164 protein-coding genes, 3 tRNA genes and 1 pseudogene (1 of these 168 running past the window's edge) are annotated in these 189,925 nt (G+C 67.0%); 85 read left to right on the top strand and 83 right to left on the bottom strand.

The window, feature by feature from the left end:
• The 3 genes from A5645_RS11265 to A5645_RS11255 form a co-directional block, all read right to left on the bottom strand.
• A partial coding sequence (locus A5645_RS11265) for a PPE family protein (RefSeq protein WP_065129530.1) occupies positions 1-1,981 on the bottom strand: 1,981 nt, incomplete at its 3' end.
• 81 nt (positions 1,982-2,062) lie between these two features.
• Positions 2,063-7,738 (bottom strand): PE family protein, encoded by a 5,676-nt coding sequence (locus tag A5645_RS11260; RefSeq protein ID WP_065034871.1) that lies wholly within the window; start codon positions 7,736-7,738, stop codon positions 2,063-2,065.
• Between the two features lie 501 nt (positions 7,739-8,239).
• Positions 8,240-9,028, bottom strand: a complete 789-nt coding sequence (locus A5645_RS11255) for a (2Z,6E)-farnesyl diphosphate synthase (protein ID WP_065034878.1) — start codon at positions 9,026-9,028, stop codon at positions 8,240-8,242.
• Positions 9,029-9,176: 148 nt separating this feature from the next.
• Here A5645_RS11255 and trhA point away from each other — a divergent pair, with 148 nt between their 5' ends.
• Positions 9,177-9,929 carry a PAQR family membrane homeostasis protein TrhA gene (gene trhA / locus A5645_RS11250; RefSeq protein WP_065034870.1) on the top strand — a complete coding sequence of 251 codons (753 nt, stop codon included), beginning with the start codon at positions 9,177-9,179 and terminating at the stop codon, positions 9,927-9,929.
• Here trhA and A5645_RS11245 read toward each other — a convergent pair whose 3' ends face one another.
• From A5645_RS11245 to mca, 4 genes are read right to left on the bottom strand one after another with little or no spacing between them, the layout of a single operon-like run.
• Positions 9,930-10,313, bottom strand: a complete 384-nt coding sequence (locus tag A5645_RS11245; RefSeq protein WP_065129548.1) for a nuclear transport factor 2 family protein — start codon at positions 10,311-10,313, stop codon at positions 9,930-9,932.
• Between the two features lie 13 nt (positions 10,314-10,326).
• Positions 10,327-12,336 (bottom strand): thioredoxin domain-containing protein, encoded by a 2,010-nt coding sequence (locus tag A5645_RS11240; protein WP_065034869.1) that lies wholly within the window; start codon positions 12,334-12,336, stop codon positions 10,327-10,329.
• Entirely contained in the window at positions 12,323-12,622 is a 300-nt protein-coding gene (locus tag A5645_RS11235; RefSeq protein ID WP_065034868.1) for a hypothetical protein, read from the bottom strand. Before A5645_RS11235 ends, A5645_RS11240 begins: the two co-directional genes overlap by 14 nt.
• Positions 12,619-13,488, bottom strand: a complete 870-nt coding sequence (gene mca / locus A5645_RS11230) for a mycothiol conjugate amidase Mca (protein WP_065034867.1) — start codon at positions 13,486-13,488, stop codon at positions 12,619-12,621. The genes A5645_RS11235 and mca overlap by 4 nt, the downstream gene beginning before the upstream one ends.
• Positions 13,489-13,578: 90 nt before the next feature.
• Between mca and A5645_RS11225 the strand changes: the two genes are divergently transcribed.
• Positions 13,579-14,013, top strand: a complete 435-nt coding sequence (locus A5645_RS11225; RefSeq protein ID WP_065129529.1) for a DUF4307 domain-containing protein — start codon at positions 13,579-13,581, stop codon at positions 14,011-14,013.
• Positions 14,014-14,224: 211 nt separating this feature from the next.
• Positions 14,225-14,719, top strand: a complete 495-nt coding sequence (gene greA, locus A5645_RS11220; RefSeq protein WP_036364008.1) for a transcription elongation factor GreA — start codon at positions 14,225-14,227, stop codon at positions 14,717-14,719.
• A gap of 76 nt (positions 14,720-14,795) precedes the next feature.
• Here greA and A5645_RS11215 read toward each other — a convergent pair whose 3' ends face one another.
• The 4 genes from A5645_RS11215 to A5645_RS11200 all read right to left on the bottom strand — a co-directional run bounded on the left by A5645_RS11215 (position 14,796) and on the right by A5645_RS11200 (position 19,407).
• Complete coding sequence (locus A5645_RS11215) at positions 14,796-15,950, bottom strand: cystathionine gamma-synthase (protein WP_065034865.1); 1,155 nt, start codon at positions 15,948-15,950, stop codon at positions 14,796-14,798.
• Positions 15,951-16,138: 188 nt separating this feature from the next.
• Complete coding sequence (locus A5645_RS11210; protein ID WP_065034864.1) at positions 16,139-16,804, bottom strand: RDD family protein; 666 nt, start codon at positions 16,802-16,804, stop codon at positions 16,139-16,141.
• 76 nt (positions 16,805-16,880) lie between these two features.
• Positions 16,881-18,275, bottom strand: coding sequence for a cystathionine beta-synthase (locus tag A5645_RS11205; protein WP_065034863.1), 1,395 nt, complete (start codon positions 18,273-18,275; stop codon positions 16,881-16,883).
• 64 nt (positions 18,276-18,339) lie between these two features.
• Positions 18,340-19,407 (bottom strand): alpha/beta hydrolase, encoded by a 1,068-nt coding sequence (locus tag A5645_RS11200; RefSeq protein ID WP_065129547.1) that lies wholly within the window; start codon positions 19,405-19,407, stop codon positions 18,340-18,342.
• Positions 19,408-19,629: 222 nt separating this feature from the next.
• On the opposite strand from A5645_RS11200, the gene A5645_RS11195 reads away from it, so the two are divergent.
• Positions 19,630-20,577, top strand: a complete 948-nt coding sequence (locus A5645_RS11195) for an SGNH/GDSL hydrolase family protein (RefSeq protein WP_155767962.1) — start codon at positions 19,630-19,632, stop codon at positions 20,575-20,577.
• 48 nt (positions 20,578-20,625) lie between these two features.
• Entirely contained in the window at positions 20,626-21,843 is a 1,218-nt protein-coding gene (locus A5645_RS11190; protein ID WP_065034862.1) for an acetyl-CoA C-acetyltransferase, read from the top strand.
• Between the two features lie 169 nt (positions 21,844-22,012).
• Here A5645_RS11190 and A5645_RS11185 read toward each other — a convergent pair whose 3' ends face one another.
• Positions 22,013-22,843: a Bax inhibitor-1/YccA family protein gene (locus tag A5645_RS11185; RefSeq protein ID WP_065034861.1), complete on the bottom strand. Its 831-nt coding sequence runs from the start codon at positions 22,841-22,843 to the stop codon at positions 22,013-22,015.
• 249 nt (positions 22,844-23,092) lie between these two features.
• Between A5645_RS11185 and A5645_RS11180 the strand changes: the two genes are divergently transcribed.
• The 3 genes from A5645_RS11180 to A5645_RS11170 are packed head-to-tail and all read left to right on the top strand — an operon-like array spanning position 23,093 to position 26,695.
• Positions 23,093-24,142: an enoyl-CoA hydratase/isomerase family protein gene (locus A5645_RS11180; RefSeq protein WP_065129528.1), complete on the top strand. Its 1,050-nt coding sequence runs from the start codon at positions 23,093-23,095 to the stop codon at positions 24,140-24,142.
• A gap of 22 nt (positions 24,143-24,164) precedes the next feature.
• Entirely contained in the window at positions 24,165-24,938 is a 774-nt protein-coding gene (locus A5645_RS11175) for an enoyl-CoA hydratase (RefSeq protein WP_065129527.1), read from the top strand.
• A complete protein-coding gene (locus tag A5645_RS11170) occupies positions 24,935-26,695 on the top strand; it encodes an alpha/beta hydrolase (protein WP_065129526.1) in 1,761 nt (586 codons plus the stop codon). Before A5645_RS11175 ends, A5645_RS11170 begins: the two co-directional genes overlap by 4 nt.
• Here A5645_RS11170 and A5645_RS11165 read toward each other — a convergent pair.
• Positions 26,692-27,084: a rhodanese-like domain-containing protein gene (locus A5645_RS11165; protein ID WP_065129525.1), complete on the bottom strand. Its 393-nt coding sequence runs from the start codon at positions 27,082-27,084 to the stop codon at positions 26,692-26,694. The two genes, A5645_RS11170 and A5645_RS11165, sit on opposite strands and share 4 nt — an antisense overlap.
• Complete coding sequence (locus A5645_RS11160) at positions 27,084-27,659, bottom strand: cysteine dioxygenase (protein ID WP_081288286.1); 576 nt, start codon at positions 27,657-27,659, stop codon at positions 27,084-27,086. The genes A5645_RS11165 and A5645_RS11160 overlap by 1 nt, the downstream gene beginning before the upstream one ends.
• Positions 27,660-27,775: 116 nt before the next feature.
• Here A5645_RS11160 and A5645_RS11155 point away from each other — a divergent pair, with 116 nt between their 5' ends.
• On the top strand, positions 27,776-28,222 hold the full coding sequence (locus A5645_RS11155; RefSeq protein WP_065129523.1) for a lipoprotein LpqV: 447 nt from the start codon (positions 27,776-27,778) through the stop codon (positions 28,220-28,222).
• Positions 28,223-28,317: 95 nt separating this feature from the next.
• Complete coding sequence (locus A5645_RS11150; RefSeq protein ID WP_065129522.1) at positions 28,318-29,373, top strand: patatin-like phospholipase family protein; 1,056 nt, start codon at positions 28,318-28,320, stop codon at positions 29,371-29,373.
• Positions 29,374-29,383: 10 nt separating this feature from the next.
• Here A5645_RS11150 and A5645_RS11145 read toward each other — a convergent pair whose 3' ends face one another.
• The 7 genes from A5645_RS11145 to A5645_RS11115 form a co-directional block, all read right to left on the bottom strand.
• Positions 29,384-30,250, bottom strand: coding sequence for a patatin-like phospholipase family protein (locus A5645_RS11145; protein ID WP_065129521.1), 867 nt, complete (start codon positions 30,248-30,250; stop codon positions 29,384-29,386).
• Between the two features lie 11 nt (positions 30,251-30,261).
• Complete coding sequence (locus A5645_RS11140; protein WP_065129520.1) at positions 30,262-31,143, bottom strand: class II glutamine amidotransferase; 882 nt, start codon at positions 31,141-31,143, stop codon at positions 30,262-30,264.
• A gap of 15 nt (positions 31,144-31,158) precedes the next feature.
• The gene (locus A5645_RS11135) at positions 31,159-31,632 is read right to left on the bottom strand and encodes an SRPBCC family protein (RefSeq protein ID WP_065034852.1); all 474 of its coding nucleotides are present in this window, start codon (positions 31,630-31,632) and stop codon (positions 31,159-31,161) included.
• A 38-nt stretch (positions 31,633-31,670) separates the two neighbouring features.
• Positions 31,671-32,735, bottom strand: a complete 1,065-nt coding sequence (locus A5645_RS11130) for an NAD(P)H-dependent amine dehydrogenase family protein (protein WP_155767955.1) — start codon at positions 32,733-32,735, stop codon at positions 31,671-31,673.
• A gap of 107 nt (positions 32,736-32,842) precedes the next feature.
• Positions 32,843-34,474, bottom strand: a complete 1,632-nt coding sequence (locus tag A5645_RS11125; RefSeq protein ID WP_065129519.1) for a long-chain fatty acid--CoA ligase — start codon at positions 34,472-34,474, stop codon at positions 32,843-32,845.
• Between the two features lie 108 nt (positions 34,475-34,582).
• Positions 34,583-35,722, bottom strand: a complete 1,140-nt coding sequence (locus tag A5645_RS11120) for a YncE family protein (RefSeq protein ID WP_065129518.1) — start codon at positions 35,720-35,722, stop codon at positions 34,583-34,585.
• Positions 35,723-36,126: 404 nt separating this feature from the next.
• Complete coding sequence (locus A5645_RS11115) at positions 36,127-36,468, bottom strand: ArsR/SmtB family transcription factor (protein ID WP_065034873.1); 342 nt, start codon at positions 36,466-36,468, stop codon at positions 36,127-36,129.
• A gap of 91 nt (positions 36,469-36,559) precedes the next feature.
• Here A5645_RS11115 and A5645_RS11110 point away from each other — a divergent pair, with 91 nt between their 5' ends.
• Entirely contained in the window at positions 36,560-38,494 is a 1,935-nt protein-coding gene (locus A5645_RS11110) for a heavy metal translocating P-type ATPase (protein WP_065129517.1), read from the top strand.
• Between the two features lie 9 nt (positions 38,495-38,503).
• On the opposite strand, the gene A5645_RS11105 is transcribed toward A5645_RS11110, so the two are convergent.
• Positions 38,504-39,274, bottom strand: a complete 771-nt coding sequence (locus tag A5645_RS11105) for a DUF427 domain-containing protein (protein WP_065034847.1) — start codon at positions 39,272-39,274, stop codon at positions 38,504-38,506.
• A 52-nt stretch (positions 39,275-39,326) separates the two neighbouring features.
• Between A5645_RS11105 and A5645_RS11100 the strand changes: the two genes are divergently transcribed.
• Complete coding sequence (locus tag A5645_RS11100; RefSeq protein ID WP_253866935.1) at positions 39,327-39,836, top strand: nitroreductase family deazaflavin-dependent oxidoreductase; 510 nt, start codon at positions 39,327-39,329, stop codon at positions 39,834-39,836.
• A gap of 4 nt (positions 39,837-39,840) precedes the next feature.
• On the opposite strand, the gene A5645_RS11095 is transcribed toward A5645_RS11100, so the two are convergent.
• From A5645_RS11095 to A5645_RS11065, 7 genes are all read right to left on the bottom strand, one after another.
• A complete protein-coding gene (locus tag A5645_RS11095) occupies positions 39,841-41,436 on the bottom strand; it encodes an esterase-like activity of phytase family protein (RefSeq protein ID WP_155767954.1) in 1,596 nt (531 codons plus the stop codon).
• Positions 41,437-41,490: 54 nt separating this feature from the next.
• The gene (locus A5645_RS11090; RefSeq protein ID WP_065129515.1) at positions 41,491-42,273 is read right to left on the bottom strand and encodes a hypothetical protein; all 783 of its coding nucleotides are present in this window, start codon (positions 42,271-42,273) and stop codon (positions 41,491-41,493) included.
• 22 nt (positions 42,274-42,295) lie between these two features.
• Positions 42,296-42,793, bottom strand: a complete 498-nt coding sequence (locus tag A5645_RS11085) for an MmpS family transport accessory protein (protein ID WP_065129514.1) — start codon at positions 42,791-42,793, stop codon at positions 42,296-42,298.
• Between the two features lie 131 nt (positions 42,794-42,924).
• Positions 42,925-43,269 (bottom strand): MmpS family transport accessory protein, encoded by a 345-nt coding sequence (locus tag A5645_RS11080; protein ID WP_065034836.1) that lies wholly within the window; start codon positions 43,267-43,269, stop codon positions 42,925-42,927.
• A 130-nt stretch (positions 43,270-43,399) separates the two neighbouring features.
• Entirely contained in the window at positions 43,400-44,545 is a 1,146-nt protein-coding gene (locus A5645_RS11075; protein WP_065129513.1) for a zinc-binding dehydrogenase, read from the bottom strand.
• Between the two features lie 17 nt (positions 44,546-44,562).
• The gene (locus tag A5645_RS11070; protein ID WP_065129512.1) at positions 44,563-44,955 is read right to left on the bottom strand and encodes a YchJ family protein; all 393 of its coding nucleotides are present in this window, start codon (positions 44,953-44,955) and stop codon (positions 44,563-44,565) included.
• A 117-nt stretch (positions 44,956-45,072) separates the two neighbouring features.
• A tRNA-Leu gene (locus A5645_RS11065) sits at positions 45,073-45,146 on the bottom strand.
• Positions 45,147-45,492: 346 nt separating this feature from the next.
• Here A5645_RS11065 and A5645_RS11060 point away from each other — a divergent pair.
• The 12 genes from A5645_RS11060 to A5645_RS11005 all read left to right on the top strand — a co-directional run bounded on the left by A5645_RS11060 (position 45,493) and on the right by A5645_RS11005 (position 59,159).
• Positions 45,493-46,341 carry a PPE family protein, SVP subgroup gene (locus tag A5645_RS11060; protein WP_065034833.1) on the top strand — a complete coding sequence of 283 codons (849 nt, stop codon included), beginning with the start codon at positions 45,493-45,495 and terminating at the stop codon, positions 46,339-46,341.
• A gap of 88 nt (positions 46,342-46,429) precedes the next feature.
• Positions 46,430-47,611, top strand: coding sequence for a PPE family protein (locus tag A5645_RS11055; RefSeq protein WP_065034832.1), 1,182 nt, complete (start codon positions 46,430-46,432; stop codon positions 47,609-47,611).
• 47 nt (positions 47,612-47,658) lie between these two features.
• Positions 47,659-47,955, top strand: coding sequence for a WXG100 family type VII secretion target (locus A5645_RS11050; protein WP_036364082.1), 297 nt, complete (start codon positions 47,659-47,661; stop codon positions 47,953-47,955).
• Between the two features lie 20 nt (positions 47,956-47,975).
• Positions 47,976-48,260: a WXG100 family type VII secretion target gene (locus A5645_RS11045; RefSeq protein WP_065034831.1), complete on the top strand. Its 285-nt coding sequence runs from the start codon at positions 47,976-47,978 to the stop codon at positions 48,258-48,260.
• A gap of 290 nt (positions 48,261-48,550) precedes the next feature.
• Positions 48,551-49,324: a response regulator transcription factor gene (locus A5645_RS11040; protein ID WP_036364084.1), complete on the top strand. Its 774-nt coding sequence runs from the start codon at positions 48,551-48,553 to the stop codon at positions 49,322-49,324.
• Between the two features lie 8 nt (positions 49,325-49,332).
• A complete protein-coding gene (locus A5645_RS11035; RefSeq protein ID WP_065034830.1) occupies positions 49,333-50,844 on the top strand; it encodes a sensor histidine kinase in 1,512 nt (503 codons plus the stop codon).
• A 227-nt stretch (positions 50,845-51,071) separates the two neighbouring features.
• Positions 51,072-51,161 carry a potassium-transporting ATPase subunit F gene (locus tag A5645_RS28640; protein WP_065034829.1) on the top strand — a complete coding sequence of 30 codons (90 nt, stop codon included), beginning with the start codon at positions 51,072-51,074 and terminating at the stop codon, positions 51,159-51,161.
• A complete protein-coding gene (gene kdpA / locus A5645_RS11025; RefSeq protein ID WP_065129511.1) occupies positions 51,161-52,831 on the top strand; it encodes a potassium-transporting ATPase subunit KdpA in 1,671 nt (556 codons plus the stop codon). The genes A5645_RS28640 and kdpA overlap by 1 nt, the downstream gene beginning before the upstream one ends.
• Before the next feature lie 11 nt (positions 52,832-52,842).
• A complete protein-coding gene (gene kdpB, locus A5645_RS11020) occupies positions 52,843-54,990 on the top strand; it encodes a potassium-transporting ATPase subunit KdpB (protein WP_065129510.1) in 2,148 nt (715 codons plus the stop codon).
• A gap of 1 nt (position 54,991) precedes the next feature.
• A complete protein-coding gene (locus A5645_RS11015; RefSeq protein WP_065129509.1) occupies positions 54,992-55,912 on the top strand; it encodes a potassium-transporting ATPase subunit C in 921 nt (306 codons plus the stop codon).
• A gap of 11 nt (positions 55,913-55,923) precedes the next feature.
• Positions 55,924-58,482: an ATP-binding protein gene (locus A5645_RS11010; RefSeq protein ID WP_065129508.1), complete on the top strand. Its 2,559-nt coding sequence runs from the start codon at positions 55,924-55,926 to the stop codon at positions 58,480-58,482.
• Positions 58,479-59,159 (top strand): response regulator, encoded by a 681-nt coding sequence (locus A5645_RS11005; RefSeq protein WP_065034824.1) that lies wholly within the window; start codon positions 58,479-58,481, stop codon positions 59,157-59,159. The genes A5645_RS11010 and A5645_RS11005 overlap by 4 nt, the downstream gene beginning before the upstream one ends.
• 386 nt (positions 59,160-59,545) lie before the next feature.
• On the opposite strand, the gene A5645_RS11000 is transcribed toward A5645_RS11005, so the two are convergent.
• The 8 genes from A5645_RS11000 to mfd form a co-directional block, all read right to left on the bottom strand.
• Positions 59,546-59,869, bottom strand: coding sequence for a hypothetical protein (locus A5645_RS11000; RefSeq protein ID WP_065034823.1), 324 nt, complete (start codon positions 59,867-59,869; stop codon positions 59,546-59,548).
• Between the two features lie 377 nt (positions 59,870-60,246).
• Positions 60,247-61,200 (bottom strand): Ppx/GppA phosphatase family protein, encoded by a 954-nt coding sequence (locus A5645_RS10995; protein ID WP_172830512.1) that lies wholly within the window; start codon positions 61,198-61,200, stop codon positions 60,247-60,249.
• A complete protein-coding gene (locus tag A5645_RS10990; protein WP_065129506.1) occupies positions 61,191-61,679 on the bottom strand; it encodes a DUF501 domain-containing protein in 489 nt (162 codons plus the stop codon). Before A5645_RS10990 ends, A5645_RS10995 begins: the two co-directional genes overlap by 10 nt.
• Positions 61,672-62,367 carry an FtsB family cell division protein gene (locus A5645_RS10985; RefSeq protein ID WP_065129505.1) on the bottom strand — a complete coding sequence of 232 codons (696 nt, stop codon included), beginning with the start codon at positions 62,365-62,367 and terminating at the stop codon, positions 61,672-61,674. The genes A5645_RS10990 and A5645_RS10985 overlap by 8 nt, the downstream gene beginning before the upstream one ends.
• Before the next feature lie 5 nt (positions 62,368-62,372).
• A complete protein-coding gene (eno, locus tag A5645_RS10980; protein WP_065034819.1) occupies positions 62,373-63,662 on the bottom strand; it encodes a phosphopyruvate hydratase in 1,290 nt (429 codons plus the stop codon).
• A gap of 76 nt (positions 63,663-63,738) precedes the next feature.
• Complete coding sequence (locus tag A5645_RS10975) at positions 63,739-64,470, bottom strand: lytic transglycosylase domain-containing protein (protein ID WP_065034818.1); 732 nt, start codon at positions 64,468-64,470, stop codon at positions 63,739-63,741.
• A 196-nt stretch (positions 64,471-64,666) separates the two neighbouring features.
• Complete coding sequence (locus tag A5645_RS10970) at positions 64,667-65,752, bottom strand: nucleoside triphosphate pyrophosphohydrolase (protein WP_065129504.1); 1,086 nt, start codon at positions 65,750-65,752, stop codon at positions 64,667-64,669.
• On the bottom strand, positions 65,749-69,420 hold the full coding sequence (gene mfd, locus A5645_RS10965; protein ID WP_065129503.1) for a transcription-repair coupling factor: 3,672 nt from the start codon (positions 69,418-69,420) through the stop codon (positions 65,749-65,751). The genes A5645_RS10970 and mfd overlap by 4 nt, the downstream gene beginning before the upstream one ends.
• Positions 69,421-69,549: 129 nt before the next feature.
• On the opposite strand from mfd, the gene lysA reads away from it, so the two are divergent.
• Positions 69,550-70,890 (top strand): diaminopimelate decarboxylase, encoded by a 1,341-nt coding sequence (gene lysA, locus A5645_RS10960; RefSeq protein WP_065129502.1) that lies wholly within the window; start codon positions 69,550-69,552, stop codon positions 70,888-70,890.
• Positions 70,891-70,894: 4 nt separating this feature from the next.
• Here the strand turns inward: lysA and A5645_RS10955 are convergent, their stop codons facing one another.
• Together A5645_RS10955 and A5645_RS10950 are read right to left on the bottom strand one after the other, a co-directional pair.
• Positions 70,895-71,155, bottom strand: coding sequence for a hypothetical protein (locus tag A5645_RS10955; RefSeq protein ID WP_065034814.1), 261 nt, complete (start codon positions 71,153-71,155; stop codon positions 70,895-70,897).
• 62 nt (positions 71,156-71,217) lie between these two features.
• The gene (locus A5645_RS10950) at positions 71,218-71,811 is read right to left on the bottom strand and encodes a TetR/AcrR family transcriptional regulator (RefSeq protein ID WP_065034813.1); all 594 of its coding nucleotides are present in this window, start codon (positions 71,809-71,811) and stop codon (positions 71,218-71,220) included.
• Between the two features lie 149 nt (positions 71,812-71,960).
• Here A5645_RS10950 and A5645_RS10945 point away from each other — a divergent pair.
• The 5 genes from A5645_RS10945 (at position 71,961) to A5645_RS10925 (ending at position 75,668) form a co-directional block, all read left to right on the top strand.
• Positions 71,961-72,032 (top strand) — tRNA-Gln (locus A5645_RS10945).
• A gap of 106 nt (positions 72,033-72,138) precedes the next feature.
• Entirely contained in the window at positions 72,139-73,599 is a 1,461-nt protein-coding gene (glmU, locus tag A5645_RS10940; protein WP_065129501.1) for a bifunctional UDP-N-acetylglucosamine diphosphorylase/glucosamine-1-phosphate N-acetyltransferase GlmU, read from the top strand.
• 87 nt (positions 73,600-73,686) lie between these two features.
• Complete coding sequence (locus A5645_RS10935; RefSeq protein ID WP_065034811.1) at positions 73,687-74,667, top strand: ribose-phosphate diphosphokinase; 981 nt, start codon at positions 73,687-73,689, stop codon at positions 74,665-74,667.
• On the top strand, positions 74,668-75,015 hold the full coding sequence (gene arsC, locus A5645_RS10930) for an arsenate reductase (glutaredoxin) (protein WP_065129500.1): 348 nt from the start codon (positions 74,668-74,670) through the stop codon (positions 75,013-75,015).
• Positions 75,012-75,668 (top strand): LpqN/LpqT family lipoprotein, encoded by a 657-nt coding sequence (locus A5645_RS10925; RefSeq protein ID WP_065034809.1) that lies wholly within the window; start codon positions 75,012-75,014, stop codon positions 75,666-75,668. Before arsC ends, A5645_RS10925 begins: the two co-directional genes overlap by 4 nt.
• Before the next feature lie 75 nt (positions 75,669-75,743).
• Here the strand turns inward: A5645_RS10925 and A5645_RS10920 are convergent, their stop codons facing one another.
• Both A5645_RS10920 and A5645_RS10915 read right to left on the bottom strand, forming a co-directional pair.
• Positions 75,744-76,184 carry a nitroreductase family deazaflavin-dependent oxidoreductase gene (locus A5645_RS10920; protein ID WP_065129499.1) on the bottom strand — a complete coding sequence of 147 codons (441 nt, stop codon included), beginning with the start codon at positions 76,182-76,184 and terminating at the stop codon, positions 75,744-75,746.
• A 9-nt stretch (positions 76,185-76,193) separates the two neighbouring features.
• A complete protein-coding gene (locus tag A5645_RS10915; protein ID WP_253866934.1) occupies positions 76,194-79,484 on the bottom strand; it encodes a LuxR family transcriptional regulator in 3,291 nt (1,096 codons plus the stop codon).
• Between the two features lie 153 nt (positions 79,485-79,637).
• Here A5645_RS10915 and A5645_RS10910 point away from each other — a divergent pair, with 153 nt between their 5' ends.
• The 4 genes from A5645_RS10910 (at position 79,638) to pth (ending at position 83,284) form a co-directional block, all read left to right on the top strand.
• Positions 79,638-80,861: a cytochrome P450 gene (locus A5645_RS10910; protein ID WP_065129498.1), complete on the top strand. Its 1,224-nt coding sequence runs from the start codon at positions 79,638-79,640 to the stop codon at positions 80,859-80,861.
• A gap of 21 nt (positions 80,862-80,882) precedes the next feature.
• A complete protein-coding gene (locus A5645_RS10905; RefSeq protein ID WP_065129497.1) occupies positions 80,883-81,752 on the top strand; it encodes an oxidoreductase in 870 nt (289 codons plus the stop codon).
• Positions 81,753-82,021: 269 nt separating this feature from the next.
• Positions 82,022-82,678, top strand: coding sequence for a 50S ribosomal protein L25/general stress protein Ctc (locus A5645_RS10900; RefSeq protein WP_065034805.1), 657 nt, complete (start codon positions 82,022-82,024; stop codon positions 82,676-82,678).
• Positions 82,679-82,684: 6 nt separating this feature from the next.
• Positions 82,685-83,284, top strand: a complete 600-nt coding sequence (pth, locus tag A5645_RS10895; RefSeq protein WP_065034804.1) for an aminoacyl-tRNA hydrolase — start codon at positions 82,685-82,687, stop codon at positions 83,282-83,284.
• A gap of 87 nt (positions 83,285-83,371) precedes the next feature.
• On the opposite strand, the gene A5645_RS10890 is transcribed toward pth, so the two are convergent.
• The 5 genes from A5645_RS10890 to A5645_RS10870 form a co-directional block, all read right to left on the bottom strand.
• Positions 83,372-85,006 carry a fatty acyl-AMP ligase gene (locus tag A5645_RS10890; protein ID WP_065129544.1) on the bottom strand — a complete coding sequence of 545 codons (1,635 nt, stop codon included), beginning with the start codon at positions 85,004-85,006 and terminating at the stop codon, positions 83,372-83,374.
• Between the two features lie 252 nt (positions 85,007-85,258).
• Complete coding sequence (locus tag A5645_RS10885; protein WP_216638296.1) at positions 85,259-86,212, bottom strand: 4-(cytidine 5'-diphospho)-2-C-methyl-D-erythritol kinase; 954 nt, start codon at positions 86,210-86,212, stop codon at positions 85,259-85,261.
• Positions 86,213-86,283: 71 nt separating this feature from the next.
• Positions 86,284-87,219 (bottom strand): 16S rRNA (adenine(1518)-N(6)/adenine(1519)-N(6))-dimethyltransferase RsmA, encoded by a 936-nt coding sequence (gene rsmA / locus A5645_RS10880; protein WP_436405484.1) that lies wholly within the window; start codon positions 87,217-87,219, stop codon positions 86,284-86,286.
• Positions 87,192-88,319: a resuscitation-promoting factor gene (locus A5645_RS10875; RefSeq protein ID WP_065129496.1), complete on the bottom strand. Its 1,128-nt coding sequence runs from the start codon at positions 88,317-88,319 to the stop codon at positions 87,192-87,194. Before A5645_RS10875 ends, rsmA begins: the two co-directional genes overlap by 28 nt.
• A 191-nt stretch (positions 88,320-88,510) precedes the next feature.
• Positions 88,511-89,374, bottom strand: a complete 864-nt coding sequence (locus A5645_RS10870) for a TatD family hydrolase (RefSeq protein ID WP_065129541.1) — start codon at positions 89,372-89,374, stop codon at positions 88,511-88,513.
• 52 nt (positions 89,375-89,426) lie between these two features.
• Between A5645_RS10870 and metG the strand changes: the two genes are divergently transcribed.
• The 3 genes from metG to A5645_RS10855 all read left to right on the top strand — a co-directional run bounded on the left by metG (position 89,427) and on the right by A5645_RS10855 (position 92,400).
• Positions 89,427-90,989: a methionine--tRNA ligase gene (gene metG, locus A5645_RS10865; RefSeq protein ID WP_065129495.1), complete on the top strand. Its 1,563-nt coding sequence runs from the start codon at positions 89,427-89,429 to the stop codon at positions 90,987-90,989.
• Positions 90,990-91,269: 280 nt separating this feature from the next.
• On the top strand, positions 91,270-91,635 hold the full coding sequence (locus tag A5645_RS10860) for a PAS domain S-box protein (RefSeq protein ID WP_051545788.1): 366 nt from the start codon (positions 91,270-91,272) through the stop codon (positions 91,633-91,635).
• Between the two features lie 213 nt (positions 91,636-91,848).
• Positions 91,849-92,400, top strand: a complete 552-nt coding sequence (locus tag A5645_RS10855) for a DapH/DapD/GlmU-related protein (RefSeq protein WP_065034800.1) — start codon at positions 91,849-91,851, stop codon at positions 92,398-92,400.
• Between the two features lie 3 nt (positions 92,401-92,403).
• Here A5645_RS10855 and A5645_RS10850 read toward each other — a convergent pair whose 3' ends face one another.
• Together A5645_RS10850 and A5645_RS10845 are read right to left on the bottom strand one after the other, a co-directional pair.
• The gene (locus A5645_RS10850) at positions 92,404-93,129 is read right to left on the bottom strand and encodes a TetR family transcriptional regulator (RefSeq protein ID WP_065034799.1); all 726 of its coding nucleotides are present in this window, start codon (positions 93,127-93,129) and stop codon (positions 92,404-92,406) included.
• Between the two features lie 140 nt (positions 93,130-93,269).
• Complete coding sequence (locus A5645_RS10845) at positions 93,270-93,947, bottom strand: TetR family transcriptional regulator (RefSeq protein WP_065034798.1); 678 nt, start codon at positions 93,945-93,947, stop codon at positions 93,270-93,272.
• A 417-nt stretch (positions 93,948-94,364) separates the two neighbouring features.
• On the opposite strand from A5645_RS10845, the gene A5645_RS10840 reads away from it, so the two are divergent.
• The 12 genes from A5645_RS10840 to A5645_RS10785 all read left to right on the top strand — a co-directional run bounded on the left by A5645_RS10840 (position 94,365) and on the right by A5645_RS10785 (position 107,657).
• Positions 94,365-94,664, top strand: a complete 300-nt coding sequence (locus A5645_RS10840) for a PE family protein (protein ID WP_065129494.1) — start codon at positions 94,365-94,367, stop codon at positions 94,662-94,664.
• A gap of 15 nt (positions 94,665-94,679) precedes the next feature.
• The gene (locus A5645_RS10835; protein WP_065034796.1) at positions 94,680-95,846 is read left to right on the top strand and encodes a PPE family protein; all 1,167 of its coding nucleotides are present in this window, start codon (positions 94,680-94,682) and stop codon (positions 95,844-95,846) included.
• A 313-nt stretch (positions 95,847-96,159) separates the two neighbouring features.
• The gene (locus A5645_RS10830) at positions 96,160-96,957 is read left to right on the top strand and encodes a glycosyltransferase family protein (RefSeq protein WP_065129493.1); all 798 of its coding nucleotides are present in this window, start codon (positions 96,160-96,162) and stop codon (positions 96,955-96,957) included.
• Positions 96,954-97,604 (top strand): PIG-L deacetylase family protein, encoded by a 651-nt coding sequence (locus A5645_RS10825; protein WP_065034840.1) that lies wholly within the window; start codon positions 96,954-96,956, stop codon positions 97,602-97,604. The genes A5645_RS10830 and A5645_RS10825 overlap by 4 nt, the downstream gene beginning before the upstream one ends.
• Positions 97,605-97,694: 90 nt before the next feature.
• Complete coding sequence (gene rfbC, locus A5645_RS10820) at positions 97,695-98,234, top strand: dTDP-4-dehydrorhamnose 3,5-epimerase (RefSeq protein WP_065129492.1); 540 nt, start codon at positions 97,695-97,697, stop codon at positions 98,232-98,234.
• A gap of 35 nt (positions 98,235-98,269) precedes the next feature.
• The gene (locus A5645_RS10815; protein ID WP_253866932.1) at positions 98,270-99,121 is read left to right on the top strand and encodes a WecB/TagA/CpsF family glycosyltransferase; all 852 of its coding nucleotides are present in this window, start codon (positions 98,270-98,272) and stop codon (positions 99,119-99,121) included.
• 17 nt (positions 99,122-99,138) lie between these two features.
• Entirely contained in the window at positions 99,139-100,629 is a 1,491-nt protein-coding gene (locus tag A5645_RS10810) for a sugar transferase (RefSeq protein WP_065034839.1), read from the top strand.
• Positions 100,630-100,680: 51 nt separating this feature from the next.
• Positions 100,681-102,153 (top strand): flippase, encoded by a 1,473-nt coding sequence (locus tag A5645_RS10805; RefSeq protein WP_065034838.1) that lies wholly within the window; start codon positions 100,681-100,683, stop codon positions 102,151-102,153.
• Complete coding sequence (locus A5645_RS10800; RefSeq protein WP_065129491.1) at positions 102,150-104,165, top strand: glycosyltransferase; 2,016 nt, start codon at positions 102,150-102,152, stop codon at positions 104,163-104,165. Before A5645_RS10805 ends, A5645_RS10800 begins: the two co-directional genes overlap by 4 nt.
• 53 nt (positions 104,166-104,218) lie before the next feature.
• Positions 104,219-105,469, top strand: coding sequence for a class I SAM-dependent methyltransferase (locus tag A5645_RS10795; RefSeq protein ID WP_065129490.1), 1,251 nt, complete (start codon positions 104,219-104,221; stop codon positions 105,467-105,469).
• On the top strand, positions 105,469-106,575 hold the full coding sequence (locus A5645_RS10790) for a class I SAM-dependent methyltransferase (protein WP_065129489.1): 1,107 nt from the start codon (positions 105,469-105,471) through the stop codon (positions 106,573-106,575). The genes A5645_RS10795 and A5645_RS10790 overlap by 1 nt, the downstream gene beginning before the upstream one ends.
• Positions 106,576-106,577: 2 nt before the next feature.
• Complete coding sequence (locus A5645_RS10785; RefSeq protein WP_065129488.1) at positions 106,578-107,657, top strand: glycosyltransferase family 4 protein; 1,080 nt, start codon at positions 106,578-106,580, stop codon at positions 107,655-107,657.
• A gap of 7 nt (positions 107,658-107,664) precedes the next feature.
• On the opposite strand, the pseudogene A5645_RS10780 reads toward A5645_RS10785, so the two are convergent.
• The 6 genes and pseudogenes from A5645_RS10780 to A5645_RS10755 all read right to left on the bottom strand — a co-directional run bounded on the left by A5645_RS10780 (position 107,665) and on the right by A5645_RS10755 (position 117,742).
• A pseudogene (locus A5645_RS10780) lies at positions 107,665-108,991 on the bottom strand (HNH endonuclease signature motif containing protein).
• A 95-nt stretch (positions 108,992-109,086) separates the two neighbouring features.
• Positions 109,087-111,048: an FkbM family methyltransferase gene (locus tag A5645_RS10775; protein WP_081288282.1), complete on the bottom strand. Its 1,962-nt coding sequence runs from the start codon at positions 111,046-111,048 to the stop codon at positions 109,087-109,089.
• The gene (locus A5645_RS10770; protein ID WP_065129486.1) at positions 111,048-112,478 is read right to left on the bottom strand and encodes an O-antigen ligase family protein; all 1,431 of its coding nucleotides are present in this window, start codon (positions 112,476-112,478) and stop codon (positions 111,048-111,050) included. The genes A5645_RS10775 and A5645_RS10770 overlap by 1 nt, the downstream gene beginning before the upstream one ends.
• A gap of 32 nt (positions 112,479-112,510) precedes the next feature.
• The gene (locus A5645_RS10765) at positions 112,511-114,031 is read right to left on the bottom strand and encodes a polysaccharide biosynthesis tyrosine autokinase (RefSeq protein WP_065129485.1); all 1,521 of its coding nucleotides are present in this window, start codon (positions 114,029-114,031) and stop codon (positions 112,511-112,513) included.
• 119 nt (positions 114,032-114,150) lie between these two features.
• The gene (locus tag A5645_RS10760) at positions 114,151-115,863 is read right to left on the bottom strand and encodes a copper resistance CopC family protein (protein WP_065129484.1); all 1,713 of its coding nucleotides are present in this window, start codon (positions 115,861-115,863) and stop codon (positions 114,151-114,153) included.
• A gap of 13 nt (positions 115,864-115,876) precedes the next feature.
• Complete coding sequence (locus A5645_RS10755; protein WP_065129540.1) at positions 115,877-117,742, bottom strand: putative bifunctional diguanylate cyclase/phosphodiesterase; 1,866 nt, start codon at positions 117,740-117,742, stop codon at positions 115,877-115,879.
• Between the two features lie 285 nt (positions 117,743-118,027).
• On the opposite strand from A5645_RS10755, the gene A5645_RS10750 reads away from it, so the two are divergent.
• From A5645_RS10750 to A5645_RS10730, 5 genes are all read left to right on the top strand, one after another.
• On the top strand, positions 118,028-118,831 hold the full coding sequence (locus tag A5645_RS10750; protein ID WP_065129483.1) for an FkbM family methyltransferase: 804 nt from the start codon (positions 118,028-118,030) through the stop codon (positions 118,829-118,831).
• A gap of 97 nt (positions 118,832-118,928) precedes the next feature.
• Positions 118,929-120,122, top strand: a complete 1,194-nt coding sequence (locus A5645_RS10745) for an NAD(P)/FAD-dependent oxidoreductase (RefSeq protein ID WP_065129482.1) — start codon at positions 118,929-118,931, stop codon at positions 120,120-120,122.
• Positions 120,119-121,024 (top strand): RNA polymerase sigma-70 factor, encoded by a 906-nt coding sequence (locus A5645_RS10740; protein WP_065129481.1) that lies wholly within the window; start codon positions 120,119-120,121, stop codon positions 121,022-121,024. The genes A5645_RS10745 and A5645_RS10740 overlap by 4 nt, the downstream gene beginning before the upstream one ends.
• Before the next feature lie 42 nt (positions 121,025-121,066).
• Complete coding sequence (locus A5645_RS10735; protein ID WP_065129480.1) at positions 121,067-122,335, top strand: aminodeoxychorismate synthase component I; 1,269 nt, start codon at positions 121,067-121,069, stop codon at positions 122,333-122,335.
• Positions 122,336-122,487: 152 nt separating this feature from the next.
• Positions 122,488-124,014 carry a hypothetical protein gene (locus tag A5645_RS10730; protein ID WP_065037174.1) on the top strand — a complete coding sequence of 509 codons (1,527 nt, stop codon included), beginning with the start codon at positions 122,488-122,490 and terminating at the stop codon, positions 124,012-124,014.
• A gap of 24 nt (positions 124,015-124,038) precedes the next feature.
• Here A5645_RS10730 and rsmI read toward each other — a convergent pair whose 3' ends face one another.
• Positions 124,039-124,917 (bottom strand): 16S rRNA (cytidine(1402)-2'-O)-methyltransferase, encoded by an 879-nt coding sequence (rsmI, locus tag A5645_RS10725; RefSeq protein ID WP_065037173.1) that lies wholly within the window; start codon positions 124,915-124,917, stop codon positions 124,039-124,041.
• Positions 124,918-124,941: 24 nt separating this feature from the next.
• Between rsmI and A5645_RS10720 the strand changes: the two genes are divergently transcribed.
• Entirely contained in the window at positions 124,942-126,510 is a 1,569-nt protein-coding gene (locus tag A5645_RS10720) for a dolichyl-phosphate-mannose--protein mannosyltransferase (protein ID WP_065129479.1), read from the top strand.
• 39 nt (positions 126,511-126,549) lie between these two features.
• On the top strand, positions 126,550-126,993 hold the full coding sequence (locus tag A5645_RS10715) for an SRPBCC family protein (RefSeq protein WP_065129478.1): 444 nt from the start codon (positions 126,550-126,552) through the stop codon (positions 126,991-126,993).
• Between the two features lie 65 nt (positions 126,994-127,058).
• On the opposite strand, the gene arcA is transcribed toward A5645_RS10715, so the two are convergent.
• Positions 127,059-128,267 (bottom strand): arginine deiminase, encoded by a 1,209-nt coding sequence (gene arcA, locus A5645_RS10710; protein WP_065129477.1) that lies wholly within the window; start codon positions 128,265-128,267, stop codon positions 127,059-127,061.
• Between the two features lie 81 nt (positions 128,268-128,348).
• Between arcA and A5645_RS10705 the strand changes: the two genes are divergently transcribed.
• Positions 128,349-128,945 carry an alpha-ketoglutarate-dependent dioxygenase AlkB family protein gene (locus tag A5645_RS10705; RefSeq protein WP_196773076.1) on the top strand — a complete coding sequence of 199 codons (597 nt, stop codon included), beginning with the start codon at positions 128,349-128,351 and terminating at the stop codon, positions 128,943-128,945.
• An 11-nt stretch (positions 128,946-128,956) separates the two neighbouring features.
• On the opposite strand, the gene A5645_RS10700 is transcribed toward A5645_RS10705, so the two are convergent.
• From A5645_RS10700 to pat, 3 genes are read right to left on the bottom strand one after another with little or no spacing between them, the layout of a single operon-like run.
• Complete coding sequence (locus A5645_RS10700; protein ID WP_065037168.1) at positions 128,957-129,616, bottom strand: DUF5642 family protein; 660 nt, start codon at positions 129,614-129,616, stop codon at positions 128,957-128,959.
• A gap of 28 nt (positions 129,617-129,644) precedes the next feature.
• On the bottom strand, positions 129,645-130,316 hold the full coding sequence (locus A5645_RS10695) for a DUF5642 family protein (protein ID WP_065129539.1): 672 nt from the start codon (positions 130,314-130,316) through the stop codon (positions 129,645-129,647).
• Between the two features lie 37 nt (positions 130,317-130,353).
• Positions 130,354-131,349 carry an acetyltransferase Pat gene (pat, locus tag A5645_RS10690; RefSeq protein ID WP_155767952.1) on the bottom strand — a complete coding sequence of 332 codons (996 nt, stop codon included), beginning with the start codon at positions 131,347-131,349 and terminating at the stop codon, positions 130,354-130,356.
• A gap of 123 nt (positions 131,350-131,472) precedes the next feature.
• Here pat and A5645_RS10685 point away from each other — a divergent pair, with 123 nt between their 5' ends.
• Positions 131,473-132,219 (top strand): class I SAM-dependent methyltransferase, encoded by a 747-nt coding sequence (locus A5645_RS10685; RefSeq protein WP_231123255.1) that lies wholly within the window; start codon positions 131,473-131,475, stop codon positions 132,217-132,219.
• Positions 132,220-132,231: 12 nt separating this feature from the next.
• On the opposite strand, the gene A5645_RS10680 is transcribed toward A5645_RS10685, so the two are convergent.
• Complete coding sequence (locus A5645_RS10680; RefSeq protein WP_065129476.1) at positions 132,232-132,486, bottom strand: hypothetical protein; 255 nt, start codon at positions 132,484-132,486, stop codon at positions 132,232-132,234.
• Between the two features lie 157 nt (positions 132,487-132,643).
• Between A5645_RS10680 and A5645_RS10675 the strand changes: the two genes are divergently transcribed.
• Complete coding sequence (locus A5645_RS10675; protein ID WP_065129475.1) at positions 132,644-133,174, top strand: hypothetical protein; 531 nt, start codon at positions 132,644-132,646, stop codon at positions 133,172-133,174.
• Here the strand turns inward: A5645_RS10675 and A5645_RS10670 are convergent.
• Together A5645_RS10670 and A5645_RS10665 are read right to left on the bottom strand one after the other, a co-directional pair.
• Positions 133,171-134,184, bottom strand: a complete 1,014-nt coding sequence (locus A5645_RS10670) for a helix-turn-helix transcriptional regulator (RefSeq protein ID WP_253866930.1) — start codon at positions 134,182-134,184, stop codon at positions 133,171-133,173. The two genes, A5645_RS10675 and A5645_RS10670, sit on opposite strands and share 4 nt — an antisense overlap.
• 101 nt (positions 134,185-134,285) lie before the next feature.
• Positions 134,286-135,638, bottom strand: a complete 1,353-nt coding sequence (locus A5645_RS10665) for a carboxylesterase family protein (protein ID WP_436405483.1) — start codon at positions 135,636-135,638, stop codon at positions 134,286-134,288.
• A 36-nt stretch (positions 135,639-135,674) separates the two neighbouring features.
• Between A5645_RS10665 and A5645_RS10660 the strand changes: the two genes are divergently transcribed.
• From A5645_RS10660 to A5645_RS10640, 5 genes are all read left to right on the top strand, one after another.
• Positions 135,675-136,430 (top strand): alpha/beta hydrolase family protein, encoded by a 756-nt coding sequence (locus tag A5645_RS10660; RefSeq protein WP_065129474.1) that lies wholly within the window; start codon positions 135,675-135,677, stop codon positions 136,428-136,430.
• Positions 136,431-136,484: 54 nt separating this feature from the next.
• On the top strand, positions 136,485-137,111 hold the full coding sequence (locus A5645_RS10655; protein ID WP_065037163.1) for a TetR/AcrR family transcriptional regulator: 627 nt from the start codon (positions 136,485-136,487) through the stop codon (positions 137,109-137,111).
• The gene (locus A5645_RS10650; RefSeq protein WP_065129473.1) at positions 137,108-137,932 is read left to right on the top strand and encodes a hypothetical protein; all 825 of its coding nucleotides are present in this window, start codon (positions 137,108-137,110) and stop codon (positions 137,930-137,932) included. The genes A5645_RS10655 and A5645_RS10650 overlap by 4 nt, the downstream gene beginning before the upstream one ends.
• Positions 137,933-138,261: 329 nt before the next feature.
• The gene (locus A5645_RS10645) at positions 138,262-139,191 is read left to right on the top strand and encodes a dihydrodipicolinate reductase (RefSeq protein WP_065129536.1); all 930 of its coding nucleotides are present in this window, start codon (positions 138,262-138,264) and stop codon (positions 139,189-139,191) included.
• A 79-nt stretch (positions 139,192-139,270) separates the two neighbouring features.
• Positions 139,271-140,788 (top strand): adenylate/guanylate cyclase domain-containing protein, encoded by a 1,518-nt coding sequence (locus tag A5645_RS10640; RefSeq protein WP_065129472.1) that lies wholly within the window; start codon positions 139,271-139,273, stop codon positions 140,786-140,788.
• 394 nt (positions 140,789-141,182) lie between these two features.
• Here A5645_RS10640 and A5645_RS10635 read toward each other — a convergent pair.
• The 5 genes from A5645_RS10635 to A5645_RS10615 all read right to left on the bottom strand — a co-directional run bounded on the left by A5645_RS10635 (position 141,183) and on the right by A5645_RS10615 (position 145,623).
• A tRNA-Ala gene (locus A5645_RS10635) sits at positions 141,183-141,255 on the bottom strand.
• 50 nt (positions 141,256-141,305) lie between these two features.
• Entirely contained in the window at positions 141,306-142,397 is a 1,092-nt protein-coding gene (sepX, locus tag A5645_RS10630; RefSeq protein WP_065129471.1) for a divisome protein SepX/GlpR, read from the bottom strand.
• A gap of 310 nt (positions 142,398-142,707) precedes the next feature.
• Entirely contained in the window at positions 142,708-143,361 is a 654-nt protein-coding gene (locus tag A5645_RS10625) for a GNAT family N-acetyltransferase (RefSeq protein ID WP_065129470.1), read from the bottom strand.
• A 15-nt stretch (positions 143,362-143,376) separates the two neighbouring features.
• The gene (gene glp / locus A5645_RS10620; RefSeq protein WP_065037157.1) at positions 143,377-144,657 is read right to left on the bottom strand and encodes a molybdotransferase-like divisome protein Glp; all 1,281 of its coding nucleotides are present in this window, start codon (positions 144,655-144,657) and stop codon (positions 143,377-143,379) included.
• Positions 144,658-144,705: 48 nt separating this feature from the next.
• Complete coding sequence (locus A5645_RS10615) at positions 144,706-145,623, bottom strand: UTP--glucose-1-phosphate uridylyltransferase (RefSeq protein WP_065129469.1); 918 nt, start codon at positions 145,621-145,623, stop codon at positions 144,706-144,708.
• An 88-nt stretch (positions 145,624-145,711) separates the two neighbouring features.
• On the opposite strand from A5645_RS10615, the gene A5645_RS10610 reads away from it, so the two are divergent.
• The 4 genes from A5645_RS10610 (at position 145,712) to mscL (ending at position 147,968) form a co-directional block, all read left to right on the top strand.
• Complete coding sequence (locus A5645_RS10610; RefSeq protein WP_065129468.1) at positions 145,712-146,308, top strand: 5-formyltetrahydrofolate cyclo-ligase; 597 nt, start codon at positions 145,712-145,714, stop codon at positions 146,306-146,308.
• A gap of 71 nt (positions 146,309-146,379) precedes the next feature.
• The gene (locus tag A5645_RS10605) at positions 146,380-146,706 is read left to right on the top strand and encodes an FmdB family zinc ribbon protein (protein ID WP_065129467.1); all 327 of its coding nucleotides are present in this window, start codon (positions 146,380-146,382) and stop codon (positions 146,704-146,706) included.
• Between the two features lie 65 nt (positions 146,707-146,771).
• Complete coding sequence (locus A5645_RS10600) at positions 146,772-147,440, top strand: SAF domain-containing protein (protein WP_065129466.1); 669 nt, start codon at positions 146,772-146,774, stop codon at positions 147,438-147,440.
• Positions 147,441-147,506: 66 nt separating this feature from the next.
• The gene (gene mscL, locus A5645_RS10595; protein ID WP_065037152.1) at positions 147,507-147,968 is read left to right on the top strand and encodes a large-conductance mechanosensitive channel protein MscL; all 462 of its coding nucleotides are present in this window, start codon (positions 147,507-147,509) and stop codon (positions 147,966-147,968) included.
• Between the two features lie 8 nt (positions 147,969-147,976).
• Here the strand turns inward: mscL and A5645_RS10590 are convergent, their stop codons facing one another.
• From A5645_RS10590 to rpmF, 5 genes are all read right to left on the bottom strand, one after another.
• Positions 147,977-148,522 (bottom strand): MogA/MoaB family molybdenum cofactor biosynthesis protein, encoded by a 546-nt coding sequence (locus A5645_RS10590; RefSeq protein WP_065037151.1) that lies wholly within the window; start codon positions 148,520-148,522, stop codon positions 147,977-147,979.
• Positions 148,522-150,051, bottom strand: coding sequence for a S1C family serine protease (locus A5645_RS10585; protein ID WP_172830511.1), 1,530 nt, complete (start codon positions 150,049-150,051; stop codon positions 148,522-148,524). The genes A5645_RS10590 and A5645_RS10585 overlap by 1 nt, the downstream gene beginning before the upstream one ends.
• A gap of 60 nt (positions 150,052-150,111) precedes the next feature.
• Positions 150,112-151,569 carry a HAMP domain-containing sensor histidine kinase gene (locus A5645_RS10580; protein WP_253866938.1) on the bottom strand — a complete coding sequence of 486 codons (1,458 nt, stop codon included), beginning with the start codon at positions 151,567-151,569 and terminating at the stop codon, positions 150,112-150,114.
• Positions 151,570-151,649: 80 nt separating this feature from the next.
• The gene (mprA, locus tag A5645_RS10575; protein ID WP_065129465.1) at positions 151,650-152,336 is read right to left on the bottom strand and encodes a two-component system response regulator MprA; all 687 of its coding nucleotides are present in this window, start codon (positions 152,334-152,336) and stop codon (positions 151,650-151,652) included.
• 54 nt (positions 152,337-152,390) lie between these two features.
• Positions 152,391-152,564 carry a 50S ribosomal protein L32 gene (rpmF, locus tag A5645_RS10570; protein WP_036364355.1) on the bottom strand — a complete coding sequence of 58 codons (174 nt, stop codon included), beginning with the start codon at positions 152,562-152,564 and terminating at the stop codon, positions 152,391-152,393.
• A gap of 248 nt (positions 152,565-152,812) precedes the next feature.
• Here rpmF and A5645_RS10565 point away from each other — a divergent pair, with 248 nt between their 5' ends.
• From A5645_RS10565 to A5645_RS27700, 9 genes are all read left to right on the top strand, one after another.
• Positions 152,813-154,495 (top strand): acyclic terpene utilization AtuA family protein, encoded by a 1,683-nt coding sequence (locus tag A5645_RS10565; protein WP_155767959.1) that lies wholly within the window; start codon positions 152,813-152,815, stop codon positions 154,493-154,495.
• Entirely contained in the window at positions 154,492-155,640 is a 1,149-nt protein-coding gene (locus A5645_RS10560; protein ID WP_065129463.1) for an acyl-CoA dehydrogenase family protein, read from the top strand. The genes A5645_RS10565 and A5645_RS10560 overlap by 4 nt, the downstream gene beginning before the upstream one ends.
• A gap of 25 nt (positions 155,641-155,665) precedes the next feature.
• Positions 155,666-157,261, top strand: a complete 1,596-nt coding sequence (locus A5645_RS10555; RefSeq protein WP_065037146.1) for an acyl-CoA carboxylase subunit beta — start codon at positions 155,666-155,668, stop codon at positions 157,259-157,261.
• A gap of 5 nt (positions 157,262-157,266) precedes the next feature.
• Positions 157,267-159,246 carry an ATP-binding protein gene (locus tag A5645_RS10550; protein WP_065129462.1) on the top strand — a complete coding sequence of 660 codons (1,980 nt, stop codon included), beginning with the start codon at positions 157,267-157,269 and terminating at the stop codon, positions 159,244-159,246.
• Positions 159,243-160,409, top strand: coding sequence for an acyl-CoA dehydrogenase family protein (locus tag A5645_RS10545; protein ID WP_036364360.1), 1,167 nt, complete (start codon positions 159,243-159,245; stop codon positions 160,407-160,409). Before A5645_RS10550 ends, A5645_RS10545 begins: the two co-directional genes overlap by 4 nt.
• On the top strand, positions 160,409-161,194 hold the full coding sequence (locus tag A5645_RS10540; RefSeq protein WP_065129461.1) for an enoyl-CoA hydratase family protein: 786 nt from the start codon (positions 160,409-160,411) through the stop codon (positions 161,192-161,194). The genes A5645_RS10545 and A5645_RS10540 overlap by 1 nt, the downstream gene beginning before the upstream one ends.
• Before the next feature lie 95 nt (positions 161,195-161,289).
• On the top strand, positions 161,290-161,892 hold the full coding sequence (locus A5645_RS10535) for a DUF1707 SHOCT-like domain-containing protein (RefSeq protein WP_065129460.1): 603 nt from the start codon (positions 161,290-161,292) through the stop codon (positions 161,890-161,892).
• An 89-nt stretch (positions 161,893-161,981) separates the two neighbouring features.
• Positions 161,982-162,272, top strand: coding sequence for a WXG100 family type VII secretion target (locus A5645_RS10530; protein WP_231123253.1), 291 nt, complete (start codon positions 161,982-161,984; stop codon positions 162,270-162,272).
• A 20-nt stretch (positions 162,273-162,292) separates the two neighbouring features.
• The gene (locus A5645_RS27700; protein ID WP_253866926.1) at positions 162,293-163,948 is read left to right on the top strand and encodes an alpha/beta hydrolase; all 1,656 of its coding nucleotides are present in this window, start codon (positions 162,293-162,295) and stop codon (positions 163,946-163,948) included.
• Positions 163,949-163,953: 5 nt separating this feature from the next.
• On the opposite strand, the gene A5645_RS10520 is transcribed toward A5645_RS27700, so the two are convergent.
• From A5645_RS10520 to A5645_RS10490, 7 genes are all read right to left on the bottom strand, one after another.
• A complete protein-coding gene (locus tag A5645_RS10520; RefSeq protein WP_065129459.1) occupies positions 163,954-164,700 on the bottom strand; it encodes a DUF429 domain-containing protein in 747 nt (248 codons plus the stop codon).
• 81 nt (positions 164,701-164,781) lie between these two features.
• Complete coding sequence (locus A5645_RS10515; RefSeq protein WP_065129458.1) at positions 164,782-166,767, bottom strand: vWA domain-containing protein; 1,986 nt, start codon at positions 166,765-166,767, stop codon at positions 164,782-164,784.
• The gene (locus tag A5645_RS10510; RefSeq protein WP_065129457.1) at positions 166,757-168,145 is read right to left on the bottom strand and encodes a sigma 54-interacting transcriptional regulator; all 1,389 of its coding nucleotides are present in this window, start codon (positions 168,143-168,145) and stop codon (positions 166,757-166,759) included. Before A5645_RS10510 ends, A5645_RS10515 begins: the two co-directional genes overlap by 11 nt.
• 174 nt (positions 168,146-168,319) lie before the next feature.
• The gene (gene purH, locus A5645_RS10505; RefSeq protein WP_065129456.1) at positions 168,320-169,885 is read right to left on the bottom strand and encodes a bifunctional phosphoribosylaminoimidazolecarboxamide formyltransferase/IMP cyclohydrolase; all 1,566 of its coding nucleotides are present in this window, start codon (positions 169,883-169,885) and stop codon (positions 168,320-168,322) included.
• Entirely contained in the window at positions 169,882-170,523 is a 642-nt protein-coding gene (purN, locus tag A5645_RS10500; RefSeq protein ID WP_065129455.1) for a phosphoribosylglycinamide formyltransferase, read from the bottom strand. The genes purH and purN overlap by 4 nt, the downstream gene beginning before the upstream one ends.
• 59 nt (positions 170,524-170,582) lie before the next feature.
• On the bottom strand, positions 170,583-171,920 hold the full coding sequence (locus A5645_RS10495; RefSeq protein WP_065129454.1) for a cell division protein PerM: 1,338 nt from the start codon (positions 171,918-171,920) through the stop codon (positions 170,583-170,585).
• A 39-nt stretch (positions 171,921-171,959) separates the two neighbouring features.
• The gene (locus A5645_RS10490; protein WP_065129453.1) at positions 171,960-172,856 is read right to left on the bottom strand and encodes a DUF5336 domain-containing protein; all 897 of its coding nucleotides are present in this window, start codon (positions 172,854-172,856) and stop codon (positions 171,960-171,962) included.
• Positions 172,857-173,047: 191 nt separating this feature from the next.
• Here A5645_RS10490 and A5645_RS10485 point away from each other — a divergent pair, with 191 nt between their 5' ends.
• The gene (locus A5645_RS10485; RefSeq protein WP_065129452.1) at positions 173,048-173,896 is read left to right on the top strand and encodes an LLM class F420-dependent oxidoreductase; all 849 of its coding nucleotides are present in this window, start codon (positions 173,048-173,050) and stop codon (positions 173,894-173,896) included.
• Here the strand turns inward: A5645_RS10485 and A5645_RS10480 are convergent.
• Positions 173,893-175,416, bottom strand: a complete 1,524-nt coding sequence (locus tag A5645_RS10480; RefSeq protein ID WP_065129451.1) for an acetyl-CoA acetyltransferase — start codon at positions 175,414-175,416, stop codon at positions 173,893-173,895. The two genes, A5645_RS10485 and A5645_RS10480, sit on opposite strands and share 4 nt — an antisense overlap.
• A gap of 134 nt (positions 175,417-175,550) precedes the next feature.
• Between A5645_RS10480 and A5645_RS29275 the strand changes: the two genes are divergently transcribed.
• Entirely contained in the window at positions 175,551-176,912 is a 1,362-nt protein-coding gene (locus tag A5645_RS29275) for a PE family protein (protein ID WP_065129450.1), read from the top strand.
• Positions 176,913-176,986: 74 nt separating this feature from the next.
• On the opposite strand, the gene sucD is transcribed toward A5645_RS29275, so the two are convergent.
• Both sucD and sucC read right to left on the bottom strand, forming a co-directional pair.
• Complete coding sequence (gene sucD, locus A5645_RS10470; protein WP_065037131.1) at positions 176,987-177,901, bottom strand: succinate--CoA ligase subunit alpha; 915 nt, start codon at positions 177,899-177,901, stop codon at positions 176,987-176,989.
• A 67-nt stretch (positions 177,902-177,968) separates the two neighbouring features.
• On the bottom strand, positions 177,969-179,150 hold the full coding sequence (gene sucC / locus A5645_RS10465; protein ID WP_065129449.1) for an ADP-forming succinate--CoA ligase subunit beta: 1,182 nt from the start codon (positions 179,148-179,150) through the stop codon (positions 177,969-177,971).
• 313 nt (positions 179,151-179,463) lie between these two features.
• On the opposite strand from sucC, the gene A5645_RS10460 reads away from it, so the two are divergent.
• Positions 179,464-180,483 (top strand): M23 family metallopeptidase, encoded by a 1,020-nt coding sequence (locus A5645_RS10460; protein WP_436405482.1) that lies wholly within the window; start codon positions 179,464-179,466, stop codon positions 180,481-180,483.
• A 3-nt stretch (positions 180,484-180,486) separates the two neighbouring features.
• A complete protein-coding gene (locus tag A5645_RS10450; protein WP_436405481.1) occupies positions 180,487-181,059 on the top strand; it encodes a hypothetical protein in 573 nt (190 codons plus the stop codon).
• Positions 181,060-181,077: 18 nt separating this feature from the next.
• Here A5645_RS10450 and pcrA read toward each other — a convergent pair whose 3' ends face one another.
• Entirely contained in the window at positions 181,078-183,423 is a 2,346-nt protein-coding gene (pcrA, locus tag A5645_RS10445) for a DNA helicase PcrA (protein WP_065129447.1), read from the bottom strand.
• A gap of 237 nt (positions 183,424-183,660) precedes the next feature.
• On the opposite strand from pcrA, the gene A5645_RS10440 reads away from it, so the two are divergent.
• The 4 genes from A5645_RS10440 to A5645_RS10425 all read left to right on the top strand — a co-directional run.
• A complete protein-coding gene (locus tag A5645_RS10440) occupies positions 183,661-183,969 on the top strand; it encodes a chorismate mutase (RefSeq protein WP_080697192.1) in 309 nt (102 codons plus the stop codon).
• Positions 183,970-184,031: 62 nt separating this feature from the next.
• Entirely contained in the window at positions 184,032-185,006 is a 975-nt protein-coding gene (locus tag A5645_RS10435; protein ID WP_065129446.1) for an esterase family protein, read from the top strand.
• Positions 185,007-185,134: 128 nt separating this feature from the next.
• Positions 185,135-186,793 (top strand): glucose-6-phosphate isomerase, encoded by a 1,659-nt coding sequence (gene pgi / locus A5645_RS10430; RefSeq protein ID WP_065129445.1) that lies wholly within the window; start codon positions 185,135-185,137, stop codon positions 186,791-186,793.
• 180 nt (positions 186,794-186,973) lie between these two features.
• On the top strand, positions 186,974-189,925 hold the 5' portion of the coding sequence (locus tag A5645_RS10425) for an adenylate/guanylate cyclase domain-containing protein (RefSeq protein ID WP_065129444.1). It continues 216 nt past the right edge of the window; only the first 2,952 of its 3,168 coding nucleotides appear in the window; its start codon is at positions 186,974-186,976; the stop codon falls past the right edge of the window.

Genomic DNA, 189,925 nt, shown 5'->3' with positions numbered 1-189,925 from the left:
CCGAACCACTATTGAAGAACCCCGACGACGGAGCACCCGACGAATTACCAATACCCGGACCCGCCGGGATCGAGAACAACGGAATATCGATCGGACCGATAGTGCCGACGATGCCACCGTAAGTCGTGTAACCCGGGCCGCCGAGTGTGAAGACCAGCCGTGGTCCGTCGATCGTAATCATCGGAACGTTGATCGGACCGATGGTGCCGGACGTGTTGCTGAGAGCGCCCATATCGATCGCCCCGATGTTGAAGGGCGCAATGGTGATGGGCAATGTGCCACCGGAAATCGTTGTATTCACTGGGAATCGCATGCCGAAGTCCACGGGAATCTGCTCGATGCGGATCGAGTAGGAGACACCGGTCATGCCTTGGGCGTCGCCCCGCACGAACATCCCGTTGTTCATGTTGCCCGAGTTGCCGATACCGGTGTTGATGTTCCCGGAGTTGCCGATACCGGTGTTGAGGTTGCCGGTATTGAACCACCCGGTGTTGGTGTCACCACCGTTGAAATCACCACTGTTGAAACTGCCCGCGTTGAAGCTGCCGGTGTTATAGCTACCCCGGTTACCGATACCGGTGTTGAAATTGCCCGGATTGAACAACCCGGTGTTACCGATACCAGAGTTACCGATCCCGGTGTTGTAACTACCGGTGTTGAACAACCCCGAGTTACCGACCCCGGAGTTCGAAATGCCCTTGAGGTCAAAGCCGGAGTTGGCGATCCCGACATTGCCGTCACCGGTGTTGAAGAACCCGATGTTGTTATCACCGGTATTACCGAACCCGATATTGCCCGTACCGGTATTCCCGAAAATATCGGTGACCGCCGCTTCGGCCGTAGCGGGGTTCAGGCCGTGCGCCAGCAGGTTGCCCAGGTTGGTAGTGCTCAACAAGCTGCTCAACGCCTTGCTGCTGAGCAGGTTGCTCACCGCCGGGTTACGCAGCAGGTTGCTGACGGTCGGGCTGCTCAACAGGCTGGACACGCTGGGGCTGCTCAGCAGATTGGCCACTGTCGGGCTGTTCAGCAGGGTGGTGACGGTCGGACTGCTCAGCGCACTGGTCAACGCCGTCGTCACGGTCGCGCTATTGAGCAGACTGTTCAGCCCCCCCGAACCCGACAGGCCCGCCACCAACGCCTGCAGACCACCCGAACCGCCCAAGCGACCCCAGGCACCCGATCCAAAACCGTTGCGTCCCAACGCTCCCCAACCACTGGCCGCAGCCGCTCCGCCGGTCGGTACCCCACCGAGCTCATGCAGACGCAGGTTCGCCAGACCACCAGTGCCCGACTGCAGGCTGCGCAACACACCGGCAAAATCGAACCCACCCAACAAACCGCTCAACCTGGCGCTGACCGCACCCAGACCCGCCCTAAGGCCACCGGAATTCAGGCCGCCGGCCAAACCGGACAACTCCGCCACCACAGCCTTGACGAAGCCACCCACCCCGCCCGACGCGCCCAGGGGCACCCTGGCGAACGGCGTCAACGCCGCCGCCGCCGCCGAAGCCCCACCGTGATAACCCAACATCGCCACGATGTCCTGAGCCCAGAACTCCTCATAGGCCGCCTCGGCCGCCGCGATCGCCGGCCAGTTCTGGCCGAACAAGTTCGAAATCGCAAGTCTTACCAGGGAATTGCGATTGCCGGCGATGAGTGCTGGGTGCACGACCATCGACCGCGCCGTCTCAAACGCCGACACCACCGCCCGCGCCTGCGCCGCCGCCTGCTCAGCCGCAACCCCCGCCGCACTCAACCACGCCGTATACGGCGTAGCCGCCGCCGCCATCTCCAGCGCAGCCGGGCCCTGCCAAGCGTCGTTGACCAGACCCGAGGTCACACCCTCGAAGAACGACGACGCCGAACCCAACTCAGCAGCCAAACCATCCCACGCCGACGCGACCGACGCCATCGGCGCCGAACCCGCGCCCAACAGCATGTTCAGGGAGTTGATCTCGGGTGGCAAGGTCAGAAAACTCACCGGCTCAATCCTCTTCCTAACATTTCAGATAATCGCTGTTCGACGGGTGTGGAGTATTGCCTGGTAGCCGTGGCTGAGTTCTCAGGTGCCGCTTGGACCGGTGACGCCCGCAGAGCCTGGGGCACCGCCGGTACCGGGAACGCCTGCAGCACCGCCGCCGCCACCCGTACCGGGGACGCCGGCTGCCCCGGTGCCACCGTCGGGGCCGCCGCCCAGGCCGGTTCCTCCCGTGCCGCCGTTGGTGTGGTTTCCGCCGGCACCGCCGTTCGCGCCGTTGCCAGCCCCTCCACCGATGCCGGTGCCCGTCGGGGTGCCGCCACCGCCGCCGCCACCGCCTTGTCCGCCCTTGCCGGAGTTCCCAGCGTCACCGCCGACGCCGCCGCCGTTGCCCGCGCCGCCGGTACCGCCGGCACCGCCGATGCCGCCCGAGCCTGCTGCGCCGGCATCTCCGCCTTTACCACCATTCATGTTGGTGCCAATGCCATTGCCGCCCTTACCGCCGGTACCCGACAGGCCGCCCTCGCCGCCTTGCCCGCCATTACCACCGCCCGCGCCTGCGGTGGTGTCGGTGCCGGCACCACCGGTACCGCCGGCGCCACCAGCACCGCCGGCACCGCTAACCCCACCGTTGCCACCCAGGCCGCCAGGCTGGCTACCGCTGGAACCTTGACCGCCAGTGCCACCGGCACCGCCGCCTCCGCCCTTACCGCCGGCGCCACCGTTGCCGCCTTCACTCGCGGCGCCGTCGGTGCCGCCGCCAGTCGCGTTGCCACCGGACGCGCCGTTGCCGCCGGTACCACCCACACCGCCGGCGCCACCGGTTCCACCAGCGCGTGCGTCACGGTTGGCGGCCGTGTTGCTGTTCTGGCCATTCCCACCGTTGGCACCGGCGCCGCCGTCCCCAGCCTGGCCACCGTTGCCCGCGTTACCCGCCGCACCACCTGACTGACCGTCGCCGCCGGCACCCGCGGCACCACCGGCGCCACCGTTGCCACCCGTGCCACCGGCGCCACCGTTGCCACCGGTCGTACCGGTAGCAGCTCCACCGGTACCGCCCGTAGAGCCGACGCCGCCCTGGCCACCGTTGCCACCACCACCACCGTTGGTGGTTGCGGTGCCGGTACCACCGGCACCACCGGCGCCACCGGTCCCACCAGCGGCACCGTTACCACCGGTACCGCCGTTGGTGCGGTTGCCGGTGCCGGTACCGCCGGTTCCAGCTGTCCCGGCGTTACCGCCCGTACCGCCGTTACCGCCGGTGCCGGCCGTGCCGTTGTTGCCCAGCGTGGCCGTACCCGCGTCACCGCCCTTGCCGCCGGCGCCGCCGGCGCCGCCGGCGCCGGCATTGCCGCCGGTGCCGGCGGTGCCATTGGCGGTGCTGGAGTTGGCGCCGGCAGCACCATTACCGCCCTGGCCGCCCTTGCCGCCGTTGCCGGCGTTGCCGCCATTACCCGCGTCACCTAGGACAGATCCGCCAGCACCGCCGGCGCCACCGTTTCCGCCCGCGCCGCCGGCCCCGCCAACGGCGCTGGCGCCGCCCGTGGTGCCGGTCCCGCCGTTGCCACCGCTGCCGCCGTTACCACCGTCACCGTGGGAACCGCCAGCACCACCCTTGCCGCCGTTGCCGCCATTGGCGCCGGTGGTGTTCGCGGCGTTGTCAAAGCCGTTGCCACCGTTACCGCCGTGGCCGCTGTTGGTGGCATCGGCGCCGTTAGGGCCGTTGTTGCCGGTGGTCGAGCCGGTGCCTGCCGCGCCACCGATCCCGACGGCGCCTGCGTCACCGCCCTTACCGCCATTGCTGCCGTTGATGTTGCCCGCCGTGCCGTTGGCACCGTCGCCGCCGTCACCGCCAAGGCCAGCTGCACCACCGGCCCCGCCGTTTCCGGCAGCACCCGCGGTGCCTGCGGTGGCTTTACCACCGTCACCGCCGGCACCACCCTCGCCGCCGGCACCGCCCTTGCCACCAGCACCGCCAGCCGTGTTCGGGTTCGTCGAGTCGGTGGCATTGCCGCCCGTACCGCCCTGTGCACCAGCGCCACCCGTACCGCCAGCACCGCCGTTACCGGACACCGTGCCGCCGGCACCGCCGTTACCACCGCGACCACCGAAGCCGCCGGCAACGGCGTCGCCGCCATTACCGCCCGAGCCGACCCCGGCCGCGCCGGCCTTACCCATCAGGCCGGCGCCACCGGTGCCGCCTGCGCCACCATTGCCGTTCTGTCCGGCATCGCCACCATCACCGCCGGCGCCGCCGCCGGCCTGGCCGATACCGCCGTCACCACCGGTACCACCGTCACCAGATGTCGCACCACCGGCGCCGCCGTGGCCTCCGACACCACCGATACCCGAAGGCGATTGGCCAAGGCCACCGGTACCACCGATGCCGCCGCCACCGGTCGCGCCGCCGGCGCCACCGGTGCCGCCCGCACCACCGTTGCCGGCCTTCGCTCCGCTGTCGCCACCCTGACCGCCGGCGCCGCCGGTACCACTGCCGTCGCCGGCGCCACCAGCACCGCCGGTACCGCCGCTACCCAGCGACCCGCCAGCGCCACCGTCACCACCGACGCCACCGTTCGCGTTGGAGCCCGCTTCAGCCGCAAAGCCCTTGCCACCGTCGCCGCCGTCACCACCGGTAGTGGCCGCAGCGCCCGTGCCACCCTTGCCACCGGCGACTGAGCCGGAGCCGCCGGTACCGCCAACCCCGCCGGTACCCGGGTCACCACCCTGACCACCGGCACTGCCGTCGATGTGGGCTACGGTGCCGGCGGCGCCGTCACCGCCCTTGCCACCGAGACCGGCCGCACCACCATTACCACCGGCGCCACCCACGCCGACTGTGCCCTTTCCTGGGGTAACCGTGCCGCCGTTGCCGCCGTCACCACCCTGGCCGCCCATGCCGCCGTCGCCGGCCTTACCACCAGCCAGAGTCGGGTCGACCGAGTCGACACCGTGAGCGCCGGTACCGCCCTGTCCGCCGACCCCGCCGAGGCCGCCGGCACCGCCATTACCGGATGTCGAGCCGCCGGCGCCGCCGGCACCACCCTTACCGCCGACGCCGCCGGTCCCGCCGGTTTCGAATTCGGCAAGACCGGTGACGCCCTTGGCCCCGGTACCGCCGTTGCCGCCGGCGCCACCGTTACCGACCGAGCCGGCGGCACCGCCGGCGCCACCCTTCCCGCCGGCCAGGCCGCTTGCGGTCGGGTCGCTGTAGCCATCGCCGCCGGCGCCACCGTTGCCGCCACTGGTCGCCGCAGCGCCGCCCGTTCCGTCCGTACCACTGGCCGAGCCGAAGGTGCTTCCCTTTCCGCCGGCCCCGCCGGTGCCGGGGTTTCCACCGATACCGCCAGCGCCACCGTCGAAGTGGGCAGCGGTGCCGTTCGCGCCATGACCACCGTTACCGCCCAGCCCGGCCGCACCACCCTTACCACCGTCACCGCCGACGCCCAGGTTGCCGAGCGGGTTCGGCGCGTTGCCGCCCTTACCACCGGTGCCGCCCTGCCCACCGGCCCCGCCGTTTCCTCCGGTGCCGGCGATCTGGGACGGGTTGGTTGCGTCGGCGCCGACCGCGCCGGTACCGCCCTGCCCGCCGATGCCGCCGGCACCGCCGTTACCGCCGAAGCCGGCTTTGGTCCCTGCCGAACCGCCGTCACCGCCGCTGCCGCCGTTGCCGCCGGTCCCGCCGGCACCACCACTTTGGGTCGGGTCGGTACCGGTGGCGCCGATAGCACCCTTACCGCCGACGCCGCCGTCACCGCCGTTGCCGACAAGACCTCCGGCACCTCCGGCACCGCCGTTACCGCCGTTCGCGCCAGGGACGATGGCGTTCCAGCCGGCGCCACCAGCACCGCCGTTGCCACCCGTCGTGGCCGCGGTCCCTGCCGCACCGGAGGCGGCGACGCTGGTTCCGGCGCCGTTCACGCCGCCGGTGCCACCGGCGCCGCCGGTGCCGGGGTTGCCACCCTGGCCGCCGGTACCACCGTTACGCACAATCTGGTCGCCGGCCCCGCCGACGCCGCCGTCACCGCCGATGCCGGCCGCGCCGCCCTGTCCGCCCGCGCCGCCTGCGCCGGTGACACCACCGGTGCCACTACCCAGCGCGGCTCCACCGGCCCCGCCGGCACCTCCGTGGCCTCCGGCACCGCCATTGCCGCCGAGGCCGCCGGCACCGCCGGTGGCCCCAGCGACGGTTGCGTCGGCTCCCGTGGCTCCGGCGCCACCCGAGCCGCCGAGACCGCCGATACCGCCTTCGCCGCCGTTGCCGCCGTTACCCGACACAGAACCGCCGCGGCCACCGGCACCGCCGACGCCACCGGTACCGCCGACTGCGCCCGTGCCGCCTGCCGCGCCCGCGGTAGCCCCGTTCGCCCCCGCGGCGCCGGCCACTCCGGCACCGCCCGCACCGCCGTTACCGCCGTTGCCCGTCGCGCCGCCGTCGCCGCCGGCACCACCGGTCCCGCCGACCTGGCCCACGCCGCCCTTGCCGCCATTGCCGCCGGCACCGCTGCCGTCACCGGAGCCTCCAGCCCCGCCGGCACCTCCGTGCCCGGCCACACCGGCGTTGCCACCGTTGCCGCCATTGCCGCCGGTGGCGTTCGACCCGCCCTCCGCGTTGAAGCCCGCGCCGCCGATGCCGCCGTTGCCGCCACTGGTGGCCGCGGCTCCGGCCGCGCCATTAGGCCCGCCCAGGGAACCCGCGCCACCCAGGCCGGCAATGCCCGGGTTCCCACCCTGCCCACCGGCGGCGCCGTGGATGTTTCCAGCCTCGCCCGCAGCGCCGGCGCCACCGTCACCGCCGAGTCCGGCCGCACCGCCTTGACCGCCCGCGGCGCCGGCCCCGAACATGCCGGTGCCACCTGCGGCGCCACCGGCGCCGCCGTTGCCGCCGTTACCTCCGGTGCCACCTGCCTGGCCTACGACGGCGCCGTCCGCGCCGGTGTAGCCGACGCCGCCCGCGCCGCCCACGCCGCCTGCCCCGGCGGTGCTGAACATCGCACCGCCGTTGCCGCCCCTACCGCCTACGCCACCTTCACCGCCGTGGATGCCCAGCACCTGGTCGCCGGCACCGCCGGCGCCGCCGGTTCCGCCCACGCCGCCGGCGCCGAACATCCCAGCGTTTCCGCCGATACCGCCCGCACCGCCGGTCAGACCGGGGCCAGCGCCGATACCACCCGCGCCGCCCATGCCGCCGTTACCGAACAGCATCCCGCCCGAACCGCCGTTACCACCGGTCGCCCCGGCGCCACCGGCCCCACCAATACCGCCGTTACCGAACAGCCCAGCGGCCCCGCCGTTACCGCCGACCTTGCCCGCTGCGCCGGACCCGCCGGCGCCACCGTTGCCCCACAGCAAACCGCCGTCACCGCCGTTAGCTCCCGTCCCTGCAGCCCCGTCGACTCCATTGCCGAACAGGGGACGCTGGAACATCGCCTCCGCGGGGGCGTTGATCAGATCCGTCACGGCTTGCAGCGGCGAGGCGTTGAACGCTTCGGCCGTCGCATAGGCATTCCCCGCTGATGTCAGGGCCTGGATGAACCGCTGATGGAAGGCCTCCGCCTCCTGAGTCAGCGCCTGGTAGCTCTGCGCGTGCGTACCGAACAGGGCAGCGATGGCGGCCGAAACCTCGTCGCGAGCCGCTGGGACCAGCGTCGCTATCGGGCCGGCCCACGCGCCATTGGCGGTGCTGATCGACGTGCCCAGACTTTCCAGGTTCGCCGCCGCAGCAGCGAGCAAGTCCGGGGCAGCCACCAAATACGACATCGCTGAAACTCCTGTGGTTCATGGCAGATGGGGGTCACTCGTTTGGGGAATGTACATGCCGATCGGAAAGAATCGCCAGATCTGAGAACAGAAATTTCTTAATTTTTCTGAGACGGGATCGGCGCGCCCCGTTAGGTAGACGCCAGACGAAGTTTGCCATATCCAGACTGGCACCAGTGGATCCATTCAAGCGCCCAATTCACACTGTTGACATTTATACAATAGTGCTCGTGTTTTTTGAAATAACCTGCGCTGCAACATCTTTCGGAACTATACGCTTAGGTATGGAGCACATGCTCCCTACTGACACGCTGTCAGTAGGATTGGAAGTTCCTATGAGTTAAGTCGGCTAACTCTAGTCAGATTGCGAACTAGGAACGGAAGCTCCAAGTTTGCTGTGCGCCATCACGGCCACACCAGAGATGCAAGTTTTGTCATACCGGAAGTGACACTTCTCGCTCGGAGTGTCACGCGACCGTGTCGCGCCCGATAGCCGGTCCGCTACCGCCCGTATCGGCGATTGCGCATGCTGTAGTCGCGCAGCGCGCGAAGGAAGTCGACGCGACGGAACGCGGGCCAGTGCGCCTCGGTGAACCACATCTCCGAGTAAGCGCTCTGCCACAGCAGGAAACCGGACAGCCGCTGCTCCCCCGAGGTCCTGATCACCAGGTCCGGATCCGGCTGGCCAGAGGTGTAGAGGTTCTCGGAGATCCCCTCGACGGTCACCGCTTCGATGAGTTCTTCGGCCGTCGCCCCATTGGCAAGGTGCTTGCCCAACAGCGCCCGCACCGCACCGACTATCTCCTGCCGCCCGCCGTAGCCAACTGCGACGTTGACGTGAAAGGTGGCGTTGGCCGGCGTCGAGTCGACCGCGCCCCGCAACCGGCGGGCGGGTTCCTCGCCCAGCAAAGCCAGATCACCGACCGTTCGAACGCTCCACTGGTTGGCCGGCGCGCAGATCTCTTCGACCACATCGGTGATGATCTCGATCAACGCGGACAACTCTTCTGGGTCGCGCTGCAGGTTCTCCGTCGACAACAAATAGACGGTCGTCATCTCGATGCCGGCTTCCTGGCACCAGCGCAGCATCTCGGCGATCTTGACCGCGCCCATCCGGTAGCCGACGCTCACGTCCTCATACCCGAGGCTGCGCGCCCAGCGCCGGTTACCGTCGCACAGCACTGCAATGTGTCGGGGCAGTTCGGATCGGGAGGCCGCCAATCCCTGCCGAAGACGCAGCTCGTACAGCCGGTACAACGGCTCCTTTAGCCGCGGCGGGATGATCTCCACGAAGATCAACCCTACTGTGACCCAGACCGATTACCGGGCCGGATTCTGGGCAATCTCACGTCACGTCGCTCAGCCCACTTTCAGACAATCCCGCTAACCTAAATCCAGACAACTCACCGGTATTCACAGGATGGGGCCCACGACACAGATGAGCAGCCAGACCAGCACGCTCACCAGCGCAGAACCGGAATCTCACGGCACCTCGCCCGGCGAGACCGCGCAAAACGCCGCCCGCCAGATGGTCGAGGGCGTCGCCAAAGTCCTGACCAAGCCCCGCTTCCGCGGCTGGATCCACGTGTACTCAGCGGGCGCGGCGGTGTTCGCGGGCGCCTCGCTGATCGCGGTGTCTTGGGCGCTGGATTCCACCAAGGCCGGTCTGGCGACGATGCTCTACACGTTCGCCACCATTCTCATGTTCTCGGTCAGCGCCACCTACCATCGGGTCAACTGGAAATCCGAGACGGCCCGCAAGTGGATGAAGCGTGCGGACCATTCGATGATCTTCATCTTCATCGCAGGCAGCTACACGCCGTTTGCCCTGCTGGCATTGCCGGGCCACGACGGACACGTGGTGCTCGCGATCGTGTGGGGCGGGGCGCTGGCCGGGGTGACGCTCAAAATGCTCTGGCCGTCGGCGCCACGCTGGGTCGGCGTTCCGCTGTACATCCTGCTCGGCTGGGTCGCGGTCTGGTACATCGGCCCGATCCTGCACAACGCCGGCGTGACGGCGCTGGTGCTACTGATCGTCGGCGGTGCGCTGTACAGCATCGGCGGAGTTCTGTACGGGCTGCGCTGGCCCGACCCGTGGCCCAGGACGTTCGGCTTCCACGAGTTCTTCCACGCGTGTACGGCGATAGCGGCGATCTGCCACTACATCGCCATGTGGTTCGTGGTCTTTTAACTACAGCTGGGTAACGTCCGCGGGAGACCAGTAGGCCTTCATCGCGGTGACCTTGCCGCTGCCGTCGAACACCATGGTCTCGATCGGCTCGATGCGCATTCTGCTGTTCCCGGCGCCGATGGTCAGCCGGAAGTGGAACGCTGCCTCGTTGCCCGAGACGCGCAGCGTGACCAGTTCACAGTGCCGCTCCATGCCGGTCACCGCGGCATAGAAGCCGCGGATGGCCTGGACGCCGATATGTACCTCGCCGCCCACCGGATCTTCCAGCGTCGCGTCGTCGGCGTAGAAGGCGGCCAGCTCGTCGGCGCTGCCTTCGCTAACCGTCGCGATGTAACGGTGAACGGTGTCGGTGATCGTTTGCGCCCGGTCGGCGGCGTTCGGCATGAAACGCACGCTACTACCCGGGCACTCCCAAGGCGGCCGCGAGTCGGTCCGCGCTGGTGACCGGCAAGTCGCAGGTCCGGCCGCGGCACACATAAGCTGCGTCGGCCCCCTCCACCCGGGACCGTCCGGCAAGCAGCGGCAAAGAATCCGGCGCACCGCCCACGACGATCGCCCCGCCCGGGGCCAACCGTCGCGCGTCGGTCAGCAAGGATGACGGCCCGGCGCAGGCGACCGCGATCTGCAGCGGTCCCCGCACCGCGGCTTCGGCCACCGCCAGCCAGTGCCCCGCCGATCGCGGGGCGCGTGCCAACAGCACCGAGTGCGCTTCCAGCGTGAACCCGACCAGCTGTAGGTACCGTTCGACGCGCGCGCCGTCGACCAGGTGCGCGGCCGTCAGCAGCGCCTCGGCGATCGATGATGCCCCCGACGGCGTCGCCCCGTCCAGCGGGTCGGCGGGGCGCAACACCAGCTGTTCGGCGTCATCGGCGGTGTCGTACCAGCGACCGGCACGCTGCGGGTCGCTGAAGTGGCGCACGGCGGTATCCAGCAGGTCGGCGGCGGCCACCAGCCAGGAGTCCTCGGCACTGAGTTGATACAGCGCCAGCAACCCGGTGGCGAGCATCGCGTAGTCCTCCAGGATCGCCGCGCTCTCGCCCACCGTCTCGCCCAGGCTCGCGCGCCGTAACCGCCCGTCCACGAGGTGCCGGTCCAGCAGCGTGGTCGCGCAGCGCCGTGCGGCGCCGGCCAGCTCGGCATCGTCCAAGGCGACACTGGCCTCGACGAGCGCGGTGATCGCCAGCCCGTTCCAGGCCGTCACCACCTTGTCGTCGCGGCCGGGCTGGGCTCGGTCACCCCGAGCGGTCAACAGGCGGGCGCGGATGCGGTCCAGTCGTTGGGGGTCGTCGGGTTCGTCGCGCAACTGCAGCACCGAACTGCCGTGCTCGAAGGTGCCCGACTCGGTGACTCCGAAGACCTGCGCGGCCCAGCCGCCGTCATCCGCCCCCAGGACGTCGGTCAGCTGCGCCGGCGTCCACACATACGTGGACCCCTCGCGGCCATCGGCGTCAGCGTCGCGCGACGAGGTGAAGACGTCGCCGTCCGCGAGGTCGTCCAGCAGAAACCGGGCGGTCTGCGCGGCGACCCGGCGGGCCAGCGGATCCCCGGTCCGGCGGGCCCAGTGCGCGTAGGAACGCAGCAACAGGGCGTTGTCGTAGAGCATCTTCTCGAAGTGCGGAACCACCCACTGCTCGTCCACGCTGTAGCGGGCGAAGCCGCCGGCCAGTTGGTCGTACATGCCGCCGCGGGCCATCGCGTTGCCGGCGCGGGTGACCGCCTGCAGGGCCGCGGCGGACCCGGTGCGCTCGTAGTGGCGCAGCAACGCCTCCAGCAGCGCCGACGGCGGGAACTTGGGTGCCCGGCCGAAGCCGCCATGGACGGTGTCCTGGTCGCGCAGCACGGCGGCGACGGCGTGATCGCACAAGTCCGGTGCGACGTCGGGGCCGCCGGCGGGCAGTCCCGATGCCATCGAGCGCAGTTCGCCCGCTATCTGGTCCGACGCCTGCTCGACCTCGCCACGGCGCTCCCGCCACGTGTCGCTGATAGCCGAGAGCAATTGCAGGAAGCTGTCTTTGGGGTAGTAGGTGCCGCAAAAGAACGGCCTGCCGTCCGGGGTGAGGAAGCAGGTCATCGGCCACCCGCCCTGACCGGTCAATGCGACGGTGGCGTTCATGTAGACCGCATCGATGTCGGGGCGCTCCTCGCGGTCCACCTTGATGCAGACGAACCCGGCGTTCATGGCGGCGGCGACCTCGTCGTCCTCGAACGATTCGTGCGCCATCACGTGACACCAGTGGCAGGCGGCGTAGCCGATGGACAGCAGGATCGGCAGGTCGCGCGCCGCCGCGTTGGCAAGCGCCGCCGACGTCCACTGCTGCCAATGCACCGGGTTGTCGGCGTGCTGGCGCAAGTAGGGACTGGTGGCCAGCCCGAGGGTATTGGTTCCGGCCGGGTCAGCCGGACTCATGCGTCGACCCAGGTGGTCGGGTTGATCCGTCGCCCCCCGGTATTTCGCGATCGACCCCGTCCACCGCGTCCGTCCCGTCGTCGGCGGCCTGGTCCGGCTCGGGGTGCTGACGGTCGAACGATTCGGGAACCTTCTTCAGTTGCTTGTTCATCGAGCGGACCAGAAAGAAGGTCGCCACGATCAACAGCACCACCACGACCAGCCCGATGGGACTCGCCTTGCCGAAGTCCGGACCGTTGTTCTTGGGCGGGCCCTCAGCAATCACGGTGATCAGAAAATGATTCACCCTTGCTCGATCCCTTCGAACAGATCCTTCTCGGGCGGGGCAGCCGGAACGCGCGAGCGGGCCAGCTCGAATTCCTCGGTTGGCCACAGCCGCACCTGCCACGAGATCGGGGCGGCGAAGAACTCGGCGTTCGGGTCGATCTGGGTGGCGTGGGCGAGCAGCGCATCGTCACGCTGGCCGAAATACGCCGAGCACTCGACTCGCGTCGTCACCCGCTTCTCGAAGTGGTCATGCTCGGGAAGCCAGTGCTTGAGCCACTTGTCGAACGGGCCCTCCTGCCCGTGCTTGGCGAACTCGTCCTGGAGCAGCTGCATCCGGGCGCGCAGGAAACCGTGCACGTAGTACAGCTTGGACACGTTCCAGGGCTCCCCCGCATCGCGGAAACGGTAGTAGTCACCGGCCGCCTCGTACGCCGCGACGGACACCTCGTGGCAGCGAATGTGGTCAGGGTGCGGGTAGCCGCCGTTCTCGTCGTAGGTGATCATCACGTGCGGCCGGAAGTCCCGCACCACGCGGACCAGCGCCTCGGTGCAGCGCTCCAGGGGCTCAAGGGCGAAGCAGCCTTCGGGCAGCGGTGGTGGTGGGTCGCCCTTGGGCAGTCCGGAGTCGACGAAGCCCAGCCAAGTGTGCTCCACGCCGAGGATCTCGGCCGCCTTGGCCATCTCGTCGCGGCGGATCTCATGGATGTGTCCGTGCACGTCAGGCAGGTCCATCGCAGGGTTCAGGATCTCGCCGCGCTCCCCGCCGGTCAGGGTCACCACCATGACGCGGTGGCCCTCGTCCGCGTACTTGGCCAGCGTCGCGGCGCCCTTGCTGGACTCGTCGTCGGGGTGGGCATGCACCGCCATCAATCGCAGTTTGCTCACGTGCTCCCTCGTCCGTTCGTTGGCCGCCCACCGACCCTGTGCGTGTTCCCTATAATTCCAGTTCTCCAATACCCCACAAATCCCGAGGGCATGACAGAAGACTCGATCTCGCGTCCGGAAGCGCGTTACGGCCGCAGCGGCCTGTCCCGCAGAGACCGCCGCCGCATCGCCATCGGACTGACCGGCGTGGTGCTCGTCGCGGGCATCGGCATCGCGATTGTGGGTTACCAGCGAATCGGCACAAGTCCGGTTTCCGGCACGCTGGCCGGCTATCAGGTGGTCGATGATGAGACCGCGTCGGTGACGATCAGCGTCACCCGGGAAGACCCGTCGCGACCGGTGGACTGCATCGTCCGGGTGCGCGCCAAGGACGGCAGCGAAACGGGCCGTCGCGAGGTGCTGGTTCCGCCGGCCGGCCAGGGCACGGTCCAGGTGACGACAATCGTCAAATCCACCAAGCCGCCGGTGATGGCTGACGTATACGGCTGTGGCACAGACGTGCCCGGATATCTGCGGCCGTCCTGACCGCGAACTGCGGATATGTCAGTCATCAACTGTTTGCGCGGTGGTAACATAGATGAATGCACGGTCCTGCGGGGACCGTGTATTGCTGCATTAATGGCCCGTGGGAAGAACTGGAGTGGCAGCAGCCGGGTTGGGGACCCGCAACTACGCCCGTTAACGGGATCCGATACTTGCGCGAACACGCGGAACGACACACAAGGAGCGCCACGAGATGACGGACACTCAGGTGACCTGGTTGACCCAGGAGTCACATGACCGACTCAAGGCCGAACTCGACCAGCTGATCGCGAATCGCCCGGTGATCGCCGCCGAAATCAATGATCGCCGCGAAGAAGGCGATCTGCGCGAGAACGGCGGCTACCACGCCGCCCGCGAAGAGCAGGGTCAGCAGGAGGCCCGCATCCGCCAGCTGCAGGACCTGCTGAACAACGCAAAGGTAGGCGAGGCGCCCAAGCAGTCCGGCGTGGCGCTGCCCGGTTCGGTGGTGAAGGTGTACTACAACGGCGACAAGTCGGACAGCGAAACCTTCCTGATCGCCACCCGCCAGGAGGGCGTGAACGACGGCAAGCTCGAGGTCTACTCGCCCAACTCGCCGCTGGGCGGCGCGCTGATCGACGCCAAGGTCGGCGAGACCCGTAGTTACAAGGTGCCCAGCGGCAATACCGTCGAGGTCACCCTGGTCAGCGCGGAGCCGTACCACTCCTGAGCGGGTTTCCCGCGAGCAGACGCAAAAGCCCCCTCACGCACGGCGTGTCGGGGGCTTTTGCGTCTGCTCGCGGAGGTTAGGCGAGTGCCTGCTCGAGGTCGGCGAGCAGGTCGGCGACGTCCTCGATGCCGACGGACAGCCTGACCAGATCGTCGGGCACCTCCAGCTGCGAGCCGGCGGTCGAGGCGTGGGTCATCGCGCTGGGATGCTCGATCAGCGACTCCACCCCGCCCAGGGACTCGGCCAGGATGAAGATCTCGGTCTTGGCACACAGCTTCTCGGCCGCCGCCCGCCCGCCGGACATCCGCACCGAAACCATGCCGCCGAACCCGCTCATCTGCCGGGCGGCCACCTGGTGACCGGGGTGTCCTTCTAAACCGGGATAAAGCACGGCGCTCACCGACGGCTGCTCGGACAGGAACTGGGCGACGGCAGCGGCGTTTTCGCTGTGCCGCTGCATCCGCAGCACCAGCGTCTTCAACCCGCGGATGGTCAGGTAGGCGTCGAACGGTCCCGGCACCGCGCCCGCCCCGTTCTGCAGGAAGGCGAACGCCTGATCCAGTTCTTCGTCGTTGGTGACCAAGGCGCCACCCACCACGTCAGAGTGCCCGCCGATGTACTTGGTCGTCGAGTGCAGCACGATGTCGGCGCCGAGGGTGAGCGGCCGCTGCAGTGCTGGCGAGGCAAAGGTGTTGTCCACCAACACTTTTGCGGTACTGTCCGCGCCCAGCTGGGCGATGCCGGCGATGTCGGCGATGGACAGCAGCGGGTTGGTCGGCGTCTCCACCCAGATCAACCGGGTGCGCGGTGTGATCGCACCGCGCACCGCGTCCAGATCCGACAGCGCCACCGGCGTGTACTCCACCCCCCACTGGGAGAAGACCTTGTCGATCAGACGGAACGTGCCGCCATAGGCGTCGTCCGGAATCACCACGTGGTCGCCCGGTCGCAGTATGGAGCGCAGCACGCAGTCGGTCGCCGCCATGCCGGAACTGAAGGCGCGCCCGAAAGCGCCCTCCTCCATCGCCGCCAACGACGCCTCCAGCGCCGAACGGGTCGGGTTGCCGGTGCGCGCGTACTCGAACCCGCCGCGCAGGCCGCCGACGCCATCCTGTGCGAAGGTGCTGCTGGCGTAGATCGGGGTGTTGACGACGCCGGTCGCCGGGTCCGGACGGTAGCCCGCGTGGATCGCTCTGGTGGCCAGTCCGGTGCGGGTGAAGTCTTCAGTCATCGACGGTCAGCCTAGTCCGATGACGATGCGGTCCGCTCGCACCGAGCGGACCGAGGAGGAATCGGACAATCAGGCCCCGTCCGATGACGATGCGGTCCGCTCGCACCGAGCGGACCGAGGAGAAATCGGACAATCAGGCCAAGTCCGATGACGATGCGGTCCGCTCGCACCGAGCGCGCCGCCCCGCCTCAGAGCGGCAAGCAGACCGTTGTCATGATCTTATCGGCCAGCGTCTGACGCTTCTTGTCCCACAACGGGAACAGGAAACCCACGTAGCAGATGATGGCGTCGACGAAGTGCGCGATCTGGCGCACCAGCGACATCCCGAAGCCCAACGGCTCCCCGCTGACCTCGCTCACCACCTTGAACTTCATGATCGTCTTGCCGATGCTCGACCCGGTGGTGCCCTGCTTGTAGCCGTAGTTCCAGACCACATAGGCCAGGATCGCCAGCGATGCCAGTCCCTGGGCCAGGAACCCGATGATCGAGTCCTGGGTGTAGCAGTACTGAGCCACGTCGTACTGAGTGACGCTGGTCGTGCAGGACTCTTGCTGGGTCACCATGGCGATCACCCATGCAATGCCATAGACAACGACCACCGGCGCGTAATCGATGAGGAACGCCAGCACCCGGGTCAGCCACGGCGTGTAGGACTCGGTGGGCAATTCCTTGATCGCCGGTCCCGGCGGTGGTGGCGCATATCCGCCGGCCGACGGGGGCGGCGGCGGGTAGCCCCCTTCCGGCGGCGGAGGAGGAGGCGGACTCGAGCCGCCCGCCGGCGGAGGGAATCCACCGGACGAGCCTGGCGGCGGAGGCGGGGGCGGATACGAACCGCCGGGCGGCTGATCGGTCATGGGGCAACCTTCCAGAACGGACTAGCTGAACTAAGGCGCATACAGTACCCGAGCACCGAGACGCAGGTCACAGCGATCAGCGTCGCCGCGTTCCCTCCGACAGGAAGCCCAGCAGGTCGTATCGGGTGATCACGCCGACGGGCTTGCCCTCTTCAACCACCATCAGCGCGTCCGAGTCGCGCAGCGCCTTACCGGCCGCGCTCACCGATTCGCCCGCCCCGATCAGCCGCAGCGGGGGGCTCATGTGTTGGGACACCGCGTCGGCCAGCTTGGCCCGGCCCTCGAAAACCGCCGACAACAGCTCGCGCTCGGAGACGCTGCCGGCGACTTCACCGGCCATCACCGGTGGCTCGGCACCGACCACCGGCATTTGCGAGACCCCGTACTCGCGCAGGATCCCGATGGCGTCACGCACGGTTTCCGACGGGTGGGTGTGCACCAGGTCGGGCAAAGCGCCGGACTTGCGCCGCAACACGTCACCGACGGTGGACTCCGCGGTCGAGCCGTCCAGCGGGCTGCGCAGGAACCCGTACGACGACATCCATGCGTCGTTGAAGATCTTGGCCATGTAGCCGCGGCCGCCGTCGGGCAACAGCACGACGACCAACGCGTCCGGCCCGGCCTGCTCGGCCACCTTGAGCGCGGCGACGACGGCCATTCCGCACGAGCCACCGACCAGCATCGCCTCCTCACGGGCCAGGCGCCTGGTCATGTCGAAGGAATCCGAATCCGAAACGGCGATGATCTCGTCGGGTATCGACGGGTCGTACGCCGCCGGCCAGAAGTCCTCGCCGACCCCCTCGACCAGATAGGGCCGGCCGGTGCCGCCGGAGTAGACCGAGCCCTCGGGGTCGGCGCCGATGATCCGCACCCGCCCGTCGGAGACCTCTTTGAGGTAGCGGCCGGCGCCGGTGATCGTGCCGCCGGTGCCGATGCCGGCGACGAAGTGAGTGACCTTGCCGCCGGTGTCCGCCCAGATTTCCGGGCCGGTGGTCGCGTAGTGACTCGCCGGCCCTTCGGGGTTGGAGTACTGGTCCGGCTTCCACGCACCGTCGATCTCTCGGACCAGCCGGTCTGAGACGCTGTAGTAGCTGTCCGGATCCTCGGGCGGGACCGCCGTCGGGCACACCACGACTTCAGCACCGTAGGCGCGCAACACATTTCGCTTGTCCTCACCCACTTTGTCGGGGCACACAAACACGCATTTGTACCCGCGGCGCTGCGCGATGAGCGCGAGGCCGACGCCGGTATTGCCCGAAGTCGGTTCGACGATGGTGCCGCCCGGCTTGAGCGCTCCGCTGGCCTCCGCGGCGTCGATCATCTTGACCGCGATCCGGTCCTTGGAGCTGCCGCCCGGGTTGAGGTATTCGACCTTGGCGGCCACGGTGCCGGCCCCTTCAGGGACGACGGAGTTCAGGCGAACCAGCGGCGTGCCGCCGATGAGGTCACTGAGGTGCTGGGCGATTCGCATGCGCCTATGGTCTCAGGCGCTTGCGGGCGGTGCACTTGGGCCGACCCCTGCGGGCACCGATTCGCTAGCCGGTGGCCTCGCGGATGTACTCACCGATCTGGCGCAGTGAACGAATCGCCTCGGGCAACAACGGCGCGGCAACCTGGAAGTCGTGCACTTGGCCCGGCCAGACTCGAACCTCGGCGGGTACACCGGCCGCGGCCAACCGGGTCGCCGCCAACTGCGCGTCGTGCAATAGCACCTCGGAGCCGGACACGTGAATCAGCGTCCGCGGCAGCCCCGGCTCGATGTGATCCAAGGGCTCATAAATTTCCTCCGGCTTACCGTCCACCTTGTTTTTAGCGGCACAGCTAGCAACCAATTCGCCGAGGGCATCAAAAGCCTTTGAGGGGAACATCGCGTCCGTTTTGATGTTCGGATGCGATTGCTTTTGTTCCTTTGCCAGCTGCAGCAGTGGCGAGATGGCCACCAAGGCCGCCGGCTCCTCACCTTCGCGCTGCAACCGCTGCGCGAGGGACAGCGCGAGGTACCCGCCGGCGGAGTCACCCGCCAGCACGATCTGGTCCGGGTCGTAGCCCAACAGCCGCAGCCAGCGGTATCCGTCGTAGCAGTCGTCGAGCGCCATGCCGATGGAATGCTTGGGCATGAGGCGATAGTTGACGACCAGGATCGGCGCGTCGGCAAACTTTGACAGGGCCTCAACCAATCGGCCGTGCGAGTTTGCTCCACAAGTCAGGAACGCACCACCGTGCAGGTAGAGAACCACCCGGCGCGTGCCGTCCGCCGGCAACACGCCGGCCGCCCGAACCAGCTGTGCGCAGGCGTTAGGCAGCGACACCTCCGCCCTGACGGTGTTGGTCGCCGGAAGCAGCACGCGGGCGGCATGGTCGATCAGGCCCCACGGCCACGGCAGGCTCGGAACGTAGCTGCCTACCGCCAAGACCGGTCGGATCGTCATGCGAGACGCAAGCGCAGCTAATCGTCCGGCGACAGTGGGTCCGGACTCGAGAACCTCGACTGGCGCGCCGTCACTGATGGCGAACCTGCGGGCTTCAAGTCTACGAGCCTTCAACGCGTCGCGCGGGCGAATGGCGACTCTGGGTGCGCCAGATACCTCACTTGGTGCAGTCATGCTCAACACTTCCTACGCCGTTGTAGTCCGATACAGCATGTGACGAAGAAGCCGAGTGGTTGGTTCAGCGTCCTCGAAAACTTAGCTTGACAGTCCTTTACCCACTCAACATTCGATTATTCGCTTTTGATACCGCATCTGTTTCACACCGTAACCGCTTTGTTCTTCAGCTACCCCCGAAATCAGCACAACGGTCCTAAACTGGTGTCCGTGGGCATGCACGTGCCGCGGCGTTCAACGATCGCTTTGGCCACAGCGGGTGCTCTCGCCTCGACAGGCTCGGCCTATCTGGGCGCACGCAACCTGCTGGTTGGTCAGGCGATCCATGTGCGCACCGTGATTCCGAAGAAGTGGGAGGCGCCGCCGCGCGCCGACGGCGTGTACTGCCGCGGCGGCGGGCCGGTGGAACGGTGGCGCAGTGGGACTCCGTTCGATCTGCACTTGATGATTTTCGGCGACTCGACGGCCACCGGATACGGCTGCGCCACCGCCGAAGAGGTGCCGGGCGTGGTCCTCGCCCGCCGGCTCGCCGAGCAGACCGGCCTACGAATCAGGCTGAGCACCAAGGCGATCGTCGGTGCGACGTCCAAGGGCGTTTTGGGTCAGGTCGACGCCATGTTCGTGGCGGGCCCGCCACCGGACGTCGCCGTCATCTTGATCGGCGCAAACGACATCACCGCGCTCAACGGAATCGGGCCGTCGGCGCAACGCCTAGGGCTTTCGGTGCGCAAACTGCGTAATCGCGGCGCGGTGGTGGTGGTTGGGACCTGCCCAGATTTCGGGCTGATCACCGCGATACCCCAGCCGCTGCGCTCGGTGGCGCGCACCCGTGGCCTGCAGCTGGCTCGAGCGCAGGCGGCGGCGGTCCGAGCGGCCGGTGGAGTACCGGTGCCGTTGGCGCATCTGCTGGCCCCGAAGTTCCGGCAGATGCCTGATTTGATGTTCTCCGACGACCGCTATCACCCGTCGGCCGCCGGCTACGCCGAAGCCGCCGACCAGCTGCTGCGGGCGCTGTATGAAGCGCTGCCCGAGAAAATCGGGACTCCGCTGCCGGAATTGCCCGACGCTGTGCCCGTGACGAGCGCCCCAAGCAGCCGTCGCGCGTTGGCCGCGAAGCTGTGGCGCCGGCCGGTGGCGACGGGCGCGGCGGCCGCCGCTGCGTTGACTTAAACCCTCGGGCTAGGCTCGGCTTCGCCGCATTCATATGGAGGAGCCGTCATGCCGGAAGCCGTCATTGTTTCAACTGCCCGCTCGCCGATCGGCCGCGCCATGAAAGGCTCGCTGATCAACATCCGGCCCGACGATCTGGCCGCACAGATGGTGCGTGCCGCCCTGGATAAAGTGCCGGCACTCAACCCGCACCAGATCGATGATCTGATCATGGGATGTGGCCAGCCTGGCGGCGAATCGGGCTTCAATATCGCCCGCGTCGTCGCGGTGGCGCTGGGCTACGACTTCCTGCCTGGCACCACCGTCAACCGCTACTGCTCATCGTCCCTGCAGACCACTCGGATGGCCTTCCACGCGATCAAGGCGGGTGAGGGCGACGCGTTCATCTCCGCCGGTGTGGAGACGGTGTCGCGGTTCGGCAAGGGCAACGCCGACGGCTGGCCGGACACCAAGAACCCGTTGTACGACTCCGCGCAGGAACGCACGACCGCCGCATCGGCGGGCGCCGAGGAATGGCATGACCCGCGCGCCGACGGGAACCTGCCCGACATCTACATCGCGATGGGTCAGACCGCGGAGAACGTCGCCCTGCTGACCGGCATCAGCCGCGAGGACCAGGACCACTGGGGCGTTCGCAGCCAGAACCGGGCTGAAGAGGCGATCAAGAGCGGGTTCTTCGAGCGCGAGATCGCCCCGGTCACCCTGCCGGACGGAACGACGGTCACCACCGATGACGGACCGCGGGCCGGGACGACGTACGAGAAGATCAGCGAGCTGAAGCCGGTGTTCCGGCCCAACGGCACGGTGACTGCGGGCAACGCCTGCCCGCTCAACGACGGCGCCGCCGCCGTTGTCATCACCAGCGACACCAGGGCCAAGGAACTCGGCCTCAAGCCGCTGGCGCGCATTGTCTCCACCGGCGTCAGTGGACTGTCTCCCGAGATCATGGGTCTGGGCCCGATCGAGGCGTCCAAGCAGGCGCTGGCCCGCGCCGGCATGTCGGTCAATGACATCGACCTCTTCGAGATCAACGAGGCCTTCGCGGTGCAGGTGCTTGGCTCCGCGCGTGAACTGGGGATCGACGAGGACAAGTTGAACGTCTCCGGTGGGGCGATTGCGTTGGGCCACCCGTTCGGCATGACCGGCGCGCGGATCACCGCCACGCTGCTGAACAACCTGACGACGCACGACAAGACGTTCGGTTTGGAAACCATGTGTGTCGGCGGTGGCCAGGGCATGGCGATGGTGATTGAGCGGCTGAACTGATCTTTAGCGGCGTTGACTCTGCGTTGGCGGCGGCGAATGTCGAGTAGCGCGCGCCGTCAGCGCAGAATCAACGCAGGCGATGGCAGCCCACGCGACCCCACACCCACCCACACACACACCAAAGAAAAAGCCGGCACGCAAGATGCGTGCCGGCTTTGCCCGTAAGGAACTAATCGTTCTGCAGATAGCTGAGCAGTCGCAGAATCTCCAAGTACAGCCAGACCAGCGTCACGGTCAGTCCCAGCGCGATACCCCAGGCGGCCTTCTCCGGCGCGCCGGCGCGGATCATCTGGTCGGCCGCGTCGAAGTCGATCAGGAAGCTGAACGCGGCGATGCCGATGCACACCAGCGAGAAGATGATCCCGATCGGACCGGCGCTGCGCAGGCCCAGGCCCTCGCCGCCGCCGACGTGGAACATCGCGAGCACGAAGTTGCCGAGCATCAGAACCAGCACGCCGAACATCGCAGCGACCAGCATCCGGGTGAACTTGGGCGTGACGCGGATGGCACCGGTCTTGTAGACCACCAACATCCCGAAGAAGACACCAAGCGTGCCCAGTACAGCCTCGCCGATCAGCACGCCCGCGTTGGCGGAGCCGACCGAGAAGTTGGCCAGCACGAATGAGACGGCACCCAGGAACAAGCCCTCGAGTGCGGCATAGCTCAACACGATCGCCGGGTTGTCCTGCTTGCCACCGAAGGTCGCGATCAGCACCAACGCCAGGCCGCCGAATGCACCCACCAGGGTGAGCGGCATAGCCAAGCTGAGGTTTGTGGCAACCAGGAAGTAGGAAACAACGGCCGTCACCGACAGCATGGCCAGCGTCAAGCCGGTCTTGGTGACGACGTCGTCGATGGTCAGCGGCCGCGAGACCCTGCCCTGCTGGTAGGGGGCATAGGGGTCGGCCGGATAACCGGTCTGCACTCCTGTGCCGAATTGCGCATATCCGCCCGCCTGCTTAGGCAGCGAGCGAAATACGGGGTTACTTGTCTCCCGCACCGTCGGATCCTCTCTTAGATGCTGTGGCTTCGAGCTGTGCGAACAACTGCTCAACGATCAGTGGTCCGCCCGAGTTCCCAGCGGAGCTGCTGTTTTTCTGGTGGTCCAGCACCTTCCTACCTCGTCTGGATCAACATAAACCTTAGCCCCGCGGGCATCGCCGAGCGAGTCACGATCTAGATTGCACGTCAAACTCATGGGCAGCTTTCACCGAACCCATGGACGGATTCCGGCGAGGGGAGACGAGGCGTGACTGGGGCCGTAACAGGGGAGTCCGACGAAGTCCTGACCAGGGTCGAAGGCAATACCGGTTACATCACCCTGAATCGTCCCAAGGCCATCAACTCGCTGAACCAGACGATGATCGACCTGCTCAGCGCGGTACTGATCCGCTGGGAGCGCGACGAATCGATCCGTTCGGTGGTGCTCACCGGAGCCGGTGAACGCGGACTGTGCGCCGGCGGCGACGTCGTCGCCCTCTACCACAGCGCGCGCAAGGACGGGGTCGACGCCCGCCGGTTCTGGCGCGACGAGTACCTGCTCAACGGTCTGGTCGGCCGGTTCGCCAAGCCGTACGTGGCACTGATGGACGGGATTGTGATGGGCGGCGGCGTCGGCGTCAGCGCGCACGCGAACACCCGGGTGGTGACCGAGACGGCAAAGGTCGCGATGCCCGAGGTGGGCATCGGTTTCGTCCCCGACGTGGGAGGGACGTACTTGCTCTCCCGCGCGCCGGGCAAGTTGGGCCTGCACGCCGCGCTGACCGGAGCGCCGTTCAACGGCGCCGACGCCATAGCGTTGGGATTCGCCGACCACTACGTGCCGCACAGCGACCTCGATGCGTTCGCCGCGGCGGTCGCCACCGACGGCGTCGAGGGCGCGCTGGCCCGCTATGCCGTCGAGCCGCCGCCGAGCGAGCTTGCCGCACAACGGGAATGGATCGACGAATGCTATTCCAAGGACAGTGTCATCGACATCATCGAGGCACTCAAGGAACACCACGCCGAGCCGGCCAACGAGGCCGCCAAGCTGATCGCCACCCGCTCCCCGATCTCCCTTTCCGTCACCTTCGAGGCGGTGCGGCGCGCCACGGACCTAGAAACCCTGGAAGATGTTCTGGTGCAGGATTATCGGACGTCTTCGGCGTCAGTGCGCTCGCATGACTTCGTGGAAGGCATCCGCGCCCAACTGGTCGACAAGGACCGCAATCCGAAGTGGTCACCGGCGGATCTGTCCGAGGTCACCGTGGCGGACGTGGCTTCCTACTTCGAACCGGTCAACGACGACTTGACGTTCTAGAGACGCATCGGAGAGGTAACCCATGGCATACGAAACCATCCTCGTCGAACGCGAGGACCGCGTCGGCATCATCACCCTGAACCGGCCCAAGGCACTGAACGCGCTCAACAGCGAAGTGATGAGCGAAGTCACCAGCGCCGCAACCGAACTGGACACCGACCCAGATATCGGCGCGATCATCATCACCGGTTCGGCCAAGGCGTTCGCCGCCGGCGCGGACATCAAGGAGATGGCCGAACTGACCTTCGCCGAGGCGTTCGGCGCCGACTTCTTCGCGCCCTGGGGCAAGCTGGCCGCCGTGCGCACCCCGACGATCGCGGCCGTCGCCGGATACGCGCTGGGCGGCGGATGCGAACTGGCGATGATGTGCGACCTGCTGATCGCCGCCGACACCGCGAAGTTCGGCCAGCCCGAGATCAAGCTCGGCGTGATCCCCGGCATGGGCGGCTCCCAGCGGTTGACCCGGGCCATCGGCAAGGCCAAGGCGATGGACCTGATCCTGACCGGGCGCACCATCGATGCCGCCGAAGCCGAACGCAGCGGCCTTGTTTCACGGGTGGTGCCCGCCGACGATCTGCTGACCGAGGCCAAAGCCGTGGCGAACACGATCGCGCAGATGTCGCTGCCGTCGGCGCAGATGGCAAAGGAGGCCGTCAACCGGGCATTCGAGTCGACGCTGGCCGAAGGGCTGCTGTACGAACGCCGCCTCTTCCACTCGACCTTTGCCACCGACGACCAGTCCGAAGGGATGGCGGCCTTTATCGAGAAGCGTCCGCCTGATTTCGGTCACCGATGAGCGGTTCCACCACCATCGCCACGGGCGAAGAAGCGGCAGACGACCAGTCGGCCGCACCACAGCAGGCCCAGACCCGGCTGGTCCCGGCTCGATGGTGGGTCCGGAATTACACCTACACCGGGACACTGCTTGGCCTGATTTTCGTCTGGCTGTCGCTGACCCCATCGCTGCTGCCTCGCGGCCCGCTGTTCCAGGGGGTTGTCAGCGGTTGTTCGGGGGCGATCGGCTACGGGCTGGGAGTGTTCATCGTCTGGCTGATCCGCTGGTTGCGCTCCCGCGACTCCACTCCCCCGGCGCCCGGCTGGGCGTGGCCGCCACTGATCGTGGTCGGGGCGATCGGGGTCGGGGTGATGGCGATCCGGTTCCACGTCTGGCAGGACGACGTCCGCGACATGATGGGCGTCGAGCACCTGAAGTGGTACGAGTACCCCTACACCGCCGCGCTGTCGATGATCGTGCTGTTCGCCCTGGTCGAGATCGGCAAGTTCGTCCGTTGGCTCATCAATCTTCTTGTGGCACAAGTGGACCGGATCGCGCCATTTCGCCTTTCGGCAGCCATCGTGGTCATCGGGCTGATGGTGCTGACCGTCAGCCTGCTCAACGGCGTGGTGCTCAAATTCGCGATGCGGTCCATGAACGACACCTTCGCCTCGGTCAACAACGAGATGGACCCCGACATCGCGCCGCCAAAGACCAAGCTGCGCTCGGGCGGTCCGGAGTCGATTGTGTCGTGGCAGTCGCTGGGTCATCAGGGCCGCATCTTCGTGGCCGGCGGGCCGTCGATGAAACGGCTGACCGACTTCAACGGGACCCCGGCCATGGAACCGATCCGGGCCTACGCCGGGCTGGATTCCGCGACCGGCATCGACGCGGCGGCCGACCTGGCCGCACGTGAACTGATGCGGACCGGCGGCCTGCAGCGCGCCGTCGTCGCGGTGGCCACCACCACCGGCACCGGATGGATCAACGAGGCGGAAGCCTCTGCGCTGGAGTACATGTACAACGGCAACACCGCGATCGTCAGCATGCAGTACTCATTCCTGCCGAGTTGGTTGTCCTTCCTCGTCGACAAGGAGAACGCACGGCACGCCGGTCAGGCGTTGTTCGAGGCGGTCGACAAGATGATCCGGCAGATGCCGGAGTTCAAGCGGCCCAAACTCGTGGTGTTCGGCGAGAGCCTGGGGTCGTTCGGCGGCGAGGCGCCGTTCATGAGCCTCAACAACGTGCTGGCCCGCACCGATGGCGCCCTGTTCAGCGGCCCCACCTTCCAGAACACCATCTGGACCCAGCTGACCAGGACCCGTGACGCCGGTTCGCCGGAGTGGCTACCGATCTACGACGACGGCCACAATGTCCGGTTCGTCGCGCACCCGGACAATCTGGACCGCCCGAAAACGGAGTGGGGCAAACCCCGGGTGGTCTACCTGCAGCATGCGTCCGACCCGATCGCGTGGTGGACGCCCGACCTGCTGTTCAGCCAGCCGGACTGGTTGCGGGAGAAACGCGGCTACGACGTGCTGCCGCAGATGCGCTGGATTCCGCTGGTCACGTTCCTGCAGGTGTCCGCCGACATGGCCGTGGCGGTCGACGTGCCGGACGGCCATGGGCACCGCTATGTCGCCAACGTGGCTGACGCCTGGGCGGCTGTGATGTCGCCGCCCGGCTGGACACCGGCCAAGACCGAGCGGCTACGCCCGTTGCTGCACGCCAACGTGACGCTGGAAGGCTCCTCGGGCGACAGCTCCGCCGGAGGCTAGCGTCCCACCGGCTCGAGCTCGCGCAGCACATCGGCGGCGGCCAGCGCGTGGTATCCGCCGATCACGTCGGTGGCGCGGTGCAGGCCCAGATCCAGCAGCGCCGCCGCCGCCAGACTCGAGGTGTAGCCCTCCGAACAGAGGATCACCCATTCGACGTCGTCATCTACCGCCTCGGGCAGGCGGGCCTCGCTGGTGGGGTCGCAACGCCACTCCAGCACGTTGCGTTCGATCACCAGCGCAGCCGGCACCTCGCCCTCGTGGGCCCGCTGCGCCTGCGGCCGGATGTCCACCAGCACCGCCCCGCGGCGTAGCGCCGCGGGGACCTGGTCGGCGGGCAGGCGGCGGTAGCGCCGCCGCGCCTGGTCCAGCACTCGGTCGATCCGGCTCATCATGGCCCTTCGGGTTGGTCGGTCAACTCGGTGCGCTGGCGACGCAACGTGTTGCGGTCGGTCACCTCGTAGTACGACATGGCGGTCAAGGGCGGCGAGTAGGCGTGCACGCTCAAGGTGGGCTCCAGCTGGGGCGTCGTCACCTGCACGGGCGCGTCGACGGGCCGGGGCGCCCACACCACGTCATGCACCCAGCCCAGCGGGAACCCGGCCTGATCGCCGGCATCGAGTCGCCGTCGCCGCAGTTTCCTTCCATCCCAGCGGAATTCGTTGAGCGATCCGGACAGCACGGTCAGCGCGCCCAGTGACCCGCCGTGGTCGTGCAGTTCGGTCGGATGGCCGGGAACCCAGCTGATCAGCCAGATGTCGAGTTCTTCGTCGCCGTGGATGCGGGTGAACCATCGTTCGGCGGCCGGCACGCCGCCGTCCGGCAGCAGGTGGTCGCAGCGGCCGCTGAGCACGTCGTCGGCGGCTTGATCGGTGGCGTGCAGCAAGTCGGGCACGCGCAACCGGGTCGGGCCCGGGGAGGGGACGGTCGGTGCGTAGCGAGGCGTGGCCAGGGAAGAGACAGCCATACAGAGAACTCCGGAGTGTGAAGCGGACAGGGCGAACGGCGGCGCGTCAGGGCCGACAACACTCGCAAAATCCGAACCACTCCTGCACGAATGCAGTGTTGCATAGATTGGGAACCATGCGCGGGCAGCGGCAATCCTTCCGGCGGGTGACTGTGCTGTTTTGGCTACTGCTCGTCCCGCTGAGTTTGTGGGTGGTGGCTGGGTGCTCGGAAGGCGGCAAAGGTGGCAGTGCCACTTCTTCGTCGGCACGTTCGTCCAGCGGCGGCGGTTCGCTGCCGGCGGGCGCGATCGGCGTCTCCCCCGGCGGCGTCACCACCCGGGTCGACGCGCCCGCGGAATCGACCGAGGAAGAGTATTTCCAGGCCTGCCACGCCGCCAAGGAGTGGATGGACGGTCAGGGCAGCACCGGGGAGGCGTTGATCGAGCCCTACCTGAAGATGGTTCAGGCCGCCGGATCGGGTGTTGCCGGCAGCTGGAACCAGCGGTGGGCGGACCTGTCGCCGGCGCGCCAGGCGGCGGTGATCGTCGCCGCGCAAGCGGCCGCCAACCAACAGTGCGGCTGAGGCCGAATTGGCCCCGTCGGGCAATTCCGATCAGGCGTGCATGAAAGTGTCGGCCGGGACCCCCGGACCGCGGTCCGCCAAGGGAGAATGAAGCAATGTCCGGACCGACCCCGCTTCGTCCCCGCGGCCCCGCTGGAACTCGTGTCGCGCTGGCGCTGGGCAGCGGAGGCGCCCGCGGCTACGCGCACATCGGCGTGATCCAGGAACTGCGGGCGCGCGGCTACGACATCGTCGGGATCGCCGGCTCGTCGATGGGTGCGGTGGTGGGCGGCGTGGAGGCCGCCGGACGACTCGAGGAGCTGGCCGACTGGGCGAAGTCGCTGACCCAGCGCACCATCCTGCGGTTGCTCGACCCGTCGTTGACCGCGGCCGGAGTACTGCGCGCGGAAAAGATCCTGGACGCGGTGCGCGACATCCTGGGCCCGGTCACCATCGAGCAGCTGAACATCCCGTACACGGCGGTGGCCACCGACCTGCTGACCGGCAAGTCGGTGTGGTTTCAGCGCGGACCGCTCGACGCGGCCATCCGCGCGAGCATCGCGATCCCCGGCGTCATTGCCCCGCACGAGGTCGACGGCCGGCTGCTCGCCGATGGCGGCATCCTCGACCCGCTGCCGATGGCGCCGATCGCGGCGATCAACGCCGACCTCACCATCGCGGTGAGCCTCAACGGCAGCGAGCCGGGTGCCACCCGCGACGCGGAACCCGGTGTCACCGCCGAATGGCTGAACCGGATGCTGCGCAGCACGACGGCACTGTTCGACACCAGCGCGGCCAAGGCTCTGCTCGATCGGCCTACGGCCCGAGCGGTTCTCGGTCGATTCGGTGCGACCATCCCGGACCTCGAAGACGACCCGGATCCGACGGGCGGACGGGATGACGTCATCGATGTGCCGGAGCTGCCGCGACTCGGCGGCTTCGACGTGATGAATCGGACCATCGACATCGCCCAGTCCGCGCTGGCCCGACACATCCTGGCCGCCTACCCGCCCGACGTTCTGATCGAGGTGCCGCGCACCACATGCCGCAGCCTGGAATTCCATCGCGCGGTAGAGGTCATTGGGACCGGCCGGACGCTGGCCGCCCGTGCCCTGGACGCGTTCGAAAGCTCCGACTTCGAGGACGAACCGCAACCCGCGATCGAGGGCTGATCAGCGCCCATCAGAGTCCCAAGAACCGCGCGACTGACTCTGCTTCCCGGCGGCCCTGCGCGCGTCCCGCTCTCGCCGAGCCGATGCGGCAGCGCGGATCCAGCGGGTTGGTGCCGAAGGCCGCCAAAGAGTCGTCGTCGGCGAACACCGTCAATGCCCGGCCGGCGCGGCTGGTTTGGAAGGTTGTGATCTCGGCGGCCGGGCCGGGTCCGAACGGCGACGGGGCATCCGCACCGGCGGGCACCAACACCACCGCCTCGTCGCAGTCGTTCGCGACGTCGACGTTGACGGTGCTCTTGACGCCACCGTCCATGAAGCGCCGATCGCCGATGGTGACCGGCGGCCATGCTCCGGGCACCGCACAACTGGCCGCGACCGCATCCACCAGGCCAACCCCGGATTCCCGGTCGAACACCACGAATTCGCCGGTGGCGGTATCGATTGCGGTGACCCGAAGCACCCGGTCGGGCCATTCGTGGGACGGCAGGCGCTGAGCGATCACGTCGCGCCGCACCGGTTCCGGGACGGTATCGGTAGCCAGCGCCACCGACCCGATGCGTTGCAGCCGCCCCTTCAAGTCGTCCGGCCCGCGCAACGCCTCCAGGAACAGCCCGGTGATTTGCTCGATGTCGACATTCGGGTCGATCTCCGCCGACGTCTCGTCGGTCTGCCGCTCGTAGAGCGCGTCCAGCGTCCAGCCGCTACCGAGTTGCGCCGCGACCGTGGACCCAGCGGACGTACCGACCAGCACATCGGACTCCACCAGCAACCGGGCGGCCTGCGGAATTTCGTCCGCGATGCCCCGCAAAACGCCTGTCTCCCAGGCAATTCCCGCTACCCCACCGCCGGCCAGCACAAGCGCTCGTCTGGTTGTCACGCTTGCTTACGTTACGGGAGGTGCCGCGTGCCCGGCATTGCGTGCTGCGCGCGAAAGACCGGCTGGCTCAGATCATCCCTGCGAATGAGGATCCGGGGCGCGTCGGGAAGCGCGATGCTGCGGCTGATGTTCAGGGCGGCCTCGACGTAAACGAGTTCGCCCGGATCGAGCAGGCACCAGCGGGGGTCGTCGTCCATCGGTTCGGTGGCGAACACCACCGACGACCGCTCGGCCAGCAACTCGCTCTGCGCGTGGATCCTGCTGGTCGACAGGTCGAAATCCGGGTCGCCGTCACGACGGCGATCCAACATGAACAGCTGATGGGTCTGCGGGTACCGCAGCGCCCACATCTGGGTGCCCATACACATCAAAATGTTGAGGGCGTAGACGGGGACATTGTCGGCGAGCCACCTGATCGCGTCCACCAAACCGGCTGAGACGTCACCGTTTTGAGCGCGAATGCCGGCGGTGATCAGCGCGAACACCCGCTCGGAGTCGGTTTGGCCCAATACCAGGTCCGAGGTGCCGAGTTCGCGAAGCCGTTGGTCGACGATGTCGAGGCCCTCGATCATGCCGTTGTGCGCGAAGAGCCTGCCGTCCTGCAGAAACGGGTGGGTGTTGCGCGCATCGAGCGAACCCGTCGTCGCGTACCGGACATGCGCGATGAAGGTAGTGCCGGTCAGTTCGTGCGCTTCGGTGGAGAACGTCGCGTCCTGCCAGGCGGCGATCGGCTCCTTGCGCAGCCGTGGGTGGCCGCGCTCGTCGAACACCCCGAGCCCGGTGCCGTCGGGATTCTTACGACTCTGCTGGGTCAGGCTGTCCGGAGCGTCCAGCAGCCAGAAGGTCGCGGTGACGACTTCCGTACCGGCGTGCAGACCGAAGAGGCGACACATGGTTTCAGTCCGCCTTCAGTCGACCAGTTGTGCGGACAACTTCTCCAGCACCACCCGCGCGTAACCCTTCCACATCTTGGCGAACACCGGCAGCAATGGCGCCGCGGTGGACGACTTCGGGTGCAGCGTCCACTGCCAGTTCACCCGGGTTCCGGTGCCGGCCGGGGTGAAGGACCACTTGCCGTCGACCGTGCTCACCAACGTCGCCAACGGCCCGGTGATGTCGGAAAGCGTGTACCCGAACGACCGCGGCGGGTCGAAGCTGGTCTGTGTCTCCTTCACTCGCCCGCCACCGACCATCACCAGGGTTCGGGTCTGCCCGGCCGGACCCCACTCGCCGCTCTGGTCGCGCACCTCCTTGATCGGCGGGATCACCCCATACCACTGCGAACAGATCACCGGCAGGGAGATCGCCAACGTTCCGGCGAACGCATCTTCGACGGAAACGGGTATCGCACGCCACTGCTCAACTACGACAGACCTTGCCATGATTGCCTTCTGATTCGGAGTGGTTGGATTCTGGAGACTCACCTGGACAGGTGCGGAGCGGCCCGGCCGGTGATGAGCGGCAGGTCGAAGAAGCTCTGGATGCCTGCCGGTGCCGCGCAGGTGGCGGGCACGGCGTTGACGCAGTGCGCGGCGGTCGCGACGATGCCCGGATTGCTGGTGAGCCCTTCCTCGACCGTTTCTGGCTGCCATCCCTTGACGGTGACGAAGGTGTCGGGGTTTCCCCGCACCTCGATCTCGTAGCGTTCCCCCGCCGGCTCGAAAGACCAAGGCGGGTCGAGGTTTTCCGATCCCATCAACCAGTTCACGGTGATCTGGACGACCGGGATGTCACCGGCCAGGGCCTCCCAGGTGAATCGGCGTCCGGCGACCTGCCCGGGCTCGATCACCCCGATCGGCGAGTTGATCGGGGCGGTTGCGACCGCCACCTCCTGGGACGGGCGAATCTCGGGGTCGGCGGCGAAACCCAGCTTGTCGACGATCAACCGCACCGACTGGAAGAAGCCGCCGTTTAGCAGTTTCTGCATAGGCCCGGTCAGGGCACTGTCCGGGGTGCCCCCGAAGCCCATCACATAGCGGAGCACGTCCGGGGCCCCGTAGGTCCGCAGGTCCGAAAACTCCTCGGCGCGAACGAAAGTGACGCCAGTGGACATCACCGAGAGCAGCAGCGGGAACAGTTCGGTGGCCGCGCCGGGCCCGATGCCGGCACCGTGCAGGGTGACGTTTGCGGCCTGGGCGGCGACCTCGAGCGGGGCGGCCTCCTTCTCGGTCGGGTAGAACCAGCCCAGCGGTGTGACCACGTTCTTGCCCGAGCGCAGCAGCGCGGCGACCTCGTCGACGCTGGGCAGCAACGGCGCGTAGATGACGGCGTCGGCGTCGAGCGCGAGGATCTCGTCGATGTTGTTGGTCGCGGTCACCCCGAGCGGCGGCCCGCCGATGAGGTCGCCGACGTCCCTGCCGCCCTTGGCCGGCGAATGCACCCAGCACCCAACGAGCTCGAGTTCTGGGTGCTCCAATACCCCTTTGATCGCTGCCGTCCCGACGGACCCGGTTGCCCATTGCACGACCCGAAGTGTCATGGTCACCTTTCTACCGCGAGCAGACGCTAAAGCCCCTGTTTCGGCACGAAACCGGGGGCTTTAGCGTCTGCTCGCGAGGGATGCGGCACCCCGGTTCGCGGTTAGTCAGGGGCCTAGTTGTGGGCCTGAGCGACATCGTAGGCCCCCTCGGCGTACCGAGACCGAATGGCTTTCTTGTCGTACTTACCCACGCTGGTCCGCGGGATCTCGTCGGCGAAAGCCCAACGCTCCGGCAACCACCACCGAACGACCTTGTCCGCCAGATACTTTCGCAGATCGTCGGCGCTGACGGCGGCACCCTCCCGGGGGATGACGACGGCCAGTGGGCGTTCCTGCCAGCGCTCGTCGGGAACGCCCACCACCGCGGCCTCGACCACGTCAGGGTGCGCGATCAGGCAGTTCTCCAATTCGACGGAGGAGATCCATTCGCCGCCCGACTTGATGACGTCCTTGGCGCGGTCGGTCAGCGTGATGAAGCCCCGCTCGTCGATGCGGCCGACGTCACCGGTGCGCAGCCAGCCGGAGTCGAACTTGGAGTCGTCGCTCACCCGGTAGTACGAGCCGGTGATCCACGGCCCGCGAACCTCCACCTCGCCCACCGCTTTGCCGTCGTTGGGCAGCACGTTGCCCTCGTCATCGACGATGCGGGTCTCCACCCCGCAGACCGGTTGCCCCTGAGTCACCCGGAACGCCCAATGCTGGTCCTGCGGGATGCCCGGCGGTGGCCAGGCCATGGTGGCCAGCGGCGAAGTCTCGGTCATCCCCCACAGTTGCCGGATCTGGACGTCGTGCTTGTCCTCGAAGGTGCGCATCAGAAATTCCGGGACGGCCGAACCGCCGCAGGCGACCATGCGCAACGAAGACATGTCGTGGCCCGGATTCTTCTCCAGGTGATGCATGACGTCGTTCCAAATCGTCGGCACCGCACCGGCAAGCGTGGGACGCAACGTCTCGACCAGTCGGATCAGCGACGGGGCGTCGAGGTGGCGGTCGGGCAGCACCAGGTCGGCGCCGGCCATCAACGCCGCATACGGCAGCCCCCAGCCATTGGCGTGGAACATCGGCACGATGGGCAGCAGCCGGTCGCTGGAACCAACCCCGATCCCATTGGTCGTACAGGCGGCCATCGTGTGCAGGAAGCTCGAACGGTGGCTGTAGACAACGCCTTTGGGGTTGCCGGTGGTCCCGCTGGTGTAGCACATGGCCGCGGCGGAGTTCTCGTCGATGGGCGGCCAGTCGAAATCGGTTGACTCGCCGTCGATTATCTCGCTGTAGCGCACCACAGTCTTACCGGCGTCCTGCAGCGGCGCGAGGTCACCGTCACCGACCGCGATCACGGTGTGCACGGTGTCCAGCTCGGCCAGCACCGGGGCCAACTGCTTGGTGAGCGACAGGTCGACCAGCACCACCCGGTCCTCGGCTTCGTTCGCGACGTACGCGATCTGCTCAGGGAACAACCGGATGTTCAGCGTGTGCAACACCGCGCCCATGGACGGCACCGCCAGATAGGCCGCCAGGTGCTCGGCGTTGTTCCACATGAAGGTGGCCACCCGCTCGTCGCCGGTTATGCCGAGGCGCCGCAACGCGTTTGCCAACTGCGCGGCTTGCAGACCCAGTTCCCGGTAGGTGGTTTGCCGGTAGCCGTCGTCGGTGGCGGTGATGACCTCGCGGGCACCGTGGACACCGCAGCCGTGCCGCATGATCGCCGTGATCGTCAGCGGATATTCCTGCATCGTGCTGTACATCGTGAACCGCCCTCACGCGTCTCGGCGCAGCACCTTTCGGCCCTGAGCCGAATGTTAGCGCCGTGCCACGCGATGCGGTTCATCGGGCCGACCGCCCGACGCGCGGCGCTAGACCAGGGCGGCGTCGTACTGCAGCAGGTCCGGCACGAACAGATCAGCCGACCGCTTGCTCTCCAGCGCCGCCTGCTCGAAACCGGAGTCGACGCTGTCCGCGATCGGCGCCACGGTGACCGCACCCGAGTAGTCGGCGATGTAGAGGTACTTGCCATCGCCGCTCTCGACGACGCACGACGGTTGTGTGCCGACCTTGACCGAGTCGATCACGTCCTGGGTCAGCGTGCACAGCATGGTGACGCTGTCGTCACTGACCAGGTATGCCCGCCGGCCGTCGGCGCCGATCGTCAGGCGGGTGAGCAGGCCGGTGATCTCGCCGATCTTGCGCGTGCTGGTGATCTTGTCGGTGCGGGTGTCCACCACGTCGACAGCGGCGAAGTCCGGCCCGGAGCTGGCGACGTACACCAGCCCGCCGTTGGGGCTCACCGCGACGTCGCGGACGGCAAGGCCGATGTCGATCGTGCTGAGGATCTTGGGCGTCGAGCTGTGCGGGGCAGCGTGCTGCTTGGCCCGGCGCCGCCAACGTGCGCGCCCGGCGTCCGCTTCCGGCCCCTTGCCGGTGTCTATGACCACCAGCTGGCCGCCGGCCGGTCCGTTCACACCGACATACAACCGGCCCCCGTCCGGACTGACCCGGACGCACTCGGTGGTGGTGCCCGGGATGGCGGCGATACCGATGATCTCGAACTGCTCGGTGGTGGTGTCCATGACGGCGACGTCGGCGCTGCGAGCGCCGTTGCGGCTGGCGTAGACGTGCTTGCCGTCCGCGCTCACAGCCAGGTCGCTGATGCTCAGCGCCACCGGGTGCGATCCGACGACGGTGTTGGTGGTCAGGTCGACGACCTGGATGACGTCGTAGGCGGGCGTCACGGTGGTGACGTAGGCGCGCCTGGCTGCCTCGTCGATGCCGATCGCGAAGGGTTCGTGCAACCCGAAGATGGTGTCGACCTCGCGGCAAGCCCGGGTGTCGATGATCGAGACGCTGTCGCCGCCGTAGTTGGTGACCATCAGCCGACGACCGTCGGGGCTCACCGTTATGCCGCTGATGGGACCCTGGTCGACTGTGATCTGGACGGCGACCGGGTGCTCGAGGATCTCCACGTCCCGGCCGTTCACATCGCGTTCGAGGCTCATACTGGCACCACCTTTGCTGTTTTCGGCGGGTCGCCGGAACGGGCAAACCGTGTCCGGGAAAAACGCACTTCAGCACCCTTAAAGCACCTGGAAAGCACCTGGAAAGCACCTTGGAGCTGTTCCGACCCGCGTTTTGCAACAATTTTAGCGGCACAATTCATAGCCAAAAGATTTCAAATTGGGCAGTGTTACCTACGTCACCGGTGTTACTCAGTTGGCACTCAGGAACCGCGCGATCAAAATGCGCCGCAGGTGGATTCGGCAAAGGCGGGAAGCCCGCGGAAGAGGCTTAACGCCCAACCGGCTAACGCTCCTGCCGCATGGGCCGATAATCGCGAATAATAAATTCTTAAATTTGCCACTTAATAGAGGCGTATATCACACTTGGACACAGGCGTGTCGCTTCAGCTTTTGCCCGCGGCGCGCCGCGAGCTAACGGTGTCCGCGCCCGTCAATGCCTGGCTGAGCACTCGCAGGATGTCCTGATCGGCCGGCGAATAGTAGACGAAGGTTCCTTCGCGGCGGGTCTTGACCAGCCCGGCCAGCCGGAGCTTCGCCAGATGCTGACTGACGACGGTCGGCGCCACCTGCGCCAGTTCGGCCAGGCACGCCACCGACGTCTCGCCCTGCAGCAACGCCCAGAGGAGTCTTACCCGGGTGGGGTCACTCAGCATCCGAAATGTGTCAGCGGCCCGGGTCACCTGCTCCTCGGAAGGCATTGAGAAGTCGGCAATCGACGTGTGCACGCTAGCCAGCATACCGCTGACCTGTGCATTCATGAATCAATCTGTAAACGCAGTTGCATAGCTGCACATATACGCATCTATAGTAACTCGGATGACTTCCCATCCGGTGCTGCAGGACGACCGGCCGGCAGCCGCCTGCCGGCCGATGCGCGAGCGTGCCTGGTCTCTGCCTGAAGTCCGTTGGGCGCTGGCGGCCAGCGGGTTTTTCGGCTGCGGCGCAGCGGCCCACCTCCTTGGCGGGCCGGCGTGGCTCTACTGCGGTCTGTATCTGGCCTGCTACGTCGCCGGAGGGTGGCAGCCCGGCCTGGACGGGCTGATCGCGTTGCGGCGCAGGTCTTTGGACGTCGACCTGCTCATGGTCGTTGCGGCGCTCGGCGCCGCCGCCATCGGCCAGATCTTCGACGGGGCGTTGCTGATCGTCATTTTCGCCACCTCCGGGGCGTTGGAGGCGGTGGCCACCAAGCGCACCGAGGACTCGGTGCGGGGTTTGCTCGGCCTCACTCCCGAAACCGCCACGCGGGTGACCGATTCCGGCGAAGAACTCGTCGACACCGCGGAATTGGTGGTCGGCGACCTGCTGCTGATCCGCCCCGGCGAACGCATCGGCGGCGACGGGGTGGTGGTCGACGGTGCCAGCGAGGTCGACCAGGCGACCATCACCGGTGAACCCCTGCCGGTTGACAAGACCGCCGGCGACGAGGTGTTCGCCGGCACCGTCAACGGGACGGGGTCACTGTGGGTCCGGGTGCAGCGGCCCAGCGCCGACACGGTGATCAGCCGCATCGCCGCCATGGTCGCCGAGGCCAGCGCCAGCAAGGCCCGTACCCAACTGTTCATCGAGAATGTTGAGCAGCGTTACTCGGCACTGATGGTGGCCGCGACCATCGCGCTGCTGACGATCCCGCTGCTACTCGGCTCCGACCTGCGCTCGGCGCTGCTGCGCGCGATGACTTTCATGATCGTGGCGTCCCCCTGCGCGCTGGTGTTGTCCACCATGCCGCCGCTGTTGGCGGCGATCGCCACCGCGGGCCGCCACGGTGTGCTCGTCAAGTCGGCGGTGGTACTGGAAAAACTGGCCACCGTGGGCCGGGTTGCCCTGGACAAGACCGGCACGCTGACCCTCGGCGCGCCAGCGCTCACCGGGATTCATGTCCTGCCGCAGAGCGGATTCGGTCGCACCGAATTACTGGCGTTGGCCGCATCGGCCGAGCATCCCTCCGAGCACCCCCTGGCCCGCGCCATCGTCGCGGCCGCCCGGGGCGCAGGCCTCGCGCTGCGGCCGACGGTGGCGTTCACCTCCGCACCGGGACGCGGTGTCCGGGCCCGCATCGGTGACGACACCGTGGAGGTCGGCAGTCCGGGACTGCTCGGTGACGATGCCACTGTCGGACAGCTGGTACACGCCAGTGAGCGGGCTGGCCGCACCACCGTGATCGTGCGGGTCAACGGTGCGCCGGCAGGCGTGCTCGAGCTGACCGACCATCCCCGCGACAGAGCGGCCGACGCCGTCGCCCGACTCGAATCACTCACCGGCACAACACCGTTGCTCCTCACCGGAGACAACCCGCGGGCCGCGTCCCAGCTCGCGGCAGACGTGGGGATCACCGACGTGCACGCGGCACTGTTGCCGGAGGACAAGGTCGCCATTGTGCGCAGCCTGGAAGCGGGCGGGGCCGCGGTGATGTTCGTCGGGGACGGCGTCAATGACGCTCCCGCGATGGCGGCCGCCCAGGTTGCGATCGCGATGGGTCGCACCGGGTCGGATCTCGCGCTGCAGACGGCCGACGCCGTGATAACTCGCGACGAGCTGGGCGCGCTGCCGGCCATCGTTGCCCTGGCCCGACGGGCCCGACGGGTGGTGACCGCGAACCTGCTGATAGCCGCGACCTTCATCGTCGTGCTCGTCACCTGGGACCTGCTCGGGCACCTGCCGCTGCCGCTCGGCGTCGCAGGCCATGAAGGGTCCACGATCCTGGTGGGCCTCAACGGTTTACGATTGCTGCGCGACCGTGCCTGGCGCGTGTAACGTCCGGCTTCAGCTGAACTGGGTGCGCGGCCGGGCCAGCGGGGTACCGTCCACCTCGATGTCGAGTTTCTCGTTGTAGAAGGCCACCAGCCCCGCGATCGGCGCGACGGCGGGCAGTGGGTAGTGGTAGGTCCACGCCAGGTCGGCGTGCAGGGTCTCGCCCACCCGCACCGACCAGTAGCCCGACGTCACGCCCTTGTAGGGGCACAGTGTCTGCGTCGATGTAGGTTCCAGCTGTTCGAAGGCGACGTCCGACGGGTCGATGTAATACCTTGTCGGCAAGCCGGTTTCGAATAACAGCACCGGCGATCGGGTGTCGGCCAGCTGGACCCCGTCCAGCGTCACCCGGATGTGCCGGTGCGAGCGCAGTGCGTCCACCCGGGAGTAGGGATTGCGTGGGTGCCCGTAGATCTGCTCGTCCTCCTCCAGCCAACGCAGCGGGTCCCAGTTGAAGCGCACGAAACCGGCGACGGGGCTGTCGCTGTCAGCGTCGAACACCCGCGCGGCCGACGGGTGGGTCTGACCGTTGCCGACCAAGGAGAACAACCTCGAGGGGCCGAATTGCACCCGCTGTGCGTGGTCCTCGTCGCTGAGGAACTCGGCACGCACATCGTTCAGCGGCACGTAATACTGTGGATAGTAAGGAATTTCCCATACGTAGCGCGCCGAGGTGGTGTCGAAAACCAGCTCGCTGCCCAGATAGCCGCGCACCCGCCGCGGCGCCGGCTCGATCCGTCCACGGGCCGCGGCGGGCTGAGGGTAATCAGTTTCGGTGGTCATCAATGCACAATTGCACGTTCCGGCCCGCTCGTCGCGCGGGTACTGTCTACCCGTGGCATTCCGGCGGGAGAGCCCGACGCGTGGGCGACGACTGCGCCTCGATGAGGCACTCATCGAGCACGCGCTGATGACGCCGGTCGGGTATCAATTCCTGCTGCATGTGGCACCTCGGATCGATAAGGCGGTCATCCCCCGAACCAAGGGACGCCTGAGCAGTGCCGGCGTCGACAAGGTCGGATTGGTCACCAGCACCGGAGCCAAGTCCGGACGCCGGCGCACGCATCCCTTGGCGCTGTTCGAGGACGGCGATGCGCTGCTGGCGATCGGCTCCAACTATGGTCGGCCCAACCACCCCGCCTGGAGCGCGAACCTGCTCGCGCACCCCGAGTGCACGGTTGAGTTCCGGGGTCCGCCCAAGCGGCACAAGGCCGAGCTGCTCACCGGCGAAGAGCGCGCCGCAGCCTGGGCCCGCGCGATAGATTTCTATGCCGGCTTCGAGAATTATCGAATCAGTTGCGAGCCAAGAGAAATCCGGGTCTTCCGGCTGCGGCCGCTGCCGTGACCGGTCAGCCGACCTTGATCCGGATGGTCTGCGACTCGGTCTTGGCGGGCAGCTTGCTGGTGTCCACGACCAGGATCTCGCCGCTGTCCTGACTGCCGTTGGGCAGCGTCTTGGGCTTGAGCCGGAACGGTGGCGTGTCCGACGCCAAGCCGGCCAACCCGAAATCGCTGCCGTTGGACAGGATCAGGGTGTTGCCGTCGTCGGGTGTGGCAACCCCTTCGATCTTGTCGTGACCGAAGAAGTCGCCGTTGGCCGACAAAGTGCGTAGCAGATCGCCGACATCGAGCTTGATTGTCTTGCGCGCCACCGAGATTCCGGCGGCCTTGAGTCTGCCGACGGCATCCGCGTCGGTGCTGACGCCGACCAACGTCTCAAGGGGCATTCGGTTGACGAGCAGTCCACCACCGTCGGCTTCGTAGACCGCACCCGGCACCGTGGAGCGGGGTCCGACATCGGTGGCCGCAGCGATATCGGCGACATAGATCTTCTTGTTGCCATTCGGAGGCGCCTTACCGTCGCGCTCGACGATCAAGAACTCGGTGGCGCTGAGCGCGGTGATATCGGATACCGCGACACCCGACTCCTGCGGGTTCGCCAGTGGGTACAGGTACTCGTGCACGATGCTGCGGTCGACGAGGTTGACCGTCACGATCCGAACGAACGGAACCGATTTGGCCGGACCTTGCAACCCGGGCGTCTGCAAAGCCGACTGCATGACCCCGACCAGCGTGTTGCTGTCCGGCGTGATCGTCACACCTTCCATGCCCTGGTTGGGCGCACGCAACGCAAGTTCCCGGGGCAAGCTGCCATCGAACGGCGAAAAGCGTTCCAGTTCTTTGCCGTTGGCGTCGAAATGGGCGATGTAGGGGCCGTACTCGTCGGACACCCAGAACATGCCGTCGGGGCTGGCGACCAGCCCCTCGGGGTCGATGCCGTAGTCCGAGGGCGGTAGCGGCGTGCCATTGAGGTCGACCATCGCCTCGCCGGTGCTGGCGTGCGGGTCGATCAGACCGACCAGCGGGGTACCCTCCGGAGCCTGCAGGGTGATGGTCCGCTCCACCGTCGCGACGCCGTTGGCGAGCTTGAGCTTGGCGATCTGTGGGTGGTAGTCGGGCACGGGCAGCACCTTCTCGTTGGGTGCGCGTCCGCTGACGTTGGGGCCGCGGTCGGTGAGGCCGTAGATCTCGTCGCTGCTGCCGGGCACGGCGGCGATGCCCGACCCGTGCGCGCTGGCCTTGATCACGACGCCGCCGATGGTGGCCAGGGGCAGCTGGTCCTCGTCATACAGCTTGACGGCCCGGCTCACCGTGACACTCAGCTCGTCGGTGCCGGTGAATCCGGCGTCGGGCGTGTAGATGACCGCCCCGTCCGAGCCGTAGCTGATCTTGCCGTGCGCGGGTTTACCGAACGCCGTCGGTGTGATGCCGCCGGTGGCCACCAGCATCCGGTCCGGCGAAATGGTCAGGGGCTTGCCGGCCGGGGTACTCAGGTCCGCCTTGCCGGTGGACGTCGGCAGTGCCGGGGAGGCGCTTTGCGCGCACCCCACCACGGTGATCAGGACCGTGCCGAGCACGGCCAGCGTTCTCGCTTTGCATGCCATTTGCATTACGTAACAAGCCAAGTTGACACCTTGGTGTACACGAGACGAGCGCCGTTAATGCTTTTTGTCTCTGACTTTGTAGGTCGACGGCCAGGATTTCCGCGATTCGTCGCCGGTCAGCGGGGTCCCCATGCCGCCCACTTTCACGTTGTATGCCTCCTTGCCGGGTCCCACTTCGCGGTTGGCGTGTTCCTGGGCCAGGAAGTAAAGCTCGTCGATGGTGGCCTCGTCGTAGGCCACGAACGACGTCTCCCGTTCGAGGTCGTCGATGCCGGCCAGCATCCGTTCGGGCAGCAAGCGCGACGCAACCGCCGCAGCGCCGAGCAGCGTGAACGGAATGACCCAGTAACCGAGGAACGACAACGGGGTCTTGGTGTCCAGGATCGTCGCATTCCCCTGCACCAGCGGTGGAATGGCCGACGAGATGGTCATGCCGGCGAACGCGGCGACCCAGATCCAGGTCAACATTGTCGTGACGCGCTTGAACAGATCGGTGTTGATGATGTCCGCGGGTTGCTCGGCGGCGGCGTATTCGCGGACGAACGGTTTGCCGATAAGCACACCGATTAACGCGACCAGAAAGATTCCGGCATTGCTGAGTGGCTGTATCCACCGAGCCATGAAAGCGTCGTCGAGCACGAAGCTCAGCGCGGCCAGGATGACAAACGTTGCGACTGCACCGATTTCGAGCGTTTGCCCCGGTTTGCCGGAGGCCCGTCCGACGGCGAAAACCGCGACGGCCATCAACAGCGCGACCGATACGGCGGTGCCGAATGGAACGTTGCCGACCAGTACCCAATAGACGATCCACGGCGCAAAGCCAAAGAGCATGCCCACGGTGGGCCAGTCTATGGGGGACTCACCTTCGGGTTGCGGGCATCCCTATCTGCAACTTGTTGCCGGTGTCGGCAACACAGTTGACCGAGGCCACGGCACCGCTGGACGTCTGCTCGGTCACCTTTTTGCCGTCGGACAGGATCCGGCAGGTCAGGGTGGCCCCGGAATCGTAGGAAGTGGCCCAGACACGAGCGATCAGGACGTTCCTGCCGAAGTTGGTCACGTCTTTGCTCCAGGGCAGTGCTGGGTTTCTGTCTTCCCCGTCGCTGCCGTCGGGCACCGTGTAGCTGATGCTCAGCGCACTGGCCGTTCCTTCGACCTGATAGGTGAGCGTGCGCTTGCGGTGCGCGCGCTCCCAATTGTCTCGGTTGTACAGGTTGAAAAAGACCAGCACCAGGACACCAACCAGGATGACGGACACAGCCAGCACCCACGGCCACACCAGCCGCTTCTTCGGGCCCTGCGGAGGGTAACCGTAGGGCGGATAACCGGGCGGCGGTGGCGGTGGGTAGTTGTACATGGCGCGTCCCCGAATCGCTTGCGTGCGGCTGTGCGCCCATCACAGCAAACTTTCGGGTCGCTGGCTCGCGATCGGCTGAATCAGTGCCGGTCTTGCTTTGCCGGGTTTCGCCGGCTCTGCCGGCGGATGGCCTAGCGCGAGTAGATGCAGTGCGCCGAACCACCGACCGGCTGCTCTGCCACCACATGACCGTTGATCGAGATGCGGCAGCCGGGGTTGGTCGCGCCGCTGCCGACCACGACTACCTGGAAAAGCGTCACGTCGGGACCGGCCTGAATGGTGCGGCTCCAGGGCAGCGGTGCGTTGTAGACGCGGTCGACGGCGGGGTCGGTGTCGATGGTCATGGCAGTGCCGGAACCCAACGCCTCAAAGGTGACGGTGCTGTTGTCGGCGTAAGCCGCGGGAGCAAACACTCCGGTCATAGCGGTGATGGCCAGCGCCGCCATTCCGGCTTGCGCAAGACGCTTCGTATGCATGGAACCCTCAATTCAGATCGAGCCGACGGGGATCGCCTCACTTTTCGAACCGGGAACCTTACGGGCGGGCGTTTCTCTGGATCGCCGTTACCCAATTGCGACAGAAACTAAACCTCGCGCACGAAAGCCGTCACGGCAGCGCCTGCGGGGTGACCAGGAACTTCTCGCCCGTCGCGCGCTTGACGTACCGGCGGAACGCATCGGGACTGAGCATGCCCGCCAGTGACACCTCCTGCGTATAGGTGCTGGTAAAAGTGGTGGTCAGTTCCGCGGCCACCCGGTTCCGCAGCCGGGCCACCCCCTCGGCCCCGATGCTCTGCAGGAACGGGGTCAGCAGCCACCCGCCCACACCCCAGGCCATGCCGTAGTCCCGGATGAGCTTCGTCGGACTCGTGTCGAGCACCCCGTAGATGTAGACCTGCTTGTGGACCGTCGACCCATAGCGCGAGTACTCGGCCGCGGTCTCGTTTGCCGCCTGTTCCATGCCGGAAAGGATCCGGCTCGCCAGGGTGCCCCCGCCGACGGCGTCGAACGCCAGCGTCGCCGACGTGGTTTTGAGCGCATCCAGCAGGTCGTTCGCGAACGACGGCGACTCCGAGTTGCAGACGTGCTCCGCCCCGAGCGAGCGCAACAGCTCTTCCTGCTCGGGCTTGCGCACGACGTTGACCAGCGGGACCCCGTCCGCCTGGCAGAGCTTGACGAGCATCTGGCCCAGGTTCGACGCGGCGGCCGTGTGCACCAGGGCCGAATGTCCTTCGCGGCGCATCGTTTCCAGCATTCCGAGCGCGGTCAACGGATTGACGAAGGACGATGCTCCCTCCCTGGCCGTCGCCCCCTCGGGCAACACCAGGCAGGTGCCCGCATCGACCAGGCGGTACTGTGCGTACATCGCGCCGGCCGCGATACCGACCTTTCGACCGACGAGCGCCTGGGCCGCTTCGGATGAGCCCGCCGCAACCACCGTGCCGGCACCCTCGTTGCCCACCGGGAGCGATTTGTCGACTCGCGCCGACAGCGCGCCCAGCGAGCCGGTGTGCAGCGGCGCGGTCACCACGGGACGGTCCGGAGTGCCGGACACCGTCGCGGCGGCCATGTCTGCGCTGGCGACCAGCAGGCCCAGATCTGAGGGGTTGATCGGGGCGGCTTCCACCCGAACCAGCACCTGGTTGCCGGACGGCGTGGGCACCGGGACCTCGTGCAGCGAGAGTTCCAGTGCGCCTTGCGACGTCACCAACGAGCGCAGCTCAAGCGCGGTGCCGGGCAGTTGTGTGGTCATGGGCGTTGCCTCTCTTTTCACCTGATCAGGCCGTCGACGTAGAACCAGCGTCCGGCGCGGCGCTGGAAACGACTGCGCTCGTGCAGCCGGCCGCGGCGACCGCCGCTCTCGAACAGCGCCACGAACTCGACTTCGCCGAGGTCGTCGTCGGGTTTGCCCGCAACTGTGTCGATGACCTCCAGGCCGATCCAGGCGATACCGGGGTCGATCGTCACATTCGCCGGCCGCGTGCGCGGATGCCAGGTGCGAAACAGATAGTCGGCGTCACCGCAGGCGAAGGCCGAGTACCTCGACCGCATCAGTTCCTCGGCGGACCTGGCCTGCCACTCGCCGTCGTGCAGCGGCCCGCAGCACGAGCGGTAATCGTCCGCGTTGCCGCATGGGCACGGCGGCCCGGGTTGCTCGCTCACAACGAGCCTCAACGATCCGTGCAGCTGGGGAATTCCGACGGTTGGGGCGCAAACAGGGTCATCTCGAGCGAACCCACCGATCTGCGACCTCACATGCACTGAGCAGCTGTTCCCCAGTGCCCCCAGTCGGACTCGAACCGACACTGGGCGGATTTTAAGTCCGCTGCCTCTGCCAATTGGGCTATGGGGGCCCGGCGGCGAATCTAGCGTGCCAGCACCGCCTCCAGGGCGTCCGATCACCCTCCAATTGCCGACGTGCGCGAGCGCGGACTTATTAGTAGGATCGCGCGCCGCGCGCCCATGTATGGTGCCACCCCCCACCCTCCAGATGACACGGCCGTATCGGCCGCAATGGACTTGTTAAAACTGCCCGCGCCTCCGTTAACAAGCCGTAAACGTCCGTCACCCTGCCCTTTTCGAGTCGGACTGTGGAGCCGGAGCTAGTTAGCGTTACGCCAACGCACAGGGGCCATTACGCAAACACACAGGGCCGACCCTGCGAACGCGGTCGGCATTTTCACCCACAAGGAGCAATAGATGTCTTTTTTGACAGCAGTGCCGCAAGAACTGGCCGCTGCAGCGGCTCAGCTGGGAGCTATCGGGGCGGCGTTGGCGGGGCAGAACGCAGGTGCTGCGGCCCCGACCACGGCAATCGCGCCGGCGGCCGCCGACCAGGTGTCGATCCTGCAATCCGGCATCTTCACCGCATATGGCGCCCTGTATCAGCAGATCGCCGCCGAAGCGCAGGCAATGCAGGAGCAGTTCGTGCAGACCCTGGGCCTGAGCAGCGGCACGTACGAGCAGTCCGAGGCGGCCAACGCGGCCGCGGCCACCGCTGCTTCCACCCCGGGTGACTTCATCAACCAGATCAGCACGCTGCTTGGTGGCCCGGTCACCAGCTTCGGCGGTCAGCCGTTCAGCCTGTCGGGCAACGCGGCCAACTTCACCAGCTTCGAGATCGGCAACTGGGCTTCGGCGACCTCGAGCCTGCTCGGTCTGGCCGGCGGTGGTTTGTTCCCCGACGGCTTCGGCGTGCCGGAAGACCTCGCTGCGGCCGCCGAGGCGGCCGGAGCCGCCGAGGCAGCCACGGCCGGCACGGTCGGCGCGGTCAGCGGCGGACCGGTCGCAGCGGCCCTTGGCACGTCGACGATGGTTGGCGCGATGTCGGCGCCGCCGAGCTGGGCCGCCGGCGCCACGCTCGTCTCGAGCACCGGCCCCAGCGCCCTGTCGGGTGCCGGCTGGACCTCGGCCGCGCCGGCCGCCACGACCGGCGGCTTCTACCCCGGCATGCCCGGTGTGGCGTCGGCCGCGCGCAACAGCGCCGGCTTCGGTGCGCCGCGCTACGGCGTCAAGCCCATCGTCATGCCGAAGCCGGTGAGCGTCTAGGCGCCCCTTGCAACGAGGCATGCAACCAGCCATCCAGCCAGCCATCGAAGACCACTTAGCCAGATAAAGCCAAAGGAACGGATACAAAATGTCTTTTGCAGCTTTCCCACCCGAGATCAACTCCGGGCTCATGTACTCCGGCGCGGGCGCGGGACCGCTCATGGCCGCCGCGACGGCCTGGAGCAACCTGGCCGCCGAGCTGAACACCACTGCGACCCAGTACGAGTCGATCATCACCTCACTGACCACCGAGCAATGGACCGGTGCGGGTTCCGCGTCGGCTGCGGCCGCGGCCCAGCCCTACGTGGCCTGGCTGACCAGCACCTCGGCGGCAGCCGAGCAGGCCGCCCTACAGGCGTCGGCTTCGGCCGCGGCCTATGAGGCCGCCTTCGCCGCGACGGTGCCGCCGCCGGTGATCGCCGCCAACCGGGCGCTGCTGGCCGCGCTCGTCGCCACCAACTTCCTGGGCATCAACACGCCCGCGATCATGGCGACCGAGGCGCAGTACATGGAGATGTGGGTCCAGGACGTCATCGCGATGACTACCTATCAGGCCAACGCCGCCGTCGCCGCGGTCCTCGAGCCCCTGACGCCGGCCGCAGAGACCACCAACCCGGGCGCCGCGGGGATTCAAAGTGCCGCCGTCGCCGCCGCTGCCGCGGAGGGCCCCACCGCCGCGTCGCTGGGCGATGTCGTCACCGGCCTGCAAACCGAGCTGGAAAATCTCGCCCTCGGCACTTCCTCGATTGGCACCGGCCTGTTCAACGCTTTGCCCGTCCCGGTGCAGGAACTGCTCACCGCGCTGGACGGTTTCCTGGGCACCCCGTTCATCTTCAACGCCATCCAGCAGGTTGGTGTCACGGCGGCATGGTTCGTCTTCGCCGCCATCCCGAACGCGATCTTCGCCGGGCACACCATCGACGCCAACATCGCCGCGGCGGCTGCGGAGGTTGCGGCGGCGCCGGCGGCCGCGGCGGCCGCGGGTCTGGCCGGCGAGGTCGAATCGGTGGGCGCCGCCGCGGCGGTCGGCGAGGCATCGCTGGTTGGCAGCCTCTCGGTGCCGGCCAGCTGGGCCAGTGCCGCCCCGGCGGCGGAGGCAGCCGGCACCGCGCTGGCGGGCAGCGGCTGGACGGTTCCGGGCGAAGGTGCGGCACCGGGGATGATGGCCGGCATGCCGGGTATGGCAGCGGCCGCCAAGGGTGCGGGCGCATACGCCGGGCCGCGGTACGGCTTCAAGCCGACCATCATGCCCAAGCAGGTTGTGGTCTAACACTTTTCAAATCAACCAACTGAGAACGACGAGATAGGAGACGCAACATGGCAACACGCTTCATGACCGACCCGCACGCGATGCGGGACATGGCGGGCCGCTTCGAGACCCACGCCCAGACCGTCGAGGACGAGGCCCGTCGGATGTGGGCGTCCTCGCAGAACATCGCCGGTGCGGGCTGGAGCGGTATGGCCCAGGCGACCTCGCTGGACACCATGAGCCAGATGAACCAGGCCTTCCGCAACATTGTCAACATGCTGCACGGGGTGCGGGACGGGCTGATCCGCGACGCGAACAACTACGAGCAGCAAGAGCAGGCCTCCCAGCAGATCCTGAGCAGCTAGCCCCGAGAAAGGACGCAGCAATGACGATCAATTACCAGTTCGGCGATGTCGACGCGCACGGTGCGCTCGTGCGCGCCCAGGCCGCCAACTTGGAGGCCGAGCACCAGGCCATCGTTCGCGATGTGCTGGCTGCCGGTGACTTCTGGGGCGGCGCCGGTTCGGTGGCTTGCCAGGAGTTCATCGCCCAGTTGGGCCGCAACTTCCAGGTGATCTACGAGCAGGCCAACGCCCACGGCCAGAAGATCCAGAGCGCCGGCAACAACATGGCGCAAACGGACAGCGCCGTCGGTTCCAGCTGGGCCTGACACCAACCCACGAAGTGGCCGCACACCCTGCGGTGTGCGGCCACTTCGCTGTCTGACGGGCTTTCCGGGCGAGCGGTGCGCCCAGCGACGCTGCCTGACCGGGGTGGGCCGTCACCTCCGCGCCCGGCTGCCTGGATTTGGCACACCTTTGCTGCCATGCCTGAGTGTGGAGCGCGCAGCCATCATGGTCAGGGTTTGGCGGCACCCAAGTGGGTAACCATCGAACACTTGATTTGAGAACCCTATGAACTCGGTGACAAGCGCATATGTGCTTGAAACAATCAGCAACTATGACAGCAGTGTCTGGGTATACGCGTAGCCAACGTCCACGGCAGGCGATTCTGGGGCAACTTCCCCGGATCAACCGGGCCGACGGTTCACCTATCCGGGTGTTGCTGGTCGATGACGAACCCGCCCTGACCAACCTCGTCAAGATGGCCCTGCACTACGAGGGCTGGGATGTCGAGATCGCGCACAACGGGCGCGAGGCCATTGCCAAGTTCGACCGGATCAATCCCGACGTGCTCGTCCTGGACATCATGCTGCCCGACGTGGACGGCTTGCAGATCCTGCAGCGAGTCCGCGAATCCGAGACCTACACGCCCACACTGTTTCTCACCGCCCGCGATTCGGTGATGGACCGCGTCACCGGCCTGACAGCCGGCGCCGACGACTACATGACCAAGCCGTTCAGCCTCGAGGAACTGGTCGCGCGGCTGCGCGGCCTGCTGCGGCGGTCCAGCCACCTCGCCCCGCCGGCCGATGAATCCCTCAAGGTCGGTGACCTCAAGCTCGACGCGGCCAGCCGTGAGGTCACCCGCGGGGGTACCCCGATATCGCTGTCGTCGACCGAGTTCGAGCTGTTGAGATTCTTGATGCGCAATCCGCGGCGCGCGCTGAGCCGCACCGAGATCCTGGACCGGGTCTGGAACTACGATTTCGCCGGCCGCACCAGCATCGTTGACCTGTACATTTCGTATCTGAGGAAGAAGATCGACGCCGACAGGGAGCCGATGATCCACACGGTACGTGGCATTGGATACATGCTCCGACCACCGGAATGAGTTCTTGAATGACGGGGGACCGCAACATTCCGCGATGGCTCCCCCGTTCCCTGCGTAAGCAGTTGTTGTTGGGCGTATTGACGGTGGTGACCCTCGTCCTGGTGGCGGTGGGAGCCGTCTCCGTGCTGAGCCTGCGCGGCTACGTCACGGCGATGAACGACGCCGAGGTCACCGAGTCGATGCACGCCTTCAGCCACTCCTACGCCCGGTACCGAAACGGGGAGCACACCTCGATACACACCGGCATCCCACCGGTTTCGCAGGCCTTGCTGGAATTCACCGGACAGACGCCCGGCAACCTGATCGCGGTATTGCGCGACGGCAAAGTGGTGGGCTCGGCCGTCTTCTCCGAAGACGAACCACGGGTGGCCCCACCCGATGTCATCCGCTCCATCGAGGCGCAGGACTGGACCGATGGCGGCTCGCGTATCGAAAACCTGGGCAGCCTGGGCCCCCACCAGGTGGAGAGCCGCACCGTCGGGTCCGATCGCCTTGTCGTGGGTGTTTCGTTGAGCATCGCCGACCAGATCATCTCTCGCAAACAACTCACCACCACCGTGCTGGTCGCGACCGCCCTGGTGATCACGGCCTTCCTGACAGCGTGGGTGGTGGGCTATGCGCTTCGGCCGTTGAGCCGCGTCGCCGCGACGGCGGCAGAGGTCGCGGCGATGCCGCTGGTGGGCGACGACCACCAAATCAGTGTCCGAGTCCGGCCCGAGGACACCGACCCCGACAACGAGGTTGGCATTGTCGGACACACCTTGAACCGCCTGTTGGACAACGTCGACAGCGCGCTGGCGCATCGGGTGGAGTCCGATCTGCGGATGCGGCAGTTCATCACCGACGCCAGCCACGAGCTGCGGACGCCGCTGGCCGCCATCCAGGGTTACGCCGAGCTGACCCGGCAAGACAGTTCGGACTTGCCGCCGACCACCGAATACGCGCTGGCGCGCATCGAATCGGAAGCCCGGCGGATGGCGTCATTGGTCGACGAACTGCTGTTGCTGTCCCGCCTAGGTGAGGGCGAAGACCTGCAAACCGAGGACCTCGAGCTCACCGATCTGGTCGCCAACGCGGTCAATGACGCGGCGGTGGCCGCACCGACGCACCAGTGGGTCAAGGAATTGCCCGACGAACCGGTATGGATCAACGGCGACCACGCCAGGTTGCACCAGTTGTTGAGCAATCTGCTCACCAATGCCTGCGTGCACACTCCCCCCGGCGTCACGGTGACCACGGGCGTCACCAGCCATCGGTATGGGCCGCAAGCGCCGTATGCGGAACTGACGGTCGCCGACGACGGGCCCGACATCGACCCCGACGTGCTGCCCCACTTGTTCGAGCGGTTCGTGCGCGCCGACAAGGCACGGTCCAACGGTTCCGGTCACGGTTTGGGCCTGGCCATCGTCAGCTCGATTGTCAAGGCTCATCACGGTTCGGTCTCCGCCGAATCCGGGAACGGATTGACGGTCTTCCGGGTACGACTACCGATGCTGGAGACACCGCCCGCCGCGGAGTAGCGGTGTTGTGGTGAGCGCGGGGACCGTAAAGGTCGCCGCCCAAGCCGTAAAGAAACCGTCAAGGCGCCATTCTTCCGCCTTTGCGCGCGCCTAGCGTCGCAGTGTCGCCCTGGCAGGGGTGCTACTTGTTGCCCGCAAAACGATCGGAGATCCATGTCCGTCGTCATTTATCTGGTGCTGACCGTGGCGGCTTTCGCCGCGCTCGGCGGATTGCTGAAGCTGGAACTGTGAGTATCGCGAACACGGTGGGTCTGATCCTGGCTGCTGCGATCGCCTTGCTGCTTGTCGCGGCCCTGCTCTTCCCGGAGAAGTTCTGATGAGCCAAACCACAGCCGGTGTGCTGTTCCTGGTGTCGCTCATCGCTGCGATCGTGGCGGTGCACGTACCGCTGGGCGACTACATGTATCGCGTGTACAGCTCCGAAAAGCATTCGCGCACCGAACGATTCATCTATCGCTTGATCGGCGCCGACCCGGACGCCGAGCAGACGTGGCGGACCTACGCCCGCAGCGTGCTCGCCTTCTCCGCGGTCAGCGTCGTGTTCCTGTTCCTGTTGCAACTGGTGCAGGACCGGCTGCCGTTGCATTTGTCCGACCCGGCCACTCACATGACCCCGGCGCTGGCGTGGAACACCGCAGTCAGTTTCGTCACGAACACCAACTGGCAGGCATATTCCGGCGAATCGACCCAGGGGCACCTCGTGCAGATGGCCGGGTTGGCGGTGCAGAACTTTGTATCGGCCGCGGTGGGTATGGCCGTCGCGGTGGCCTTGGTGCGTGGGTTCGCCCGGCATCGCACCGAGGAACTCGGCAACTTCTGGGTGGACCTGACCCGAGGCACATTGCGAATCCTGTTGCCGATCGCCGTCATTGGTGCCGTCATCCTGGTCGCCGGGGGCGTCATCCAGAACTTCCACCTGCACGACCAGGTGGTGAATACGGTGGCGGGCACGCAGCAGACCATCCCTGGTGGTCCGGTTGCCAGCCAGGAAGCGATCAAGGAGCTCGGCACCAACGGCGGCGGTTTCTATAACGCCAACTCCGCGCACCCCTTCGAGAATCCGACCTCGTGGACCAACTGGATCGAGATCTTCCTGTTGGTGGTCATCGGCTTTTCGCTGCCGCGCACGTTCGGTCGCATGGTGGACAGCAAGAGGCAGGGCTACGCGATTGCCGCGATCGTCGGGGTGATGGCCGGGCTCAGCGTCGTGGTGATGATGCTGTTCCAGTTGCAGCATCACGGCACCGTCCCGACCGCGGTGGGTGCGTCCAGCGAGGGAGTCGAACAGCGCTTCGGCGTTGCCGACTCGGCGATCTTCGCCGATGCCACCACGCTGACGTCCACCGGCGCGGTCGACTCGACACACGACTCGTACACCAGCCTCGGCGGCATGATGACGATGTTCAACATGCAGCTGGGTGAGGTCGCGCCCGGCGGCACGGGTTCGGGCCTGTACGGCATCCTGATCCTGGCCGTGATCACCGTGTTCGTCGCCGGGCTGATGGTTGGCCGGACCCCGGAATACCTGGGCAAGAAGATCACGCCGCGCGAGATGAAGTTGGCGGCAAGCTATTTCCTGGTGACCCCGCTGATCGTGCTGGTCGGTACCGCGCTTGCGATCGCGCTGCCCGGCGAACGCGCCGGCATGGCCAACACCGGGCCGCACGGCCTGTCCGAAGTGCTCTACGCGTTCACCTCGGCTGCCAACAACAACGGTTCGGCTTTCGCCGGGTTGTCGGCCAACACCGCCTGGTACAACACGGCTTTGGGCCTGGCCATGCTCTTCGGCCGCTTCCTGCCGATCATCCTGGTGCTTTCGCTGGCCGGCTCGCTGGCCCGACAGGGTGCCACCCCGGCGTCCAGTGGCACCTTGCCCACTCACCGACCGCAATTCGTCGGCCTGGTGGTCGGGGTCACCGTCATCCTCGTTGCTCTCACCTTCTTGCCCGCGCTGGCGCTCGGGCCGCTCGCCGAAGGGATTCACTGAAAGTGTCGACCATGCAGATTTCTGCCACTGCCGCCGCACGACGGCCGAGTGGCCCCGGACCCGGCGAGAAGCTGCAGGGCGGGTTGCTCGATCCGGCGCTGCTGATCAAGTCGCTGCCCGATGCGCTGCGCAAACTCGATCCACGCACCCTGTGGCGGAACCCGGTGATGTTCATCGTCGAGGTCGGCGCCGTGTGGTCGACGGTGCTGGCGATCGGCGACGAGACCTGGTTCAGCTGGCTGACGGTGTTCTGGCTCTGGCTGACAGTGCTTTTCGCCAACCTGGCCGAAGCGGTAGCCGAGGGTCGTGGCAAGGCCCAAGCCGACACGCTGCGCAAGTCGAAGGCCGATACCGTGGCGCACCGGCTACGCAACTGGATTCCCGGTACGCCGGGCGCCTACGAGGAAGTTGCCGCACCCTTGTTGCAGCAGGGTGACATTGTGGTGGTGACGGCGGGCCAGGTGATCCCCGGCGACGGTGATGTGGTGGAAGGCATTGCCTCCGTGGATGAGTCGGCCATCACCGGCGAATCCGCCCCCGTCATCCGGGAATCCGGTGGCGACCGGTCAGCGGTGACGGGCGGCACCACCGTGCTCTCGGACCGCATCGTCGTCAAGATCACCCAGAAGCCGGGCGAGAGCTTCGTGGACCGGATGATCGCGCTCGTCGAGGGCGCGAACCGGCAGAAGACCCCCAACGAGATCGCGCTCAATATTCTGCTGGCCGCCCTGACGATCATCTTCGTCTTCGCCGTCGCCACGTTGCAGCCGCTGGCGATCTATTCGAAGGCCAACAACCCCGGGGTGCCGGACACGGACGGCCTCAACGGCAGCGGCATCAGCGGCATCGTTCTGGTCGCGCTGCTGGTCTGCCTGATTCCCACCACGATTGGGGCGCTGTTGTCCGCAATCGGTATCGCCGGCATGGACCGGCTGGTGCAGCGCAACGTCCTGGCCATGTCCGGACGTGCGGTCGAAGCGGCCGGTGACGTCAATACCCTGCTGCTGGACAAGACCGGAACGATCACGCTGGGCAACCGGGAAGCCGCCGAGTTCATCCCCGTTGCCCGCATCAGCACCGACGAATTAGCCGATGCCGCACAGCTTTCCAGCCTTGCCGACGAGACGCCCGAGGGCCGTTCGATCGTGGTGTACGCCAAGTCCGCGCACGGGTTGCGCGCGCGGACACCCGGCGAGCTCACCACCGCATCCTGGGTGCCGTTCAGTGCGACGACCCGGATGTCGGGCGTGGACCTGGACGGCTGGCAATTGCGCAAGGGCGCAGCAAGTTCGGTCGCCGAGTGGGTCCGCAGCCGCGGCGGGACGGTGCCCGCCGAACTCGGCGACATCGTCGATGGCATCTCCGCGGCGGGCGGAACTCCCCTGGTGGTGGGTCGCGTCGGGGACGCCGGGCAGGCCGAGGTACTGGGCGTCATCCATCTCAAAGACGTGGTCAAGCAGGGTATGCGCGACCGGTTCGAGGCGATGCGCCTGATGGGCATCCGCACGGTGATGATCACTGGCGATAACCCATTGACCGCCAGGGCGATCGCGGAGGAGGCCGGGGTCGATGACTTCCTGGCTGAGGCCACCCCCGAGGACAAGATGATGCTGATCAAGCAGGAGCAGCAGGGCGGCCGTCTGGTGGCGATGACCGGTGACGGCACCAATGACGCTCCCGCGCTTGCTCAAGCCGACGTCGGCGTCGCGATGAACACGGGCACGTCGGCGGCCAAAGAGGCCGGAAATATGGTCGATCTGGATTCCGACCCCACCAAGCTCATCGAGATCGTGGAGATCGGCAAGCAGTTGTTGATCACCCGGGGCGCGCTGACGACGTTCTCCATCGGCAACGACATCGCCAAGTACTTCGCGATCATCCCGGCGATGTTCGTCGCGCTCTTCCCTGGGTTGGACCTGCTCAACGTCATGCGGTTGCACAGCCCGCAGTCGGCGATCCTGTCCGCGGTCATTTTCAATGCGGTCGTCATCGTGGCGCTGATCCCGCTGGCGCTCCGCGGAGTTCGCTACACCCCCAGCCGTGCGTCGAAGTTGCTCAGCCGCAACCTGTATCGCTACGGGCTGGGCGGTATCGTCGCCCCGTTCATCGGCATCAAACTCATCGACCTGGTCGTTCAACTACTACCCGGGATCGCCTGAAATGAACCTCACCAACATAATTCGACGATACGGAGCCGCATTGCGCGCGCTGCTCGTCTTCACCGTGCTACTGGGTCTCGGCTACCCGCTGCTGATATGGCTGGTCGCCCTGCTACCCGGGTTGAACGCCAAGGCGGAAGGCTCGATCATCACCACCGGCGGCAAGGCGATCGGGAGCACGTTGATCGGCCAGCAGTTCACCGACGCTGCGGGAAAGCCGCTGCCGCAGTACTTTCAGGCTCGTCCCTCGGCCGCTGGCGCCGGTTATGACCCGATGTCCAGTGGTGGCAGTAACCTCGGTCCGGAAAGCGTCGTCGACATCCCCGCCGACCCGGCCAAGCTGGCCACCGGCGCCGGCCCCACCGACGCCGGATTCAAGCCGAGTTTGTTGACGTTGGTGTGCTCCCGCAGCGCGGCGATCGGCAAGCTCGAAGGCGTGGACGGGTCGCGCCCGTTCTGCACGGGCGGCGGGGTCGGGGCGGTGCTGTCGGTGATGGGCCCGCACGATGCGCGAGGTGACGTGGTCCACCCGACTCGTGTGGTCAGCGTCAACGAGCCGTGCGCGTCCACCGGCCAACCGTTCGTGGACAGCTATCGCGGTGTCCATGTCGAATGCGCGAGGTTCGGCGAGGACTACTCGAGCGGCTTGATCGTGCCGGTGCGTAGCGCTTCCGGCGAGCCACAGGTACCGGCCGACGCCGTCACCACCAGTGGCAGCGGTCTTGATCCGGACATCTCGCCCGCCTACGCCGGCATCCAAATTGCCCGGGTGGCCCGGGCCCGTCACGTGAGCGCGGACCAGATCCGCCAGGTGGTGGCGCAATACCGCACCGGCCGGATGCTCGGCTTCTTCGGCGAACCAACCGTCAACGTGCTGCAGCTCAACTTGGCGTTGGACAGCAGGTATCCGGTCTCCAGATAGCGGATGGGTGGATGATTGTTGACGTGAACGTCTCCAGCGTCACAGACCACCGCCCCAAACGCGGCGAGCTGCGCATCTATCTCGGCGCGGCACCGGGTGTCGGCAAGACCTACGCGATGCTCGGCGAGGCGCACCGGCGGTTGGAGCGCGGCACCGATCTGGTGGCCGCCGTGGTCGAAACACATGGGCGGGCAAGAACCGCGGAGCTGCTGGACGGGATCGAGGCCGTCGCACCGCGCTACATCGAGTACCGCGGGGGCAGCTTCGCTGAACTCGACGTGCCGGCGGTATTGGCACGCCATCCCCAGGTGGTGTTGGTTGACGAGCTGGCCCATACCAATACGCCCGGCAGCAAGAACGACAAACGCTGGCAGGACGTCGAGGAACTGCTCGACGCGGGGATCACGGTGATCTCCACCGTCAACATCCAGCACTTGGAGAGTCTCAACGACGTCGTCGCACAGATAACCGGCATCGAACAGAAGGAGACGATCCCGGACTCGATCGTGCGGCAGGCCGCCCAGGTCGAGCTGATCGACATAACTCCGGAAGCGCTGCGGCGCAGACTATCCCATGGAAATGTGTATGCGTCCGAGAAGATCGACGCCGCGCTGTCCAACTACTTCCGCCGGGGGAACCTCACCGCGCTGAGGGAGTTGGCGTTGTTGTGGCTTGCGGATCAGGTCGACACCGCGCTTGCAAAGTACCGCGCGGAGAACAAGATCACCGATACGTGGGAGGCTCGCGAGCGGGTCGTGGTCGCTGTCACCGGCGGCCCGGAGTCCGAAACACTGGTCAGACGAGCATCCCGGATCGCCTCGAAGTCGAGTGCCGAGCTCATGGTGGTCCATGTGCTGCGTGGTGACGGGCTGGCCGGTCTCTCAGACGCGCGGATGAGCAAGATCCGAGAGTTGGCAAACAGTTTGGACGCCTCGCTCCACACGGTGGTCGGCGATGACGTGCCCGATGCGCTGCTGGACTTCGCGCGCGAGATCAACGCCACCCAGTTGGTCATCGGGACGTCGCGCAGGTCGCGGTGGGCGCGCGTGTTCTCCGAGGGCATCGGAGCCGCGGTCGTGCAACGATCCGGCAAGATCGACGTCCACATCGTCACCCACGACGAACACAAGCGGGGCGCGCGGCCCGTCGCCGCATCGCCCCGGGAACGACGCGCGGCATCGTGGCTGGCGGCGGTTGCCGTCCCGTCGGCGATCTGTGCCGTGACGGTGAGTGTGCTGGACTCGTTCTTAAACACCGGCGGTGAGAGTGCGCTGTTCTTCGTCGGTGTTCTCTTGGTCGGCCTGTTGGGCGGCGTTGCCCCCGCTGTACTTTCAGCGATGCTGTCCGGTGCGCTGTTGAACTACTACTTGATCGCGCCGCGACACAGTTTCACCATCTCCGAGCCCGACAGTGCCGTCACCGAGCTGGTGCTGCTGCTGATCGCCGTCGCGGTCGCCGTGTTGGTCGACGGTGCTACCAAGCGCGCCAGAGAAGCCCGGCTGGCTTCCCAAGAGGCAGAGCTGTTGACGCTGTTTGCCGGATCGGTGCTGCGGGGCGCGGACCTGTCCACGCTGTTGGAACGCGTGCGCGAGACCTATTCGCAGCGTGCGGTGAGCATGCTGCGGGAAGGTTTGGAGGGCTCGCGCGAAGTGGTCGCCTCGGTGGGGAATGATCCTTGCACCACAGTCGATTCGGCGGACACGGCCATCGAGGTGGGTGACGAAGAGTTCTGGATGCTGATGGCCGGTCGCAAGCTGTCGGCCCGGGATCGGCGCGTGCTGGGCGCGGTGGCCAGGCAAGCCGCGGGGCTGATCCGACAGCGTGAACTCGTCGAGGAGGCCAGCCGTGCCGAGGCCATAGTGCGGGCCGATGAATTGCGCCGGTCCCTGCTTTCGGCGGTCAGCCATGATTTGCGCACCCCGCTGGCGGCCGCCAAGGTTGCGGTATCCAGCCTGCGCGCCGGCGATGTGGCTTTCTCCCCTGAGGACACTGCCGAATTACTGGCCAGCACAGAGGAATCCATCGATCAGCTCACCGCGTTGGTGGGCAATTTGCTCGACTCGTCACGGTTGGCCGCGGGGGTGGTGCGCCCCGAGCTACATCGGGTGTATCTCGAGGAGGTGGTGCAGCGCGCGCTGGTGAGCATTGGCAAGGGCGCCACCGGTTTCTACCGATCCGCCATCGATCGCGTCAAGGTCGACGTCGGCGATGCCGTAGTGATGGCCGACGGCAGGCTGCTGGAACGGGTGCTGGCCAACCTGATCGACAATGCGCTGCGCTACGCGCCCGATTGCGTGGTTCGGGTCAACGCGGGACGGGTGGGCGAGCGCGTGCTGGTCAACGTGATCGATGAGGGGCCGGGGATCCCGCACGGGACCGAGGAACGGTTGTTTGAGGCGTTCCAGCGCTTGGGTGACCATGACAACACCACCGGTGTCGGACTGGGAATGTCGGTGGCGCGCGGCTTCGTCGAGGCGATGGGTGGCACGATCCAGGCCGGCGATACGCCGGGTGGAGGGCTGACGGTGGTGTTGGACCTGGCCGGGCCACCGGACAGCGGTGAGCAATGACCCGGGTTCTGGTAATCGATGACGAGCCGCATATCTTGCGGGCGCTGCGGATCAACCTGAGTGTGCGTGGTTATGAGGTGATTACCGCGTCGACCGGCGCGGGAGCGCTGCGGGCCGCCGCCGAGCATCCCCCGGATGTGGTGATTCTGGATCTTGGCCTGCCCGACATTTCGGGTATCGACGTGTTGGGCGGGTTGCGCGGGTGGCTTTCCGCACCGGTGATCGTGTTGTCGGCGCGAAGCGATTCTTCCGACAAGGTCGAGGCGTTGGATGCGGGAGCCGACGACTACGTGACGAAGCCGTTTGGGATGGACGAGTTCCTCGCCAGATTGCGGGCCGCGGTGCGCCGCACTGCCGCGGCGTCGGAGGTGGAACAGCCGGTGGTCGAAACCTCTTCTTTTACTGTCGATTTGGCGGCGAAGAAGGTGGTGAAGGGTGGTGTCGAGGTGCATCTGACGCCCACCGAGTGGGGGATGCTGGAGATGCTGGTGCGCAACCGCGGCAAGCTGGTGGGTCGCGAGGAGTTGCTCAGAGAGGTGTGGGGACCGGCTTACGCGACCGAAACACACTATTTAAGGGTGTATTTGGCGCAGTTGCGGCGCAAGCTCGAGGATGACCCGTCGCATCCCAAACACCTGCTGACCGAATCAGGCATGGGATACCGCTTCGAGGCATGAGCGGCCCGTGCGCGCGCCCTCTCAGGAGGATGCGCGTCGGTGCCCGGCTTGTAGCGACATTGTCGGTGGGATGGTTAGGGCCGGTAACCGAATCGACTCCGTCTAGCGTGCCGGTCTTCTGCAGGCCCCTCCCGGGGGCATATGCGTCGGTGCCCGGCTTGCAGCGACAATGTCGGTGGCGCGTCGTGGTCGGTGACCGCATCGAACCCGTTTGCGCGCGCAGGCCTTCTCGCCATACCTCTCGGGGAGCATATGCGTCGGTGCCCGGCTTGCAGCGACAATGTCGATGGCGCGAACGGGCGTAGGTAACCGCACCGAACCGGTGTGGCGCCGATCTTGTCCACGGTCTTCAGGAGCATGCGCCTTGCCGCAGCTCGCAGCGGCTATCAGTCGAACCACTGGAGCGGATCTTCGCGTCCACTAATGGCCCTCGACTTCCCTCGCAACGCCAGAACTCGCTGGTGCATCCGGTGTTCGGTGCCGCGCGGAAATTCCAGCGCCGCATACTTGCCCCGTCTGACGCGGTCAACCCGCCCCCGTCCCATCTCCCATCGCAGTGCATCGGAAATGGCTTTCGATGCCCGACCGTTGACGGTAAAGCCATGCCACTTGAGGGCATCGATGAGTTCCGGAATAGTCGCGGGTCCGTGCAACACCAACTGGTAGGTAAGCACATAGCGAAGCTCGGTTCCTCGTAGCAGCACGCTCATGACTCGAACGTTGCATTCGCGTCCACGTGCCGCCAGTCAGCACATTTCGGCTGTGGATGACGCACACCGACAATGTCGCTACAAGCCGGGCAACGACGCACATCCCCCTGAGAGCGCCAGGAACGGACCGCGAGCGCTAATCGCGTTCGACGCCGGCCGCCGGCCCCGCACGACGGCCCCACAGACCGTCCCCACGGCCACCTGCCGCGGCCACCGACCCTCACGCGTCCGCAGACCCCGACCGCCGCCGTCGACCCTCACGCGTCCACAGACCCCGACCGCCGCCGTCGACCCACGCGTCCGCCACCCCACCGCGCCACCGACAATGTCGCTACAAGCCGGGCAACGACGCACATCCCCCTGAGAGCCGAGAAAAGCTATCCCGCTATCGACAGAACAATCCCGTCCAAGATGTCGTGTTCGCTGACGGTCAACTCCGCAATACCGGCCCGCGCATACAACTCATTGGCCAACTCCTGCACCACGATCGCACCTCCGCCGATCACGTCGACGCGCCCTTCGTGCATCGGCCCAAGCTTCGCCCGTTCCGACCGCGGCATAGCGATCAACTGCTCACACACCGCCAGCAAAGAGTCGCGCCCCACCCGCGAAAGATGAATCGCAGCAGAGTCATACACCGCCATACCGTGGGCCAAGGCCGACAACGTAGTCATCGTCCCGGCAACACCGACCCAACAGCGGGCCCCCTCCACCGGCACGGCGCGCAACGCCACGGCGAGCCGCTCACGGACCACCGACCGGGCCGTCGCAACCTCCTCCGGCGTGGGCGGGTCGGAGTGCAAGCAACGCTCGGTCAGGCGGACGCAACCAATATCGGCCGAATAACTCGCCACCACGTCATCCGCCGCCTTACCGACCACGATCTCCGTCGAGCCGCCACCCAGGTCTACAACCACGAAAGGTGCATCCGTGCTGTCCAATTCGCCAACCGCACCGGCGAACGACAGCTCGGCCTCCTCCGCCCCCGTGATCACCTCGGCGATCGCGCCGGGAATCACCGCCCCCAAAACTTCCGCCGTCATCGCAAAGAACACATCCCGGTTCCCGGCGTCCCGTGTGGCCGACGTCGCGACCATCCGCACCCGCGAAACCCCATGCACCCGCAGCAACTCCGCGTAATCGACCAGCGCGGCCCGCGTGCGCGCAATCGCTTCAGGCGCAAACGAGCCGGTCGCATCCACCCCCTGACCCAGCCGCACGATCCGCATCTCGCGATGGACGTCCCGTAACCGTCCGTCGACGCAGTCCGCAATCAACAACCGAATCGAGTTGGTACCGCAGTCGATTCCAGCCAGCCGCGTCATTTCCACTGTCCCGCAATCAAAGCCGCTATTCCCGGCTCGGCGGCTAACAACGCAACCGCCTCGTCACCCAACGGATTGACCCCGGGCCCCTTGGCCAGCGAATGCGCAATCAGCACATGCAGACACTTGACCCGGTCCGGCATGCCGCCACCGGAAAACGTCGTCCCCAATGGTTCAATCGCGTCCCGCTCGGCCAGATACGACTCGTGGGCACGCTGATACGCGGCCGCCAACGACGGGTCGGCACCCAAACGCGCGGTCATCTCACGCATCAGGCCGGTGGTCTCCAATCGACTGGCGGCTGCCGTGAGCACCGGATGCGTGAGGTAGTACAACGTCGGAAACGGTGTCCCATCAGGCAGTTTCGGCGCCGTCTTCACCACACCCGGTGAACCGTCTGGACATCGGTAGGCGATCTCCAGCACCCCACGCGGCTCACGGCCGAGCTGACGCGCCACCACCTCCAAGTCGGCACGATCAACCACCGGGGACCGTCGGGTTCGGGGGCTCCTGCCCGGGCGCCGCCGGGGCGGCCGGAGCAGCCGGGGGCAAGTGCGGCGTGTCCGCGATGGTGTGCCACAGCGAGGTGTACCACGGCTCGTTCTTGGGGTGCCCGCCAGCCTCCTCCCCCGGTTGCGCAGGCACCGCGGCCGTCGGCGGAAGCTGCACCTGGAACGGAATGTCACCAGGCTTGACGAAACCGAGCCGCTCGCGGGCTTGCGCGGCGATGTACGCCGGGTCGGCCAGCTGACCTTTGCGTTGCTCCAATTCCTTGATCTGGCCGCGCAGCGCGGCCTCGGTCGCCGACAGTTGCGCCATCTCGGTGCGCTGAGCGAAATACGTGCGCACCGGACCGGCGATGGTCAGCGTCAGCACACACACCACCGCGGCCAGGATCGCCGCCCGCCGCGCGGTGAAGCCCAACCGCTGATCCGACCGCTGCTCAACGGATTCGGTGAACGACCGCCTGATCGGTTCGACGACATGTTCCTGCGAGCGGCCCGCGTGGCGACTCTCGTCGGGCGCGGTCTGTGCGGGCTTGGACTGCGGCCGCGACAGCGGCTTGGCAACCGGCTTCACCGTGCCCGAAGAGCGACGCCCCCGACCCGAATCACCGGGCTTCCCCGGCCGGGAAGCCGGGGATCGGCGTTTCGGATCGGACTTGGCGGCCAAACTATTTACTTCGGATCCATCGCGAACCGCGGAAACGCAAGATCACCCGCATACCGCGCCGCATCGCCCAGCGCCTCTTCGATGCGCAGCAGCTGGTTGTACTTGGCCACGCGTTCGCTGCGCGCCGGGGCGCCGGTCTTGATCTGCCCGCTGCCAACGGCCACCGCCAGATCGGCGATCGTAGTGTCCTCGGTCTCACCACTGCGGTGGCTCATCATGGTGCGGTATCCACTGTGGTGGGCAAGCGCCACCGCGTCGAGGGTCTCGGTCAGCGTCCCGATCTGATTCACCTTGACCAGCAACGCATTTGCCACCCCGCGCTCGATGCCTTCCTCAAGGCGTTCGGGATTGGTGACGAACAGATCATCGCCGACGATCTGCACCCGCTCACCGATACCCGCCGTCAACGCGGCCCAGCCGTCCCAATCGTCCTCGGACAGCGGGTCTTCGATGGACACCAGGGGGTAGGACGCGAGCAGGCGGGCGTAGAAGTCGGCCATCTCCTCGGCGGTGCGGGTCGAACCCTCGAAGCGGTATCCGGTGCCGTCGTCGTAGAACTCGGTGGCGGCGACGTCGAGGGCCAGCGCGATGTCGGCGCCGGGCCGCAACCCCGCCGCCTCGATCGCGGTGGTGATCAGATCCAGCGCGGCGGTGGTGCCGGCCACGTCGGGGGCGAAACCCCCCTCGTCGCCCAGTCCGGTGGACAGGCCCTCTTTTTTGAGCACTTTCTTCAGCGCGTGATAAACCTCGGCGCCCCAGCGCAACGACTCGGCGAAACTCGGTGCGCCGATCGGCGCCACCATGAACTCCTGGACGTCGACGCCGGTATCGGCGTGCGCACCGCCGTTGAGGATGTTCAGCATCGGCACCGGCAGGATGTGCGCATTGGGACCACCCAGATAACGGAACAGGGGCAACGCCGCGGAATCCGCGGCCGCCTTGGCGACGGCCAGGGAGACGCCGAGGATCGCGTTGGCGCCCAGCCGCGATTTGTCCGGCGTACCGTCCAGGTCGACGAGCGCCTGGTCGACCAGTCGCTGGTCGTCGGCGTTGAGGCCGATAACCGCCGGACCGATCTCGTCGAGCACCGCCTGAACGGCCTTCTTCACCCCTTTGCCGCTGTACCGGTCACCGCCGTCGCGCAACTCGACGGCCTCGTGCTCGCCAGTCGACGCACCGGACGGCACCGCGGCGCGGGCAAACGTCCCGTCGATCAGAGCGACCTCGACCTCGACGGTCGGGTTGCCGCGGGAATCAAGGATCTCGCGGGCTCCGACCTGCTCGATAATCGGCACTGGGTTCTCCTTTGTCTCCTGGCTGAAAGACCCCCGGCAGCCTCAGCCTAAAGCCTCGGTTACCCGGACCATCCTTCTACAGCGGATGACCCGCCGCGTAGGCGGTCGCCCAGTCCCGGACCGCCCGCGCATAGACGCCGGAGTTGTTGTAGGCCCGCAGCGCGGTGATCCACCCCCGGGGCGTCGCGAGATCCTTTCCGCGCCAGCACAAATAGCCCGCGGCCGAGAGGGCGGCATCGTCGATGTTGTCCGGACTGGCGACGCCGTCGTTGTTGGCGTCGACCCCGTACAACCGCCAGGTCTCGGAGATGAACTGCATCGGCCCCATCGCGCGCTCGACCCCGTCGTCGCCATCCAGGACCCCCGCGTCGGTGTCCACGATGCGCAAGTTGTCGCCGGTGCCGTCGAGCCGAACACCCCGGATGGGGGGCCGGACGTCTCCGTTGGGGGCGATGGCCGCGCCCCGGTAAGTGCCGTTATGACTCTCCACCTGGCCAATGCCCGCAAGCGTCGTCCACGCGATATGACACTTCGGGTTCTCGACCTCGGCGACGCGAGCGGCATACGCGTACGCCTCTAGCGCGATGACCGGCATTTCCAGTGCGGGAGCGCGCTGCTGCGCCCATTCCCGCAACTGATCCGCAGGCCGGCCGCTGACGTGCGTGTCGACCGGAGGCACTGGATCCCCCGCCGGGGGCGGCACGCCTTCGGGGATGAAAAGGCTGAGCTGCCAGGTGCAACTTGACGCCAACAGCATCGCGGTCGCCCCTATCACGGCGACCGCGCGCAACCAGCGTCTCGGCGACACAAACTCTCCCTGTTGGTCTCCCCATGCGGCCACTTGTCTCTTAAAGCCCCAGACATCGTCCCATGGGTTCGCCGGCCGCCCGGGCGAGTTCGCCGTCCAGCACACAGATTTGTGCTGGATTGGAGCCGATCAGTGATTCCTCAGCAGCATGTTTGTGAAAACCGTCTGAGTCACCGCAAACATCGACGAGCGACCCTCAGCGGCGCCCTTTGCGCTTTTTGGGCCGGGACTCCTTAACGGACGCGGACGCCGCGAGGGGTTCCTCCTCGGCGGCGTCCTCGACGGCGGGCTCGAGCCCGGGCTCGACCCGGGGCTCGACGGCCGGCGCCGACGGCTCCTCGGGCACTTCGCCGAGCGGCCAATGCGCGCGCCACTCGTCCTCGGTGACGAAGCCGAGCGGACTCATGTCGAGTTCCTCAGCGACACTGTCACCGCGCCGCGCCGCCGCAATCGCCTTCTCCACACCGCGAACCGTGTCGACAAAGTCCAAAACCGCTGCCCGCAAGGTGTTTTCCGCATCGACTTCGGCCGACAGCGTAATCGTGGTGAGCTCCTCGGGAATCAGCTCGGCGGGCAGGCCGGCCTGAACGAGGCGATGAATCACCTTCTGCGCCAACGCCAATGCCGGCTGACCGGTGTGCACGTCGTCCAGCACCGAACCCCTGGGTTTCTCGGCCGCCTTGCGTTCCTCCCACTGCGCCAGTTGATCCTGCAGCGAAATAGATTCCCCCGCAAGCACTCCCGGGACCCGGTTGCCGAGCTTGCGCATCAGCGTGTCGGCGACGTCGTCAATAGTGAACGGCAGCAGCGCCGCATCCTCGGCGATGCGGGCGTGAAAAAGCACCTGCAACAGCAGATCACCGAGTTCTTCGCGCAGCTGTTCCACATTGCCGCTGTGCACGGCATCCAGCAGCTCGTACGTCTCCTCCAGCAGATACCGGCGCAGCGAGTCGTGGGTCTGCTCGCTCTCCCAGGGGCCCGCGGTGCGCAGCTTGTCCATCATCGCGACCGCATCGACCAGCCGTTCACCGCGCTGACCCGCAGGCGCCGAGATCAGCCGGGCACCGGCGGCGAGCCGGGCGGTGACGGCGGGGTGGTTGGGGTCTGAGGACAACAGCACCGGCGCGTCCGCGCCGGTGTGCGCCGGGTGCGCGTCGGGCAGCGACCACGGCACCGCGATCGGCATCTCCTCCGTGTACTGCACTTCACCACTGAGGAGCTCGATCGCTTCGACCGGCACCAGCGAGGGGCGGCGGGGGTCGACCAGGACGACAGTCGTCATCGCGCTTGCCGCTCCTTACTCGACTTACTCGACTTACTCGACGTGACGGGCTCGGGGTTCGTTATACCAATATCTTGCTGCGGGATGCCCGCGAGTGCAGTCACCAAATCCGCCACCATCTGCACCAACTCCACGTCACGCAGCCGCGCGGCGCCCACGCCGCCGGTGCGCGGGATGGGAACCTGCACGGTGGACGTCGTCGCGCGGTAGCGCGCGCCCGGATACATCCGGGCCAGCCGCACCTGCGCAGAATCCGGCAGGTTCAGCGGCGAAAGCCGCACGGTGGCCGCCGAGGGGGCGCTGACCTCGGTGATCCCGGACGCGCGGCACAGCAACCGCAGCCGTGCCACCGCCACCAGCCGCTGGGCCGGCTCGGGCGGCGGGCCGTACCGGTCGGTCAGCTCTTCGATGACGGCGTTGACACCGGCGTCGTCCGTCGCCGATGCCAGACGCCGGTAGGCCTCCAGCCGCAGCCGATCGCTGGCGATGTAATCGGGCGGCAGGTGGGCATCGACGGGCAGGTCGATGCGCACGTCCTTGGGCTCTTCGGCGGTGGTCACCGTCTTGCCGTCGGCGGCGGCCCGGTACGCCTCGACGGCCTCGCCGACCAGTCGCACGTACAGGTCGAACCCAACTCCGGCGACGTGCCCGGACTGCTCGACGCCCAGCACGTTGCCGGCCCCGCGAATCTCCAGGTCCTTCAGCGCCACGGCCATGCCCGCGCCCAACTCGTTGTTCTGCGCGATGGTCGCCAACCGGTCGTACGCCGTCTCGGTCAGCGGCGCGTCCGGCGGGTACAGGAAGTAGGCGTACCCACGCTCCCGACTGCGACCCACCCGACCGCGGAGCTGATGCAACTGGGACAGGCCGAACGTGTCGGCGCGCTCGACGATCAGCGTGTTGGCATTGGAGATATCCAGGCCGGTCTCGACGATCGTCGTGCACACCAGGATGTCGAATTCGCGGTTCCAGAAGCCCTGCACGGTGCGTTCCAGCCGCTCTTCGGGCATCTGGCCGTGCGCCACCACGACCCGGGCCTCGGGCACCAGCTCCCGCACCCGAGCGGCGGCCCGGTCGATCGAGCTCACCCGGTTGTGCACGTAGAAGGCCTGCCCATCGCGCAGCAATTCCCGTCGCAACGCAGCCGCGATCTGCTTGTCCTCGTGCGGGCCGACGTAGGTCAACACCGGGTAGCGCTCTTCGGGTGGCGTCAGGATGGTCGACATCTCGCGGATCCCGGCCAGGCTCATCTCCAGCGTCCGCGGAATCGGGGTGGCGCTCATGGTCAGCACGTCGACATGCGTGCGCAGCGACTTGATGTGCTCCTTGTGCTCGACGCCGAACCGCTGCTCCTCGTCGACCACGACCAAACCAAGGTCTTTCCAGCGCACCCCGGTCTGCAGCAGCCGGTGGGTGCCGATCACGACGTCCACCGATCCGTCGGCCATGCCGTCGATCACCTTGCGGGATTCCGCGGGGTCGGTGAAGCGGGACAGGCCCTTGACGGTGACCGGGAAACCGGCCATCCGGTCGGTGAAGGTCTGCAAGTGCTGGTCGGCCAGCAGGGTGGTGGGCACCAGCACCGCGACCTGCTTGCCGTCCTGAACCGCCTTGAACGCCGCACGGACCGCGATCTCGGTCTTGCCGTAACCGACGTCACCGCAGATCACCCGGTCCATCGGGATCGGCTTTTCCATGTCGGACTTGACTTCGGTGATCGCGGTCAACTGGTCGACGGTCTCGGTGAAGCCGAACGCGTCCTCCATCTCGGCCTGCCATGGCGTGTCCGGTGCGAAAGCGTGGCCGGGACTGGCCTGACGCTTGGCGTACAGCGCGACCAGTTCACCGGCGATCTCCCGGACGGCGCGGCGCGCCTTGGTCTTGGTGTTGGCCCAGTCGCTGCCGCCCAATTTGCTCAGCGCGGGCGCCTGGCCACCGACATACCGCGACAGCTGGTCCAGCGAGTCCATCGGGACATAAAGCCGGTCGGCCTGCTGGCCGCGCTTGCTGGACGCGTACTCGAGCACCAGGTACTCGCGGCGGGCGCCACCGACCGTCCGTTCGACCATCTCCACGAACCGGCCGATACCATGCTGGTCGTGTACCACCAGGTCCCCGGCGGTCAGTGCCAGCGGGTCGACGGTGTTGCGCCGCTTGGCCGCCAGGCGCTTGCCCTCGACGGCGGTGGCCCGGCTGCCGGTCAGGTCGGCTTCGGTGATGACGACGAGGTTGGCCCCGGGGATGACCACGCCGTCGTGCAGCGGGCCCTTGAGCACCCCGACGACGCCAGCTTTGGGTGCAGCACCGGAGTCCAGCATCGCGGCCGGGATGTCCGACTCGGCCAGCCGCTCAACCATCCGATGGGCGGTTCCGGTGCCGGGCGCGACCATGGCGGCATGCCCGCCGGTGGCCACGTGCGCGCGCAGCATCGCGAAGACCCCGTCGATGTCGTGCTGGTGTCCCCGCGCGGACGGCGCCGGGCGGATGTCCAGTTCGATGGCGGACTCGTCGGACAGCTGGCTCAACGTCCACCACGGATGTCCGGATGCGCTCGCCGCGGCCTGCACGTCCTCGAGTTCGGTGAAGCCCGAACCGCCCAGTTGCTCCACGTCGACCGGCGCGTCGGTGCCCAGCGCCGCCACCGACCAGGACGCCTCCAGGAATTCCCGGCCAGTCTTGATCAGGTCGGCGGCGCGGGTGCGGACCTTTTCCGGGTCGCACACCAGCACCGGGGTGCCGTCGGCCAGCTGGTCGGTCAGCAGGGCATGGTCGTCCGGGCGTAATACCGGGAGCAGCGCTTCCATCCCGTCGACCGGGATGCCCTCGGCCAGTTTGGCCAGCATGTCGATGATGCTGCCGGTGACCGTGTTCTCCGAACCGGGATGTTGGACGCCCAACTCGGCCGCCCGCGCCCGGACGTCGTCGGTGAGCAGCAGTTCCCGGCAAGCAACCGCGATCAGGTGGTCGACATCGATCTCAGGGATCGAGCGCTGGTCGGCTACCGAGAACATCCGCATCTCGGTAATCTCGTCGCCCCAGAATTCGATCCGGACCGGGTGCTCGGCCGTCGGGGCGAAGATGTCCAGAATCCCGCCGCGCACGGCGAACTCGCCGCGCCGCCCCACCATGTCCACCCGGGTGTAGGCCAGCTCGACCAGCCGGCTCGCGACGTCCTCGAACGGCGTCTCGTCGCCGACGGTCAGCGTCAACGGTTCCTGCAGGCCGAGATCGGGCGCCATGGGTTGCAGCAGGGAACGCACCGCCGTCACCACGACCCGCAACGGGGGACCCAGGCGCGCGTCGTCTGGGTGCGCCAGCCGGCGCAGCACCATCATCCGCGTCCCGACCGTGTCGATGCCCGGCGAGAGCCGTTCGTGCGGCAGGGTCTCCCAGGACGGGAAGACGGCCACCGCATCGCCGTACACGCCGCGCAGCTCGGCGGTCAGGTCGTCGGCCTCGCGACCGGTCGCGGTGACCACCAGCAGCGGACCCTGTTGTGCCAGTGCGCCGGCCACGAAAAGGCGCGCGCTGGCAGGTCCTACCAGTGCGAGTTTGTCGGGTCGATCGGAGGCACGCTCGTTGAGCTGTTGGAAAGTTGGTGCGGTCAGCGCCAATTCGACGAGCCCCGCGATCGGGGTATCTGGGCACGCAGTCCCCGGTGCGGTCATGATGCCGCCATTCTAGGCGTCCGACTGGGGCCTTCGATCGGGCAAGCACTGCGTCAAGATCGCCCGCACGGCCGTCAAGAGTTCGTCAGGAAAGCGGTCAGGGGCCCGCTCGCGCCGCAGGTTGAAAGCATGACATTGCTTGACATGCTGCCCTCCATCGGCAAAGCCGCGCCGCGGCGCGTCGACCCGGCGATATGGCCGGTGACGACCGGTTGTGACGAACAAGGTCGGCTATGCCTCGGTGAGGTACCGCTCACAGACATCGCCGATGAGTTCGGCACCCCGACCTACGTCGTCGACGAAACCGACTTCCGACATCGCGCCCGCCGCTACCGCAAGGCGTTACGTGGCGTCGAGATCGTCTACGCCGCAAAATCACTGCTCACCACGGCCGTGGCCAGGTGGGTGCGGGAGGAAGGCCTGGGCATCGACGTCTGCTCACCCGGCGAACTCGCCGTCGCGCTGGCCGGGGGGCTGGATCCGGTACGCGTCATCGTGCACGGCAACGCGAAATCGCCAGACGAGCTGCGCGAGGCGGTAGCCGCTGGGGTCGGCCGCATCGTGGTGGATTCCGACATCGAGATCGCCTACCTGGCCGGCCTGGCCCGCCGACGGCAGCGCGTGCTCATCCGGGTGACCCCCGAGATCGACATCCATGGGCACCGCGCGGTCACCACCGGAGTCAGCGATCAGAAGTTCGGGTTCACCCTCGACGGCGGTCAGGCGGCCCGGGCCGTGCAGCGGGTGCTGGCCCACCCGATCCTCGACCTGATCGGGTTGCACTGCCATATCGGCTCGCAGGTCACCGACGCCGCGCTGTACGGGGAAGCGATCCGCCGGATGATCACCTTGATGGCCGAAGTGCGATCCCGCCACGGTGTGATCCTCACCGAGCTCAACATCGGCGGTGGCCACGGCGTCCCCTACACCCGCGGTGACGGCGAGCTGAATCTCGACGAGCTGGCCGCCGCGATCGAGGACGCGCTGGACGAGGCCTGTGCCGCCGAGCATTTCCCCCGGCCCGTCATCGTGGTGGAACCGGGCCGTGCGATCAGCGCCCGCGCCGGTGTCACCCTGTACCGGGTGTGTTCGGTGAAGACCCGTCCGGGCGGCCGGACTTTCGTGGCGGTTGACGGTGGGATGAGCGACAACCCGCGGGTGGCGCTGTACGGCGCGCGGTACACGGTCGCGCTGGCCAACCGCCACCCGCTGGTGAGCCGACAACTCGTGACTGTCGCCGGCCGGCATTGCGAGGCCGGCGATGAGATTGCCCGCGATGTCGAGTTACCGACCGACGTGCGCCCCGGCGATCTGCTCGCGGTGGCGGGTACGGGCGCCTACCACCACAGCATGGCCTCGACGTACAACCTGGTGGGCCGGCCGCCGCTGGTAAGCGTCGGCCGCGGGCGGGTGCGCGAGCTGGTACGGCGTGAGACGATCGCCGACCTGCTCGCCCGCGACCTGGGTTGACCAGCTACCAGGGCATGGTCGCCCACGAGTAGAACGCGCCGTTGCCGACGTCGTGCACGCCGTAGGAATCCCAGTAGTAGTCGTGGCAGACGCTGCCGTCCCAGGGCACGGGACGCCCGGCCGGGTTGGGGTCGCCGGGACACCAGGTGGTGCAGGCCTGTAGCCGCGGGCAGTTGCCGGAATCGGCGTTGGCGGGTGCCGCCAGCAGCGACAGCGCGGCGCTGGCCGCCGCCACACCGAGGACGATGCGCGAGGGTCGGTTCATGTTCAGTCCTTTGCTGGTTGTTGCCGACGATCACACCTTGCTCAGGCGGCTACCGATCCCAATTATTCGCCCTGCAACTGCGGGTCGGCCTCCAGGTGAGTCAGACCGTTCCACATGAGGTTGACCAAATGCGCGGCCACCACTTCCTTCTTGGGCTCCCGCGCGTCGAGCCACCACTGTGCGGTCATCGACACCGAACCCACCAGCGCCTGGGCATACAGCGGGGCCAGCTCGGGATCCAGACCGCGGCGGGCGAAGTCGCCGGCCAGGATGGAGGCGACCTGATTGACCGCGTCATTGAGCAGGCTGGAGTAGGTGCCCGAGCTGATCGAAGCCGGCGAGTCCCGGATCATGATGCGGAACCCGTCGGTGCGTTCCTCGACGTAGGTGAGCAGCGCCAGCGCGACCCGCTCGACCCGCACGCGGGACCGGTTGTTGGTCAGTGACGAGGTGATGCCGTCCAGCAACGCCGACATCTCCCGGTCGACCACGACCGCGTACAGCCCTTCTTTTCCGCCGAAGTGCTCGTAGACGACTGGTTTGGAGACGTTGGCGCGTTGCGCGATCTCCTCGATCGAGGTGCCGTCGTAGCCCCGTTCGGCGAACAGTGAGCGGGCGATCCCGATCAGCTGGTGCCGGCGCTCGCTGCCGGTCATCCGGGCGCGGGGCGTTCGTGCTTCCTTGTCCGGGGTTCTCTCCGGTGCGGCCACCTGATCAGGGTATCGAGGTGACCCACGCTCGGCTCCGGAATACCGGCCGGGTTCGATAAGGTTTCATCGGCGGCGCACGGGCCGCTGATCGGCGATCCGTCGTGGTGTAATCGGCAGCACCTCTGATTTTGGTTCAGATAGTTCAGGTTCGAGTCCTGGCGACGGAGCTCCGCATTTTGCGCTTTTTGCCGCGAGCGTGCACAAGATGCCACTCTTGACGGCGTGTCGGCGTGCAGGTACGCACGCTCGCAAGGCGAAACTTGAGGAGAGTTGATGACGTTTCGTGGTGACACCGCGGTCCTGGTCCTGGCGGCCGGGCCCGGCACCCGGATGCGGTCCGACACCCCGAAAGTGCTGCACACCCTCGGCGGTCGCAGCATGCTGTCGCACTCCCTGCACGCGATGACCAAACTCGCGCCGCAGCACCTGGTGGTGGTCCTCGGCCACGACCACGAGCGCATTTCGCCGCTGGTCGCGGAGTTGGCCGACGACCTGGGTCGCTCCATCGAGGTCGCGTTGCAGGACCGGCCGCTGGGGACGGGCCATGCGGTGCTGTGCGGGTTGTCCGCGCTGCCCGACGACTACGCCGGCATCGTCGTGGTCGCCGCGGGTGACACTCCCCTGCTGGACGCCGACACGCTGGCCGACCTGATCGCCACCCACAGCTCGGCGGCCGCGGCGGTGACCGTGCTGACCACCACGCTGGACGATCCGCACGGCTACGGCCGCATCCTGCGCACCCAGGACGACGAAGTGATGGCAATCGTCGAGCAGGCCGACGCGACCGCCTCACAACGCGGGATCCGCGAGGTCAACACGGGCGTCTACGCCTTCGACATCGCCGCACTGCGATCCGCGTTGGGCCGGCTCAGCGCCAATAACGCCCAACAGGAGCTGTACCTGACCGACGTCATCGCGATCGCGCGCCGGGATGGCCACACCGTCAGCGCCCTCCACGTCGACGACAGCGCACTGGTCGCGGGCGTCAACAACCGCGTCCAGCTCGCTGAATTGGGCGCCGAGCTCAACCGCCGGATCGTGGCCGCTCATCAGCTGGCCGGCGTGACCGTGGCCGACCCTGCGACGACCTGGATCGACGTCGACGTGACGATCGGTCGCGACACCGTGATCCAGCCCGGCACCCAGCTGCTGGGTAGCACCCGGATCGGCGGCCGCTGCGTCATCGGGCCGGACACCACCCTGACCGACGTGAACGTGGGCGAGAACGCCACGGTGTGCCGGACCCACGGCACGTCGTCGACGATCGGCGACGGGGCCACCGTCGGCCCGTTCAGCTTTTTGCGGCCCGGGACGGTGCTGGGCGGCGACGGCAAGCTGGGCGCGTTCGTCGAGACCAAGAACTCCACCATCGGCACCGGGACCAAGGTGCCGCACCTGACCTACGTCGGTGACGCCGACATCGGCGACCACACCAACATCGGCGCGTCCAGCGTGTTCGTCAACTACGACGGCGTCACCAAACGCCGCACCACGATCGGCTCGCACGTGCGCACCGGCTCGGACACCATGTTCGTGGCGCCGGTGACCATCGGCGACGGCGCCTACACCGGAGCCGGCACCGTGGTGCGTGAGGACGTCCCGCCGGGCGCGCTGGCGGTGTCGGCCGGTCCGCAACGCAACATCGAAGGTTGGGTGCAGCGCAAACGACCAGGCACGGCGGCCGCCGAAGCCGCGCAGCAGGCCCTCGAGTCGGAGCCAGATCAGACATCGTGAAGCAACTTCCCGGTAACCCGGGCGCAGCACCAGGCACTTCGCTACGTACGATGGTGCCTTCATTTCAGATCCCGAGAGGGCAGCCCGGTGAGTCACGACTGGACCGATAACCGCAAAAATCTGATGCTCTTCAGCGGCCGCGCCCACCCGGAGCTGGCCGAGCAGGTCGCCAAGGAACTCGATGTCCACGTGACCGCGCAGACGGCGCGGGAGTTCGCCAACGGCGAGATCTTCGTGCGCTTCCAGGAGTCGGTGCGCGGATGCGACGCGTTCGTCCTGCAATCGGCCCCGGCACCGGTGAACCGGTGGCTGATGGAACAGCTGATCATGATCGATGCGCTCAAGCGCGGCAGTGCCAAGCGGATCACCGCGGTCATGCCGTTCTACCCTTATGCCCGGCAGGACAAGAAGCACCGCGGCCGCGAGCCGATCTCGGCTCGCCTGGTGGCCGATCTGCTGAAGACCGCCGGCGCCGACCGGATCGTCACCGTGGACCTGCACACCGATCAGATCCAGGGTTTCTTCGACGGCCCCGTGGACCACATGCGCGGCCAGAACCTGCTGACCGGCTACATCAAGGACAACTACCCGGACAGCAACATGGTCGTGGTCTCCCCCGACTCCGGCCGGGTGCGTATCGCCGAGAAGTGGGCGGACGCCCTGGGCGGCGTCCCGCTGGCCTTCATCCACAAGACCCGGGATCCGCGGGTGCCCAACCAGGTGGTGTCCAACCGTGTGGTCGGTGAGGTGCAGGGCCGCACCTGCGTGCTGATCGACGACATGATCGACACCGGTGGCACGATCGCCGGCGCGGTCAAGCTGCTGCACGACGACGGCGCCAGGGACGTGATCATCGCGGCAACGCACGGTGTTCTCTCCGACCCGGCGGCCGAGCGGCTGGCCGGCTGCGGTGCCCGCGAGGTGATCGTCACCAACACCCTGCCGATCGGTGAGGAGAAGCGGTTCCCTCAACTGACCGTCCTGTCCATTGCGCCGTTGTTGGCCAGCACCATTCGTGCGGTCTTCGAAAACGGCTCAGTCACAGGACTGTTCGACGGAGACGCCTAGATGGGTGACCAGACCGTCATCTATCACAATCCCAAGTGCAGCACGTCCCGCAAGACGCTGGACTTGTTGCGGGACAGCGGTTTAGACCCCACAGTGGTGCAATACCTGAAGACGCCGCCGTCCCGTGACGAGCTGGTGCGAATGATCGCCGACGCCGGCATCGAGGTGCGCGCCGCGGTCCGCAAGCGCGAATCGCTGTACGCGGAGCTGAATCTGGCCGAGGCGAGCGACGACGAGCTGCTCGACGCGATGGCCGAGCATCCAATCCTGATCGAACGGCCGTTCGTCGTCACCCCGAAGGGCACGCGGCTGGCCCGCCCGATCGACGCAGTCCGCGAGATTCTGTGACGCGGCGCGCCATCGCGGCCGCCGCCGGGGCTGCTGTGCTCGCCCTTGCGACGATCGCTTGCGGCGGCCCCAAAGTTCCCGACTATCAGGCGATCTGGACTACCAGCGGCACAGCGGCCAGCAGCACCCCGGCAACGTCGGAACCGCCGGTCCCGCTGTCGAAGTATCTGGAAGACCAGGGCGTGGCCGGTGATCCGGTAGACCCGGCCAGCCTGCCGGACTTGACGGTGTCGATGCCGACTCCGGCGGGCTGGAAACGGCGTGGCGACCCTAACCCCGCATCCAAGGCGGTGATGATCTCCAAGGGAGACAACTATCCGGCGGCCATGCTGGTGGTGTTCAAGTTGCGCGGGGAACTCAATCCCGCCGAGGCGATCAAACACGCAAATACCGATCTGCCGGACAGCTTTCACCAGTTGGACGCTTCAACGGCGGACTTCAACGGGTTCCCGTCCTCGGTGGTGCAGGGAACCTACGAGCTGAAGGGCGCGCGGATGCGCAGCTGGAGCCGGGTGGTGCTGCCGACCGGTCGGCCGCCGGACAAGCAGCGATACCTGGTACAGCTGATCATTACCAGTCTTGCCGACCAGGCCGTCTCGGAAAGCAACGATGTCGAGGCCATCATCCGGGGATTCGTCGTCGCCCAAAAGTAGCGTTCTTTGGGCGAGCAGACGCTAAAGCACCCAAAAACTGCGTTTTTGAGGCGCTTTAGCGTCTGCTCGCGGGGCTCAGGGCCTGGGCGTCAGCACGACGACTGGGATCGGCCGCGACGTCTTCTTCTGGTATTCCACATAGCGGTTGCTGTTGTTCGCGTTGACGATCTTCCACAGTCGCGCGTAGTCGAGGCTATCGGGTAGCACCGGGCGGGCTGTGACGGCCAAACGATTTGCGCCAACACTGATTTCAATCTCCGGATTGGCCTTCAAATTGTGATACCAGCCGGGCGCTTTTGGATAGCCGGCTTTCGATGCGACAACGAGATAGTCGTCACCGTCCCTGGCGTAGGTCAGCGTCGTTGTGCGCGCCTGGCCTGTCTTGGCGCCCACCGTGTGCAGTAGCAGGTTGGGCGGCATACCCGGTATCCGATGGCCGATCCGGCCATTGGTTGCTTGGTAGATCTTGTCGTGCAGACTGAGGAATCTGAACAGAACGCGCGCTCGGTCAAGGATGTCATGGTTTCAGTCTTGCTGACGGGCGGCTTCCTGGACCAGTTGCACCCGGGAAGTGATGCCCAGCTTGGCGTAGACGTGGGTCAGGTGGGTCTGCACGGTGCGCGGCGAGATGAACAGTCGCCCACCGATCTCTTTGTTGCTCAATCCTTCTGAGGTCAGACGAACCACGTCCTGCTCCATCGGGGTCAGTGAGCCCCAACCGGTGGCCGGTCGTTTCCGCTCGCCGCGGCCGCGCTGGGCATACGCGATCGCTTCTTCGGCGGAGAGCTCAGACCCTGCTCCCAAGGCCTCATCAAAAGCACCTTCTCCCAACGCTTCTTGCAGCTCCGCAAGGACAGCTTGGTAGCCGGCCTCGTACATGGGATAGCGGACGTGGTCCAGTCGCTGCCGAATGCCGGCGGCAGCACCCAACAATCGCGCCGCGTAGGGATGGTTGCCGTCGCCGGCCGCCAAGCGGGCCAGCAGTTCGAGCGTGTCAGCGACCCGCATGAACGCACCGGTTCGGGAGGCGACCGCCAGCGCGTCGTGCGCGTCGCGCTCGGCCTGCTCTCGGTCGCCCTGCGCGAGGGCGATGAACCCGCGGACTGTCAGCGTCACGAGCTGGTACCAGCCCGGCACCATCGCAACGATGCCGTCTGCGTACGAACGCGCACCGGTCAGATCACCGCACGACAACAATGCCTCGGCCATCGGCACGACACTGCGGGTGAATACTTCGCGGGCGGGAACCGTATGCGGTAACGCTTCCTCGGCAGCTCGTCTGGCCGCCGCGCCGTCACCGCCTGCGAGCGCGGCGTAGGCAAATGCCGCGTGCACGGTGTCACCCGCGATCCCACCCATCCGCTCGGCGGCCGCGAGCGCCGCTTGCGCGACGGCATGCGAGGCGTCCGCTTGGCCCCGAAACGCCAATGCCAGGCTGTGGCCGAGATGGCCGAAAAGAACCATGGTGACGTCGTCAGCCGCTTCGGCCTCTTCGGCCAATTCGCTGGCAATGCGAGTGCCAGCGGCGAGTTCACCCTGGAGCACCAATGCGATGGCCAGCCACGCCCGGTTGCTTCGCGAGAAGAACCGATCGCCGAATTCGTCCGCCACATCACGCCCTTTCTCGGCGGCCGAGCGGGCTGCTATGGGTTCGCCGAAAAGCGCGTTGAAGGTCGCCCGGTGGCCGAAAACCTGGCACAAACGCCACCGGTCATTCGTCGAGGTGAACTCCTCCATCATCTCGTCCGCGTATTGCTGGGCCAAATCCGGGCTGTACAGGGCCAGGGTTGCGCAGGCTACGAGAGCGTGCACGATGAGCTCTCGCTCACCGAGCTGTCGCGCGATGGCTAACGCTTCTTGCGCCCGGCCCAGGCCCGTCGGCATCGCTACCCACGAGGCGAGGATGCTTTCTTGGGCCACGGCGCCGGCCCACACTGCAGGAGTGAGGTGCGATTCTTCGGTCAGAATGGCTGCCAACCCGGCCAGGGCCTCGAGAACCCGCCCGCCCCAGAGCCATAACGGCAGCAAGCAGACGATCATCCGCAGGGCAACCTCGAAGTCAGAGTTCTCCTGGCTCCAGGCGAATGCCGCGCGAAGATTTTCGATCTCGATTTGCGCCCAGCGCAGCAACTCCTCGTCTGCCGACGGGCCACGCGAGTGCAGGGCGGCCGCCTTTTCCGCGTAGTAGTCCCGATGACGGGTGCGAACCTCGCCCGCTTCCCCGGACTCGCCCAGCTTTTCCTGCGCATATTGGCGCACTGTCTCCAATAACCGGTAGCGCATGCCGTCGTCGGTGCCTGTTTCGAAGGCGACGACCAAGGATTTGTCGACGAGTAGGCCCAGCTGATCCATCAGCTGAAAGCCCTCCAGCTCGCTGCCGGAGCCGACCGCGTGCGCAGCGTCGAAGTCAAAGCCGCCGGCGAACACGGCTAGTCGCCGGAACAGCACCCGCTCAGGCTCGGTGAGCAGCGCGTGCGACCAATCCACCGACGCGCGCAACGTCTGTTGACGACGCACCGCGGTGCGCGCACCACCGGTCAGCAACCGGAACCGGTCATGCAGACTGTCTACAATCTGCTTGAGCGACAACGCTCTAATCCGTGCTGCGGCAAGCTCAATCGCCAACGGCATACCGTCGAGCCGTTCGCAGATCTCGACAACCAATGCCCTATTTGACTCTCTCACAACAAAATTCGGCCTGACTCGGCGGGCACGATCGGCGAACAGCTCGATTGCCTCGTCGGCAAGAGATAGCGATGGCACCCGCCAACTCAACTCACCGGGCAATGCCAGCGGCTCGCGACTGGTGGCCACGATCGTCAGGTGCGGACACACCCCGAGGAGCTCAATAACCATGGATCCACATGCATCGAGCAGGTGCTCACAGTTGTCCAGTACCAACAAGATTGCCTTTGCGCCGATGAACCTCACCAGTGTCTCCAGGGTGGACAGGCCCGGTTGATCCGGCAGCCCCAATGTGCGTGCCGTCGTGACCGGCACAACCGCCGGATTGGTGATCGGCGCCAGGTCGACGTACCACACGCCATCATCGAAGACATCTACCATTTGCGCTGCCACCTCTACGGCAAGTCGCGTCTTGCCGGCACCGCCGGCGCCGTTCAACGTGACCAACCGGTTGTCTTCGATCAGCCGCCGCAGCTCAATCATCTCCTCCTGTCGCCCAACAAAACTCGTGAATTGGACCGGCAGGTTATGTGATGCTGCGGCCGTGCTCACCCGCAACGGCGGGAACTCATTGCGCAGCTCCGGGTGACACAGCTGCAGCACCCGCTCCGGCCGCGGCACGCCTTTCAGCGGATAGCTACCCAGGTCCGTCAACCACACGTCCATCGGCAGCCGATCGGCCACCAAGGCTTCAGTAACTGCCGACAGCACCGTCTGCCCACCGTGCGCAAGATCCCTGATGCGCGCAGCGCGATTGATTGTCGGACCCGCGTAATTACCCTCGTCACGCAACTGAATCTCACCGGTATGCAACCCAATCCGGATCCGGATCGGCCCCAACGATGCCCGCTGCAACGCCAACGCACACCCCAGCGCGTCGGAGGCCCGCGCAAACGCGGCGACAAAGCTGTCGCCCTCCCCCTGCTCCACCGGACGCACACCACCGTGCACGGCGACGGTCTCATCGACCGTCCGGTTCAACAACGCCAGCGCAGCAGCCATCTGCTCGGGCTGCGTCTCCCACAACCGCGTCGAACCCTCGACGTCGGCCAACAACAGCGTGACCGTTCCGGTCGGCAGCAACTCAGTCAAGCTCCAGGTCAGCGGTGGCATCTCCACGTGTTGGCTCATGGTAACCAGCATCAAGCCACGATCCAGGGAAAACATCCGCCAGACCGCGCACATCGATGTCGACGGACCGTCTGGCGAATTGCGCTATGCCCCGCACAGATCTACGCGCTGCGGCGGATGGTTCCAGCCCGGGATCGCCGGATAGTCGCTGGCATGACAAGCCAATCTGTTCTCGACGACGCACCGGTTCAGCTACCCGAGATCGCCTACTACCAACTCACCGATCCCGAGGAGGCGCACCGCGTCATCGCCTACGCCCGGGCGCAGTCCCCGATCGCGATCGGCCCCTACGGGCTGGAGATACTGAGCTACAACCTGGTCCGTCACGTGTTGCGGGACAACAGGTTTGTCACCGCGCACGACCTTGGACTGGCACCGCGCGGGGTCACTTCAGGCCCACTGTGGGACCGGGCCGTCAGCAATATCCTGGCGATGGACGGGGCCGAGCATCATCGGCTGCGCCGACTTGTGTCAAAGGCGTTCTCGCCGCGCGCGGCCGAGCGGCTGCGCGCTCTGACCGTCGAAGTCATCACCGGGCTGGTTGAACCGGTCACCCGCTCGGGGCACTGCGATCTGGTGACCGATATCGCCAAGGGATATCCGACGGCGATCATCTGCGCACTGCTGGGCGCGCCCACCGAGGACTGGCGCCTGTTCTCCGACTGGACCGAGGACATCAAGAAGCTCTTCGAGCCCACGGTGGCTGACGACGCGCCGACCATCCTGGCCGCATGGACCGAACTGGACGCTTACCTCGAGGACCTCATCGCCACTCGCCGGACGTCGCTGGGCGACGACCTGATCTCCGACCTCATCCGCGCCGAAGAGGACGGCGACCGGCTCACTCACGATGAGCTGCTCATGCTGTGTGCGACCCTGCTGGGTGCCGGCACCGACACCACCCGCAACCAGCTCGCGGCGGCGGTGCAAGCGTTGGTCGCCCATCCCGACCAGTGGGCATTACTGGCCCGGCACCCCGAGCTGGCACCTGACGCGGTGCACGAGCTGATGCGTTACCGCCCAATCATTTTCGGGGCCCTGCGGCAAGCCGGCGAGGATGTCGAACTCGGTGGGGTCCGCATTCCGGCCGGCACCCTCGTGGTGGCGAACACCGCGGCCGCCAATCGCGACCCCGATGCCTACGCCCACCCGGAACGGCTGGACATCACCCGGGCGAACCCGGCGGCGATCCTCAACTTCGGCGGCGGCGTGCACTACTGCCTCGGTGCCCACCTAGCCCGGCTGGAACTGACGGAGGCTCTCCGCGTCATCACCACTCGCATGCCCAATCCCAGGCTGACCGGCCCGGTCCTGTGGAAGGACATGAGCGGCATCACCGGACCACTTGACCTGCCGCTGGCGTTCGACCGCTCGTGATGCTGCCTACAGTGGGCAACCATGACCGACTGGACCGCAGCTTTTCTACCGTCCTTCGCTGGGCGCACCGTCATCATCACCGGCGCCAACAGCGGGCTGGGCGCGATCACCGCCCGAGAGCTGGCAGGCCGCGGCGCCCGGATCATCATGGCCGTCCGCGATACCGAGAAGGGCAAGGCCGCGGCCGAGCAGATCAGCGGCTCCGTCGACATCCGGGAACTGGACCTGCAGGATCTGTCATCCGTGCGCCGATTCGCCGACGACGTGGCCGGCGCCGACATGCTGATCAACAACGCCGGCATCATGGCCGCTCCCTACGCCCTGACCGTCGACGGATTCGAAAGCCAGATCGGCACCAACCACCTGGGCCACTTCGCGCTGACCAACCTGCTGCTACCCAAGCTCAGCGACCGCGTGGTGACCGTGTCGTCCATGGCGCACTGGCCGGGGCGGATCGATCTGAACGACCTGAACTACCAGAGGCGCCGATATTCGCCGTGGCTGGCCTACTGCCAGTCCAAGCTGGCGAACCTGCTGTTCACCAGTGAGCTGCACCGTCGCCTGAGCGCGGCCGGTTCGCCGCTGCGCGCCCTGGCAGTCCACCCCGGCTTCTCGCATACCAACCTGCAGGGCGCCTCTGGGCGCAAGCTCAGCGACGCGGTGGTGTCGTGGGGCACCGGCGTCATGGCTACCGACGCTGATTTCGGAGCCCGCCAGACGCTGTACGCGGCGTCGCAGGATCTGCCTGGCGACACGTTCATCGGCCCCAGATTCGGTTATCTGGGACGCACGCAGGCCGTCGGTCGCAGCCGCCGGGCGCGCGACCCACAAACGGCGAAATCGCTGTGGGAGCTGTCCGAGCGCCTGACCGACACCAGATTTCCGCTCTAGGAGCCCTGCCGAGCAGACGCAAAAGTCCCCGACACGCCGTGTCGGGAGGAGCTTTTGCGTCTGCTCGCGGGTGGCTGCCCCCACCTCGCGCAGCCGGCTCGCGGATTTCCGGTGTGCCCCGGCAATGCGATACCCTGACCGGGCGTCACGGCGAGGGTGGCCGGCAAAATGCCAGCACACCGTTATCGACGGAGACCGACATCACTTTCCTAGACTGTCGCGCTCCCTGGCCGTGCCCTAGACACAGGCCCTAGACCCAGGAGCAAGACATGGCTAAATCCGCAGGCAACCAGCTCAGCGTCTCGGTGCGTACCGAGACCGGCAAGGGCGCATCCCGCCGGGCCCGCCGCGAGGGCAAAATCCCCGCCGTCCTCTACGGCCACGGCGCCGACCCACAGCACCTCGAACTGCCTGGACACGACTTCGCGGCCGTGCTTCGCCACGCCGGCACCAACGCGGTGCTGACGCTGGACATCGGTGGCAAGGAGCAGCTCGCGCTGACCAAGTCGATCGACATTCACCCGATCCGGCGCACCATTCAGCACGCCGACCTGCTGGTGGTCCGTCGCGGTGAGAAGGTCACCGTGGAGGTCACGGTCGTCGTCGAGGGCGAGGCCGGCCCGGACACTCTGGTCACCCAGGAGACCAACGCCATCGAGATCGAGGCTGAGGCGCTCTCCATTCCCGAGCAGCTGACCCTGTCGGTCGAGGGCGCCGAGGCGGGCACCCAGTTCGCCGCCGGTCAGATCGAACTGCCGCGCGGTGTGAACCTGATCTCCGACCCGGACCTGCTGGTGGTCAACGTCGTCCAGGCGCCGACCGCCGAGGACCTCGCCGAAGAGGGCGGCGGCGAAGAGGGCGAGGCGGCCGAGGCTGCTGGCGAGGAAGAGGCGGGCGAGTCCGAGGCCACCGACGAGTCCGAGTAGCGCGACGTGGCCGAACCGTCCCCCGCAAGCGGGCGGTACCCCCAACTTGTGGTCGGCCTGGGCAATCCGGGCGAGACCTACGCCCGGACCCGGCACAACCTCGGGTTCATGGTTGCCGACGTGCTCGCCGCCCGGCTGGGCGCAAAGTTCAAGGCGCACAAGCGTTCCGGTGCCGAAATCGTGACCGGGCGGCTGGGCGGCCGCTCGGTGGTGCTGGCCAAACCGCGCTGCTACATGAACGAGTCCGGCCGGCAAGTCGGGCCGTTGGCCAAGTTCTACTCGGTGCCGCCGGCCGGCATCATCATCGTCCACGACGAACTCGACCTGGAGTTCGCACGCATCCGGCTCAAGCTGGGCGGCGGCGAGGGCGGCCACAACGGGGTGCGTTCGGTGGCTTCGGCGTTGGGCACCAAAGACTTTCAGCGCGTGCGCATCGGGATCGGCCGTCCGCCCGGGCGCAAGGATCCGGCGGCATACGTGCTGGAGGCGTTCACCGCGGCCGAGCGTGCTGAAGTTCCGACGATCTGCGAGCAGGCCGCCGATGCCACCGAGTTGCTGCTCGAAATGGGATTGGAGCCCGCGCAGAACCGCGTCCACGCCTGGTAGCGCCGGCAAGCCGCCGGGTTGCGCGAGCAGACGCAAAAGCCCCCGACACGCCGTGCGTGCGGGGGCTTTTGCGTCTGTTCGCCAGGGCTAGGTGACCAGCGTGACCGAGTTGGTGCGGCGCAGCTTGCCCGACGGCGTCTTCGGGATCGTCCCGGGCCCGAGCACCACCACGTTGCGGGGCCGGACGTCGACCTCCTTGACCACCTCGTGCGCCACCTGGTGCTCGATTCGGCGCACCTCGGCCGGGTCCTGGTAGGCATTCGACTCGACCGCGACGGCGAACGACTCCCGCGAATGTCCGGCATCCAGACGCACCGCCACCGCACAGCCCGGACGGACGCCGTCGACGCGGCCCGCGGCCCGCTCGATGTCGGTCGGGTAGATGTTGCGGCCCGCCATGATGATGACGTCCTTCACGCGGCCGCAGACCACCATGTGGCCCTCGTCGGTGATGTAGCCGAGGTCGCCGGTGTCATACCAGCCGTGCTCGTCCTGAGCCGGGATGAAGCCACCCATGGTGATGTAGCCGGGGGTCAGCGATTCGCCGCGCAACTCGATCACACCCACACCGCGCGGCGGCATCACATTGCCCTGCTCGTCGACGATGCGGGCCTCGAGATCCTTCAGCAGCGGGCCCAGCGTGGCCAACCGGCGGGTGTTGCCCTTGGTAGCGGGCACGGCCCGGCGCAGCGCCGCCAGCAGGTCGGCGTCCACCTCGTCGACGACCAGACCCGAGTTGCACTTGGAGAACGACACCGCCAGCGTCGTCTCGGCCATCCCGTAGGCGGGCAGGATCGCCGACGAACGCAGCCCGAACGGCTTGCCCGCATCGAGCAGGTCCTCGACGTCGGCCGGTTCGACGGGCTCGGCGCCCGACAGCGCGAAGCGCAGCGTCGACAGGTCGAACTCGCCCGGCTTGGCGTTGCGGCGCAGCCGCTTGGCCAGCAGCGCGTAGGCGAAGTTGGGCGCCGCGGTCATGGTGCCCTTGTACTTGTCGATCAGCTTGGCCCACAGCAGCGTGTCACGCAGGAAGTCCATCGGCGTGACCTTGACCAGCTCCGCCCCGAAGTACATCGGGATGGTGAGGAAGCCGACCATCCCCATGTCGTGGAAGCACGGCAGCCAGCTGACCATGACGTCCCTGTCGACGTCGTACTCGGCGCCGATGAACATCGCCTCGGCGTTGGAGTAGATGTTGCGGTGCGTGATCTGGACGGCTTTGGGAGATCCAGTGGAGCCGGACGTGAGCTGCATGAGCGCCAAGTCGTCCTCGCCGACCTCGATCGGGTCGATGGGCGCCGACGCCAGCAGGTCGGCGACGGTCAGGACCTTGATGCCCTTCTCCTCCAGCACCGGGATGGCGACCAGGAACGGTTCGGAGACGATGACGGCCTTGGCCTCGATCATGCCGATGACGGTCATCGTGTCGTCGGCCCACACGGCCAGGTCGGTACGGGGCGTGGGCTGGTGCAGCATGGTCAGGCTGGCGCCCCGCATCCACAGGCCCTGAGCGGTCGGAGCGATCTCCACCGGGAAGCCGGCCAGCACGCCGACGGCGTCACCGAGCCCGATCCCCGCGGCGGCCAGACCGCCGGCGATACAACGGGCGCGCTCGTGGACCTCGCCCCAGGTGTGCCGGACGGGTTCGTGGGGTTCACCGGTGACCATGCCCGTCGTAACGGTGCGGGCATTGCGGAACATCTTCTCGGTAAACCTGCTCACGCAAACCTCCTCGGTTCCGGCACTTTCCCCACGGCCCGACTTTTCATATTCCACCTGCTAGATCTCGCTTTGAAGCAGGCGCGCGCACACAGTTGGGGAGCGGTTAGGTCTCGATTCGGTGATGAAACAGCGGTCCCGCGAGGGGCTGCGTGCCTACCGCTACTCGTCACCGCCGATTATCTTAAGCATCTCTTAAAGAAGTGCCAAACTGAGCCGCGCAGTGAGTCGCATGTCACAGCGGTGTTAACGGCGTCAGGCATCCGTTGCCGGCGCGGGTACCACTCGGGCGCCGGGCACTGGCCCGGAAGCGACCCGCACGGTGCGGCAGACGCCCGCTCCGGACAACTGGGTGCCGACGTCGACCGCCGACGCGGCGGTTGAGCACAGGAACGCGCATGTCGGGCCCGAACCGGACACGATGCTGGCCAGCGCCCCGGCCTCCACACCCGCCCGTAGGGCCCGCCGCAGCGCTGGATCCAGACTCACCGCGGCAACCTGCATCTCGTTGCCCAGTAGCGGCGCGAGTTGGTGCGGGTCGCCGGCGGCCAGTGCCGCCAGCACCGGACCGGGCTCGTCCAGGCGGGGCGGATCTCCGGTCTCCCTGAGCCGGTCCAATTCGGCGTACACCTCGGGGGTCAGCAGACCGCTGTCGGAGAACGCCAGGACCCAGTGAAAAGTGTTGCGGGACAGCACCGTAGCCAGTTCCTCCCCGCGGCCGGTGCCCAGCGCGGTGCCGCCGTGCAACGCGAACGGCACGTCGCTGCCCAGCCGTGCGGCCATCATGCGCAGGTCACGCCGGGGCAGGTTGAGCTCCCAGAGCGAATTCATCGCCACCAGCACCGCGGCCGCGTCCGCGCTGCCGCCGGCCATTCCCCCGGCCAGCGGGATGGATTTGTCGATCAGGATCGACACGTCGGGCGCCCGACCGACATGGTCGGCCAGCAGTTCGGCCGCGCGCCAGGCCAGGTTGCGCTCATCGGTAGGCAGTCGGTCGGCGCCCTCGCCGACGTGCTCGAGCGACAGCACGTCGGCGTTGCGAACGGTCACCTCGTCGAAGAGCGAGACCGCGTGAAAGACGGTGGTGAGTTCGTGATAGCCGTCGTCGCGGCGATCACCGACGGCCAGATAGAGATTGACCTTCCCAGGAACGCGAACGGTGACCGACCCGGTGGGCACCCACAACTCGGCGGTGTTGCCGTCAGACACCGCAGCAGACTATCGCTGCGGGCGCCGAACCACACGTAGCGGCACCACGGGTGCCGCTCATCGAAGCGGGCTCAGCCGGCCGGAAGCGGGGCCGGGCTGGGACCGTTCCCGCCGGTGCCGCCGGGCGTTTCGGAACGCTGCAGCAGTCTCACGAAGTCCTCGATCGACAAGGTCTCCCCGCGCCGGGCGGGGTCGATGCTGGCCGCCAGCAACCGATTCGCGGATTCGTTCCCGGATCCCGCCCACCCGACAAACGCGTTGCGAGTCGTCTTGCGCCGCTGCGCAAAGGCGATGTCCACCAGCTCGAAGACCCGTTTGCGGAACGCTTCGTCGGTGGGCCAGGGCGCGGCCTCGTACCGGTCGATGCGTACCAGCCCCGAATAGACGCGCGGGATGGGCCAGAAGACAGTAGGCGGCACCGTGCCGCAGCGGCGCACCCGACCGAAGAAATTCACCTTGACGCTGGGCACGCCGTACTCCTTACCTCCGGGCTCGGCGGCCAGGCGTTCGGCGACCTCGGCTTGCACCATCACGGTCACCACGCGAATGGAGGGGAATTCGGCGAGCAGATGCAGCAGGGCCGGAACGGCGACGTTGTAGGGCAGGTTGGCCACCACCGCGGTGGGCTCGACGGTCAAATCCTGCCTGCGCAGCGTCAATACGTCGCGGTTGACGACGACGAGTCGCTCGACCTCGCTGCTGGAGTGCTCGGCGACCGTCTGCGGCAGGCGGGCCGCCAGGACGGGGTCGATCTCGACGGCAACGACCGCCGCGCCGCGCTCGAGCAGCGCCAAGGTCAGCGAGCCCAAGCCGGGTCCGACTTCCAGCACGGTGTCGGACTTGCCCACGCCGGAGGCGGCGACCACCCGTCGCACCGTGTTGGCGTCGTGAACGAAGTTCTGGCCGAGCGATTTCCGCGGTCGCAGATCGAGCTCTTTGGCCAACCGCCTGATCTCGGTGCGCCCGAGCAGCCGGATGGTCAGCGCGTACCTGCCCGTCCGCTGCACACCGGCCAGGCGCCCCAGCCCTGCCGGGACCGCGTCACCTCGGCGACGGCAATCTGCTCTTCGCGGGTGGCCAGGTCGGCGCGCGGGGCGTAGCGCAGCCCGCCGTTGGCTTCCCAGGTCCCCTGGTCGAACTGCACGCCGCCGTAATATCCGTTGCCGGTGTTGATGCCCCAGTTTCCGCCGGCCTCGCACCCGGCGATGGCGTCCCAGACGCCGCCGTCGCTGACCGGTGGCACCTCGGTGCCCGGCTTGGTGCCTACTCGCACCACCGCTTCACGGGCCGGTTCGACCACGGTGTTGGAGACCGGCAGCCGACCCGTCTCGACGCCGTTGACCTCAGCCACCGCGAAGGTGACATCTTGGACACCCGGGGCGCCCGGGTCCTCGACGATCTCCCGGCTCATGTTCATCTCCGGGTCCTCGATGCGGCGCGCCGGGGGCGGCAGCGGCATCCGCTCGGTGACCCGCTCGATGCGGTTACGGGTCACGCGGATTTCCATCCCGTCGACGATCGGGCTGGTGGCGGCCGGCTCCACTTCGTCGCTGTCAACCAAGGGCGCTCCCGCGGCGGCCAGCAACTCGCCGACGTTGGCCGCCGGCAAATGCACCGTCCGGACCGCGCCGGCGTCGTTGAGCTGAACGGTCTTGGCACTCACGACCGGCAGGGCCATACCCGCCAACGGCACGCGGCTGGCACGAGAAGCCGCTGCCGGCGCCGTGTCGGTCAACGCGAGTTGGGCCAGCGCCTCGTCGACGGTCGACGCGGTGGTCCACACCTGGTGGGTGTTCTGGCCATCGAGCGAGATCTGCAACGGCCGGCTACGCCGCAGCACGATGTTGGCGGCGTCGGAGACCGCGGCGTCCGCGGCCGGAAAGAGGTCGTCGCGCTGGTCGACGGAGAACCCGTTTTCCTCAACGATGTCGATGACCCGCGACTTCATCGTCGCGACTTGCATGGAGGTTCCGTCGACGGTCAGCGTCACGGTCTTGGATGCGGATACCGCATACCCTCCAGCGAATGCCAGTGCCAATAGGAAGGCGCCCAGTACCAGGCGCAACACCGGCGATTCAGTTTGATGAAGTTTAGTAAGCAGTCTCAATGTCTATTCCAAGTCCAAGTCTGTCCCGACCCACTACAACCCTCAGCAGCTACACCTCAGAACGAGCTTCCGACCATATTCAGCTGAAATGACGAAATGGGCCCAGAGGCCCACCCGTTCGATCACAAGACGGTAACGAACCGTCCAATGCTGAGCAACTCGAAGATGTCCGTGTCGAGGCCGACCAGGGATTACGCCGTCGGCCCGATTTCCAGCCCGTAATTGCGGCAGGCGTTGCTCGTCGTTATTTCCGCCAATTCCTCGGGGCGGCGATTTAGCAGCTCAGCGAGGGCGCGGACGGTATAAGGCAGGCAGTACGATTCGTTCGCTGCGCCGCGATAGGGGTGCGGAGTCAGAAATGGCGCGTCGGTTTCCACCAAAAGTTGCGTGATCGGTATCAGGGGAACGGCTTCGCGCAGGTCGCGCGCGTTTCGAAAGCTCACCGTCCCGGACAGGCTGAGCAGCCACCCGGCGTCGACGCAAGTGCGAGCCATCTCACTTCCGGACGAGAAACAGTGAAAGATCACTGTCTCGGGCGCGCCCTCGGCGCGGAGCACATCCAGCACCTCCCGGTCGGCCTCCCGGTTGTGAATCATGAGCGGCTTGCCCGTCCGCTTGGCCAGGTCGATGTGCCATGCGAAGGCCTCGCGTTGCACGTCAGGCTGGGCACAGCCCTCGAACCGACCGGGCCAGTACATGTCCATGCCGGTCTCGCCGACCGCGACCACCCGCGGGTGGGCCACCAACCGTTCGATCTCGCTGCGGGCGGCGTCGGTGAGGGCATCGGTTCGGGTCGGGTGCAGGGCCACCGCGCCATAGACCCGCGGGTCCCACTGGACCGCCTGTTCTACCCAGCGCGCCGAATCCAGGTCGTCTGCGATGGTGACGACGGCGGCCACGCCGACCGCGGCGGCCCGATCAGCAATGGCACGGACGCCCTCGGCGTCGGACGCGCCGCATGCGTCGAGGTGGGTGTGGGCGTCAATCAACGGCGACAGCGGCTCCGGGGCGGGCGGCGCTTCTCGTCGGCCAGACCGGTTGGAGCTCACGCGCACACGATATGTCCACACGCGCGGGTAGGCGCCACCCCACTAGGGTTGGTTCCCGATGAATCCACCGGCGCCCTATTACGTCACCACCGCGATCGCCTATCCCAACGGCGCACCGCACATGGGTCACGCGTACGAATACATCGCCACCGATGCGATCGCGCGATTCAAGCGGCTCGACGGGTTCGATGTGCGGTTCCTGACGGGAACCGACGAGCACGGGCTCAAGGTCGCGCAGGCCGCGTCGGCCGCGGGAATCCCGACCGCGCAACTGGCGCGCAGCAACTCCGATGTGTTCCAACGCATGCAGGAGAAGCTCAACATCTCCTTCGATCGGTTCATCCGCACCACCGACACCGATCACCACGCGGCGTCGCAGGAGATCTGGCGTCGCATGGAGGCCGCGGGCGACATCTATCTCGACAACTACGCCGGGTGGTACTCCGTCCGGGACGAGCGGTTCTTCGTCGAGTCGGAGACCCAAGTGCTCGAGGATGGTTCCCGGATCGCGGTCGAGACCGGCACTCCGGTGACCTGGACCGAGGAGCAGACCTACTTCTTCCGGCTGTCGGAGTACGCCGACAAACTGCTCGCGCACTATCGGGACAACCCCGAGTTCATCGCACCGGAGACCCGCCGCAACGAGGTCATCAGCTTCGTCTCGGGTGGGCTGGACAACCTTTCCATCTCGCGTACGTCGTTCGACTGGGGCGTGCAGGTGCCCGGGCATCCCAACCACATCATGTACGTCTGGGTCGACGCTCTGACGAATTATCTGACCGGTGCGGGTTTTCCCGACACCGGCTCAAACCTGTACACCAGGTACTGGCCGGCCGACCTGCACATGATCGGCAAGGACATCATCCGTTTCCACGCCGTGTATTGGCCGGCATTTCTGATGTCTGCCGGAATCGATTTGCCCCGAAGGGTTTTCGCGCATGGGTTCCTGTACAGCCGTGGTGAAAAGATGAGCAAGTCGGTGGGCAACATCGTCGACCCGGTGGCCCTGGTCGACACGTTCGGCGCGGACCAGGTGCGCTACTTCCTGCTGCGGGAGATCCCGTTCGGGCAGGACGGCTCCTATAGCGACGAGTCGATCATTACCCGGGTCAACACCGACCTGGCCAACGAGCTCGGGAATCTGGCCCAACGGTCGTTGTCGATGGTGGCCAAGAATTTGGGTGGAGTGGTGCCCGAACCCGGGGAGTTCATCGAAGCCGATAGCGAGTTGTTGGCGACCGCCGATGGCCTGCTGGAGCGGGTGCGCACGCACTTCGATGTCCAGGCGATGCATCTGGCGCTCGAGGCGATCTGGCTGATGCTCGGCGACGCCAACAAGTATTTCTCGGCGCAGCAGCCCTGGGTGTTGCGCAAGAGCGAGTCGCAGGACGACCAGGACAGGTTCCGGACCACCCTCTACGTGACGTGCGAGGTGGTCCGCATCGCGGCGTTGCTGGTGCAACCGGTGATGCCGGAATCCGCCGGCAAGTTGCTGGATCTGCTCGGGCAGGGAGCGGATCAGCGGACGTTCGCCGCGACGGCGGTGCGACTGGCGCCCGGGACGGCGCTGCCGGCTCCGGTGGGCGTGTTCCCGCGGTACCAGGCCCCCGAAGCGGAGTGAGCGGAACGCACTGACGGGAACGAGGCGAGCATCCAGCCCCGAAGCCGAGTGAGCGGAACGCAGTGACGGGAACGAGGCAAGCATCCAACCCCGAAGCCGAGTGAGCGGAACGCAGTGACGGGAACGAGGCGAGCATCCAACCCCGAAGCCGAGTGAGCGGAACGCAGTGACGGGCGAATCACCGGAACGCGTTGCGACCAAGCGTGTTCGCGTAATTTCGGCGATAGGCCATAATCGGGCTGTGGAACGAAGACGGAATCGGCAACCAGCCCAGTCGCCGATGACCACCTTGAAGCAACTGCCTGCGCTGGTGGTCCTCGAGCGAATACCGGTTCCGGTCCTCGCGATCGCCGATGACGGCAGCATCCTGTTCACCAATTCGGCGTTCGCCCAAATGGTCGGCTGCGACCCCGAAGAGGTCCTTGCGCTGCGGTTTCACGAAATCTTCCACCAGGCACCGGAAGAAGAATCCTCGCTGCTGTCCTTCGTGCACGCCCTGGCAAACATGGTCGTCGAGTTGGCCCACAAGGACGGATCGGTGGTCCGAGCTTTGATGAGCAGGTCTGCCGTGATGCGCGCAGACGACAAATTTGCCCTGGCCGCATTCCAGGATCTGACCGAACAACTCTGGGAAGAAGAGCGCTGAGGCCGGTTTCAGGCCGCTACGGCACGGTGATCATTCTCACCGGCATCGGACGTTTAATTTGATGCCCTGACGGGTACAAGGTCGCATCCGGGGCTGCGAAGAGACTCAGCGACTCGCCTGATCGGCATTTACCCGCCTTCGCTTCCTAGAAATTCCTACGAACCATAAGTATTGGCATAGGCCAATTTTGATACCTGTTGTATGGTTTTACGGGTGATCAGGACTCGCAACGACTTGGAGTCGTACCTCGCTGCGGACTTGCATGCTCAGGGCTTAGACCGATGGCGGCATCGCTACCGGATCATGCATCGCGCGCCCTACTTCCAGCGCATGCTGCGCAAGACGGAGTACTGGACCAACACCGCGCGAACGCCGGCCGGTCGTTTGGTGGCCGCGTACCTGCGACTGCGGCTCAAATTCCTGGGCGAGCGACTCGGATTTGGCATACCGCTCAACGCATTCGGGCCCGGCCTGTCCGTCGCCCACGTCGGCTGGGTCCACGTCCATCACCGCGCCCGGATCGGCGCGAACTGCCGGATACACCAAGGTGTGACCATCGGCGAGGGGCGCCCCGGCGAGTACCCCACCATCGGTGACGACGTCTTCATATTCCCCGGCGCCATGGTGCTCGGCGTCGATGTGGGTAGCCGCGTGGGTATCTATGCGGGAGCCGTCGTCACCAAACCGGTGCCCGACGACGTCGACGTCGGCGGCGTTCCGGCCCGGATCGTCAAGGACCGCCGTCGCCGAGCCGTCAGCGCGTAGTAGCTAGCTTTCCGCGACAGATGCGGCAGCACCGGGCCCGGCAGCGGCAGCCGCCGGCGCGGCGGATCGGCTGTGGCGGAGAACCTCGCGGGCCAGAAACTGCCGGAAGTAGGGCAGCGACGTCTCGGCCGCGATGCCGGGTAGCAGCAACATCCACAGCTGACTGAGCCGCTCGTTGAGCTCCTCGATGATGCCTTCGCCGCTGCGGATGCGCGACATCGAGATCGACAGCAATCGCGACCCGAACATCGCCCCCACGATCGACTCGCTGAGGCGTTCCGGGTCGATGTCCTCGCGCAGATCGCCCTCTGCGATTGCGCGGCCGGCCTGGACGGTCATCTCCGAGATCCACGCGGCGCAGCAACGGGAGGCCGCGTCGTTGAATCCGGCCAGTGCGGCGATCAACTGCTCGGCCGCGCGGGCGGTCTTGTCCGACGTCAGCACCTGCGCGATGGCGAAGGTCCCGTGAATCATGTTCTCGAGGGCGGGCGACGCTGAACCGCACACGCTGCGGAAGCTGCCGACGAGCACCTCGGCGCCCTCGTCGATGATGTCGGAAGCGAGCGCCTCTTTGGAATCGAAGTGGTGGTAGAGCGCACCTTTGGTCATGCCGGTCCGCTCGATGATCGTGCCCCAGCCGGCGGCCGCGTATCCCACCTCGCCGAAGACATCAATCGCAGCGTCGAGAATCTTCCGTCGAGTTACCTCGGACCGCACCTGGCGCGCCATGGCTCTCCCGCACCTCCACAATGATGTCGATCCGGTTAAGCCCGGAGCGCCGTGAGTCGTTCTTCCTGGTCAGCCGGTCAAGGTTAGCAGCCACTCCTACCGGGTTTTCGATCGTGCGTGCCAAACGCACCTGAGCCGATTCAGCCGGCGGTCGCCGTGGCCGCCAGCGAATTGACCGCCAAGGTTGTGCGCCGCCTGATGAACTGCTTGAAGTAGTCGAGTCGATCGGGTTGCAGGATGCCCGCCAGCACCAGCATGCAGTTCTTCTCGAGATCCAGCAGGTACCGCTGCGGGTCATCGAGGTCACTGGTCTGCCGCAGCCCCATGTACATCGAGACGATGAGCCGCGCGATATCACGCGGGTCCCATCCTTCGATGACGTCGCCCTCCGCGATCGCGCGCTTGACCACATCGGCCAGCATGTCCGTCCAGCCGCCCAACAGCTGGGCCTGCAACCCTTCGGTTCGGCCGACCGATTCGATGAGGTGCGACGCCGCTCGAGCCACGTCTTGACTGATCTCCCGCACCGCAGCCAGATAACAGAAGTCGATCAGGGTCTCCAGCCCCGAGAGCTGACGCGCCAGGAGATCCTCGACGGCGGCTCGTCCTTCGTCCTTGTGTTGTTCGATGATCGCGACCGCCAGCGCGTGCTTGGAGCGGAAGTGGAAGTACATCGCGCCTTTGGTCAACGTGGCTTCGGCGAGAATGTCGTCCAGCCCGACGTCGTGATAAGCGCGGCGCGCAAATTGATGCGCTGCGGCCCGCAGGATCTGTTGCCGGGTGGTGTCTGCTCGTCCGTCCGTCGTTTCAGTCGACATATGACCCGCGGGGATCGTCGGACCGCGCCCCGAGGCAACGACCGTTTCTTCGAGCGATCACCTTCACCATCGCGATGCCTTCCTCACAGGTGGCCGGTTCGTCAGTGGTAAAGCAGTCACCGTTGTGTCCGACGCCACTTTTTGTGCGCCATCTGTGAGGTTATCAAGCCAGAACCCAACCTGGGGCTCTCCACGCCAATGTGACCGCAACCACGTACTCAAAAATACTGTAGGTTGCTCGCACCCCTTGGCATCGTTCTAAAAGTATGTATAGTTGGCTTTAAGGGGAGTTGCGGTTTGGGCGCGGATCGCGTGGGGGCTACGGGCACTTTCTAAGGGTCTGAAGCACCCACCACCTCCGGCTCAAATGGGGACCGTGGCACCCGACAGGCAGTCGTTCGGGTAGGGGGAGGCTCCATGTCGTTTGTCATCACTCAGCCAGAAGCATTAGCTACATCAGCCAACACTTTGCAGGGCATCGGGATTTCGGTCGGCGCCGGCAGCGCCGCAGCAGCGGTTCCGACGACCGTTGTTGCGCCGGCTGCCGCGGACGAGGTCTCCGCGCTCACCGCCTTGCAGTTCGCCGCTCATGGCCAGCTCTATCAGGCCGTCAGCGCTCAGGCCGCGGCGATCCACGAGATGTTCGTCGAGGTCATGCGCGTCAGCGCGGGGTCCTATGCCGCCACCGAGGCCGCCAACGCGGCTACGGCTGGATGACGGGCGGAGCCTGCGATGGATTTCGGCGCATTACCACCAGAGATCAACTCTGCGCGGATGTACAGCGGCGCGGGCGCCGGCCCGCTGATCGATGCCTCCTTCGCGTGGGACGGGCTGGCTACCGAACTGCGAGCGGCGGCGTCGGCATATGACGCCGTGATCGCCGGCCTGACCAGCGGGCCATGGCTGGGACCAGCGGCGATTTCCGCGGTGTCGGCGGCCACGCCATATGCGGTCTGGATGAGCGCCACGGCCGCCCAGGCGGAGGAGGCCGCAGCCCAGGCCAGGGCCGCCGTCGCTGCCTATGAAGCGGCATACGCGATGACGGTGCCGCCCGGGGTGGTCGCGGCCAACAGGGTGTTGCTGGCGACGATGGTGGCAACGAACTTCTTCGGCCAGAACTCGCCCGCGATCGCCGCGATCGAGGCCCACTACAGCGAGATGTGGGCCCAGGATGCCGCGGCGATGTACGGCTATGCCGCGGGTTCCGCGTCGGCCTCGGCGCTGACGCCGTTCCAGGCGCCACCCCAGGTCACCAACCCCGCGGGCACTGCCGCGCAGGCCGCGGCGGTGTCGCAAGCCACGGGCGAGGCCGCGGCGACGCAGTCGAAGCTGGCTTCGCTGGTCAACTCGCTGCCCACGGCGCTGCGGGGCATGTCGACACCGGCCTCGCTGACCGGCGCACCGACGGCGGCCGCGACCGCGATTCCGTTTGGTTCGTCCACCGGGGACGTGGCCAACTACATGAACATCGCTACTATGCCGCTATTTGCACTGAGCAGCCTGTTGAGCATCGCTCAGACCATGCAAGGCATGGCGGCAACCGCAGCCCAGCAGGCTGCCGAGGCCGCCGTCGGCGCCGCCGAGGCGGCCGCCGGTGCAGCCGCCAGCGGCGCTGAGGCGGCCGGCGCAGGTGTGCTCGGCGCGATGGGTCAAGCGGCCAGTTTGGGTTCGTTGTCGGTCCCGGCGACCTGGACCAGCGTGATCCCCACGGCCCACCTCACCGGCATCAGTTCCGCGCTGCCAGGCGCAGGTGGCAATGGCGTGGCTGGTTTGCCGCCTGGCTTGGTGGGCGGAATGCCGCGCGGCGTGGCGAGCCAGGGCCCCGGCCCGGGCCCTCGCTACGGCATGGTTCCCACGGTGATGGCCCAGCCGCCGTCGGCCGGATACGGCACCGTCTGAGCTGGGCCGATGGCGCCCTTCAGGTACGCAAGGTCCAGCGCAAGGCGCGTGGGCAGCAGTTGGCGTGCATTGGATCAACGCGTCCACCAGCCGCGGCACGTCACCGTGGACCCGGAAATGCCGGCGCGACCGGCTTACCGTCACGTTGCATACTTACAGTCATCATTTTAACTTGCTTCCATACGTCTAGTACGTATAATGGGTGATGGGCAAAGAGCGAGTTTCTGGCTCGGCCGGCGGCTCGGGAAACCGCCGATCGACCGTTCGCCCGGGGGAAGCGACAAATTGTGTTCGGCCTAAAGGGGGGCTTGCAATGAAGGTCGTACTTTTTTGCGGCGGATACGGCATGCGGATGCGCAGCGCCGACGGCGACCTGGTACCCAAACCACTGCAGATGGTCGGCCCACGACCGCTGCTGTGGCATGTGATGCGCTACTACGCGCACTACGGGCACAAGGAGTTCATCCTCTGCCTCGGCTACGGGCAGGCGCTGGTCAAGGAATTCTTCGTCAACTATCGCGAAACCGAGTCCAACGACTTCGTCATGAGGGGTGGCGAAGTCGAGTTGCTGGACTCCGACATGTCCGACTGGACCGTCACCTTCGTCGACACCGGCCTCGAATCGCCGATCGGCGAGCGACTGCGCCGAGTGCGCAAGTACCTCGGCGACGACGAATACTTCCTGGCCAACTACGCCGACGTGCTGACCGACGCGCCGCTGGACACCATGATCGAGCGGTTTCACGCCAGCGGCGCCGCCGCGTCGATGCTCGTGGTGCCGCCACAGTCCTCGTTCCACTGCGTCGACGTCGGGTCAGACGGCGACATCAAGGAGATCGCCCCGATCGCCAAGTTCCCCATCTGGGTCAACGGCGGTTACTTCGTGCTGCGCCAGGACGTGATCGACCTGATCCCGGAAAACGGCGACCTGGTCGGCGACGCCTGCATGGCGCTGGCCGGTACCGGACGGCTGCTGGGCTATGAGCACCACGGCTTCTGGAAGCCGGCCGACACCTTCAAGGAGCGCGCCGAACTCGACGCCGACTACAACCGGGGCATCCGCCCGTGGGCAACCTGGGAAGCAGCACAGCAAACCGCGCAGCCGGCATGAACCCGCTGACCTTCGGCGACGACATCAAGTCGGTCGCCGTCATTGGTGCTCACTGTGACGACATCCTGATCGGCGCCGGCGCGACGCTGGCGCAGATCGCGGGCGAACGCCCCGACGTCGTCATCCACGCGCTGGTGATGACCGGCGCCGGGACCGAACGCGAGATCGAGGAGAAGGGCGCCTTCGCGGCGTACTTCCCCCAGGCGGACGTGCGGTTGACCGTGGCCGATCTACCGGACGGGCGCCTGCCCGAGCATTGGGGCGCGGTCAAGCGACAACTCGCCGAATTTCGCCGCGGTTGTGAACCCGACCTGGTGATCGGCCCGCAGCGCCACGACTACCACCAGGACCATCGCCTGCTCGGCAAGCTCATCCCGACCGAGTTCCGCGCGCATCTGGTGCTGGGGTACGAAATCCTCAAGTGGGAGTCCGATTTGCCCAATCCCACACTGTACGTACCGATCCCGGATGAGGCGGCGCACCGCAAGGCAAGGATCCTCGGACAGTGCTACCCCTCTCAGACCGGACGGGACTGGTTCGACGAGGAGACGTTCCTGGGCCTGATGCGGGTCCGGGGCGTGCAGAGCAGGTCACGGTATGCCGAGGCCTTTGTGGTGGAAAAGCTGGTGTGGCGGAAAAGCCGGTAATGAGTCAGATCGCCTGCGACTCAAGCCCGTAGCGCAATGTCCAATCGCAGTCGAATGCGAATTTCTAGAGGGGATAACAGGGGGATCCGCATGAAATACACACCCACGCAAGTCGCGGGCGTAACGATCATCGACATCGAACCGCACCGGGACCACCGCGGGTTTTTCAGCCGGGTTTTCTGCGCCGCCGAATTCGCCCAGCACGGGCTGATTCCCGAAGTCGCACAGACCAGCATCTGCTTCAACCAAACCCGCGGCACGGTGCGCGGCCTGCACCGCCAGGTGCCACCGCACGCGGAGGCCAAGCTGGTGCGCTGCATCCGCGGCGCCATTGCCGACGTCGCCGTGGACGTTCGGCCGGAATCACCGACATATGGCAAGCACGTGATGGTGGAGCTCAGTGCCGACAACCGCCGCGCCCTGTTCTTGCCGCCTTACGTGGCGCACGGCTTCCAGACACTGACGGACGACACCGAGATCCTCTATCAGATCAGCGGGCCCTATCAGCCGGACAGTGAAGAGAACTTCCGCTGGAATGAGCCGATATTCGGCATCGAGTGGCCGCTGCCGGTCACGGTCATCTCCGAAAAGGACGCCAGCTGGCCACTTTTGACGGGCGAGGCATCATGATCAGCAGCGGCGAAGAACGTCTCGGGTGAGTCGACATGGCCCACGACACGCTGCCCGCAGCCGCCGTCCGCATGGTCGTCAGCGGCAGCATCGTTGAGCGTTGTGACACCGGCGAGGTGTTGGCGCTGATCGATTCCCACCTCAGTTCCGGTTCGGAACGCGGTCTGGCGGTGGGATCGGTCAACCTCGATCACCTGCACCACTTCCGAACTGCGGGTGCCGCTCCCAGCGGCATGCTGGAATGGCTACTGCTGGCCGACGGGATGCCGATCGCATGGCGGGGTCAGCTGCTGACCTCCAAGCCGTGGCCTCGGGTCACCGGAGCCGACCTGCTTCCCGCGGTACTGACACTGGCCGAGGCGAACAACCAGCGGGTCGGATTCTTCGGCGGCAGTAGCCGAACTCATCAGCTGCTGTCCCGCCACCTCGGGGAACGGTATCCCGCACTGACAGTCTCGGGAATGTGGGCGCCTGCGCCGGATGATGTCGAATTTCGTTCTGAATCCCTGTGTTCGGCGATCCGCGCGGCGCGCACCGATATCCTTGTGGTGAGCCTGGGCAAGCCGCGCCAAGAGTTGTGGGTCGACCGGTACGGGCACGCGACGGGTGCACGGGTCTTCCTGCCGTCGGGTGGCGCCATCGACTTTCTGGCCGGCATGACCCGCCGGGCGCCAAGCTGGATGCAGCGCAGCGGACTGGAGTGGTTTTACCGGCTCACCCGCGAACCGCACCGGCTCGCCCGGCGCTATCTGTTGCAGGGCCCCCTGGCGCTGCTACGCGCCGCACGCGCACAGCTGATCTGTTACCCCGGTGCCTACTACACCGGTGCGGGCATCCGGAGTCATGTCGAAACCTCAGGCACCGCAAGCGAAGCGGTGTCAGCATGAGCGAGGGAGCGGCCAGCATGACAGCCACACTGCACGCCCACACCGGCCTGTCACCCGCCGTCCGCAGTCCGGGCAGCGGCACCATTCAACGCTGGCAGCAGCAGTATTCCGCACGGCTACGGATTACCGACTCGATAATCGTCTGTGCGGCAATCATGCTCGCGCAATTGGTCCGGTTCGGCGACACGCCCAATATGTCCGGCTATCCGGGCCCGGTGATGACGCTGTTCTCCTGCCTGTTCGCGGTGCTGTGGCTGTCGTCGATATCGGTGTTCCACACTCGATCGCCCCGCATCATCGGCGCCGGCATCGACGAGTACCGACGCATCGCGAGCGCATCGTTCTCCGTATTCGGCATCATCGCGATGGTCACCCTGCTCGCCAAGATCGAACTGGCCCGCGGCTACCTCGCAGTCGCGCTTCCGGTGGGCACCCTGGGCCTGCTGGCCAGTCGCAACCTGTGGCGAAAGTACGTGTGGCACAGGCGTGCACAGGGCGCCTACCAGACGATGGTCCTGGCTATCGGGGATCGATCCGGAGTCGCTCACCTGGCCTACGAGCTGATCCGCAGCCCGAAAGACGGATATGTCGTCGTCGGCGTGTGCATCCCCGGCTACGGGCCCCGGCGCGGTGAGACCCTCACCGTTCAGGACCGCGAGATCCCGATCCTCGGTGACGAGACCAGCGCGGTGGCGGCCCTCGAGGAGTGCGGCGCCGACACCGTCGCCGTGACGCGTACCGAACATTTCGGCGTGCACGGCATCCGCGAGCTGATGTGGCAACTCGAGACCCTCGACGTCGACCTGGTGGTGTCGCCGGGCGTCATGGACGTCGCCGGCGCCCGGTTGACCATGCGGCCCATCGCGGGGTTTCCGCTGCTGCACGTCGACAAGCCGCAATACGAGGGTACGCAACGCATTCAGAAGCGGGCGTTCGACTTCTGCTTCGCGCTGTTCGCCCTCGTCGTGACGGCGCCGCTACTCTTCGCCGCCGCCGCCGCGATCAGGATGACCAGCAAGGGACCGATCTTCTATCGCGCCGAGCGGATCGGTTTGGACGGTCAACCTTTCACCATGCTGAAGTTCCGCACCATGGTCGAGGACGCCGACCAGCAAATCGAAAGCCTGCTGCCGCTTAACCAGGGCGCCGGCATGCTGTTCAAGATTCACCGGGATCCTCGAGTCACACCGGTCGGCCGGATCCTGCGCCGCTACAGCATCGACGAGCTGCCGCAGTTCATCAACGTACTCAAGCGGGACATGAGTGTGGTGGGCCCGCGACCGCCGCTGCGGCGGGAAGTGGAGAACTACGACGGTGAGGTGAAGCGGCGGTTGCTGGTCAAGCCGGGGGTCACCGGCCTGTGGCAGGTGAGCGGCCGATCCGACCTGTCCTGGGAGGACTCGGTCCGGCTTGACCTGTCATACGTCGACAACTGGTCTATGGCAGGCGATCTCGTGATCATTGCCCGCACCCTCAAAGCGGTGTTGGCCAGCGATGGGGCGTACTAGATGAACGGCGGCGCCGTGACCGAGGCTGCTGGGGATGCTGGGGTGGCCGGGATCTCCGAGGCCCCGCAACCCTCGGCGGGGCATCCGCCCGAGGCCGACGTGCCACAGGCGCGGATCGCGCACGCGTTCTCGATCCAGTTGATCTGCCGTGCACTGGGGATGCTGGCCTCGGTGGTATCGGTGGCGATGACCGCCCGCTACCTGGGGCCGGGCCGCTACGGCCAGCTCATGGTGGCAGTGGCCTTCATCGGCATGTGGACCAGCATGACCGACCTCGGCATCAGCACCGTGATCGTGCGGCGTGTCACCTCAGGGCGCGGCGAGCTGGAGCGGCTGGTCCGGGTCAATAGTGGCTTGTCCCTGATGTATTGCGTACCGTTGGCGGTCATCGCGGCCGCCACCGGGTGGCTCATCTATCGCGACGCCGACGTTCGCGTGATGTTGGTGGTGTTGTCCGGGCAGCTGCTGATGCTGACGATGCGGACCCGGTTCGAGCCGGTCTTCTTGTCCACGGTCCGCTTCGCCGCGGTGGCCATCTCCGACGTCGCGGGCCGGCTGGGAACCCTGGCCATGGTCAGTTGGCTGGTGGCAACGCGCGAAGACGTAATCTGGTTCGCGGTCGCGCAACTCATCCCACCCGTCGTGCAGTTGCTGATCCAGGGTGCGGCCGCGGCACGCCACATCAAGCTGCGTCCCGTCTTTTCAGCGGGCGAATCCTTGAACTTGCTGCGGGAAAGCCTGCCGCTCATGGGCGTAGCGGTGCTGGGAATCCTTTACTGGCGCGCCGACGGCGTGATCCTGTCGCTGCTGAGCGCCCACGCCGAGGTGGGCGTCTACGGGCTCGCCTACACCATCGCATTCAATACCGAAGCGTTGTCGGTGTTCTTCCAGAAATCGACGCTGTCCACGGCCACCGGGCTCTACTCCCGCGATATCGATGCCTACGTCGGATTCTTGCGCCGCAGTGTGGAATTGATGTTCTTCGTTGCCCTCCCGGTCGCCGTGGTGGGCTCGATGCTGGCCGCACCGCTTATCCATCTGTTCGGCGACCGCGACTTCGTGAGTCGCGGCGCACCGACACTGGCGCTGCTGCTCGTCGCCGCGTCCCTGCGGTTCGTCACCGGAACCCTGGGCCAAGGCTTGTTCGCCAGCCACGAACAGCGATTCTTCTTCCGATTGTTCGTGGCCACGCTGGTCGTCAATGTGGTACTGAACCTGGCTCTGGACAACCGGTTCGGTGCCGTCGGCGCCGGCATCGCCCTGGTGTGCACCGAGCTGTTCGGCATGACGCTGGCCAGCTGGCGACTGCGCAGCCGCTGCGGCTACCACACCCCGGTGAAGTTCCTGCTGCGCTTGCTGGCGCCGACCGCAGCCAGCGCCGGGGTGGTGTTGCTGTTGACGGGTGCCCACGTGGTGCTCGTGCTGGCCGCCGCCGCGACCACGTATCTGGCCGTCAACATGGTGATCGGCCCGGTCAAATGGTCGATGTTGACTTCGCTGTTCGGAAGACAGGTGATGCCATGACAACCGGGTTGGATCGCGCGTATCTGAAACCCCCAACGGCCGAGCCGGTTCCGCCGGGCCTCGAGCGTCCGCTCTCGGCGCTGATCGTGACCTACAAAAGCCATGACCTGGTGGAGCAGTGCCTGACCAGTCTCGCCGAACACGCGCCCGAACTGCCGGTCTACGTCTACGAGAACAGCGGCGATACGTACCCCGGACGGCAGGAGCTGGCCGCGCGTCACCCGGATGTGCACTGGGTGCTGGGACCGGTGAACCTGGGTTTCGGCGGAGCTTTCAACGCGCTGGTGGCCCACACCCCCGCCGATACCGACCTGCTGCTGCTCAACGCCGATACGCGGCTGAAGGGACCGCTGACGCGGACCCGGCAACTGTTGCACCGGCCCGGCGTGGCGGCCGTGTCACCGCTGATCCAGGACATCGGGGCGCCCGGGCCGCAGCGGTGGGATATCGCCACTCGTCGCCGCACCCTGACCCGCGCACTGGTTGCCGCCGCCGGCTACTCCGACCGCCTGCGGGGAACACCGATCTCACACCTGTATCGCCGGCAGCCAGCCGAATCCGAAAGCATCGACGGGTACGTGGCCGGGATCTGTCTGGCCATCAAACGCGAGGCGTGGAACCAGATCGGCGGTTTCGACGAGGAGTTCTTCCTCTACGGTGAGGAAACCGATTGGCAGGAGCGGGCAACCGCGGCGGGCTGGCGCATTCTGCTCGCCGACGAACTCGACGTCGACCACGGCAACCCCGCCCCCGCTCAGAGCGCCGGCGATCCGGTCTCGGCGCACGGCGCAGAGGTCTCCACCGTCGAACGGTTCCGTAACCGGGATCTGTTGCGCGCCAACATCGCCCTGCTGCTGGAACGGCGCGACAGCGTGCATCACGCCGATGCCTACCTGGCCGGCACCGCCCTGCTGGACCGCGTGCAGCGATCCAAACGTGCGGTGCGCAACCGCGCCATCGCAGCGCGTCGCACCGACAAGCCACCGATCGTGATCACCACCAATCGTCTGGTCTACGGGGGCGCGGAACGGCAGAAGGCGTTGTTGGCAGCCGAACTGGATCGCCGCGGTTATCCCGTCACCATCGTGTGCATGCAGCGGTTCGGACCGCTGATCAAGGAGATTCCGCACAGCGTGCGGGTGGTGCGCCAGCCGTGGTGGGCGCCCATGGTGGATCTACCGGACGGGCCGGCCGTGCTGATCAGCGGCGACACCAACACCGAAACCGGGTTCGCGACGCTGTGGCGAGCGGCATCCCGGGACCGCCGCTGGTTGGTCGCCCCGCATGTGCCGCCCGCCGAGGACGGGCCCATCTATTCGCGGCCGCTGACCGCAGCCATGCACCGTGCGGACGGCGTCATCGTCCTGGCGCAACGACATTGGGAGATGCTGACTCCGCATCACCGGCTGAGCGGGCAACCCTTCGTGGCGCCCAATGGCGTCGCCTGCACTTCTGAACCGCCGCACCGCGTGCGGGTGGCCGAAGCGCCACCGCACCTGGTGATGCTGTCCCGCATCGTCGAGCACAAGAACCCCGACCTGCTGATCGAGGCGCTGGCCGGTCTGACCGACCTGCCTTGGCGACTCTCGATTTTCGGCGACGGACCGGACCGCGCGAAGCTCGAAGCCCGCACCCCGCAGTCGCTGCGCGATCGAGTCCGGTGGCACGGGTGGTCGCCCGGCCCCGGTCCGGCGCTGGCCGACGCCGATCTGCTCTGCGTGCCAAGCCGTTCGGAGGCTTTCCCGCTGGTGATCCTGGAAGCCATGGCGCGCGGCGTGCCTGTTGCCGCATCGGGCATCTGCGCCGTCCCGGAGATGCTGGATTTCGGCGACGCCGGGTTCGTCGTCCAACCGGTCTCCGTGGCGGCCTGGCGAAGTCGGCTGGCAGAGATCCTGTCCGACCCCGACGGGCTGCCCCAGGTCGGACGCCGCGGGTTCGAGCGGATGCAAAAGCACTACACGGTCACAGCCATGACCGATGCCTATCTCGACGCGATCGGCGCGGTGATGTGAAACCACCGCCCAGTCACGCCAAACCGACCCTTCGACTACGAATCGAGAACCAGATGATCTGCCGCTTATGCGACTCCGACCGTATGCTCAGCGTCTTGGACCTGGGCGCCACACCACCCTGCGAGAAAATCCTCGCCGCCGCGGAACTCGACTTGCCCGAGCCCACTTACCCGCTTCACCTGCGGCTGTGCGAGGACTGCCTGCTGCTGCAGATACCCGCGCTGATCACACCCGAGGAGACCTTCACCGAATACGCCTACTACTCCTCGTATTCCGACAGTTGGGTTCGGCATGCGGAGACCTTCGTGGAGCAGGCCGTCAAGCGCCTGGGGCTGGGAGCCGACTCGTTCGTGGTGGAGGTCGCCAGCAACGACGGCTACCTGCTGCAGCACGCGGTGACCAGGGGCATCCCCTGCCTGGGCATCGAGCCTTCACTGAATGTCGGTGCGGCAGCAGCCAATCGGGGGGTGCCGACCGTGTCGGAGTTCCTCGACCAGGAGGTGGCGCAGCGGGTGCGCGCCGAGCACGGCCCGGCGAACCTGGTGGTGGCCAACAACGTATACGCGCACATACCCGACCTACGGGGCTTCACCCAGTCGCTGCGTGGCCTGCTCGCCGACGACGGCTGGCTGAGCATCGAAGTGCACCATGCCCTGAACCTGGTCAGCCTCGGACAATTCGACACGATCTACCACGAGCACTTCCAGTACTACACCGTGTACTCGGCGATCAACGCCCTCTCCAGCGCGGGCCTGGCCGTCGTCGATGTGGAGTTGTTGTCCACCCACGGCGGATCGATTCGGGTCTGGGCCCGCCCGATCGAGGTGGCCGGCGCCCCGTCGGCGCGAGTGACCAACATCCTTCGCATCGAAGCGGCGGCGGGGTTACATCGTCCGGAGGGCTACCTGAAGCTGCGCCAACGCACCGAGCAAGCGCGCCATGATCTGCTGCGCTTCCTGCTCAAATGCAAGGCGGAAGGGAAACGCGTCGTGGGTTACGGCGCCCCCGGCAAGGGCAACACCTTACTCAACTACTGCGGGATCCGCAGTGACCTCCTTGAGTACACGGTGGACCGAAACCCCTATAAGCACGGGCATTTCACACCCGGCACGCGGATACCGATTCACGACCCGGAAGTCATCGCCCGCGACCGGCCGGATGTGGTGCTGGTGCTGCCGTGGAACCTGGAATCCGAGCTGACCGAGCAACTCAGCTACGTCAGCGAGTGGGGCGGTCAGATCGTTTATCCCCTGCCGACCCTGCATATGGCGCGCAGAACCAAGTCGACGGCGGCGGTCCACTGATGGCCGCCCGCGGCTGCCGGGGCTGCGGCGGCACCGAATTGAACCGCGTGCTCGATCTGGGGAAAGCGCCGGCGGCCGACCACTTTCCGTTGGTGAGCGATCCGATCAGCCCCGAGGAAGCGGCGCATCCGCTGGCGATGGATCTGTGCATTGGTTGTGGCCTGGCACAACTCGCCGACGACGACACGGTGACCGAGGAGCCGCGCGGCATCGAACCACAAGCGTTGCGGGATCAGGCCGCCGACGCCGTGCGGCAAGTCGCCGAAGCTGGTTGGCTGCGCGGGAACACGGTTCGCGAGTTCGGTAGCCCGCACGGCGGGACGTGGCTACCCCTGCTTGCTGAACGCGGGTTTTCCGAAGCCATCGGAGCTGGAGAAGTCGCCGACGTGGTGCTCGACTGTTTCGGCATCACCCACGATCCGCATCAGCGGTCGGGTTTTGAGCAGCGCGCGAAGGTCACCGCGCCCGACGGCGTGTTGCTGATTCAATTCCCGTCCCTGATGACGATGGTGAGCGAAGGACAGTGGACTGCCTTGCGCCACGGCCACTTCGCCTACTACTCGATGACGGCACTGGTCAACCTGCTCGCCGCGGTCGGGATGAGCGTGGTCAGCGCCTGGGAGTTCGATCTGTACGCCGGGACCTTTCTGGTCGCCGCCGTACATGGCCACGCGGCACCGGACGAGCGCGTGCGGGAGATCTTGTCCCGGGAAAGCCATTTCGGGGTGACTGATCCGCTCGTGCTGCAGCGGCTGCAGCGCGCCGTCGACAGCCACGCCGCGCAACTGCGCGATTGGCTTGTGCTGCAAGCGGATACCCATCGCACGGTCTACGGTTACGGTGCTGGCTCGCGGGTGCCAGCTTTGCTGAACATCGCAAAAGTGGACCGGCAGCTGTTGGCAGGGATCGCCGACGCCTCGCCGGGCAAGCAGGGCCGCAGGATCCCGGGCACCGACGTCCCGATCATCTCCCCCGAACAGCTGACTGCCGCCGACCCGGACCGCGTGCTGCTGACCCTGCCGGACCTGTTCGGCGAGGTACGCCGCGCCTACCCCCAATTCGAGGGCCGCTGGTGGGTTGATTACGGCCCCGGCGGAAACGGGTGACCATGGTGCGGGTCCTCTGGCTTTCGCCATGGCTGCGGCCGCTGGCGCGCGTGCAGGCCGAGGCGATGCGCCGCCTCGGCGCCGAGGTGCTGCTCGTCACTTCTGACCAGCATCCAGAATCCGACACCGCCCGTGACTATGAGGTCGTGCTCGACCCACGGTTTCGCGCCGCTGCCACCTGGCCGGACAGCTTCGCCGCCTGGCGCCGCGTCCGCGCGTACCGACCCGACGTCGTGGTCACCGAGTTGGTGCGCGACCCGCGCTGGATCGCGCTGGCCGGCCGCGCACCCCGGATTCAGCTGGTGCACGACGACCGTCCCCACGACGCCGCCGAACAGCGGCCGTCCTACGAACTAGCGGTATTCGACCGTTGGGGTGTCCGCTCGGTGGCCACCGTCGCCTACAGCGACTATGTCGCCGCACGGATCGCCGATCGCCGGGACGTGGCGGGCACACCCGTGCATGTCGCGCCGTTGACCAGTGACCTGGACCCCACGCTGGTTCCACCGCCCGCCGCGGCCGAGAGCAGGCGTGATTTCGTCATGGTGGGCCGGCTGAACCCGTACAAGAACCTGGACGTGGTACTGCGGGCCTGGCAACGCCACGTCGACGGGACCGGTTGGCAGGGCGATGAATTGGTGTTGATCGGTGATGGGTCGGTGGATGCCGGGAGCCTGCCGCCCCACACCCGCTGGCGCTCGGGCCGGTATCGGTACAACGAAGTAGTGACCACCGTGGCACGAGCCAAGGGTTCGGTCGCGCACTACCGGCGCGCCTCGCAGAGCGGGGTGCAGGTGTTGTCGATGCAGCTGGGCGTGACGCCGATCGTGTCCAATATCGGCGGCCTACCCGAATACCAGCCGCCCGGGTGTGCCCCGATCGGCGTCGACGACATCGCTGGCCTGGCAGCCACTTTCGACGAACTCGCCGACCCGGCCCGGGCGGCCCGCCATGGCGCCAATGCGGCGCGCCATTACGCGCAGCAATTCTCCGTCGACCGTGCAGCAGAACGGCTGCTGGAAGTGATCGACGGTGTGCTGGCTGGCGATGCCGCACCGATCGCCGCATCGTCGGCCCGTTGATCCCCGGCTACGGTTCGTCATCGTCCTCGGACACGAACAGCTTTTCCGGGTGATGGAACGTGTTGACTCGTGGTTGGCCGTGGTCGAGGTGGGCCGGTGGCAGCCATTCGGTGGCGCCGCGGGTGTTTTTGCGGGTGGTCCATCCTTTTTCGGCCAGTCTGTTGTCGGGTCCACAAGCGAGGGTGAGGTCGGTGATGTCGGTGCGGCCGGTGGTGGTCCAGCCGGTGACGTGGTGGACCTCGGTGTGATACGGCGGTTGGTCGCAGCCGGGGCGGGTGCAGCCACCCTCGAGCGCGTGCAGCATGAGCCGCTGCGCGGGGTTGGCGAAGCGCTTGGCGTGGTAGAGGGCCAGCGGTTTGGCGTCGTCGAAGACCGCCAAATAGTGGTGTGCTTGGGCGGCCATGCGGATCAGGTCGGCCATCGGGATGAGGGAGCCGCCGCTGGTGCGGGCCTTGCCGGTGCCGGCTTCGAGATCCTTAAGCGTGGTAGTCACGATCACGGTGACCGGCAGCCCGCGGTGCTGGCCCAGCTGTTCGGAAGCGAACAGGGTTCGGATGGCGGCGGCCAGGGCGTCGTGATTGCGTTGCCCGGTGCTGCGGACATCAGCCTTGGCCTCATCGGCGGGGTTGGCCATGCCGGGGGCGGCGAGTTTGGCGAGCATGGCTTCGATCAGCGCACGCAACTCCGGGGTGATCAACCCGGACAGGCGTGACATGCCATCAAACTCTTGCTTGCCCAGCATCAGCGTGCGTTTGCGGGCGCGGTCCTCATCGGTGTAGTCGCCGTCGGGGTGCAGCAGGTCCATGAGTCGGCGGGCGTATTTGGCGACCTGCTCGGGGCGGTACTGGCACGCCTTGGTCGGCTAGGTCGGCCTCGGCGGCCTCGCGGGTGAACACATCGACGTGGGTGGGCAGGTGGGTCAAGAAGTCGCGGATGACTTTGATGTGTCCGTCGCCGATCAATCCTTGTCGCTGGGCGCGTGCGGTGGCGCTCAACGTCGGCGCCAAGGGTTGCCCGGTCAATGCGCGCCGTTCACCGAGATCCTCGGCGTCGGCGATACGGCGGCTGGCTTCGGCTTTGGTGATCCGCAACCGATCGGCCAACGCGCACGACAGGGTGCCGCCCAATTCTTCGGTGCCGGCTTGGGCGCCGAGTTCGTTGATCAGCACATGCTGGGGCACCCGCAGCCGCCGACTCACCCGCTCCAAGCGCTGCAAGGCCCGCAACCGCTCCGGATTGGTGAACACCTCGAACGACAACGCACACAACCGATCCAACTCGGCATCGAGCGCATCGAAGACCTCCACGATCTCCTCACGCGAACTCGAAACCATAACCACATGCTATGCGGGACCACTGACAAGTTTTTGCTTCTTACGAAGCCTAAAAACCGCAAGGCGCAACACAGTTGGGCCTAGTACGCCGAAGGCTACGAAGCCAGAAACCTCGCAACCAATTCCGGCGAACGCACCGCGCAGAAATCGTGCACGTAGCCCCGCGGCATGGCGAAGGGATGGAAATCATCCGTGTCGACCATCGACATCTGGTCGCGCTCAACGGCGAAATCGGCGATCGGCCGTAACGCCGACTCGGTGACATAGAACAGGTGATAGCCGAGATCCTCGATCTGGCGGAACACCTCGCCGATCGGCCGCGCCAGATGACGCTGCTCGATCTCGATCAAAATCGTTGGCCGGCAACGCCGGAACATCTCCGCGCCCCCACTCAGCACTGCCATCTCGTGGCCTTCGACGTCAATCTTGACGAAATCCACCGAAATGCCCGGGGGTAGGACGTCGTCGAGCCGAACGGTCGGTACGTCGATCCGACGCACCTCGACGCCCTGCCCGTCGAACCCGTGCGACAGGCTGCCCTGCGCGGTCACCTGGCGGTTGCGCCGTTCGGGCACCAGCAGTTGGGCAGTCCCGGGCTCGTCCGAGACCGCGGCCTGGTAAAAGCGCACCTGCGAGCGTGCATCGGCAAGCTTGCGCAGCATTGGGGCGTTGTCCGGATGAGGCTCGAAACTGTAGAGCTGCCCGGACTTTCCGACCCGGCGGGCCAGGTGATAGGTGAACAAGCCCCAGCTTGCCCCGATGTCGACGACCGTCGCCCCAATGGGCGTGCAGTGGTCGGCCACCGACATCGCCAGGTCCTGAGTCAGCCGGCGGCGCCACAACATCTCGGTAGCCGTGGTCATCGCGGTGCGGCCGAACACCCGGCCGACATTGCGGACGGTCACATACTTCGCCGCCCAATTGGCCGCTTCGCTATGCAGCAGGCGATCTTTGGTGGTCACAGCGCTGCCGCCTTCCGACTCGTGTGTTGTCTCGATCCAGATGTCCGTCAATCGCCGATACCAGCGGTCCAAGCCGAAATCGCCGGCGCGGCTGCGTGCGGCCGCGCCCAGGCCGGCACGCAAGGTGTCGTCTTTGAGCAATTCCGTCAACGCCTCGGCGATCTGCGCCGGGCGGCCGGGTTGCACCACCAAACCGGTCTCCCGGTCGGTGATCGCCTCCCCGATACTGCCCACCAGCGTCGTCACCGGCGCCAGCCCGTAGGCCATCGCCTCCAGCAACGCCATCGGCAGGCCCTCGTCATAGCTGGGCAAAACGAATATTTTTGCTTGACCCAATAATTCGTCCCTGGCGGCCGGATCCAGCCATCCCGCGACGAATATGGTCTGGTCCAAGCCGGCCGCACTGACCGCCGCCCGCACCTCATTCACCTCTCCGTCGCCGGCGAGCGTTAGCCGCAGCCTGTCCCGCAAGGTCTCGTCGAGCACGGCGACGGCTGCGATCAGGTCGTAGCTGCCCTTGCGCGCCCCCAGCCGACCCAGCGAAACCGCGTGCACCGATTCCACATCCGTCTGCACAACCGGGTCAGATGGAATGGGAACCGCATTGTGCAGCACACTGATTCGGTCGGCGGGCCGCCGCAACCGGCTGGCGTACTCGTCGACGTGGCGCGCCCCCAGCACCAGCCACCGGTCGGCGACCAACAGGCGCCGCACCACCCGCTGCCACACCACGGGCAGCCGGTCGAACCAGCCGCCGAAATCGTAGCTGTGGGCGTGCACCACGGTGGGAACCGCCGCCACGCGGGCCGCGGCCATCGGCAATGCCTTGCGCAGTACGCTCCCCCCATGCGCGAGGTGAACGTGCAGGATGTCCGCGCGCCTGCGCGACACCAGCCAAGTCGCGCGCAACATCCCGGTGACGCCGACCCAGAGCCGATATCCAAGGGAGCCTTCGATATACGTCGGCACCATCACGATGTCGAACCGCTCGTCGGGGTGCGCGGCCATGAGGCTGCTGACGGTGGCCATGCCGCCTCGGCTGGCCGGTTGGGCCGGCGCCGGGCCCACCACCACAACTCGCAACCGCGCTGGCATTAGGCGGGCACCAATTCGCGCTCGGCCTCTTGCATTTCCGCCATCTCGGCGCGACGACGTTCCCGCGTGGCGAACGCCAGCGCCGATCCCAGCGCAATGCCCAGTGTCATCGCGTTCGCGGGGTCCTCGGGCAACGGGTCGATGATGCACATCACCAGCAATCCGGTGCTGACCGCCGCGCTGATCTTGGCCGGTACCGAAGCGCTGCGCAGGGCCCGCACCAGTGGGGTGAGGGCGAACACCGCAAACCCGGTCATCCCGACCGCGCCCGACTTGGCGAGCCACCAGAGGTAGAAGTTGTGCGCGTAGGTGGTTCCCAGTGTCTGGGTGAATTCGTTTGGGTCATCACCCCCGAACGGCAGTTGATACGCGTAACCCAGACCGTGACCGAAGATCGGTGCTGCCTCGATCGCTTCGTTGAGATGCCGGTCCTCGGCAAACCGGGCCAGGGTCGACGGGTCGGCGGACAAGGCCGCCCCGGATGTCCGGCCGAGCACCCGGTGACTGAAGCCGGTGATTTGGTTGGCCAGCCACACTCCGGCCGACGAATCGCCCAGCAGGAACAGCGCGCCGGGAATTGTCACCGCCAGGATGCCCAGCCCGGTGAGGGTCAGTCGGGCGGCCCGCCGCACGGCCGACCAGCCCATGCTGGCGAAGAAGGCGACGACGGCGGCAACGCCCACCGAGATGATGGTGTTGCGCGAGAACGCCAGCACCGCAATGACCAAGGCGGGCAAGCCGAGCGCGAGGTAGGCGACCGGCTTGACGCGACCGGCGATCTGGGCGGCGACCAATGCGGTCAAGACGGCGATGGCCGGTATCAGCGTCGAGGTGATGACGCGGTTCGCGGCATCCCCCGTGTCCATCTGCAGGCTTTCGGTGCGGCCCGCCAGCCGGACGCCGCCCGAGGAGCCCAGGATGGCCATGCCCGCCGAGAACCACAGTGTCACGGCCATCGCGTTAATCGACAGCATGATGTGCTCGCCGTAGACCACTACCAGCGCCAGCACGAAACCGGCGATCATCTCGAGCAGGAAGGTCGCCTCGCGCACTACCACTGCCGGATTGTGCCCGGTCGAAAACCCAACGGCAGCAAAGTAAAGCACCGTAGCCGCAAACAATCCCGGCAACAGGTACTCAGACATGCGTAACCGCACCGCGGGCAGGACGAAACAGATGGCCAGCACCAAGACCACGTGTGAGGCGTAGATGGACACCGGGCCGATCACTTTGCCGACATGCAGACCCTGTGGCAGGGCTGCGCACCCCAGGAACAGCGCCAGCCCGATCATCAGTTCCGGCTTGGCCCAGTACACGATCAGGAAGAACGTCAGGCCGACCAGCAGGATGCCCTGGGTGGTGTTACGCACCGAGAGTGCGCCGTACACAAAGCATCCCGCCAAAAAGACCGCCAATACCACTGCGGCCATCGCCAAACGGTGACGACTCCGCAGATACCGAATCACGCCGGCCCACTCACCTTGGCGCGGTACGTCCGAGTGGCGGCCCTGGTATGCCGCGCAATCCGGGCATCGGTCAGCACGGTACCCACCACATTCGCGCCGGCCGCGCGCAGCGCCGTCAGCGCGTCCTCGAGTTCATCCTCGGTGGTGCGACCGGCCCGCAATACCAACACCGTCGCGTCCACCGCACCGCCGAGCAATCCCGAATCCGCGGTAGCCAGCACCGGCGGCCCGTCGACCACCGTCCGCTCGAAAGTCCGTGCCACATCGGTGAGTACCGCGTCCAGCACCTCGGGCAGGTAAGCGCTGGTGGGCAGTGTCTCGCGGCGGACCGAGCGCGCCGCGAGCACGAACAGCTTCGGAATCGACGTCGGCTTGGTGGCTTCGGTGGCGATCTCGGGATTGGCCAGCGCGTTGGAAAGCCCTTCTCCCGATTCGACTTTGAGCAGACCGGCAATCACCGGCCGCCGGGTGTCGCCCTCGATGAGCAGTACGTCTTCACCGAGCTCGGCGAACGCCCGGGACAGGTTGATCGCGGTCGTCGTGGTGCCCTCGCCGCCGAACGGTGCGGTCAGCAACACCCGGTTCGCACCGGCGCCCATCGCGCGCAGCAGGCGGGCGCGCAAGCCGCGCACCGCGTCGTCGAACGAGATATCGGTGCCGAATCGCGGCGCATTGCCCCGGTGTCCGGGCAATTCGGCCAGCGTCGGCAGGCCGGACAGGCTTTCCAGTTTCGCCCGGTCGCGCACCGTGCGGTCGGCGGCGTCGCGAGTCAGCGCCACCCCGGTACCCAGCAGCAAGCCGGCAACCAACCCCATAGCCATGTTGCGCACGGGTACCGGCTTGACCGGGTTGTCGGGTATACCGGGTTGCTCGACCACCGTGGCCTTGGCGATCGGCAGCGGCGCTCCCGAGGGTGATGTCTGCGGCACCGCAGTTGGCGCGGGCTGCGGCTCGGAGGGCAGCGTGGTCTCACTGGCCTGCGGCTGGATCGCTGGCTGCTCGCCATCCGACACCGCGGGCGACGGCGTCGCAGGGGGCTGAACTGTCGGGGTGGCGGCCGGTGAGTTCGGCGGGGTCGGGTTCCCGCCGAGCGTGCCCACCATCATGGTGAACTCGTCGGCGACGGCCTTCGCCAGCGTCGCCGCGCGCTTCGGGTCGGTGTCGGTGACGGTGATGGTGAACAGGGTCGTCTTGGGGGTGAACGCGACCTTGGTCTGGCTGGCCAGGGCGTCCGCGGAGACCGGGAGATGGAACTGGTTCACGGCGCGATCCGCCACGGCGTGCCCACCGGCGATGGCCGCGTACGACGACAACCGCTCCTGGGCGGCCTGGGTGCCCTGGTAGACCTGCATGAGATCGGTTTCACCGGTGAACGAGATGAGCACCGTCGCCGACGACTCGTAGCTCTTCGTCTGGAACGCAGTAATGGCGGCGGCGCCGGCTAAACAGGCCAGCAGCGCGCACAGGACCAGCTTCCAATGCAGCAGAAGCGTCCGGACAAAAGTGCGGAAATCCATCCACTAACCCCCCTGAGTGGACGCCATCTCATAGCGTCGATTTGCCCCCGCATACCGATAGCATAGCGACTACCGCAAGTTTCATACTAATGTAATGATTTAGCGGTGGCAACGCCTCTTCAGGAGGCGGCCGGTGTGGTCAGAACTGCGCGGGATACATCGAGCGTGGCGATCGGATAGAAGCCCGAGTCGTCCCGTCCGTCCCGGGCCAGCCGCATCGGCGGGTAGGTCACCGCGTGTACGCCGTTGGGCTTGTGCTGCTGCCACTCGACGGCGGCACGCAAGGTGTAGTGCCCCGGGGCCAACCCTTTGAGCTCGACGCGGACCGTTTCGGCCGTCGAGGCCGGTGGCGGCTGGTCGGCGCTGCGGTCACCGGACGAATCCGGCACCAGACCCCGCAGGTCAACGGAGGCGGGCAGCGTTCGAACCGTCTGTCCGGCGAAATCCACCAGGCGATAAACCGGGACCCACTTCTCGGTGGTGGCCGCGGCGCCGTAGTTGGTCCAGGTGACCGCGATCGAGGCCACCTTGTCCTGCAGGGATTGCGACCCCGGCCGGGCTTCCACCGAGTACCGGTAGCCGGCGGTCGCGTTGGCCTGCGCCCACAGCACGTACAGCTTCGGGTCCATGGGCGAGGTGGCGTCCTGGTCGGGGAAGTTGATGCTGGACGTCATCGACACGTGGTACCGGATGACGTCGTGCAGGCCCTTGTCGTAGTACTGCTGCGGCGTCGTGTCTTTGGGCAGCTGACACCACTCGGTGATCACCGGCGCCTTCGCCAGCCGGTCCTTCAACGCGCCAACGAGCGGGTCCTGGGTCTGCACATAGTGCGACGCGCTCGACTCGGCCCACGTCGGCAGCGGCGCATACACCCCGAGGCAGTCCGAGCGGATACCGACCGGTGCGGCCAGCTTCTTGGTGACGTCGTCCGACAGCAACTGCCGCACGATCTCCGGGTTGTTCGGCGCGGTCACCAGCTGCGTGTGCGGGAAGGCGTTGACGTTGGCCGCGACCAGCTGCTGGATGGACGATTTGGTGATGTTCTGGTCGCCGTACTGGCTGTAGTAGCCCAAAGCGGCCTCGCTCTGTTCCGGCGCCGGGCCCGGGGCGCCCAGCGCGTCCTTCAGGTAGGCGAGATGGTTTTCGCTGAAGTCGCCGTAGCCGGAGAATTCGAAGATGCTGAGCCGTTCGTCGTTGTCGTAGCGGCGTCCCAGCGCGGCGAGCAACTGACTGAAGTCGCTCAGATAGGTGGGCTCGTTGAAGTTCGGCACCACCTGCGTCACCCCGGCAGCGGATCCGTTTCGCGGGCCTGGATAACTGGTGCTGGTGCCAGGCCGCGCGCGCTCCCAGTCGGGTATCTCGATGTTGGTGTTGTCGGGGTAGGACGTGTTGCAGCAGGAGTTGTAGGCCTGCACCCGCAATGTGAGCCGCATCCGGCGCTCTGCCATCTTGTTCAGCGCCTCGTCGATGACGCTGAAGTCGTACTTTTGCTCGTCCGGAGCGTCCGGGGGCAAGGTCGCCGGATCGACCGGCTGCAGCTGCCGCCACGTCACCCGCAGGCTGGCGTCGTAGGAGGCCGGCCACGCCGGATACCGCTGCTGGGCGGGCGCGCCCTGCGGGAAGAGCGGCACCATCAGGTCTTCGTACTGCCCCCGCAACGGGTTGGGAATTTCCTGCGCGGCCGGCGGGATGGCCGGATTCACCATCGCGGCCAGCGGGCCGGGATCGTTGTGGTTGCGGCTGCAGCCGCCGATCAGCAGTGCCGCCCCGGCGACCACCACGGTCGCGCAGGCAACGACGATCAACGTTACTTTTCTGATTGTTCGAGCCATTCTCACTGGTGAGCTAAATTGCGCCGAGCGTCAGCGCCTCGCGGTCGGCGAGGAACGGCATCGGCATCCAGCGCGCGGACAGCAACGCCTCCATGGCGTTGCCCGGAACAGGGCGGGACAGCAGGAAACCCTGCGCCCGGTGACAACCGTGTTGCATCAAAGTCAGTGCGGCGGCCGGGGTTTCGACGCCTTCGGCGACCAGCTGCAAACCGAACGCCTCGGCCAAGCCGATGATGGCGCGCACGATCGCCAGGTCGCCTGCGTTGGTGCCCAGGTCCCGGACGAACCCAGTGTCGATCTTGAGCATGTCGACCGGCAGGGACTTCAGGTGCGACAGCACCGCGTACCCGGTGCCGAAGTCGTCGATGGCGATCTGGACGCCGACCTCTTTGAGCTCGTGCAGGGTCTTGCGGGTGGTTTCGATGTCGTGCACCACGGCGCGCTCGGTGATCTCGAGGCAAACCGAGCCGCCGTCGATCCCGAATTCCTCGATGGTGTCCGCGACGGTGCGCACGAAGCCGCGGGTGATCAGCTGCACCGGTGAGACGTTGATCCGCAGGATCGCGCTTTGCCCCACCCCGTTGGCCCGCCACCGGCTGAATTCCGAGCACGCGCTTCGCATCACCCAGCGGCCGAGTTCACCGGCCAGGTTCGTCGACTCGGCGACCCCGATGAACGAATCCGGCAGCAACAGGCCCCAGATCGGGTGGCGCCAGCGCACCAGCGCCTCGGCCGCGACGATCGCGCCGGTCCACAGGTCAACCTCGGGCAAGTAGTGCAGCAGCAGGGCTTCGCTGTCGATATCGCCCTGCAGGTGCAATTCGATGTCATTGCGGAACGCGCTCTTGAGCGACATGTCGTCGGTGGACAGGGCGACCTGGTTGCCGCCGGCGCGCTTGGCCGACAGCACCGCTTCGTCGGCACGACGCAGCAGGTCGGTGCTGTTGTCCCGGCCGGGCATCCCGACGGCCAAACCGATGCTGACGGTGCGGGTGATCTGATGGCCGCCGATCGCCAGGCGCTCGCGCAACATGGTGCCCAGCCGGCGGGCGAACGATTCGGCCGCCGCGCTGGACATCGTCTGATCCGGGATCACCACGAACTCGTCACCGCCGAGGCGGGCGATCATGCTCTGGCTGCCCGCGCACACCCGCAGGCGTTGCGCGAAGACGCGGATGAACCAGTCACCGGCGGTATGGCCCAGGTAGTCGTTGATCGACTTGAGCCGGTCCAGGTCCATGTAGAGGACCGCCACCGGCCCGGGGTTGCCGGAAGCCAGCCGCTCGGTCAGATGCGCGACCAGTGCCCGACGGTTGTACAGCCCGGTCAGGTCGTCATGCTCGGCCAGGTAACGAAGCTTCTCCTCCGCCGCGATTCGCGCCTGCAGCTGCGCGAACAGCGCGGCCACCGCCTCGAGCGTGTTGATCTCTTCTTGCTTCCACTTCCTGGCGCCGAACTTGACGAAGCCCAGCACGCCGGTGGTCTTCTCCCCCGACACCAGCGGGGCGGCCGCGACCGACGGCGAGGCCACCTGTTTGGCGCCGCTGCCCCAGCGCTGAAAGGACCGGTTGTTCTGCTCGGGTCTGATCACCACCGGCTTCCGGCCGTGCTCGCACTGTGCCAGCACCGGGTCCGCGCTGGTGAAGTGCACCACCGCCTCCGGGTCGGGGTCCGGAACATTCACCCGCGGCGGCCATTCGGCGACCAGCACGGAAGCGCGGATGTCGTGGTCGTGATGACGCAGGAAGCTGGCGTCCACGTCGAACTGCTCGACGAGCTGGGCCAGAACCCGTTCGCTGACCTGCGTAGCGGTGGACGCGGTCGCTTCCATCAGCTGGGTGGCTACGGAAGTGACGACGAGGTCCAAGCTGCGTGGCAACGGGTCCTCCGATTCGTGCACGTCCCAAGTCGACTGCGCCGGCTACGGGCGACCACCAGTCATCAGACAGTCTTGGCGGCCGCTGTATCTCAATGCCTGCCGATGCGCATCGAAGCGGCCTCAAGAGTCGCCTGGAAGCCCTGGGCAGTACCCGGACCGACGCAGGTCACGGATGGATTAGTGGTCAGCGAAGACTATCACGCAGAGTCTCTGGTGCCCTGTGCTAAGTCCGCTGCTCGACCGCGGCCGGCGGTGTCGTCGGCCAGGGTCGGCTAGGGTCGCCTTGTGTCAGTCGCAGCGTCCGCCAAACGGTTGCTCGCGCCGGCGGCAAAGTCGCTCATGCCCCGCCTGTTCTGGCGGCGCAAATACCGGATTTTGCGGCGTCTCGGTGAGTCCCGCCCGGACGTCGCGCTGGTGCAATCCCTTTGCGACCCAGGACGCATCTCCCTCGACATCGGCGCGGACGTCGGCGAATTCGCAATCGCCATGCTGAGTGCGTCGCACGCGGTGATCGCGTTCGAGCCGCGTCCGGCTCAGGCCCGCGACCTTGCGGCAATGTTCGAGGCCGTCGGCGCAGACGTGCGCGTCGAGGCGGTGGCGTTGTCGGACACACCCGGTGTGACCACGATGCGGGTGGTCGAATCCGATCCGGGGCGAAGCACCATCGACGGCGAGAACGTGCTGGACACCGCGATCGGCGGCGCCGTCCAGTCGATCGAGGTCCCAGTCAGGTGCCTCGACGATTACCAGCTGACGAACGTCGGGTTGATCAAGATCGACGTCGAGGGCCATGAACTTGCCGTCCTTCGCGGTGCCCTCGACACGTTGCGCCGCAATCGGCCATCGATCGTCGTGGAAGCCGAAGAACGTCACCACGCCAACGCGGTCGCCGACATCACCCAGCTGTTGAGCGGCTTGGGTTTCCGCGGCCATTTCACCCTGAACGGGCAGCGCCGGCCCATCGAGGAATTCGACGCCGCCGCCCATCAGGACTCCGCAAACATCGGCGGAGCGGAGGACGACTGGGCGGCGACCGGGGTGTACGTCAACAACTTCGTCTTCGAACCAGCGCCGGGGTCCGGCCCATAGGGGCGTGAAACAGGTCACAATTGCGGTCTGCGTTGTCACGGAAGCCCGGGCTGCGGTGTCCTGAAGGTCGTAACGCTCGCGACCAAAGGAGACAAAGATGTCTGAGCTACAACCGACCGGACCCCGCAAACGCGTCGTCGTCATCGGCGGCGGCTACGCCGGCACCATGGCGGCCAACCACCTGCGGCTGCGGGCCGACGTCGACATCACCCTGGTGAACGCTCGGCCACAGTTCGTCGAACGCATCCGCCTGCACCAGCTGGCGGCCGGGACCGGCACCGCCACCGCCGACTACGGCACGCTGCTGGGCAACGGCATCGAGCTGGTTGTCGACAAGGCGGAGTACATCGACGCCGCCGCCCGCCGCGTGCAGCTGGCCTCGGGCGCCGAGCTGGAATACGACTACCTGATCTACGCCGTCGGCAGCACCGGCGCGACACCCGTGGCGGTGCCGGGCGCCGACGAGTACGCGTTCGTGCTCGCCGAACTCGAAGGCGCACAACGGCTGCGGTACGCGCTGGCCGATCTGCCGCCGAACGCCCCGGTCACCGTTGTCGGTGGCGGCCTCACGGGCATCGAGGCCGCCGGGGAGCTGGGCGAAGAGGGCCGGGCCGTCACCCTGGTGTGCGGCGGCCTCCTGGGCCCCTCGCTGAGCGGTCCGGGTCGGCGCTCGGTGGCAAAGCAGCTACGCAAGCTCGGGGTCACCATCCTGGAAACCGCCACCGTCAACGAGGTGCGCTGGGATGCGGTGGTGCTCAATGATGGTGCGGTGCTGCCCAGCGCGGTGACCGTCTGGACGGCCGGCTTCGGCGTCCCCGACCTGGCCACCCGCAGCGGGCTGCGCACCGACTCGATCGGCCGCCTGCTCACCGACGAGACGTTGACCAGCATCAGCGACGAGCGCATCGTCGCCGCCGGCGACGCGGCAGCGCCGTCCAACCAGCCGCTGCGGATGAGCTGCCAGGCCGCCAACCCGATGGCCGCCCAGGCGGCCAACACGGTGCTGGCCCGCATCGCCGGGACCGCTCCGGCCCGGTTGAACCAGGCGTTCACCGGCCAGTGCATCAGCGTCGGGCGCACCTACGGCACCGTGCAGCTGGCCCGCCTGGATGACACCCCGATCAGGCTGTACATCGGCGGCCGGACCGCCGCCTCCATCAAGGAACTGGTCTGCAAGGGCACGCTATGGGGCCTGCGCAAGGAGGCGGCCAAGCCCGGCTGGTACCGCTGGATCAAGGGCGGCAACCGTCCCGCGCAGCTGGCGGCCGAACAGCAGGCTGCGCTGCGGTGAGTTCGACGACGGACAGCGGCGGGCACGCAGACCGGTTCTCCCTGCTGCGCCCGCTGCTGTTCACCATCGCCTACGAGATCCTGGGCTCGGCCACCGAAGCCGACGACGTTCTGCAGGACAGTTATCTTCGCTGGGCCGACGTCGACCTCTCGACGGTGCGCGACACCAAGTCCTATCTGGCCCGGCTCGTCACCCGTCAGGCGCTCAACGCCCTACGCGCGCAGGCGCGTCGCCGCGAGGAGTACGTAGGGCCCTGGCTGCCCGAGCCGCTTCTGCTCGAAGATCAGGACGCGTCGGCCGACGTTGTTCTGGCGGAATCGGTTTCGATGGCAATGCTGGTGCTGCTGGAGACGCTGACCCCGGACGAACGGGCCGTGTTCGTGCTGCGCGAAGTGTTCGGGTTCGACTACGGCGAGATCGCCGAGGCCGTGAACAAGTCGGAACCCGCCGTGCGCCAAGTCGCCCACCGGGCCCGTGAACACGTGCATGCCCGCCGCAAACGGTTCGACGACATCGACCCGGAGCGCAACGCCCAGATCACCCAGCAGTTCCTGGCCTCCGCGGCCAGCGGGGACGTGGAGGCGCTGCTGGCCATGCTGGCGCCCGACGCGGTCTGGACCGCCGACAGCGGCGGCAAGGTCAGCGCGGCCCGCAAGCCGGTGGTCGGCGCAGAGCGGGTAGCCAGGGCCGTCGCCGGACTGATGCGCAAGGCGCAGGGACGCCTCCGGGTGGAGACGGTGACCTGCAACAGCGCTCCCGCGGTGCTGTTCTACCTGGACGAACGGCTCGAAGGGGTGATCACCGTGGAGATCGTGGACGAGAAGATCACGAACTTCTATGTGATGCGCAACCCCGACAAGCTAGCCGCTCTGGTGAACGCGCGTGAGATCAGTCGCGCGTAGTCCCTGGCGTGCGAATATCCGTCGTTCTGTCAAGCTAGGTCGGTGCGAATCGACCGGCTCGGCGACCTGGGCGGCGCGCCACAGGTGCTGCGCGCCGTCGGCCGCGCCGCCAGTCGGCTCGGCCTGCCGCCGCCGGCCGCACTGACCGGAGAATGGTTCGGCGCGCTCGCCGTCATCGCACCGAGCGTGTCCGTGCAGCCGGTCGCTACCGACGATGTGTTCGAGGTCAGCCCCACCCGCCCGGTGAATCCGCAGGTAGGCGCGGTGGGCGGTGGCTGGATCGGCTATCTGTCCTATCCGGATGCGGGTGCCAACGGACTCCCGCCCCGGATTCCCGAGGCCGCCGGCGGCTGGACGGACAGCGTGCTGCGCCGCGACCGGGACGGCCAGTGGTGGTACGAAAGCCTGTCGGGCGAGCGCATGCCGGACTGGCTGGCCGAGTCGCTGGGGTCGTGCGCCGGGCCGGGTCCGAGAACGGCACCGCTGTGCCAGATCACTTGGCGGCCCGCCGATCGCCCAGCACACCGCGCGGGTGTGCTGGCGTGCTTGGACGCCATCGCCGCGGGCGAGGTGTACCAGGCTTGCGTCTGCACCCAGTTCACCGGAACGGTCAGCGGATCCCCGCTCGATTTCTTCGCCGACGGGGTGGCCCGAACCGCACCGGCGCGGGCGGCGTACGTCGCCGGAAACTGGGGTGCCGTCGCATCACTGTCACCCGAACTTTTCCTGCGGCGACACGGCGACGTGGTGGCTTCCAGCCCGATCAAAGGCACCCTGCCCCTGCACGCCTGGCCGTCAGCGTTGCGGGCATCTCCCAAGGAGGTGGCGGAGAACATCATGATCGTGGATCTGGTGCGCAATGACCTTGGCCGCGTGGCAATTACCGGCACCGTCAAAGTGCCGGAGCTACTCGTGGTCCGCCGGGCACCCGGCGTATGGCACCTGGTGTCGACGGTGTCTGCACACATACCGCCCGACCTGCCGAATACGGCGTTGCTGGACGCCGCCTTCCCGCCTGCCTCCGTTACCGGAACACCTAAAATACGTGCCCGACAACTGATTTCGCAGTGGGAGCAGCAACGACGCGGAATTTACTGCGGCACAATCGGTTTAGCATCTCCCGTCGCGGGATGTGAGCTCAACGTGGCGATCCGCACCGTCGAGTTCGACCCCCACGGCGGCGCGGTGCTGGGGGTCGGCGGCGGCATCACCGCCGACTCGGATCCCGACGCCGAATGGCAGGAGTGCTTGCACAAGGCGGCCCCCGTCGTCGGACCGCCGGCCGCCGTCGCGGCCAGTCGGGTGAGTTAGCTCAGCAAATTCCGGAGCAGATAATCCGGTCCGATGATTTTTGCGGAACGCCCACGCGATTTCCCGCGTACGCATAAGCTTCAGCCATCGACTCGTCTGTCCGCGCGCACACGCGGCGGGGTCTGCAGGCAGCAAGGTTGGAGGGGATCGGCATGAGAGTCGCCATCGTCGGCGCGGCGGCGGCCGCTGTTTTGGGTGGTGCGCTGGCGGTTGCGCCGTTGACCGTCTCCAACCAATCCAGGACGCTGCCTTCGGGCGGCACCTGCAGCGCAGGTAAGCAGTGCGATCGGCTGGCGTCGGTCCTGATGCCCGAGGCGGGCAAACAGTCCGGAGCCCAGGCGCCACGGGTGCCGTCAGCGGTCGAGCCACCGGCTCCTCCCTCGCCTGCCATCGCGCCGCGGCCCGAAACGCCCGGAAACCCCGCGCCGGCCGCCTACACGCCGCCCGCCGGGTCCAGCGGCGGCTCGAGTTTCTTGCCGCCCGCATCGAACGCGATCAGTCCGGCCACCCCGCCGGCCGCGTCGGCGTTGCCGCCCGGCATCGACGACTACCCCACCCTTCCTGGCATCGGCGGCATCCCCGGCGTCGGCATCCCGGGCGTGCCGGACCTCTACGGCGTGGCCGGTGGCGTAGCCGGGCTGGCCGGGATCCCTTATGGCGCCAACGCGGCCTTTTCGATCGTCAACGGGTTGATCGGGGTAGGCAACACTGTCTCCGGAGCGGTGACCTCAGGTGCGCTGGCCGTCACCTACGTGGTGCTCGCCTACAACGCCTTGCAGAGCTCCGGCCTGCTGCCCGCCGTCAACAACGGCCTCGGCTCGCTGGGCAACATACTGCTACCGGGTGCGGCGGCATTGCCGGCCGCGGCGCTGCCCAGCCTGAGTCTTCCCGGCCTGCCGAGCCTGCCCGGCCTCCCGGGCATGTCGCCCGCAGGGCTGATCGCGCTCGCCGGCGCCGGTGGCTTGCCCGGCCTGCCGGGTCTGCCGGGCGTTTCAGCGGCCAGCCTGCTGCCTTTGGCGGCAAACGGCCTGCCAGGTCTGCCCGGCGTGTCTCCCACCGACCTGATCGCACTGGCTACCAGCGGCGGCATTCCCGGTCTGCCCCCCTTGCCGGGCGTCGACCCGGCGATCATCGCCGCGGCCTTGCCGGCCCTGGCCGCCGGCATCCCGGGGCTACCCCCGATCCCCGGCCTCGACCCAGCGATGCTGTCGGCGGCGCTGCCCGCGCTGGCCACGGCGATACCGGGTGGGATCCCCAACGTGGATCCGGCGATGGTGGCCGCCTTGCTTCCGGCATTGGCCGGTGGGGTCCCGGGTGTGAATCCGGCGATGCTGAGCGCCGCTCTTCCCGCCCTGGCCGGCGGCGTACCGGGCGTGGATCCCGGATTGGTTGCCGCGGCATTGCCCGCCCTGGTCGGCGGAGGCGCGCCGGGGCTGCCGAGCCTGCCGGGGCTGCCGGGCCTGCCGGCGCTACCGGGTGTCGACCCGGCCGCGCTGGCTGCCGCACTGCCGGCGATAGCGGCCGCGCTACCCGCCGGACTGCCTGGGTTGCCCGGACTGCCTGCGTTGCCCGGCCTGCCTGGCTTGCCCGGCCTGCCCGCGCTCCCCGCGCTGCCCGCCCTGCCGGCACCACCCCCGCACCCGCCGATCTGCCCGATACCGGGTGGGCCCTGCTTCTGACGTCCTGACGGACGGCGCCCGGGCTTAGGCCTCCGAGTCTTCCTCGAGCTGCTGCGCGTCGCGGCGTGAGGCGAGCACCGCGTCGTAGAGCTGGCGCGAGCGCACTTCGGGATATCCAGCCGCCACGTGGCTGCACGCGTCCTTGATCCGGATTCCGCCCGCGATCAGGTTCTCCACCTCCGCCACCAGTTCGGTGACCAGGGTCGAGACGTCGGCCCGAGGTGTGGCACCGGCCAGCACCACGGTGATCTCGCCCAGCACTCCCCCGGCCGACCACGCCGCCAGCTCGTCGAGCGACCCGCGCACCACTTCCTCGTGCACCTTGGTCAGCTCCCGGCAAACGGCCGCCTGACGGGCGCCCCCGAGCTGCTCGACCGCGTCGCGCAGGCAGGCAGCCAGCCGGCGCGGGGATTCGAAGAACACGCAGGTGCGCCGTTCGTCGGCCAGCGTGGCCAGCCACGTCCGGCGCGCGGAGCCGCGCCGCGGCGCGAACCCTTCGAAGCAGAACTTCTCCGCCGGCAGGCCGGACACCACCAGCGCGGTCGTCACCGCCGACGGGCCGGGCAGGCACTGCACCGGAAGTCCCGCCGCGACACACGCGGTGACCAGCCGATAGCCGGGATCACTGATCACCGGCATGCCCGCGTCACTGACCACCAGCACGGTGGCCCCGGCGCTGATGGCGTCCAGCAGGGCGGCCACCCGGGTGGCCTCGACCCGATCGAACAGACTCAGCACCCGCCCGCCGATCTGGACATCGAGCGCCTTGGCCAGATTCCGCACCCGACGGGTGTCTTCGGCGGCCACGACGTCGGCGTCGGCCAGCGCTTCGATCAAGCGGGGCGAGGCATCCGAGGGTTGGCCCAACGGCGTCGCACCCAGCAATAGGCGCCCAGTGGTCACACCGCACAGCCTACGATCGACGTGATGTCCGCCCCGCCCCGAGAAACCCCAGTCGTGCTCGAGGAGCGCCCGGAGCCTCGTCAGACCCCGCTGATCAGCCCCGGCCCCCTGGTGCCGTTCGCCGACTTCGGGCCGGTGGACCGGATGCGCGGCTGGGTCACCACCGCCGTCATCACCCTGCTCGCCGCGTTCACCCGCTTCCTCAACCTCGGCTCGCCCACCGATGCCGGCACGCCGATCTTCGACGAGAAGCACTACGCACCGCAAGCCTGGCAAGTACTGAACAACCATTGGGTCGAGGACAATCCGGGTTTCGGCCTGGTTGTGCATCCCCCGGTCGGCAAGCAGCTGATCGCCATCGGAGAGGCGCTGTTCGGCTACACCGGATTCGGCTGGCGGTTCACCGGCGCGCTGCTGGGGGTGGTGCTGGTCGCGCTGGTGACGCGCATTGTGCGGCGGATCAGCCGGTCCACGCTGGTGGGCGCGGTCGCCGGGATTTTGGTCATCTGCGACGGCGTGAGCTTCGTGACGGCGCGCACCGCGTTGCTGGACGGTTTCCTGACTTTTTTCGTCGTCGCGGCGTTCGGCGCGCTCATGGTCGATCGTGATCAAGTCCGTCGGCGGATGCATATCGCGTTCGCCGAGGGCCGCATCGCCGAGACGGTGTGGGGCCCGCGGCTGGGTGTGCGTTGGTGGCGGTTCGGCGCCGGCGTGCTGTTGGGATTGGCGTTGGGGACCAAGTGGTCCGGGCTGTATTTCATTGCGTTCTTCGGCGTGATGTCGCTGGCCTTTGATATCGCCGCCCGCCGTCAGTATCAGGTCCCCCGGCCGTGGCTGGGCGCAGTGTGGCGCGATTTGGCGCCCGGCGCGTATGCACTCGTGCTCATCCCGTTCGGGGTCTACCTCGCCAGCTATGCGGGGTGGTTCGCCTCGGAAACCGCGATCGACCGCCACCAGGTCGGCCAGACCATCGGGCCCGACAGCGTCGTCCCGCTGCCCGACGCCATCCGCTCGCTGTGGTACTACACCACCAAGGCCTTCCATTTCCATGCGACGCTGACGAATTCGGCGGGCAACCACCATCCGTGGGAATCCAAGCCGTGGAGCTGGCCGATGTCACTGCGCCCGGTGCTGTATGCCATCGATCAGCAGAACGTGGCCGGCTGTGGCGCGCAGTCGTGCGTCAAGGCCGTCATGCTGGTGGGCACTCCGGCGCTGTGGTGGTTGGCGGTGCCGGTGTTGTTCTATGCATCGTGGCGGATGTTCGTGCGCCGTGACTGGCGCTACGCCGCGGTGTGGGTTGGGTATTGCGCCGGATGGTTGCCGTGGTTCGCCGAGATCGACCGGCAGATGTACTTCTTCTATGCGGCAACGATGGGGCCGTTCCTGGTGATGGCCATCGCGCTGATCCTGGGCGACATCCTGCATCAGCCCCGGCAGAACCAGGAGCGGCGCACGCTGGGGCTGATCCTGGTGAGCTGTTATGTAGCTCTGGTGGTGACGAATTTCGCCTGGCTGTTCCCGGTGCTGAGCGGGCTGCCTATTTCCCAGGAGACGTGGGACATGGAGATCTGGCTGCCCAGCTGGCGGTAGTTGGCCGGGCATCCGGACCCGGCTCACTATGCTTGCCCGATGGCCATAACGGATGCCCGCGAGGTTGTGGTCGACGCGACGCCCGCACAGATCATGGCGGTGTTGCTGGACCTCGAGTCGTTGCCCGAGTGGTCCGCGTTGCACGAGAGCATCGAAATCCTGACCCGCGACGAGCGGGGCCGGCCGAGCCAGTGCCGGCAGACGGTCAAGGTGATGGGCGCCACCGATGAACAGGTGGTGCAGTATCACCTGCACGACGACGGCTTGAGCTGGGACTTGTTGAGCGCCAAGCAGTTACGTAGCCAACAGGGCCGTTACACCCTGACTCCCGAGCGTGATGCCACCCGGGTGCGGCTGGAGTTGACGGTGGATCTGGCCGCCCCCGTGCCGGGGTTTCTGGTTCGCAAGGCGGCCCAGTGGTTGATGCGGGCCGCGACTGATGGGCTGCGCAAGCGAGTGCTCGAAGTCAAGAACGCGGGGTAGCGAGCAGACGCAAAAGCACCAATTTCGTGCCGAAGTTGGGCGCTTTTGGGACTGCTCGGCACACCTCAGAGGGGGTCGCGGGCGGCCGGACACGACATGCAGCGCGGCCCGCCGCGCCCGGTGCCCAGTTCGGAGCCTGCAATAGTGAGCACCTCGATGCCGGCGTCCTGCAAGCGCGCATTGGTCTGCGAATTGCGCTCGTAGGCGACGACCACCCCGGGCGCCAGGGCCAATGTGTTGTTTCCGTCGTCCCATTGTTCGCGCTCGGCGACGACGGGATCGCGGCCGGTATCGATGACACGCAGTTTCTCGATCCCCATCGCGGCGGCGGCGGCCTCCACGAACGGGGCCGCGTCGCTGATGGTCACCCCCGCGGCGGTGCGTCGAATCGTAAAGGCCGACAGCGTGTCGACGACGTTGGCGTACATCACCACCGCGTCGACGTCGACCACCGTGCACACGGTGTCCAGGTGCATCTGGGCCCGCTTCTGGGCGATCGGCACCGCGAGCACGGTGTGCGCGAGATCGTCGTCGAACAGGCTGCGCGCCAACGCTTCCGCACCCGCGGGTGTCGTCCGCTCGCCCACACCCACCGCGATCACACCGGGGGCGAGCAACAGCACGTCCCCGCCCTCGACCGGGGCGGTGCGCGACTCGTAGGCCCGCCGCACGCCGGTGAATCGCGGGTGGTGGGCATAGATGATGTCGGTAAGCGACGCTTCCCGGACCCGCGCCGGCAGCGCCAGCGACGGGATCACCACCTTCGGTCCGATCCAGATCGAGGAGTCCCGGGTGAACACCAGGTTCGGCAGGGGTTCGATCACGAAATCCGAGCCGTGGTGCATCCGCAGCACCAGTGACACGTCGGTGCGGATGCTGGGCGGCAGCTCCTCGAAGGTCATGCCCGCCGTCAACACCTGTGCCAGCGCCGCGGGCTCGAGGCCACGCAGGTATGCCGAAAGGTCTTGCGCCAGAGTCACTCCGAGCCGCCGGGCATTGACCGCCGCCGCCACGCCCTGCATGCGTGCCGCTCCGCTGTGCTGCAGCGCCTCGGTCAGCAGCTGCGAGAGCAGCAGCACCTCCACACCGTTAGCGCGCAGCAGCTCGGCGAACTGGTCGTGCTCATCTTGTGCGCGGTCCACCCACGGCAGCCCGTCGAACAGCAGCTGATCGCTGTTGCTCGGGTTGAGCCGCCGCAATTCGGCGCCGGGCCGGTGCAGGATGGCGACCCGTAATGCGCCCACCTCAGAATTGGTCCCCAGCACGACACCCACAGCTCAAACCGTAGCGGGGCGGACGCGACCGGGCGCGCCACACGCCGATCGATCGAACGGGTGTGCGATAGAATTGCGGGCGTGGCGATCGCGGTTCAGGGCTCGCTGTTCGAGCACAACGAGCGCAGGCAGCTCGGTGACGGAGCCTTCATCGACGTCCGCGCGAACTGGCTCAAGGACGGCGACGAGCTGCTGCAGGCCCTGCTCACCACGATCCCGTGGCGGGCTGAACGCCGCCAGATGTACGACCGGGTGGTCGACGTGCCCCGCCTGGTCAGCTTCCACGACCTGACCGTCGAGGACCCACCGCATCCCGCGCTGACCCGGTTGCGGCGGCGGCTCAACGACATCTATGCCGGCGAGCTCGGCGAACCGTTCACCACCGTCGGAATGTGCTGCTACCGGGACGGATCGGACAGCGTGGCCTGGCATGGTGACACCATCGGCCGCAGCAGCTCCGAGGACACCATGGTCGCCATCGTCAGTCTGGGCGCCACCCGGACGTTCGCGATGCGCCGACGTGGCGGCGGACCGTCGTTGCGGTTGCCGCTGGCACACGGCGATCTGTTGGTGATGGGCGGCTCCTGTCAACGCACCTGGGAGCATGCGGTGCCCAAGACCACCGCTTCGGCGGGTCCGCGGGTGAGCCTGCAATTTCGCCCGCGCAACGTGCGTTAGCAGCTTATGGTCTAGCCCCGAACCGCCCCGACCGCCTTGACCAGCAAGTCGCGGGCACGCTGCGTGTCCACCTTGGCCACCGGCTGGCCGGGAACCACCAGCGGGTTGGCGATCACGATCACCTGGTAATCACCGAATTGCGCCGAGTAGTCGTAAAGTTCGCCGGTACGGGCGGCGCCGGCGACGAGTGCCTGTAGGACGCGGTGCACGGCCTGGGTGTGTACATCGTCGATATGCGGTGCGTCGATCACCTCGATCGCGCCGCGCAGCTGCGCACCGGAGAATCCCACCTTGGCGCAGTCCTTGCCGGGGTCGTTGATCGGCAACGCCTGAGAGGTTTCCAAACCGATCACGACGAACCGGTTGCCGTTGCCCTCGGCGGAAACCGCCGCCATGTTGCCCTGCAACCCGGACGGCAGCTCCGGTCCGGTCGCGGCCTTCGCGCAGTTCGCCGGGTCGAAAGTGAGCCCCTCAGGGAGCTTGCGGGACGAGAAGAACTGCGGGTCAATGGCCCTTGGGGTGACGTCGGTGACCTTGAACTCGGGGCCAAAGCTGGATTTGACGTCCAGAATCTTGGCGATGTCAGCCTTGATGGGCTGTGACGAGTTCGCCCCCGGCGAGCAGCCGACCAGCAGGCACACCGACCCGACCGCCATTGCCCGCTTCCACATCGTCGCCAATCTACCCAAGTCGAAATGCTCAGCCACGTAACGTCGACACGGTTTTGACCAGGAGATCGGCGGCGAATTGCGCCGGTAGCGGAGGCAGCATCGAACCCGGATCGGTGGTCAGCGTGGTGAATGCGCAGTATTCGCCCAGGTAGGCAATGAATGTGTATGCCCGAGAATCGATTTCGCTGCCGGATTCGACGGCTGCGCGGATGTCGGCCACCATGCCACTGCTTTCCGCGCCGTCGATGTGCGGTGCGTCGACGCTTTCGATGCTTACCTTGGTGCGCCCGGCGCTCAGCTCCCAGCGGCCACACACGCTCACCAACGCCCGGTCGGGACGCGACCCCGCGGCCACCGGCACCACGACCGCATCCAGGATCCCGCCCGGCCCGGAACCAGAAACTCCTTGCGCAGCCGGGTCCGGCCCGGTCGCCAATTCGGCCAGCGCAATACACTGCGGCGGGACCGCGCCGGCGTTGCCCCCGACGCCCCAGATCGCCCGGGGTGAGGCGGCCCGCGGCACGTTGGACACCTCGTAGCCAGGCGGCAGCTCCCGCCCGACGCGGCGGATGTTGGCGGGATTGACGACCGTGCCGCGCTGTGTCGAACTCAGCGTCCCCGATGCCGGAGCCGGCGCCGGAGACTGAGCGCAGCCGGCGAGCAGCAGGGCCAGCGCAGCGCCAAGGCGTGACGGCCGCATGATCGTTGATATCACGCCGCGGCGGCTGGCCTGCGGATCAACTCACGGCTTCGATGACCTGCCGGGCCACTCGTTTGATCTGTCGCTCCATATCGCGCCCGAAGCTCAGGCGGCGCGGCACGTCGATGACGGTGGTGATGACTCCGATGTCCTCCCGCTGCCACACCGCGCCATGCTGGTCCATGATGGTACGCATCGGCACGTTATCGGAAAGCATTCGCGCCGAGAATCTTTCGACACCGTCGACCCTGGCGGCCACGGCCAGTGCGCTGATCAAGAAGGTCCCGACGCCGCGACCCTGATACGCGTCCGCGACGGTGAACGCGATCTCGGCGATCGTCGGATCGTTCTCGTCGCGGACGAAGCGGGCGTCGGCGACAGGGTCGGCGCCGTCGACCATCACCCAGACGAAATGGTCGACGTAATCAACCTCGGCCAGATAATGCATCATCGCCAGGCTCGGCACCCGAGCCGACATGAACCGCCGATAGATCGTCTCGCTGGAGAAATGGACGTGGCCGTGCACCGTGCGCTCGCTGTCGCCGGGCAGCACCGGGCGCAGCAGCAGATGGGTGCCGTCACGGACCTGCACCGGAATCGGCGTGATGAAAGCGGCGAGGCGCTGGCGCACCGTGCGCACCAGCTGCTCCATGATGCCCGGGATGTGCATCATCTGGTCCAGGGCGGCTTTGCCGCCGATCCACCCGGTCAGGGGCTCGAGTGTGGTCACCGTGGCCGTGCGGGGAACGTCGCGCAGCAGGGCGATCTCCCCGACGATCATGCCAGGCAACACCTGCTCGACGATCACCGTGTTGTCGTCGCCCACGTGCATGACCTCGGCGCTACCGGACGCGATGAGCAGGAACGACACGGCCTGCTCCCCCTGGCGCATCAGGACCTGGGCGGCCGGCGCGCGCAGCTGGGACAGACGGGAGGCCAACGGCAGCAGATCTTTGGTGGGACATCCCTTGAAGACGTCCATTGCCGCGAGCCCCTCGGTCTCAGTGCCGCTCAATTCGGCCACCCCGTCCAGTCGCGGTCCGCTGCGACCCAGGTTATGGGGTTCGCCGCCGCCCCTGCAAGAAGTGCCCGCCCGGGCGCACTAGCCTGACGACAGGTCGTCACTGCGACGCAGGACAGCAGAAAAGGGCCCGACGTGATCGATAACCAGGACCGGATGGAGCTGACGCGAAGTCTGCTCAACAGGCCGGCCGTGCTGCGGCACGGCTACCTCGACGTGCTGGGCGAATCGACGGCGACACCGGCTCCGACGTTTGCTCAGCGCGCGATGAACAGCCCTTTGGTCGCGACGGTGTACGAAGGGCTGTGGCGGCCGACGTCCTTCTATTTCGCCAGCGGGATGACCACCCGCGCCGAGGAGCGCCGCGCGGCCGAGGCCCTGCGCCTGCGCAGCGCCAAACGCCTACTCGACGTTGCCTGCGGGCCAGGTAATTTCACCGGGCCACTGGCCGAACAGCTGTCCACCGGCAGCCTCGCGGTCGGCTTCGACATTTCCGAGCCGATGCTGACCCGCGCCGTTCAGGACAACAGCGGACCGCGCACTTGCTATGTCCGCGGCGACGCCCGCGACCTGCCGTTCGGCGACGAAACCTTCGACGCCGTTTGCTGTTTCGGGGCGCTGTACCTGATGCCCGAGCCGTTCCGGATCGCGCACGAGATGGTGCGGGTGCTGCGACCGGGCGGACGGATCGCCATCCTGACCAGTTACGCCGGCCAACCGCCGCCGATCAACCTGGCGCTGCACGCCACGGCACGGCTGATCGGGTTGACCATGTTCGACCGGGACGCCTTCGTCGACCTGTTCAGCGAGGCAGGACTGATCGACGTCGAGCAGCAGACGCAGCGTGCCCTGCAATTCGTCACCGCAACCAAGCCGGGCTGAGCCGGGAACCGCTCAGGACGCCGCCGCCTCGCAGATCCCGAAAAGGCGAACCACGGGTGTGCCTGCTTCGTACTCCAACACCCAAGGTCGATCAGCGTTCTCGGCGACCGACGTCAGCCGGATCATCGCGGGCTGGCCCGCGCGTTGGGAGGTCTGCGTACATTCCACCTGGAAAAGACGGAACTTGCCGTCGGTGCGGATGGCCAGCGAATAGCCGGGTTGGACGGATTCGGCGGGAACCTTCTGCAGGTAGTACTTCGTGCTCATGCCCGCGACCCTAGGTGCGGTCACTGACTGGTCCCGCGGTTCGGCGCGCCCTCTTAGTCAACGTTCAGCTGAATTTAGGCAACTCATCAGGATGGGTCCCAAAGCGCCACCCGCGCAACCAGTAACGTTGAGGCATGGTTGATAACTGGGGTGCGTGATGAGTGTCGCCGGCTTTGTTCTTGGCCTGGTCGGCACCGTTCTGGCGGTGGCGTCGCTGGGGTGGCAGCTGGTCACGCAGCGAATGCAGCGTCCGCGGCCCAAGCTGACTCCCGTTGTCGGCCGGTTGACACGGGACGGGCTGGTAACCAACGACGCCAGCCGCGATGTGCGCGAGTCACTGGCCGACATTGCCGAGCAGTTCGAGGACATTCCGCTGATCATCGGAGTCAAGGTCGTCAACGCCGGACGCGAACCGTTTCACGTCGCCGGGTGGGCGGTCCGATCTGACCCGGACGGCACATCGCTGGTGCCGCTGGAAAAGCCGATCGCGGGGGCAGATGTTCCGCATGACATACCGCCCGGTGGTTGCGCCCTATTCCTCACTGAGCTGCAACACGCCTACCGGTTCGCCGCTGCTGTCGAAGGCGAGTCGCCACGCATCGTGCTCACTGTGTCCTCCGGTACACGCACCTATGCCACCAAACCGGTTGCGCCGGAGTTGTTCTCGGGGATCTCAAGCCCCAGCTAGTCACGCAGCGTGACGTGCGGGCTCTGGCCGAATGTCTCGCGGTAGAAGACCGAGAAACGACCCAAATGCCCGAAGCCCCAACGTCGCGCGATCTCGGCCACGCTGGTCGCGGCGCGATCGCTGACCGCCAGGTCGAGATGGGCATGCTGCAACCGCACCTGGCGGACGTACTCCATGGGTGTGCAGTCCCGGTGCTTGCGGAACATGTACTGCAACGCCCGCGGAGTTACGTAGACGGCCGACGCGATATCGGTCAGGGTGAGGTCGGTGTGCGCATTGTCGTCGATGTAGGCGAGGGCCCGGCGGAGCAGCAGCGGGCTGCTGTCGCGGCGGTCCAGGCGCGTCGGCTCCAGCCGCGCGGTATTCGGCAAGGTGGCGAGCAATGTGCTTGCCACGTACCGCTCCAGTCCCGACGTGATCAACCGGCTCTGTTGTGCGTACCGGTTGGCGGCGACGCGGCCGACGTATCCGATCGTCTCGAACAGTTGCCGGCTCGCCTGCCGGGAGACAGGCACCGAGCCGGTCAGTCGCACCGGCTTGTCGCTACCGTGTCGTTCGGCCGCAATGCTGCTGAGCAGACTGGGTTTGACGATCAGCTGGTCGTAATGTCCCTGCCGCACGAATCCCTCGCTGGGCACGCCCTGGATCGCGCCGATGGCCCCGGCCTCGCCGGGCTGGAACGTAGCGGCGGCCCGCCCCCGCGGTCGCTCTTGCAACTCGCCGCAGACAACTCGGCACACCAGGATTTTGTCCGGCGGGTCCATCTCGTATCTGAAATCGAGGCCGCACTCGGCGGCGTCGTAACTGATCGATCCGACGAACGCCCGCTCCATCCGCATCAGCGCCGAGTTGTCGCCGGAGGCTTTGCTGATGCGCATGTTGGAGATGTTCGCGCTCAGAACGGCCTCGGCTTCGCCGAGGTCTTTGGTATCAAGGAGAACCGTAAACATTGAGTCGGCTTTCGGGCAGGTGACGATGGCCACGGCATCGTGCTGAGCCGACCCAGCCATTATCCATCATGCGAAGCCGACAAGTAAGGGCACCGGGTGGCCCGGAGGCCCGGCAGGCACCGTTGAGCAGGCCAAACTCGGCCGAAATTGAGTTACTGAAACTACGTTTCCTGGGGCCGTCGGGCGTCGATCCGCAGCGCTGTGCCGCCCAGGGCCGGGATGCCGTGATGAGCGAAAGCCCCCCAACGGCCGCGCGTCGTGCGGGCCAGGTCGGCGTCGATCGGATCGCTGCCGGGGCCCAGCATCGGCGCGTCGGCCCAGGACGCCGGTGAGCCGAAGAGTAGCGGCAGCTCAATGCAGTGGCACGCGCCCAGCGGCGCCCCCGCCGGCGACCAGTCCACCCGGAAGGTGGCGGCTTGGCCGCCGGCGGAGATCCACAGCTTCGCCAGCTCCCGCGCGGGGCGACCGAAAATCCGGTTCGTGACTGCTCGCACGACCAGCCCGGTCCCCGCCCTCCCGAGCCAGCGGAACCGTCGGCCGCGCGGGTCCATGGCGACGAACGGGGCGGCGTCGTGGCGGGTGAAGCCGGCAAGTATCTCGACCTTCGACGCCACGTCCAGCAGTCGGCGAGGCTCCTCATCGAGGGCCGGCATCGGCGCCACGCCCGCGATGGGCGCGAACGGCAACCCACCGCACGCACCGAATCGCTGTGCGGTTGCGACAGCTGCCGTTTGAGCGCCCAGCAGTTGGCCGACGCTGGCTTCGGCAGGGCGTACACCGCCCAACGCCTCGTTCGCCGAGTCCCGCATCGCGGCCGTCATAGCCTCGCGGCCACGCCGCAAGCCCAGCGGTGCGCTCTGCAGGATGGCACGGTGGAACAGACCCGCGGTGCCGTCGCTCAGGATCAGCGACAGGACACTGTCGCCGCCCGCGGACTGTCCGAATATGGTGACCCGCGAACGGTCACCGCCGAACGCGGCGATGTTGTGCTGAACCCAGTGCAGCGCCATGATCTGATCGCGCAGCCCCAAGTTCGCATCGCCGTCGGCATCGGGGTTGAGGTAGCCGAAGATGCCCAGGCGGTAGGTGACGGTGACCACCACGACGCGGCCTTCGGCGACCAGCGCATCGGGGTCGTACTTGGGCGCTTCACCGCTGCCCGAGACATAGGCGCCGCCATGGAACCAGACCATGACCGGCCGGCCCTGGGCGTCGGAAGGTGCTGTGACACTGAGCACTTGGCATTGCTCGCGCTGCGGTAGACCGGCCACCACCGGGCCCGTGACGAACTCCAGTCTCGACGGCAACTGCGGGCACACCGGCCCGCGGCGGGTCGCGTCGAGGTCATCGGTGTGCGGCGGAGCGGGAACCGGAGCGCCGAAGCGGCTGGCTGTCGCATACGGAATGCCGCGTGCCCGGATCAGCATCCCGTCGTCATCGACCAGCAGCGGACCGGAGTTGGTCGCCAAGCGTCGCCGTGCCACCGCGTCACGGTACTCCCCGGGTGCGGCCACCCACGCTCTTCAGCGCGGAGGTGTTAGATCGCAAGCATGGGCGAACGCGTCACGTTCCAAAGCTGCACCGGTCCCACCCTGGCGGGCGTGATCGAAGTGCCGGAGGGAGCGGTGCGCGGCTGGGGCGTATTTGCCCACGGCTTCACCTTGGGCAAGGACTCGCCGGCCGCGGCGCGGATCTGTAAACAACTGGCGGCGGACGGCATCGGCATGCTGCGCTTCGACGCGCTGGGTCTTGGTGCCTCCGAGGGCGACTGGGGTGACGGTTCGTTCACCGGCAAGGTCGACGACATCATCAAGGCGTGCGAGTTCATGGCCGATCGCGGGACTGCGGCCGATCTCCTGGTTGGGCACTCGTGGGGCGGGGCCGCCGTTCTCGCGGCGGCACGACGGTCGCCGGGCGTGCACGCGGTGGTGACCGTGGCGGCACCGGTGGACCCCAGCCACGTCGAAAAGCATTACGACGCAGTGGTTGATCGAGCTTTGTCTGAGGGTGCTGCGGAGTGGATGGTCGGCGGCCGGACGCTGACGCTCAAACGCGCGTTTGTCGAGGACGTCCGCACCGCGCACCTGCACGACAAGATCAAGGACCTGCAGCTGCCGCTGCTCATCCTGCACTCGCCGACCGACAACACCGTCGGCATCGACAACGCGAGCGAGATTTTCAACCTGGCCCGGCACCCGCGCAGCTTCGTCTCCCTCGAGGGTTCCGATCACCTGCTGACCGCGCGTGGTCAGGCGCGGCGGGCCGGACGGATCATCGGGGCCTGGGCCGACGCGTACCTCGACTGACTTTCATTGACGGTCGTCATTGACGACCGTCAATGAAGGTAATAGCCTGCACTGATGGGACCGACAGGCGCCGCCACACAACCCCGCGGTAGCGGTGGCGGCGCCCGGGAGCTTCGCCGGCAGGAAACCCGGGCCCGCCTGTTCGAGGCCGCGCTCACCGAGATCGGCCGGTCCGGAGTGGCCGGCGCGGACGTGAGCGCCATCGCCGCAGCAGCCGGGGTGGTGCGGGGGACGTTCTACTTCCACTTCCCCACCAAGGAACACGTCCTGGTCGAATTGGAGCGCAGCGAAGAAGCCCGCATTGTCGAGGAGTTGGCCGAAAGCCGAAACAGCAGTGACGATTTGGTGTCCCTGCTTACTATGCTCGTGCTTCGGGTCGCCGCCACCGAGCGCCAGTTGGGCCCGGTGGTGTTCCGGGACATGCTGGGTCTGCACTTTTCGGCGACCCGCCCGGTCGAGGACGAGCTCACCGAGCATCCGCTGGCGGACTTCGTCGCCGCCGCAATCACCAACGCCCAGAACACGGGTCGCGTCCCAGCAGAGCGGGATGCCGGTGAACTCACGGTGTTCTTCCTGACCGGGCTCTTCGCCCTGCTCGCCACCGGTGCGCATGATCCTGCGGCCGACGCCATCCTGGCCCGGTACGTGACAACAATTGTGAAGGGAATGGAATCACGATGAGCAGCAACGGAATCGAAGGCTATCGAGACTTTCTGAAGCGCCGCGACGGGGAGGCCGACCTGCTCAATCGGCGGCTGGCCAATCGCGAGGACTTCTTCACCAGACTGCAAACGAACCCGGTGCGCTCGCAACATCCCGCCGACCGCGAGGTCTTCCTGCGCAACCTGCGGCGCCGGCGGCCCGAAGCGGGCCTGGACCGCAAGATGCTGTTCCTGCTGGCTACCGCCAAGCTCAATCAGGCGGAACGCTTCGGGGTCGGCCTCGGCGAGACCTACGGCCTCAACAGCGACGGAAGCCTGCCGCCGGAACGGGTTTACCTCGAACTCGAGGAGCACTATCACACCCGGCTGTTGGCGTACGCGCTCGATGTCTTCGACCTGACGTTCCAGGTGGTGCCGCCACCGTTCGTGCTGCGCCAGTTCGTCAAGACCGGCGTCTTCATCCCCGAGCGGCTCAGCTTCATGTTCGTCGGTGCCGCCGAAATGGCCGGCTGCGTAATGTTCGACGAACTGCGCCGCGTCGGCGTTGAACTCTTCGCCGACGAACCCGAGGTCGCCGAACGAATCGAGTTGCTCTACAAGGAGATCCTCACCGACGAGATCGGGCACGTCGGGTACTGCGCATCCCGATGCACCGCCGCGGAGCGCGCCGTGATGCGGCGGCTATACCCTTACATCGCACGGCTGTTCGCCCGGCAGACCGTCGAGATCAGCCTGCTCGTCGACCGCGAAGAGCTACAGGCACGCCTGCAGCGCCCGTTCGACGTCGCGTCCTTGACGGCGGGCCTGGACAACGAGACCTACCTGGTCACCCATCCCTGAGGACGGCGTTCAGTCCGCCCGTACGCTCAGCGCCCACGCAAGCTACGACCTACCTGTGGCGGTGTCGGACCCGCGAGTCGACTGCTCCGATCATGTCGAAGACTAGTTGCACGGCATTGGCAACCCATGTGCCTATGATCCGGCCTGTGACCTCATTTCCTTCACCTGCAAAGCGTCGTGTGGTTCATGTCGGCACCGGCATGACCGGCAGTGCGGCACTGCGCGCGATCATCGACGACCCCGCGCTGGAGTTGATCGCGGTCAAGGTGTCCACTCCGGCGAAGATCGGCACCGACGCCGGTCGGCTATGCGGCCGGTCGGAGGTGGGGATCGCCGCCACGGGTGACCTGGCCGCCGTCCTGGAGGCCGCGCCGGACTGCGTCGCCTATTGCGCGACCGCCGTGCGACGTGAGGACGAGGTGATCGCCGACATTGTCGGCTATCTGGAGGCCGGCATCAATGTCGTCACCATTTCCGCGATCCCGATGGTGTATCCAGCAGCGGCACCGGCGAAATGGCGCGATCCGATCGAACGGGCCGCCCGCAAGGGCAACGCCACCTTCTACGCCACCGGATGCGAACCCGGGTTTGTGAGCCTGAATCTTCCTACCGCGTTGCTCTCGGGAGCCGGCGTGGTCGACTCCTACCGCATGGACGAGTACGCACTCGACCTCGACTTGGCCTATCCGATCTGGGAAGTCCTGCACGAGTCGATGGGTTTCGGCAAGCCCGACGGCCACGTTCCGATTCGCATTGCGTCGGGCAAGGTCAACAACGACTGGGGACCCGTGGTGCGCTACATCGCCGACACGCTGTCCGTTGACGTCGAACGAGTGGCGCTGGATTGGGAGACGATCCTGGCCCCGGAAAACCTAGACACGGCACTCGGTGTGATTCCGCAGAACACGATTTGCGCGCACCGCTGGCAGCTCGCGGCGATATGCGAAGGGCGACCGGTCGTGTCGGTTCAGTACTTCGCGACGGTGACGTCGACGCCGTGGCCCGAAACCTGGCCGCGCCCAGCAAAGCCCGGCCAGGGCGGGATGGTGTTCCGAATCAAGGGCTCACCCAGCATGACACTTGACCTACGGCTCGATACGGCGGAAGGCGACGCCACCAATCCCGGTGTGGCCGCAACGGCGATGGCGGCGGTAAATGCGATACCCGCGGTCATCGACGCCGCGCCGGGGGTGCTGGCGGTACCGCTGGCCGGACCAGCCGTCGTGACGCGCCAAACACGTTGCGGCGCTGCAACTTAAGCCATTTGGCAAACGGCGCTCAGCGCCTAGCGCGTTGAAACACAAATGACAGGGTTGGTTTGTCGTTTAGTCTCCCGTCATGGATCGCATCTGGCAGTGGGCGTGGGACCGGTACAAAGCGAGGTACGGCTGGGCAATCTCCGCGATCAGCCTTGTGGTGGTGCTCCCGACCTGGCTGGTGTCGGCGATGATGATCACCGCTTACGAGCACTCTGCTCACTACGCCGCGGCCGCCGCCGTGACCGTTGCCGCCGCGCCGCTGCTGATTTATGGCAACTTCCTGCCAGGCCTAAGCCGCATCCGGTCCGTGGAGCAGTGGGCCGCCGGCCGGCAAGTGGATCGGGCGATGGCGCTACAGGACAGCTACGTCTACGTTCGGGAGGCGTTTTTCCGAAGCGTGATTGTCACTACCGTCTGGGCGGTCGTGATCTCGGTAAGTATCGGCGCAATTGCGGGTGCGAGCACGTCGCGGCTTGTCCAGTACGGGATTTGGGGTGCTGTCCTCGGAGCCGGCACCCAGCTCGCGGCATTCCATAGCTTCGTGGAAGTATCGCTACGGCCGGCGCGAATTGCACTGACGGCCGGTACGGAAATTGGTGATTCGCTGCCTCGTCCGCATCCGACATTTGCGGCGTGGACCGACGCCTTCATGGTCTGCGTCGCTTTCGTGTTCGCCCTTGCGGGTGCGATGCTGGCGGCGGTTCTCCATCAGAGCGGCGAGGTTCCCATACTCGTCGTCGCGATCGCATGCGTGTTGGCCTTTGGGATGGGTGTGCCGATCACCCTGTTGTCCTCGTTTTCGCCTTCCTTGCAACCCATTCGGGACCTTGCCGCCGGAACTGCACGTGTGACAATGGGCGATTACAGCCAACGTCTTCCAGTAGTCCAAGACGATGATCTGGGTGTGCTGGCCGCCTCGTTCAACCGCATGCAGGCGGGATTGGCTGAGCGGCAACGACTTCAAGCCGCGTTCGGCACCTACGTCGATCCCGCCCTCGCAACGCGACTGCTCGAGCAGGGTGATGACGTGTTCGCTGGTGAGCGGCGCGAAGTAACGGTGGTATTCATCGACATCCGCGACTTCGCCCCGTACGCGGAAGTCAATACCGCCGAGGACACCGTCGCCCGGCTCAACGCTCTGTTCGAGATCGTCGTGCCCGCCGTCGTCGACGCCGGTGGGCATGTCAACAAGTTCCTCGGCGACGGCGCTCTGGCAGTTTTTGGCGCACCGAATGACCTTGCCGATCATGCCGATGCGGCACTGTCTGCCGCCGTAGCGATTCACCGCCTCGTCGCTGAGAGGTTCGGCGGGGAGCTTCGGATCGGTATCGGGATCAACACGGGCGTGGTGATCGCCGGCACCATCGGCGGCGGCGGGAAGCTCGAGTTCACCCTGATCGGGGACGCTGTCAACGTCGCCGCCCGCGTCGAACAACTCACCAAGACAACGCGCGACGCGGTACTGCTCACCCAGCAGTCCGCCGACGCCCTAACCACTCGTCCCCCCGGGCTTATCGACCGCGGATTTCATGAGTTGAAAGGGAAGTCAGATGCCGTGCGGATCTTCGCCTTGGCGGAACTTCCGCTCGCGGCTTGACTTTGACGGGGTTGCCCCGTCGTTTTGCTGAAGACCGATCCCTGCGGGCCGTCGAGACGCAGCACCCGCTAGCGCCCGGCAGTTCGCAACTTTGCCGCTACCGCGTGTCGGACGGCCCTCAGGCCTCCCAGTCGCCAATGCTGCGCTGCCGGCGCAGGAGTTAGGCATTCAGTCCACGAACGCGCACCGCTATCTCGACCCGCTCACGGAGGTAGGAGTGCTGATCGAGGCGACCAGCGGGCCGCGGAACCGAGTGTGGCGTTCTCCGGAAGTACTCGCCGCACTCGATGCGTTCGCAGCACGCGCGCGGCGGCGAACCTGATCGATGTCGCCGATACGCTGTTGATAAGGTTGCAGAACTCGCTGAAATATGGCTTGACCTGGACAAACTTTGTGGAGCTAAGGGGATTCGAACCCCTGACCTACTCGATGCGAACGAGTCGCGCTACCAACTGCGCCATAGCCCCTGATCGCTAAGCAGGCTACCAGCCGTAGCCCCGAAGGACCGAACCGTGCACTACTGTCCAACCGCGCGCGGCAGGTCACGCGGCCAGCCGTAGTGGCGCATGGACGTCGCGTACTCCAGGTGCTCGAAGATCGGGTCCTCGTCGTCGATCTCCAGCACCACCGCTCCCGGGCGGCGCAACCGCGACGGCACCAGGTCGTATTCGCGGTCCTCGGTGTTCTCCACCCCGAGCCGCGCGCGAGCCATCCGCTGCATCCGGCGACGACGCACCTTCTCCTCGATCCGCGTCTGCCGACGCAGGTAGAACAGGTAGAACAGTGTGATCGTCGTCGCGGTGCCGCACAGCCACCAGGCTTGTGGAGTCACCTCGAAGGCCGCGATGGCCGAACCCACCAGCACCACCGCCATCACCGTCAGCACCTTCCTGCGGAAGGCGTACTTGCGTGCACTGACGGCCGCGGCGGTCTTGTTGTCGTACCGGCGACGCCGATTGACCCCCGACGCGTAGGCCGGCGGAGCGTCGTGATCGTCCAGCTCGTCGTCTTCCTCGGGCTCCAAACCCGAAGAGTCCTCGACGTATTCGTATTCGTCCTCGTCCAGTTCGTCGTCATCTTCGGCACGGGCTTCTGAAGCTTCCGGCTCGGCCTCTTCCGCAACAGCCTCGACGGCGGCAACCTCGGGTTGCTCCGCCTGCGCGCTGGCCCCCACCGGCAGCGCGGCGGCGTCCTCGTCGATCACGTCGACGTCGAGGTAGTCGGGCTCGTCGGCAATCTCAACACCCTTGTCCGCCTTGGCCATTGCGGTGATCACCGAACGGCGCCGCATCACCACGTCGGTGTCCTCGTCCTCGAGGACCGGCATGTCCTGATCGTGGTCTTTGTCGGCGTCGGCGAACGGCGCGTCGATCGGCTCGGTCTCCCACTCCTCCTCGGGCTTCCAGTCCGGATCGCTGCGGTGCCCGGCCGCGGGCCCGGACCGCTTGAGCAGACGGGAGCTCGCACCACCGTTGAGCACCCTGGTCGCCAGCGCAACGTCGCTGGTGCGCCGGACCGCGTCTCGCTTGCTGATCAGCATGGGTACCAGCACGAACAGCCACAGCACCACAAGCGAGATCCACAACAACGACTGCGGGATGCTTGGCATGATGACCTGCTCTCTTCGGTTCCGCTCCCCCGCGAGGCCTCATCTTTGGCCAGCGCGGGCCCGGTCACTGCGACCAGGGCAATTACACACCTGTAATTTCGCTTTTCCAAGCATCACACGCCACATATGTCACGCTAGCCACACTTTTATTTCGGTTTCCTCAAGATGGCGCGTCCCGGGCGCGACCAATCGACCACCGCTTACGCCGAGCGTCACCCCAGAGTGGCCGTCAGCGTCGAGCGTCGCGATGGCGTGACACTCGACGCAGTGGCACGCAGTTTTACGCCGCGCGGCCACATACCCCGGAAGATCAGACCCAGCTAGCGCGTCCGGCACGGACCAGCGTCGACGCCACCGAGCCGTAGACCTCTTCGACGGTCAGCCCCACCAGTAAGTGGTCCCGCCAGGCCCGGTCCACCTCCAGGTAACGGCGCAACAGCCCTTCCTCGCGGAACCCGGCCTTGGCAAGCACCGCGCGACTGGCCGCATTCTCCGGCCGAACCGTGGCCTCGACCCGGTGCAGCATCACCGGCCCGAAGCAGTGGTCGACCCCGAGCGCCACGGCGCCGGTGGCCACCCCGCCGCCGGTGCACTCGCTGGAGACCCAGTAGCCGATCCAGGCCGAACGCAACGCGCCGTGGGTGACGTTGCCGATGGTGAGTTGCCCACAGAACTGTCCGTCCAGTTCGATCACGAACGGCAGCATCCGGCCCTTGCGCGCCTCGGCGCGCAACCCAGAGCACACCGCCGGCCACGCGGCCACCGTATGCCGCATGGTCCAGTCGCCGTCGGCGCTGGGCTCCCACGGCTCCAGCAGCGCGCGGTCGGCCAGCCGGATGCGGCTCCACTGAGCCCCGTCGCGCATCCGGGCCGGCCGCAACCGGATGACCCCGGCGTCGACACGCAGCGGTCCCACGCTCATCGGCCAGCCGGGATGCCGGGAGCTGGACCGCAACAGATTCACGAGACCAAGGCGGGCTCAGCCATGCTGAGCCAGGAAGGCAACGTCGACGATCTCGCCCGTGCGAATCTGTTCCGCGCCACTGGGAACCACGACCAGACAGTTCGCCTCGGCAAGGGTGGCCAACAGATGCGACGACGCCCCCGGCGCCCCGCCCAGGGCCTGCACCAGGTATTCGCCGCTCTCCTGATCCCGCATCAGCTGGCCGCGCAGGTACCCCTTGCGCCCGGCGACCGAGGTGATCGGCGACAGCGTGCGGGCCTGCACGATCCGCCGCATCGGATGACGCTTGCCCAGCGACAGCCGGATCAGCGGCCGGACCATCACCTCGAAGACCACCAGCGCGCTCACCGGGTTGGCCGGTAACAGGAAAGTGGGCACACCATCGCGGCCCAGCTGCCCGAAGCCCTGAACCGAGCCCGGGTGCATCGCGACCCGCACCACTTCCATATCGCCGAGTTCGGAAAGCACCGCCCGGACCGCCTCGGCCGCCGCGCCGCCAACCCCGCCCGCGATCACCAGCACCTCGGCCCGGTTCAGCTGTCCCTGGACGACCTCGCCGAGTTCCCTAGGGTCGTTGCTGACGATTCCGACGCGGTTCACCTCGGCGCCGGCGTCGCGCGCGGCCGCCGCCAGCGCGTAGGAGTTGACGTCGTACACCTGGCCATTGCCCGGGTTGCGGGAGATGTCCACCAGCTCACCGCCGACGGCCATCACCGATACCCGTGGACGCGGATGCACCAACACCCGTTCCCGGCCGACCGCGGCCAGCAGCCCCACCTGGGCGGCGCCGATGATCGTCCCCGACCGCACTGCGACATCACCCGGTTGCACGTCGTCGCCGGCGCGTCGGACATACGCGCCCGACGGCGCCCCGCGCAGGATCCGGACCCGATTCATCCCGCCATCGGTCCAGCGCAGCGGCAGCACCGCGTCGGCCAGCGTCGGCAGCGGCGCGCCGGTCTGCACGCGGGCGGCCTGGCGTGGCTGCAGCCTGCTGGGCGTGCGCGCGCCGGCCTCGATGGTTCCCATCACCGGCAGAACCACCCCGTCGCGACCCTCGACACCACCGTCATCGGCGACCGCTTCGAGCGTGCCCGCATCACCCACACCCAGGACGTCGACGCTGCGCACCGCGTAGCCGTCGATAGCGGCCTGGTCGAACCCGGGTAGCGGTCGTTCGGTCACGACTTCCTCGGCGCACAACAGTCCCTGCGCTTCGGCTATGGCAACCTTGATCGGCCTCGGGGCCACCGCGGCGGCCGATATCCGGGCCTGTTGCTCTTCTACAGAACGCACCGTGCGCCTTCCTGCCGTGCGGGCCCGAACCCGACGCCGGCGTGCCGGCTACTGTTCGGTCAGGCCCAATCGCGCTACCAACCACCGCCGCAATTCCGGGCCGTAGTCGTCACGATCCAATGCAAAGTCAACCGCAGCCTTGAGGTAGCCGCCGGGATTTCCCAAGTCGTGTCGGGATCCGCGGTGCACGACCACATGGACCGGATGACCCTCGGATATCAGCAGCGCAATGGCGTCGGTGAGCTGTACTTCACCGCCGGCGCCGCGGTCGATGCGGCGCAGCGCGTCGAAAATGGCGCGGTCGAGCACGTAGCGTCCGGCCGCCGCATACGGCGAAGGGGCGTCGGCGGCCTTGGGCTTTTCGACCATTCCCTTGACTCGCAAGACGTCGTCACCGCCGTCGGGAAGCGGTTCGACGTCGAAGACGCCGTAGGCACTGATGTCCTCCGGGGGCACCTCGATGGCGCACAACACCGTGCCGCCGCGCTCGGCGCGCACCTGCGACATCGTCTCCAGCACGCCGGTCGGCTGCACCAGGTCGTCGGGCAGCAGCACCATCACGGCGGTCTCGTCCGCGGCCAGGGTGGGCTCCACACAGCTGATCGCGTGCCCCAGCCCGAGCGGTTCGGCCTGCACGACGGATTCGACCTTGATCAGCGCGGGAGCGCGCCGGACCTTGGCCAGCATGGCTTTTTTCCCGCGGGCCTCGAGCGTGCCCTCCAGCACCAGGTCCTCGACGAAGTGCGCGACGACGCCGTCCTTGCCTTCGGAGGTGATGATCACCAGACGCTCGGCACCGGCTTCGGCCGCCTCCGCGGCGACCAGTTCGATGCCGGGCGTGTCGACCACGGGCAGCAGCTCTTTGGGCACCGTCTTGGTCGCGGGCAGAAAACGCGTGCCGAGGCCAGCGGCAGGGACGATCGCCGTGAACGGGACCGGAGCTCGTGAGGCTGAGGGGTTTGACATCGATTCACACCATATCTCTCACCGGCTGGGTAACCATTGTTCGGCGTTGAAAACGAGGGTCCGGCCCGGGTCTGTCATCGTTGACCCCATGGGCACCGCAAGCAAGGCCGCATTGCGGGAAAGGCTCGCGGCGGCCCGGCGCCGAATACCCGACGACGTGCGCGCCGTCGACGCCGCCAAGCTCATTCACCACCTGGAGCAGCTGGTAGACCCGCACAGCACCGTCTGCGCTTACGTGCCGGTGGGCTCGGAGCCCGGCTCGCTCGACATGCTCGACGCGTTGCTGCGCCGCGCGGGCCGGGTGCTGCTGCCGATTGCCCGCACCTCGGTCGACGACACGCCGTTGCCGTTGCAGTGGGCCGAATACCGACCGGGCGGGCTGGTGTCAGCGCAGTGGGGGTTGCTCGAGCCGGCCCCGCCCTGGCTGCCGGGAGCGGCCCTGGGCGAGGCCAGCCTGGCACTGGTACCAGCTTTGGCGGTCGACCGCCGCGGCGTGCGGCTGGGCCGCGGTCGCGGCTTCTACGACCGGTCGCTGGCCGCCCGCGACCCGCGCGCGCGATTGGTCGCAGTGGTGCGCGACGATGAGCTGGTCGACGAGTTGCCCAGCGAGCCACACGATGTGCCGATGACACACGCGCTCACTCCGGGACGAGGATTAATCGCCCTGCCGATCGGGAATGAGTGACGTCACGTGGCGGTTCTAGCACTTGAGACGGTAGAGTGCTAAGTCAGACTTGATGACCACCGGAGGTTTTTGTGCCGACGTACAGCTACGCGTGCACCGAATGCGGCCACCGCTTCGACAAGGTGCAGGCCTTCACCGATGACGCGCTGACCACCTGCGAACAGTGCTCCGGTCGGCTGCGCAAGCTCTTCAACTCGGTCGGAGTCGTATTCAAGGGCAGCGGTTTCTACCGCACCGACAGCCGCGAATCCGGCAAGAACGGCAAGAAAGAGAGCAGCTCGACCAACGGCTCGTCCTCGGGCGACTCCGGCTCCGGTTCGAGTTCGAGCTCGAGCGACAGCAAATCGTCCGGCTCGAGCGAGAAGACCGCCTCCGCCACCGCCGCCGCGTCCACCTAAGCGGTTATCCACACACTTCCTTCGGCCGGCAGCAATCGACGGTCCACTGTGCCTACGGTGACCGCGTGCGTGAACCGACGCTGAATCCGTCGCTGCTCAGCCGTATCTCGACGGTATGGCGTCCGGACTGGACCCGGACCTTACTGGCCCGACGGGTGGCCGCCGGCGGACTCGTCGTCTTGGCCGGTGTTGCCGCGCTGCGGTCCAATCCGGAAGGCGATCGCGTCGACGTGCTGGTCGCCGCGCGCGACCTCGGGCCGGGTACCGCACTCACCGCCGCTGACGTGCGAGTCGAAAGCCGTTTGGCCACAACGGTTCCCGACGGCTCCCAAGCGGACCCGCACGCGGTGCTCGGCGCGACGCTGGCCGGCGCGACCCGCCGCGGCGAGGTCTTCACCGACGTCCGACTGCTCAACAGCCGGCTGGCCGAGTCCACCGCCGGGCCCGGCGCACGGATCGTGCCGCTGCATCTGACCGACGACGCGCTCGTCGACTTGATCCGGGTCGGCGACGTGGTCGATGTGCTTGCCGCGCCTGCCAACGAACCGCAGCCGTTGGCACCCGCGGTGAGCAGGGTCATCGCCACCGACGCAATCGTGGTGCTCGTGTCGGCCAAGTCAAGGCTGCAGTCCAGCGAGGGTGACCGCGTAGTGTTGGTTGCGCTGCCGGCGCGCGTGGCGAACACGGTGGCGGGCTCGGCGCTGGGTCAGGCGGTGACGTTGACCTTGCATTGAGCGCGTTGCCACCGTTGGGCACGTGACCGATAGCAAACTCGGTCCAGTCCAGGAAGGGACGTCCTCATGCTCAAAGGGTTCAAGGAGTTTCTCTCGCGGGGCAATATCGTCGACCTGTCCGTCGCGGTGGTCATCGGTACGGCGTTCACGGCGTTGGTCACGGCCTTCACCGACAGCATCATCAAGCCGCTGGTCAGTTCGATCGGTGTTGGCAAAGATCCGAATATCGGCGCCCTGAACATTCACGTTGCCGGCGCCTTCTACATCAACCTCAACGTGGTGCTCGCGGCGGCGATCAACTTTCTGCTGGTCGCGGCGGTGGTGTACTTCCTGGTCGTATTGCCGTACAGCAGGATGCGCAAGCAGGGCGAGGTCGAACAGGCCGACGACGCGCAGGTGGTCCTGCTGCAAGAGATCCGCGACCTGCTCGCCCAGACCAACGGCGATTCCTCCACCGGAAAGCACGGCTCCCACGAAGCGCCCGAGGTTTCACCGCCACCCAACTACGGGCCGCGCGCCGACGCCTAGCTTCGGAGTCAGATCTCCAGGCTGGACAGCTGCCCGATGATATAGGCGGCCAGCGGATTCAGCGTGGCCATCCCGTCGCGCACGGCGTAGCGGGAGCCGGCCAGGTTCACCACCAGCGTGCTGCCCGAGACACCAGCCAGCCCGCGCGACAGGCCCGCGTCCGTGATGCCCGCGGACAGGCCGGAGCCACGGATGGCCTCGGCAATGCCCAGGATCTCCCGGTCCAAGATTTCGCGGGTGGCCTCGGGAGTGACGTCGCGCGGCGTCACCCCGGTGCCGCCGACCGACACCACCAAGTCCACCCCGCCGATCACCGCGGTGTTCAGCGCGTTGCGGATCTCGACCTCGTCGGCCTCGACCGCCACCACGCCGTCGACCACGAAGCCGGCCTCGGTGAGCAGTTCGGTGACCAACGGGCCGCTGTGGTCCTCGTCGCCGTGCGCGGTGCGGTCGTCGACAACGACCACCAGAGCCCGGCCCACCACCAACTCCGCACCCTGTTCCATGGGTGCCACCGTATATCCGAGGTCAGACAGCTGACCCTCCGCGTTCATCACTGCTCTGCCTTCCCGAGCGTCACCTGCACCGTGCGGGTACCGCCGGCCGGATCCTGATAGGTCAGCGTCACTTTGTCACCCGGTGCCTTCGAACGAACGGCGGCCACCAACGCGTCGGCGCTGTTGATCGTGCGGTCGTCGACCTTGGTGACGACGACTCCCTTGGGTACCCCGGCGTTGGCGGCCGCGCCGTTGCCGACGACCTCCATCACCTTGGCACCCGGTACTCCCTTGTCTGTGGTGACCTGCACCCCGAGCGAGGCGTGCGACGCCTTGCCGGTGCTGATCAGCTCGTCGGCGATGCGTTTGGCCTGGTCGACCGGAATCGCGAAGCCCAGGCCGATCGAGCCGCTCTGGGCATCACCGGAGTCCGCACCCAGGGTGGCAATGGCCGAGTTGATCCCGATCAGCTGCCCGTTCATGTTCACCAGCGCGCCCCCGGAGTTACCGGGGTTGATCGCGGCGTCGGTCTGGATCGCGTCGAGGACCGTGTTCTGGTTGCCGGCCTCACCGGTGGTGGACACCGGCCGGTTGAGCGCGCTGACGATCCCGGTCGTCACGGTGCCTGCCAGGCCGAGCGGCGATCCGATGGCCAGGACCGGCTGGCCGACCCGCAGGCCGGATGACGAGCCCATGGCGATCGGCGTCAGACCGGACGCGCCCTGCACCCGGATAACGGCGATATCGCTGGTGGGATCGGCACCGACCACCGAGAAGGGGGCGGTGCGGCCGTCGGAGAACGTCACCGTCGTCTTGGGCGGAGGGCTGCCCGCGGGCGGCTTGGCGGCCGCCGCAACGACGTGGTTGTTGGTCAGGATCAGCCCGTCCGCCGACAGGATCACGCCCGAGCCCTCTTCGGATTGCCGACCCAGGTCGGTCTCCAGCATCACCACGCTGGGCACCACCTTGGCGGCCACCTGCTCGACCGAGCCCGGCGGCATGTTGGCTGCCGGAACGCTGGGCGCGCCGCCCGAGGCGACCGTCGTACCGGGCGTGCCGCCGGTCGTGTGGCCCAACTCCACCACGGTCGCCGCCGCTCCGCCGATACCGGCGGACACCACCGCGATGGCCAGCGCACCAAAGATCAGCCCCCCGGACCGGCGCCGACGCGGCGGCGGTCCCATCGGCGGCGGCATCATCCCCGGCATGGGCCCCGGCCCGGTCCCGCCGGGAATCGGACCCGGTCCGGTGTGGATCGGATGCGAGCCGGTGCCGGTGGGTATCGCATGCGTGCCTGTGCTGCCCGGTATCGGACCCGAGCCGGTGTGGCCGGGTATCGCACCCACGCCCGTACCACTGAGCGGATCGTAGGAGGAGCGGTACTGCGGCTGTTGCGACGACTGATAGCGCCAATCGAACTGCTGGTTGTAGTGCTGCTGCCCCTGGGCGTAGGCAGGGGGCACCGGCTGGTTGGGCGCGGCGCCGTAACCAGGCTGCTGCGGCGGTGGCGAATACCTCGGGTGATTCGTCATGACGCTAGAACGCTCTTCTCTACTTCGGGGGCTTGGTAAGGCCGACTCGCGCATGCCTTGCTTGCATCGCTTTGGTCTTTAACACTAACTGCACAACCACCTTGCGTGCGCGAACTAAGAATCGACTGAGATGACGTTCGCCGAACCCCGTGAGTCCGCGTCGTCCCCGGAGTCGGGCTGATCAGATGTTGCCGACGGGTGATCCTCCGCGTCGCCGACCTCGGCCGGGTACGCCGGGGCGGGCATCGGGCGACCGGGAAGCAACACGAAAATCGATGTGCCTGGCGGTTGTTTGCGCGGATCGGTGTCCTCGACGCGCAACGATCCTCCGTGATTGAGCACGACCTGTTTGACGATTGCCAGTCCGAGGCCGGACCCGGGCATCGCGCGCGCCGATGTCGAGCGGTAAAAGCGCTCGAACACCAGACGCCGCTCCTGCGGAGGGATGCCGGGACCTTGATCCGACACCACCAGTTCGGCGTGTGATGGGTCCAGTTGGCGCAGCACCACTCCCACGTGACCGCCCGGCGGACTCCATTTGGCCGCATTGTCCATGAGATTCAGGGCGGCTCGCGATAACCCGGCCGTGTCGCCGTAGACCTGCCACGGGATGATATCGACGTCGAAGTGAACGTCGTTGCGGCGCCGACGAACTCGTTCCAGGCTACGGTCGATGACGTCGGCCATGTCGACCGGCTCGTGCACCGCGTGACCGGCGTCACCGCGGGTGAGATCGACCAAATCGCCTACCAGAGTTGACAATTCCTCGATCTGGGCCAAAACATCGGCGCGCAGATCCACCATCTCCTGCTCGGGTAACCGCGGCGCCCCCGGCTCCATCGAGGCCATCAGCAGTTCGACGTTGGTGCGCAACGACGTGAGCGGGGTGCGCAATTCATGTCCGGCGTCGGTGACGAGTCGCGTCTGACGTTCCCGCGACTCGGCCAATGCCCGCAACATCAGATTGAACGCCTCAGTGAGCCTGGCGAGTTCGTCGCTGCCGAACACCGGGATGGGCCGCAGGTCGTCGGTGCGCGCGACACGTTCGGCCGCTTCGGTGAGGCGACCGACCGGACGCAGCCCGGCCCGGGTGACCATGCCGCCGGCCACCGCGGCGACCGCAACACCGACGCCCCCGACCATCAACAGCACAAAGCGCAGTTTTCCCATCACGGCTTCGGTCGGCCTCAGACTCTTGGAGATCAGAAGCGAGCTGCCGTTGGGCAGATGAATGGCGAGTACGCGCTGATCGGACGCGGTGCGCCGGGACATGAACAATTCACCCCGGATGACCGCCTTTTCCGGCGTGCCGACCGGCAGCGTCTGGCCCGGCTGGTTGGCGGTGTAGATCGATTTGCCGGGGTTCACCAGCATCGCGTTGACATCCGAGTAGGCGGTGCCTTCGATCGCCTTGCCCGGGTCGGCGGCCAGCGAGCCGCTGGCGATCAGCAACTGCGCCCGGCTCTGCAGCTGGTTGTCGATATCGCTGTACAGCGCGGCCGAGATCACCGCATAGACGGCGAACGACATCAGCAGCACCACCATCGCCACCATGGACATCGCCAGCAGCATCACCCGCCACCGCAGCGACAGCGAGCTGGTGGCCCGCAATGGCGCGCGCCTCACCCGGCCAGGACGGCGGAGCCGAAGTATCAAGGCGGCGTTTCGCGTAGCACGTAACCCACCCCGCGCACGGTGTGGATCAGCCGCGGCTCGCCCTCGGCCTCGGTCTTGCGGCGCAGATACCCGACGTAAACCTCGAGGGCATTACCCGAGGTGGGAAAGTCGAATCCCCACACCTCTTCCAGAATCCGGCTGCGGGTCAGGACCCGCCGCGGGTTGGCGATCAGCATCTCCAGCAGCGCGAACTCAGTGCGGGTCAGACTGATGCGGCGTTGCCCGCGGATCACTTCACGGGTGACGGGGTCCAGGCTCAGATCGGAGAAGGTCATCGCCACCGAGTCCGCGGCGTCGTCGGGCTTGGTGCGCCGCAGCAACGCCCGCATCCGCGCCAGCAGCTCTTCGAGGGCGAACGGCTTGGGCAGGTAATCATCGGCACCGGCGTCCAGCCCCGCAACGCGCTCGGACACCGAGTCGCGGGCGGTGAGCACCAGAATCGGCAGGTCGTCGCCGGTACTGCGCAGCTGACGGCACACTTCCAGACCGTCCAACCGCGGCATCATCACGTCCAGGACCAGCGCGTCGGGCCGGTCACTGGCGATCAGCTCGAGCGCCTCGACCCCGTCGTGGGCCAGGTCAACCGAATAGCCATTGAAGGAAAGAGACCTGCGCAGCGACTCGCGCACTGCGCGATCGTCGTCGACGACAAGTATTCGCACGTCGCCTAGTTTCGTACGAACGCCTGAGAGCGGCCTGAGAGGCGCGCCGAGGTACTAACGCTTGTCGAGGTCGATAAGGCCGAGGCGGGCGGCTTTGAGCAGGCGGCGAGGCACCTTGTGCTTCTGGCCGGCCACCGTGACGCCGACCAACTCGGTCGAGGTGGCCTTCCACTGCGAGCGCCGGCTGCGGGTGTTCGAGCGCGACATTCTGCGCTTAGGTACGGCCATGGTCGGGCCTAACTCCTCGGTCGGGATTACGGACGGGTGTGTCGCGCTTCATGACCTGGACGGTCGAACGGCGACAGTTGTCGTCAAGGGTAGTCGGTGAGCCGCCGGTCGCCAAAATGACGGCGGGCGCCGAGCCAGTTGGCGGGGCAACCGTGCCACCCGCTAACCTACCGGTTGGTTGGTTCCTCGACTGCGCTCGCCGCGCATCCCAATGGAGGGAGGACGCATTGGCCGCCGAGTCTGGTGCCGTGCGTATCGCGAACTGCTCCGGTTTCTACGGTGACCGGTTGTCCGCCATGCGCGAGATGCTCACCGGCGGCGAAGTGGACTTCCTCACCGGCGACTATCTGGCCGAGCTGACCATGCTGATCCTGGGTCGTGACCGGATGAAGAACCCCGACCGCGGCTATGCCAAGACCTTCCTCACCCAGCTCGAGGAGTGCCTGGGCCTGGCTCACGAGCGCGGCGTGCGCATCGTGGCCAACGCCGGCGGTTTGAACCCGGCCGGCCTGGCCGACGCGGTGCGCGCCCTGGCCGAGCGGCTGGGCGTGCCGGCACGGGTAGCCCATGTCGAAGGCGACGATCTGCAGGCGCGGGCGGCTGAGTTGGGACTGGGTTCGCCGCTGACGGCCAACGCCTATCTGGGTGGCTGGGGCATCGCGGACTGCCTCAATGCCGGGGCGGATGTGGTGGTGACCGGCCGGGTCACCGACGCCTCGGTGATCGTCGGATCTGCGGCGGCGCACTTCGGCTGGGGCCGCACCGACTACAACCAGCTCGCCGGCGCTGTCGTCGCCGGCCACGTCATCGAGTGCGGCGTGCAGGCCACCGGCGGCAACTTCTCCTTCTTCACCGAGATACCGGACCTGACGTACGCCGGCTTCCCGTTGGCCGAGGTCAACGCCGACGGATCCTCCGTCATCACCAAGCACCCCGGCACCGGCGGCCTGGTCAGCGTCGACACCGTCACCGCGCAACTGCTCTACGAAATCACCGGAGCCCGGTACGCCAACCCCGACGTGACGGCCCGGATGGACAGCATCGAGCTGTCGGCCGACGGACCCGACCGTGTCCGGATCAGCGGAGTCGTGGGTGAACCGCCGCCGCCCACCCTGAAGGTGTCGCTGAACAGCATCGGCGGGTTCCGCAACGCGATGACGTTTGTACTGACCGGATTGGACATCGAAGCCAAGGCGGAATTGGTGCGGCGCCAACTCGAAGCCACGCTGACGGTCAAGCCCGCCGAGTTGGAATGGACGCTGGCGCGCACCGACCACCCCGACGCCGACACCGAAGAGGCCGCCAGCGCGCTGCTCAGCTGCGTGGTGCGCGATCCCGATCCCGCCAACGTGGGACGCAAATTCTCCGGCGCCGCCGTGGAACTGGCGTTGGCCAGCTATCCGGGCTTCACCGCCACCACCCCTCCCGGCGACGGCCAGGTGTACGGAGTGTTCACCCCCGGCTACGTCGACGCCGGCCTGGTGCCGCACATCGCGGTCCACCCCGATGGCGCAAGAAGCGAAATCGCGCCCGCCACAGAGACGTTGGCTTTGGAGCCGGCCGAGACACCGGCGCTGCCCGAACCGCTGCCGGCCGGACCGACCCGGCGAGCGCCGCTCGGTTTGATCGCCGGCGCCCGCAGCGGTGACAAGGGCGGGTCCGCCAACGTCGGTGTCTGGGTGCGCACCGAGGACCAATGGCGCTGGCTGGCCAACACACTGACCGTCGAGCTGCTCAAGGAACTGCTTCCCGAAGCGGCCGACTTGCCGGTGACCAGGCACGTGCTGCCCAATCTTCGGGCGGTGAACTTTGTAATTGAGGGAATCCTCGGGCAAGGCGTCGCCTACCAAGCGCGCTTCGACCCGCAGGCCAAGGGGCTGGGCGAATGGCTGCGCAGCCGCCACGTCGATATTCCAGAAGGGCTGTTATGAATCTGTGGGCCACACCGGAGCGTGAGCAGCTGCGAAAAACGGTGCGCTCCTTCGCCGAACGGGAGATTCTGCCGCACATCGACGAGTGGGAACGCAGCGGCGAGTTGCCGCGCGACCTGCACCGGCGGGCCGGCGACGCGGGTCTGCTGGGCGCCAACTTTCCCGAGTCGGCCGGCGGCGGCGGCGGTGACGGCGCCGATGCGGTGATCATCTGCGAGGAGATGCACGAGGCCGGCGCGCCGGGTGGGGTGTTCGCATCGCTGTTCACCTGCGGCATCGCGGTGCCGCACATTATTGCCTCCGGGGACGAGCGGCTGATTGAGACCTACGTGCGGCCGACGCTGGCCGGCGAGAAGATCGGCTCCCTGGCCATCACCGAGCCCGGCGGCGGTTCCGACGTCGGTCACCTGCGCACCAGCGCGGTCCGCGACGGCGACCACTACGTGGTCAATGGCGCCAAGACCTACATCACCTCCGGGGTCCGCGCCGATTACGTCGTCACCGCGGTACGTACCGGCGGCCCTGGCGCGGGCGGGGTTTCGTTGCTGGTGGTCGACAAGGACACACCCGGTTTCGAGGTGACCCGCAAGCTGGACAAGATGGGCTGGCGATCCTCAGACACCGCCGAGCTCTCCTACACCGACGTGCGGGTGCCGGTGACCAACCTGGTCGGTGAGGAGAACAGCGGCTTCGCCCAGATCGCTCAGGCATTCGTCTCCGAACGTATCGGGCTTGCTGCGCAGGCGTATTCGAGCGCGCAACGCTGCCTGGACATCACCGCGCAATGGTGTCGCGACCGGGAAACCTTCGGCCGCCCGCTGATCTCGCGGCAGGCCGTGCAGAACACGCTGGCCGAGATGGCCCGTCGCATCGACGTCGCCCGGGTGTACTCCCGGCACGTGGTGGAGCGGCAGCTGGCCGGCGAGACGAACCTGATCGCCGAGGTCTGTTTCGCCAAGAACACCGCCGTCGAGGCCGGCGAGTGGGTGGCCAACCAGGGCGTCCAATTGTTCGGCGGCATGGGCTATATGGCCGAATCGGAGATCGAACGCCAATACCGGGACATGAGGATCATCGGCATCGGCGGCGGGACCACGGAAATTCTGACCGCGTTGGCGGCCAAGCTGCTTGGCTACCAGTCATGACCGTTCTGAATCGCGGGAGGTGGTCATGACCGTCTTGCGGTCCACGCTCGACCCGAACGCCGACACCTTCGCCGAGGCGGCAGCCGCCGCGACCACCAAGCTTGACGAGATCGCCGCCGAATTCGCCAACGCCGTCGAGGGCGGCGGTCCTAAATATGTGGAACGCCACCATGCCCGCGGCAAGCTGACGGCCCGGGAACGCATCGAGCTGTTGGTGGACCCGGACTCGCCGTTCCTGGAGTTGAGCCCACTGGCAGCCTGGGGCAGCCCGTTCAAAGTCGGCGCCAGCACGGTCACCGGCATCGGCGTCGTAGCCGGCGTCGAGTGCATGATCGTCGCCAACGATCCCACCGTCAAAGGCGGCACCAGCAATCCCTGGACGCTGAAGAAGATTCTGCGCGCCAACCAAATCGCTTTCGAGAACCGGCTTCCCGTCATCTCGCTGGTGGAATCCGGCGGCGCCGACCTACCCACCCAGAAAGAGATCTTCATCCCCGGCGGGCGCATGTTCCGCGACCTGACCCGGCTATCTGCTGCCGGAATCCCCACCATCGCACTGGTTTTCGGCAACTCCACGGCGGGCGGCGCCTACGTTCCCGGCATGTCCGACCACGTCGTGATGATCAAGGAACGCTCGAAGGTGTTCCTGGCCGGTCCCCCGCTGGTGAAGATGGCCACCGGTGAGGAGTCCGACGATGAGTCGCTCGGCGGCGCCGAAATGCATGCCCGCATATCGGGTTTGGCGGATTACTTCGCCGTCGACGAGCCCGACGCGATCCGCATCGGACGCCGCATCGTGTCTCGACTGAACTGGAAGAAGCAGGGCCCGCAGCCCAATCCGGTGACCGAGCCGTTGTTCGACGCCGAGGAGCTGATCGGTATCGTGCCTGCCGATCTACGCATCCCGTTCGATCCACGCGAAGTGATCGCCCGCATCGTCGACGGCTCCGAATTCGACGAGTTCAAGCCGCTGTACGGCTCCTCCCTGGTGACCGGCTGGGCGCAGTTGCACGGTTATCCGATCGGCATCCTGGCCAATGCTCGCGGTGTGCTGTTCAGCGAGGAATCCCAGAAGGCCACCCAGTTCATCCAGCTGGCCAACCGCTCCGACACGCCACTGTTGTTCTTGCACAACACCACCGGCTACATGGTGGGCAAGGACTACGAAGAGGGCGGCATGATCAAGCACGGCTCGATGATGATCAATGCCGTGTCGAACTCGACCGTGCCGCACATCTCGCTACTGATCGGTGCTTCCTACGGCGCGGGCCACTACGGCATGTGCGGGCGCGCCTACGATCCCCGGTTCCTGTTCGCCTGGCCCAGCGCCAAGTCCGCGGTGATGGGCGGGGCCCAATTGTCGGGCGTGCTGTCGATCGTGGCCCGAGCGGCGGCCGAAGCCCGCGGCCAACAGGTCGACGAGGCGGCCGACGCCGCGATGCGGGCCGCCGTCGAAGGCCAGATCGAGGCCGAGTCGCTGCCCATGGTGCTGTCCGGGATGCTCTACGACGACGGGGTGATCGACCCGCGCGACACCCGCACCGTGTTGGGAATCTGTTTGTCCGCCATCGCCAATGGCCCGATCAAGGGGACGTCGAACTTCGGCGTCTTCCGGATGTGAGTCCCATGCTTACTCGAGTGCTGGTCGCCAACCGCGGCGAGATCGCCCGACGCGTGTTCGCCACCTGCCGGCGGCTGGGCCTGGGCACCGTCGCCGTCTACACCGACCCGGATGCCGCTGCCCCGCACGTCGCCGAAGCGGACGCCCGGGTGCGGTTGGCGCAGACCAACGACTACCTCAACGCCGAGGCGATCATCAACGCCGCCCGTGCCGCAGGCGCCGACGCTATCCATCCTGGCTACGGCTTCCTCTCGGAGAACGCCGAATTCGCCGCGGCCGTCCAACAGGCGGGTCTGACCTGGATCGGACCGCCGGTGGATGCGGTGCGCGCGATGGGGTCCAAGATCGAGTCCAAGAAGATGATGGCGTCCGCCGGGGTGCCGGTGCTCGAGGAGCTCGACCCCGAAACCGTCACCGAGACGCAGCTGCCGGTACTGGTCAAGGCGTCCGCCGGAGGCGGCGGACGGGGCATGCGGGTGGTGCGGGAGTTGTCCGCGTTGTCCGGCGAAGTCGAGGCGGCCCAACGCGAAGCGCAATCGGCGTTCGGTGACCCGACGGTGTTCTGTGAGCGCTACCTGCCCACCGGTCACCACATCGAGGTGCAGGTCATGGCCGACACCCATGGCACGGTCTGGGCGGTCGGGGAACGGGAATGCTCCATTCAGCGCCGTCATCAGAAGGTGATCGAAGAGGCGCCGTCGCCGTTGGTCGAGCGGATTCCGGGAATGCGCGCCAAATTGTTCGAGGCCGCCCGCCTGGCCGCCGCCGCGATCGGCTACACCGGCGCCGGCACGGTCGAGTTCCTCGCCGACGACAACGGCGAATTCTTCTTCCTGGAGATGAACACCCGGCTGCAGGTCGAGCACCCGGTGACCGAGGAAACCACCGGTCTGGACCTCGTCGAACTGCAGATCGAGGTCGCCGGCGGCGGCCGGCTCAGCGCGGAACCTCCTGCGGCGCAGGGTCATTCGATCGAAGTCCGGCTCTACGCCGAAGACCCCGCGCACGGCTGGCAACCGCAGGCCGGCACGGTGCACCGGATTCACGTGCCCTCGGTGCGCACCGAGTTCACCACCCTAGAGCGCCGGACCGGGATCCGGCTGGATTCCGGAATCGTCGACGGCTCGGTGGTGTCGATCTTCTACGACCCGATGCTGGCCAAGGTCATCTCCTACGCACCGACCCGCCGACAGTCGGCGCTGGTGCTCGCCGACGCGTTGGCCCGCGCGCAGGTGCACGGCCTGCGCACCAACCGCGAACTGCTGGTGAACGTGCTACGCCACCCGGCCTTCCTCGACGGTGCCACGGACACAGCGTTTTTCGACACACACGGCCTGACCGAACTCTCGGCACCGCTAGCCGACGCCGCAACGGTGCGGCTTTCGGCGATCGCGGCCGCACTGGCCGACGCCGCACACAACCGCGCCACCGCCCGAATCCTGCGCGGGGTCCCCAGCGGCTGGCGGAACCTGCCGTCAGGATTCCAAACCAAGACCTACCGCGACGACGCGGACGCTGAACAACACGTCCAATACCGTTTCACCAGAACCGCTCTGGCGTTGCCCGACGATCCGGCCGTGCAACTGGTCTCGGCATCGCCGAACGAAGTGGTGCTCGCCGATAACGGCGTGGCATTCAGCTTTGCGGTGGCACACGTCGGCGACGACATCTACGTCGACTCGGCACGCGGGCCGGTGCACCTGGTCGCGTTGCCCCGCTTCCCCGAACCGGGTTCGGCCGTCGAGCAAGGGTCGCTGGTGGCGCCCATGCCGGGCAACGTCATCCGGATCGGTGCCGAGGAGGGTGCCAGCGTCACCGCCGGCCAGCCGCTGATCTGGCTGGAGGCGATGAAAATGGAGCACACCATCACCGCGCCCACCGATGGCGTGCTCGCGGAAATCAACGTCACGACCGGCCAGCAAGTGGAAGTAGGTGCAATCCTCGCCAGAGTGGATGCGCCTGAAGCAGAAGGAGATCCGTCATGAGCGACACCAGCTTCATCGAGAGCGAGGACCGTCAGGCGCTGCGCAAGGCGGTCGCCGAGTGGGCATCCAACTACGGCGCCGAGTACTACCTCAAGAAGGCGCGCGCCCAGGAACACACCGACGAATTGTGGGCTGAGGCAGGCAAACTCGGCTTCCTCGGGGTGAACCTTCCCGAAGAGTACGGGGGCGGCGGCGCGGGCATGTACGAGCTCTCGCTGGTGATGGAGGAGATGGCGGCCGCGGGCAGCGCCCTGCTGTTGATGGTGGTGTCCCCGGCCATCAACGGAACCATCATCAGCAAGTTCGGCACCGAGGAGCAGAAGAAGCGCTGGATCCCCGGCATCGCCGACGGCACCTTGACGATGGCGTTCGCCATCACCGAGCCGGATGCGGGATCGAACTCACACAAGATCACCACCACCGCGCGGCGTGACGGCAGCGACTGGCTGCTCAAGGGCCAGAAGGTGTACATCTCCGGCATCGACCAGGCCCAGGCGGTGCTGGTGGTGGCGCGCACCGAGGAAGCCAAGACCGGCAAGCTACGTCCGGCGTTGTTCGTGGTGCCCACCGACGCGCCCGGCTTCACCTACACACCGATCGAGATGGAGTTGATCAGCCCCGAGCGCCAGTTCCAGGTGTTCATGGACGACGTGCGACTGCCGTCGGACGCGCTGGTGGGCGCCGAGGACGCCGCCATCGCTCAGCTGTTCGCCGGCCTGAACCCCGAACGGATCATGGGCGCGGCCAGCGCCGTCGGGATGGGCCGGTTCGCCCTCGGCAAGGCCGTCGAATACGTCAAGACACGCCAGGTGTGGGGAACGCCGATCGGCGCGCACCAGGGCTTGTCGCACCCGCTGGCGCAGTGCCACATCGAGGTGCAGCTGGCCAAGCTGATGATGCAGAAGGCCGCGACGCTCTACGACCACGGCGACGACGGCGGCGCGGCCGAGGCCGCGAACATGGCCAAGTACGCGGCGGGCGAGGCGTCGACCCGCGCCGTCGACCAGGCCGTGCAGTCGATGGGCGGCAACGGACTGACCAAGGAATACGGCGTGGCGGCAATGCTGACCGCGTCGCGGTTGGCCCGGATCGCGCCGATCAGTCGCGAGATGGTGCTGAACTTCGTGTCGCAGACGTCGCTGGGCCTGCCCCGAAGCTACTGATGGACACCCTCGTCGAATACGCGGGCCCGGCCGAGACCGGCGGCCCGCTGGCCCGTCTGACGATGAATTCCCCGCACAACCGCAACGCGCTGTCGACCACGCTGGTGAGCCAACTGCACCAGGGTTTGCGGGACGCCGCGGCGGACCCGGTGGTACGGGTCGTGGTGCTGGGCCACACCGGTGGCACCTTCTGTGCGGGCGCGGACCTGAGCGAGGCGGGCGGGGGTGATCCATACGACTTGGCGGTGGCGCGGGCGCGGGAGATGACCGCGCTGCTGCGCGCCATCGTCGAGTCGCCGCGCCCGGTGATCGGTGCCATCAACGGACACGTGCGGGCCGGCGGGTTCGGCCTCGTCGGCGCCTGCGACATGGTCGTCGCGGGACCGCGCAGCACGTTTGCCTTGACCGAGGCTCGTATCGGCGTCGCGCCGGCCATCATCTCGCTGACGTTGCTGCCGAAGCTGTCCGCGCGCGCGGCGGCACGCTATTACCTCACCGGCGAAACATTCGGCGCCAGCGAAGCCGCCGAGATCGGTTTGGTGACGCTGGCCGCCGAGGACGTGGACGCCGCGGTGGCCGGTCTGGTCGCCGACGTTGGTCGGGGGTCGCCGCAGGGCCTGGCGGCGTCCAAGGCGCTGACCACCGCCGCGATCCTGGCCGGGTTCGACCGCGATGCGGAGCGACTTACCGAGGAGTCGGCGCGGTTGTTCGTTTCAAGCGAAGCCCGCGAGGGCATGCTGGCGTTCCTGCAAAAACGGCCTCCGAGCTGGGTTTCCTCTTCGTGACGCGACCGCGCGACAGGCGCTGGGGCCGTGCGAACGTTGCAGTTTAGCCAACACCCCTTGCAGCAAAATCTTGAAGTCGTAAGCTCGCGGGTGAGATGACCAACCCAGCCCAGCGTGACCTAGAAACCGCGCGTGACGGCCTGTCGCGCGCGGAGGACACCGATCGCATCCAGATTGCGCAGTTGCTGGCGTACGCGGCCGAGCAAGGCCGCCTGCAGCTCAATGAGTACGAAGATCGGCTAACCAAGGCCTACGCGGCTACCACGTACCAGGAGCTCGACCAGCTGCGTGCCGATTTGCCCGGCGCAGCCGTGAGCCCGCGCCGCGGGGGCCAGTGCAACCCGGCGCCATCCACGTTGCTGCTGGCCATCATGAGCGGGTTCGAGCGCCGCGGCCGGTGGAACGTGCCGAAGAAGCTGACCACGTTCACGCTGTGGGGCAACGGCGTGGTGGATCTGCGGTACGCCGACTTCACCTCGACGCAGGTCGAAATTCACGCGTACTCGATCATGGGCGCGCAAACGATCCTGCTGCCGCCGGAGGTCAACGTCGAGATCGAGGGGCGCGGCGTGATGGGCAACTTTGACCACGCGGTCGTCGGCGAGGGCTCGCCGGGTGCACCTCAGGTGAAGATCCGCGGGTTCTCCCTGTGGGGCGGCGTCGGCATCAAGCGCAAGCCTCGCAAGCCGCGCAAGTAATCAACACGGGCCGCTCCGAGTGAGTGGCCCGGCGTTGTCTGCGGTGCCACACTTCCGCCGAACATTGGCATCGGCGAAAGCGGGTTGCTGTGGCGCGAGAGTTGCGGGCGAACCCCGACGTGCTGTCCCACATCGGTAACCAATTGGCGGACCATGGGCAGTCGCTGCTGGCGGTGCAGCAACTCTGCCACGATGATGCCGACGGTGCGCAACGCGGTTGGGTGGGCTCGTCGGCGGCGGCGTTGACGGGATTGCTGGATCGGTGGGCCGCCGCCGGTGTGAGCCACCTTCACCGCATCGCCGAACATGCCGATGGCATGCGGACCGCCGCCGCCGAGTGCGCCGAGCTTGACCAGCGCAACGCCGCATCACTGCGATGACCCTGACAATGACTCTTACGGTGACCGACATCGAACATTGGGATCCCGAGGCCGTCAGGACCGTGTTCGATGCCGCGATCAGACGCGCACACGGAACCCGGACGGCGTCGGCAGCCATCACCGAGCTGATGCGGCTGGCGCCTTTCGGAGGCGATGCCGCCGAGGCAGCGCACGCTGCCGGCGCTCGCACCACCGGAATGCTGGACGATCATGCCGACGCTTGCGAGGCGGTCGCGCGGGCGGCCGAACAGTCGGCGGATGAGATTGTCGCCATCAAGCAGCGGCTCAAGGACATTCGCGGCCTCGCGCTAGAAGCCCATTTGGTGATCGACGACGCGACCGGTGTTGCACTGCCGCCGCCCACACTGTCCGCCTTCTCCCCCGCTGACCAGCAACGGATCCTCGACGACGCGGTGCGGCTGACCGAACGGTTGCGACAGTTGTTGTCCGACGCCGAAGTCGCGGACGAAGATCTCGCCGCCGCGATCCGCGCCAGCGACGGCGACCTTTCCGTCGATCAGGCCGACGCGCAGCTCAGTCATCAGCCACCGAAGATGGCAGCCCTGCTGCCCGTGCTGGAGTCCGGCGGGACCCCCGACCGAGTCGGCTCGTGGTGGCACGCCCTGACCCCGGCCCAGCAGGACCGCGCCAAGCAATGGGCGCCCGAGGCCATCCGCAACCTCGACGGCATCCCGGTCGCGGTCCGCAACCAGATCAATGTCGTTGTGCTGCAACGTGAAATCGACCGCCTCGAGCGGGGTTGGGTCGGCGCCTACGGCTGGCACACCGACCCCGACAAGTTAGCGGATCTGCGGGCACTGCAGCAGGCGCTGGCGACGAATCCCGACACCAGACTGATCCTGCTCGATACCACCGGCAATCCCCGAAAAGTGCTGGCGGCGGTTGCTGTCGGTGATGTCGATAACGCCGAACGCGTCGGCGTCACGGTCGGGGGGCTCAACACCCGAGTCAGCACCAGCGTCGGGGGCATGGTGAATCAGGCTGCCGCACAACGCAATAAAGCCGGTGAACTCCGCGCTGCGGCGGGTCTGAGGAGAGCCGATGCGGTGGCATCCATTGCGTGGCTGGGTTACGACGCACCCGACGGCTTGCGCGACGTGGTACACGACTGGCAGGCACGTGATGCCGCGCAGCCACTGAACGCGTTCTTCAAGGGGCTGGCGGCCGCCGGCAATACCGCCGGACCGCCGCACATCACCGCCTTCGGACATTCCTACGGTTCGCTGACCACCAGCCTGGCGCTGCAGGGCGGGGCACCGGTGAGCGACGTCGTCCTCTACGGTTCACCGGGCGCCGAACTCACCGACGCATCGCAGCTCGGGGTGGCACCCGGCCACGCCTACTATCTGATCGGAGTCGATGACGTCGTCGCGGAGGTACTCTCCGAATTCGACGCGTTCGGTCCCGCGCTTCAGGACGTGCCCGGCATGACGGCGCTGTCCAGCCTCGACGGCTACGCGTTCGGAGAACGGAACGGCGACGGGGCATTTCACGAACGCGCGTACGGCCATTCGGACTACGCCCGCCTGGGCAGCAACGGAGAGCTGCGGATGAGCGGCTACAACATGGCCGCGGTGCTCGCCGGCCTGCCGCAAGACCTGATCCGGCCCGGCGTGGTGACGCCCGGGCGGCTGCCGTGCAGCGCCGGCGGGTAGGGCCGTCAGCCGGGGACGAGATCCGCGGGCAGCGTCGGGGTCAGGATGTAACCGGTCTGAAGGTCCCCGTAGACCGTCATGTCGTCAGGCCACCGGGTCGCGTAGAGCGCGATGTAGGCGCACAGTACGGCGTCGATCGGATCCTCCGCCCGGTCCAGATCGACCGGTCGCGCCGCGCGGTCGACGGTTTGGCGCAACCGCAGCCATTCCGCGCTGGCCGTCACCCGCATGGGTGGGGTCCGGTCGGCGAGACCTTCGATCAATCCGATCAGCTGGAGCATCGCCGATCTTCGGGCCTCGACGGATCTGCCCTTGCGCCGCTTGTATTTCAGCGTCCGGCCCAGCCGGAACAGTGCCACCGCGGCCGAGTGCGGATAAACCTCAGCGGCTCGGCGCTGCGCGGTTGACTTCGGATCCACTTCCAGCCCAAGGGATTCGGCGATGCGGGCACCGCGGGGAGTGTCCCGGAACGGCGCGAGTCCCAGATGGGCCGGATAGGCGCCGGCATCGAAGGGCCGGAAGTCCCGGTTCAGTGCCCGTTCGGCGGCACGCATCCCTGCCGGGTTGACCACTACCAGCGGCGCGTCGATCCCGACGAAGCACGGGCCCGTCACGAACGGTGCCACCGCCGCGAGGATTTCTTCGTCGGTTACCGCGGAGGACAGGAATTCCAGCTCACCATCGGCACTGGCCACGGCGATGCCGGTGCGGTTGCGCATGCCCCACGCCAGGTCCAGGCCAATGAAGTACATGGCTCGTGGACCTAGCGCGAGCAGACGCAAAAGGCCCCGACACGCCGTGCGTGCGGGGACTTTTGCGTCTGCTCGGCGTAGCTAACGGCGACGTCGCGACCGCAGATAGTCACCCACCACGGCGGCGCCCAGCCCGTCGAGATCGGGCACCACAACGCGGCCCTCGACCCGGCGCGCGATCTTGTCGAGGAATCGCGCCAGGCCGGGGTCGCTACCCAACCGGAAAATGGTGATCTGCGCACCCAGGCGCGCCATCTCGTCGAAACCCTTGACGGTGAAAGAGATGGTCCTCGGGTGCGGCGGGTAGTCGAAGAAGACCGACGTGCCGTCACCGTCGAAGTCCTCCAAATGCGCGGTCGGCTCGCCGTCGGTCACCACCAGCACGACCGGTTGCGCGTTGGGATGCCGTCGCAGGTGGCGCCCGGCCAGGGCGAGCGCATGGTGCAGATTGGTGCCCTGCTCGTACACGCCCTCGAGCCCGGTCAGCTCAGCCGCCGAGACGGTACGCGCATAGCGACCAAAGGCAATGATCTGCAAGGCATCTGACCGGAAACGAGTGCACACCAGGTGATTGAGCGCCAGCGCCGTGCGCTTCATCGGTAACCACCGGTTTTCCATCACCATGGAAAACGAGGTGTCGACCAGCAGCGCGACCGCGGCCTGGGTGCGGGTCTCGGTTTCAGAGACCTCGACGTCGTCGACGGTGATCTTCAAGGACGGCCGCGCCCCGTCGATTGTGCGCGTGCCGGACTGGCGCAGCACGGCGTTGGTCAGCGTGCGGGAGATGTTCCACGGCTCGGTGTCGCCGAACTGCCAGGGCCGGGTCGCGCCGGTCAGCTCACCGGCCGCTCCGGCCCGACGGTGGTCCCGCTCCCCGTGCCGACCGGAAAGCTGTTGTGCCACATCACGCAACGCGGTCTCCCCAAGGCGGCGCATGGCTTTCGGCGACAACCGCCACTGGCCGTCCGAACCGCGATCCAGGAAGCCCTGATTGACCAGCGCCCGTTCGAGTTCGGCGAGCGTACGAGCGTCGACGGCCGCCTCGTCACCGAGTTGGCGGGCCAGCGCGTCAAGGTCGACGTCATCCATGCTGGCGCCGGGGTATGCCTGGGACAACTGGTCGGCCAGCTGCTCCAGCTCACCGATGTCGGCCAGCGCCTGCGCTCCCTCGCCCATGCCCAGCGGGTTCTCACCGGAGAAGCGCTGCTCGCCGGTCCAGTCTTCACCGGGACGGGCGGCCTGCAGATGGGCGTCGAGCCTGTTGAGCGCCTGCATCAACGATGGCGATCCAAAGGCCTGTTGCGCCAGCGCATCCAGCTCGTCGCGCTGCTCCTGGCTGAGGCTGTTGCGGAACCGCTGCGCGGCGGCGGCCCGCTTGGCCAGCGAGTCCAGCAGCTCGTCGACGTTTTGCGGGTTCTCGGGGAAGAACTCGCCGTGCTTGTCCATGAAGTCCTGGAAATCCTGCTGGGTGTCCTCGCCGCGAGAGTGCTTGTCCAACAGATTGTTCAGGTCGTCCAGCATGTCATTGACTCGCTGACGGTCCTCGTCGGTGGCGCCTTCGAGCGCCTGCTTCATGCCGGCGAAGCGTTGGTCCAGCATCTCCCGGCCGAGCAGATCCTTGATCTGCTCGTACTTCTGCCGGGCCTCGTTGCTGCGCCAGTCGTATTCGGAGAGTTCCTGGACCGCCTTCGCGGGCGACTGCGGCAGCGCCTCCAGCTGTAGCTCGGAAAAGCGGGCGTCGTCGTCGAGCGCGCGTGCCAATTCCTTGCGCTCGGCCAGCACGGCCTCGTCGAGCAGCTTTTTGATTTCCTGCAGGGTGCCGTCCAAGTTGTTGCGCCGCAGCAGGTCTCGCCGTTTCCGGTTGGCCTCGGCGGCCAGTCGGTCGGCACCCCGCATGTTCTCGGTGCCCCGTCGCAGCAGCTCGGACAACGCCCGACGCGGCGAGGTGCCGGCCATGACGTCCTGCCCGATCTGTTCGAGGGCCTCACGCAGATCCACCGGCGGAGCCAGCGGGTCGGGCCCGCCGCTGTACGCCGAGTATCGCGATGAATGCCCTCTATTGGCCATAGACGGTTTGCCCTTCTCCGGATACCTTGTCCACCCGCTTGGCCAAATACAACGCCTCCAGGGCCAATTCCAATGCCGCGGCCCGCTCCCCTTCGGATTCGGCGCCCAGTTTCGCCGCGATCTTCTCCACCACCGGCAACCCGGGGACCGCGGCCAGTACGTCCTTGGCCGACACTCGTTCGCCCGTCGTCACCGCGGAACCGCTCTCGACGGCCGACACCAGCGTGCCGACGTCGATGCCGCCCAGCACCCGCGAGGCGGTGTCGGCGGTGGCGCGACGCAGCAGATGCTCCAGCACGGCCTGCTCGCGGCCCTCCTCGCCGGATTCGAATTCCAGCTTGCCGCGCAGCACGTCGATGATCGTGCCCAGGTCGACCACCCGGGCCACCGGGTCGGTCTCGCCCAGGATCGCGCCGCGATGCCGGGCCGCCGCGGCGACCGTCTCGGCCGCGGCGATCGCGAACCGCGCCGACACACCCGAGCGCTGGTCGACCGAACTGGACTCGCGCAGGTAGCGGGCGAACCGCGCGATGATCTGCAGCAGGTAATCGGGCACCTGCGCGCTCAGGTGCGCCTCCTGGGCGATGACCCCGATCTCGGCGCTCAGTTCGAGGGGATAGTGGGTGCGGATCTCGGCGCCGAACCGGTCCTTGAGCGGCGTGATGATGCGGCCGCGGTTGGTGTAGTCCTCCGGGTTGGCGCTGGCTACGACCAGGACGTCGAGCGGCAGCCGCAGCGTGTAGCCGCGCACCTGGATGTCGCGCTCCTCCATGACGTTGAGCATCGAGACCTGGATGCGTTCGGCGAGGTCGGGCAATTCGTTGACGGCCACGATGCCGCGGTGGGCCCGCGGGATCAGCCCGTAGGCGATGGTTTCCGGGTCGCCGAGGCTGCGGCCCTCGGCGACCTTGATCGGGTCGATGTCACCGACCAGGTCGGCGACGCTGGTGTCGGGGGTAGCCAACTTCTCGGTGTACCGCTCGCTGCGGTGCTTCCAGGCGATCGGCAGGTCGTCTTGCAGCTGGGCGGCGCGGCGGATCCACTCCGGCGTGATCGGCGTGTAGGGGTGCTCACCCAGCTCGGAGCCTTCGATCACCGGCGTCCACTCGTCGAGCAGGCCGGTGAGGGCCCGCAACAGCCGCGTCTTGCCCTGGCCGCGTTCGCCCAGCAACACGAAGTCGTGGCCGGCGATCAGCGCGCGCTCGAGTTGCGGGATGACGGTGTCATCAAAACCTAGAATCCCAGGCCAAATTTCGTCGCCCTCGGCCAGCGCGGTCAGAAGATTCTCGCGGATTTCCTGCTTGACGCCCCGCTCACGGTGACCGGAGGCACGCAGCTCGCCGACGGTGCGGGGCAGATTGCTCGGTGAAGTCACCACTCCAAGCTACGGCGCCGTCTTTCGTTGTGCCGACGAGAGTGACTTTCCCGACGCACCGCGCGGCGTGTCGGTCGTAGATTTCACTCTCGGCTGAGCCGGGCAGGGGCTCGGCTGAGCCGGGCAGGGCTCGGCTGAGCCGGGCAGGGGCTCGGCTGAGCCGGGCAGGGGCTCGGCTCAGTGGGCGAAGTGGCGTGCCCCGGTGAGGTACAACGTGATCCCCGCCTTGGTGGCCGCGGCCGTCACCTCGTCGTCGCGCACCGAACCGCCGGGATGCACGATCGCCTCGACCCCGGCGGCGGCCAGGGTCTCCAGTCCGTCCGGGAACGGGAAGAACGCGTCGGAGGCGCCGACCGCGCCGCGGACCCGGTCGCCACCTCTCTCGACGGCCAGCCGGGCCGCGTCGACCCGGTTGACCTGTCCCATCCCGACGCCGATGGTGGCGCCGCCGGAGACGATGACGATCGCGTTGGACTTGACCGCGCGGCAGGCACGCCACGCGAAGACCAGGTCGGTCAGGGTGGCCGGGTCGGCGGGCTCACCGGTGGCCAGGGTCCAGTTGTTCGGGTTGTCACCGTGCGCGTCGAGCTGGTCGCGCTGCTGGATGAGCAGCCCGCCGCTGATCGGACGCAATTCGTGCCCACCCGCCAGAGGTTCGGAAGCCACCAGCACCCGGATGTTCTTCTTGCGGGTCAGTATCTCGACGGCCCCGGGCTCGTAGGCCGGCGCAACGATCACCTCGGTGAAGATCGTGCTGACGTATTCGGCCATTTCGACGCTGACTTCGGTGTTGGCCGCGATCACGCCGCCGAAGGCGCTCAGCGGGTCGCATTCGTGGGCTTTGCGGTGCGCGTCGGCGACCGAGACGTCGGAGATTGCGATGCCGCAGGGGTTGGCGTGCTTGATGATCGCGACGCAGGTCTGCTCGTGGTCGAAGGCGGCGCGCCAGGCCGCGTCCGCATCGGTGAAGTTGTTGTAGGACATATCTTTTCCGTGCAGCTGCTCGGCCTGCGCCAGACCCGGCCAGGCGGCGGGATCGGCGTAGAGCGCGGCCTGCTGGTGCGGGTTCTCGCCGTAACGCAGGGTCGCCTGGCGGCGCCAGTTGCGGGCGAAGAAATGCGGAAACTGCTGCGGCGGGTCGTCGGGCGCCAAGGTCTCCTGCATCCACGTGGCGACGGCGATGTCGTATTCGGCGGTGTGCTGAAACGCCAGCGACGCCAGCTTTTTGCGCTCGGCGAGGGTAAAACCGCCGTTGCGCACCGCGGCCAGCACCCCGTCGTAGCCGCGCGGGTCGACCACCACAGCGACGCTCGGGTGATTCTTGGCTGCCGCGCGCACCATGGAGGGTCCGCCGATGTCGATCTGCTCGACGCACTCATCGACGCCGGCGCCGGATTCGACGGTCTGGGTGAACGGGTAGAGGTTGACGACGACGAGTTCGAAGGCCTTGACTCCGAGCTCTTCCAGGGCCGCCTCGTGTGCTGGTTTGCGGAGGTCGGCCAACAGCCCGGCATGCACCTTGGGGTGCAGGGTCTTCACGCGGCCGTCGAGCACCTCGGGGAAGCCGGTCAGCTCCTCGACCCGGGTCACCGGGATCGCTTTATCGGCAATGGTCTTCGCCGTCGAGCCGGTGGAGACGATCTCCACACCGGCCGCCGCGAGCCCCTGCGCCAGCTCGACCAGCCCGGTCTTGTCGTACACGCTGATCAATGCGCGGCGGATCGGCTTCTTGTCGATGCTCATGCTGTGTTCATCCCCAGAGTCGCCTTTCGCTCGATCACCGTCACGCCGCCGGTTGCCATGGCGGCCACCACTTTCACCAGCAGTTGCCGTTCCACAACCTTGATGCGTTCATGCAAGGAGTCCTCGTCGTCGCCGTCGAGCACCTCGACGGGCTGCTGGGCCAGTATCGGTCCGGTGTCGACACCGGCGTCCACCAGGTGCACCGTACAGCCGGTGACTTTCACCCCGTAGGCCAGCGCGTCGCGCACGCCGTGCGCGCCCGGGAAGGCCGGCAACAGCGCCGGATGGGTATTGACGGTGCGCCCCATGAAGCGCGAAAGGAATTGCGGGCCAAGGATTCTCATGAATCCGGCGGATACCACCAGGTCAGGCTGATGTGCGGCGGTGGCCGCGGTGATGGCGGCGTCCCAGGCGTCGCGCCCCGGATGGTCGCCGACGCTGACTTTGTAGGCCGGGATGGCTGCCCGCGCGGCGATCTCGGTGGCCCGGCAGTCGCGATCCACGCCGACGGCCACCACCCGCGCCGGGTAGTCGCCGACGGCCGCCTCGATCAGGGAGTTCAGCAGTGAACCTGTCCCGGACGCCAGGACCACCAGCCGCGCCGGTGCACTTGGGGGCACACGGAGCGGTTCCTGCACACGCGGAAGCCTAGTGGTGCGACGATGCCCGGCGCGCGGCAGACCCGGCCGGAAGCCCGTCAATCCTGCCGCTCACCGCCCGGACCTTCGTCGGGCTCCGGCGCGCCACCCAACGCCTCTTCTTCAGGGACTTCAGGGGCATCTGGGACGTCCGAGGCCTCACTGGGCTCGATGTCGTCGTCGAAGACCCCCAGTACGGGTTCTTCGGCTTCCACGGGCACCGGTTTCGCTCGACGTCGCCGGGGTCGGCGCCGAATCCCGCCGGCCATCACCACTGTGACGGCACCGACGACCGTGAACCAGAACAGCACACCCAGGAACAGCGCGCTCTTGTCGACGCCGACATCCCCGAAGTTTCCCAGCCTGCCGCCACCGCCGTAGCCGAGCAGCGTCATCGCCGACGCACCCACGACCCCGGCCACCAGCAGCTTGGCCATCGCGGCGAACAACGGCAGCGCGCGCCGGGCGCACTGCTGCCCTACCGCGACACCCGACGCCGCCCCGACGATCAGCAGTGCCACCCACACCGGGCCCAGCGGCGGCGTCGGCGCCGCGGCCAGGATTGGCAACGCCGGCACATCGCCACCGAACACCGTGAACGAACTGAACGTCGCGAACCCGATGTGCGCGCTCGATCCCACCGCGACCGCCGACGCACCGACGATGACGTTGGGCGTGTACAGCACCGACAGCACGGTCAGGTTGAACTGCCCCCAGATGGACTCGGTGATGCCGTACAGGTCCTGCATCGTCGCCCAGTGCACAACCAGCGACCCGGCCGTCACCATCCCCGACAGACCCAACAATGCCAATACCCCGGCGGTGGCCGCGCGTAGCGAGTCGCCCAGCCAGTTGGGCAGCGGGGAGGTGGCCAGGGCGCGTCGGCCCACCCGCGACCACACCCCGATCGCGGCGCCGACCGCGTGCACCACCAGCACGCTCGTGAAAGCCCGTAGGGCGCTGGGTGTCTGCAACTCGGTCAGCACCGACGACGCATCGTGTATCACGGCCAGTGCGATCGCCGTCATCAACAACGGCCCGCCCAGCGACGACGCGATGACCCAGCGCACCACAAGCCACGACGAGTACGCAGACGTGGCCCGCGCCGTGGCGCGCGCGGTGGCCCACACCATCAGCAGGACGGGTAGCAGCGGCATGACGCCGAGCTCCCGGCCGCCAATTGATACCGGCACCTGGTGGATGCCGAGCCACATGCTTGCGATGGCGCCCAATGCGCCGGTCATGTCGCTGTTGGCGATCAGCAGTTCCAGCAGCGTGACAGCCGCGATGATGACCAGCGCCACCACGGCGGGCGCGAACGCCACCCGAACGAGGTCACGCGCCTGCCGAGCACCCGCGGACTGGTTGTCCTCGCTTCTTGCCGACACCCTGTTCACTCTTCGCGCACGAGCCTTACCAGGCGCGAGAGCGCTCGTTTAGACCGGCGCCGAGCCAGGCGACGACTGCTGGCCTTGACCGTAGGACTGCTGCCCCTCGGGGGGCTGTGAGTAATTGACCGGCGCCTGGCCCCCCTGGGATCCAGAACCGGCGCTGACCGGCGGCGGCGGGCTGAAGCTCGGGAACCCGGTGGGCGGGGTGTGCGTCGGGCCCTGCTGCGGTTGCTGGGGGGGCGACTGCGCCGGCTGCTGGGCGGGGAACCCGCCGGACTGCGGGTTGGGGCTCGACGCGTAACCGCCGCCGTATTGCGAGCCGTAGCCGGCGGGGTTCTGCGCGGGCTGCTGTGCACCCGGCTGACCGTAGTAGCCACCCGGTTGGCCGCCGTACTGGCCGTACTGGCCGTACTGTCCGTACCCACCGAACGGGTCGTACTTAGGCCGCGGGGTGGGGGCGGTGATCACGCCCGCGTCCAGCAGCAGCGCGGCAACCGCGGCCACCGCCTCGAAGACGATCAGCACCAGGACGATCCACAGCGCCCAACCGGTCGAGTACGAGTTCGGCTTGTTGAACGTCGCGGAGATGACCAGCAAGACGGCCAGCACCGAGAGCACCGCGAAGATCGTCACGTAGCTCTTGGCTTTGGGAAGCAGGCTCACCCCGGCGAGCAGTGCGGCCAGCACCGCTACTACTACCGCCAATGCGAATTCGTTGAACAGCTCACTGCCGGAGCCGCCGAGATCGTTGCCGTAGGTGAAGACCGGGCCGAAGCTGAAGAAGTAGGCGAGCAGACCCAGCGCCGCTACCGCGATGGTCAGGTAGACCCCCAGCTTGCTCTCACCCGGCTCGGTCTGCGCCGGCGCCGGCGTGTTCGGAGTGCCGTAGGACCCCGGCGGCTGCGATTGCTGATATCCGGGAGTACCGGGTGAGTAGGTCATGACTCCTCCTGTTGCTTCCGGTGGCCGCATTGCGTGGGGCAGCGCCGGCCGTGCGACGCCATTCGACCAACCACGCTAGCGCACCTTCCAGAACAAAGGCCGCGCACCGCTCGGGGCCACCCCGCGCCGCCCGGGCGGCATGACAGCGGGGCCGCTCGCGCGCAAAAGTAGAACACGTTCTAAATTGAGGCATGGACTACGGACTCGTGCTGTTCACCAGCGACCGCGGCATCTCCCCGGCCGCGGCCGCCAAGCTTGCCGACGACCACGGTTTCCAGACGTTTTACGTCCCCGAACACACTCACATCCCGATCAAGCGCGAGGCGGCGCACCCGACCACAGGCGACGCCTCACTGCCTGACGACCGTTATATGCGCACCCTCGATCCGTGGGTGAGTCTGGGCGCGGCGTGCGCGGTGACGTCGCGCGTCCGGCTGTCCACCGCGGTGGCGCTGCCCGTCGAGCACGACCCGATCACCCTGGCGAAAAGTATCGCGACGCTGGACCACCTGTCCGGCGGACGGGTCAGCCTCGGCGTCGGATTCGGCTGGAACACCGACGAACTCGCCGACCACAACGTGCCGGCCGGGCGGCGTCGCACCATGCTGCGCGAGTACCTAGAGGCGATGCGGGCGCTGTGGACGCAGGAGGAAGCGGAATACGACGGCGAGTTCGTCAAGTTCGGGCCCAGCTGGGCCTGGCCAAAGCCCGTGCAGTCCCACATTCCCGTGCTGGTCGGCGCGGCGGGCACGGAGAAGAATTTCAAGTGGATCGCGCGCAGCGCCGACGGCTGGATCACCACTCCCCGCGACTTCGACATCGACGAGCCGGTCAAGTTGTTACAGGACACCTGGGCCGCTGCCGGGCGTGACGGCGCGCCCCAGATCGTGGCGCTGGACTTCAAACCCGACGCCGACAAGCTGGCGCGCTGGGCCGAGCTCGGCGTGACCGAAGTGCTGTTCGGCATGCCCGACAGCGACAAAGACAAGGTGGCCGCGTACGTAGAACGGTTGGCCGGCAAGCTGGCCAGCTTCGTCTAGGGCGAGCAGCGGTTGCCGTAGTCGAAGGAGCGCACCTGCACCGCGGTGCCCAGCGGGTCCTCGTCGGTGAGGCGGGCGATCAGTCCCTCGTCCTCGGTGGTCGCGATGAAGCGGCTGGCGTCAGAGTCCAACCGTCCGATGATGATTCCGGTGCGGCGTCCGTTGTCCCGGCGCACGGTGTAGGTCTCGATGGTGCCGGGACCGTCGGGATGTTCGGTCACCGGCACGGTAGGTCCGCCGTCGACCTGCGCCTGCAACTGTGCGCTGCGGTTGGGTCGCCACGGCGCGGGCTCGGTCGAGTACACGCCGACCGAATACTTGCTCAGGATGCCGCCGTTGGCTCCGACGAGGCCGAATTCCCCAGGCGCACTGCGCATGCGGGCGACGGTCTCGGCGACGGCGTGCATCGAGTAGTTGTTGCCGGCCCCGCCGAAGAACGGCAGTCCGCCGGTGAGGGTGAGACCACGCGGATCATCGGGCGCGATCGACAGTCCGTCGCAGATGTTGAACACCGGCACCGGGAAGCAGCTGTACAGGTCGAAGGTGGCGATGTCATCGGCGCTGATACCGGCCACGTCCAGCGCCTCGCGCGCGGCCAGCACGGCCGACGGCGCATGCCCGAGGTCGGGACGTTCGAGCAAGTCCTGCTCTTGCAGGTCGGCGTGGCCGCGCAGGTACACCCACTTCTCGTCCGGCACGCCCAGCCGGCGCGCCGTGGCCACCGACATCAGCAACGCCGCCGCGCCCTGGTTCACTTGATCGCGGGCGACCATCAATCGCGGGTACGGGTCCGAGATCATCCGGTTGCGCCCGGTAACGGTGATCAGCTCGTCGACGGTCCGTTCGACCGGGGCGGCGGCGAACGGGTTGTTTGCGGCGACCTTGCTGAACGGCGCGAACAGCTCGCCCATGCGGCGCAGATACTCGGCCGGCCCCAGCCCGGTTCCAGAGCGGCGCGCATTCTCCAGCAACGCGTACTGGGTCGGCGCGTCGATCAGACCGTGGATCACGGTGTTTCGCGACACCAGGTAGTCGATGCCCTGGCCGCGGTCTTCGAGGTCGCCCTCGATGGTCTCGGTGAAGTCGGGTTTGTCGGTGGCCTGGGCGAAATGGCGCAGCGTCGACGTCGCATCGGAGCCGAAGATCAGCGCCACCTCCGATCTGCCCGCCGCGATCTCGCCGGCCAGCTCGGTGATCAGTTTCTGCGGCCCCTGGCCGCCGACGATCTCCAGGATTGCCCGGCCAGGCTCGGCGCCGATCCGTTTGGCGACCGACCGCGGGTAATTGTTGGAGCGTCCCAGCGGCGCGTTGGCAACCGGCCCGGAGATCTCGAACTGCCGCAGCGCCGCGATCGTGTCGATGGCACCCGCCACCCCGACACCGGCGCTGTCGTCAAGCGCGGCCTGGGCGGCGGCGGCCGCCAACTCGACCGGTGACATGGCCCGGTAGCCCGGATCAGTGATGCGCTCGGCGGCCTGTCCGACACCGACGACGACGGGCGTCCGCGGATCCAATTTCATAGCTCAACTATCTACCGCAGCCGCAGGTTCAGTTTGCAGGCGGGGTGAAGTTGGGATCGGTAGGCGCTACTGCGGCAATACCGTTCTGCCGTCCGGTGACCCGCGGGAGGTCGCCGCACGGTTGGAGGTCGGAGATGTCCCACGTGATCGCGGTGCCGGAGTTAATCAGCGCGGCGGCGTCGAGTCTGGCGAACGTCGGTGCGGCGGTCAGTGCGGCCAATGCGGCGGCGGCATCACCCACGTCCGCATTGCTGGCGGCGGGCGCCGATGAGGTATCCGCCGCGATCGCGACGATGTTCACCACCTACGGCCAGACCTACCAGTCGCTCAGTGCTCGCATCGCCGGCTTCCACCAGCAGTTCGTTCAGCTGTTGACCACCGGCGCCAATTCCTACGCCACCGCCGAAGCCACTAACGCCGATTCACTGCTGGCCGCGATCAACGACCCGTTCGAACGGTTCCTTGGCCGCCCGCTGATCGGCGACGGTGCCGATGGCGTCGACGGAACCGGCTCCAATGGGCAGAACGGCGGCCTGCTGTGGGGCAACGGCGGTGCCGGCGGCTCCGGTGGCGCCGGCCAGAACGGCGGGTTCGGCGGCGACGGTGGGTTGCTGTTCGGCGACGGTGGCCGGGGTGGCACCGGCGGAGCCGCCAACGGAGCCGGCCTCGTCGGCGTGGGTGGCGCAGGCGGTAACGCCGTCGGTCTGTTCGGCAATGGCGGCGCCGGCGGGGTCGGCGGGGCCAGCCTGAATGGCGTCGCCGGTGACGGCGGATGGGGCGGCAGTGGCGGGTTCCTGTGGGGCAACGGCGGGGCCGGGGGCGCCGGAGGAAACGGCTTCGTTGCCGGCTGGGGCGGCTACGGCGGCGACGGTCTCGGCCTGCTCTATGGCCTGGGCGGCGTCGGCGGAGCCGGCGGCGACTCGCTGGCGTTCGGCAATGGCATCGCCGGTGTCGGCGGGACCGGCGGCAGCGGCAACATTTTGTTCAACCTGATCTCGACCGGCGCAGACGGCGGTACCGGAGGGGCGGCGGTCGGCAACGCCAACATCGGCGGCCAGGGCGGCCAGGGCGGCAGCGGCGCCGGCCAGCTGTTCGGTTTCGGCGGCAACGGCGGGACCGGCGGGGCGAACCTCTCCGGTGGTCACGGCGGGCCGGGCGGCTACGGCGGCGACGGCGGGGCGTTCTTCGGCATCGGCGGCGCGGGCGGCGATGGTGGCAGCGCGGCGGCCAACGGGACGGGCGGGGTCGGCGGGCTGGGTGGCCTCGGCGGCATCCTGTTCGGTCTCGGCGGCCACGGCGGCAATGGATTCGGCGCGGCCAACCTTGCCGTCGGCGGCAACGGTGCGCAGGGCGGCTACGGCGGGTACTTCTTCGGCATCGGGGGCGACGGCGGCAACGGCGGCATCGGGGCCATCCCCGGCATCGGTGCCCCCGGCGGCTTCGGTGCGTACTTCCTGGTCGGCCCGAACGGCAAGCCTGGGGTCACGCCCGGATAGCCCCCGCGAGCAGACGCAGAATTGCCCTATTTCGGGACGAAATGGGCAATTCTGCGTCTGCTCGCGCTAGAGCGCTACAGGGTCTTGAGGATCTCCCGGGCCAGCGCGGCCGTCTCGGACGGCGTCTTGCCGACCTTCACGCCCGCCGCCTCCAACGCATCCTTCTTGGCGGCCGCGGTGCCTGATGACCCGGACACGATCGCGCCCGCGTGGCCCATCGTCTTGCCTTCCGGCGCGGTGAATCCCGCCACGTAGCCCACGACCGGCTTGGTCACATTCGCCTTGATGAAATCGGCCGCCCGCTCCTCGGCGTCACCACCGATCTCGCCGATCATCACGATCAGCTTGGTGTCGGGGTCCTTCTCGAACGCCTCGATGGCGTCGATGTGGGTGGTGCCGATCACCGGGTCGCCGCCGATGCCGATCGAAGTGGTGAACCCGAAATCGCGCAGCTCGTACATCATCTGGTAGGTCAGCGTGCCGGACTTGGACACCAGACCCACCGGTCCGGGACCGCTGATGTTGGCCGGGGTGATGCCGACCAACGACTGACCGGGGCTGATGATGCCGGGGCAGTTGGGCCCGATGATCCGGGTAAGCGGACCCTTCGCTCCCCCTTTTTCTAAGTTGTAGGCCCACGCATAAGCGCTGTCCTGCACCGGGATTCCCTCGGTGATGACCACCAGCAGCGGAATCTCGGCGTCGATGGCTTCGATGATCGCGTCCTTGGCGAACACCGGCGGCACGAAGATGATCGAGACGTCGGCGCCGGTCTTCTCGATGGCCTCCACGACGCTGCCGAACACCGGCAACTCGACGGGCTCCCCGTCGGCATTCTTGTGCGCGACGGTGGTGCCGGCCTTACGTGCGTTGACGCCGCCGACGATCTTGGTGCCGGCCGCCAGCATTCGGGCGGTGTGCTTGGTGGCCTCGGCGCCGGTGATGCCTTGGACGACGACCTTGTTGTCCGCGGTCAGGAAGATAGCCATGTTCGTTCAGTCCCTTTCCTAGTGCCGACCCGCTGCGCCTGGCTTCGCCGCCCTTGCGATCGCCACGTCAGGCGCTCGCCAGCTCGGCCGCTTTGTCGGCGGCGTCGTCCATCGTCGCGACCAGGGTCACCAGCGGGTGGTTGGCCTCGGCCAGGATGCGCCGGCCCTCCTCGACGTTGTTGCCGTCGAGGCGCACCACCAACGGCTTATTCGCTTCGTCGCCCAGGATCTCAAGAGCCTTGACGATGCCGGTGGCCACCGCGTCGCACGAGGTGATGCCGCCGAAGACGTTGACGAACACGCTCTTCACCTGCTCGTCGCCCAGCACCACGTCCAGACCCGCGGCCATCACCTCGGCCGACGCGCCACCGCCGATGTCGAGGAAGTTGGCCGGCTTCACGCCGCCGTGCTTCTCGCCCGCGTAGGCGACGACGTCCAGCGTCGACATGACCAGGCCGGCACCGTTACCGATGATTCCGACCTGCCCGTCAAGCTTGACGTAGTTGAGGTCGTGTTCCTTGGCCTTGAGCTCCAGCGGGTCGGTGGCCGCCCGGTCCTCGAACTCGACGTGGCCGGGCTGGCGGAAGTCGGCGTTCGCGTCCAGGGTGACCTTGCCGTCCAGCGCCAGAATCCGGCCTGGGTCGCCTTCACCGCGTGAAGGAGTGCGCACCAGCGGGTTGACCTCGACCAGCGTGGCGTCCTCGCCGACGAAAACACCCCACAGCTTCTCGATGGTCACCGCGGCGGAGTCCAGCACCTCTTCGGGCAGGTGGCCCTGCTCGGCGATGGAACGCGCGAACGCCCGGTCAACCCCCTTGACCGCGTTCACCGGGACTTTGGCCAGCCGATCCGGCTTGGTCGCGGCCACCTCCTCGATCTCCATGCCGCCTTCCACCGAGCACATGGCCAGGTAGGTGCGGTTGGCGCGGTCGAGCAGGAAAGAGAGGTAGTACTCCTCGGCGATGTCGCTGGCCTCGGCGACCAACAACTTCTTGACGATGTGGCCCTTGATGTCCAAGCCGAGAATGTTCTTGGCGTGCTCGTAGGCCTCGTCGGGTGTCGCGGCGTACTTCACGCCGCCTGCCTTGCCGCGTCCACCGGTCTTGACCTGGGCCTTCACCATGACGGGTGCGCCGACTTCCTCCGCGATGGCTTTCGCGCCTTCAGCGGTGTCGGTCACCCGGCCCTGCGTGCCGGGTACGCCGTGTTTGGCGAACAGTTCTTTGGCTTGGTACTCGAACAGATCCATGGGGCGTCACTGCCTTTGCTCGGCTTGTTTACTAGGCCAATTAGGGTGGCGGTGCCGGATTCGGCAACTCGCACGGAGGAACTGTATCGACACCCCGATCGACCTCTGTCGTCGCATCCCATCGCTGTGGTGCACGTCACCCGACGGAACGGCACGCGATGACGTGACCCAAGTCACAAAAGCGGCCGCATTTTGCACTGAGGTTGCCAGCCCCATACCTTTGCGGATACCTTCTCAAGGTCCAGATAACGTTATGGTCACGATACGAGGACATTTCAGCTTGTCCCAGCACCGAATTACCCGCTCTACCAGCGTGGCTACCACGCGCGCGCACCGGGATCGCTGGTTAGCGCATCACCGCAACGAAGTCACCGAGATCATTCCGCTGGACGGCTTCGACGAGTTCGACGACCTCGAGTTGTCCGACCTCGACGAGCTGGACTTCGGCGAGTCCGAGTTCAATCTCGACGAGCAGCTGCTGCAGGCCCCGGAGCTCGACGACCTCAACGACGTCGATGAGTTGATCCCGCTGTGGCTGTCCGCCCCGGTCACCGAAGTGCTGCCGCGGGTGGTCATCGAGCCTGAATCCGATTCCGACACGACCGACGTCATGCCGGTGGCGCGCCGCGGTGGAAGTCACCGCAAGGAGCCCACCAGCGCCGCCAAGGGCCGCCTGCTGATCGGGGCCATGGCCGCCGGTGCGGCCGCCGCCGCGACGCACACCGCGCTCAGCCAGTCCGACACCGCCAAGATCGAGACGGTGCTGACCGCGAACGCGTCGAACATGTCGGGCGGATCCGGCAGCAGCGCGTCGCGGGGTGTTCAGGTGATCGCCGCTCAGCCCGCCAACGCCGCCTTCCACAACGAAGAACTCGCCCGAGGCAACGCCTTCGCGCAGGAGCGCGCTCAGCGCGAGGCCCGGCTGCAGCAACCGCTGTACGTCATGCCGACCAAAGGCATCTTCACTTCCAACTTCGGCTACCGCTGGGGCGTGCTGCACGCCGGCATCGACCTGGCCAACTCGATCGGCACGCCGATCTACGCGGTGTCGGACGGGGTCGTCATCGACGCTGGTCCGACCGCGGGCTACGGCATGTGGGTCAAGCTGCGCCACGCAGACGGCACTGTCACGCTCTACGGCCACGTCAACAGCACACTGGTCAGCGTCGGCGAACGCGTGATGGCGGGCGACCAGATCGCGACCATGGGCAATCGGGGCTTCTCCACCGGACCACACCTGCATTTCGAGGTGCTACTGGGCGGCAGCGAGCGGATCGACCCGGTGCCGTGGCTAGCCAAGCGAGGACTGTCCGTCGGCAACTACGCCGGCTGACCGGTGACCGCGCCCAGCGATCCCGGTCCGCGCGAGAACCCGCCCGAGCCCGGCGAATCACCGGGCGAACCCCGCACCCGCATCATCCGGCGTGCGCCGACGGCGCCGTTGCCGCCGATCCCCGATTCCGCGCAACCCACGCAAATCATCCGGCGCGCACCATCTTTGGCGTCCGGCCGGATGCCGTCGCTGCCCACGGTGCTGCCGTCGGAGACGAGGGCCCGTACCGCGGTGGCGGCCAGCGCGGTGAGCATCGTCAGCGGCTGGGCGACGTCGGTGGTGGCCACCGACCTGATCGCCGGCTGGTGGCAGACGGACCGATTGTTCTGCATCGCAGTCGGATTCCTCGCGCTGGTCTTCGCGGCCACCACCGTCTCGGGTGTCATCCTGCTGTTGCTGCGCCGCCCGGTCGGGCGCTACCTGCTGCTGGCCGGGGCGGTGGTGGCGCTGCTGACCTACCTCGGCGTGTTCATCGCGGGCGCGCGGGTGGCATGGCTGGTGCACCTGCTGCCGCTGTTGCCCGTCGCGAGCGGCGTGCTGGTGATGCTGAACGAAACCAAGCGCTGGGTCGAATAGGACTGCGCCGCTTAGTGGTCAGAGCTTGCTGATCGGCGCGTGGTTGTGCATCAGCTTCACCCGACCGGCGCTGCCGAAGTCGATCAACGACATCGCCGATTCACCGACACCGGACACCTCCTCGACGCGGCCCAGTCCGTACTTGTCATGGGTGACCCGGTCACCGGGCTCCAGCACGATCAGCGGGCGCTTGGCGGCTCCCGAACGCGTGGGCGCCGCGCGCGGGGTGCCGAACCGTCCGGCGCCGCTCACCGGCGCGCTGAAGGACGGCTTGGGCGCCGTCCGGCGCCAGTCGATGAGCTCCTGCGGAATCTCGCGCAGGAACCGGGATTCGGGGTTCAGCATGGGCTGACCCCACGATGAGCGGACGATGGCCCGGCTGACGTACAACCGCTGCCGGGCCCGGGTGATCCCGACGTAGGCCAATCGCCGTTCCTCGGAGAGTTCGACCGGGTCGTCGAGGGCCCGCATGTGCGGGAACATGCCGTCCTCCCAACCGGTCACGAAGACCACAGGGAACTCCAGCCCCTTGGCGGTGTGCAAAGTCATCAGCGTCACCAGACCCGAGCCGTGCTCCGGGATCTCGTCGGTGTCGGCTACCAGCGACACCCGTTCCAGAAATGCCGCCAGCACCCCGGTGTCGGGCACGTCCTCGTTGTCGGCGCCGGTCTCGGCCGCGAGGGCCTCCGCGTTCGCCCGGTCAATGCTGAATTCATGTGCGACGCTGACGAGTTCGTTGAGGTTGTCCAGGCGCGCCAGCTCCTGCGGGTCGGTGGAGGATTCCAATTCCCTGCGGTAGCCGGTGCGTTCCAGCACCGCTTCGACCAGTTCGCCGAGATCGTCGTCAAGGTGCCCGCGCAGCTCGTCCAGCAACTCGACGAAGCCGGCAATCGCCTTCTCGGCCCGGGTGTTGAGCATCGGGACCTTACCCTCGGCCGCGGCCTGCAAGGCGTCGGCGAAGCTGGCTCCGGTGTTCTCGGCGTACACCGCCACACACGCCTCGGCCCGATCGCCGATGCCGCGGCGCGGCGTATTGAGGATGCGCCGCATGCTGACCGCGTCGCCCGGATTGTCCAGCACGCGCAGGTAAGCGACGATGTCGCGGATCTCCTTGCGCTCGTAAAAGCGCACTCCTCCAACAACTTTGTAGGGAATGCCGGCGCGGATGAAGACCTCTTCCAACGAGCGCGACGAGTTGTTGGTGCGGTAGAAAACCGCGACATCGTTGTAAGTGATCTCACCACGATCGGCCAGCGCGTCGATCTCCTCGGCCACGAACCTGGCCTCGTCGTGTTCGTTGTCGGCGACGTAGCCGACGATCAGCTCGCCCTCGCCGGCATCGGTCCACAACCGCTTCTCCCGGCGTCCGGAGTTGCGGGCGATCACCGAGTTGGCTGCCGACAGGATGTTCTGCGTCGAGCGGTAATTCTGTTCCAGCAGAATTGTTCTGGCGTCCGGGTAGTCGCGCTCGAAGTCTTCGATGTTGCGGATGGTGGCGCCGCGGAATGCATAGATCGACTGGTCGGCGTCGCCGACCACGCACAGTTCCGCGGGCGGGACGTTATCGGAGTCGGGCGCCCCGGCCTCGCTCGACGGTCCGACCAGCTCCCGCACCAGCATGTACTGCGCATGGTTGGTGTCCTGATACTCGTCGACCAGCACGTGCCGGAACCGGCGCCGGTAGTACTGCGCGATGTCCGGGAAGGTCTGCAGCACCGCCACCGTCTCCCCGATGAGGTCGTCGAAGTCGAGTGCGTTGGCCGCCCGCAGCCGGCGCTGATATTCGCCGTAGACGGAGGCGACGGTGCGCGCCAGATCATCGGATTCGTCCGTCAGGTCGGACACCGCCTGGTGCGGGTCGATCAGTTCGTTTTTCAGGTTGGAGATCGCGTTGGCCAGCAGTCGCGGCGAGTACCGCTTGATGTCCAGGCCCATGTCGCGGCCGATCATCTGCAGCAGGCGCCGGGAGTCGTCGGCGTCATAGATCGAGAAGTTGGAGTTCAGCCCCTCGATCAGGGACGCCTGGTTACGCAGGATCCGCACGCACGAAGAGTGAAACGTCGACACCCACATGTACCGCGCCCGGGGACCGACCAGGTTCACCACGCGTTCCCGCATCTCGGCGGCCGCCTTGTTGGTGAAGGTGATGGCCAGGATCTGGCCCACCCCGACCCCGCGTTCGGCGATCAGGTAGGCGATGCGCCGGGTCAGCACCGCCGTCTTACCCGAACCCGCGCCGGCGACGATCAGCAGCGGCGAACCCTCATGCACCACCGCCTGGCGCTGTTGCGGGTTGAGGCCCGCGAGCAGTTCATCTACCGCGGATGGATGGGAGGACTCGGCTTCGGTCGCGTGCACACTCATGTCGTTCCAAACTTACCGCCGCCCGCCGACAACCGGACCGCCCACCGCCGCAACGCAATCTCGCCACTTTTTTGCACACGTACGCCGTCGGGTGGCACACTCGACTCGTGCTCAACAGGCAGCGCCGATTTTTCTACGGGTACCCGCCAGCGGTGCCCGTGGTCTAGCTGCCTTCGCAGAGCCCCGTGGTCCGCTTCCGGATTCGGGGCTCGTTTCTTGTGTGAGGCCGAAACCCGGATGAGACCAGACCCCCCACCTCACGAGAACGCGGAGATAGCAGAGATGAACACCATCGATACCGAACAGCTCGGCATTGACGAATTGCGCCAGGAGATCGACCGTCTCGACGCCGAGATCCTGGCGGCGGTCAAGCGGCGCGCGGAAGTATCCCAGGCGATCGGCAAGGTCCGGATGGCCTCCGGGGGAACCCGCCTGGTGCACAGCCGTGAGATGAAGGTGATCGAGCGCTACAGCGAGCTCGGTCCCGACGGCAAAGATCTGGCGATGCTGTTATTGCGTCTGGGCCGAGGACGACTCGGCCACTAAACGGTTACTGTTGCCGTTACATTCAGCCACGACCAGCTTTGCTGGGGTAAATTTCGCCGGAAATGGTGACGGCAGTAACAGCTGGGGTTTCGCCGCTGCGCCGGTTGATGTTTCTGTTGACCGCAGCGTTGCTGGCCCTGCTGGGTGGCCTGTTCAATAGCTCGGGGACCTCGTCGGCTTGGTCGCGGCAGGGTCAGCCGATCGAATACTTGATGGTCCCGTCGGCGGCCATGCACCGACAGATCAAAGTCGAATTTCAGGCCGGCGGCCCCCATGCAGTGTATTTGCTCGACGGGATGATGGCCCGTGACGACTTCAACGGCTGGGACATTCATCTGCCGGTATTCGACTGGTTCGCGCCGAGCGGTCTGTCGGTGGTGATGCCGACCGGTGGAATGGCGAGTTTCTACTCCGATTGGTATCGACCGGCCGTCGGCAACGGCGGCACGTGGACCTACAAGTGGGACACGTTCCTGGCCCAGGAGCTGCCCCAGTGGTTGGCGACCAACAAGGCGGTCAGCGCGTCGGGCAACGCGGTGGTGGGTGCATCGATGGCGGGTTCGGCGTCCCTGATCCTGGCGGCCAAGCACCCGCAGAACTTCGTCTACGCGGCCTCGATGTCGGGGTTTCTCAACCTGTCCGCCGGTAACTGGCCCTCGCTGGTCAGCGCCGCGCAACTGGGTTCCGGCGGCTTCCGCTCCGAGGCCATGTGGGGCCCGCGCGGCGACCCGGCGTGGGCCGGCAACGACCCCACGGTCAACGTGGCGATGCTGGTGGCCAACAACACCCGCATCTGGGTCTACACCGGCAACGGCGGCAAATCGGATCCCGATACCAAGCTGGATGCCAGCCTGCTGGAAAGCGCTACGCGCATCAGCAACAAGGTCTTCCAGGCCCGGTACCAGGCCGCCGGTGGGCGCAATGGTGTATTCAACTTCCCGGCCAACGGCACGCACACCTGGTCGTATTGGGGCGAGCAGTTGCAGGCGATGCTGCCGGACCTGCAGCAGGTGCTGGGCGCCAGGCCGTCGTCCTAACCCACTCGCGCCGAGACTGAAGAATCGCAGCGCAAGTGCGAGTAGAGACCTGCAGGATTTCAGCCTCGATGCATGCCAGCGAGGCTCGGGCGCTGACCCCTGCGCCGTCCCGGCACTAGGGTCGAATCATGACCTCCGAGACATCAGATATCACCGCCACCCCGGCGTGGGACGTGCTGCGCCGGCACCATGACCAGATCGGAGAAACCCACCTGCGGCAGCTCTTCGCCGACGATCCGGATCGCGGCCGCGAGCTCACCCTGACCGTCGGTGACCTCTACATCGACTACAGCAAGCACCGCATCACCCGTGAGACGGTGCGTCTGCTGATCGACCTGGCGCGGGCGGCCAAGCTGGAAGAGCACCGCGACCAGATGTTTGCCGGCGCACACATCAACAGCTCCGAGGACCGCGCGGTGCTGCACACCGCGCTGCGGCTGCCGCGCGACGCCGACCTGATCGTCGACGGCCAGAACGTGGTGCGCGACGTGCACGAGGTGCTGGACGCGATGGGCGATTTCACGGACAAGCTGCGCAGCGGCGATTGGAAGGGCGCCACCGGGGAACGAATCAAGACCGTCGTCAACATCGGCATCGGTGGCTCGGACTTGGGCCCGGTGATGGTGTACCAGGCGTTGCGCCACTACGCCGACGCGGGCATCTCGGCCCGCTTCGTTTCCAACGTGGATCCGGCTGACCTCGTCGCGACGCTTGCCGACTTAGAGCCCGCCACAACGCTTTTCATCGTCGCCTCCAAGACGTTCTCCACGCTCGAGACCCTGACGAACGCGACGGCCGCGCGCCGCTGGCTCACCGATGCGCTCGGTGACGCCGCGGTCGCGAAGCACTTCGTCGCGGTCTCCACCAACAAGCGACTGGTCGACGAGTTCGGCATCAACACCGACAACATGTTCGGGTTCTGGGATTGGGTCGGCGGCCGCTACTCGGTGGACTCGGCGATCGGGCTGTCCGTGATGGCCGTCATCGGCCGGAAAGCGTTCGCCGACTTCCTGTCCGGATTCCACATCGTCGACGAGCACTTCAGGACGGCGCCCCTGGACTCCAATGCGCCTGCGCTGCTTGGACTTATCGGTCTGTGGTACTCGAATTTCTTTGACGCACAGTCGCGTGCGGTGCTGCCGTACTCCAATGATCTGGCCCGGTTCGCCGCCTACCTGCAGCAATTGACCATGGAGTCCAACGGCAAGTCGACCCGCGCCGACGGCACACCGGTGACCACCGACACCGGTGAAATCTACTGGGGCGAACCGGGAACCAACGGCCAGCACGCTTTCTACCAATTGCTGCACCAGGGCACTCGTCTGGTGCCGGCCGACTTCATCGCGTTCAGCCAGCCGCTCGACGACCTGCCCACCGCCGAAGGCACCGGCAGCATGCACGACCTGTTGATGAGCAACTTCTTCGCCCAGACCCAGGTGCTGGCGTTCGGTAAGACCGCCGAGGAGATCGCCGATGAAGGCACCCCCGCCGACGTGGTGCCGCACAAGGTGATGCCCGGGAACCGGCCCACCACCTCGATTCTGGCGACCCGGCTGACACCGTCGGTGCTGGGACAGTTGGTGGCGCTCTACGAGCATCAGGTGTTCACCGAGGGTGTGATCTGGGGCATCGACTCGTTCGACCAGTGGGGCGTGGAGTTGGGCAAGACGCAAGCAAAGGCGCTGCTGCCGGTCATCACCAGCGACGGTGCGCCAGAGAAGCAGTCGGACAGCTCGACCGACGCGCTCGTGCGCCGCTACCGATCCGAGCGCGGCCGCGCGAGTTAGTTCGCGCGGCTTTATCGCGCGGCTCTATCGCGCGGCTTTATCGCACGAGCAGACGTGAAAGCTCCTCGTTTCGGCCCGAAACGGGAGCTTTCACGTCTGCTCGCCAATCAAAGTCGTTCGGAGTCCGACCGCCTATCCTTTGTCTGTGCCCGTTCGCGTCAGTGGTCGGCGGAGCCGCGCATGAAAGCCATCGCGGCATGCCCGACGTGTGCCACTGAAGTTCTCGAAGGTGCCCGTTTCTGCCACGGCTGCGGCTCGCCGGTGCGAGATGCCGATACCCGCGCCGAGTACAAGCAGGTCACCGTGCTGTTTGCCGACGTGGTTCATTCGATGGACATTGCGGTGCTGGTGGGTGCGGAGCGGCTGCGTGAGATCATGGCCGATCTCGTCGCGCGCTGCGCCGCAGTGGTCAGGCGATACGGAGGCACGGTCGACAAGTTCACCGGCGACGGGATCATGGCGGTGTTCGGCGCTCCGGTGGCACTGGAGGACCATGCGGTTCGCGCTTGCCTGGCCGCACTGGAGCTCCAGCGCGAGGCGGTCAAATTGGCCCCGGAGATCCAGCACCGCGATGCCGTGGATCTAAGACTTCGAGTCGGACTGAATTCGGGGCAGGTCGTCGCCGGTGAAATCGGTTCGGGTGGATTGGGTTACACCGCCGTCGGTGAGCAGGTGGGGATGGCGCAGCGGATGGAATCGGTCGCGCCGGCGGGCGGGGTAATGCTCAGCGAGGCAACGGCAAGACTGGTTGAGCACGCGGCAGTGCTGGGCGAGCCGGAACTCGTCCGCATCAAGGGGAATGATCAACCGGTATCTGCTCGTAGATTGTTGGGGTTGACGGAACGGCATCAGACAGCGGAGCCGGCCAAGCCGAATCTCGTTGGCCGACGGGACGAGATGTCAGCAGGCGAGGAACTGCTGGAACACGCTGTCGGCGGCAGCGGCGCAGTGGCAGTTCTGGTGGGCTCCGCCGGAATTGGCAAGAGCCGTCTAGTGCATGAAATATGTGCGGTGGCAGTTGCCCGAGGTGTCGAAATTGTCAGCGCGTTCTGCGAATCACACACCACCCAGATGCCGTTCCATCTCGTGGCCCGCCTGTTACGGGCGGAGGCACATTTGTCGGGTCTCGATGCCGAAGCGGACCGCGCTCGGCTACGCGACCGCTACGCCGATGCCGATCCGGAAGACCTTGCCTTACTTCAAGATTTGCTCGGCATCCGGGATTCCTCCACTAACCTGCCCGATATTGCCCCTGATGCGCGTCGTCGGCGTTTGACCGCACTGGTGAATGCCGCCTCCCGCGCGCGCCGGAACACGGTGGCCTGGGTCATCGAGGACGCGCACTGGATCGACGAAGCCAGCGAATCGATGCTGGGTGAACTTCTCACGGTCATCCCGCAGACGCCCACGTTAGTGCTGATCACCTGTCGTCCTGAGTACCGTGGCGAGCTCGCATATCTCCCCGGGTCCCAGACGATTAGCCTTGCGCCACTGAGTGATACGGAGTCCTCTACGCTGCTCGGTGAGCTGCTCGGATGCGACCCAACGGTTGCCGAGCTGACCAACACCATCGGAGCACGGGCGGCGGGCAACCCGTTCTTCGCCGAAGAAATGGTCCGGGACTTGGACGAACGCGGCGTGCTCTGCGGCGAGCCGGGGGCCTACACGTGTCGCGCGGATGTCGGTGACGTCAGTGTGCCCGCCACCCTACAAGCCGTGATCGCGGCCCGCATCGACCGGCTCGACCCAGGGGCGAAGCGGGCCTTACGCGCCGCGGCCGTAATCGGCTCACGCTTCCGCGCCGATCTATTGGCCTCGCTGGACGTCGATGCGGTCCCGCGCAGTTTGCTCGACGCCGAGTTGGTCGAACGGGTTGAGTCGGGGACGTCCGACGAATACGCGTTCCGTCACCCGATGATCCATACCGTCGCGTACGAATCGCAGCTCAAATCCGACCGTGCCGGCATGCACCGGCGGCTGGCCGCCGCGGTCGAGAGAAGGATGTCCGGATTGATCGGCGAGAGCTCCGCATTGATCGCCGAGCATCTTGAGGCCGCCGGGGACCTGCGCGAAGCCTATGGCTGGCACCTACATGCCGGCGAGTGGGCAACCACTCGCGATAAGGCCGCGGCGTGTCGCAGCTGGGAACGCGCGCGCCGGATTGCCGATGCTGTGCCGGATGACGCCCCGTACCATATCTCGATGCGCATCGTCCCACGTAAATTGCTTTGCGCCAACGGATTTCGCGCCCACCTTGAGATCGAGCCTTACTTCGCGGAACTGCGGGAATTGTGCTCGGCCGCCGGGGACAAGGCGTCCCTGGTTGTCGGCATGGCGGGGCTGATCATGGAGCACTTCGTCTACGGCCGGGTACACACGGCATCCCGCCTAGCCTCCGAACACATGGCGATGATCGAATCGATAGGCGATCCGACGCTCACGATCGGGCTTTCGCTGGGAGCGATCGCCACCAAGATCCAGTCCGCGGAGATGCGCCTGGTGCTGGCCTGGTCGCAGAACGTCGTCGAACTGGCCCAAGGCGATCCCGCCCGCGGAAACGCCATTGTCGGTTCGCCGTTGGCGGTGGCACTGGCGACGCGCGGCACCGCTCGATGGGCGCTGGGCCACAGCGGTTGGCGAAAAGATTTGGAGGACAGCGTTGCAACGTCGCGCGGAACCGAACCGTGGTCGCACGCCATGGTCGTCACGTACAAGTACCTCGGGGCGATACCCAACGGAGTCCTGCTGGCCGACGACCTTGCCCTGCAGGAGATCGGCGAGGCGCTACGCAACGCGGAGCGCTCAAGTGACGACCGGGCACTGGGCCTGGCCAGGCTGACCGACGGCATTGCATTGGTGCATCGGGATTCCATGCAAGACCGGCAGCGCGGCCTCGATGTGTTGCGGGATGTCTGCGAGATGTGCGAGCACGACCAGTACTACCCCTCGGACCGCCCCGTCGCCAATGTCTGGGCGGCATGGGAACTCGCGAGGCGCGGTGATCGCGAATCCGCCCTACCGCGGTTGCGTGCGGCCGTCGACGAAATGTTCGGCGCCGGCCAGTTCGGGCACTGTGGCGCGGCTACCAGTGCGTTGGTGCAGACGCTGTCGGCCCGCGGCACGGACGGTGCC

The sequence above is a fragment of the Mycobacterium asiaticum genome (assembly GCF_001673635.1).
Taxonomy (GTDB): domain Bacteria; phylum Actinomycetota; class Actinomycetes; order Mycobacteriales; family Mycobacteriaceae; genus Mycobacterium; species Mycobacterium asiaticum_C.
The sequence above is the reverse complement of the archived record's forward strand: the minus strand, read 5'-3'. Positions and strand labels throughout refer to the sequence as shown.

Coding starts and splice junctions, on each gene's coding strand:
- A5645_RS10815 (WP_253866932.1), top strand. CDS start 98,270: ATGGCCCACGACACGCTGCCCGCAGCCGCCGTCCGCATGGTCGTCAGC.
- lysA (WP_065129502.1), top strand. CDS start 69,550: ATGACATTGCTTGACATGCTGCCCTCCATCGGCAAAGCCGCGCCGCGG.
- A5645_RS11140 (WP_065129520.1), bottom strand. CDS start 31,143: ATGTGTCGCCTCTTCGGTCTGCACGCCGGTACGGAAGTCGTCACCGCG.
- A5645_RS10760 (WP_065129484.1), bottom strand. CDS start 115,863: ATGGCTCGAACAATCAGAAAAGTAACGTTGATCGTCGTTGCCTGCGCG.
- A5645_RS10790 (WP_065129489.1), top strand. CDS start 105,469: ATGGCCGCCCGCGGCTGCCGGGGCTGCGGCGGCACCGAATTGAACCGC.
- greA (WP_036364008.1), top strand. CDS start 14,225: ATGACGGACACTCAGGTGACCTGGTTGACCCAGGAGTCACATGACCGA.
- A5645_RS11105 (WP_065034847.1), bottom strand. CDS start 39,274: ATGACCACCGAAACTGATTACCCTCAGCCCGCCGCGGCCCGTGGACGG.
- A5645_RS10655 (WP_065037163.1), top strand. CDS start 136,485: ATGGGACCGACAGGCGCCGCCACACAACCCCGCGGTAGCGGTGGCGGC.
- A5645_RS10770 (WP_065129486.1), bottom strand. CDS start 112,478: ATGGCCGCAGTGGTATTGGCGGTCTTTTTGGCGGGATGCTTTGTGTAC.
- A5645_RS11005 (WP_065034824.1), top strand. CDS start 58,479: ATGACCCGGGTTCTGGTAATCGATGACGAGCCGCATATCTTGCGGGCG.
- A5645_RS10555 (WP_065037146.1), top strand. CDS start 155,666: ATGACCGTCTTGCGGTCCACGCTCGACCCGAACGCCGACACCTTCGCC.
- A5645_RS10650 (WP_065129473.1), top strand. CDS start 137,108: ATGAGCAGCAACGGAATCGAAGGCTATCGAGACTTTCTGAAGCGCCGC.
- A5645_RS10480 (WP_065129451.1), bottom strand. CDS start 175,416: ATGAAATTGGATCCGCGGACGCCCGTCGTCGTCGGTGTCGGACAGGCC.
- A5645_RS10800 (WP_065129491.1), top strand. CDS start 102,150: ATGACAACCGGGTTGGATCGCGCGTATCTGAAACCCCCAACGGCCGAG.
- A5645_RS11035 (WP_065034830.1), top strand. CDS start 49,333: ATGACGGGGGACCGCAACATTCCGCGATGGCTCCCCCGTTCCCTGCGT.
- A5645_RS11060 (WP_065034833.1), top strand. CDS start 45,493: ATGTCTTTTTTGACAGCAGTGCCGCAAGAACTGGCCGCTGCAGCGGCT.
- A5645_RS11010 (WP_065129508.1), top strand. CDS start 55,924: ATGATTGTTGACGTGAACGTCTCCAGCGTCACAGACCACCGCCCCAAA.
- A5645_RS10615 (WP_065129469.1), bottom strand. CDS start 145,623: ATGTCAAACCCCTCAGCCTCACGAGCTCCGGTCCCGTTCACGGCGATC.
- A5645_RS10860 (WP_051545788.1), top strand. CDS start 91,270: ATGACCACCTTGAAGCAACTGCCTGCGCTGGTGGTCCTCGAGCGAATA.
- A5645_RS10970 (WP_065129504.1), bottom strand. CDS start 65,752: ATGACGACTGTCGTCCTGGTCGACCCCCGCCGCCCCTCGCTGGTGCCG.
- A5645_RS11120 (WP_065129518.1), bottom strand. CDS start 35,722: ATGAGCCTCGAACGCGATGTGAACGGCCGGGACGTGGAGATCCTCGAG.
- A5645_RS11085 (WP_065129514.1), bottom strand. CDS start 42,793: ATGTACAACTACCCACCGCCACCGCCGCCCGGTTATCCGCCCTACGGT.
- A5645_RS10535 (WP_065129460.1), top strand. CDS start 161,290: ATGACCAACCCAGCCCAGCGTGACCTAGAAACCGCGCGTGACGGCCTG.
- A5645_RS10590 (WP_065037151.1), bottom strand. CDS start 148,522: ATGAACGCGGAGGGTCAGCTGTCTGACCTCGGATATACGGTGGCACCC.
- A5645_RS10950 (WP_065034813.1), bottom strand. CDS start 71,811: ATGACCGGCAGCGAGCGCCGGCACCAGCTGATCGGGATCGCCCGCTCA.
- A5645_RS11215 (WP_065034865.1), bottom strand. CDS start 15,950: ATGACTGAAGACTTCACCCGCACCGGACTGGCCACCAGAGCGATCCAC.
- A5645_RS11125 (WP_065129519.1), bottom strand. CDS start 34,474: ATGTACAGCACGATGCAGGAATATCCGCTGACGATCACGGCGATCATG.
- A5645_RS10785 (WP_065129488.1), top strand. CDS start 106,578: ATGGTGCGGGTCCTCTGGCTTTCGCCATGGCTGCGGCCGCTGGCGCGC.
- A5645_RS10720 (WP_065129479.1), top strand. CDS start 124,942: ATGTCCGCCCCGCCCCGAGAAACCCCAGTCGTGCTCGAGGAGCGCCCG.
- A5645_RS11075 (WP_065129513.1), bottom strand. CDS start 44,545: ATGACCACACAACTGCCCGGCACCGCGCTTGAGCTGCGCTCGTTGGTG.
- A5645_RS10700 (WP_065037168.1), bottom strand. CDS start 129,616: ATGTGGAAGCGGGCAATGGCGGTCGGGTCGGTGTGCCTGCTGGTCGGC.
- kdpA (WP_065129511.1), top strand. CDS start 51,161: ATGAGCCAAACCACAGCCGGTGTGCTGTTCCTGGTGTCGCTCATCGCT.
- A5645_RS10765 (WP_065129485.1), bottom strand. CDS start 114,031: ATGGATTTCCGCACTTTTGTCCGGACGCTTCTGCTGCATTGGAAGCTG.
- metG (WP_065129495.1), top strand. CDS start 89,427: ATGAATCCACCGGCGCCCTATTACGTCACCACCGCGATCGCCTATCCC.
- A5645_RS10550 (WP_065129462.1), top strand. CDS start 157,267: ATGCTTACTCGAGTGCTGGTCGCCAACCGCGGCGAGATCGCCCGACGC.
- sepX (WP_065129471.1), bottom strand. CDS start 142,397: ATGCCAAGCATCCCGCAGTCGTTGTTGTGGATCTCGCTTGTGGTGCTG.
- A5645_RS10680 (WP_065129476.1), bottom strand. CDS start 132,486: ATGAGCACGAAGTACTACCTGCAGAAGGTTCCCGCCGAATCCGTCCAA.
- A5645_RS11110 (WP_065129517.1), top strand. CDS start 36,560: ATGACTTCCCATCCGGTGCTGCAGGACGACCGGCCGGCAGCCGCCTGC.
- A5645_RS11240 (WP_065034869.1), bottom strand. CDS start 12,336: ATGAGTCCGGCTGACCCGGCCGGAACCAATACCCTCGGGCTGGCCACC.
- A5645_RS11170 (WP_065129526.1), top strand. CDS start 24,935: ATGAGCGGTTCCACCACCATCGCCACGGGCGAAGAAGCGGCAGACGAC.
- A5645_RS10560 (WP_065129463.1), top strand. CDS start 154,492: ATGAATCTGTGGGCCACACCGGAGCGTGAGCAGCTGCGAAAAACGGTG.
- A5645_RS10830 (WP_065129493.1), top strand. CDS start 96,160: ATGAAGGTCGTACTTTTTTGCGGCGGATACGGCATGCGGATGCGCAGC.
- A5645_RS11200 (WP_065129547.1), bottom strand. CDS start 19,407: ATGACTGCACCAAGTGAGGTATCTGGCGCACCCAGAGTCGCCATTCGC.
- A5645_RS10670 (WP_253866930.1), bottom strand. CDS start 134,184: ATGGCTGGGTCGGCTCAGCACGATGCCGTGGCCATCGTCACCTGCCCG.
- A5645_RS10520 (WP_065129459.1), bottom strand. CDS start 164,700: ATGTACTTCATTGGCCTGGACCTGGCGTGGGGCATGCGCAACCGCACC.
- A5645_RS10915 (WP_253866934.1), bottom strand. CDS start 79,484: ATGAGCCAACACGTGGAGATGCCACCGCTGACCTGGAGCTTGACTGAG.
- A5645_RS11135 (WP_065034852.1), bottom strand. CDS start 31,632: ATGGCAAGGTCTGTCGTAGTTGAGCAGTGGCGTGCGATACCCGTTTCC.
- A5645_RS10440 (WP_080697192.1), top strand. CDS start 183,661: ATGAGACCAGACCCCCCACCTCACGAGAACGCGGAGATAGCAGAGATG.
- A5645_RS11160 (WP_081288286.1), bottom strand. CDS start 27,659: ATGGCTGTCTCTTCCCTGGCCACGCCTCGCTACGCACCGACCGTCCCC.
- A5645_RS10730 (WP_065037174.1), top strand. CDS start 122,488: ATGAGAGTCGCCATCGTCGGCGCGGCGGCGGCCGCTGTTTTGGGTGGT.
- A5645_RS11225 (WP_065129529.1), top strand. CDS start 13,579: ATGACAGAAGACTCGATCTCGCGTCCGGAAGCGCGTTACGGCCGCAGC.
- sucD (WP_065037131.1), bottom strand. CDS start 177,901: ATGGCTATCTTCCTGACCGCGGACAACAAGGTCGTCGTCCAAGGCATC.
- sucC (WP_065129449.1), bottom strand. CDS start 179,150: ATGGATCTGTTCGAGTACCAAGCCAAAGAACTGTTCGCCAAACACGGC.
- A5645_RS10435 (WP_065129446.1), top strand. CDS start 184,032: ATGGTGACGGCAGTAACAGCTGGGGTTTCGCCGCTGCGCCGGTTGATG.
- A5645_RS10795 (WP_065129490.1), top strand. CDS start 104,219: ATGATCTGCCGCTTATGCGACTCCGACCGTATGCTCAGCGTCTTGGAC.
- A5645_RS11050 (WP_036364082.1), top strand. CDS start 47,659: ATGGCAACACGCTTCATGACCGACCCGCACGCGATGCGGGACATGGCG.
- A5645_RS10485 (WP_065129452.1), top strand. CDS start 173,048: ATGGACTACGGACTCGTGCTGTTCACCAGCGACCGCGGCATCTCCCCG.
- pcrA (WP_065129447.1), bottom strand. CDS start 183,423: ATGAGTGTGCACGCGACCGAAGCCGAGTCCTCCCATCCATCCGCGGTA.
- A5645_RS11040 (WP_036364084.1), top strand. CDS start 48,551: ATGACAGCAGTGTCTGGGTATACGCGTAGCCAACGTCCACGGCAGGCG.
- A5645_RS10660 (WP_065129474.1), top strand. CDS start 135,675: ATGGGCGAACGCGTCACGTTCCAAAGCTGCACCGGTCCCACCCTGGCG.
- trhA (WP_065034870.1), top strand. CDS start 9,177: ATGAGCAGCCAGACCAGCACGCTCACCAGCGCAGAACCGGAATCTCAC.
- A5645_RS10515 (WP_065129458.1), bottom strand. CDS start 166,767: ATGGCCAATAGAGGGCATTCATCGCGATACTCGGCGTACAGCGGCGGG.
- A5645_RS10845 (WP_065034798.1), bottom strand. CDS start 93,947: ATGTCGACTGAAACGACGGACGGACGAGCAGACACCACCCGGCAACAG.
- A5645_RS10850 (WP_065034799.1), bottom strand. CDS start 93,129: ATGGCGCGCCAGGTGCGGTCCGAGGTAACTCGACGGAAGATTCTCGAC.
- A5645_RS10640 (WP_065129472.1), top strand. CDS start 139,271: ATGGATCGCATCTGGCAGTGGGCGTGGGACCGGTACAAAGCGAGGTAC.
- arsC (WP_065129500.1), top strand. CDS start 74,668: ATGGGTGACCAGACCGTCATCTATCACAATCCCAAGTGCAGCACGTCC.
- A5645_RS29275 (WP_065129450.1), top strand. CDS start 175,551: ATGTCCCACGTGATCGCGGTGCCGGAGTTAATCAGCGCGGCGGCGTCG.
- A5645_RS10490 (WP_065129453.1), bottom strand. CDS start 172,856: ATGACCTACTCACCCGGTACTCCCGGATATCAGCAATCGCAGCCGCCG.
- A5645_RS11205 (WP_065034863.1), bottom strand. CDS start 18,275: ATGCGAATCGCCCAGCACCTCAGTGACCTCATCGGCGGCACGCCGCTG.
- rpmF (WP_036364355.1), bottom strand. CDS start 152,564: ATGGCCGTACCTAAGCGCAGAATGTCGCGCTCGAACACCCGCAGCCGG.
- A5645_RS11165 (WP_065129525.1), bottom strand. CDS start 27,084: ATGAGCCGGATCGACCGAGTGCTGGACCAGGCGCGGCGGCGCTACCGC.
- A5645_RS10745 (WP_065129482.1), top strand. CDS start 118,929: ATGTCTGAGCTACAACCGACCGGACCCCGCAAACGCGTCGTCGTCATC.
- A5645_RS11095 (WP_155767954.1), bottom strand. CDS start 41,436: ATGGCATGCAAAGCGAGAACGCTGGCCGTGCTCGGCACGGTCCTGATC.
- A5645_RS11190 (WP_065034862.1), top strand. CDS start 20,626: ATGCCGGAAGCCGTCATTGTTTCAACTGCCCGCTCGCCGATCGGCCGC.
- A5645_RS11155 (WP_065129523.1), top strand. CDS start 27,776: ATGCGCGGGCAGCGGCAATCCTTCCGGCGGGTGACTGTGCTGTTTTGG.
- A5645_RS10955 (WP_065034814.1), bottom strand. CDS start 71,155: ATGAACCGACCCTCGCGCATCGTCCTCGGTGTGGCGGCGGCCAGCGCC.
- A5645_RS10810 (WP_065034839.1), top strand. CDS start 99,139: ATGACAGCCACACTGCACGCCCACACCGGCCTGTCACCCGCCGTCCGC.
- A5645_RS11015 (WP_065129509.1), top strand. CDS start 54,992: ATGAACCTCACCAACATAATTCGACGATACGGAGCCGCATTGCGCGCG.
- A5645_RS10910 (WP_065129498.1), top strand. CDS start 79,638: ATGACAAGCCAATCTGTTCTCGACGACGCACCGGTTCAGCTACCCGAG.
- A5645_RS10585 (WP_172830511.1), bottom strand. CDS start 150,051: ATGCGCGAGTCGGCCTTACCAAGCCCCCGAAGTAGAGAAGAGCGTTCT.
- A5645_RS10905 (WP_065129497.1), top strand. CDS start 80,883: ATGACCGACTGGACCGCAGCTTTTCTACCGTCCTTCGCTGGGCGCACC.
- mscL (WP_065037152.1), top strand. CDS start 147,507: ATGCTCAAAGGGTTCAAGGAGTTTCTCTCGCGGGGCAATATCGTCGAC.
- A5645_RS10610 (WP_065129468.1), top strand. CDS start 145,712: ATGGGCACCGCAAGCAAGGCCGCATTGCGGGAAAGGCTCGCGGCGGCC.
- A5645_RS11080 (WP_065034836.1), bottom strand. CDS start 43,269: ATGCATACGAAGCGTCTTGCGCAAGCCGGAATGGCGGCGCTGGCCATC.
- A5645_RS10825 (WP_065034840.1), top strand. CDS start 96,954: ATGAACCCGCTGACCTTCGGCGACGACATCAAGTCGGTCGCCGTCATT.
- mfd (WP_065129503.1), bottom strand. CDS start 69,420: ATGACCGCACCGGGGACTGCGTGCCCAGATACCCCGATCGCGGGGCTC.
- purH (WP_065129456.1), bottom strand. CDS start 169,885: ATGAGCATCGACAAGAAGCCGATCCGCCGCGCATTGATCAGCGTGTAC.
- rfbC (WP_065129492.1), top strand. CDS start 97,695: ATGAAATACACACCCACGCAAGTCGCGGGCGTAACGATCATCGACATC.
- A5645_RS10715 (WP_065129478.1), top strand. CDS start 126,550: ATGGCCATAACGGATGCCCGCGAGGTTGTGGTCGACGCGACGCCCGCA.
- A5645_RS10775 (WP_081288282.1), bottom strand. CDS start 111,048: ATGCCAGCGCGGTTGCGAGTTGTGGTGGTGGGCCCGGCGCCGGCCCAA.
- kdpB (WP_065129510.1), top strand. CDS start 52,843: ATGCAGATTTCTGCCACTGCCGCCGCACGACGGCCGAGTGGCCCCGGA.
- glmU (WP_065129501.1), top strand. CDS start 72,139: ATGACGTTTCGTGGTGACACCGCGGTCCTGGTCCTGGCGGCCGGGCCC.
- A5645_RS10695 (WP_065129539.1), bottom strand. CDS start 130,316: ATGCGGCCGTCACGCCTTGGCGCTGCGCTGGCCCTGCTGCTCGCCGGC.
- A5645_RS11210 (WP_065034864.1), bottom strand. CDS start 16,804: ATGACCGATCAGCCGCCCGGCGGTTCGTATCCGCCCCCGCCTCCGCCG.
- A5645_RS11055 (WP_065034832.1), top strand. CDS start 46,430: ATGTCTTTTGCAGCTTTCCCACCCGAGATCAACTCCGGGCTCATGTAC.
- pgi (WP_065129445.1), top strand. CDS start 185,135: ATGACCTCCGAGACATCAGATATCACCGCCACCCCGGCGTGGGACGTG.
- A5645_RS11150 (WP_065129522.1), top strand. CDS start 28,318: ATGTCCGGACCGACCCCGCTTCGTCCCCGCGGCCCCGCTGGAACTCGT.
- A5645_RS10900 (WP_065034805.1), top strand. CDS start 82,022: ATGGCTAAATCCGCAGGCAACCAGCTCAGCGTCTCGGTGCGTACCGAG.
- A5645_RS11000 (WP_065034823.1), bottom strand. CDS start 59,869: ATGAGCGTGCTGCTACGAGGAACCGAGCTTCGCTATGTGCTTACCTAC.
- A5645_RS10545 (WP_036364360.1), top strand. CDS start 159,243: ATGAGCGACACCAGCTTCATCGAGAGCGAGGACCGTCAGGCGCTGCGC.
- A5645_RS11260 (WP_065034871.1), bottom strand. CDS start 7,738: ATGTCGTATTTGGTGGCTGCCCCGGACTTGCTCGCTGCTGCGGCGGCG.
- A5645_RS10675 (WP_065129475.1), top strand. CDS start 132,644: ATGAGTGTCGCCGGCTTTGTTCTTGGCCTGGTCGGCACCGTTCTGGCG.
- A5645_RS11245 (WP_065129548.1), bottom strand. CDS start 10,313: ATGCCGAACGCCGCCGACCGGGCGCAAACGATCACCGACACCGTTCAC.
- A5645_RS10580 (WP_253866938.1), bottom strand. CDS start 151,569: ATGCTGCTGGCGATGTCCATGGTGGCGATGGTGGTGCTGCTGATGTCG.
- A5645_RS10540 (WP_065129461.1), top strand. CDS start 160,409: ATGGACACCCTCGTCGAATACGCGGGCCCGGCCGAGACCGGCGGCCCG.
- A5645_RS11045 (WP_065034831.1), top strand. CDS start 47,976: ATGACGATCAATTACCAGTTCGGCGATGTCGACGCGCACGGTGCGCTC.
- A5645_RS10835 (WP_065034796.1), top strand. CDS start 94,680: ATGGATTTCGGCGCATTACCACCAGAGATCAACTCTGCGCGGATGTAC.
- A5645_RS10840 (WP_065129494.1), top strand. CDS start 94,365: ATGTCGTTTGTCATCACTCAGCCAGAAGCATTAGCTACATCAGCCAAC.
- A5645_RS11175 (WP_065129527.1), top strand. CDS start 24,165: ATGGCATACGAAACCATCCTCGTCGAACGCGAGGACCGCGTCGGCATC.